The organism is Nocardiopsis sp. NPDC006139 (genome assembly GCF_040614155.1).
GTDB classification, from domain to species: Bacteria; Actinomycetota; Actinomycetes; order Streptosporangiales; family Streptosporangiaceae; genus Nocardiopsis; species Nocardiopsis changdeensis.
In genome coordinates this window covers 1-208,259 of sequence record NZ_JBEXTT010000013.1, presented here as the reverse complement: position 1 = coordinate 208,259, position 208,259 = coordinate 1, and the positions used below count along the sequence as shown (strand labels likewise).

Here is a 208,259-nt window from a genome sequence, read left to right as displayed (position 1 = left end):
GGGGGCGGGGGGGGCTGCCAGGTTGGTGTCGGGGGGGGGTCTTCCCGAGGGCGCGCCGGCCCTGCGCTTGATCCCGCCCCGGCCCCGCCCGGGGGGGGGGGGCCCCCCCCCCCCCCCACCACGGGCCCCGCACACCCATTACCGTTGTTGCAGTCATGACTGCAACGACGGTAATCTGGCCGCATGAGCGCACCCACCGACGACGAGGCCGCCTTCGTGGACGAGGTCGCCGCGTTCTTCGCCCGCGAGGGCCTGCCCCTGATCTCCGGCCGGGTGGTCGGCTGGCTGCTGATCTGCGACCCGCCCGAGCAGAGCCCCGCCCAGATCGCCGAGGCCCTCCAGGTCAGCCGCAGCTCGCTGAGCACCGCCGCCCGCCTGCTCACCCCCAGCGGCCTGGTCGAGACCGTGCGCCGCCCCGGCGACCGCAACGCCTACCTGCGCATCTCCGCCGACGGGTGGAGCCGCATGCTGGAGCGCCGCTACGCCCAGGCCTCCGGCTTCCGCGAGGTCACCGAGCACGGGCTGCGCGTCCTGCGGGACGCCTCCGCGCAGCGCCGCGAGCGCCTGGCCAACGTCAACGAGCTGTACCGGTTCCTGGAGTCGGAACTGCCCGCCCTCTTCCAGCGCTGGCAGCAGACCCGCGGAAAGGACCCCGCACCGTGACCCACGACCCCTTCGACCGCACCGTCATCACCCGCCCCGAAGGCCCCCTCAGCGTCGCCGTCGCGGGCGACCAGGGCCCGCCGGTCCTCCTGCTGAGCGGCGCGGGACAGGACAACGCCCTGCTCAGCTGGCGGCACCTGATCCCCGCCCTGGCCGCGGACCACCGCGTGTTCGCCCCCGACTGGCCCAAACAGGGCCGCAGCCGCCCCTGGCGGGGCACCGCCGACCACGGCGTGCTGCTGGGCGTCATCGACACCGTCCTGGACCACTTCGCCCTGGACCGGGCCGCCCTGGTGGGCCTGTCCCAGGGCGGCGCGCTCACCCTGGCCTACGCCATCGAGCGCCCCCGCCGGGTGGAGCGCCTGGTGGCGATCGCCCCCGCCGGAACGCTCTCCTTCCCGCCCGTGGTGCACCAGCTGCTGTGGCTCACCGCCCGCAGCCGGTTCCTCAACACCACCCTGCCCGGGATGATGCTGCGCTCGCGCGCGGGCGTGGAGCGCTTCGTGCGCTCCGCCCTGATCCCCGGGCCCGTCGAGGACTTCGACGCCATCGTGGACGAGGTCCTCCAGGAGGCCCGGACCAACGGAACGGGCTCCTCCGACTGGCAGAACGCCTCCATCGGCCCCATCCGCATGAACGTGGACCTGCGCCCGCGCCTGGGCGAGATCTCCTGCCCGGCCCTGTTCGTCCAGGGCGACCGCGACATCGGCGTCGCCCCCGCCCGCACCGCCGCGGCGGCCGCGGCGGTGCCCGGGGCGCGGCTGGAGGTGGTCCAGGGGGCCGGGCACTGGGTCAACCGCCAGTGCCCGGACCGCGTGGCCGAACTGGTCCGCGGCTTCCTGGCCTGACCCCCGGGCCGTTCAGGACCCCGTGGCCGGAACCGGGCAGGGCGGCCCCCGGTCAGGACCGGACCACCTGGAGCAGCAGCGCGTCGGCGGTGTGCTCGCGCCACCACTCCACCGAGCGGCCCAGGTGCACGGTGTACAGGGTGAACAGCTCCGGGGAGAGCAGGCCGACCATGAGGTCGGCGGCCTGTTCGGCGTCCAGCCCGGGGCGCAGCGCCCCCCGGTCGGCCAGGGCGCCGGCGAAGACCCGCTGCACGGTACGGCGCTGCTCGACGTTGGTACGCCACAGCCCGGCGAGGTCGGGGTCGGCGGCCCCGCCCCGCACCGCCTCCAGAAGCCCGGCGACCCGCTCCATCACCGCACCGGTCCCGGCCACCTGCAGGCGCACCTGGCCGCGGGCGTCGGGGGCGGCCAGCGCCTCGCGCACCCAGGGGCGCTCCAGAGTCGGGACGGGCTCGGCGTCCCCGGCCACGGCCTGGTCCACGGCCTCCCCGAGCACCGCCGCCTTGGTCTTGAACGTGTAGTACACCGTCTGCACGCCCACCCCCGCCTCGGCGGCGATCGCCGCGACGCTGGTGGCGGCGTACCCCCGCTCGGTGAACAGGGCGGCGGCGGCCCGCGCGATCCGGGCGCGGGTGGCCAGGGAGCGGGCGGTGCGCCCGTCGACGGCGTGCGTGTCCATGGCCACGATCCTAGGACTTGACTGTAGTGCCACTCCGCATATCTATTTGGAGTATGACTACAAGAACTCTGCGGGTGCTGGTCCTGGGCGGCTACGGCGCGGTGGGCGCACCCGCCACGGCCGCACTGCGCGCGGCCGGGCACACCTGCCTGGCCGCCGGACGCGACCCCCGCCGCGCCGACCTGCCCCTGGACCTGACCCGCCACGACGACTACCGCGACGCCCTGGAGGGGATCGACGTCGTGGTCAACGCCGCCGGGGCCGAGGACCCCGCACTGGCCGCGATCGCCGCCGACCACGGGGCGGCCTTCGTCGACCCCACCGCCACCGCCGGCTACACCGCCCGGCTCGAACGCCTGGCCCCGCGCGCGCCGGTGCTGCTCAGCGTGGGCCTGGCCCCGGGCCTGACCACCCTGCTCGCCGCCGACCTGCACGCGGCCCACCCGGGCACCGCCCCCATCGACGTGGCCGTACTCCTGGGCGAGGGCGAGGCGCACGGGGCGGCCGCCACCGCGTGGACCCTCGGACTGCTCGGCCGCTCCTTCCCCGACCCGGCCACCGGGGAGACGGTGCGCAACCTGTCCCGGGGCGCACGGCTCGACCTGCCCGGACAGGGGCGGCGACGGCTGCTGCGCGCCGACTTCGCCGACCAGCACGTGCTCACCCGCGACCTGGGCCGCCCGGTCCGCACCCACCTGGGGCTGGACTCCCCCACCCTGACCCGGGGCCTGGGGCTGCTGGCCCGCCTGCCCGGCGCGGGCCGCCTGCGCGGGGTCCCGCACCTGCCGGGCACGGACGCCTGGACGGCGGCCGCCCGCAGCGGCCCCCACCTGCGCCGGGCGCGCGGCCGCGGCCAGTCCCGGGCCACCGCCCTGGTGACCGCCCACGCGGCGGCCCTGGCCGCGGACCTGCCGCCGGGCGTGCACCACCTGCACCGGGTCACCGCACTGGCCGACCTGCCCGCCCTGCCCGGCGTCACCCTGGACCCCCGCGGCGCCTGAGCCCCTACCCGGCTGAAGGGGGCGGCGCCGCGGCCGCGACGAGGCGCTCCAGCAGGCCCGGATCGCCCTCGACCTCCAGCCGGCCCGCGGCGACCGCGCCGGCCACAGGCTCCTCCCGCGCCAGGACCCGCCGCCAGGTCTCCTTGGTGGTGCGCACCACCACGTCCGCCCCCTCCGGGTCCCGCCCCCGGGCCAGGTGCGCCAGCCGCCCCCGCTCGACACCGATCCGGTAGCGCTCGCGCCCCAGCAGCACGTCGTAGCGCGCCGACCAGGGCTCGTGCCCCTCGGGCGGGGCGAAGAAGGTCCGCAGGCCCAGCATCACGGAGTCGGCGCTGACCTGCCCCGACAGCGGCACGACCGGGGAGCGCACCCCCCACCGGGCCAGCGCCCGGAAGACCGGCTCCAGCTCCGCGCCCCACTCGGTCAGCTCGTACACCCGGCCCGCCGCCGGGGGCTCCGGCTCCCGGCGGCGCAGGACGCCGACGGCCTCCAGGTCCTTCAGGCGCTGGGAGAGCACGGTGGGCGCGATGGCGGGCAGCGCCTCCTGCAGGTCGCTGTAGCGGCGCGCCCCCAGCCGCAGCTCCCGGACGACGAGCAGCGCCCACCGCTCGCCGACCAGGTCCAGGGAGTGCGCGATCGGGCACCCCTCGCCGTAACTCCGCTTACCGGGCACTTGTCCTCCTCACGAAACTATGAAAATAATAGTAGCAGCTATTAATTCAGTAGTTAGGAGAGCGCCATGTCCACCGACCCCGCCCGCTCCGGAGAACTGCTCCTGCCCTCCGGCGACGCCCTGATCTGCACGCAGGCCTTCGGCTCGGCCCAGGACCCGACCGTCCTGCTCATCGGCGGCGCGGCCTCCTCCATGGACTACTGGGAGGACGGCTTCTGCGCCCGGCTCGCCGCCGCCGGACGCCACGTGGTCCGCTACGACCTGCGCGACACCGGCCGGTCCACCGCCTACCCGGCCGGCGCGCCCGCCTACACCCGCAAGGACCTGGTGGCCGACGCCCTGGCCGTCCTGGACGGGGTGGGCGCGCACACCGCCCACCTGGTGGGGATCTCCATGGGCGCCGACCTCGCCCAGCGCATCGCCCTGGACCACCCCGGGCGGGTGGCGACCCTGACCCTGCAGTCCACCACCCCCGGCGGCACCGGCGGCCCGGACCGGCCCGAGCTGCCGCCGATGGAGCCGCGGCTCCGGGCCGTGTTCGCCGACCAGGGCCCCGGTCCGGACTGGAGCGACCGCGAGGCCGCCATCGAGGCGATGGTCGAGGGCGAGCGCGCGTTCGCCGGGTCGGTCTTCGACGCCGAGCGCTCGCGCGCGCTCTCCGCGCGGGTCTACGACCGCACCGCCGACATGGCGGCGACGCAGACCAACCACTGGATCCTGGAGGAGGACGGCTCGTCCGACCCCGACCCGGCGGCCCTCACCGCCCCCACGCTGGTGCTGCACGGCACCGAGGACCCGATGTTCCCCCTGCCCCACGGGCGGGCGATGGCCGCGGCCGTCCCCGGCGCCCGGCTGGTGCCGCTGCCCGGCGTGGGCCACCAGTACCCGCCCGAGCCGCTGTGGGACCTGGTGCTGGCCGAGATCACCGCGCACACCGCCCGCTGACACCCGGCCCGCCGCCCCGTCCGGGGCGGCGGGCCCGACCCCCGGAAATGTAAGCGCTTTCCGTTTTCCGGGGGCGCGATCGGCCCTCCGGAGCGTCGGCGGCCCCCGGTGGGACCGCCCCCGCGGGGCGGTCGCGGCGGCGGAGTCCGCCCAGGTCGGGCCCGCCGGGAAAACCGGGGAAAGCGCGCCCGGCCCGTCGGGGTGCGCGGCCGCGGCGGGCCCGGTCCGCGCGCGGAACCGCGCCGGACCCCCGCCCCCGCCGCGACCGGTGACCAGCCCCTTCACCCTCCCGAGCACCGCACCCGGCCACCCCCGCCGTCGGCCGCACGCTTCGCCACTGGTGTGGAGGCGAACTTTGCCGTAAGGTGGAAAGCGCTTTCACAAGAGAGGTGGTCACATCAGATGAGCGATCGCGTACTGGGCATCGCCATGAACGGCGTCACCGGGCGCATGGGATACCGACAGCACCTGACCCGGTCCATCCTGGCCATCCGGGACGACGGCGGCATCGCACTGCCCGACGGCTCCCGGCTCCTGCCCGAACCCATCCTGGTCGGCCGCTCCGAGCGCAAACTGCGCGAGATCGCCGACCGGCACGGCCTGACCCGCTGGTCCACCGATCTGGACGCCGTCCTGTCCGACCCGCAGGTCTCGGTCTACTTCGACGCCCAGATCACCCACGCCCGCGAAGCGGCCGTCCGCTCGGCCATCGCCGCCGGCAAGCACATCTACGTCGAAAAGCCCACCGCGTCCACCCTGGACTCGGCCCTGGACCTGGCCAAACTCGCCGAACAGGCGGGCGTGCGCAACGGCGTCGTCCAGGACAAGCTCTTCCTGCCCGGCCTGCTCAAACTGCGCCGCCTGGTGGGCTCCGGCTTCTTCGGCGAGATCCTGTCCGTACGGGGGGAGTTCGGCTACTGGGTCTTCGAGGGCGACTGGCAGCCCGCCCAGCGCCCCAGCTGGAACTACCGCGCCGAAGAGGGCGGCGGCATCGTCCTGGACATGTTCCCCCACTGGCACTACATCCTGGAGCACCTCTTCGGCCCGGTGCGCACCGTCACCGCCCGCACCGCCACCCACATCCCCCGCCGCTGGGACGAGAACGGCGCCCCCTACGACGCCACCGCCGACGACGCCGCCTACGGCATCTTCGAACTGGAGGGCGGCACCGTCGCCCAGATCAACTCCTCCTGGAGCGTGCGCGTGGACCGCGACGAACTCGTGGAGTTCCAGGTCGACGGCACCCACGGCAGCGCCGTGGCGGGCCTGCGCTCCTGCCGCGTCCAGCCCCGCGCCCTCACCCCCAAGGCCGTCTGGGACCCCGACGCCGCCGACCCCGGCCGCTACCGCGAGCAGTGGGAGCACGTCCCCGACAACACCGACTTCCCCAACGGGTTCCGCGCCCAGTGGGAGGACTTCCTGCGCCACGTGGCCACCGGCTCGCCCTTCCCCCACGACCTGCTCTCGGGGGCGCGCGGCCTGCAGATGGCCGAGGCCGGCCTGGAGTCGGCCCGCACCGGCCGCACCATCGAACTCGGCGAGGTCTCCATCCGATGAGCCCCCTGCTGCTGCCCGAGGGCGACGGCACCCTCGCCCCCTTCACCCCCGCCGGCCCCGCCGCCGACGCCTCCCCCCTGCCCCCCGCCCGCACCCGCACCGCCTACGCCGCCGCGCACGTGGTCGCCGACCCCCTGCTGCCCAACGCCCCCGGCGCCCCGGCCCGCCTGGACTGGGACGCCACCCTGGCCTTCCGCCACCACCTGTGGGACCAGGGCCTGGGGGTGGCCGACGCCATGGACACCGCACAGCGCGGCATGGGCCTGGACCCCGACACCGTCGCCGAGCTCATCCGCCGCTCGGGCGCCGAGGCCGCCGCCCGCGGCGCCGCCCTGGCCTGCGGCGTGGGCACCGACGGACTGGAGCCCTCGCACGCCGACCTGGAAAGCGTTATCACCGCCTACGGCGACCAGCTCGACCTGGTCCACAAGGCCGGGGCCGTCCCCGTCCTGATGGCCTCGCGCGCCCTGGCCGCCGTCGCCACCGGACCCGCCGACTACACCCGCGTCTACTCCGCCCTGCTCGACCGCGCCCAGGGCCCGGTGATCCTGCACTGGCTGGGCGCCGTCTTCGACCCCGCCCTGGACGGGTACTGGGGCTTCCCCGACCCGGCCGACGCCATCGAACCCGTGGCCGCCCTCATCGCCGACCACGCCGACCGCGTCGACGGCATCAAGGTCTCCCTCCTCGACGCCGGCCTGGAGGTCCGGCTGCGCCGCCTGCTGCCCCCCGGAGTACGCCTGTACACCGGCGACGACTTCCACTACCCCGACCTCATCGAGGGCGACGACCACGGCCACTCCCACGCCCTACTGGGCGTCTTCGCCGCCATCGCCCCGGCCGCCGCCCGCGCCCTGGCCGCCCTGGACGCCGGCGACACCGACCGCTACCGGGCCCTGCTCGAACCCACCGTCCCCCTGGCCCGCCACCTCTTCGGCGCGCCCACCCCCCACTACAAGACCGGCATCGCGTTCCTGGCCTGGCTCAACGGCCACCAGCGCGGATTCCACATGGTCGGCGGGATGCAGTCCGCCCGCGACCTGCCCCACCTGGCCCGCACCCTGCGCCTGGCCGACACCGCCGGAGTCCTCACCGACCCCGACCTGGCCGTCGAGCGCATGCGCGCCCTGCTGCACGTGGCGGGGGTGCACCAATGAGCACCCCCGTCCCCACCGCCGTGGACGTCCCCACCGGACTCCCGGCCACCGTCCCCACCCCCGGACCCGGCGACCCCCGCCTGGCCCGGCTGTCCCTCAACCAGGCCACCGTCCGCCCCGCCACCCTCGTCCAGGCCGTCGACGGCTGCCTGCGCGCCGGCGTCCCCGCCATCGGCCTGTGGCGCGAACACGTCGCCGACCTGGGCCTGGACAAGGCCGCCGCCCTGGTGCGCCGCTCAGGGCTGCGGGTCACCTCCTACTGCCGGGGCGGCTTCCTCACCGGCCACGACCCCGCCCCCGCCCTGGACGACAACCGGCGCGCCATCGACGAGGCCGCCGCCCTGGGCGCCCCCGTCCTGGTCATGGTCGTGGGCGGCCTGCCCGAAGGCGACCGCGACCTGCCCGGCGCACGCGCACGCGTCGCCGACGCCCTGGCGGCCCTGGCCCCCTACGCCGCCGAGCGCGGCGTCCGCCTGGGCCTGGAACCCCTGCACCCCATGTTCTGCGCCGACCGGGCCGTACTGTCCACCCTGGGCCAGGCCCTGGACCTGGCCCGGGACCTCCCCGCCGAAGCGGTCGGCGTCACCATCGACACCTACCACGTGTGGTGGGACCCCGACGTGCAGGCCCAGATCGCCCGCGCCGGCCGGGAGGGGCGCATCGCCCTGTTCCAGGTCTGCGACTGGGTCCTGCCCCTGCCCGCCGACGCCCTGCTGGGCCGCGGCATGGTCGGCGACGGCCACATCGACGTGCGCTCCCTGCGCGAATCGGTGGAGGCCGCCGGCCACACCGGCGACATCGAGGTCGAGATCTTCAACGCCGACATCTGGGCGGCCGACATCGACGACGTCATCGCCACCACCGCCCGCCGCCACATCGAACACGTCCTGTGACACCCCCCTTCCCCCCGAGGAGAGCCATGCGCTTCGACGGAATCCTCTTCTTCCCCCTCACACCCTTCGGCCCCGACGGGGCCGTGGACCTCGACGTCCTCTCCGACCACGTCGCCTCCGGCGTCGCCCACGGCGCCGGAGGGGTGTTCACCGCCTGCGGCACCGGCGAGATCCACGCCCTGTCGGCCGCCGAGCACGCCGCCGTGGTCGCCCGCACGGTCCACACCGTCGCCGGGGCCGTCCCGGTCGTGGCCGGCGCGGGCGGCAGCGTCGCCACCGCCGTCGAACAGGCCCGCGCCGCCAAGGAGGCCGGCGCCGACGCCGTCCTGCTCCTGCCCCCCTACCTCGTCGCGGCCCCCCGCGAGGGAATGGTCGAGTACGTGCGCACCGTCGCCGCCGCGGCCGACCTGCCGGTCATCGTCTACCAGCGCGGCACCCTGGTCCTGACCCCCCAGACCGCCGCCGAGATCGCAGCACTGCCCTCCGTCGTCGGCATCAAGGACGGCATCGGCGACCTGGGGCTGATGCACCGGATCGTGCTCGCGGTACGCAAGGTCCGCGGCGACGACTTCACCTTCTTCAACGGCCTGCCCACCGCCGAACTGACCGTCCCCGCCTACCGCGGCGTGGGGGTGCCCCTGTACTCCTCGGCGGCGTTCGCCTTCGTCCCCGAGGTCGCCGACGCCTTCCACAAGGCCGTCCAGAACGGCGACCCGCTGGCCGACCGGCTCCTCGCCGAGTTCTTCGACCCCCTCGTGGCCCTGCGCGACCGCTCCCCCGGCTACGCGGTCTCCCTGGTCAAGGCGGGGGCGCGCCTGCGCGGCGTCCCCGTGGGCGGGGTCCGGGCCCCGTTCACCGACCCCACACCCGAGGAGGAGGCCGACCTGGCCGCACTCATCGAGACCGGCCTGGCCCTGGTCGGGAAGGGCTGAACACGTGCGCGTCACCGCAATGCGCGCCCGCGCCCACCGCCTGCCCCTGCACCGGGCGTGGGACGGCGGGGTGGACCGCAACGACATCGTCGTGGTGGAGGTGGACACCGACACCGGCCTCACCGGAACGGGATTCTCCTGGACCCCTCTCATCGGCGCCCGCTCGGTGCGCGCGCTCCTCGAAGACGACCTGAGGCCCGCCCTGGTGGGCGGGCCCGCCCACCCCTCCCGCTGGGACGAGCTGCGCCGGCACCTGCGCGAGGCGGGCACCAGCGGCATCACCCTCATGGCCCTGGCCGCGGTCGACATCGCCCTGTGGGACCTGACGGCCAAGGCCGCCGGCCTGCCCCTGGTCGAACACCTGGGCAGGCGCCGCACGACGGTCCCCGCCTACGGCAGCGGCGTCAACCTGGACTACCCCCTCAGCGACCTCCAGGACCAGGTCCGCCGGTGGCTGGCGGCCGGACACCGGGCCGTCAAGATCAAGGTCGGCTCCCCCGACCCGGCCCGCGACGCCGAACGCGTACGGGCGGTGCGCACCCTCCTGGGCGCCGACGGCCTCCTCATGGTCGACGCCAACCAGCGCTGGGACGTGCCCGCCGCGGCCCGCGCCCTGGCGGCACTGGCCGAGCACGAACCCCACTTCATCGAGGAACCGCTGCCCGCCGACGACCTGCGCTCCCACGTCCGGCTGCGATCGCGCACCCCCGTGCCCTTCGCCCTGGGCGAGAACCTGCGCACCGTCGAGGAGTTCGAACGCTACATCGACGCCGGGGTGTGCGACATCGCCCAGCCCAACGTCGTACGCGTAGGCGGCATCACCCCCTTCCTGCGCATCGCCGAGGCGGCCGACCGCCGGGGCGTCCCGGTCGCCCCCCACCTGCTGCCCGAACTGTCCGGGCAGCTGGCCCTGTGCCTGTCCCGACCCGCCATGGTCGAGGACATCGACCGCGCCTCCTTCGCAGACCTGGGGGCATTGGCCGCCCCCAGCGGCGTGCGGGTGGAGCGCGGAGCGCTGTCGGCGGACACCGGCCTCGGGCACGGTGTGGTGTTCGCCGACACGCTCAATCCCCTCCCCTAGCACCGGACGGGAGGTGTCGCGGCGGACCGCCACGGTCCGCCGCGACACCCGGGACCAGGGCGACCGCCCGCCCCAACTGCTCCCCGAACACCCCCGCGGCCGCGGACCGCGCCCGCCCCCGCGGCAGCGCCACGCACACCGGCCGCGGCGGCAGCTCCCCCGGGGCCAGGGCCGCCAGCGCCACATCGGGACGCAGCGACGCCGCCGCCAGCGCCGGCAGCACCGTCACCCCCAGCCCCGCCGCCACGAACCCCTGCTTGGCCGCCCACTCACGCACCACATGGGCGATCCGCGGACGAAAACCCCGCTCCACGGCCGGACCGAGCAGAGTCTCCCCCGCCCGCTCCCGCCCCGCGATCCACGCCTCCCCCGCCAACTCCTCCAGCCGCACTCCCGCACGCCCGGCCAGCCGGTGCCCCGCCGGCACCGCCACCAGCAACGGCTCCTCCAACAGCGGGAGCAGCTCCACCCGCACCGGACCGGCCGGGGCGACCACCACCGCCGCGTCCAGCGCCCCCTCCTCCACCCGCCCCACCAGATCCGCGGTCAACGCCTCCACATGCGTCACCTCCACCCCCGGGTGCAGGCGCCGCAACCCCGCCAGCGCCCGCGGCACCAGGGTCACCCCCGCACTGGAGAAGGAGCCCACCCGCAACCGCCCCCCGTCCAGGCGGCGCAGCGCCGCCAGCTCCGCCCGCGCCGCCGCCAGGTGCCCCACCGCGGCACGGGCGTGCGGCACCAGGGCCCGCCCGGCCCCGGTGAGCGCCACACCCCGCGGCAGGCGGTCGAACAGCACCGCCCCCAGCTCCTGCTCCAGGGCCTGCACCTGACGGGACACCGCCGACTGGGTGTACCCCAGCACCCGGGCCGCCGCCGTGAACGACCCCGTCTCGGCCACCGTCAGGAAGACCTCGTACAACCCATGACGTTCCAGCATGCCTTCCATGCTGGACATTCGCTTGTGGCATGTCCAGTCGCGGGCCTACCGTCGAGGCCATGCAAGAGATCACCTTCATCGGCCTGGGACACATGGGCCTGCCCATGGCCCGCCGACTGCTGGCCGCCGGACACCCGCTCACCGTCTGGAACCGCACCGCCGCCAAGGCCGACCCCCTGGTACGGGAAGGCGCCACCGCCGCCCCCTCGGCCGCCGCCGCGGCCGCCGCCTCCCCGGTCCTCATCACCATGCTCGCCGACCCCGACGCCCTGGACGCCGTCGCCGCACAGATCCTCCCCCACCTGGCCCCCGGCACCCTGTGGATGGAGATGTCCTCGGTCGGACCGCGCGCCATCGCCGACCTGGCCGCCCGCCTGCCCGCAGGGACCACCCTCGTGGACGCCCCCGTCCTGGGCAGCGTCGGCCCGGCCGCCGCCGGAGAACTCACCATCCTCGCCGGCGGCGACACCACCCCCGCGGCGAAGATCCTCGACGTCCTGGGCCGCACCGTGCCCTGCGGCCCCCTCGGCTCGGGCGCCGCCCTCAAACTCGTCCTCATCGACGCCCTCATCGGCGGCGTCGCCGTCATCTCCGAGGCGATGCGCCTGGCCGCCGCCCTGGGCGTCCCCGAACAGGCCGCCCGGGACGGACTGCTCGCCGGCCCCATGGCCGGCGCCGCCGCACGGGCCTTCGCCCAGGACGCCCTCTACCCCGTCCGGCTGGCCGCCAAGGACATCGCCCTGGCCACCACCACCGCCGACCTGCCCGTCCTCACCCGGGTGCACGCACTCCTGACCGCACACCCCGGCCTCGCCGACCGGGACCTGTCCGCCGTCCTCACCGGCTGACCACCCCTCAGGGGGCGGTGGGCGGCGCGGTGCTCTCCCGCGCCACCACCTCCCCCGGCACGGTCACCACCCGGAACTCCCCCTCATGGTCGGCGTCCAGGGCCAGCTCCGCGGCCTTCTCCCCCATCTCCTCCAACGGCAGCCGCACCGTGGTCAGCGCCGGCGTCAGATCACGCAGGGTCGGGATGTCGTCGAACCCCGCCACCGACAGGTCCTCGGGAACCTTCATCCCCAGATCCCGCAGAGCCGCCATCGCCCCCGTCGCCATCACGTCGTTCACCGCGAACAGACACGTCGCGTCCGTACCCAGCGTCATCAGCCGCCGCGTGGACTCATACCCCCCGTCCCGCGTGAACGCCCCGTGCATCACGTTGTTGTGGTCCAGCGCGATCCCCGCCGCCGACAACGCCCCGTGGAACCCGTCCAACCGCTCCCGCGCCGTACGCAGATCACTGGGCCCGGCCAGGATCGCGAACCGGCGGTGCCCCAACCCCACCAGGTGCCGGGCCAGGGCCGCGGCCCCCGACGCGTTGTCGGGACTGACCGTGTCCGCCGGCAGCCCCGGCTGGGACACGCACGCCACCCGCCCGCCCTGACGCCGGAACGCCTCGATCTCCCGGGCCAGCCGGGCGTTGCTCTCCTCATCGGTGGAACGCGACCCCACCAGGATCACCGCCTTGGCCCGGTGCGAACGCAGCGCCGCCAGCACCCGCCCCTCCTTCTGCACCGACCGGCCCGTGGTGCCCAGCACCAGCACCAGCCCCTGCTCCTCCGTGCACCGCGTCACCCCCGCCGCGATCGACGAGAAATAGGGGTCGGAGATGTCGTGCACCAGCAACCCCACCAGGGAACTGCTGTTGCGCGCCAACGTCTGGGCCGAGGCGTTGGCCAGGTACCCCAACTGCTGCGCACTGGCCGTGACACGGTCCCGCAGCCGCTGGCTGACCTGCCGGGTACTGCCGTTGATGACCCTGGAGGCGGTCGCCAGGGAGACCCCGGCGTGCTCGGCCACCTGCTCCAGCGTTACGTAACCCGAGTCCACGCCCCTGGCCCTTCTCGTCCCACGTCCTGGAAAACTCTTTCCCAGCGTAGCCGAGCGGGCGGCGCCCCGACGCTGCACCGCCTCACCCCGCCCGGTCGACGCGCAACCGGTCACGCCAGGTCGCACGGGGCTCCCACCCCAGGTCCCGGCGGGCCTTGTCACTGGAGAACACCGCACGCCCGTCCGCCAGCGCACCGGCCACCGGCGCCGACCCCGGGTGCAGACGCGCCATCAACCCGTCCACCGGCCCCTCCGCCAGCGGATCGGCCGCCACCGCGTTGTACACCCCGCCGTGCTCGACCCGCTCCGGGGCCTCCACCACACGCGCGAACAACTCCGCCGCATCGGCCGCGTCCACATAGTTGAACAGCGACACCCCCGCCAGCTCCGGATCCGCCACCCGCTCGGCCATCGTGTGCCCCAACTGGGTGGGCGCCCCCTCCCACTCCTGCGGCGCCACCACGTACCCCGGCCGCACCGCGCACAGCACACAGTCCCCCGAGGTCCGCGCCAGCGCCCGCACCGCCTCCTCCACGATGAGCTTGCTCAGCCCGTAGGCGTGCCAGGGCGCCACCGGGTGCTCCTCGTCCAACGGCAGGTACCGGGGCCGCCACCCCGGGGTGTTGTAGCCGTACACCGTCGGACTGGAGGCGGCCACCGCCACCCGGGCACCGTGCTCCACCGCCGCACCCAGCACCGCCCAGGCCAGACCCGTGTTGACCTGGAGCGTCTCCACGTCCGGACGCGCGAACGGCACCGCGATCCCGGCCAGGTGCACCACCGCCTCAGGACGCACCTCGGCGAACACCCCCGACCGCGCATCCGCGTCCAACAGGTCCGCCACCAGCCCCCGCACCCCCGGGGGCCCCTCGGCCGGCGCCACGTCCACCGAGGCCACCTCGTGGCCCCGGGCGGCCAGACCGGCCACGACACTGCGGCCCAGCCGCCCCGAACCTCCGGTGACGAGCACACGCATACGGGTCTTCCCTCTCTCGTTCTTCGATTCCGCGTACATCCCGACGCACGGCTCAGGGCAGGGCGGCGACGGCCGCCGCCAGGGCGTCCAGATCCCCGGGGTGCCCGTCCACGACGGCCGTGCGCAGACACCTGGTCAGCTCCCGCCCCGCCGGGAGCGGCAACCGCTCCTCCCAGGCCAGCGCCGGACCCACCCCCGGATACTCCCGCGCACGCACGAACCAGGGATCGGTGTGCCCGCCCGGCTGGTGGAACAGCAGCGTCCACGGCCCGCCCGCGTCCCCCTCCAGGGCCAGCCACCGCGCACGCGACCCGTGCAGCCCCTCCTCGCCCCGCACACCGTCCGGGCCCAGGACCCGGGGCGCCGAAGGGCCGATCGGGGCCCGCCAGAACAGCCCCCCGTACCCCGCGCCGGGACGGCCGTTGGTGGCCGGGCTGCCGATCGACAGGTCACGGCCGCCGGTGTTGCGCAGCGTGCACTCCAGGTCCAGCACCCACGCCGACCCGTCCAGGCCGCGGGCCCGCCACCGGCGCTCCTCGCGCAGCAGCTCACCCCGCCCCGGACCGGTCCAGGACACCTCCTCCACCCACACGCCCCCCGGCCGGGCCACCGGGCCCCGCGAACTCTGGCGCCCGTGGTTGTCCAACATCACCGACCCCCGGTCCGGGGTGAAGGTGCGCCCGCCCCAGAACGACGTACCCGACACGTCCGGCACCGCCACCCCCACACCCAGGTGGTGGCGGTGGTCCTCGGGCACCACCTCGGTCACCACCACCCCGGCCCGGGTGCGCACCGGGTGCAGGTACGGGCGCGGCGACAGCCGCGGCTCCACATCCGCCCCGCCGTTCCACACCGCCACCGCCGCACCGGCCCCGCCGGGCGCCATCCTCGTCATGAGACCGCCTCCGAATCCATCCGCGCCCAGGGAACATCCAGCTCGCGGAACAGGGACAGGGACTCCGCGGCACGCGACACCAGGTCGGTGACACCGTCCACGGTCCGGTGGATCACCCCGCCCTCCTCCCACACCCGCTGGTGCTCCGGGCCGATCGGCACCGGATCGGGCCCGGTCCGCACCGCCTCCAACACGTGCATGAACCCCCGCGTCGCCCCCGGCGGCACCAGCAGCGGCGTCCCGTGCCGCAAATGGTCCACCAGGTCCGCCACCAGGTGGCGGCGCGGATGGGTCGCCGTCACCGGCGCCCGGCCCGGCCGGTGCACGCTCACCCGGTCCAGCGTGTACTCCAGCTCGATCCGCCCCCGCTCCCCGTGCACCAGCAGCCGCGGCGGGACCTCCGCCGGCGCGCACAGGCTCGTCGCCAGCACCACCGGCACCCCGCCGGCCGTGCGCAAACGCAGCGCCGAGGTGTCATCGCTCTCGATGGGATGCGCCCGGTACAGGTCCAGCTCGATGTCCGAGGGCGCGTGGGCGCCCTCGCCCACCAGCGCCAGCGCGGTGGCCGTCGCGTGCGCGAACGGGTTGGTGATCGCCCCGTCCACCACCTCGCGCCCGTCCAGGCGCCGCCGCCCCGCCCACGGCGCACGCCCGTAGTAGGCCGAGGTGCGCACCCACGCGGCCCAGCCGCCGATACCGCGCACCCGCCCCACCGCCCCCTCGGCGATCAGGGCCCGCACCGCGTCCACCGCCGCCGACCCCAGGCTCTGGAACCCCACCTGGCAAGCCAGCCCGGAGGCGTCGACCGCCTCCACCAACCGGTCCAGCTCGGCCAGGGTCGCCGTGGTGGGCTTCTCCAACAGCACGTGCGAGCCGTGCTCCAAAGCGGTCAGGGCCAACGGAAGGTGCGTGTGGATGGGGGTCACCAGCACGGTGACGCGCGCACCGGTCCGCTCCAGGGCGGTGGCCAGGTCGTCGAAGAAGGGCACCGCACCGTGCCCCTCCAGGTCGTCGCCCGCCGCCGGCGCGACCCGGTCGCACACCCCCGCCAACCGCACCGTCCCGGCCTTGACCAGCGGCAGCAGCGAACGCAGGTGGGAGCGGCCGTGGCCGTGCAGGCCCACCAGCAGCAGCGGCACCGGGCCCGCGGCGCTCACGCGTCCTTCCCCGCGACCAGGTCGGCGACGCGCACCGGCGCCCCCGAGGCCATGGAGGCGTTGGCGGCCAGCCCCGTCAGCAGCGCGTTGCCGCCGTCGGCGTGGTCGGGGCGGATGCCGTCGTCCAGCCGGCCCAGCAGCGCGTCGAGCATCGCGGTGTCGCCGCCGCCGTGGCCGCCGGTCCCCACCTCCACCGGGACCTCCTCGGGCCCGCTCCAGTGGCGGCGCAGCACCAGCCGCGAGACCGTGTCCTCCTTGGGGGCGGGCATGCCCCGCACCGGGTTGTCCTCGGTACGGCCCGCCACCGTGCGGTCGAACTCCACCATGTCCAGCTCCAGGCGGCCGCGGCTGCCGGTCACGGCCAGCCGGTACCCCTCCCAGGGGGCGTACGCGGTGAGGTGGTAGGTCAGGCGGGCCCCGGTGTCGTAGCGCACCAGGACCGACATGTCGTCCTCGATGGTGATGCCGGGACCGAACACGTTGAGGTCGCGGCGGTAGCCGTCCTCGTGCTCGGCCTCCAGGTACAGGGCGCTCAGGTCGGGGCTGTCGGCCAGGTGCAGGGCGAAGGGGTCGGCGTCGGCGGCCGCCGAGCCGTGGCCGCGCTCGTAGTCGGCGGCCAGCCCGTGCCGGCGCCCGTTCTCCTCCCCGTAGAAGAACAGCCGCCCGGAGGCGAACACCTCCTCCGGACGCGCGGAGATCCACCAGTTCACCAGGTCGAAGTGGTGGCTGGCCTTGTGCACCAGCAGGCCCCCGGAGTTGGCCTTGTCGCGGTGCCAGCGGCGGAAGTAGTCGGCGCCGTGGCGCAGGTCCAGCATCCACTCGAAGTGGACCGAGCCGACCTCGCCGATCGCGCCCTGGGCGATGAGCTCGCGGACACGGCGGTGCACGGGGTTGTAGCGGTAGTTGAAGCCGACCGTGACCCGGCCGCCGGTGCGCTCGCGCGCCTCCTCGATGCGGCGCAGCCCCTCCAGGTCGGTGGTCATGGGCTTCTCGGTGATGACGTCGGCGCCGTGCTCCAGGGCGGCGACGATGTAGTCGGCGTGGGTGTGGTCGACGGTGCACACGATCACCTCGTCCACGGCCTGCTCGGCGAGCATGCGGGAGAAGGCGTCCGCGGCGTAGGCGGGCACGGGGTCCAGGCCCGCCTCGGCGACGATCCGGTTGTGCACGGCCATGCGGGTGGCGTTGGTGTCGCACAGGGCGACGAGGGCTCCGTGGCGGCGGTGGGTGGAGGCCAGGGCCCGGGTGTACATCCGGGCCCGGGAACCCGTGCCGACGATCGCGTACCTGCGTTGCGTGGTGTGGTTCACACCAGGATGGTAAACGCTTTCCCATTGGAACCACAATGCCGGGAGCGATCCCATGACCGAAACGGGTGGGGCGCACGGGGCGAACAAGGGGATGAAACGGGCACAAGGGGGCAGGAAGTTCCGGCCGAAACCCCAGCCCGGCGGGCGAACCGGAAGGTAACGATCCGGGCGGCGCTTGCCCCGCAAGGGGAAACCGGGCGTTGACACCCTTGTAACCCGGTGCTAGAAACTGAGCATCCTAATAGCTGGATAGCGCTTACCAACCCATAACCTGCGCTTTTCCGCAGTGTTCTCGGACACAGGGGCCATCGGCCCCGGTCCGCGCCCCTCCCCGATCAGATTGGCGGTCCGTGACCATGCACCCTGGTACGCGCGTCTCCACCTCACGGTCGGAGACCGCCCCCACAGGAGGCGGATCCCTGTGAGCGCGCTCCTCCAGCGCGGCACCCGCCCGGCGGCGGCACCTCCGGCCCCCGCCGGCAGCGGCCGACGCGCCCCCAAAGGCGGCACCGGCCGCCGCAAGCGCGAGAACCTCGCCGCCTACGGCTTCCTCGCCCCCTGGTTCGTGGGCCTGGCCCTCATCACCGCCGGCCCCCTGCTGGCCTCGCTCTACTTCTCCTTCACCGACTACAACCTCATCGGCGACTACGAGTTCGTGGGCTGGGCCAACTACGAGCGGATGCTCGAGGACGCCCGCCTGCACAGCGCCCTGCGGGTCACCTTCGTCTACGTGTTCGTGTCGGTGCCCCTGCAGCTCGCCCTCGCCCTCGCCCTGGCGATGGTCCTGGACCGCGGCGTACGCGGCCTGGCCCTGTACCGGTCGGTGTACTACCTGCCCTCCCTGCTGGGCGGCAGCGTCGCCGTCGCCATCCTGTGGCGCCAGGTGTTCGGAGCCGAGGGCCTGGTCAACCAGGTACTGGCGTTCTTCGGCATCCAGGGCGAGGGCTGGGTCTCCCACCCCGACCACGCCCTGAGCACCCTCATCGTGCTGAACGTGTGGACGTTCGGCGCACCCATGGTCATCTTCCTGGCCGGGCTGCGCCAGATCCCCGCCATGTACTACGAGGCCGCCGCGGTGGACGGGGCCGGCAGACTGCACCGCTTCTGGCACATCACGGTCCCCATGCTCACCCCCATCATCTTCTTCAACCTGGTGCTGCAGATCATCAACGCCTTCCAGACCTTCACCCAGGCGTTCATCGTCAGCGGCGGCACCGGCGGCCCCTCCGACTCCACCCTCTTCTACACGCTCTACCTCTACCAACGGGGGTTCGGCGCGTTCGACATGGGCTACGCCTCGGCGATGGCCTGGCTCCTGCTGATGATCATCGGGGGATTCACCGCGGTGAACTTCCTCGCCTCCAAGTTCTGGGTCTTCTATGGCGACTGACACACGGCTCCCCGCCCGCCCCCGCGGCACCCGCGACCGCAACGACCGCATCCGGCGCCTGCTCACCCACATCGGCCTGATCGGCTTCGGCCTGATCATGCTCTACCCGCTGCTGTGGATGCTGTCGAGCTCCTTCAAACCCACCGCCGAGATCTTCCGGGAACCGGGCCTGATCCCCTGGAACTTCACCCCGGAGAACTACAGCGAGGGCTGGAACGCCCTGCAGTACCCCTTCCACCACTACCTGCTGAACTCAGCGATCGTGGTGGGCGGCTCCATCGTCGGCAACCTCATCGGCTGCTCCATGGCCGCCTACGCCTTCGCCCGCCTGGAGTTCCGCGGCAAGCGGCTCTTCTTCGCGATCATGCTGGCCACGATCATGCTGCCGATCCACGTCGTGATCGTCCCCCAGTACATCCTGTTCGCGGAACTGGACTGGATCAACACCTTCTACCCCGTCATCGTCCCCAAGCTGCTGGCCACCGACGGATTCTTCATCTTCCTCATGGTCCAGTTCATCCGCGGCCTGCCCCGCGACCTGGACGAGGCCGCCCGCATCGACGGCTGCGGACACGTGCGCATCTTCCTGCGCATCATCCTGCCCCTGTCGATGCCCGCCCTGGCCACCACCGCCATCTTCACCTTCATCTGGACCTGGAACGACTTCTTCAGCCAGCTGATCTTCCTCACCCGGCCCGACATGTACACGGTCCCGGTGGCGCTGCGCACCTTCGTCGACTCCAGCTCCCAGACCTCCTGGGGTCCCCTGTTCGCCATGTCCGTGGTGGCCCTGGGACCCGTGTTCGGATTCTTCCTCGCCGGCCAGCGCTACCTCGTCAAGGGCATCGCGACCACCGGCATCAAGTAGATATCGAGAGGACCCACCCCCTATGTCCCCCGTGAACAAGCGCCGCGCCCGCCGGCCACTGGCCCTGGCCGCCACCATGACAGCACTGGCCCTGGCCGCCACCGCCTGCGGAGGCGGCGGCTCCGAATCCGAGGACGGCGTCGTCGAACTGCGCTACTCCTGGTGGGGCGCCGACGACCGCCACTCCACCCTCCAGCAGGTCATCGACATCTTCGAGGCCCAGAACCCCGACATCCGGATCGTCGCGGACTACACCGACTGGGGCTCCTACTGGGACAAGCTCGCCACCGCCACCGCCGCCAACGACGCCCCCGACATCATGATGCAGGAGGAGCGCTACCTGCGCGAATACGGCGACCGCGGCGCCCTGGCCGACCTGTCGCAGATGGAGGGCCTGGACCTGTCCAAGATCGACCCGCTGGTCGCCGAGAGCGGCGACCTGGACGGCGCCACCTACGGCATCGCCAGCGGCGTCAACGCCTACACCATCCTGGCCGACCCCGAGGCGTTCGAGGCCGCCGGCGTGGAGATGCCCGACGACACCTCCTGGACCTGGGAGGACTACATCGAACTGTCCGCCGAGATCACCGAGGCCTCCGGCGGCGACATCGTCGGCACCCAGAGCATGGGCTACAACGAGCAGGGCTTCCAGATCTTCGCCCGCCAGCGCGGCGAACGCCTCTACAACGAGGACGGCACCCTGGGCTTCTCCGAGCAGACCCTCGTCGAATGGTTCGAGCTCAACCAGGAACTCCTGGAGACCGGCGGCCAGCCCGAGGCGGCCCAGAGCGTGGAGATCGAGGCCGGCGGCCCCGACCAGTCCGTGCTCTCCACCGGCACCGGCGCCATGGCCCACTTCTGGACCAACCAGCTGGGCGGCATCACCGAGTCCTCCGGCAACGAGATCGAACTCCTGCGCTACCCCGGCGAGTCCACCGGCGAGCGCACCGGCATGTTCTTCAAGCCCGCCATGTTCTACTCCATCTCCGCCGGCTCCGAGCACCCCGAGGAGGCCGCCCGCTTCGTCGACTTCATGCTCAACAGCACCGACGCCGCCGAACTGATCCTGGCCGACCTGGGCCTGCCCGCCAACGTCGACGTCCGCGGCAGCATCCTCAGCTCCCTGCCCCCCGCCGACGAACGCAGCGCCGTGTTCATGTCCGAGATCGAGGACGGCATCGTCGACGGCAACCCGCCGCCGCCCATCGGCGCCGGCCAGGTCGTGGAGATCACCAAGCGCGTCACCGACTCCCTCGCCTTCGGCGAACTCACCCCCGAGGAGGCCGCCCAGCAGTGGATCTCCGAGGTGGAGGCCGCCATCGGCGCCCAGTGACCCCCTGACCCCCCACCGCGGGGCCGCACCCCGGGCCGGGTGCGGCCCCGCCGCCGTACCCGCCCCGGCCCCTCACGCCCCCAGATAACGCAGCACCGCCCGCACCCGGCGGCTGTGCCCCGTCCCGTGGTCCAGGTCCAACTTGTCGAAGATCGCGTTGACGTGCTTTTCCACCGCACTCAACGACACGTGCAACCGCTCCGCGATCGCCGGATTGTTCCACCCCTGCGCCATCTGCTCCAGCACATCGCGCTCACGCGGCGTCAACCGGGCCAGCGGATCGGGCCGCGCGTGCGCCAACAGCCGCCGCACCACCTCCGGGTCGAACGCCGCCCCGCCCGCCGCCACCCGCTCCAGCGCCGCCAGGAACTCCCCCACATCCGCCACCCGGTCCTTGAGCAGATACCCCACCCCGCCTGGCGACCCCGTCAACAGCTCGGTCGCATAACGCCGCTCCACGTACTGCGACAGCACCAGCACCGCCACACCCGGATGCCCCGCACGGATCTCCAGCGCCGCCCGCAACCCCTCATCGGTGTGCGTGGGCGGCATCCGCACATCCACCACCGCCGCATCCGGCGCGTGCCGCACCACCTCGGCCACCAGCGCCCCGGCATCCCCGACCGCCGCCACCACCTCGTGCCCCTCCTCCTCCAAAAGGCGCACCAGACCCTCCCGCAACAGGACCGAGTCATCGGCGATCACCAGACGCATGAACCCTCCACCCTCCTCGAAACGCCCCTCACCCCGGCAGCACCGCGCACACCGTCGTCGGCCCGCCCACCGGACTGTCCACCGACAGTGTGCCGTCCAAAGCAGCCACCCGCCGCGCCAGCCCCGTCAACCCGCCCCCCGCCGGATCCGCCCCGCCCCGGCCGTCGTCCCACACCCGCAGCTCCCAACCACCGCCCCCACCCGTCAGATGCACCGCCACCTGACCGGCCCCCGCGTGCTTGACCGCGTTCGTGATGGCCTCCCGCGCCACGAAGTACAACGCCGTCGCCGGCACCCCCACCGGCACCGGATCGGCCGCCACCCGCACCGCCACCGGCAGCGGACACCGGTCGGCCACCTCCGTCAACGCCGCCTCCAACCCCAACGTGTCCAACGCGTTGGGGTACACCCGCCAGGCCACGTCCCGCAACTCCTCCAACAGCACCAGCGCCTCGGCGTGGGCGTCGCGCACCAGCCCCGCCGCCCGCTCCGCGTCCCCACCGCGCCGCGCCCGCCCCAACAGCATCGACAACGCCACCACCCGCTGCTGCACCCCGTCGTGCAGGTCCCGCTCGATACGGCGCCGCTCCTCGTCCACCGCCCGCACCACCTCCGACCGCGTACGGGTCAGCTCATCGATGCGCCGCACCATCAGATCCCGGGTACTGGGCCCCACCAGGCGCCGCGCCAACAGCGCCTCCACCGCACCCACCGCCTCGGTGCCCGCCCACAAGAGCCCGGCGGTGCCCAGGCCGAAGATCGCCCCCAACGACAACGAGGACACGTGCATCCGCACCCCCGTCATCCGGATGTCCACCGCGGAGGCGCCCCCGGTCAACGCGTCCCACACCAGACCGACCCCGAACAGCACCGCCAACCCGCCCAGCACGAACAGCAGCAGCGACGCCACCAACGCCACCGGCAACCGCGCCAACAGGTACAGCACCCGCGCACGCACCCCCGGATCGGGGTGCACCACCCGCCCGTACCAGCGCCCCAACCGCCCCAGGTCCCACTCGGCGACCCGCACCGCCCACCCCGCCACCGCGGGCCGCAACGGCGGCCACAGCGCCGCCGGCGCCGCCACCACCCACAGCACCGTCACGGCCGCCGTCACCTGCCCCGCCCACGCCCCCGCCAGGGACCGGGCGAACCGCCCCGCCACCGCCGCGACCGGCTCCCACCAACGACCCGCCACCGCGGCCCTACCCCCGCTCACCTCAGGCGTCGCGGCGGGCGAGCACCACCGCACCCGCCGCCAGCGCCACCGCCGACCAGCACAGGAGTACCACGCCCGCCGCGAACGGTCCGATCCCCACCGGCCCCAACGCCAGATCGGTGTCCATGAACCCCGCACCGGCCACGAACAGCGTCCGCTCGCCCAGCACCACCGACAGCTCGCCGCCCATCATCAACAGCATCACCGGCAACCCCACGATCAGCAGGAACAGCGTGGTCAGCGCCCCGGCCACCGACCGCAGCGCCGCACCCGCCCCCAGCGCCGTCACCGCGACCAGCGCCAGGTACACACCCTGGCGCAGCACGGACACGACCGCCTCGCCCGCCTCCAGCGTCCCGTACCCCGCCAGGTAGGGGTGGGACATCACCGCGAACGACAGCACCGTCCCGACCGCCGCGGCCACCACACCCAACACGAACACGAACCCCGCCGCCACGACGGCCTTGGCCGCCAGCAGCCGCCACCGCACCGGCACCGCCTGCAACGACGCGTGCAACGACCGGGAGGAGTACTCGGTGGTGATGACCGGCAGCACCAGGCCGACCACCACGAACTGCACCACCCACAAAGTGGCGTAGGCCGCCATCTCCGGGGCGGGCACCTCCGCCACCGGCACCGACCCGTTCTGGGCGTTGGACACGGTGGAGACCGCCACCGACGGCGCCACCGCGCACATCAGCACCAGCGCCACCGCGGCGCCCCACCAGGTGGTGCGCACCGACCGCAACCGCACCCACTCCGCGGACACCGCCGCACCCAGGTCCGACAGGGCACGGCGCGCACCGGCCGGCCTTTCCACAACGGCGACCGGCATCATCGCTCTCCCCCGTTCCGGGCGGTGTACTGCACCGCGTTCTCGGTCAACTCCCGGTAGGCCTGCTCCAGCGAGGCGTCGCGGGTGCGCAGCTCGTGCACCACCACCCCGGTCCGGTGGGCCAGCTCCCCCACCCGTTCCATCCCCAGGCCGGTGACCACCAGTTCGGTGGGGCCGGGCCGCTCCACCGTGGCCCCCTCGGCCGCCAGCGCGGCCACGAGGTCCTCGGGGTGGGGGCTGCGCACCACCACCGCCGTCCACGCGCTGTGCGCCAGCACCTCGGCCAGCGGCGCGTCGGTGATCAGCCGGCCCCGCCCGATCACCACCAGGTGGTCGGCGGTCAGCTGCATCTCGCTCATCAGGTGGCTGGAGACGAACACGGTGCGCCCCTGCCCGGCCAGCTCCCGCATCAGCTCGCGGATCCACCGCACCCCGTCGGGGTCCAGCCCGTTCACGGGCTCGTCGAACAACAGCACCCCCGGATCCCCCAACAAAGCCGCGGCGATCCCCAACCGCTGGCTCATCCCCAGCGAGAACGTCCCCGCCCGCCGCCGGGCCGCACCCTCCAGCCCCACCCGCTCCAGCACCTCGTCCACCCGCCGGTCGGGGATGCGGTGGGTGCGCGCCAGCGCCAACAGGTGGGCGCGGCCGCTGCGCCCCGGGTGCACGGCACGGGCGTCCAGCACCGCACCCACATGGTGCAGCGGCCTATCCAGCTCCCGGTAGGGGCGCCCGCCCACCAGCGCCCGCCCCGACGTGGGGTGGTCCAGCCCCAGCACCATGCGCATCGTGGTGCTCTTGCCCGCACCGTTGGGCCCCAGGAACCCGGTGACCCGCCCCGGGCGCACCTGAAGGTCCAACGAGTCCACCGCCAACACGTCGCCGTAGCGCTTGGTCAATCCCCGCAGGGTGATCATCGGCTCTCCCGTCCTCGCTTCCCGACGGTGCCCATGCTGGCCGCCGCGCCCCGGCCCCGGCCATGGTGCCGCCCGCCGAAGAGGGGTGCGGTTTACCGCAGGACACCCCGCCGCGGCCTCTGGTACGGTCACACCATGCAGCGCGCCCACAGCACGACGACGCCGGAGATGCCACCGGCGCGCTGACTCTTGCACTCAACGAAGCCCCGGGGCGCACCTCCCCGGGGCTTCGCGCATCCGGTGGTCCGCCCCCGCACCCTCGGGAGGAACCCGTGACCACCACCGACCACCGCCGCCTGGGCCGCGACCTGGACCTGTTCGACACCGACCCCCTCATCGGCGCCGGACTGCCGTTCTGGCTCCCCGACGGCGCCACCGTCCGCCACACCCTGGAGGAGTACGTGCGCGGCCTGGAACGCGAGGCCGGGTACGTGCACGTGTACTCCCCCGCCCTGGGCAAACGCGCCCTGTACGAGAAGTCCGGCCACTGGGCCCACTACCGCGACGGCATGTTCCCGCCCCTGGACGACGGCGGCGACCAACTGGTGCTGCGCCCCAGCCTGTGCCCCCACCACGCCCTGCTGTACCGCTCCCGCGGCCGCAGCCACCGCGAACTGCCCCTGCGCGTCGCCGAACTCGGCGACATGTACCGCCAGGAGCCCTCCGGGTCCCTGGGCGGCCTCACCCGCGTACGCGCCATCCGCCTCAACGACGCCCACATCTTCTGCACCCCCGACCAGGTCGTCGACGAGACCGCCAACGCCCTGGACCTCATCGGCCGCGCCCACCGCGCCCTGGGCATCACCCCCCTGCGCCACCGGCTGTCCCTGCCCGGCCCCGGCGGCAAGTACGCGGGCGAGGCGGCCACCTGGCAGCGCGCCACCGGACTGCTGGTGGCCGCCCTGGAGCAGGCCGGCCTGGACTGGGAGGAGGGCCCCGGCGAGGCCGCGTTCTACGGACCCAAGATCGACGTGCAGATCGCCGACCCCGCCGGACGCGAGTCCACCCTGTCCACCGTCCAGGTCGACCTGCACCAGCCCGAACGCTTCGACCTGCACTACACCGGCCCCGACGGCGCCCGCCACCGGCCCGTCATGGTCCACCGCAGCGTCATCGGCAGCATCGAACGGGTGGTCGCCCACCTCACCGAGGTCCACCAGGGCGCCTTCCCCGCCTGGCTGGCACCCCTCCAAGCGGTGGCCCTGCCCGTGACCCCCGACCAGGAGGCGGCCGCCGCCCACCTGGCCGACCGGGCCCGGCGGCGCGGACTGCGCGCCGACACCGCCCCCGCCGACACCGGCGCCCTGGGCGCCCGCATCCGCACCCACCGCCTGGTGCCCTACCAGGCCGTCATCGGCGCCCGCGAGGCCGCCCAGGACACCGTCGCGGTACGCCTGCGCGACGGCCGCCGCCTCCCCGCCCTGCCGGCCGAGGAGTTCCTGGACCGGGCCGCCGCCCTGGCCGCCGCCCACACCACCGACCTGTGGGACGAATAAAACCCCCGGTACCGGGGGCCGGCCGACCCGACCGCGCCCCCGGCACCGGAATACGACGGTAGCCTCAACGCGTCAACACAGTGCGGGGAGGAGAACAGGGTGTCGGACAGCTGGACCGCGATCGACTTCGAGACCGCCAACCAGGACCGGGGCAGCGCCTGCGCCGTCGGCCTGGTCAAGGTGCGCGACGGAATCATCGCCGACCGCCACACCACCCTGATCCGCCCGCCCGCCGGCATCGACTTCTTCTCCCGCCACAACATCGCCGTCCACGGCATCACCCCCGACGACGTCGCCGACGCCCCCACCTGGCAGAGTGTCCACGCCCGCATCGTGGAGTTCGCCGACGGCGACCCCCTGGTCGCCCACAACGCCCCCTTCGACATGGGCGTCATCGCCCAGGCCTGCGCCCGCACCGGCCTGGCCACCCCCGCCTGGGACTACGCCTGCACCCTGGCCCTGTCCCGCCGCACCTGGGCCGAACTGCCCGACCACCGGCTGCCCACCGTCAGCGCCCACATCGGCCACCGCGTCACCCACCACCACCGGGCCGACGCCGACGCCGAGGCCGCCGCCCGCATCGCCATCGCCGCCATGGAACGCCACGGCACCACCTCCCTGGCCGACCTGGCCCGCGCCGCCGGCAGCGCCCTGCGCCGCCTGACCCCCGCGGCCCCCCTACCAGCCCCGGCGCCCCAGGCCTCCGGCGAGGACCGGTTCGCCCGCTGGCAGCGCGCCGCCCGCACCGACCTGCCCGCACCCTCCCCCGACGCCGACCCCTCCGGCCCCCTGTACGGCAAGGTCGTGTGCGTCTCCGGCGACCTGGAGTCCATGGACAAGCCCGAGGTGTGGCGGCGCATCGCCGAGGCCGGCGGCACCCCCGCCAAGAACGTCACCAAGAAGACCGACATCCTGGTCATCGGAGGCCACGACGGCCCCGGCAAGACCTCCAAGCACCGCCAGGCCGAGACCTACGCCGAACGCGGCCAGGCCATCGCCTTCCTCACCGAGGCCGACCTGCTCCTCCACCTGGGCATGACCACCGGCGCCTGACCACAGGACACGAAAAAAAGGGGGGCCGCCCGCACCGCGGACGGCCCCCCTCGACCCCGACCCGTCACCGCTCCGCGCGCTGGCGCGGGAACCGCAGGATCGCACCGCTGCCCGCGGCGGGCTCACCGTCGTCCAGCACCTCGCTGAACCCCGCATCCGCCATCACCGCCGACCGCAGCATCAGCGCACTGGCCGGGGCCCGGAACGCCGTATCCGGATCGTCCAACCCCTCGGGCTTGGCCGCCACCAGGATCGGCGCGCTGGACGACCCCCACAGCTCCGGCTCACCGTCGCGCTCGGCACCCAGCAGCAGCGTGCGCACCCGCGCCTCCGACAGCATCGGCAGCGTCGACTCGGTACCCCGCACCGCCTGGTCCTGGGCGAGCTTTTGCTCGAACTCCTCCAACGCCCCCTTCTGGGAGTCGGCCACGAACGCGCGCAACGCCTGCGCCGCGGCCTGGTGCAGGCGCTGCTCCGCATCGGGCCCGCCGCGACCGCCCGGCACCACCTCGATCGGGATGGAGAGCCTGCGCTCATGGATGTTGTCGCGCAGATACGAGATCGCCTCGTCGTCCCCGCCCACGATGATGATCCGGGCATCGACCTCCGCCACCGCCTCACGCACCAGCTCGGCCAGCCTCGCGGTGTTCTCCCGCCAGGTCTCCAAGTGGTACTGCTTGCGGACGTAGTCGCCGTTGTACCCGCCCAGGCTCCCCGGCCCCCCGCGCCCCATCGTGTCGATGTTGTGCAGGTCCGCACCGGTGAAGTCCCTCTCCGACACCGGCCTGGGATCGGGATCGCCCGCGTAGGCGAACACCTTCGCCTTGACCCGGTCCAGGGCCACCAGCGCGTACGGCAGGTGCCGGCCCCGGTCCACCACCACCGGCAGCGCGTCGGGGACCGGCGCCCACAGCGCCCGGTCCCGCGCCGGCGGCTCACCCAGCGTGTACTCGCCCAGCAGCCGCCCGCCCGACGCGAACAACGCCTGGCCGTGGTCGCCGTAGGCCCGGGAGGAACCCTCCCCGACCGCCTCCTCCAGCACGTCCAAGGTCGCCTCATCGGCCCCCTGGGCGCTCAACCGCTCGCGCAGGTGCCGCCAGCGCAGCTCGATCTTCTTGTCCGCGTCGGTGGTGTCACGGCTGGTGTCCAGATGCACCGAGGCCACCGGGGCGTCGTTGTCGTACAGCGGTCGCAGAAAACCAAGGTCCATGTATCCGCGGGGCGCGATCCGGGCCTCGCCCCGCCCACCTCCTTCTCGGGGTCGGCCTGTCGGGCCATCCTCAGCTGAGGGTGCTGCCACCGTAACCGCCCACGTCGGGGGCGACGCAAGTCCTTGCCCAACGATTCCCCGACCTTGCCCGAAGCCGGGAGCGTACGACCCGACACAACACGCACACCCACGGTCGGGTACGCACACCCCCGCACCCCCTAGCGTCGAAGACCGAAGAAAGGAGCACGACCGTGCTGGAGGCACTGAACCGGGCACTGGACCTGGTGGAGGAGGACACCTCCCGGCCGGTGGACGTGGCACGGATGGCGCGCGCGGCGCTCACCTCCGAACACCACCTGCGCCGCATGTTCACCTCCCTGGCCGGGATGCCCCTGTCGGAGTACGTGCGCCGCCGCCGGCTGACCCTGGCCGCGGTGGAGGTCGCCCAGGGCGACGCCACCCTGCTGGACATCGCCGTCCGCTACGGCTACGGGTCCGCCGAGGCGTTCGCCCGCGCCTTCCGCGCCCTGCACGGGGTCGGCCCCGGCCAGGCCCGGCGCACCGGCGCGGTCCTGACCTCCCAACCGCGCATGACATTCCGACTGACCGTGGAAGGAGGTACCGCCGTGCGGTACCGGATCGTGGAAAAAGAGGCGTTCCGCCTCGTGGGGTACCGGGCACGCGTGCCCCTGGTGCACGAAGGCGTCAACCCGGACATGGACGCGTTCGTCCGCGGCCTGGGCGAGGCCGCCTGGGAGCGCCTGGCCGCCCTGTCCGACGGCGAACCCGGCGGAGTCGTCTCGGCCGTGGACGACATCGAACCCGAACGGGCCGAGGGCAGCCTGCTGGACTACTACCAGGCGGCGGTGAGCACCGCCCCCGCCCCCGAGGGGATGGACGTCCTGGAGGTCGCGGCGGGCACCTGGGTGGTGTTCCCCTTCGAGGACGTGCCCTTCCCCGAGGGCATCCAACGGGTGTGGGTCGACGCCTACGGCCAGTGGTTCCCCTCCCACCCCACCCACCGCACCGCCCCGGGCCCCGAACTCGTCACCGCCGACTACGGCGAGGACGGGTCCACCGCCTCCGGAGAGGTCTGGGTGCCCGTCGAACGCGTGTGAGACCCGGCCCCCGCCTCGGCCGCGCGCACCGCCCGCGTGGTCAGGCGGGCCGCCGACACCGCCACCAGGGCCGCACTGAGCACCCCCGCCACCAGGAACGGGGCCGACAGCGCCCACACCCGCCCCACCACCGGCTCCAAGGCGGCGGCCAGACCCCCCGCGGCCAGCGCCCCCACCGGCGCGGTCCCCCACCCCACCGTGCGGTAGGCCGCCAGCACCCGCGACAGCAGGTGCCCGGGAACGATGCGCTGGCGCAGCGACACCGTCACCGCGTTCCACCACATGGTGAAGAACCCCACCGCCACGAAGCACACCGCGAACACCCACACACGGTGCACCGACCCCACCAGGAGGTAGCCGACCGCCTGCACCGCCAGGGCGGCGGCCAGCGCCACCCCCGGCGCCACGAGCGGCACCAGCCGGTGCACCACCTGCGCCCCCAGCACCATCCCCGCCGACACCGCCGTCAACAGCAGCCCGAACCCGGCCGCCCCCACCCCCAGCACGTCCCGGGCGAACAGCACCAGGACCGCGGCGTTCATCGACGCCGCCAGATTGGACAGACCCAGCACCACCGCCAGGGTGCGCAGCAGCCGGTGCCCCCACAGCCACCGCACCCCCTCGCCCACCAGGACCCGCAACGGCACCGCCGCCCCCGCCCCGGCCGCCGGCGTGAAATCCCCGCGCAGGGCCAGCAGCGCCCCCACCGCCCCCGCCGCCAACAGGGCCTGCGCCCCGAACGCCGCCGCCGCGGACACCGCCACCAGCACCCCCGCCAGCGGGGCGCCCGCGAACCGGCCCGCGACCTCCTCCACACTCCACAGCATCCCGTTGGCGCGCTCCAGGCGCTCGCGCGGCACCACCATCGGCATCAGGGACTGGGCGGTGTTGTCGAAGAACACCTCGCACACCCCCACCAGCAGCGCCGCGGCGACCACCACCGGCACCGGCGCCGCCCCCACCGCCGCCAAAGCGGCCAGCACCACCAGGACCAGCGCCTTGCCCGCCCCCGCCCGCACCATCAGGCGGCGCCGGTCCATCCGGTCGCCCACCGCCCCGGCCACCAGCGCCCCCAGCCAGGGCAGCCGCCCCGCGGCCGCCACCGCCGCCACCGCGACCGGGTCACCGGTCAACGTGGCGGTGTACCAGGGCAGCGCCACCAGGGCGATGCCGTCCCCCAGGTTGCCCAGCGCCCCGGCGGCCAGCAGCCGCCGATAGCCCGGGCCCAGCGGCGGGAGCGTACTGCCAGGGGCCGCCATGGGGCCTCGCCTCCTCGGTCCGGGAACGGTGCGCGCCATCCTGGCACACCCCGCCGCCCCGCAGGGGCCGCTCTGCGCACCGCAGAACCCGAACCCCCACATGTACACTTGTACATGTACGTTTGTTCCAGAAACCGTGGAGCGCCCCCGTGACCGACACCGACCGCGGCTCACCCCGCCCCCGCGACCCCCGACGCCGCCGCCGCGCCATCATCGAGGCCGCCGCCGACCTCATCGTCGGCGAAGGCGCCGCCCACCTCACCCACCGCCGCGTCGCCGCCCGCGCCCAGGTCCCCCTCGGCTCCACCACCTACTACTTCTCCTCCCTCACCGAACTCAAGACCGCCGCCCTGGAACACCTCACCCGCGAAAGCGACACCTGGCTGGAACAGGTACGCACCACCCTGGCCGACCACCACGGCGACCCCCGCGGCCTATGCGACCTCATCGCCCACTACCTCGCCGACCGCGACCAGGTCGCCACCGACTTCGCCCTCGCCGCCGCAGCAGCCGACGACCCCGCCCTCCGCCCCCTGGCCCTGACCTGGTTCAACGGCCTCGTCGACGCCCTGACCGCCTACACCGACCCCCACACCGCCCACGCCGTCGCCGTCTTCACCGACGGCGCCCTCATCCACGCCCTCCTGCACGACACCCCCCTGGACACCGACACCCTCTACCGCTCCATCACCGCCCTCCTGCACACCGCCCACCCGAGGACCCCATGACCGCCCACCCCCCGCCCACCACCACCCCGACCCGGCGCCGCCGCTGGGCCGGCCTGGCCGTCCTGTCCGCCGGCCTCCTCGTGGTCGCCATGGACATGACCGTCCTCAACGTCGCCCTCCCCGACCTGGCCGCCCACCTGCGCCCCACCGCCGCCCAACAGCTGTGGATCATCGACATCTACTCCCTGGTCCTGGCCGGCCTGCTCGTCCCCATGAGCGCCCTGGCCGACCGGTGGGGCCGCCGCCTCCTCCTGCTCACCGGATTCACCGTGTTCGGCGGCGCCTCCCTCCTGGTCCTGCTCGCCGACACCCCCGCCGCCGTCATCGCCGTACGCTCCCTCCTGGGCGCCGGCGGCGCCATGATCATGCCCACCACCCTGTCCATGATCCGCAGCCTCTTCCCCGACCCGCGCGAACGCGCCACCGCCCTGGGCGTCTGGGCCGCCACCTCCTCCCTGGGCATGGCCGTGGGCCCCATCCTGGGCGGACTGCTCCTGGAACACTTCACCTGGCACGCCGCGTTCCTGGTCAACGTGCCCGTCATGGCCGCCGCCCTGGCCGCCGGCCTGCTCCTGCTCCCCGAGGCCCGCGACCCCGCCCCCGGCACCTGGGACGCCACCGCCACCGTGCAGGCCATCGTCGGCATGGTCGCCCTGGTCTGGGCCATCAAACACTTCGCCAAGGCCGGCCCCGGCGACCCCGCCGCCTGGGCCGCCCTCGCCGCCGCCCTGGCCGTGCTCACCTGGTTCGTCCTGCGCTGCCTGCGCCGCCCCGACCCCCTGCTGGACGTGCGCCTGTTCGCCCGCCCCCAGTTCACCGCCGGGGTCCTGGCCGCACTCACCTCCATGCTGGCCATGGCGGCCCTGCTGCTCCTGGTCGCCCAATGGCTCCAACTGGTCCTGATGCTGTCGCCGTTCATGGCCGGGATCCACCTCACCCCCATGGCCGCGGGCGCCGTGATCGCCTCACCCCTGGCACCCCGGGTGGCCGACCTCATCGGGGCGCGCGCCGCCCTGTCCGGCGGACTGGCCGTGGCCGGAGCGGGCCTGGCCCTGCTCCACCTGGCCCCGCCCCTGGTCCCCGTCGTCCTGACCGCACTGCTGCTCATCGGCTGCGGCGCCGGCGCCCTCACCATCGCCTCGGCCATCATCATGTCCGGCACCCCCGCCGCCAAGGCCGGCAACGCCGCAGCCATCGAAGAGACCGCCTACGACCTGGGCAACGTCCTGGGAGTGGCCGTCCTGGGCTCCATCGCCGCCGCCCTCTACCGCGCCCGCCTGGACACCGCCGGCATCACCGGCCCCACCACCACCGAACTGGCCCACGCCCGCGAATCCCTGGGCGCCGCCCTGGAGATCGCCGAACACACCGGCACCGCCGAACTGGCCGCCCGCGCCGGCACCGCGTTCACCGACTCCCTGTCCCTGACCGGCCTCATCGGCGCACTCGTGATGCTCACCGCCGCCGCCGCGGTCTTCGCCCTGGTCCCCCGCCGACTGGACCTGCACACCCAGCACCACTGACGCGCACCGCCCCCGCCCCCCGAAAAACGGGGACGGGGGCGGGGGCGGCGGGTCAGATACCGGTCCGGCTCAACCGCGTACGCGAACGCTCCAGGAACCGGCGCAGCACCTCGTTGAACCGCTCGGGCCGCTCCAGATTGGGCAGGTGCCCCGCCCCCTCGATGATCTCCACCACCGAATCGGGGATGCGCACATGCATCGCCTCGGTGAACTCCGGCGGCGTGAACCCGTCCTCCTGCCCCGCCACCAACAGCGTCGGCGCCGAGATACGCCGCAGCAACGGCAGGTGGTCGGTCCGCTCGGCCCGGCCCAGCAGCGCCGCAGCCGCACCCTCCGGCGGCGCCGCGTACATCATCGCGCGCACATGGTCGGCCACCGCGGGCAGCGCCCGCACATTGGCCTCGGTCATCATGCCCACCAGCATCTCGTCGGTGTAGCCCACCATCCCCTCGGCCCGCAGCCGCGCCGCCACCGCCCGCCGCGACGCCCGCCCCTGCTCGGTCTCGGCATAGGGGTTGGTGGCCGCCAGCGTCAGGGAGTCCACCCGGTCCGGGAAGAGCCGGCACAGCTCCAGGGCGATCTGGCCGCCCATCGACAACCCCACCACCCCCACCGAGTCCAACCCCACATGCTCCAGCAGGGCCGCCAGGTCACGGGCGAAAACATCCATGGTGGTGACCCCCGGGACGACCGTCGTACGGCCGTACCCGCGCAGATCCGGCACGACCACCCGGAAACCGCGCCCGGCCAGCGCCCGGACCTGCGGCTCCCACAAGGTGTGGTCGAAGGGGTGCCCGTGCACGAACAGCAGCGGATAGCCCACGCCGCGGTCCACATAGTGGACGTCGATACCGCGCACGCGGGCTGTACCCGTTCCGTCACCGTTCACCGGGTTCGTCTGATGTGCCACAAGAAACGATGCTATTCACGCGCGCAAGAGCATCGATCCGTGGGGTACCGCACACCAACGGGAAAGGGCCGTAGGCGGTCCCTCGACACCTACGGCCCCCGCGCACCGCGACCTCCGTCCTCGGCCACGGCGCCCGCGTGGCGAACACCACGCCCCCTCGGGGTCCAGGACACCCGATCACAGGAGGAGACGCCCCGGGCACCGGTCGGGTTCGGCCCCCGCGGCGACTTCATCGCAGGAATCATCCCCCCGCGACCCGACCGGCGAAACTTTCCTACCCGCCCGAACGCCCCCTGCGCCCCAGCACCCACGCCGCCACCAGATAGGGCGCCGCGAACACCGCGAACGCCCACCCGTGACCGGTCAGCGCGAACACCACCGCGTACAACGGATACGCCGCCGTCGTCACCAGATCCGTGCCCAGCCCCGCCACCGACGTCACCGTGGCCCGGCTCGACCCCGTGATCCGCTCCTGCAACCGGGCATCGGCCACCACACAGGCCGCCTGGCACACACCGAACCCCGCACCCAGCAGCACCCACCCCACGGCACCGCCCACCAGGGCCCCCGACGCCACGGCCACCGCCGCCGCACCCAGCAGCACCGCGAACACACCGGCCGGCAGACGCGAGACCGGGCCGGCCAGCAGACCGCCCACCGTCACCCCCGCCCACACCACCGCCAGCACCGCGGGCACCCCCGCGGCCGCCACCCCGTGACCCGACACCAGCAACGGCACGTACTCGTCCAGCATCCCCCAGAAGGAGGTCACCACCACCAGCAGCACGACAGCGCCCCGCACCCGCCGGTCCCGGCGCACCTGCACCAGCCCGGCGCGCAGGACCGCACCGTACTCCCGCAACGTGGCGGGCTCGGGGTCCTCATCCCCGTCCCCACCGGCCTCCGCGGCGGCCGGGACGGCCGGGGCGGAGGGGTGGTGGGGCCGGTGCGGACCCGCCCCCACCACACCCGGCGCCCCCAAGGCGCCCCCCGGGCCCGGACGGTACTCGGGCAGCACCAGACCGGCCAGCGCGCACACCCCGCACACCGCCACACTGGCCGCACCCACCGCCGCGTACCCGCCCCAGGCCATCACCGGCACCGCGACCAGGGTGGCCGCACCCACCGCCGCCACCCCCAGCGCCCGGGCCACACCCATCACCCGCGCGTAACGGCCCACCGCACCACGGCGGGCCAGCTCGTCGTGGACCAACGCCTCAAGGCAGCCCGAGGACAGGGAACCCCCCACCCCCCACAGCACGAACCCCGCAGCGAACGCACCATAGCCCGGCGCCAGCAGCCACAGGGCGAAACCGGCGGCCGTGAACACCGGGGCCGCCGCCAACAGGTACCGGCGCGGGACGACGTCGGCCAGAGCCCCGGCCGGCACCGAGAACACCAGCCCCACCCCGGACCAGAGCATGAAAAGGGAACCGATCTGCGCCACCGACAGGCCGTGGTCGGCGAACAGCAGGGCGTACACCGGATACAGGAGGACGAACTCCTCCGCCGCCGCGTACACGTACAGCGGCCCGGTCAGCCGGAACACGCGCGCGCCCGGGGCGCGCACGGACTTGACAATCATGGATGAGGTCTTTCGGTCGAACGTGCAGGGACACCAAAGAGCGGTGCCCCCGGGCGGGGCCCGGGCACGGACCGAAGACCGTCGTAGGACTTAATGTCGCTTGCGCATGCCGCCAGCATACGCCGCCCCCGCCCCCAGCGCAGGGGCAGGGGCGGCGCACACCCGAAGGGACCGGAACCGGGACCGGGACCAGGGGATGGTGCGCCCTCGCATCACGACCGGTGAACACACCGATCATGCACACCCCGCCCCCGCGACGGCAAAAGGTTCCCCCGAACCGTCGCGCACCGCCACCGATTCGTCACCCCATGTCAGAAGATGTTCACTCCGGCAAGACCGGAGAGTTCGCCCCCCTGTGACCGGATGGAACACGGCCCCGCCACCCCCGGCGGGCACCGACCCGCACCGAGGAGAACCCATGCCGGACACCCCCATCACCCGCCGCCGCGTCCTGGCCGGCGGCGCGGCCCTGGGCGCCGCCGCCCTGGCCGGCGCCACCCCCTGGAACACCCCCGCCGCCGCGGCCGCCCCCCGCCCGGCCCCGCGCACCGACCCCTTCACCCTCGGCGTCGCCTCCGGCGACCCCGACCACACCAGCGTCGTCCTGTGGACCCGCCTGGCCCCCGACCCCCTCGCCCCCGACGGCCGCGGCGGCATGCCCGACCAGGCCGTCGACGTCCACTGGCAGATCGCCGAAGACGAACACTTCACCCGCCCCACCGCCTCGGGCACCGCCACCACCGGCCCCGACGACGCCCACACCGTCCACATCGAGGCCCGCGGCCTGCGCCCCGGCGCCCACTACCACTACCGCTTCCGCACCGGCACCCACATCAGCCCCGTCGGACGCACCCGCACCACCCCCGCCCCCGGCGCCCGCACCGACCGCTTCGCCTTCGCGTTCGCCAGCTGCCAGAGCTTCACCCACGGCCACTACACCGCCCAACGCCACCTCGCCGACGAGGACCTCGACCTCGTCGCGTTCCTGGGCGACTACATCTACGAGACCGGCGAGACCGGAACGGCCGGCCGCCCCCACATCCCCGCCCATGAAGTCCACGACCTGCCCGGCTACCGCATCCGCCACGCCCAGTACAAAACCGACACCGACCTCCAGGCCGCCCACGCCGCCTTCCCCTGGGCCGTCGTCTTCGACGACCACGAACTGGAGAACAACTGGGCCGACGACCACCCCCACGGCGGACAGCCCTCACCCGAGTTCACCCGCCGCCGCGCCGCCGCCCTCAAGGCCTACTACGAACACATGCCCCTACGGCCCGCCCAACGCCCCCACGGCCCCGACCTGCACCTGTACCGCACCCTGACCTTCGGACGCCTGGCCCGCCTGCACCTGCTCGACACCCGCCAGTACCGCGACGTACAGTCCACCCCCGACCGCGAGGACCCCGACCGCACCCTCCTGGGCGCCGAACAGAAAAACTGGCTGCTGGACGCACTGGCCACCACCCCCGCCCAGTGGAACATCCTCGCCCAGCAGGTGTTCTTCTCCCAGCGCGACTTCGCCGCCGGCACCCCCCGCAGCTTCAGCGACGACGCCTGGGACAACTACAAGGCCGAACGCGACCAGGTCCGCGACCACCTGGCCGGCGTGCGCAACCCCGTGGTCATCACCGGCGACGTGCACGCCAACTACGTCGTCGACATCAAGGCCGACTTCGACGACCCCGCCTCCGCCACCGTCGCCACCGAACTCGTCGGCACCTCCTTCACCAGCGGCGGCGACGGCACCCACCACAACCCCGGCGACGCCGTCCAGCTCGCCGAGAACCCCCACATCAAGTTCATCGACCGCACCCGCGGCTACGTCCGCAACACCCTCACACCCACCCACTGGCAGGCCGACTACCGCACCGTGGAACGCGTCTCCACACCCGGGGCGCCCATCACCGACCTGGCCCGGTTCACCATCGCCGACGGCACCCCCGGAGCGGTCCCCCAGGCATGACACACCCCTTGTGGGACCCGCCCCCAGGGCGGGCCCCACAAGGGGGTCAGGACTCCGCCGGCGCGATCCACAGGGCCTCGGCGGCCACCAGCCCCAACGACCGGTCCCGCCCCCGGCCCCCCGGACCCGAACGCACCGTGATGCGCAACGACCCCGCGAAGGGCAGCCGCTCCTCGACCCGCACCGTCATCCCGATCCCGATCTCGATATCGGCCAGGTACCGCAACAGGTCGGGGTCGGTGTCGTTGACCCGCACCACCGTGCCCTCCACACCCTCCTCGGCCTCCGACAGCAGCACCGAGGGCCGCTCCACCACACGCCCGTCACTCGTGGGGATCGGATCACCGTGCGGATCGACCACCGGATCGCCCAGATACGACGCGATACGGTCCACGAACTTGTCCGACACCACGTGCTCCAGGATCTCGGCCTCGTCGTGCACCTCGTCCCAGGAATAGCCCAGCGCCGCCACCAGGTACGTCTCCAGCAGACGGTGGCGGCGCAGCACCGACAGCGCCGCCTTGGTCCCCTCCTCGGTCAGGCGCACCGACCCGTACCGGCGGTGGTCCACCAACCCCAGATCGCCCAGCTTGCGCAGCATCCCCGACACCGAGGAGTTGGAGACCGACAACCGCTCCGCCATCCCGGAGATGGTCACCGGACCGGTACCGCGCTCCTGCAGGTCGTAGATGACCTTCACGTAGTCCTCAACCGACGTGGACGGTCGTGTCGGGGTGTCGTTCATGGTCGTAACCGTATCGCGGACCACCCCCGCGCCACGATTTCCGCACCACCCCCCACCACGGCCCTCACCGGCCGGGGGAGGCGAAGGACAGGCCCCGGGCGGCCAGCTCCTCCTCCAGGATCCGCACCGCCTTGGGGCCCACCCCGTGGATCTTCAGCAGATCCGCCGCCGTCACCCGCGTCAGGTGCTCGAACCGGGTGTAGCCGTGCAGCGCCAGCTCACGCGGCGCCACCTTGCCCATCCGCCGGGGGAACTCGGTCGCAGGCACCCCCTCCTGCCCGTCCATGGCGACCCTCCCGCCGCATCGACGACACGTCCGGGACGAGCCTAGAGCCTGCTTCGGACGCTCTCCCGTGCGGAACACCCGGCGGGGTTCTCCAGGCCCCGCGGGAGCGGTCCCCGAGCAAGGCCTGCGGCCGTCGAGGGGGCGGCGGGTGACGGGCGGGCGAGGACCGCAACGGAGGTTCCGGAGACCCCGCCCTCGGGCGTACCGGGTACGGTGGCCGGGCCGCGGCCGCAGGCCGCCCGTTGAGGACCTCTGAGGACCTCCTGCCACCCGACGGGCGGGCCGCAGCGCAACGGGGGTCGAAGCACGGCCCGGACGCCGACACCGGCCCTCAGGCCGGGCAGCCGTCACCGCCCGGCACCAGGTCCGGACGCCCGCGCGAGACCACGCGCACCCCCGCCACGCCCACCTCGCGGACCTGCAGGGAACCGCACGCACAGCGCACCCACACCGTCGACCCGGCCGCCGTGGCATGCCGGGACACCACACGGAAGGGCTGGGAGTCGGGCCAGCCGCAGTGCGGGCAGGTGCTCGTCATCGTCGTCCTCGATTCCTTCTCCTCGGAGACCGGACCCCTCCAGCCTCCCTCTCCACACCATCAATGTCCACGTTGAATTTCTGGACAAGACCATGAAGCATGGACTACATGATCGACCTACGGCGCCTGCGCGTCCTACGCGCCGTCGCCCACTACGGAACCGTCACCGCCGCAGCCGAAGCCCTCCACATGACCACCTCGGCCGCCTCCCAACAGATCCGCCTGCTCGCCGGAGAACTCGGCGTCCCCCTGCTCGAACCCCGCGGCCGCGGCGTACGGCTCACCCCCGCCGCCCACGACCTGCTCACCCACGCCGACGACATCACCGCCCGCTGGGAACAGGCCGAGATCCAGATCCGCGGCCTGGGCACCGAACCCGCCGGACTCCTGCGCGTCGCCTGCTTCCCCGTCGTGATGTCCCGCCTACTGGCCCCCATGGCTGCCCGCCTCTCAGCCGACCACCCCCGACTGGACGTACGCCTCACCGAGACCGAACCCGGACCCGCCCTGGACCTGCTCTTCCAGGGCGAGGTCGAACTCGCCGTCATCGAAGCCGCCCCCGGCGTCCCCCCGCCCACCGACACCCGCTTCGACCAGACACCCCTCCTGGACGACGTCCTGGACCTCGTGGTCCCCCACGGCCACCCCCTGGCCGACCTCACCGAGGTACCCCTGGCACAGGCCGCCGACCAGACCTGGGTCCTACCGCCCCCCGACACCACCTGCCACGCACACGCCATGTCCGCCTGCGGCGCCGCCGGCTTCACCCCCCACGGCCCCCACCGGGCCCGCGAGTGGAGCGCGGTCGCCGCCCTGGTCGCCCACGGCCTGGGAGTCGCACTCATCCCCCGCCTGGCCGACCTGCCCGCCCTGCCCATCACACGCGTCCCCCTGAAGGGTAAGCCGTCCCCCGCGCGCAAAATCCTCACCTGCACCCGCCGCGGCTCGCGCACCCACCCCGCCGTCACCGCCGCCCTGACCCTCCTGACCGGCCTGGCCGCCGACCTCGCCCGCCCCCGCCCCTGAACCGCACCCCCCGCCGCCCGCACCGCAGTGCGCACCATCACACCCGAAAGGCACCGCCATCACCCACACCATCACCCCGGGCACCACCGCCGACCACCCCGCCTGCGCCGACCTGTGGACCGCCGCCCTCGCCCACCGCGACGGCACCGCACCCGACCCACAGGCCCGCGCCCGCGCCCACCGCGCACTCCGGCACACCCCCAGCCTGCTCCTGCTCCTGCATGCCCCCGGCCATTCCCCGGGCGGCTACACCCTCACCCACCTGCCCACCGGCACCGACCGCACCGCCCACCTGGCCTACCTCGCCATCGCCCCCGCCCTCCAGGGCGGCGGCCGGGGACGCCTGCTGCTGGACACCACCCTGGAACACCTGGCCCGGACCGCCGACGCCGTCACCCTGCAGGTCGCGCCCGCCAACACCGCCGCCCGCGCCCTGTACGAATCCACCGGCTGGCAGCCCCTGGGCCCGGACCGCTTCGACTCCGGCCGCCCCGCCCTGCGCTACCGCAAGACCCTGTGACCCCACCCCTTGACCTCAACATTGGTCGAGGTTGTCGAATGGTCGGCGACACCCCGCCCCCACGGGCCCCACCCGACCACCACCGGAGCACCCCATGACCACCATGACAGTCGGCCCCATCACCGACACCGACCGCACCGACGCCACCGCCACCGTCCACGCCCTACAGGACGCCTTCAACACCAACGACCCCCACGCCCTGGGCGCCCTCTACACCGACCACGCCTCCTGGACCAACGCCGCCGGCACACGCCTGGACGGCCGCACCCAGATCACCGCCTTCGCCGAAAAAGCCATGACCGGCCCCCTCGCCGACTCCCGCGCCCGCTACGACGTCGTCAAACTCCTGGCCCTGTCCCCCGACCTCATCGCCGCCAACGTCCACCAGACCCCCGTCGACACCACCGGCCACCCCGCCCCCGGCCCCCACGGACGCGCCCTGTACATCCTCGCCCGCACCCCCCACGGATGGCGCATCGCCGCAGGCCAGAACACCGCCATCGACCCCACCTGAACCACACGCGAAAGGCGGGGCCCCACCGGGCCCCGCCCCCGCACACCACGACCGTCAGCGCACCGCCGCCCCCGTCCGCCCCGCCTGCTGACGCGGCACCGACGGCCGGACCCCCAGCACCCCCGCCAGGAAATCCGACACCAACAGCAGCGCCGCCCGGTTCGCATGCGTATCACGCATGCTGTCCACCATCATGAAATCGTGGATCATCCCCTGGAAGCGCACCGCCGTCACCGGCACCCCCGCCTCCCGCAACCGGCGCGCGTACGCCTCACCCTCATCACGCAGCACATCCGCCTCACCATTGAGCACCATCGCCGGCGGCAGACCCCGCAACTCCTCCAACGACGCCCGCAACGGCGAGGCATAGATCTGCGCCCGCTCCTGCGGATCGGTCGTGTACTGGTCCCAGAACCAGATCATCCCGTCCCGGTTCAAGAAATACCCCGTCGCGAACTCGTGGTACGAACCGGTGTCGAAATCCGCGTCGGTCACCGGGTACAGCAGCGCCTGCCCCTTGAGCTCCACACCCCCGCGGTCCTTGCACATCAGCGCCAGCACCGCCGACATGTTCCCGCCCACCGAGTCCCCGCACACCGCCATACGCGACCCGTCCAGGCCCCTGCCCGCCCCGTGCTCCACCACCCACCGCGCCGCCGCGTAGTTCTGCTCGATCGCCGTCGGATACTTCGCCTCCGGCGCCCGGTCGTACTCGGGGAAGACCACCGCCGCCCCCGTCCGCACCGCCAGCTCCCGCACCAGCCGGTCATGGGTGTTCGCACTGCCGAACACCCAGCCCGCCCCGTGGATGTAGAAGACCACCGGCAAAGTCCCGGTCGCCCCCGCCGGGCGCACGATCCGCACCGGCACCTGCCCCGTCGGACCGCCCTCCACCGTGACCCACTCGTCGGCGACCTCCGGCTTGGGCACCCCCTCACCGCTCTGCACACCCTCCAGGACCTCCCGGCCCTGCTCCGGCGGCAGCTCGTAGATGAACGGCGGATTCGCGTTGGCGTCGGCGAACTCCTGGGCGGCCTGCTCCAGGACCACCTTCTTCTCGGACATCCATCCCCCCATGGAAGAACCCCGGACCGCGCTCCCGCGGCCCGGGGCCACCCTTTTCCACCGCACCGCCCCCGCAAACGGCCGATTCCCCCACCCTGACCAGGCCATCACCCACCCATGCCCCACCGCCCCCGCACCCGCCCATCCCTTTACCCCCACCCGCCCCTGACCAGGCACACCCCCGGGTACGACGCCCGGGACGACACCACCACCGGCGAGGGACCACGCACATGAACCTCATCACCAGGGGCTTCCACGGACGACGCGGCGGCGACCCCGACCGCATCCCGCCCGGCCAGTACCAGACCCACGACTTCCCCGTCCTCACCGTGGGCCCCACACCCCGCGTCGACACCGACACCTGGACCCTCACCATCACCACCGAGACCGGCACCCGCCACACCTGGACCTGGCGGCAGCTCCTGGACCTGCCCCAGGAGAACCCCCACACCGACATCCACTGCGTCACCCGCTGGACCAAACTCGACACCGACTGGACCGGCGTCAGCCTCGACACCCTCCTCCACGACGTCGAGACCACCGCCGACTACGCCCTGGCCCACTCCCACGGCGGCTACACCACCAACCTCCCCCTCCAAGACCTCACCGACGGCCAGGCCTGGATCGCCCACACCTTCGACGGCCGCCCCCTCACCCCCGAACACGGCGGCCCCGCCCGCCTCCTCGTCCCCCACCTGTACTTCTGGAAATCCGCCAAATGGATCAGCGGCCTCACCCTCCACCACGAAGACGAACCCGGCTTCTGGGAACAGGCCGGCTACCACGACTACGGCGACCCCTGGCGCGAACAGCGCTACCAGGGGGACTGACCCATGGCCCCCTGGACCCCGGCCACCCTGGAAACCGACCGGTGGGAGACCCCCACCGCCCGCACCCTGGTCCTCTCCGTCCCCGGCTGGACCGGCCACCGCCCCGGACAACACGTCGACCTGCGCCTGCGCGCCCCCGACGGCTACACCGCCGAACGCTCCTACTCCATCGCCTCCGCCTCCGGCCCCGACCGCCTGGAGATCACCGTCCAACTCGACCCCGACGGAGAGGTCTCCCCCTACCTCGTCCACGACTTCACCCCAGGCGACCAGGTCGAACTGCGCGGCCCCCTCGGCGGCTGGTTCGTCTGGGACACCACCTCACCCGACCCCGTCGTCCTCATCGGCGGCGGCTCCGGCATCGTCCCCCTGGCCGGCATGGTCCGCGAACGCCGCCGCACCGGAAACAGAGCCCTCTTCCGCCTCCTGTACTCCCTGCGCACCCCCGACGACCGCTACTACCGCACCGAACTGGGACCCGCCGCCGGACCCGGCGTCGACGTCTTCCTCGCCTACACCCGCACCGCACCCCCCGGATCGGCCCGCGGACCCAAACGACTCAGCATCGCCGACCTCAACACCCACGGCCTCCCCGCCGAACTCACCCCCGTGTGCTTCGTGTGCGGACCCACCCCCTTCGTCGAGACCGTCGCCGACGGCCTCCTCGCCCTGGGCCACGACCCGCACCGGATCCGAACCGAACGCTACGGCAGCGGAGGCGGACGATGAACCCACCCACCACCCGCACCCACCTGGACGCCAACGTCCTCGCCGGCCCCCTCTCCGAGGTCTTCGCCGTCGACATCACCGCCGCCGAACGCCTCTGCGCCCACTGCGGCGACCGCGGCGCCTTCGCCCGCCTGCACGTCTACACCGACGGCCCCGGCCTCATCGCCTGCTGCCCCGCCTGCCAGACCCTGGTCCTGCGCCTGGTCCGCACCCCCCGCGGACTCGTCCTGGACCTGGGCGGCACCGGCTGCATCACCCTGCCCGCCCACGACTGAACCACCCACCCGACCGGCCCACAGCGCCCCGCCGCACACCCCCAGGACGACCACACCCGAAACAGGGACAAAGACCCCGTGTCGTCCCCGCACCCACCACCACCGGGAACCTATCCTGCGCCCATGCACATCCGCATCCTGTGCCGCACCTGCATAGGCACCGGCCGCCGCACCCTCATCACCGCACGCCTCGAAGACGACCACACCCTCACCCCCACCCTCCTCACCCACCCCTGCACCGACTGCGACAGCCACGGCCACACCACCCAGACCGCCACCGTCCACCCCGACACCACCCACCCACCCCCCACATGACCCCACCCCACAAAAAAAGGGGGCGCCGACCACACCGCCGACACCCCCCGCACACTCACCCCGCCAACGGCAACCACCCCGTCCGCACCTGCCAGCCCCCACCCGCCTCCAAACGCTCCACCACCGCACGCTCCAAACGCGTCCTCCGCGACGCCCGCGCCACATCCACCTCAGGCAACCCGAACACGAACCGGAACACATCCGACTCCCCCGGCACACCCCCACCCACCAACGTGAACCGCCGCTGGAACCCCACGATGTTCGACCCCTCCCCCAACACCTCACCCCACCGCGGATCCAACAACCACGACGTACACGTCGCCACCACCGGATCCATCCCCAAATGCGCCCGCGCGAAAGGCCGCGCCCGCCCCAACGCATCCGACACCGACACCGGATCCAACCCACCCGACGGAATGTGCAACCGCAACACCGGATCCCCCACCCCGAAACCGGGACCCAACCCCGCCGCCTCCTCCCGCGAATACCACTCCACCCCGCCCTGAGGCCCCAACACCGCAGGCTCCAACTGCAACCCGCCCACCCAGAACAACCGCCCACGGAACTGCGCCGCCACCCACGACGCCGTCTCCACACCCACCCGACCGAACATCCGCCGCGAACGCCCCACCTGCACACCCACATCCGCCAGCGTCGCCCGCGTCACCGCAGGATCCACACCCAACGCACCATGAGCCGCATACTGCGCCGGCACCCGCGCCGCAAAAGCCACCAACGACGCCACCCGCACCCGCACATCGTCATAACCCACCAACGAAGGCCAATCCACCCACGTCCCCACAGGCAACCCCGCATCCGCCGCCAAACGCCGGTACATACCCACCACCAGCGCCCACGCCTCCGCAGACCACCCCTCACCCGACGGCCCCGGCCACACCGCCGCCACATCCGCCCGATCCAACGGCTCCAGACCGAACTCGTCCCACACCCGCTCCGCATCCGCCCCCTGCGGCACCCGCAACGGCTCCAACGGCTCCGGCAACCCCCGCGCCGCGATCAACCAACGACGGTCATCCTCCGCCAGACCCAACCGGTCGGCCACCATGTCAGCGTTCATCCGCACATCATGGCCGAACACCCACCCCCGACGCGAGTGCCCGGAAAACCCACCACGAACACAACGACCACAAACGAACCCGAACCCCCACACCACGCGTCCCACCCAGGGAAAACCCCCTTCACCCCCACAAGAAGGTCTGGACAGTGGGCATAGTGTTGACATGTCCCGCCCCTAGCACCGCACCCACCGAGACGAGGACGACCTCCGATGCCCCACCCGGCACACCGTGTACGTGAGTGGCTCACCGCCTACGACTCCCCGACCACCTCGGTACCCCACGTGCTGTGCGACCGCCACCACCCCGACCGCACCGCCATCACCCAGATCGGCCCCGACCTCACCCCCACCACCCTCACCTACGGCCAACTCCGCGAACGCTCCCAAGCCCTCGCCAACGGACTCGCCGCCCACGGCATCCGCCCCGGCGACCGCATCGCCACCCTCATCCCCAAAGGCATCGACCTCGCCGTCACCGCCCTCGCCACCTGGCGCCTGGGCGCCGTCCTCGTCCCCCTCTTCACCTCCTTCGCCCCCTCCGCCATCCGCGAACGCCTCACCTCCTCCCACACCCGCCTCGTCATCGTCGACGACCACCACCGCACCAAACTCGACACCGACGACACACCCCCCTGGACCATCGCCACCACCGGCACCCACCCCCTCCGCGACGGCGACACCACCCTCACCGCCCTCTCCACCACCGACGCACCCCCCACCCCCGACACCGCCGTCGGCGGCGACGGCCTCCTCGCCATCGTCTACGTCTCCGGACTCGTCGGCCCACCCCGCGGCGTCCCCGTACCCGTCCGCGCCCTCGCCGCCATGCACGCCTACCACCACTACGGCCTCGGCGTCGACGACCACGACACCTACTGGAACACCGCCGACCCCGGCTCCGCCTTCGGCCTCTACCACGGCCTCATCTCACCCCTGCTCGCCGGACACGCCTCCATCGCCCTCCGAGCCGGATTCTTCGACCCCGAACTCACCCTCGACGTCCTGGGCATGTACGAGGTCACCAACCTCGCCGCCGACCCCACCACCTACCGCACCCTGCGCGCCGCCACCAAGACCCTGCCCCCCGAGATCGTCGTCCAACGCCTCACCAGCTTCGGCGAACCCCTCGCCCCCGACGTCATCGACTGGGTCACCGACCTCTTCGGCATCCCCGTACGCGACCACTTCGGCCAGACCGAACTCGGCTGGTGCGTCGGCATCCCCAACGGCGACACCGGCCAGGACACCGGCGACGCCACCCCCGGCGCCATCGGCCCCGCCCTGCCCGGCTGGAAGGTCACCGTCCTGGAGGCCATCTCCGACGAACCCGCCCCCCTGGGCGCCTACGGCCGCATCGCCGTCGACCTCGAACACAGCCCCCTGGCCTGGTTCACCGGCTACCTCGACAACGACGCCGCCTCCCAGGTCCGCTTCACCCCCGACAAGGCCTTCTACCTCACCGGCGACACCGGCATCCTGGACCGCCGCGAATGGCTGTTCTTCTCCACCCGCGACGACGGCGCCATCCTCAGCCGCGGCTACCGGATCGGCCCCACCGAAGTGGAGGCCGTCCTCAACGAGCACCCCGCGGTGGACGAGTGCGGCGTGTACTCCATCCCCGACGAACTCGCCGGACAGCTGATCGGCGCCCGCGTCGTGCTCGCCCCGGGCACCGAGGCCTCCGAGGAGCTGGCCGCCGAACTCAAGGACTGGGTGGGCACCCGGTTCGCCACCCACGCCGCACCGGACGTGGTGGACTTCGTGCCCGAGCTGCCGCGCACCGCCTCGGGCAAGATGCGCCGGTCCCGGCTGCGCTGACCGGACCGGGGTCCCCGGACCCCGGGGACCCGCCGGGGCGGAGCCGGCGCTCCGCCCCTCAGCCCTGCGGCACCAGCTCGTCGATGCGCGCGGCCAGCGCCATGTCCTTGTCGGTGATCGCCCCGACCGAGTGGGTGGACAGGGCCAGGTGCAGGGTGTCGTAACGGATGTCCATGTCGGGGTGGTGGCCGACCTGCTCCGCCGCCTGCGCGATGGTGTTCACCAAAGACACGACGGCCGGGAAGTCCGCCAGACGCAGGGTGCGCCGCAGCACCGGCCCCTGCGAATCCAGCTGCCAGCCGTCCAGGCGCTCCAGGCCGTCGCGGATCTGTTCCTCGGTGAGCTTCACGGTGACCCTCCCCGGTAGGCGTCCGGTGTGCACGCCGCACCTACCCGCCCCGGACCGGCTCCAACCAGGCTGTTCACCAGCAGAGGGGTGCGGCGGAGCCGCACGCCTTCTTGTTGTTATGGGCCTTTGGTCAAAAGAACCCCCGCCTTTACGACGTAGATTCTTCATGGGAACACAGCGTTCCCACTGCTCCGTTACCAACCTGAGCCCCTGCCCCTGACCAGGCACGACGCCCCTCCCCGCCCCCGCGCGCCCCGCCCGCCCCTTGCACTCTCCCCTGGTGACCGGCTTCACTCGGGTGGATCCGGTACCCCCTACCCCCCGACACCGGCCCGGAAGCGAGCCCATGCCCCCCACGAAGCGCCGGTCGCTCCGCGCCCGCATGATCACCCTGGTGCTCCTGCCCAGCACCGTCCTCCTCCTGGTGTGGTCGCTCTTCACCGCCCTGCTCGTGGGCGACATCCGCGCGCTGCGCACCGAGACCGCCCTCACCCGCGAGGCGGGCACCGCCGTCTCGGCGGTGATCGGCGCCCTCCAGGACGAACGCCTGGCCACCGCCGCCTCCGCGAACGGCGCCCAGAGCAGCCTGCTGGCCCTGGAGGACTCCCGCGCCGCCACCGACGCCGCCGTCGACGAACTGGCCGGGGTCCTGCGCGGCTTCGACGCCGACGTGCTGCCCGTCCAGGCCCTGCACCTGCAACGGGACCTGGGGGGACTGGCCCACCACCGCGACATCGTCGACGCGCTGCCGCCCTACCGCCGCGAACTCGTGCAGACCGCCGCCGCCTACCACGACCTGGTCGAGCAGGGCCTGCGCTTCTGGGACTCCCGCGTCGAGCACGCCGAACCCGCGCAGATCCCCCGCCTGCGCTCCCTGACCTCCCTGATGCGCGCCCGCGAGCTGCTGGCCCGCCAGAACACCGTGTTCACCCACGCCGTGGCCACCGACACCTTCACCCCCGGCGCCCACACCGAGTTCGTCGCCGCCGCCGGCGCCCAGCGCCACACCTGGGACCGCATCGGCGCCGAACTCGCCCCCGAGGACGCCCGCACCTACCGGCTCCTGGAGACCTACGACTCCCTCCGGCGCGTGCGCGACCTGCAGAACGAGGTCATCGCCGCACCCCAGCACACCCGCCCGCCGGTCAACGCCTCCGCCTGGCAGGGCGCCGCCGAGGCCTCCGACCAGCGCATGCGCTCCGTCGAACGCGGCCAGCTCCGCCTGCTGGCCGACTACGGCGACGCCCGCTCCGCCGACCTCGCCCGCACCGCCCTGCTGACCAGCCTCCCGATCCTGGCCGTCGCCCTGGCCTCGGCGGCCGTCGCGATCACCGGCGCCGTCCGCATGGGCCGCCGCCTGCACCGCCTGCGCACCACCACCCTGGAGTACGCCCGCGTCCACCTGCCCCGCCTCACCGCCCGCCTGCGCGCCGGGGAGGAGGTCGGACCCGAGCCGGCCCCGGTGCCGCGCACCCGGGGCGACGAGATCACCGACGTCGCCGACGCCTTCGACGACGCCCGCCGCGCCGCCGTGGCCGCCGCCGTCCAGGAGGCGCGGCTGCGGGCCGGGGTGAGCGCCATGTTCGGCACCATCGCCCGCCGCACCCAGTCGCTGGTCCACCGCCAGCTGGCCGTCCTGGACCGGCTGGAACGCGACGAGACCGACCCCGACGCCCTGGCTGCGCTGTTCCGCGTCGACCACTTCAGCGCCCGGCTGCGCCGCAACGCCGAGAACCTCATGCTGCTCAGCGGCGGCGCCCCCACCCGGCGCCCCCGCGCCCCGATGCGGCTGCACGAGGTGGTGCGGGCCGCCGCCGGGGAGATCGAGGACTACACCCGAGTCCAGCCGCGCGGCCTGCCCCCGGTGGCGCTGCGCGGCGACACCGCCGCCGACACCGCGCGGCTGCTGGCCGAGCTGCTGGAGAACGCCACGGCGTTCTCCCCGCCCGACACCGAGGTCGAGGTCGGCGCGGTCCTGGGCGACGGCTGCCGCATCGAGGTGACCGACCGGGGGCTGGGCATGGGGGAGGCCGCCCTGGAGGAGTGCAACGCCCTGCTGGCGGACCCGCCCCGGTTCGACGTCGCCGGTCTGGTGGAGGACTCGCCGCTGGGCCTGTTCGTGGTCGCCACCCTGGCCGCCCGCCACGGGCTGCGGGTGGAGCTGTCCGCCGCACCGGGCGGCAGCGGCGTGCGCGCGACCGTGCACGTGCCCGCCGACGCCCTGGTCGAGCCCGGCCCCGCGCCCGCTCCCCCGCCGCCCGCCGCCGTCACCGCTCCCCCGTCACCGGAGGACACGGCGCCCGGCGGCACGGTGTCCGAGAGCACGGTGCACGCGCCCCCCGCGAACGGGGACGGCCCGCACGGGGGCACCGACGCCGACCACTACATGGGGCTCCCCCGCCGCCGGCGGCGCGCCGTCGACCCGGCACCCGGACCCGCGACCACCACCGATGACGACGACCGCTCCCCCGAGCGGGTCCGTTCGCTGATGAGCGCCTTCCAGGCCGGAACCCGGCGCGCCCGCGCCGCCGGACCGGACGGCGACACCGAGGAAGGATGAGGATGATGTCCGCCCAAGCCGAGGAGAACGGGACCGGCACCCTGGACTGGCTGCTGGCCGACCTGGTCGAGAGGATCGCGCATTCGCGCAGCGCACTGCTGCTGTCGGCCGACGGGCTGCCGCTGGCGGCCTCCCCGGGCATCGACCGCGAACACGGCGAGCGCCTGGCCGCCATCGCCTCGGGGTTCGCGTCCCTGGCCCGGGGCGCCCGCGCACCCCTGGGGGCGTCCAAGGTGCACCAGACCGTGGTCGAACTGGACACCGTGTTCTTCTTCGTGGTCGACGCCGGGCAGGGCGCCTCCCTGGCGCTGGCCGCCGGAACCGACTGCGACATGGGCCAGGCCGCCTTCGAGATCAACCGGCTGGTGCGCCGGGTCGGCCCCCACCTGGCCGCGCTCCCGCGCCGGGGCGGACGCGGGTGATCCCCGACCACGGCGAGGGGCCGGACCTGATCCGCCCCTACGCGCTGACCGGGGGCCGGACCCGCCCCTCCCGGTCGGACCTGACCCTGACCACCTCCGTGGTGGCGGTGTCCGAGGTGGTCGAGGACGATCCGGAGTCCCGGCGGATCCACGCCCTGTGCGGCCGGCCGGCGACGGTGGCCGAGGTCGCCTCCCGGTCGGGGCTGCCGCTGGGCGTGGTCCGGGTGCTGCTGGCGGACCTGGTGGACCGGGGATACGTGCTGGCCCGCTCCCCCGCACGGGGGCGGGACCGGCCCGACGAGGCGACACTGCGCGCGGTACTGGCGCGCATCAAGGAACTCTGAGGCGCATTGAACGGAACGACGACGATGGACGCACCGGGAGTGTTCGGGCAGGCGCCCGACACGCTCAAGATCGTGGTGGCCGGCGGTTTCGGCGCGGGCAAGACCACGCTGGTGTCGGCGCTGAGCGAGGTCGAGGCGCTGCACACCGAGGAGGAGATGACCGTCGCCGGGACCGGCGTGGACGATCTGGAGGGGGTGGAGGCCAAGACCACCACGACGGTCGCCCTCGACTTCGGCCGCATCACCCTGGACCCCGCCACCGTGGTGTACCTGTTCGGTACACCGGGGCAGCGGCGTTTCTCGCACATGTGGGAGGAACTGGTGGAGGGGGCGCTGGGCGCGGTGGTGCTCGCCGACACCCGCCGCCTCACGGACTGCTTCGACGTCATCGACTTCTTCGAGGCGCGGCGGGTCCCGTTCGTGGTGGCGGTGAACTGCTTCGACGGACAGCGCTCGCACCGCGCCGAGGACGTGCGCGTGGCACTGGACGTGGCCGACCCGGTCCCGGTCATGCTCTGCGACGCCCGCGACCGCTCCTCCGTCAAGGAGGTGGTGGTGGAGCTGGTCGAGCTGGTGCTGCGCCTGGAGCTGTCGGGCGCCTGACCGGCGGGGCCCGCGGGCCCGGCCCCGGGGGACCCGGAGGGGGCGGGCGGGAGCGCTGCGGCGCCCCCGCCCGCCGTGCCGCGCGGGGTCAGCCGCCGTTGCGGCGCCGGTCCACCGGCACGATCAGCGGGGTGTGCGTCTCGGGGTCGGGGATGATCCGCACGGGCAGCCCGAACACGTGCTCCACCAGCTCGGCGGTCACGATCCGGGAGGGCTCCCCCTCGGCGACGATCTCCCCGTCCTTCATCACGATCAGGTGGGAGGCGTACCGGCAGGCGTGGTTGAGGTCGTGCAGGACCGCCACCAGGGTGTGCCCGCCCTGGGCGTGCAGCCGCGCGCACAGGTCCAGCATGTCCATCTGGTGGGCGATGTCGAGGTAGGTGGTGGGCTCGTCCAGCAGCAGCAGCGGCGTCTGCTGGGCCAGCACCATCGCCAGCCACACCCGCTGGCGCTGCCCGCCCGACAGCTCGTCCACCGACCGGTCGGCCAGCTCGGCGACGCCGGTGGCCTCCATCGCCTCCGCCACCACCCTCTCGTCGTCCTTGGACCACTGGCGCAGGAACCCCTGGTGGGGGAAGCGGCCGCGGGCCACCAGGTCGGCCACGCCGATCCCGTCGGGGGCGATGGAGGTCTGCGGCAGCAGCCCCAGGCGCCGCGCCACCTCCTTGGCCGGGTAGGACGAGATCGCCTGCCCGTCCAGCAGCACCCGCCCCTGGGCGGGCTTGAGGGTGCGCGACAGCGCGCGCAGCAGCGTGGACTTGCCGCAGGCGTTGGGCCCCACGATGACGGTGAACGAGTTGTCGGGGATGGTGACGGCGAGGTCCCGGGAGATGACGCGCTGGTCGTAGGCGAGCGTCAGCTCCTGGCCGCTGAGGCGGTCGATGTGGTGGACGGTCATGTTCTTCCTCGTGGGGATGGGTGCGCGGGTCGGGCGGGCTCAGGCGCGGCCGCGCCGCCACTCGGTGTACAGAAGCCAGATCAGGTAGCCGCCGCCGATGACGGCGGTGACCACGCCGACCGGCAGCTGCGTGGGGGCCAGGGCGCGCAGCGCCACCAGGTCGGCCACCGCCAGCAGGGCGGCGCCCATGAGCGCCGCGCCGACGAAGGTGGTCCCGCCGGTGCGGGTGAGGCGGCGGGCCAGCTGCGGGGCGGCCAGGGCCACGAACCCGATGGGGCCCGAGACGGCGATCGCCGCGCCGGTCAGCGCGCTGGCGGCGGCCAGCGCCGCCATCTGCGTGGCCTGGGTGTTCACGCCCAGGGCGCGCGCGGTGTCGTCGCCCAGCTCCATGAACCTCAGCCGGCCGCCGAGGTACACCAGGACCGGGCCCAGCAGCGCCAGGCTCGCCCACACGGCGGTCACCTCGCTCCAGCCGCGGGCGTTGAGGCTGCCGATCATCCAGATCTGGGCGCTCATGGCGTCGGTGAGCTCGGCGCGGGTCAGCAGGTAGTCGCGGACCGCGGTCAGCATCGCCGAGATGCCGATGCCGACCAGCACCAGCCGGTACCCCTGGACCCCGTTCCTCATGGCCAGCAGGTACACGACGGCGCCCGTGAGCAGGCCGCCGGCGACGGCCCCCGCGGACACCATGATCCGGCCGCCGCCCACCAGCAGGATCACCGCGACGGCGCCGGTGGCGGCGCCGCTGGTGAACCCGATGATGTCGGGGCTGCCCAGGGCGTTGCGGGACAGGCTCTGGAAGACCGCACCGGCCAGGCCCAGGGCGGCGCCCACCCCCAGGGCGGTCAGCGCCCGGGGCAGGCGCACGCCCTGGACGAAGAACACGTCCAGGCGCTCGCCGACGCCGGCGATGGCGGCGGGCACCGCGGCGATGGGAATCTCGTAGTCGCCCACCGACACCGACACGACCAGGGCGGCCGCGGCGGCCGCGACCAGGACCAGCGCCACGACGAGCGTGCGCGGGCGCACCAGGAGCGAGACGCGGTCGCCGAAGCGCAGGGCGAAGGAGCCGCGCGGGGTGAGCCGGCCCCCGGTGCGGGGGCGCGGCGGGGTCAGGGTGCTCACAGGGCTGCCATCTTTCTGCTGCGGACCAGGGCGATGAACAGGGGGGCTCCGACGAACGCGGTGATGATGCCGACCTCCAGCTCGGCACCGGGGACGACGACCCGGCCCAGGGTGTCGGCGGCGGTGAGCAGGATCGCGCCGAACACCGCCGAGTAGGGCAGCAGCCACCGCTGGTCGGGGCCGGTGACCAGGCGGGCCACGTGCGGGATGATCAGCCCCACGAACCAGATGGGCCCGGCCGAGGCGGTCGCCGACCCGCACAGCAGGATCACGGCGATCGCGGTCAGGGTGCGGATCGTCGGGATGCGCGCGCCCAGGGAGGCCGCCAGGTCGTCGCCCAGGGCCACGGCGTTGAGGGAGGGGCCCAGCAGCAGGGTCAGCGCCACGCCCCCGATGAGGAACGGGGCGACCTGCCAGAAGATCTCCAGGTCGCGGCCGACCAGGGAACCCACCTGCCAGAACCGGATGCGGTCGAACACGAAGTCGTTGAGGACGATCACGCCGAAGATCAGGCCCTGCAGGACCGCGGCCACGGCGGTGCCCGCCAGCGCCAGCCGCACCGGGGTGGCGCTGGCCGGTCCGCGCGAGCCCAGCATGTAGACGGCGACCGAGGCCAGTGCGGCGCCCAGGAAGGCGGGCCAGATCAGCGCCGACCCGGCGGCCCCGAACGCGAACACCGCGACGACCACCGCGGCGGCGGCCCCGGAGTTGACCCCCAGGATGCCCGGCTCGGCCAGGGGGTTGCGGGTGAGCGCCTGCATGAGCGCCCCGGCCAGGCCCAGCGCCGCCCCCACGAACACGCCGATGACGGTGCGCGGTACGCGCAGGGTGCGGATGACGTTGTGGTCGTAGGTCCCGTCGTAGGCGGTCAGCGCGGCCCAGACGTCGGCGGCGGGGATGGGCTTGGCGCCGACGGTGATGCTGAGCAGGACGCACACCGCCAGGGCTCCCAGGGCCGCGAGCAGGCCGACGGGCCGGACGATACGCCGGGTCAGGGTGGGGGGTGCGAGGGTGGGCGCGCGCAGGGCCACGGCTTCCCCGTTCGTCGTGTAGGTGATCGTGGGCGTCGTCCGGGGGCGTCCCGGCGTGGACCGTTCCCACCACCGCGGATCGACCAGGACAGGTTAGCCTTACCTGGGTCGTCCTCGCACGGAAGGGTCCCCCATGTACTTCTCCCGCAGCCTCCGCCCCGGCCGCCGGACACCCTCGGCGCGCCCGTCCGGAACAACGGTCACCCTAGCGGCATCGGCGCTGGTCCTCGTCCTGGGGGTGACCGGTTGCACCGGCGCCGGGCCCGCTCCGGCCCCCGAGGGGGCCGGGACCCGGACGGTGGAGGGCGCCGACGGGACCGTCGAGGTGCCCGCGGACCCGCAGCGGATCGCCGTCCTGTGGCGTCCGACACTGGCCGCCGTGACCCTGCTGGGCCATCATCCGGTGGCCACCATGGGCACCCCCGGCGCCCCCGGACAGGGCCTGGCCCCCTTCCTGCCCGAGGACGTCGGGGGCGACACGATGAACCTGGTCACCAACTCCCCCGCCGAGGACGACGTCAACCTGGAGGCGCTGGCCCTGGCCGGACCCGACCTCATCATCGGGGTGTCCACACAGGTCGGCGCGCAGGACGAGATCGAGGAGGAGCTGTCGGCGATCGCGCCCACCGTCCTGCTGGAGTGGGAGGGCACCGGGTCCTGGCGCACCCACCTGCACGACGTGGCCGCCGTCCTGGGCCGGGAGGCCGAGGCCGAGCGGGCCGACGCCGCCTACGACGCGGCGGTGGAGGAGGCCAGGACCGCGATCGGGGAGGCGGGGGTGGACCCGGCCACCGAGGTGTCCCTGGTCCGGCTGCAGAGCGACACGGAGGTCCGCCTGGAGACCGCCGCGTCCTTCCCCGGACAGGTCATCGGCGACCTGGGACTGGCCCGGCCCGAGGGGCAGGCCGAGCCCGAGGGCGGGACCGACTTCGTCCCGCTGTCGTACGAGAACCTGGACCGGGGCGACGGCGATGTGGTCTTCGTGCTGGCCGGGTCCGGGTTCCCCGACGCCCCCGACACGTTCTCCGACGGGGTGTGGGCCGGCCTGGAGGCGGTGCGCGGCGGCCGGGTGTACCGGTTCGACTACGACGTGTGGGGCGCCGCCAACCTGCACGCCGCCCACCGCATCGTCGAGGAGGCCACCGCGGCGCTCACCGGCCGGACCGAGCCCGCCCTGTAGGCGCCCGCGGGCCCCGGGGTCCTCCTCCGGGGCCCGCCGCGTCGGCGTCCGGCGCCGTCAGCGGCCCCTGCGGGCGGCCCGGCCGGTGCGGGTGCTCCCCGAGGGGCGCAGCAGCCAGCCGATGAGCCCGCCCACCACCACGGCCGCCGTCAGGGTCACCCACAGCGGGGAGGTCACGGAGACGAGCAGCAGCCTGATCTCGGTGGGCTCCCGGTTCTGCACGATGAACACCACGACCCCGACCAGCAGGACCAGGGCCACCCACAGCTTCGGCGAGGCCAGCGGCCCCCGCCCGTTCTCCACCGTCGTCGGATCGGTCATGGCGTCCCCCTTCGTCCGCGGCCGGCCCGGCCGCGTCTGAGCCCGGCCCCGCCCGGCTCCCGGCCGCCCGCGTCCGCCGGGGGCCCGCCGGGCACGGACGGCCGGACCCGCGCGGGGCCTCCCCTGCCACGTCACCGGCGGCGGGCGCGAACAAACCCCGCGGAAGGTGAGCAGTTCTTTACCCTCCGTGCCCCCGGCGGGCGCGCTGCGGTCCGGTCGGGGCGGGCGCCCCGACCGGACCGCGGGGCTCAGTTGCCGCCGCGCGGGGCGACGTTGACGCCGCTGCCGTAGGGGATGGGCAGGAAGTCGACCTTCCCGTCCTTGAGGGCCTGGTAGAGGATGTAGCCGTCGGGGCCGAGCACCTCCACCAGCGCCTCGATCGCCTCCAGCTCCTTGTCCACCCGCTCGTTCTCCTGCTCCTGGGCGGTGGTCATCTCCACCGCCTCCTGGGCCAGGGTCAGCGCGTTGCGGACCTCCTCGGGCGGGGTGGGCTGCTGGATGGTCAGCTGCGGGGTGCCGCACTCCTCCTCGCCGGTGTAGACGGGCGAGCAGAAGAACTCGCCGCCGCCCTGCTCGTCGATGTAGGCCGCGGTCAGGTCGCCGACCTTCTGCTCCCACTCGGCTTTGGCGTCGGCGCTGGTGTACAGGTCGCGCCAGGCGTACTCCTTGGTGGCGTCGTCCAGGGCCCGGTTGAGGGGCTGGCCGATGTAGTCGCGCAGCAGGTCGATCCAGCCGGCGTCCTCGTAGGCGGTGTACTTCAGGCCCAGCCGCTCGTGGAACTCCTGGAGCTGGTCGCACTCGATGTTGAGGCTGAAGGTCACCAGCCCGGTGACGGTGAGTTCGAGGTCGTCCTTGGACACCACCGTGGAGGAGGCCATCTCGGCGGCGTCGGAGCCGGAGAACTCGAAGGTGCGCTGCCCCGCGGGGTAGAGGTAGGTCTCGTCGCCCGGGCCGTGGTACTCGCGGTTGCCGGGGTCGATGCAGCTGTCGAAGGTGGTGGAGGAGAAGGCGCCCGCGTCGTACTCCAGGCCCGCGCGGTCGGGTCCGGCGTTGGCCGAGCAGGCGGTCAGGGCGAGGGCGACCGCGGCCGCGGTGAGGGCCGTGAGGGTGCCGGTCCTCCACCCGCGGGTGCGGCGGGGCTGCGTGCGGCTGGTCGTGCGAGGGGACATGGGCGCACCATTCGTCTCAGAGGGGGAATCCGTCCTCACCTCTCGGACGGTCGCGGAGCGCCCGCGGATCCCGGTGACCTGCACAGGCCACCGGGATCGGGGCCTCACGCGAAGATGTCCCAGCCCATGCGCAGGAGCAGGCCGGCGATGACCACCAGCAGGACCGCGCGGACGAACCCCGAGCCGCGCTGCAGCGCCATGCGCGCGCCGATCTGGGCGCCGATGACGGTGGACACCGCCAGCCCCAGGCCCAGCAGCCAGTCGACGTGGCCGCCGATCGCGAACACGGTGAGGGCGCCGAGGTTGGTGCAGACGTTGACGATCTTGGCGGCGGCGGAGGCGGACACGAAGTCCATGCCCAGCACGGCGGTCAGGGAGATGATGAGGAACACGCCGGTGCCCGGCCCGATGAGCCCGTCGTAGAAGCCCACCCCCAGCCCGGCCAGGGCGATGGCGGCCAGCAGCCGGTTGCGGGTGCGCAGGCCCGGGACCTCGGCGGCGCCCATGGCGGGCCGCAGGTACACCAGCAGCGCCACCCCGGCCAGGACGACCATGATGACGGGCTTGAGGACGTCGGTGGTCAGGGCGGCGGCCAGGGCCGCCCCGCCGCCCGCGCCCAGCAGGGCCAGGGTCGCGGTGGGCAGCACGACGGCGCGGTCCACGGGCACCTTGCGGGCGTAGGCGACGGCGGCCGAGGCGGTGCCGAAGATCGCGCCGAGCTTGTTGGTGCCCAGCAGGGTGGCCAGCGGGGTGGTGGGCGCGGCGACCAGCAGGGCGGGCAGGAGCAGCAGGCCGCCGCCGCCGACGACGGCGTCGACCCAGCCGGCGGCGACGCCGACCAGGAGGAGCAGGCCGAGGATCTCGGGGTCCACGGGTCACCGCCCCCGCAGCACAGGGATGATCATGGGTTCTTTTCGAGCGGGGATGTGCGGGATGAAGGGGGAGAAAGGGGGTGTCCGCGACGAATTCTAGCGGGGTGCGGGCGTCCGGGGACGCACCGCACCCCGCCTGACGGCGACGCCCGGGTCCGGGGGCGCCGCCGTGGTCCAGGGCGTGTTCGGCGGATCATTCCGGGTCGCGGCCGTGAGGCTTCCTCTCGCTGCGCCGCCTGCGCTTGGACAGCCGACCCCGGGCTGACCCGCGCTGGTCGTCTTGCGAGAGATCGCCTCGCGGCCGCTCCCGGCATTCGGCGCAAGCGCCGAAACGCTCGAAAGCATCCACCGAACACGCCCTAGTGCGGCCCGTAGCGGTCCTCGAACCAGGCGCGGGCGCCCTCCACCACCCGCGGGGGCACGCTGTGCCCGCCGGGGTGCTCCAGCAGCTCCACCCGCGCGCCCAGGGCGGCGAGGTGGTCGGCCAGCAGCCGGGCCTGGTCGGGGGTGCTGATCGGGTCGGCCGCCCCCGCGCCCAGGAACGCCGCCCTCCCCGCCAGGTCGACCCGGTCGGGGTCGCGGCCCTGCAGCGGGTAGCCGGCGCCCAGCAGCACCGCGCCGTCCAGCACGTCCGGATGCAGGAGCATCAGGGCGGCGGCGATGTTGGCGCCGTTGGAGAAGCCGACGGCCACCACCGGGGAGCCCAGGCCGTGGTGGTCCAGGGCGGCGGGCACCCAGGCGGCCAGCTCGGCGGCGCGGGCGATGACGTCCCCGACGTCGAAGACGCCCTCGCGCAGCCGCCGGAACCAGCGGTTCATCCCGTTCTCGTCCACCCTGCCGCGCGGGGAGAGCAGGGCCGCGCCCGGGGCCAGGGTCCGGCCCAGCGGGAGCAGGTCGTGCTCGTCGGCGCCGGTGCCGTGGAGCAGCAGCAGGGTGGGCGCCTGGGGGCGGCGGGCGGGTTCGACGACGTGGACGAAGTCGGCGACCGCGCTCACCGGTCGGTGTCCAGGGGAGGCAGGGCCGCGGCGATGGCCTCGCGGTCCGGCTCCAGCCACGGCGGCAGCCGCAGGGAGCGGCCCAGTTCGAGCAGGGGCTCGTCGTAGTCGAAGCCGGGTCCGTCGGTGGCGATCTCCAGCAGCACCCCGCCGGGTTCGCGGAAGTAGATGGAGGTGAAGTAGTTGCGGTCGCGGACCTCGGTCACGCCCACGCCCTGGGCGAGGAGGTCCTCGCGCCAGGAGGCCTGGACGGGGCCGTCGGGTGCGCGGTAGGCGACGTGGTGGACGGTGCCGGCGGCCACGTGCCCGCGTTCGGCGGACGGCCGCGCGAGCACGTCGACGATGGTGCCCACCGCCTCGCCCGCCGCGGCGGTGCGGAAGCGCACCCGGTCGGCGGTCTCGCCCTCCAGCCGGAAGCCCAGCCGGTCGGTGAGCATCGCGGCGGTGTCCTCGACCCGGTTCTCGGTGAGGGTGACCGCGCGGATGCCGCGCACGGCGTGCTCGGTGGGGATGCCGCCCCCGTCCCAGGGGTCGGTGTCGTGGTGGTCGGGGGCGGCGGCCAGTTCGATGACCAGGCCGTCGGGGTCGCGCAGGGACAGCACGTCCTCGGCGCCGCGCTCGGCGGGCCGGGTGAAGTCGACGTCCAGGGCCTTGAGGTGTCCGGCCCACCAGCCCAGCGACCCCTCCGGGACGGAGAAGGTGGTGACGGTGGCCTGCCCGGCGCCCTGGCGCCCGCGCGGGGCCCCGGGCCAGGGGAAGAACGTCATGACGGTGCCGGGGTTGCCCGCCCGGTCCCCGTAGTAGAGGTGGTAGGTGGTGGGGTCGTCGAAGTTGACGGTGCGCTTGACCAGGCGCATGCCCAGAACGTTGCGGTAGAAGTCGGCGTTGGCGGCCGGATCCGTGGCGATGGCGGTCACGTGGTGGATCCCCGCGGGGCGTACGTCCATTCGGCACCTCTTTCGAGACCAGGTGGTTGAACCTTAAACCACTTTGGGCGGCCTTCCCCCTCCACGCTCCCCCGCACCGCTCCCCGTTCCGGTCAAGGACACCCCGGCCCCGGGCAATACCTCTTTCCCCGGCCGCAGCCCCAGCCCCGCGACCAGCGCAGACGCGCACAGGAACCCGGCGAACACCAGCGCCGCGCCCCACCCCCAGCGGTCGTAGAAGAGTCCGCCGGCCCAGCCCAGCACGCTCGCCCCCACGTAGTAGGCCAGCGTGTACACCGAGGACGCCTGCGCCCGCCCCTCGCCGGCCCGCCGGGCCGCCCAGGCCGAGGCGGTGGCGTGCGCGCAGAAGAACACGAACGTGAACACCACCAGCCCCACCGCGACCACCGGCAGCCAGGGCGCCGCCAGCACCGCCGCCGCGGCGCCCATCACCGCGACCGAGACCGCCAGCACCCGGTAGGGCCCCCACCGGCCCGCGCCCCGCCCCGACCAGGCCGACCCGGCCATCCCCGCGGTGTAGGCGACGAACAGGGACGACGCCACCGCCTGGGAGAGCCCGAACGGCTCGCCCGTCAGCCGGAACCCCAGCAGGTTGTAGACGGTCATGAACGCGCCCATGAGCAGCAGCGCCTGCGCATACAGCGCCGCCATCCCCGGGGTGGCCAGCGCCGCCCGCCACCGGGAGCGGCCGCCGACCCCGCCGGCCCCGGCCCGGGGCGCGCCGCGGGTCCGGCGCGGCAGCGCGCACACGAACACCAGCCAGGCCAGGACGCCCACCGCGGTGGAGGCCGCCACCCCCCACTGCCAGCCCCCGGCGGCGGCCGCCCACCCCGAGACCAGGCGCCCGCCCATCCCGCCCAGCGGGTTCCCGGCGATGTACACACCGATCGCCCGGGCGGCGTCGGCCGGGTGCAGCACCTCGGACAGGTGGGCCACCGCCGCCGCGGGCACCCCGCCCAGCGCCGCCCCCTGCACCGCCCGCAGGGCCACGAGCAGCCACAGGTCGCCGGCGAAGGGCGCCGCGCAGCCGACCAGGGTGGCCACCGCCAGGGACACCGCGATCACCCGGGTGCGCCCGAACCGGTCCCCCAGCCCGCTCCACACCAGCGCGAACCCCGCCAGCGCGCCGGTGGCCGCCGACACCGTCAGCGACACCCGCGCCGCCGACTCCCCCAGGTCCGCCGCCAGCTCCGGCAGCACCGGCTGCACCGACCACAGCTGCGCGAAGGTCGCCACCGCCACGGCCACCATCGCCACCACGGTGCGCCGGTAGGCGGAGGTCCCCGCCCGGGGGCGGTCGTCGTCGGAGTGCGCGGAGTCCATGGAACCCACGCTAGAAACCGGTGACCCATACGTCCAATGCATGAACAGGCGCTGTTCCATACTGGAACGCATGGAACCCGAGGACGCCGACCGCATCACCCGGCTGCTGGCCCCCCGCCTGCACATGCTGGCCGCCCTGGCCCGCACCGAGCACGTCACCCGCGCCGCCGAATCCCTGGGCATGCCCCAGCCCACCCTGAGCAGGGCGATCGCCCGCCTCCAGGAGGACACCGGGCTCACCCTGGTCGAACGCACCGGGCGCGGGGTGCGGCTGACCCGCACCGGCCGCCTGCTGCTGCCGCACGTGGAACGCGCCCTGGCGGACCTGGCCCGCGGGGTGGGCGAGATCACCGACGCGGGACAGGGCCGGGTCGGCCTCACCTTCCTGCCCACCCTGGGCGTGGAGGTGGTGCCCGCGCTGCTGCGCGACTTCCGCCGCGCCCACCCCGGCGTGCGCTTCACCCTGGTCCAGGAGCCCTGGGCCGACTCCCTGCGCCGCGTGGCCGAGGGCGGTGCCGACCTGGCGCTGACCTCGCCGCTGCCCGCCGACCCGCGCCTGGCCTCGACCGTGCTGCACACCCAGGCGCTGCGCCTCGTGGTGCCCGAGCACCACCGGCTGGCGGCCGCCGACCGCGAGATCGCCCTGGCCGAGGTGGCCGCGGAGGAGTTCGTGCTCCTCAAGCCGGGCCGGGGGGTGCGCCACCTGACGGACCTGATCACCGACCGGGCGGCGCTGACACCCGAGGTCGCCTTCGAGGCCGACGACATCGCCACCGCCCGCGGACTGGTCGGCGCCGGGCTGGGGGTGTCGGTGCTGCCCGCGCGCCCGCGCGGCCCCCTGCCGGGCACGGTGGAGCTGGCCCTGGCCGACCCGGACGCGGTGCGGCCGATCGGGGTGGTGCACCCGGCCGGGGGCTCCGGCGGCGGCTACACGCCCCCGGCCGTGGCGACGTTCCTGGACCACGTGCGCCGCCACGGGCCGCGGCTGATCCCCGACCTGACCGGCTGACCCGCGAAAACCCCTTGCCGGGGGGCGGGGGCGGCCGCCACGCTGGCCGCCATGACACGAGAGCGCTCTTCCGAACGAACCGCCGAACGACCCGTGGCCCTGGTCACCGGTGTGGGCCGCACCCGCGGCATCGGCGCGGCGGTCGCCCTGCGCCTGGCCGGGGCCGGCTGGGACGTCGCCTTCACCCACTGGGCCCCCTACGACGCCCGCATGCCCTGGGGCGCCGAACCCGGCGCCGCCGAGCGAATCGGCGCCGCCCTGGCCGAACGCGGGGCCGCCCACCTGGCGCTGGAGGCCGACCTCGCCGACCCCGAGGTCCCCGACCGCGTCGTGGAGCGGGTGAGCGCCGAACTGGGCGCGCCCGCCGCCCTGGTCCTGTGCCACTGCGAATCGGTGGACACCTCGCTGCTGGACACCGGTGTGGAGTCCTTCGACCGGCACTTCGCGGTCAACGCCCGCGCCTCCTGGCTGCTGGTGCGTGCCTTCGCCCGCGCCTTCACCGCGCCCCGCGGGTCCGGCCGGATCGTCGCGCTGACCAGCGACCACACCGTCGGCAACCTGCCCTACGGCGCGAGCAAGGCGGCGCTGGACCGGATCGTCGTCGCCGCCGCCCGGGAGCTGGCCCACCTGGGCGTGTCCGCCAACGCGGTGAACCCGGGGCCGGTCGACACCGGGTGGATGACCCCGGAGCTGAAGCGGGAGACGGCCGGGTACACGCCGCTGGGCCGCACCGGCACCCCCGAGGACACCGCCGACCTGGTCGAATTCCTGTGCTCGCCGCGCGGCGGGTGGGTCAACGGGCAGCTGCTGCACAGCGACGGCGGGATCTCCGCGCCCTCCTGAGCACGCGGGGCGGCCGCCGCGTTCCGGATCAGGACGGTATCCGGACCGCGGCGGCCGCGCGCCCCATAGTCGGCCGTAACTTGTCCGAATGTCAACAAAACGGGGGCGGGGCGCCACCGCCCGCAACCGTACCGAGACCCGGACGGTTCTCACTCTCTACTGCGTGCGCCCTACACTTTCCCAGCACCCGACCATCCCGTCATCCGAGGAGGCGCATGCGCAGGGCCCGGCGGCGCGGGCTCGCCCACGAGGCGGCCGACCGTATCCGCGAGTCCATCCTCCAGGGCACCGTGCCCCCCGGCGCACCGCTGCGCGAGGTCGACCTGGCCACCCGCCTGGACGTCAGCCGCGGCTCCGTCCGCGAGGGGCTGGCCCTGCTGGAGCGCGACGGCCTGGTCGTCAGCGAATGGCACCGCGGCGCCCGCGTCATCGAGCTCACGCCGACCGACGTCGACGAGGTCTACACCGTGCGCGGCGCCCTGGAGCGCCTGGCCGCCCACCGCGCCGCCGCCCGTGTCACCGACGCCCGCCTGGCCGAGCTGTCCGGCCTGGTCGACGCCCTGGACCGGGCGCTGTCCGACGACACCGACGCCGTCGAGCTGCTCCGCCTGGACCTGGGCTTCCACGACCTCCTCTACGAGACCGCCGCCAACACCCGGCTGGCGGGCGCCTGGCAGGCCCTGCGCTCCCCGGTCCACCTGTTCCAGCTCACCCGCATCCGGCGCTGCCACCCGCACTACCGCCGGGACTCGGTGGAGGAGCACCGCGCCCTGGTCGACCTGCTCCGGCGCCGCGAGGCCGACGCGGCGGCCGCCTGCGCCGAGGCGCATGTGGCCGCCTCCCGCGACGCGCTGATCGCCATGCTCGACACGGGCCCCTCCGGCACCGACGACGACTTGGATAGGCTAACCTAACCTCGGCGCGCACAGGTGTCCGGGCACGCCCCGGGCACCCCGCGCTCCCGTGTGCCCGTTCCCGCCCCCGATTGGACCGACCCGTGCGCCTACCCACCGCCCCGGACGGCAGCCGGGGCTGCTCGGCCCTGGCCCGCTACACCGGCGAGCAGATCGCCGGAACGGCCGGACGCACCGTCGGATGGCTGCTCATCGAGCACCCCGGCCCCTGGCGCCACCCCGCCTTCACCAGCCCCGGGCTGGACGGGGGCGTCGTCTCCGCCCTGGCCGCGCGGATCGCCGGCCACGACGTCAGGCCCCAGCTCATCAAGCGCCCCGGCGCCGCGCGCGACGCCGGCGGGCCGCGCCGCGCCTACCTGGCCCACGTCAGCCGCACCTCCCCCTGGGTGCGGCGGGTCGACTTCACCGACCAGGCCGAGCTGCTGGACATCGACGTCACCGCCGCCGAACGCCCCGCACCGCCGGACTTCGGCACCCCCGTCGACCACACGCTGTACCTGGTCTGCACCCACGCCAAGAAGGACCCCTGCTGCGCCGTCCTGGGCCGCCCGGTGGCCGCCGCCCTGGCCGACACCGACGCCGAGGTCTGGGAGACCACCCACGTGGGCGGCGACCGGTTCGCCGCCAACCTGGTCGCCCTGCCCCAGGGCGCCTATTTCGGCCGCCTGGACCCCGTCTCGGCCGTGCACACCGTCACCTCGCTGGAGAAGGGGCTGCTGGTCCCCGACAACTTCCGCGGCCGGTGCAGCGACTCCTCCGCCGTCCAGGCGGCCGAGGCGGCGCTGCGCATGCGCCTGGGCACCGTCGGCACGGACGAGATCACCCACCTGGGCGAGGAGGAGGCCCCCGGCGGCGTCCGCGTCACCCTGGGCCACGACCGCGGCCTGTACACGGTCGCCGTCGCCCGCGAGGAGGGCGCGGCCTGCCCCGCCACCTGCTCGGCGGCCGAGCCCAGCCGCCCGGTCCACCACCGCGTCACCGAGATCGAGGGCCTGCCCGCCCACGCCTGACCGCGCGGGGCGGCGCTATCCGCCCGCGGTCTCCCCCGCCGGCTCCGCGCCCCCGGCGACCTCGGCGGTGGCGCGGGTCTGGGCGGCCGCGGCCCGGGTCAGGTACCCGGCGATGAGGGCGAGCTGGTCGGCGTCGTAGTCGGCGTGGACCTCGCCGAGCTCGCGCATGAGGGGTCCGAACACCTCGGCGGCGCGCTCGGCCGGGACGCCGGTGAGGGTGACCACGACCCGGCGGCGGTCGCTCTCGTCCCGGCCGCGCGTGATCATGCCGCGGCGCTGGAGCCGGTCCAGGACGCCGGTGACCGAGGCGGGGGCCAGCCCGGAGTGGCGGACCAGCTCGCCCGCGGTGCAGGGGCCGTGCCGCTCCAGCAGGTCCATCATCTTCCAGTCGCTGGGACCGATGCCCAGGCGCTCGCCCACCGCGGTGTGGAACATCACCGCCGCGGCCGAGAGCACGCGCCCGGCCTCCTCGACCTCGCGCAGCGCCCTGTCCCGATCCATGCCTTCTCCGTTCCGCCGGTCTTCTCGCACGCTCGCGGGGCACCGCGCCCTTGACCGCGGCGACCCCTCCGAATATATTTCGTTCGATCGAACGAAATAATATCGCCCCTTCCAGGAGACCATCATGCGCGTACTCGTCAGCGGCGGCGGCATCGGCGGCCCCGCACTGGCGCTGGCCCTGCACCGGGCCGGCATCGACGTCCGGACCTTCGAGGCCCACCCCGGCCCCGCCGCCGGCCTGGGCTCCCACCTGGGCCTGGCCCCCAACGGGCTCGCCGTCCTGCACGCCCTGGGCGCGGGCGAGGACGTCATCGCCCACTCCGCCTTCCCCAGCGACACCATCGAGTTCACCAACGGCCGCGGCCGCGTCCTGGGCCGCCTCCGCGACGGCTCCGCCGAACACGGAGACCACCTGCGCACCCGCACCATCACCCGCGGCCGCCTCCAGACCGTCCTGGCCGAGGCCGCCGCCCGGGCCGGGGTCCCCGTCGCCTACGGCAGGCGGCTGGTCTCCCACACCGACCACGGCGACCACGTCACCGTCTCCTTCGCCGACGGCGGCACCGCCCGGGGCGACGTCCTCATCGGCGCCGACGGCATCCACTCCCCCGTCCGCTGCACCATGGACCCCGCCGCACCCGGCCCCGCCTACACCGGGCTGCTCAACATGGGCGGCTCCCTGCCCGCGCACCTGCTGCCCGCCACCCCCGCGGGCACCACCCGCATGGTCTTCGGCCGCCGCGCCTTCCTCGGCTACCAGACCGGGGAGGAGACCGCCCTGTGGTTCGTCAACCTGCCCCACCCGGACGTCGGGCCCGACACCCCCGCGCCCGCGGGCGGCTGGCAGCGGTACGTCCTGGACCGGTTCTCCGGCGACGCCCCCTACATCGCCGCCGCCCTCGCCCACGCCGACCCCGCCGCGTTCACCCCGACGGGCATCCACGACATCGCCTCGCTGCCCCGCTGGAGCAGGGGCCGCGTCGGCCTGCTCGGCGACGCCGCCCACGCCATGGCCCCCTCCAGCGGGCAGGGCGCCTCCCAGGCCCTGGAGGACGCCCTGGTCCTGGCCTCCTGCCTGCGCGACATCGACGACCCCGCACGGGCCCTGGCCACCTACGAGCACCTGCGCCGCGACCGCGTCGAACGCGTCGTGGCCCTGGGGCGGCGCCAGGGCTCTCCCAAACTCGCCGGGAACGCCGTCAGCGCGTTCCTGCGCGACCTCGCCCTGCCCCTGGTGTTCAGGGCCGTCGCCCGCACCGACCCGCACCGCGAGGTGTTCTCCCACCGCATCGACCCCGACCGGCCGGTCCGGCCCGCCGGGGTCGTCCGGTGAACGCCGCTCAGCCCCAGAAGCCGAAGCTGTACAGCAGCCCGTTGGTCGCCGCCATCACGCCCAGCGCCAGCACCGCGCCGGTCACGAACGAGGTCCGCAGCGATCGCACCAGGAACTCCAGCGACACCAGGTTGTTGAGGATGAAGTAGCCCAGCATCGTCGCGTGCCAGAACCCGTCCATCGACAGGGGCTCGAACACGAAGACCGAGCCGTTCCACACGTTGGTCTCGGTGGTGAACCACTCCCACGCCAGCGCCGCACCGTACCCCAGCGGGATCTGGATGAACGGCAGGATCAGCAGCGGCAGCAGCTTGGCGAAGCTCCACAGGCTCGGCCGTCCCGCCTCGCGGGCCTCGGCCTGCGCCCGGCGCGCCGCCTCCTGCTCGGCGCGCACCCGCTCGCGGTGGGCCCGGTCCGCCTCCTGGCGGCGCCGGTGCTCCACCTGCTCCTCGTGGCGGCGCCGCTGCTGGGCCGCGTACTCCTCCTGGCGGCGGCGCTCCTGCTCCTGGCGCTCCTGCTGGGCGCGCAGCTGCTCCTGGTGGCGCTCGTACTCCCGGCGGCGCAGCTCCTCGGCGTCGGCCCCGGGCGCCCCGCGCCGCCCCCCGTACAGGTCGGCGTAGGGGTCGTTCGGAGCGGACGCCCCCGGGCCGTACCCCTGGTCCTGGGCGGGCATCCGCCGGGTGGAGTCGTGCCCCTGCCCGGCACCGTACGGCTGCGCCTGCTGCGTCGCGTCGTAGCCCTGGGCCTGCCCCGCGCCGTACTGCTGCGTGGGCGCATACCCCTGCCCCTGGCCCTGTCCCAGGACCGAGGTCGCCCCCTGGTCCTGGGCCGCGGGAGGCGTCACCCGCGTGGCCGCGTCGTCGCCCCACGCCCCGGCCGCCGCCCCCGCGGCACCGCCGGCCACCGCGCCGGCGGCGCCCCCGGCGGCCGCCGCGCCCCACACCCGCGTCGGGTCCGCGGAGCCCTCGCCGCGGCCGTGGGCGCCGGTCGGCTCCGCCGACGACAGCGCCCGGTTGACGGTCGCCACCTGCTCCTGCACGCCCGCCATCACCGCGGGCGGCAGCCACGCGGCCCCGGCGGGCACCTCGCCCAGGTAGTCCAGGATCTCGCCCGGAGTGGGGCGGCCCCGCACGTCCTTGCTCAGGCAGGCCGCCACCAGGTGCCGCAGCGACTCCGGCACCCGCGACAGGTCGGGCTCGCTGCTGATGATCCGCATGACCATCGTCGGCATCGCCCCCTCGCCGAAGGGGCCCGTGCCCCCGGCCGCGTACGCCAGCACCGCACCGTAGGCGAACAGGTCGCTGGCGGGGGTCAGCGTCTCCCCCTGCACCTGCTCAGGGCTCATGAACCCCGGCGTGCCGATGATCGACTGCGTCGCCGCCGTCCCGTCCGTGGCCCGCGCGATCCCGAAGTCGATCACCCGCGGCCCGTCCTCGGCCAGCAGCACGTTGCCGGGCTTGAGGTCCCGGTGGATCAGCCCGACCCGGTGGATCTCCGCCAGCGCCTCGGCCAGGCCGGCCGCCAGCACCCGCACCGTCGGCTCGGGCAGCGGGCCGTGGGCCGCCACCGCGTCGTCCAGCGGCAGGGAGGGGACGTAGGAGGTGACCAGCCACGGCACCTCGTCCTCGGGGCCCGCGTCGATCACCGGCGCCGTGAACGCGCCGCTCACCTGGCGGGCCGCGTTCACCTCACGGGCGAACCGCTCCCGGAACGCGGCGTCGGTCGCCATGTGCGGGTGGATCCGCTTGATCGCCACGGCCCGCCCGCCCGCGGACCGGCCCAAGAACACCTGGCCCATACCGCCCGCCCCCAGGCGTGCGATCAACCGGTACCGGCCGATGCGATCGGGATCGGTGCTCTCAAGGGGACCCAACGTCCTCAGTCCTTCCGCATTCGCCGAGTCTGGTCGCGCCTCGTACACCACACGTGCACCAGACCCCAGCGATCGTAGCCAACCCGGCGGGCCCCGCGGACCCGCGGCGCCCCGCACCGTCGGACGCGCCGCACCGCACCTGCGGTCCTCTCCCCCCGCGGTGCGCCGACAACGCCCCACCGCCCCCGGGAGTTCCCCCCTGGCCTGCATCGGCCAACTCGCCCCGGGCCGCAGCGCCCCCGCACCCGGCCCGCCTAGGGTCGTAGCGTCGAGAGGAGCGCCCATGCAGGTCCTGAACTCCCTGCGGACCGACGCCCGCCTGCGCATGTTCCAGGCGATGACCTGGGCCGCCGCCCAGCGGGGGGACCACGCCTCCCGCCTGATGCACCACCCCTGGCGCGCGAACCCCTACCCCACCCACCGGCGCCTGCGGGCCCAGGGGGCCCTCGTCCGCAGCCGGTTCGGGTTCCGCACCGCCACCTCCCACGCCCTCGTCCAGGGCATCCTGCGCGACCGCTCCCTGGGCGTGCGCCCGGAGGGCCCCATGGCCGAACCGACCGGCGTGGACCTGATCGACCTCTCCTTCCTCACCCGCAACCCGCCCGAGCACACCCGGCTGCGGGCCCTGGCCCGGCCCGCGTTCACGCCGCGCATGATGGAGCGGTACGCCGTCGAGATCGAGAAGATCACCCACGACCTGCTGGACCGGGCCCTGGCCAAGGGGAGCTTCGACCTCATGGCCGACTTCGCCCAGCCGCTGCCCATCGCGGTCATCACCCGGCTGCTGGGCGTGCCCGACGACGACCACGCCGCGTTCGTGGAGATCGGCGCGGCCATCGGGTCGTCCCTGGACGGGCCCCGCTCCGCCCGCCACCTGCGCCGCATCCAGGACGCCTCGGACCGCCTGGACACCCTGTTCGACCACCTGATGCGGCTGCGCCGGGCCGACCCGCGCGAGGACGTCGTCTCCTCCCTGACCGCCGCCACCGACGCCGGGGAGATCACCCCCCGGGAGATGGCCGCGATGTGCCGGCTGCTGCTCGTCGCCGGGTTCGAGACCACCGTCAACCTCATCGGCAACGGCACGGCCGCCCTGCTGCGCCACCGCGACCAGTGGGACCGGCTCACCGCCGACCCCGGCCTGGCCGGGAACGCCGTCGAGGAGGTCCTGCGCTACGACCCGCCGGTGCAGATGACGTCCCGCTGGGTGAACCGGGACACGTCCATAATGGGACACGAGCTGCGCCGGGGGAGCTACATCCTGTGCTCCATCGGGGCCGCGGGCCGCGATCCCGACCGCTTCACCGACCCCGACCGGTTCGACATCACCCGTACCGACGCATCCGACCACCTCGCCTTCTCCGGCGGCATCCACTACTGCCTGGGGGCGCCGCTGGCACGGCTGGAAGGGCGCATCGCCCTGCACGCCCTGGCCACCAGGGCACCGCACCTGCGCCCCGCCGGCCGGCCCGTCCACCGGCCCACCACGACCCTGCGCGGCCTGGCCGCCTTCCCCGTCACCACGGGAGAGGGGTGAGGGGTGACCGGGCACCGCACCACCGGGCACGGCAGGCCCGCGCCCGTCAACGGAAAGGGGGTGCTGTTGACCGCCGCCGCCCTGTGCGCCGTCGTCCTCACGGTCACCGGCGTCCTCGTCGCCGTCCTGCCCGAACCGGAGCAGGAGGGCCACCTGCTACCCGGGCTCGCCCGCGCCCGGGGCATCGACCTGGGCGTCGCGGTGGCCGTCGACCCCCTCGCCCACGACCGCCGCTACCGGGGCATCGTCGAGGACCACTACACCTCGGTCACCGCCGAGAACACCATGAAGTGGGAGCACGTCCAGCCCGAACGGGGCGAGTTCGACTGGAGCGGCCCCGACGCCGTCGTCGACTTCGCCGCCGAGAACGGCCTCAACGTGCGCGGCCACACCATGCTCTGGCACAACCAGCAGCCCGACTGGCTCGCCGGCGGCGACTGGGACGCCGAGAGCCTGAGCGCGGTCGTCCACGAGCACGTCACCACCGTCATGGAGCGCTACCGCGGCCGCGTCTCCGCCTGGGACGTCATCAACGAGCCCCTGGAGGACGGCGGCCCGGACATGCGCCGCAACCTCTGGTACGAGGTCCTGGGCCCCGACTACATCGCCCAGACCCTCTACAGCGCCCACGCCGCCGACCCCGACGCCGAGCTCTACATCAACGAGTTCGGCATCGAGACCGCCGGCCCCAAGGCCGACGCCCTCTACGCCCTGGTGTCGGACCTGGTCGAGCGCGGGGTCCCGCTGCACGGCATCGGCTTCCAGTCCCACTTCGTGCACGGCGACGTGTCCGAGGACCTCGCCGACCAGATGCGCCGCTACACCGACCTGGGCCTGGAGGTCGCCGTCACCGAACTGGACGTGCGCATCCCCGAGCCCGTCACCGACGAGGACCTGCGGGAGCAGCGCGGCGAGTACCGCGACGTCCTGGCCGCCTGCCTGGAGGTCGAGGGCTGCGTCAACGTGACCGTCTGGGGCGTCACCGACGCCCACTCCTGGATCCCCGAATGGTTCCCCGGCACCGACGCCGCCCTGCCCTTCGACACCGCCTACCGGCCCAAGCCCGCCCTGTCGGGCATGGTCGACGCCCTCTCCCGGCGCGGCGGCCGCCGGCCGGCACCGGCCGGGAACCCCGGTCGGCGCACCCGCCCCACCCGCTAGGCTGCGGCACCATGACCGTCCGTGTGCCCGCCCGCGTCGCCGCCGCCCTCACCCGCTTCTGCGGGCCCGACTGGGTGGCCGACCTGCCCCGCCGGGCCTCCGAGCGCCTGGACGCCTGGGGCCTCGCCCCCGCCGGCGACCCCCTGCACGGCGCCGTCTCCCTGGTCCTGCCCGTCACCACCGCCGACGGCCGCCCGGCCATGCTCAAGATCCAGCCCGTCGACGCCGAGACCCGCGGCGAACCCGACGCGCTGCGCGCCTGGGACGGCGACGGCTGCGTCCGCCTCCTCGACCACGACCCCGGTAGCGGCGACCTGCTCCTGGAGGCCCTGGACCCCGGCCGCGACCTGGACTCCACCATCGACGCCCACGGGATCGACCGGGCCCTGGAGACCATCGCCGGACTGCTCACCACCCTCAACGCCCGCCCCGGGCCGCCCGGCCTGCGCCGCCTGGGCCCCATGACCGAACGCCTCGTCGCCCGCGCCCGCCGCCTGCGGGCCGCCGCCGACCCGCCCGGCGACCTGGACGCCGCCCTGGACCGGTGGGCGGGTGTGGCCGCCGCCGTCGCCCCCGAGGCCGGGGACCGCCTGCTGCACTGGGACCTGCACTACCAGAACGTCCTGGCCCCGCTCCCGGGCACCGGCCGCGGCCCCTGGCTGGCCATCGACCCCAAGCCCCTGGCCGGCGACCCGGGCTACGAGCTGCTGCCCGCCCTGTGGAACCGCTTCCCGTCCGGCCCCGGGACCGAGCGCCTGCTGCGCCGCCGCTTCGACCTGCTCACCGACGCCACCGGCGCCGACCGGGAGCGGGCCCGCGCCTGGACCCTGGTCCGCGTCCTGGAGAACACCGTCTGGTCCCTGGAGGAGGGCGACACCGCCCGCCCCGCGCAGATGCTCGCCCTGGCCCGCGCCCTGGGGTCCTGACCCCGCCACGCGGCGGGCACCACCCCGCCGCACGCCGCTACCGCCCCGCCCGGCGGCGTCCGCACAATGGGGTCCCGCGCACCGACACCGACGGGAGACCTCCGTTGACCACACCTCCTCCACCGCCCTTCGACCCCGAGCTCTCCGCCGCCCTGGCCCTGATCGGCGACCAGATCACCCCCTCCATCACCCCCGACCTCATCGACGCCGTCCGGACCGCCCGCGCCGGCCTGCCGGTCGAGGGCGACTTCGCCCACGGCGGCGACTTCACCGAGCACGCCCTCACCTTCCCGGGCCGCGACGGCGCCGACGTCCCCCTGCTGCTGTGGCGTCCCACCTGGACCACCGCCCCCACCGGGCTGCTGTACTGGATCCACGGCGGCGGCATGATCCTGGGCACCCACCGCGGCCCCGAGATCCCCGACCTGCTCGCCACCGCCCGCGAACTGGGCCTGGCGGTGGCCTCCGTCGGCTACCGGCTCGCCCCCGAGCACCCCCACCCCACCCCCGTGGAGGACTGCTACGCCGGGCTGGCCCACCTCACCGCCGACGCCGCCGCCCACGGCCTGGACACCGCCCGGGTCGTGGTGGGCGGGGCCAGCGCCGGCGGCGGCCTGGCCGCCGCCACCGCCCTGCTGGCCCGCGACCGCGGCGGCCCCGCCCTGGCCGCGCAGCTGCTGATCTACCCGATGCTCGACGATCGCAACGACAGCGTCTCCGCCCACCAGATGGCGGGCCTGGGCGTGTGGGACCGCACCTCCAACGACACCGGCTGGAACGCCCTGCTGGGCGGGACCGCGGGCGGGCCCGACACCTCCCCCTACGCCGCCCCCGCCCGCGCCGCCGACCTGTCGGGGCTGCCCCCGGCGTTCCTGGACGTGGGCTCGGCCGAGACCTTCCGCGACGAGGTCGTCGACTACGCCGCCCGCATCTGGCGGGCGGGCGGCGTCGCCGAGCTCCACGTGTGGCCCGGCGCCTTCCACGGCTTCGACTCCTTCGCCCCGCACGCCGCCCTGTCCCGCCAGGCCACGGCCGCGCGCCTTCCCTGGCTGCGCCGCACCCTCGGCGTGTGAGGCAGGGCACACTGGTTCCATGAGGGAACTGCTGGGCCGCATCAGCGCACTGGACCCCCAGGCCGGGGACGCCGTCAAGGTCATCGCCTACTTCGACCGGCTGCACGGCACCGGCCTGGAACCCCTGGTGCGCGGTGCGGCCGCCCTGGCCGGGCACCCCGCCGCGCTCACGGACCCGGCCCGCGCCCTGTCCCTGCGCGCCCTGCCCGACGGCCGCCTCACCCGCGCCCCGCAGCCGCCCCCGGACCCGTCCTGGCCGACCGCCACCGCGGGGACCGCCCTGCTGTGGCTGGAGGTGCCCGGCCCCGCCGGACCGGTCCTGGACATGGTGCTGGAGCGGGCCGCGGTCGCCGTCCTGGACCACCTGGACCGCTCCCCGGCCCCCGCCCTCCCCCTGGCGGCGGTGCTCACCGACCCCGCCCGCGGCGAGGACGAGCGCCTGGCCGCGGCCCGCCGCGCGGGGATCGGGCCCGCCGCCCGCCGCGCGGTCCTGGCCCCCCGCCGGGGCCCGGTGCGCCTGCTCGCCCCCGGCGAGGACCCCGGCACCGCCCGCGCCGGGCTGGGCCCGGCCGTACCGGTCGCCGACCTGCCCGCGTCCCTGGCCGACGCGCGCCGCGCCCTGCGCTTCACCGCCGCCGGGTCGGGCGCCGACCCCGGCCCCCGCCTCGTCCGCGCCGAACACCTGGGCGCCCTGCTGCCCCTGGCCGACACCGTCGCCCCCGGCGACGCGCCCCCGCCCGACGTGACCGCCCTGGAGCGGCTGGCCCGCACCTCCACCGCCCTGATCGCCCTGGCCGACGCGCTGGCGACCGCGTCCAGCGTGCGCGCGGCCGCCACGGCGCTGGGCGTGCACCACTCCACCGCCCAGCAGGGCCTGGAACGCCTCGAACGCCTCCTGGGCTGGAGCGTGCGCACCGTCCCGGGGAGGCTGCGCCTCCAGGTGGCCCTACACGTGCGCCGCCTCCACCTGCCCGACTGACCCCCGCACGCCCCGGCGGTGGTCGGTCGGCGACACCCCGCGCACCCGCTTGAACGCGGCGCTGAACGCGAACGCGTCCGCGTAGCCCACCCTGCGGGCGATCGCCCCCACCGTCTCGGCGGTGTCGCGCAGCAGGTCCGCGGCCAGGGTCATCCGCCACTCGGCCAGGTACGCCATCGGCGGCACCCCCACCAGCGCCGTGAAGTCCCGGGCCAGCGTCGCCCGCGACACCCCGCACACCTCGGCCAGCCCCGCCACCGTCCACGCCGCGTCGGGCCGGTTGTGCACCGCCCGCAGCGCCGCCCCCACCACCGGGTCGGCCAGCGCCGTGTACCAGGCGGGCGGGTCGGCCTCGGGCCGGTCGAACCAGGTCCGCAGGGTCGAGACCAGCGCCAGGTCCAGCAGCCGGTCCAGCACCACCTGCTGGCCCGGCACCTGGCAGTCCACCTCGTTGAGGATCATCTGCGTGAGCGGGTCGTGGCAGGCGTCGGCGGGCACCACCAGCACCTCCGGCAGCGCCGACAGCAGCCGCCGCCCCACCTCCCCGGTGACGTCGTAGCTCCCGCACAGCATCAGGTCCGGGGCGTCCAGGGAGTGCCCGTAGGTGCGCAGTCCCAGCACCACGTCCTCGTCGAGGCTCAGCCCGTCCGGGCCCACGCACCCCGTTCCCGACAGGACGGCGCCGGTGGCGGCGGCGTCGGCCGGGTGCGCCACGGTGTGCACGGCCGGGCCGCGCAGCACCGCGATGTCCCCCGGGGCCAGGGCGACGGGGTCACCGCTCTCGGGGACGATCCAGGACCGGCCCCGCACCATGGTGATCAGCGACAGCGGCAGGGAGTGGTCGAAGCACACCGACCAGGGCGGCTCCATCAGGGAACGGCTGAACAGGGCCCCGCGGGCCCGGACCCCGTCGAGGAGGTCGGAGAGTGCGTCCATGCCGTAGACGATCGCACATGCCGGTGAGTTTTCAACCCATGGATCGTCTCAGCCGCAGGTGATGGACTTCTGCCATGACGAACACCGACCCCATCCTGGTCATCGGCGGCACCGGCACCACCGGTCGCCGCGTCGCCCGCCTGCTCGCCGAGCGGGGCCGCGCCGCGCGCGTCGCCTCGCGCAGCGCAGCCCACCGCTTCGACTGGACCGACCCCGCCACCTGGGACGCCGCCCTGAAGGGGGTGCGCACCGCCTACGTCGTCCCCAACGACGCCGACCCGCGCACCCCCGACCTCATCGACGCCGCCCGTGCCCTCGGCCTGGAGCGCCTGGTCCTGCTCTCGGCCCGCGGCAACGACGACCCCGAGTACTACACCGACCGCCCCAACCTCGACAACGGCCACATGCAGGGCGAGAAGGCCCTGGCCGGCAGCGGCCTGGAGTGGACCGTGCTGCGCCCCACCTGGTTCGCCCAGAACTTCACCGACGGCTTCTTCACCCCCATGGTGGAGGCCGGGGACCTGCGGCTGCCCGTCCACGGCGCCGCCTGCCCCTACGTCGACGCCGACGACATCGCCGAGGTCGCCGTCGCCGCCCTCACCGGCGACGGGCACCAGGGCCGCACCTACGAGATGTCCGGCCCCCGCCCGCTCACCCTGGGAGAGGTCGCCGAGGCCTTCACCGCCGCCGGAACGCCGGTGGCCCACACCCCCGTCACCGAGGAGGAGTTCATCGCCGAACGGGTCGCCGCCGGAATCCCCGAGGAGGTGGCCCTGATCTGGGCCGACGTCATGGGACCGCTGGCCCGCGGGCGCGAGGCCCACCTGTCCACCGGGGTGGAGGACGCCCTGGGCCGCCCGCCCCGCTCCCTGGAGGACACCCTCAGTCGGCGAGGGTGATCCCCAGCGCTCCCAGCAGCAGGCGCGCCTGCGCGGGGCCGATCATCGCCCCGCGCAGGTACTGCGCCTGCTCCACCGTGAACTCGCCCAGGTCGGCGCCGCGCAGGTCCGCGCCCGCCAGCCTCGCCCCGACCAGCGAGGCCCCGCGCAGCCGCGAGTCCACCCACACCGTCTCGCGCAGGTCCGCCGCCGACAGGTCCGCCTCGTCCAGGCGCAGCCCCTCCAGCACCCGGCCCCGCAGGTCGATGCCCTTGCACCGGGCCAGCATCAGGTTGCAGTGGTCGAACGCGTACCCCACCCCGCGCAGCGACGTCAGCCCCGCCCCCGTCATCCGGCACCCCGAGAACACCGCGTCGGTCAGCAGCGCCCCCTGCCACCGGGTGTTGGCCAGGTCCACCCGCTCGAACCGCGCCTCGGTGCACTCGGCCCCGCCGAACACCGCCCCCGCGGCCCCGCCGCCGACGAACCGGGCCCCCTCCAGCTCCGCGCCGTCCAGGCGCGCCCCGTCCAGCCGGCAGTCCCGCACCACCGCCTCGGCCAGGTCCACCCCGCGCAGGTCCGCCCCCGACAGGTCGCACCCCACCAGCTCCCGGGGCGCACCCCCCGCGCTCCCCCACTCCTCCCGCAGATCGGCCCCCGCCAGATCCGCGCCCTGCAACGACTCCCGAGAAACATCCGTGCCCATGGGCGCGCACCCTACCGTGCGCCGCCGACAGCGCGCCGCCGGAACCGCTCAGTCGCGCAGCTTCAGCGCCAGGAACAGGTCCACCCGGTGCTCCAGGTTGCTCAGGTCCCGGCCGGTCAGCTCCTCCACCCGGCCGATCCGGTACCGCAGCGTGTTCACGTGCACGTGCATCGCCGCCGCGCACCGCTGCCAGGACCCCGAGTGCTCCAGGAACCGCTCCAGCGTCTCCACCAGCTCCGACCGGTGGTCCCGGTCGTAGGCCACCAGCGGGCCCAGCAGCCGCTCCCGGTAGGAGCTCTGCACCTCCTCCGGCACCGACGCCAGCAGCAGCTCGTGGGAGTCGATCTCCGCCCCCGCGATCACCCGCCACCGGCCGCCCCGCAGCTCCGCCAGCCGCCGCGCGTGCCGGGCCTCCACCGCCGCGCCCCGCAGCTCCGGGACCCCGCGCGCCGCCGAGGACGACCCCAGCGCCAACCGGTGGTCCAGCAGGCCGCCCTCCAGCACCCGGGCCCCGGCCACCAGCACCGTGCGCACCCGCTCGGCCGCCTCCCGGGGGTCGCCGCCCGCGGGCACCGGGACCAGCGCCAGCGTGTCGCCGTCCCCGTCCCCGGTGACCACCGCGCCGGGCAGGTCGGCCACCAGCTCGGCCACCACGTGCCGGGGCAGCTCGCCCGCCCGCGGCGCGGGCAGCATCACGGCGCTGACCACCACGTGGTCCTCGCCCCCGCCCTGCGGAGTACCCCGCAGCAGCGCCGCCACCTCGTCGAACCGCTGCGCCGCCAGCAGCCGGGCCACCCCCTCCAGGTGCCGGGCCTCGGTGCTCCACCGGTCCTCCACCCGCCCCCGGGCCAGCACCGCCACCGACCCCAGCTCCGCGACCGTCTCGCGCTCCTCCTCCGACCACACCGCCTCGTCGCCGGCGCACACCAGCAGCCACCGCGACAGCGGATGCGACCGCGACGTGGCCACCTCCCGCACCGTCACGACCGCCTCCCCGGCCCCCGGCACCCGCGTGGTGTGCGGCAGCAGCGGCCACGCCAGGGCCCGGGCCGCCAGCCACTCCCGCTCGGCCGCGCCCAGCCCCGCGCCGTCGCCGGCCACCAGCCGGCCCGTCGGCGAGACCACCCACGCGCGCACCCCGACCTGCGCCGACGCCCGCGCGAACACCTCCGCGAAATCCGCGCCGGCGGCCACCTCCGCCACCGCCTGGCGCAACCGGTCCCGGTGCCGCGCCAGCCCCGCGAACCGGCGCCGGGTGTGCGAGCCCAGCACCTCCTCCGTCACCGCGCCGAACGACGTCTCCGGCGGAACCTCCACCAGCGGCATCCCCCGCCGCAGGCACGCCTGCACCAGGTCCTCGGGCACCGAGCCCAGCGCCGTCCCCGCCCCGATCGCCACGGCGCCTGCCGACTCCACCGACGCCACGAACCGGTCCGAGTCCCCGGGCCCCTCACGCCACATCATCCCCGTGAGCACCAGCTCGCCCCCGCGCAGATACCGCGCGGGCTCCAACAGGTCGGTGGTGTAGGCCCACCCCACCTCGCGGTCGGCCTCCTCCGCCCCCGCCAGGAAGCGCAGGTGCAGCCGCTCGACCGCGATCAAATCGCCAAGACGCATGAACGTCCCTCTTGAGTCCGTGTGTCGATGATGGTCCCCGAGACCTTACGGGAGTTCAGTGGTGGGGAAGTACGAACCCTCCCACGGGCACCACTTGGAGGAAACGACCAACGATAACCGTTCGTTCCGCCATCACTTCATGTCATCGCCGCCTGGAAGCGACGACACCGGAGTGCTGTACTTCACACAACCCACCGGTCAAGTCAACGCGAGGACCTTCACACATGCGATTCCTGAGCCCCTCCACCCTGCAGGAGGCGCTTGAGGCCAAGGCCGAGCACCCCGACGCCGTCCCGATCACCGGCGGCACCGACGTCATGGTCGAACTCAACTTCGACAAGCGCAGGCCCGACATCCTGCTCGACCTGACCCGCGTCGCCGAACTCTCCCGCTGGGAGACCGCCGGCGACGGCCACACGCGCCTGGGCGCCGCCGTCCCCTACAGCCGCATCATCGCCGAGCTGCCCGCCCTGGCACCGGGGCTGGCCAAGGCCTCCCGCACGGTCGCCTCACCGCAGATCCGCAACCGCGGCACCGTCGGCGGCAACCTCGGCGGCGCCTCCCCCGCCGGGGACGCCCTCCCGCCGCTGCTGGCCGCCGACGCCACCGTCGAACTCGCCTCCACCCGGGGCACCCGCCGTGTCAGGGCCCGCGACTTCTTCCTCTCGTTCCGCACCACCGCGCGCCGGGACGACGAACTGATCACCGCGATCCTGCTGCCCGCGCCCGCCGGGCCCCAGCACTTCGCCAAGATCGGCACCCGCAACGCCATGGTCATCGCCGTCACCTCCTTCGCCCTGGCCCTGGACACCGGCGCACGCACCGTCGGCACCGGCATCGGCTCCGCCGGCCCCACCCCGCTGCGCGCCGAGGCCGCCGAGGACTTCCTCGCCCAGGAGATCGACTGGGACTCCCCCGGGCCCCTGCCCGAGGCCACCGTCCGCCGCTTCGGCGAACTCGTCGCCGCCGCCGCACGCCCCATCGACGACCAGCGCGGCAGCGCCGCCTACCGGCGCCACGCCCTGTCCGTCATGGCCCGCCGCACCCTGACCTGGTCCATCACCGACTACCGCAAGGAAGCCGCCGCATGCGCGTGAACATCAACGTCAACGGCCAGGACGTCACCGCCGACGACGTCTGGCCCGGAGAGAGCCTCCTGTACGTCCTGCGCGAGCGCCTGGGACTGCCCGGCAGCAAGAACGCCTGCGAACAGGGCGAATGCGGCTCCTGCACCGTCTACCTCGACGACGTCACCGTCTGCTCGTGCATGGTCGCCGCAGGCCAGGCCGAAGGCCGCCGCGTCCGCACCGTCGAAGGCCTCGCCGACGGCGCCGGCAAGGGCGGCGACCGCCCCCTGAACACCGTGCAGCAGGCCTTCCTGGACGCCGGAGCCGTCCAGTGCGGCTTCTGCACCCCCGGCCTGCTCGTCCAGACCGACGACCTGCTCAACCGCACCGTCGACGCCGGCCGGCCCGCGCCCACCGACCCCGAGATCCGCGAAGCCCTCGCCGGCAACCTCTGCCGCTGCACCGGCTACGAGAAGATCCTCGACGCCGTCCACCTGGCCGCCGCACGCCGCGCCGGCACCGACACCGCCGGGAGCACCGCATGACCGACCACCGCTCCCTCGTCATCGAAGGCGCCCACATCGCCACCGTCGACGGCGCCGAACACCCCGACGGGCACATCATCGCCCGCGACGGCCTCATCACCGCCGTCGGCGACGGCCCCGCGCCCGCCCACCTGGTCCCCGACGACGCCACCCGCGTCGACGGCCGCGGCCACCTGGCCACCCCCGGCCTCGTCAACACCCACAACCACCTCTACCAGTGGGCCACCCAGGGCCTGTTCACCGACGGCACCCTCTTCGAATGGCTCGTCGGCTCCTACGAGATCTGGCACCGCCTCGACGCCCGGGTCGTCGCCGACACCACCACCGCCGGACTCGCCCACCTGGCCCTGTCCGGCTGCACCACCGCCTCCGACCACCACTACATCCACCCCGCGGGCCGCGGCGACATCGTCGACGCCCAGGTGCGGGCCGCCCTCGACGTGGGCGTGCGCCTGGACCTGGCCCGCGGCTCCATGGACCGCGGCCACAGCCAGGGCGGCCTGCCCCCGGACAGCGTCGTGGAGACCCTCGACGACGCCCTCCAGGGCACCGCCGACGCCATCGACGCCCACCACGACCCCTCGCCCGGGTCCATGACCCGCATCGCGGTCGCCCCCTGCTCGCCCTTCTCCGTCAGCCGCGACCTCATGGTCCAGGCCGCCCACCTGGCCCGCGACAAGGGCGTCCGCCTGCACACCCACCTCGCCGAGACCCTCGACGAGGAAGAGCAGTGCCGGGCCGAATTCGGCTGCACACCCGTCGAGTACGCCGAGAAGCTCGGCTGGCTCGGCCCCGACGTCTGGTTCGCCCACGCCGTCCACCTCTCCGACGACGCCATCGCCCGCATCGCCGCCACCGGCACCGGCGTCGCCCACTGCCCCACCTCCAACGCCCGGCTGGGCGCCGGCATCTGCCGCACCACCGAACTCCTCGCCGCCGGGGTCCCCGTCGGCCTGGGCGTGGACGGCCCCGCCTCCAGCGAACTCACCCCCCTGGCCGGGGAGATGCACCAGGCCCTGCTCATGGCCCGCGCCCGCAAGGGCCCCCAGGCCCTCTCCGCCCGCCAGGCCCTGCACATGGCCACCCTCGGCGGCGCCCGCGTCCTGGGCCGCGACGCCGAACTCGGCTCCCTGACCGTCGGCAAACTCGCCGACATCGCCCTGTGGCGCGTCGACGGCTTCGGCTACGACGTCATCGAGGACCCCGTCGTCGCCGCCGTCTTCGGCCCCACCCCGCCGCTGGCCCACCTGTGGGTCGGCGCCCGCCCCGTCGTCTCCGGCGGGGAACTCACCACCGTCACCCGCGAGGCCGCCGCCGCCCGCGGCCGCAACGCCCACGCGCGACTCACCCAGGAGGCGAACCGCTGATGCCGGCGACCACCGTCACCGATCTCACCAGCACCACCAGGGACGGCATCGGCGCCAGCCCGCCGCGCCCCGACGGCACCCTCAAGGTCACCGGGGAATTCGCCTACTCCTCCGACATGTGGATGGAGGACATGCTCTGGGGCGCCACCCTGCGCAGCCCCCACCCCCACGCCGAGATCCTCTCCATCGACATCACCGAGGCCCTCAAGGTCCCCGGCGTCGAGGCCGTCCTCACCCACGAGGACGTCCCCGGCACCAAGCGCTACGGCCTCGAATTCGAGGACCAGCCCGTCCTGGCCTACGGCAAGGTCCGCTACAAGGGCGAACCCGTCGCCATCGTCGCCGCCGACCACCCCGAGACGGCCCGCCGCGCCATGGAGCGCATCCGCGTCGACTACCGGGTCCTGGAACCCGTCACCGACCCGCGCCGCGCCGCCATGGACCCCCACTGCCCCCTGGTCCACGAACCCGGCACCGTCCCCGACCACCCCGAGTACAACCAGCGCGGCAACCGCCTGCGCCACCAGCCCATCCGCACCGGCGACTTCGCCCAGGGCGACCCCGACACCGCCCTGGAGGCCCTGCGCGCCCGCGCCGACGTCGTCGTCGCCGACGAGTACGAGGTCGGCATGCAGGACCAGGCCTTCCTCGGCCCCGAGTCCGGCATGGCCGTCCCCGCCGAGGACGGCGGCGTCGACCTCTACGTCGCCACCCAGTGGATCCACGTCGACCAGCGCCAGATCGCCCCCGCCCTCGCCCTGCCCCAGGACAAGGTCCGCATCACCCTGGCCGGCGTCGGCGGCGCCTTCGGAGCCCGCGAGGACCTGTCCATGCAGATCCACGCCTGCATGCTCGCCCTGCACACCGGCAAGCCCGTCAAGATCGTCTACAACCGCGAGGAGTCCTTCTACGGGCACGTCCACCGCCACCCCGCCAAGATGCGCTACGAGCACGGCGCCCTGGCCGACGGCACCCTGCTCTACGCCACCGCCGAGGTCATCGTCGACGGCGGGGCCTACGCCTCCGCCACCCCGGCCGTCGTCGGCGTCGCCTCCTCCCTGGGCCTGGGCCCCTACGAGATCCCCCACGCCCGCGTCGACGCCTACGGCGTCTACACCAACAACCCGCCCTGCGGCGCCATGCGCGGCTTCGGCGCCGTCCAGGCCTGCTTCGCCTACGAGTCCCAGATGGACCGCCTCGCCCAGGCCCTGGGCATGCACCCGGTCGACCTGCGCATCAAGAACTCCATGAGCCAGGGCTCGCGCATCATCACCGGCCAAGAGGTCGACATGCCCCTGCCCATGGCCGAGATGCTCGCCCGCGCCAAGGACCTGCCCCTGCCGCCCGCGCGCGACGCCCTGCCCGACCCCGCCGACCTGCGCACCCTGCCCGGCGGCGTCGCCGGCACCACCCACGGCGAAGGCGTCGTCCGCGGCATCGGCTACGGCGTCGGCCTCAAGAACCTCTGCTTCTCCGAGGGCTTCGACGACTACTCCACCGCACGCGTGCGCCTGGAGGTCGTCAACGGCGAACCCGTCGCCCTCGTCCACACCGCCGCCGCCGAGGTCGGCCAGGGCCTGGTCACGATCAAGGGCCAGATCGCCCGCACCGAACTGGGCGTGGAGAAGGTCGTCATCGCCCCCTCCGACACCGGCGTCGGCTCCGCCGGATCCTCCTCCGCCTCCCGCCAGACCTACATGACCGGCGGCGCCGTGCGCACCGCCTGCCTGGCCGTACGCGAGGAGCTCTACACCCTGGCCCGCGAACGCGGCCACATCCCGGCGGCCCTGGACGACGAGGACCTGTCCCTCACCGGCGGCAAGGTCGTCTCCCGCACCCTGGGAGCCCTGGTCTCGCTCACCGACCTGCTCGGCGACGGCACCGTCGTGGAGCAGACCCGCGAGTACCACCACCGGCCCACCGAGATGCTCGACCCCACCCTGGGGCAGGGCTCCTCCCACACCCAGTTCGGCATGTGCGTCCACCGCGCCGTCGTCGACGTCGACGTCGAACTCGGCCTGGTCAAGGTCATCGCCCTGGACGCCGTCCAGGACGTCGGCAAGATCATGCACCCGCTCCAGCTCATCGGCCAGATCCAGGGCGGCTCCACCCAGGGCCTGGGCCTGGCCCTCATGGAGGAGGTCCAGGTCGGCGACGGGCAGATCCGCAACCCGTCCTTCACCGACTACCTCATCCCCACCATCCTCGACACCCCGCCCATGCGCATCGAGGTCCTCGAACACCCCGACCCGCACTCGCCCTACGGCGTCCGCGGCGCCGGGGAACCGCCCACCCTGTCCTCCACGCCCGCCATCGTGGCCGCCGTCCGCGACGCCACCGGCAAGGCCCTGACCCACGCCCCCGTGCGGCCCGAGGACATCGTCGGCATCCCCCTGTAAGACCACCGGCGGTGCGGCGGCCACCCCGCCGCACCGCCCGACCTCCCTCACCCACCCGGTGAGCGGCCCACGGCGCACGCGCCCATCCGCGCACGCGCGCGCCACCGCCCTGGGCACGGGGCGACGACGCTCCCGCACGCCCACGGACGATCACTCTGCGTGATCATCCACTCTCATCAGGCGACCGAAGGCCGCCCCGTTTCCCTCCAGGAGGGGACATGACCACACGCGACAGCGCCAAGCGCCCGCAATCCACCCCCCACGAAGGTCGATCCTGGCTCGACCGCTACTTCTCCATCACCGCCCGCGGCTCCACCCCCGCACGCGAACTCCGCGGCGGACTCACCACCTTCATGGCGATGGCCTACATCATCGTCCTCAACCCCGTCATCCTGGGCGGCGCCACCGACATCAACGGCGACCACCTCGACCCCGCCCAGCTCACCACCATGACCGCCCTGTCCGCCGGGCTCGTCACCATCATGATGGGCGTGGTCGGACGCGCCCCCATCGCCTGCGCCGCCGCCCTCGGGGTGATGGCCGTCGTCGCCTACCAGGCCGCGCCCAACATGACCTGGCCCGAGGCCATGGGCCTGGTCGTCTGGCAGGGCCTCATCATCATCGCCATGGTCGTCACCGGCGTCCGCACCGCCGTCATGAACGCCCTGCCCCGCGACCTCAAGATCGCCATCGGCGTCGGCATCGGCCTCTTCGTCACCCTCATCGGCCTCAAGAACGCCGGCTTCGTCAGCCGCGGCGAGGGCGGAAGCCTCCTCCAGCTCGGCGCCGAGGCCGACGGCGGACACCTGCTGGGCTGGCCCGTCCTCATCTTCGTCATCGGCCTGACCCTGGCCTCGGCCCTGCTCGTCCGCGGCGTCCCCGGCGCCATCTTCTACGGCATCGTCGGCGCCACGGTCCTGGCCGTCGTCGTCCACTACGCCTTCGGGCTCGACGCCGCCCAGTGGGGCGGCGGCGCGCCCGAGCTCCCCGCCTCCCTGGTCGCCGTACCCGACTTCGGACTCCTCTTCCAGGTCGACCTCCTCGGCGCCTGGACCACCGCCGGCCCCACCACCGCCGGCGTCATCCTCTTCACCCTCGTCCTGGCCGGGTTCTTCGACGCCGTCGGCACCATCCTCGCCATCGGCGCCAAGGCCGGGATCACCGACGAGAACGGCGCCATGCCCCGCGTCAACCAGATCCTCGTCACCGACGGCACCGGCGCCGTCGTCGGCGGCCTGACCAGCTCCTCGGCCACCCTCGTCTTCGTCGAGTCCACGGCGGGCGTCGGCGAGGGGGCCCGCACGGGGCTGTCCAGCGTCGTCACCGGTGCCCTGTTCCTCACCGCGATCGTCTTCGCACCGGTCTTCTCCATCGTCCCCGCCCAGGCGGCCTCGGTCGCCATGGTGCTGGTGGGGGCGCTGATGATGACCCACGTCGCCGACATCGACTGGTCGGACATGGGCGTGGCCGTCCCCGCCTTCCTCACCATCGCGATGATGCCCTTCGCCTTCGACATCGCCGGCGGCATCGGCATCGGCATCATCGCCCACACCGTCCTGCGCACCGTCCAGGGACGCGTCCGCGACGTCGGCTGGCTCATGTGGATCCTCACCGGCGTCTTCGTCTTCGACTTCTCCATGCACGCACTCGGGCTCTGACGGGCCCGCCCCACCCGGAGACCGGTTCGCGCGGTATGCGGACCGGTCTCCCCCGTCGTCCGGAAAAAGCAAGGTGATTATCACCGGCGGGCAAGGTCCCCCCGGCCCCCGGGCCACGTCACAGTGAGCGATGGAGACCGCAGCGGGCGACTCCCCACCGACAGGGCGCGAACCATGACCACACCGCTCCTCCCCACCGACCCGGCCGCCATCGGCCCCTACACCGTCACGGCCCGTATCGACAGCGGCGGGCAGGGCACCGTCTACCTCGCCCGCGCCGCCGACGGCACCCGGGCGGCGGTCAAGGTGCTGGGCCGCACCTGGGAGGGCGACTCCCGCCAGCGCGACCGCTTCGCCCAGGAGCTCACCGCGGCCCGCCGCGTCGCCCCCTTCTGCACCGCCGCCGTCCTGGACGCCGACATGGACGCCGACCCGCCCTACATCGCCAGCGAGTACGTCCCCGGCCCCACTCTGCGCGCCGCCGTCGAGAGCGGCGGCCCCCGCACCGGCGCCGACCTGGACCGGCTGGCCATCGCCACCATCACCGCCCTGGCCGCCGTCCACGAGGCCGGGGTCGTGCACCGCGACCTCAAGCCCGGCAACGTCATCCTGGGCCCCGACGGCCCCCGCGTCATCGACTTCGGCATCGCCCGGCTGGTCGACGCCACCCGGCAGACCACCACCGTCGCCGGGACCCCCGCCTACATGTCCCCCGAGCAGATCCGCGGCCGCGCCGCGGGGCCGGCCGGCGACCTGTTCTCCTGGGCCTGCGTCCTGGTCTACGCCGCCACCGGCCACCGCGCCTTCCACGGCGGGACCACCCTGGCCATCGTCGACCAGGTGCTCACCTCCCCTCCGGACCTGACCGGCGTCCCCGACCGGCTGCGCCCCGTCCTGGAGCGCTGCCTGGACAAGGACCCCGGCCGGCGGCCCACCGCCATGGAGGTGCTGGGCGCGCTCATCGGCGGCGGCCCCCTGCCCGCGGCCACCCCCGCCACCCTGCTGCTGGAGCAGACCTCCACCGCGGTGGACACCGACACCGCCCGCATCCGCGCCGTCCCCGAGGTTCCCGGGCCCCGGCGGGGGGCCGCGCCCCCGTCCGACGGCGGGCCCGCCACCGGGCCGCTGCCCGCGGTCGGCCCCGCCGGGGGCGCCCCCGAGGGCGGGGCGGCACCCGGGGAGACCGCCGGAGGGCCCTGGCGGACCGGGCCCGCCGCGCCCGGGACGGAGGTCCCGCGCACCCGGGTGTCCCCGCGGACCGCACCCCGCACCGCGGGCCGCGGCCGCCCCGGCGGGCCGCCCGGCGGCGCTCCCCCGGCGCCCGCGGCGGAACGGCCCCGGCGGCGCCCCGCGGCCGGGTGGGTGACGGCCGGGGCCCTGGCGGTGCTCGCCGCCCTGGGCGGCGTGCTGTTCTGGGTCTACGTCCAGAGCACTCCCCCGCCCGTGGAGCCGGTCGGCAACACCCCGACCTCCGAGGAGGTCGCGGTGGACCCCTCCGCCTCCGAGGAGGAGCCCGTGGAGGAGGCCCCCTCCGAGGGGGAGGGCACCGGCGGGGAGGGCGGCACCTGGACACCGCCCACCGAGGAGACCGGCGGGACCGGTGGCGGCACCGGGACCGACTGCCACACCGACCCCCACCACCCCGACTGCGCCACGGTCGACCCGACCGACTGCGGGACCGACCCCGACGCCTGCCCGGACCCCGGTACGGGCGGGGGTGAAGGGGGCACCGGCGAGGGGACCGGGACCGGTGACGGGGGGACCGGCGGCGGAACCGACGGAGGGACCGGGGAGGCGGGCACCGGCACCCACGGGGGTACGGACGCCGAACTCCCGTGAGCCGGGTTCCGGGAGTCGGTGATCTGCGGAATGTCCGGAACCGCCACCTTTACGAAGTAGATCACACTCGGACGCGGCGATACCCGCCCGAAGACACCGTTGACACCCCGTGGGCGCCCCCCATAAGTTGTCATTGACAACATCCTCTTCGGGAAGAACACACAGAGCACTATGGACGCCCACGTCAACGGCTCACCCGTCACCGTCCCCGACTCCCCCTCCACCAGCGCCGCCGCGCACATCCGCGACGGCCTGGGCCTGACCGGCACCAAGATCGCCTGCGGCACCGGCGTCTGCGGCGCCTGCACGGTCCTCGTCGACGGCTCCCCCACCGTCTCCTGCCTGCTGCCCGCCGACCGGCTCGCCGGGCGCGACGTCACCACCGTGGAGGGCCTGGGCGGCGACCACCCCGTCCAGCGCGCCTTCGCCGCCCACGACGGACTCCAGTGCGGGTTCTGCACGCCCGGGTTCGTCGTCGAGGCGTCGGTGTTCGTCGACGCCTGGCGGGCCGAGCACGGCGACACCCGGCCCGACCGGGAGCGGATCGCCGACGCCCTGGCCGGGCACCTGTGCCGCTGCGGCGCCTACGAGGGCATCTTCGCCGCCGTGGCCGCCGCCTGCGCCGGGGAGTTCGACGGCGAGCCCGACCGGGACCCGCCGCGCGTGGACGCCCTGGACAAGGTCACCGGCCGCGCCCGCTACAGCGGCGACCACGCCCCGCCCGGCACCTGGGAGGGCGTCATCGTCCGCTCCCCGCTCCCCCACGCCCGGGTCCGCGCGGTGCACGCCGCGGACCCCGCGACCCCGCTGGTCGACCTGCTGCCCCCGGACCGCACCGTCCGCTACGTCGGCCAGCCGATCGCCGCCGTCGCCGCGCCCACCGCCGAGGCGGCCCGGGCCGCGGCCGCCGCCGTGACCGTCGACTACGAGCCCCGGCCCGCCGTGGCCGAGGTCGACGCCGCCCGCGCCCCCGACGCGCCCCTGGTCCACCCCACCCGGACCGACCGGTCCGGCGCCCCCTCCTACGGCGAGGCCCCCACTCCCCCGGCGCCCTGGACCGGGAACGTACGCGGCCCGGGCACCCTGAGCTGGCGCGGCCCCACCGCCGTGCGGCGGCTGCGCGCCGCCGCCGAGGCGGGCGACCCGCTGCTGGTGGCACAGGAGTACACCACCGCGACCCAGGTGCACACTCCGCTGGAACCGCACGTGTGCGTCGCCCACTGGAGCGGGGACGGCCTGCGCCTGTTCGCCTCCACCCAGTCCGTCAGCAGGCTCGCCGACCGGGTCGCCGCCCGCTGGGGGCTGGACCGGGACCGGGTGCACGTGGTGACCGAACACGTCGGCGGCGGCTTCGGCGCCAAGAACGGCATCTCCGTCGACATCCAGGCCGCCGTCGAGCTGTCCCGGGCGGCCGGGGCCCCGGTCCGGGTCGCCTTCACGCGCGCCGAGGAGCTCACCGACGCCGGGCACCGCCCCGGCACCCGCACCCGCGTGGCGCTGCTGGCCGACCGGGACGGCGGCCTGGCCGCGATGAGCGTCGACTCCCACGGCGACGGCGGCGTCTCCGTGGGCTCCACGACCGCCACCCTGGCCTTCCTCATGTACGGGCGCGCGCCCCGCCGGGTGCGCGACTTCGACGTGGTCACCAACCGCCCGCCCGGCATGCCCATGCGCGGCCCCGGCGGACCGCCGATGGCCTGGGCGCTGGAGCAGGCCGTGGACGAGATGGCCCGCCGGCTGGACGAGGACCCCCTCGCCCTGCGGCTGCGCTGGGACGGCAACCCCAAGCGGCGCGCCCTGTACGAGCGCGCCGCGCGCACCCCGCTGTGGCGGGAGCGGCCCCGCGGCCCGCGCACCGGCCGCTTCCGGCGCGGGGTGGGCGTGGCCGCCTCCAACTGGCTCTACCTGTTCGGCCCCCGGGCGCAGGTGGAACTGGTCGTCCGGGGCGGGGAGCTGGTGGCCCGCGCGGCCACCCAGGACTTGGGCACCGGCATCCGCACGGTGCTCGCCGGCACCGTCGCCGAGCGCCTGGGCCTGCCCGCCGGGGGCGTGCGCGTGGAGATCGGCGACTCCTCGTCGGTGCACGGCACCGGCTCCTACGGCAGCCGCACCACCCCCTCCATGGGGCCGGCCGCCGCGGACGCCGCGGACCGGCTGCGCGCCGCACTGCGCGAACTCGACCCGGGCGTCCCCGCCCGGGGTCCCATCGACGAGCACGTGCTCAAGGAGGCGCTGGCCGCCGCCGAGGGCCTGAGCGTGGTGGGCGGCCGCGGCCGCGACCGGTGGGGGGCGCTGACCCCCGAGATGTCCGGCGACCTGGCCATCGGCCGGGGCATGAGCGGCGCCGTGCACGTCATGGAGGTGGAGGTCGACACCCTGCTGGGGCGGGTGCGCCCCACCCGCTGCTGGGCGGGGATCGCCGCCGGGCGGATCTACTCTGAGCGCACCGCCCGCAACCAGTGCGAGGGGGCGGTGGTGCAGGGCGTGGGCTACGCCCTGTTCGAGGAGCGCCGCCACGACCCGCGCACCGGGGCGATCCTCACCGACGACCTGGAGGACTACCGCATCCCGGGCATGGGCGACGTGCCCGAGACCGAGGTGCACTTCCACCAGGAGGGGTTCGAGCACGTCCCCGGCGGCGGGGTGGGCCTGGGCGAGGTGTCCGTGGTGGGAGTGGCCGCCGCCCTGGGCAACGCCGTCTTCGACGCCACCGGGTGGCGTCCCCGGGAGCTGCCGCTGCGCCCGGACCGACTGATCGAGGGGATGCGATGAGCAACGTCGTCCGACCCGACTCCCTGGACGGGGCGCTGGCCGCCCTGGCCGCGGGGGCCCGCCCCCGCGCCGGGGGCCTGGAGCCGACCGGGGCCGCCCCGGTGGTGGACCTGACCGGTATCGCCGGCCTGCACGGGACCGCCCGCGACGGGGACGGGGCGACCCGGGTGGGGGCGCTGACCACGGTCGCCGCCCTGGCCGGGCTCGACGGGTACCCGGCGCTGGCCCTGACCGCCGGCGCGCTGGCCACCCCGCAGGTGCGGGGCACCGCCACGGTGGGCGGCAACCTGCTCCAACGCGGCCGCTGCGCCTACCTGGACCACCCGGCGTTCCCGGACGCGCACGCGCCGGGCCGGGAGTGCCCCTCCCGGGAGGGCGACCACCTGCACGGGGTGGTGTTCGACAGCGGCGGCTGCACCTCCCCCCACCCGTCGTCGCTGGCCGTCGCACTGCTGGCCTACGACGCGGCGGTGGAGGCCGTCGGCCCGGGCGGGACGCGCACGTTCCCCCTCGCCGACCTGTACGGACCCGCGGACCCCGGCCGCGACCACCTGCTCTCCCCCGACGAGGTGCTGACGGCGGTGCTGCTGCCCGCCCCGGTACCCGGCGAGCGGGCCGCGCACCGGCGCGCGGCCGGGCGCGCCCGGGCGGAGTGGCCGCTGGTGGAGGCCGTGGTCCGGCTGCTGCCGGGCCCGGACGGGACGGTGGAACGGGCAGCGGTGGCCGTCGGGGCGGTGGCCCGGGTACCGCTGAGGCTGCCGGAGGTGGAGGAGGCCCTGGCCGGGGCGGCGACGGGCGCGGCGCCCGGCCCGCGGGTGGCGGCGGCGCTGGACGCGGTCGCCGCCCGCACCACCCCGCTGCCGGGCACCCGCTACAAGGCCGCCCTGCTGCGGGCCGCCCTTCAGGACACCGTCGAACGCGCCCTGCGGGAACGGACGAACGGGCGATAACGGTCGTACCGAACAGGAAGAACGCCGCCGGGACGGGATCTCCCCCGCCCCGGCGGCGTTCTTCGCAATCCGGGAGAACACCGGCACCTGAGGGAATTTTCGGGGACCCGTGAATTCTTCGACCCCTTGCGCCACATCGGCCACACACGTCTTTCCCACACCTGAATTCACCCCAGAAAAACGCCCTGACCTGCACGTTTTCGGAATCCAAGAAGTATTCGAGGAATAACCCGAGGTCACAAGCCGATTCATCGGAGAGCCTTGACACGACTCCGGGCCGATGGAAAATTGATTCCGGGAATAAGCGGAACTCACCCCCTCCGGAAACCCCCCGTTGTTTTCCACGGGAAACACCGCCCGAAGAACATCGGCCGGCGTCCCCGCGATGAACAATTCCGGCACCCCTGAAAACCGATGTGCGAATCCGGGTGGTACCTTGACCCTCCCCCCTTCCGTGCGCGACGAGAACGCGGACGACCTCAGAGAACGCTTCGCCGCATCCGGCCACCTCGTCCTCCCCGGCCTGCTGCCCGACGACCTGTGTCGGCGCCTGCTGCCCGAGGTGGACCACTGGGTCGACCGCGGGCTCCGAGAACGCTCGATCGCCTCCTCCCTGGCCCCGGACCGGCACGGTCCGCCCCCGCTCGTGGAACTGGAGATGCCCGCCCACGCGGAGCTCCTCACCTTCACGCCCCTGCTGGAGAGGATCGCCGCGCTCATGGGCGGCCCCTTCGTCCACCACCACCTGCACAGCGCCCGGCACGGCCCCGACACCGAGGGCAAGCCCTGGCACCACGACCGCGAGCCGCACGACGGGGACCGCGCGGACCTGCTGATGGTCCACGCCCTGCACTACCCCGCGGGCCTGGACGCCACCATGGGGCACCTGGCGGTGCTGCCCGGCTCGCACCGCGAGCGCGCCGGCAAGACCGCGCGCGCCCACCTGGGGACCGCCGTCCTGCCGGGCGAGACCGTCATCGCCGACCTGCCCCCCGGCTCGACGGTGCTGCTCGACTCCGCCCTGTTCCACGCGCGCCGGGCCGTGCCGCACCGAGGCGCGGGCCGCGACCGCTACTTCATCGACGCCTCCTACTGCCAGGTCGGGGGGAGGTGGCGGCCCGCCAAGCCCCACTGGCGCGACATGCTGCGCCGGGCCCGCCGGCTCGAACTGGGCGGCGACCGGTGGCCGGAACTGTTCGCCGAGCGCCACTTCACCGAGTACAGCGCGGGCTGAGGCCCCGTGGAGCGGCTCGGAGAGGTCCGCTTCGACGAGGTCCTGGCCGCCTACCGCGGCGACCACCCGCGGGACCGGCCGCACGAGGCCAACTCGAACGGGGACGGCGAGGAGAACCTGGAGCGCGCCGAGCGGATGCTCGGCACCTGGTCCCGGGTCCGGCTGACCGCCCGGGAGGCCCTGGGCGTCGTCCTGCCCTGGCACCTGGCCGAGGGCGGGGCCCGGGAACTGGTGCCCCGCACCGGCCTGACCGTCGCCCGCGCCGCCGAGGTCCTGCGCCGGGGAGGCCCGGAGCTGGCCCGGGCCAACCCGGTGTGCGCGGCCAAGCTCGACCTGCTGGCCCGGGCGCCCTTCACCCCCGTGTACCTCAGCACCCGGCCGGTGGACCACGACGACTACGCGGACCTGCGGGTCCGCGGCGGCCTCGTCCACCTGGACGGGCTGCACCGGATGCTCGCGTGGGAACTGGCCGGACGGCTGGGACCGGGAACGCGCCTGACCGCCTTCGTCGCCGGCCTGCCCGGCACCGCCCCGCCCCGGCCCCGCCCGGGGACACCGACCGCGGAACGGAGAACATGACCGCGCCCCACCGCCCCGCCCCCGCCCTGCCCGACCTCCTCGACCTGGCCGCCCGCCGCCACCCCGAACGCCCGGCCCTGACCGACGGCGACCGCTCGCTCGACCACCGCGGGCTCCGTGCGGCGGCCCTGCGCACCGCGGCGGCCCTGGAGCGGATGGGGGTGCGCCGGGGCGACCGGGTCGCCCTGGCGGGACCCCGCGACGCCCGGCTCCCGGCCCTGCTGCACGGGACCTTGTGGGCGGGCGCCGCGGCGGTGCTGGTCGACCCGGGCTGGAGCGGCGCCGACCTGGCCCGCCGCCTGGACGCGGCGGGGGTCCGGTACGCGCTGGCCGCCGAGGAGGGGGCCGGGATACCCGGCGAGCGCAGAGTCGAGGTCCTGGACCCCTTCCGGGCCGGATCCGGACCGGTCCCGGCGGCCCGGCCCGCCGCCACCCCCCGCGACACCGCCTACCTGTCCTTCACCTCGGGTTCCAGCGGCGAGCCCAAACCCGTGGCCGTCACCCACGCCAACGCGGTCCACTACGCCCGCGCCCTGCGGCGGCGGCTGGGCCTGACCCGCGCCGACGCACCGCGCCTGGCCCACGTCACCACCCTGGCCGCCGACCTCGGCCACACCGCCTGGCTCCTGGCCCTGGCGACCGGGGGCTCGGTCCACGTCGTCCCCGACGGCCTCGCCCGCGACCCCCGGGCCTTCTGGCCGTGCCTGGCCCGCCACGGGACGCGCTGGCTCAAGACGACCCCCTCCCACCTCGCCGTCCTGCTGGAGGGGCGCCCCGCCGACGCCCCGCCCCTGGACACCCTGATCCTGGGCGGTGAGGCCCTGCCCCGCGCCCTGGCCGCCGACCTGCTGGAGCGGGGGGTCGCGCACCGCGTGGTCAACCACTACGGCCCCACCGAGACCACCGTCGGCGCCACCTGCTTCACCGCCCGGGAGGCCGCCGGGCTGCCGGCCGACGAGGCCACCGTGCCCATCGGCACCCCCATCGGGGACGCCGTGCTGCGCCTGGTCGGACCCGCCGGGGACACCGTCGCGGGGACCGGCGAGGGGGAGCTCCTCATCGGGGGGAGCGGGGTGGCCGCGGGCTACCTGGGCCTGCCCCGGGAGACGGCCGAGCGCTTCGTCCGGATCGACGGCGGGCGCGTGTACCGCACCGGCGACGTGTGCCGCCGCCGCCCGGACGGGAACCTGGTCTTCGTCGGCCGCACCGACCGGCAGGTGAAGGTGCGCGGCTTCCGGGTCGACCCGGACGGGGTCGAACGGGTCGCCGAGGCGTGCGCGGGGGTGGCCCGCTGCGCGGTGGTGGTCCGCACCACCCCCGACGGCCCGCGGCTGGCCGCCGCGGTGCGGCTGTCCCCGGGCGGGGACCCGGAGGCCGTGCGCGCCCTCCTGCGCGAGCGGCTGCCCGACCACGCGGTCCCGGCCCCGCTGGTGGCCCTGCCCGAACTGCCCACCACCCCCAACGGCAAGCTCGACCGGGACCGGATCGCCGCGGAGATCGACCGCGTGCTCGGCTCCCGGGCCCGGGAGGCCGGGCCGCGGGCGCCGGAGGCGCCGGAGCCGGAGGGGCCCGGGACCGCCGACGCGATCGCCCGGCTGTGGGCCGCGGCCCTGGGCGTCCCCGCCATGGCCCCGGACGCCGACGTGCTGGCCCTGGGCGGTGACTCCATCCTGGCGATGCGCACGGTCTCCCTGCTGCGCAGGCTGGGGCGGCGGGCCCGGTTCGAGGACTTCTACCGGCACCCGACCCCCGCGGGGTTGGCGCGGGCGTCCCGTCCCGGGGAGGCCCCGGCCGCCCCCGGGGCGGGGCGGGGGGAACCGGACCCGGCGGCCGGCGGCGCGGCGGCCCCGGCCCAGCGCTGGCTGCTGGGGACCCCCCTGAGCGACCCGCGGCACTGGAACCAGTCCGTCCTGCTGCGCTGCGGGCGCCGGGTCGTCCCCGAGGCGCTCACCGCCGCCGTGCAGGCCGTCCTGCACCGGCACGAGGCTCTGCGCCGCCCCATCGGCCCGGCCGGGCCGGGCGCGCCCCGGGCCGCCGACGGCCCCGGGGCGGTGGGCTTCTCCCCGCTGCCGGACGACCCCGCGGACGCGCCCGCCGCGATCCACGGGGTCTGCACCGAGCTCCACCGCTCCCTGGACCCCGGCTCCGGGCGCCTGCTGCGGGTCCACCTCTTCCGGGGCGGCCCCGGCTCGGACGACCGCCTGGCGGTGATCGCCCACCACCTGGTCGTGGACGGGGTGTCCTGGCGCATCCTTCTGGACGACCTGGCCCACGCCTACCGCCGCGCCCTGGACGGGACCCCGGACACCGCACCGGCCGGGGACTTCTACCGCTGGGCCGCGCGGGCCCCGCAGGCCGGCCCCCGGCCCGCCCCCGCCCCGGCCCCGCGCGACGGCGCCCGGCCCCGGGCCCTGGTCTGGTCCCTGCCCCCGGACGCCACCGCCGCGCTGTCCCGGGCGGGCGGCCGCCGACTGGAGGCCCTCCTGCTCGGCGCCTTCGCCCGGGCCCTGCGGCACCGCTGCGGACCCGGCGGGACCGACGTGGAGGTGGAGACGCACGGCCGGGACACGACCGCGGCGGGCGACCCCTTCCTCGACACCGTCGGCTGGTTCACCGCGGTGCGGCGGGTACGGCTGCCCGGCACGGCCTCGCCCCGGGACGTGGAGCGCGCCCTGGCGGCCGCCCCCGAGATCCCCCTGGACGCGCCCGGCGAGCGGCCCGCCACCGGCTTCAACTTCCTGGGCGCCTTCCGGCCGCCGCGGGAGCCGTCCCTGCGCTGGTCCGCGGCCCCCGAGCAGGCGGGCGTGGCGCGGTGCGACGACGGCGACACCCTCCAGGACCTGCGCCTGACCGCGCGGGTGGTGGACGGCCGCCTGGTCGCCGACCTGGTGTACGCCCACCCCCGGGTCGCCGATTCCGAGGCCGGGGGGATCGTCGCCCGCTTCGGCGCGGAGGTCGCCGCGGCCGCCGGGGCGGAGCCCCCCGCGGCGGTGCGGGCCCCGGCCTCCACCTCCGGCCAGCCGCTGCTGGCCGGGGCGCCCCCCGAGCCCCGGGCCCGGGTGTCCCGCGAACCCGTAAGGGTCCTGCTCACCGGCGCCACCGGGTACATCGGCGGCCACCTGCTCACCGAGCTCCTGGAGCGGGGCGCCCGGGTCACCTGCCTGGTACGCGCCTCCACCGACGCCGAGGCCGTGCGCCGGGTCGGCGGCGGCACCGGCGCGGTCGAGGCCGTGCGCGGGGACATCACCCGCGAGGGGCTGGGGATGGACGAGGCGGCCGTGCGCCGGGCCGGCCGGGCGCACGCCGTCGTCCACGCGGCGGCCGACGTGCGCCTGGTCGCCCCGCCGGCCGAGCTGGAGAACGCCAACACGGCCGCGGTGCGGCGGCTGGTGGACTGGATGGACCGGCACGCCCCGGGCGCCCGGCTGCACCACCTGTCCACGCTCGCGGTGTCCGGGACGGCGGCGGGCGGCCCCCGCACCTTCGGGGAGGCCGACCTGTGGATCGGGCAGGAGTTCCGCACCCCCTACGAACGGGCCAAGTTCGCCGCCGAGGAGGTGCTCCGCTCCTGGGCCGCCTCGGGCCGCCCCTGCCACGTGCACCGCAGCGGCCACGTCGCCGCGCACAGCCGCACCGGGGCGTTCCAGGCCAACATCGCCGACAACCGCGTGTACCAGCTGGTGCGCGGCTACGTCCTGTCCGGTGCCGCCCCCCGGCGGCCGGGCGACTCCTTCGCGTTCTCCTACGTGGACACCGTGGCGGCCGCCATCGCCTCCCTGGCACTGCACCCCCACACCGCCCCCGGCGTGTACCACGTGGAGAACCCGCACACCGTCGCCCATGATGACCTGGTGCGATGGATCAACGCGTGCGGCCACCCCGTCGCCCTCGGGGACGACGCCGCCTTCGCGGCGGCCCTGGAGCGCGCCGAGCGGCTCCACCCGACCGAGATCGGCCTGGCGGCGGCCTGGTCGCGGCTCGGGGAGCGCAACGTGACCGTGGACTCCGCCTACACGGTGTCCGTCCTGCGACGGCACGGCATCGCCTTCGCACCGCCCACCCGGCGCTGGTGGGCGGCCGCCCTGGCCTGGGCCTCGGACGCCGGGTTCCTCCCCCCGGCGCCCGTGCCCCGGGAGAGCGTCACCCAGTGAACAGCCGCCACTCCTTCCCACGATCCCAGGAGAGAGCCTTGACCGACCGCAGCACGCTCGAACTCGGATGGACCACCGACGACCTGAAGAACCGGCCCTCCCTGTGGACGACCCGGCTGGACGACGCGGAGCGCGACGCCCTGTGGGCCGACGCGGCGAAGGGCGACTGGAACGGGGCCGTACCGGTGCGCGAGCGCCTGCGCTCCTTCCTGTCCGGCGGGCTGGGGGCGGTCGGGTTCGCGCACGTGTCCAACGCGGCGGTGGCCTCCCGCCCCGAGTCCGAGCTCGCCTCGGGCCTGCTGTTCCTGCTCCGCGCCCTGGGCGAGGTCATCCCCCAGAACGCGGAGGGGGCCCTGACGCGGGTCCTGCGCGACCAGGACGGCGACGGTGCCACGGAGCTGGCGTTCCACTGCGACACCTGCGACGTCCTGGTGCTGCTGTGTCTTCAGCCGGCCGCCGACGGCGGCGGTCGGACCCGGCTGGCCAGCGCCCGCACCGCGCGCGACATCATCCGCCGCGAGTACCCCGGCGCCCTGGCCGAGCTGGAGGGCGACTGGACGTTCGACCGCACCGGCCGGGCCGGGGAGCAGGTGGTGGTCACCCCCATCCTCTTCACCGGGCCGGACGGGACGTCGAACTGCTACTACCAGCCGCGCACCGTGCGCACCTCCCCGGAGCGGGGCGGTCCCCCGCTGACCGACCGCCAGTGGGAGGCCCTGGAGACCCTGGACGGCGTGCTGTACCGCCCCGAGGTCGCCTTCACCCTCGGCATGGAGGCGGGCGACCTGCTGCTGCTCCGCAACAGCCGGGTCCTGCACGCGCGCACCGCCTACACCGACGAGCCCGGGCCCCGCGCCCGGCGGATCCTGCGCGCCTGGATGAGCGCGGAGGAGCTGTGAGCGGCACGGGGCGCGGCGTCTGCGTCGTCACGGGGGGCGGCAGCGGCCTGGGGCGGGCCGCCGCCCTCGCCCTGCTGGGGGACGGGTGGCGGGTGGTCGTGGCGGGCCGCCGCGAGGAGGCCCTGAAGGAGACCCTGCGGCTGGCCGGGAGCGACGCCGGGAACGCCCTGGCCGTGCCCACCGACATCCGCGACCCCGAGGCGGTCCGGGAGCTGTTCGCCGCCGCGGTCCGGGAGCTGGGCCGGGTGGACCTGCTGTTCAACAACGCGGGCGCGGCCGTCCCGCGGGTCCCCGTGCCCGAGGTCGACCTCGCCGACTGGCACACGGTCCTGGACACCGTCGTCACCGGGACCTTCCTGTGCTCGCGGGAGGCGTTCCGGGTGATGCGCGACCAGTCCCCGCCCGGCGGCCGGATCATCAACAACGGCGCGCCCTCCGCCCACGTGCCCCGGCCGCACGCGATCGCCTACACCGCGGCCAAGCACGCGGTCCTGGGCATCACCCGGTCCCTGGCGCTGGACGGGCGGGCCCACGGCATCGCCTGCGGGCAGATCGACGTCGGCAACGTCGCCCCCGCGGACGGGGGGCCGCAGCCCGCGGCGATGCAGGCCGACGGCTCCATGGCCGTGGAGCCGGTGATCCCGGTGGAGCGGTTCACCGATGCCCTGCTGCTGATGGCGGCGATGCCGCCGGGGGCGAACGTCCACTCGCTCACCGTGCTGCCCACCGCCATGCCCTACACGGGAAGGGGCTGATCCCGGACCCGGCCCCCCCTTGCCCGGCACCGGCGGGGCGTGGTGTCATCGGGGCGTCGGGCCGGTGACACGGGTCCGACCGGGCCGGTGGGCCGCCGTGGCGTGGCGGCCCGCCGGCCCGCGCGTTCGCCCTGGGCGCAAGGGCTTCCCGGCATCAGCGGGGGCCGGCCGGTGTTGGGGTGCACATGGACGCTGAGAAGAACACAGCGCAGACACCGGACCAGGAAATCCTCGACTCCTACAGTTCCACCGTCACGGCCGTCGCCGAGACGGTCCTGCCCAGCGTCGCCGCCCTGACCCTGCGCGGCCCCCGCGGCTCCGGCTCCGGATCGGGCGTGGTCTTCACGCCCGACGGGCTCCTGCTCACCAGCGCACACGTCGTCGACGGCGCCGACCGGGGCCGGGCCGCGTTCGGCGACGGCTCCGAGGCCGCGTTCGCCGTGGTCGGCGCCGACCCCCTCTCGGACCTGGCGGTGCTGCGCACCGAGCGCGACCTCGCCCCGCCCGTGAGCCTGGGGGACGCCGACACCCTGACCGTGGGCCGCCTGGTGGTGGCCGTCGGCAACCCGTTCGGGCTGTCGGGATCGGTCACCGCCGGGATCGTCTCCGGACTGGGCCGGTCGCTGCCCGCCCGGGAGGGGCGGCACGTGCGGCTCATCGACGACGTCATCCAGACCGACGCCGCCCTCAACCCGGGCAACTCCGGGGGCGCGCTGGCCGACTCCCGGGGCCGGGTGGTGGGCGTCAACACCGCCGTCGCCGGGTACGGGCTGGGCCTGGCGGTGCCGATCAACTCCACCACCCGCGGCATCATCGCCGACCTGGTCTCCCGGGGCCGGGTGCGGCGCGCCTGGCTGGGGGTGGCCGGGGTCCCGGCCCCGCTGCCGCCGGAGATCGCCGGGCGCACCGGCCGCACACGCGGCCTGCGCGTGGTGGAGGTGGTGCCGGGCAGCCCCGCCGGGGTCGCCGGGATCCACCTGGGCGACGTGGTCCTGCACGCCGCCGGCCACCCGGTCCAGGACGGCCAGGGACTGCAGCGGCTGATGCTGGGCACGGCGATCGGCTCGCGCATGCCCATCACCGTGCTGCGCAAGGGCGCGCTGGTGGACGTGGTGGCCGTCCCGGAGGAGCTGGCCCCGGCCCGCTGAGCCGGGCGCGCGGAACACGGAGAGGGGCCCGCCGGTCGGCGGGCCCCTCTCCCCCTGTCCGGGTCAGCCGCGCAGCAGCGCCTGGTGGGCCAGCTCGCGGCACAGGACCGCGAAGTCCAGCCCGGCGGCGGCCGCGGCCATCGGGAAGGTGGAGGTCTCGGTCAGCCCGGGGGCGACGTTGGCCTCCAGGAAGATGACCTCGCCCCCGTCGGTGACGATGAGGTCGGTGCGGGACAGGTCCCGCAGCCCCAGCGCGCGGTGCGCGGTCAGCGCCACCTCGCGGGCCGCCGCCAGGACCTCCTCCGGCAGCCGGGCCGGGCAGAAGAACTCGGTGCGGCCGGCGGTGTAGCGGGCGGCGTAGTCGTACACCCCGCCGTCGGGCACGATCTCCACCGGCGGCAGGGCGGTGGGCCCGTCGCCGGTGTCGAGCACGCCCACGGCCAGCTCCGTGCCCTGCACCTGCTCCTCGACCAGGGCCGAGTCGCTGTAGGCGAAGCACGACACCAGGGCGGCCGACAGGTCCTGCACGCCGGTGACGGGGGTGGCGCCGAACGCCGATCCGCCCCGGTCGGGCTTGACGAACAGCGGCGAGCCCAGCCGGTCGGCGAGCCTGGCCAGCAGCGCCGGGGCGCCCAGGTCGTGGAAGGCGGACTTGGGCAGGACGACGCCGCGCGGCACCCGCACGCCGCGGGCGGCCATGAGCGCCTTGGCGGTGGGCTTGGCGTAGGCCAGGCGGCAGGCGGCGGGTGAGGCCCCCACGTAGGGGACGCCGACCAGGTCGAGGACCTCGCGGATGGTGCCGTCCTCGCCCGCGGACCCGTGCAGGACGGGGAAGACCACCTGGGGCGGGTCCGCGGTGAGCCGGTCCAGCAGGGTGGCGTCGACGTCGGCGACCTGGACCTCCACGTCCAGTCGGCGCAGCGCCTCGGCGACGCTGCGTCCGGAGTGGACGCTCACCTCGTGTTCGGGGGACAGGCCCCCGGCGAGAACGAGAACGCGGTCAAGGTCGGCCACGGCGCGGACCTCCTTCTGTGCTGTCATGGTGCTCGGTGCCCCTCGGGGTCAGGGCGTGTCGGGGGCGGGGGCCTGGTCGCCCTGGGTGGGCGGGGCGAGGGTGCTGCCGAACGTATCACGCAGGTCCAGCTCGCCCTCGATGGCTCCGACCAGGCGCCGGACGCCCTCGCGGATCTGCTCCGGGGTGGGGTAGCAGAAGCTCAGCCGCATGCTCTGGCGGCCGCGGCCGTCGGCGTAGAACCCGGTGCCGGGCACGTACGCGACGCGTTCGGTGACGGCGCGGGGCAGCATGGCCTTGGCGTCGATGCCCTCCGGCAGGGTCGCCCAGACGAAGAAGCCGCCCTCGGGGCGCGTCCAGGTGCAGCCCTGGGGCATCATCGCGGTCAGCGCGGAGAGCATGGCGTCGCGGCGCTCGCTGTACATGCCGTTGAACGCCTTGATCTGCTCCTTCCACGGGAACTTGCGGAAGTAGCGGCGCACCACCAGCTGGTTGAAGGTGGAGTGGCTGAGCATCGCCGACTCGGCGGCCAGGACCAGTTTGGCGCGGACCGCGGCCGGGGCCAGGGCCCAGCCGATGCGCAGGCCGGGCGACAGGGTCTTGGACAGCGACCCGAGGTAGACGACGTTGCCCTCGCCCTGGGAGTACAGGGTGGGCTGCGGCTCTCCGTCGTAGCGCAGCAGGCCGTAGGGGTTGTCCTCGATGATGAGCACGCCGTGGCGGCGACAGGCCTCGACGACGGCGGTGCGCCGCGCGGCGCTCATGGTGATCCCGGCCGGGTTCTGGAAGTTGGGGATCGTGTAGAAGAACTTGACCGGCCGCCCGTCGAGCTCGGCGCGGACCAGCGCCTCCTCCAGCTCCTCGGGTACCACGCCCTGCTCGTCCATGCCCACGTGCCGGATGTCGGCCTGGAACGCGGTGAAGGTGTTGATGGCGGTGACGTAGGTGGGCGCCTCGGTGAGCACGACGTCGCCGGGGTCGACGAAGACCCGGGTGATGAGGTCCAGGGCCTGCTGGGAGCCGACGGTGACGATGACGTCGTCGGGGGCGGCGTGGATGCCCTCGAGTTTCATGTACTCGCACAGCTGCTCGCGCAGGACGGGGTCGCCCTGGGCGGAGCCGTACTGGAGCGCGGCCGCGCCCTCCTCGGCGACGACGTCCTTGACCAGCTCGCCCAGCGGCTCCAGGGGGAGCGCCGCGACGTTGGGCATGCCGCCGGCGAGGGAGACGACCTCGGGGCGCGATGCGACGGCGAAGAGTGCCCGGACCTCCGATGCGACCATGCCCTGGGCTCGGCGCGCGTAGCGGCCGATGTGCGGGTCGATGCGCGAGCCCTGGCGATCGGGCTGTTGCTCTCGGGGGTCAGTGGACACGATCCACCTCCGTTGGGAAGGACGGTCGGGCGGGCCGGTGCGGCGCCGCCGGGATCATCGTTGGTCCTGGTTTCGACGCCCTCGACGGGCCTGCGGTTCACACGGGTCGTCCGTGGCGGCCGGGCCGGGGGCGACGCCGATGCGACGGTCGGGTCGGGTGAGCCGTGCGCGAACACGGTTCGGTAAATGCAGCGAGTGTAACCCAGTGCACCGCCGCGACCCCCGCCGGGCAAGGGATTCGTGCTGTTCATCACGCTTTCCCCTTTCGCCCGATCAGTCCGCATCGTCTCTGAGGGGTACCCGCCCGGATCCGGCGACTCGCACGGCGATGACCGGATCTTGGACGATATTTCACTCTCGGTGACCGTGTCGGAACGGTGCGGCCGGGCGCCCCTCGGCGACCGTGGGGGCGGGCCCGCCGCGGAGGCGGGCCGACCGGAGGAAGGGGAAGCCATGGGAGTCCGCTCGACCGGGTCCCGCGCGCCGCTGGCGGTCCTGCTGGCGGGCGCGGCCTGGGCCGTCGTCTCGTGCTCGCCCGCGGCGGAGACCGACCCCGCCGCGGTGGAGCTGCGGCGGACCGCCGAGGCCCTGTCGGTGACGGTGCTGCGCCCGGGGGCCGAGCGCGCCTTCGCCCGCGAGGGGCACCCGCTGGAAGGCGCCCTGGAGTGCGGCACGACCCCGCCCGCCGACGCCTCCCCCTCCCGGGAGGCCGACGCCGAGGCCGGCGGCACCACCGTCGTGCACTGCACCGGCACCACCGAGGAGGGCGCCCCGGTGTGGTTCGAGGGCGAGCTGTCCCGGGAGGCGCTGATCGCCCGCCCGGCGGGCGACGACGGTCTGCCGGGCACGTTCGTGGGCACCGTCGACGGCGAGGAGGTGTTCCGGATGGACTGCCTGCAGTGCGCCCCGGCCGCCGAGGACGCCGACGGGCAGAAGGACGCCGACGGGCAGAAGGACACGGCCTCGGCCCGCACCGAGGACTGAGGGCCCCGGAAGGGTGCCGGGGCGGCGTCCCGGAGAGACCGTACCGGGACGCCGCCGATGCGCGGACGGTCCGGACTCCCCCGAGGTCCCGGACCCACCTCCGGCCTGTGGACGCGCCCGCCGCGGCTCCTCGGCCCCCCTCAAGGCCTCGGATACGGCGGGCGCCGGTACCGCTCCCGGTTGCTGCGGCCGTCGCGCCCTCTCTTGCCCGACGTCCGCCCCGGCAGGGGCCGCGCACGACCCATCAAACGCGCCCGGGACCCCGTCCGCAACGGTTGCACTAGGTTGCGACCTCGACACCGAGGGGAACCGCTCCGTCACCCGATCCCACCCGGGACCGCAATTCGCGCACCCCGGGGGAGTCCGAACCCGGCAGCAGGTCCTCGGGGAAGTCGGGCAGCACGACGCGCACCACCACGTCCTCGCTGAACCGGTAGGGGCGGCTCTCCACGATGCCGCCCAGGTGGCGGCGGAGCCGGGACAGCTCGGCCCGGACGGTCACCACGTGCCCGACCGCCCCGAACACGTCGGTGGACAGCTCGGCGGCGGTGCGCCCGGACCGGTGCACCGCCAGCAACAGCAGCAGCTCCGCGTGGCGCGGGGTGGGACGGTGCGCCCAGCTGCCGCTGCTGCCCTCGACCGTGACCTCCGGGGCGGGCCCGGACAGGTCCAGGGTGACCACCGAGGGCGCCGTGCACTCGGCGGGCCTGGGGCGGACGAGCCAGCCGCCCGGCAGCGGCTCCAGGGAGCACTCCCCCAGGGCGGGCAGCCAGGCGGTACCGCTCTCGCGGTGCGTGGGGAGCAGCACCCGGCGGATGGGCTCCATGTTGACGGCGGCGGCCGTCCACCCGGTCTCGTCGACCACCAGGGCCCGCTCCCGCATCCCGGCCAGCAGGGGCGCCGACACCGCCCGCAGCCGCTCCAGGTGGGTGTGGTGGATGCTCTGCAGGTGCGCCTCGGCCAGCTGGGCGACGGCGCTCACCAGGGCCAGGGTGGAGGGGTGGATGGTGGAGACCGGGCCGGTGACGTCGATGGCGCCCAGCAGGCGCCCGTCGCGCGGGTCGTGGATGGGGGCGCAGGCACAGGTCAGGGCGTGCAGGTTGCGCACGAAGTGCTCGGCCGAGTACACCTGCACCGGCCGGCCTACCACCAGGGCGGTGCCGATGGCGTTGGTGCCGGTGCTGCCCTCGTTCCAGTAGGAGCCCTCCACGAGGCCGACCCGGTCGCCGACGCCGCGCATGCGGTGCGAGCCGTCCCGCCACAGGACCTGGCCGGAGGCGTCGGTGACCAGCATGATGTGGTCGGCCTCGTCGGCGACCGACACCAGGGACCGGCGGATGAGCGGCAGGACCTCGGCGATGGGGGACTCCTGCCGGCGGCGGTGCAGCTCGTCGGTGGACACCAGGCGCGGCGGCGGCCCGGCGTCGGGGTCGATGCCGAAGCGGCGCATACGGTTCCAGGAGTCCTCGATGACCGGTCGCGGCCGGACCGGGCCGGGGCGTCCGCTCAGGGACGCGTCGTGCATCCGGCGCAGTGCGAGGGCGTGTTCGCGGGCGTCGACCCCTGCGGGCAGGGCCGTGTCCAGCGGAGGAAACGACATGGGGCTCCCTGACCTCGTGTTCACGGTGGCGTCCATCCAGTGTCCTGCCTCGAATCCGGCGTCGTTGAGCGAACCGCGACAGACGCGCGTTTCGGAGGCCGATGGCACTGTCCACATCCGTTTTCTGTGAGAGGTGACGGGTGGCCGAAGGCACGGGAGGCGGAGCGCGGCCACCGGGTCCGGACGCCGGGGTGGCCCTTCAGCTTCCACCATCTCCGGGGCCGGGAACAGCCGACGTGCAAGGGATACCGCGCGATTGGCCGATAACGGCCACCGCGCCTCCCCGGGCCCGGCCGCAGCGGGCCGCGGCTCAGCCGCCGGGCAGGCGGGTGAGGGCGAACCACAGCCGCATCCGCTGCTCGGGGTCGCCCAGGTCCACTCCCAGTTCGCGTTCGATCCGGCCGATCCGGTAGCGGACGCTGTTGCGGTGCACGCCCAGGTCGGCGGCGGCCCGGTCCCAGCCGCCGTGCCGGGTCAGCCAGGCCCGCAGGGTGCGGCGCAGCATCCGGGCGGTGTCGTCCCGTCCCGCCAGCGGCCCCAGCACCCGGCGGGCGAGGGCGTCGGCGGCGGCCGGGTCCAGGAGTTCCGCGAAGGGGTCGGTGTCCTCCTCCCACAGCAGCGGTGTGCCCGCGGCGCGGGCGCGGTCCAGCAGCGCGGCCGCGCGGCGGTCGGCGCCGGGCAGGTCCCCGGGCGGCACCGGGTCGCCGACCGCGCCGGTCCAGCCGTACAGGGCGAGGCCGTCCAGGTCGGCCCGGTGGGCGTCGGCGCCCCGGTCGGCCAGGACGGCGCGCAGGGTCCCGTCCGGAAGGGTGCCCGCGACGGCGGTGGGCAGCGGCGGCGGGGCGGGCCGGCCGGTCCCGGCCGGAGCGGCGCGCAGCACCCGGTAGCGGTCCGCCGACGGGTCTCCGGCCAGTTCGGAGAGCAGGGGCGCCGCCGCGCCGCCGGGCCCGCCGTCCAGCAGCAGCGCGGTGATCAGCGCCCCGGGGACCGGGGGCGGCGCGGGCGCGGTGCGCGCGACCAGGTCGAGCAGGGCGGTGGCGGTGCGCAGCACGGCGCGGTCGGTGAGGCCCAGCGGTTCGGGGCGCCCCACCAGCAGCACCCCGTACTCGCGGGGCGGGGCGCCGACAGTGTGCCAGAACACCTCGTCGCCCGCCAGGCGGGTCTTGGCGCTGCGCGGTCCGGCCGGCGCCGTCAGGCGGCCCAGCAGTTCGGCGGCCTCCGGTCCGGGGTCGTCGGGCGCCCCGGGGGCGGAGAACGCCACCGACCCGTCCGGTTCCAGGACCAGGGCCCAGGCGTCCAGGGCCGAGGCCAGCACCCGCAGGACGCGCTCGGCCGGGTCGGGTGCGGAGACGGCGCGGGCCATGTCGCGGTGGGCCTCGCCCAGGCGGCGCAGGTCGCGCAGCCGCACCTCCTCCAGCGCCTCGGCGACGGCCCGGACCACGGCGGCGAAGGGGGTGGGGCGGGGCACCTCGAACAGGGGGAGCCCGTGCAGGCGGCACTGCTCCGCCAGGGCGGCCGGGACGGCGTCGTGGACCGGGGTGACGCCGAACCCGAGGGCGGCCACCCCGGTCTCCACCAGGGCGGCCACGTAGGCGCGGACCCCGGCCCCGTCCGCGGGCAGCCCGCTGCCGGCCGTCAGCAGCAGCTCGCCGCCGCGCAGGTAGGGAGTGGGGTCGGCCAGTTCGCTGGACACCGCCCAGGTCACCGCCGGGTCCCCCGCCGCCACGACCGGGCGCAGGCCCAGGTCGCGGCGGGCCAGCACGGTGCCCAGCGCGATGCCGTCGGCCCCGCGGTGCTCCTCGTCCACCCGTCCCCCTCCCCCGCCCGGCCCTCCCCGGACACCCTCCGACCCCTGGATCGGCCTTGGATACTCCGTCCATGGGAACACATCCGATTGTGCTTTTCGTCCACTGGAGTGGTCCCGGGTTCCCGCCTACCCTGACCGGAGCGCGTGCGGCCGGCGCCGACGACGTCGCCGGTCGCACCCCCGACCCGCCGCGCAGAGCGCGCCGACCACGAGAGGGACACCACCGCCCGATGAGCGCACCGATCGGACCCACCGACTCCAGCCTCGTACCGCGTTTCGCCGGACCCGCGACGTTCGCGCGGCTGCCCCGCATCGACCAGGTCGAGCGGGCCGACATCGCCGTGGTCGGCGTCCCCTTCGACACCGGTGTCTCCTACCGTCCGGGCGCCCGGTTCGGCCCCTCCGCCATCCGTGAGGCCAGCCGCCTGCTGCGCCCCTACCACCCGGGCCTGGACGTGTCCCCGTTCGCCACCGCCCAGGTGGTCGACGGCGGGGACATCGCGGTCAACCCGTTCTCCATCGGCGACGCCGTGGAGACCATCGACGAGGCCGCCTCCGGTTTCGTGCGGGCGGGCACCCGCCTGGTCACCCTGGGCGGCGACCACACCATCGCGCTGCCGCTGCTGCGCTCGCTGTACCGCGAGCACGGCCCCATCGCGATGCTGCACTTCGACGCCCACCTGGACACCTGGGACACCTACTTCGGCGAGCCCTACACCCACGGCACCCCGTTCCGCCGGGCCGTGGAGGAGGGCATCCTCGACACCGAGGCGATCAGCCACGTCGGCACCCGGGGCCCGCTGTACGGCAAGAAGGACCTGGAGGACGACCGCCGCTTCGGCTTCGGGATCGTCACCTCCGCCGACGTCATGCGCAAGGGCGTGGACGAGATCGCCGACGCGCTGCGCCAGCGCATCGGCGACCGGCCGCTCTACGTGTCGGTGGACATCGACGTGCTGGACCCGGCGCACGCGCCCGGCACCGGCACCCCCGAGGCGGGCGGGCTGACCAGCCGCGAGCTGCTGGAGATCCTGCGCGGGCTGTCCTCCTGCAACCTGGTGGGCGCCGACGTGGTGGAGGTCGCCCCGGCCTACGACCACGCGCAGATCACCTCGACCGCGGCCTCCCACGTCGCCTACGACCTGGTCAGCGTGCTCGCGCTGAACCACGCCCGCAGGGCCTGAGGCCGTACTCTTCCGGACCTCCGCCCCGCTGCGGCCCGCCCGTCGCGCGGCGGAAGGTCCTCAAGGGCGTCGAGGACCGGTGTGGGGGCCGGCCCCGGCGCCCTTCCGGCTGCGCCCCGCGTCCCTCCGGACGGCCGCACGCCCCCTCCGGGCGGGCCCCGGGCCGGAGCGGCGGGGCGCTCCGGCGCACGCGGGCGCCCCGCCGCCGAGGCGTGTCCGGTGGATGCCTTCGTGCGTCCCGGCGCTCGCGCCGGGTGCCGGGAGCGGTCGTCGGGCGATCTCCCGCAAGCCGCCCGGCGAGGTCGGCCCGGGGTCGGCCGTCCGAGCACAGGCGGCGCGGCGAGAGGCGGCCCGGCGACCGCGACCCGGAATGATCCGCCGGACACGCCCTACGCTCCGGCCGGGGCTCCGCGTGCCTCCAGGTGCGCCCAGGTCAGGGCGGTGACGTGGTCGGCCATCGCCTCGGGGCTCTCCCCCGGGTGGTCCAGCAGCCAGTCGGCGAACGCGTCGGCGGTGCTCACCGCGATCCTGGCCAGCAGCGCGGCGTCGCGCTCGCGGACGTCCCCGGGCAGCCCGCCGCAGGTGGTGATGAGGTCGGTGACCTCGGCCAGCACGCGGTCGCGGGCCCGGGTCACCTCGGCGGCGAAGGGGCCGGCGGCGGCGCGCCGGTACAGGACGGTCCAGCTCTCCCTGTTCTCCACCACGAATCCGAAGAAGGCGCGGATTCCGCGGCGCAGGGGGTCCTCTCCGCGCGGGGCGCGGGGGTCGTGGACGGCGGCGCGCAGGGTGAGCATGAGGCGTTCGGACTCGCGGCGCACGCAGGCGGTGAATATGCCTTCCTTCGAGCCCAGATAGTGGTACACCGTCGGTTTGGAGGTACCCGCGGCCGCGGCGATCTGCTCGACGCGCACCGTGTGGTAGTCGCCCCGGGAGAATTCCGTGACGGCGGCGTCGATCATCAGTTGTTCACGGATCCGACGCGGTAGTCTGCGCTGTTTGCTCTTCACTCTGACGAACCCTATTGATCCGCCCTCTTTTGACCAGGGCCTCCCGGCACCCGTTTCCGGGCGCGGAGGGGCTTCGGATTCCGTGGCGGACGGATGACCTGTGACTACGGGTGAGTCCACCCTCACCCATGGTGGTGTATCCCACATTCTCCGGGGTTTGGACGGCCGGATACCGCACACGGGTGCGCGGCACCCGGCCGCCTCCCGTCAGTCCGTCACGGCCTGCCCGTACGCCGGGCGCAGCTCCAGCGTGCAGCACTTGGCGCCGCCGCCGGCCTTGCGCAGCTCGTCCAGCTCCACCGGGTGGACGGTCAGGCCCTCGGCGCGCAACCGGTCGGCCAGGTCCCGCGCCTCGGCGGCCAGGACCACGTTGCGGCCGTCGCAGACGGCGTTCAGGCCCAGGACGCTGGCGTCGTCCTCGGTGGCGACGAGGGCGTCCGGGAACAGCGCCTCCAGCACCCTGCGGCTGCCCGCGGAGAACGCGCCCGGGTAGTAGGCGACGCGTTCGCCCGACAGCGCGAACAGGGCCGTGTCCAGGTGGTAGAAGCGGGGGTCCACCAGTTGCAGGGTCACCACCGGGCGGCCCAGGAAGCGCTCGGCCTCCTGGTGCGCGGCCGCCTCGGTGCGGAAGCCGGTGCCGGCCAGGACCACGTCGTCGAGGGTGATGAAGTCGCCCTCCCCCTCGTTGACGTGCTTGGGCTCCCGGGTCTCGGTGTACCCCGCGGCCCGGAACCACTCCAGGTAGGCGGGCCCCTCGGGGGTGCGTTCGGCGCTGGCGAAGCGGGCGCCGTAGACCCGGCCGTCGACCACCAGGGCGCCGTTGGCGGCGAACACCATGTCCGGCAGCCCCTCGATGGGCGAGATCTCCTGGACCTCGTGGCCCAGCTCCAGGTAGAGGTCGCGCAGCGCCTCCCATTGGCGGATCGCCCGCTCCCGGTCGACCCGCACGGCGGGGTCCATCCAGGGGTTGATCGCGTATTCGACCGCGAAGTAGGTGGGGCGGCACATGAGGTAGTGCCGTCGAACCGCCACCGGACCGGTCGGGTTCTTCATTGAACCTCCCAGTGAGACCGTCGGGAATCACGGACCCCCGCGGCGGCACAGCCTTCACCACCGTGCGCCGCCTCGGGGTTCGTCCGTTCGATGTGGGGATACCCGCACCGGGGCCGGGCCAAGGGGCACGGTTCGGTGAACACGCGGTCCCCGGCACGGGCCGCCCCCGCGCCCGTCCGGGCGCGGGGGCGGCCGCGGGGCGCGCGGTCAGCGGCCGCCCGCGCGGGCCACCGCCTCCTCCAGTTCCTCACGGTTCATCTTCGAGCGGCCCGGCACGTCCAGCTCCGAGGCGCGCCGGAGCAGTTCGCGCTTGGTGCGCCGGCCCTCGCCGCGGGCGGGCGGGCGCGGCCCGGGGGCGCGCCCGTGCGGGAGGCTGCGGCGCAGCGCCTCCTGGAGCGCGCCGTCCCCGGAGGCCCCCTCGGTCCGGCGCGGCCGGTCCTCCCCGCCGGGCCGGTGGGTGATGGTGCCTCCCCTGGCCTTGGCGCGCACCAGTTCGGTGAGGCGGTGGCCGTAGCTGTCCTCGTAGCGGGCCGGGTCCCAGTCGACCGACAGCGAGTCGACCAGTTCGGCGGCCAGCGCCAGCTCCTCCTTGCCCAGCGCGGGGTAGGGCACCGGCGGCATCACGTCGTCGGGGGCGCGCACCTCGTCGGGCCACCACAGGGTGGAGGCGGACAGCACGCCGCGGGTCGGCTCGATGAGCACCGGGGACTCGCGGTCGCGCAGGACGACGGTGGCCGTCCCCGCCCGGCGCGTGCGGTCCAGGGCCGCGTAGAGCAGCTGGTAGGGCTGGGCGTCGGCGGGGTCGCGCGGGGCCATGTAGTAGGTGGAGGCGTACCAGAGGGGCCCGACCGAGCCCTCGGAGACGAACCCGTCCAGGCGCATGGTGCGCGACCCGTGCGGGAGGATCTCCTCCAGTTCCTCCGGTTCCAGGACGACGTACTCGTCCTCGACGGCGGTGCGGGCGCCGCGCACGATCTTCTCGGCGGGGACCTCCTCGCCGGTGCGCTCGTTGACGCGGACGTAGCGGATGCGGTCGGCGGTGCCGCGTTCGAACTGGTGCAGGACCGGTCCGCGGCGCTCGCGGGCGCTGTAGAGGCGCACCCCGATCGGCACTTCGCCGAACATGAGGGTGCCCACCCAGACAGGATTGACCATGGTGCCTCCCTAGTCCCCATGATCACCGGGGGCGGGCAAAATACCGGTCGAAAAGAACAAAGAACCGGCCATGGGACTTTCCCGACAACCGAACCCCGTTCTTTTACCGACCGGTCGGTATCGCTAGGATCGCGGCAGTCCGCGATTGGAGTTCCTACCATGAGTACGACCGTCAAGGCCGCCGTCTTCGCCTCCCAAGGGGCACCCCCGGAGATCCGGGATCTCGTGCTGCCCGACCCCGGGCCCGGCCAGGTGCGGGTGCGCCTGACCGCCGCCGGGGTGTGCCACTCCGATCTCTCCCTGTCCAACGGGACCCTGGCCCAGAAGTGGCCCGCCGTCCTGGGCCACGAGGGCACCGGGACCGTCGAGGCCGTCGGCGAGGGCGTCACCTCGGTCAACCCCGGCCAGCACGTCATCCTCAACTGGGCCCCGGCCTGCCGCGCCTGCTGGTTCTGCCGCAACGGCGAACCCCACCTGTGCGAGCACGCCCTGGACCGGTCCGCCGTCCCCTACGCCCACCTCACCGACGGCACCCCCGTCCACCCCGGCCTGGGCTGCGGCGCGTTCGCCGAGGCGACCGTCGTGGGGGCCGACGCCGTGGTCCCGCTGCCCGACGGCCTGGACCCGGCCGCCGCCGCCATCCTGGGGTGCGCGGTGCTCACCGGATGGGGCGCCGTCAACAACTCCGCCGCCGTGCGCCCGGGCCAGTCGGCCGTGGTCATGGGCCTGGGCGGGGTGGGCCTGTCGGTACTCCAGGCGGCCCGTATGGCCGGGGCCGACCCGGTGGTCGCCGTGGACGTCTCCCCCGACAAGGAGGAACTGGCCCGGTCGCTGGGGGCCACCGAGTTCCTGCTCGCCGACGAGCACCTGTCCAAGGCGGTGCGGGCGCTCACCGGCGGGCGCGGCGCCGACCACGTCTTCGAGGTGGTGGGCTCGGCGAAGGTGGTGCGCGCCGCCTGGAGGGCCAGCCGCCGCGGCGGCACCGTCACCGTGGTGGGCCTGGGATCGGTGAAGGACGAGGTGACGTTCAACGCCCTGGAGCTGTTCCACCAGGCCCGCACGCTGCGCGGCTGCGTGTTCGGGTCCAGCGACCCGGACCGCGACATCCCCGTCATCGCCGAGAGCGTGCGCTCGGGCGAGCTGCGGCTCGGGGCGATGGTGACCGACGAGATCCCGCTGTCGGGCGTGCCCGACGCGTTCGAGCGGATGCGCCAGGGCAAGGGCGGCCGGTCGCTGGTCCGCTTCGGGGCGTGAACGCGGTGGGGGCGCGGCGGCGCCCCCACCGTGCTCAGCGCCGCCCGGGGTCCTCCACCGTCACCTCCAGCACCTCCAGGGGCGCCTCGTCGTCGGCCCGGTCTGCGAGGGCCGAAAGGAGCCGGTGGAAGAGGATCGACCGGTGCGCGCCCATCCCGACCATGATCAACGCCCCCGGGACCGGGAAACCCGGAAGTCCCAGGGCGTAGAGCAGGGCGGCGAACACCCCGAAGAGGGTGCCCGCACCGACCCCGCCGTTCATGGGGCAGCGCCAGCTGCGCCAGCCCCACATCCAGCCCGCCGCCAGCACCGCCGCCCAGGGGTCGACCAGGACCGCCACGGTCGGGTAGAGGACCAGGGCGAACACGAGCACCCCGGACAGCCCGTCGAGCACCGGAACGGCCAGGAGCAGCCGCCACCCGGCGGCGGTGCGCGGCACGAGCCGCTCGGTGGGCGGCGGGGGCTCCCCCGGGCCGCCCCGGTGCTCCCACCATACGAGCACGGCGAGCAGCGCGAACCCGCCCAGGGCGACGCCGGCGGCCGGGCCGAACCAGTGCCCGGCCCCCTCCGGCATCCACAGGTGCTCGGGCCCCACCGCCATCGGGTCCAGGCCCAGGGCGGCCGGGGTGGCCGCGTGCAGGGTGTAGAGGAAGGCCACCGACAGGACCACCTCCGCGAGGACGAACCCCAGGTGGACGACGGCCAGCTGGGTGAGAGGGGCGGGCGCCCCGGGGGCGTCCGCGTACGTCCGCGTGGAGAAGAGCGGACGCAGCAGCATCACGAGCAGCAGGACGGCGGCGACCGCCAGGGCGGTCGGTCCGGGCTCGAAGCCCGGCGGGACGAAGTACACGTCAGTCCTCCCGCCGCGGCACCGGCGCGCCGTCGGCGTCCAGCACCGTGACCTCCAGGACCGGATCCCCGAGTTCCCCGAGGCGCTGCCTCGCCGCCATCCGGCCGAGCACCACCCCGAACAGGGACCACAGGAGCAGGGGCGCGGCCAGCCCTCCCGGAAGCACGAAGGCGTAGAGCCCGAGGAGGCCCGCCTCGATCACACAGCACCAGAGCATCGCCGCGGGCCCGGACGTCCGGTACTGGCACCCGGACACCAGGGCGACCACCAGCACCCCGGTCAGCGGCCCGAAGTGCGCCGCCAGCAGCGGGTACAGCACCAGGTAGTACGCGGCGACGCCGCACGACAGCCCCAGGGGCAGGGACGCCCGGTACAGCAGCATCTCCCCGCCCGACCAACGGGCCAGGGGGGTGTGCCGCGGCTCGGGCACCCGTGCCCGTTCGCGCACCGCCCACACCACGAAGGTCGCGAACAGGGCGGCGACCGCACCGGACACCAGCCACAACGGGGGCTCCTCCCCCACCAGGATCCGCCACTCGGGCGCGGTCTCCTGGAAGCCCCCAGGCACCAGGTCCCGCAGGGTGAGGCCGTGCACCGCCGTGGCGTGGAAGGCGATGACCGCCGCCACCTCCACGGCGGACAGGAGCAGGGTCAGGGCCACCAGGCCGGACGGCCGCGTGAACACGGGCGCGATCCGGGGCAGGGCGGACACCGCGTAGGGGACCGCGAGCAGGAAGAGCAGGAGCGCGAAGCCGATGACGGTGGCCGCGGGGCCGGGGTCGAAGGCCGCAGGGGGAAAGTACACGGGGATCCTCGGTCGACGGTCGGGGCGGGGACCTGCGCGGGCGCGGTCGAGCGGGGAGCGGGCGCACGCGGGCCGAATGATCATGCCGGATACCTGCGGGTTTGTCACAGGCTGACAAAAGCTGTGGCGTACGGCACACATGCCCCTTGCCCCGCGCCCGGCGAGGGAGCACAGTCGTCACCATCGCGCACAGCGTGCCGCGGGCACGGCCGACCGAGTCGAGGAGACACGACCCCCATGAGCAGCGCAGCGGATCAGGCCGACGCGATCGTCGTCGGCGCGGGACTGGCGGGCCTGGCGGCGGCGGCCGAACTGGCCGACGCGGGCAAGCACGTGATCCTGCTCGACCAGGAGCCCGAGCAGTCCCTGGGCGGACAGGCGTTCTGGTCCTTCGGCGGCCTGTTCTTCGTGGACTCCCCCGAGCAGCGCCGGATGGGCATCCGCGACTCCAGGGAGCTCGCCCTCCAGGACTGGATGGGCACCGCCGGCTTCGACCGCCCCGAGGACGCGTGGCCGCGCAGGTGGGCCGAGGCGTACGTGGACTTCGCCGCCGGGGAGAAGTACTCCTGGCTGCGGCAGATGGGCCTGCGGCTCTTCCCCATCGTGGGCTGGGCCGAGCGCGGCGGCTACCTGGCCGACGGGCACGGCAACTCCGTCCCCCGCTTCCACATCACCTGGGGCACCGGCCCGGGCGTGGTCGCCCCGTTCGAGCGCCGGGTGCGCGCCGCCGCCGAGCGGGGGCTGGTCTCCCTGCGGTTCCGCCACCGCGTCGACGAGCTGGTCGTGACCGGCGGGGCCGTGACGGGCGTGCGCGGCACCGTGCTGGCGCCCAGCGACGCCGAGCGCGGCCGGGCCAGCAACCGCGACGCCGCCGGGGAGTTCGAGCTGTCCGCGCAGGCGGTCGTCGTCACCTCCGGCGGTATCGGCGCCAACCACGACCTGGTGCGCAAGAACTGGCCCGAGCGGCTGGGCACCCCGCCCGAGCACATGCTGTCGGGCGTCCCCGAGCACGTGGACGGGCGCATGCTCGGCATCACCGAGCAGGCCGGTGCGCAGATCATCAACCCCGACCGCATGTGGCACTACACCGAGGGCATCCAGAACTGGGACCCGATCTGGTCCCGCCACGGCATCCGCATCCTGCCCGGGCCCTCGTCGCTGTGGCTGGACGCCACCGGCAAGCGGCTGCCCGCCCCGTACTTCCCCGGGTTCGACACCCTGGGCACGCTGGACCACATCATGAAGAGCGGCCACGACTACACGTGGTTCGTGCTCTCCCAGAAGATCATCGAGAAGGAGTTCGCGCTGTCGGGCTCGGAGCAGAACCCCGACCTGACCGGCAAGGACGTCCGGCTCCTCCTCAAGCGCGCGCTGCCGGGCGCGCCCGGACCGGTGGAGGCGTTCAAGGAGCACGGGGTGGACTTCGCGGTCGCCGGCCGGCTGCCCGCGCTCATCGAGAAGATGCGGGAGATCGCCGGGGACGGGGTGCTGGACCCCGACACCGTCACCCGCGAGGTGGTGGCCCGCGACCGGGAGATGGTCAACACGTTCACCAAGGACCTCCAGGTGACGGCGATCCACGGGGCCCGCAACTACCGGGGCGACAAGCTGATCCGGGTGGCGTCCCCGCACCAGATCCTCGACCCCAAGGCGGGCCCGCTGATCGCGGTGCGCCTGCGCGTCCTCACCCGCAAGACGCTGGGCGGGCTGCACACCGACCTGGACGCGCGGGTGCTGCGCGCCGACGGCACCCCGCTGCCGGGCGTGTACGCGGCGGGCGAGGTCGCCGGGTTCGGCGGCGGCGGCGTGCACGGCTACCGCGCCCTGGAGGGCACCTTCCTGGGCGGCTGCCTGTTCTCGGGCCGGACCGCCGGCCGCGCCGCCGCGGCCGCGCTCTGAGGCCCTGACGGCGGCGAGGCGCCGGACACCCGCCGCGGGCGTCCGGCGCCTCGCGCTCGCAGGGGGTGTCAGCCATCCGAGTCCGGGGACCCGGGCCCCTCCTTGCGGGGTCGGCCGCGGCGGGGGATGTCCCCGGCCTCCTTCGGCATCCGCCCCGCGTCGTCGAGGGCGCGGCGCAGAAGGAACTCGATCTGGGCGTTGGTGCTGCGCAGCTCCTGGCCCGCCCACCGCGCCAAGGCGTCGTGGACGGCGGGGTCGAGCCTCAGCAGCACCTTCTTGCGCTCCGGCACGGCCACCTCACCCCGTCACTGGTACAGCGTCCCCGTGTTCACGACCGGGCTGGCGGGGCGGTCCGAGCACAGCACGACCAGCAGGTTGCTGACCATGGTGGCCTTGCGCTCCTCGTCGAGCTCGACCACGTGCTCCTCGGACAGCCGCGACAGGGCCCGGTCGACCATGCCCACGGCGCCCTCGACGATCTCCTGGCGGGCGGCGATCAGGGCGCCCGCCTGCTGGCGCTGGAGCATGGCCTGGGCGATCTCGGGCGCGTACGCCAGGTGCGTGAAGCGGGACTCCACGATGCGCACGCCCGCGGCCTCGACCCGCTGTCCGACCTCCTCCGACAGGCGCTCGGTGATGGCGTCGGCGTTGTCGCGCAGGGACAGGGCGCCCTCGGCGTCGTAGGAGTCGTACGGGTAGTGGCCGGCGATGTGGCGCACGGCGGCCTCGGTCTGGATGGACACGAACTCCACGAAGTCGTCGACCTCGAAGGTGGCGCGGGCGGTGTCCTCCACCTGCCACACGACGACGGCGGCGATCTCGATGGGGCTGCCCGAGGCGTCGTTGACCTTCATGACGGAGGTCTCGTGGTTGCGGATGCGTGTGGAGACGGCGTTGCGGTCGGTCAGCGGGTTCACCCAGCGCAGGCCGTCGGTGCGCACGCTGCCGACGTAGCGGCCGAAGAGCTGGACGACGCGGGCCTCGTTGGGGGAGACCATGGTCAGCCCCAGCATGAGGAAGAGGCCGACGACGGCGATGACGGCGCCGGCGATGATCGCCGCGAGGAGCGGCACGGCCTCGACCAGGAAGGGCGTCCCGGCGACAGCGGCGCCGGCGAGCACGATCAGCAGGGCCAGCAGGAACATGCCGATGCCGTCGCGGCTCTTGGCCGTGGTCTCCCGGTACTGCGGGGCCTCCCGATAACGGGGGGCGGGGGTGGCGGATTCGGTCATGTGCGTTCCTTCCCTCTCAAGTGATGACGCGAGCATAGCATTGTGATATCACTTTTTATAGGAGCCGGGCCACAGGGGCCCACAAGACCGAGAGGAGACGTGGACGCGATGACCACCGACACACCGCGTTTGCGCCCGCCGCACCACCGCGTGGACCCCCGGGCCGTCCGCTGGTGGACCACCCGTTCGCTGATCACGACGGTCGTCCTCACCGCGGTCCCCGTCGTCCCCGCCCTGATCTGGGAGCCGGTCCGCTTCTGGTTCCTCCTCGCGGCCGCCGCCATCGGGGTCCCCGGCCTGCTGATCACCTTCGTGATGCCGCAGTGGCGGTACCGGGTCCACCGCTGGGAGGTCACCGACACCGCCGTCTACGCCTCCAGCGGCTGGTTCTGGCAGGAGTGGCGGGTGGCCCCCATGTCGCGCATCCAGACCGTGGACACCGCGCGCGGGCCGCTCCAGCGGGCGTTCGGGCTGTCCAGCGTGACCGTCACGACCGCCTCGGCCGCCGGGCCGATCGAGATCGCGGGCCTGGACCACGCCCTGGCGACCCGGGTCGCCGACCAGCTCACCGAGACCACCCAGGCGGTTCCGGGGGATGCCACGTGACCACCGCACAGCGACCCCCGACCGAACGCCCGCTGGGCGACTGGCAGGGCCTGAGCCCGCTCAGTGTGTGGGCCAATACCGCCGCCGGCGCCCTCTTCATCGTCCCCGCCGCCGTCGTGGGCACCGTCGTCCTGATCGTCCTGGACCTGGCCTGGTGGGCGCTGGCCCCGCTGCCCGGGGCCCTGGCGCTCATCGCCGGGCTCACCGCCCTGGACATGATGGTCCTGAAAGCGGTCTCCTACCGCGTCACCGACGAACGCATGGAGATGCGCTCGGGCGTGATCGCCAAGGCCTACCGCTCGGTGCCGCGCGAGCGCGTGCGCAGCGTGGACGTGGCGGCGCCGGTCTACGCCCGGCCCTTCGGCCTGTGCGTCGTCACCGTCGGCACCGGCGAACAGGTCGACTCCGGATCCGACCAGGTCAAACTCCAGTTCGTCACCGCCGCCCAGGGCGAGCGGCTGCGCCGCGAGCTGCTGTACCGCGACGCGCCGGCCGCCGGGAACGCCGAAGGGGCGGAGGGCGCGGAGGGCGCGGAGGAGGCCGACGGCCTGGAGCTGGCCCGCCTGGACCGGCGCTGGTTCGCCTACGCCCCGGCCACCACCGCCACCCTGGGCATCGGCATCGGTGCCATAGCTGCCCTGATCGGCGCCAACGCCCAGTCCGAGGGCTGGATCTACCGGTGGATCTCCGAGCAGACCGGGCTGCCCAGCACCGCGGAGATCGGTGCGTTCGTCATGGCCCGGCTGCTGTTCGTCGTCCCGGCGGCACTGGTGGGCCTGCTGGTGTCGGGCACGGTCGTCCTGGTGGCCGTCGCGGTGGAGACCTGGTGGGACTACCGGCTGACCCGGGAGTCCAACGGAACGGTGGTCATGCGCCGGGGCCTGCTCAACAGCCAGTCCCTGACGATCGAGGGCCGGCGCCTCAACGGGGTCACCCTGCACGAGCCCCTGGTGCTGCGCTCCGCCGGAGGCGCGGACGTGCGCGCGGTCGCCACCGGCCTGGGGGCCGCGGACGCGGAGAAGACCCAGGCCAAGAGCCGCCTCTCCCCGCCGATGCCCCGGGACCGAGCCCGGGAGCTGGCCGCGGACCTGATGCGCACCCCCGAGTCGCCCCTGGACCTGCCGCTGACCGCGCACCCGCGGTCGGCCCTGAGCCGCCGCCTGGTACGCGCCGGGTGGGCCTCGCTGGCGGGCTTCGCCGTCGCCGGCGGGCTGGCGTGGCTGCACACGCTGGCCGAGGCCGCGTGGTGGGACGCCGCCCACGAGATCGAGGAGGAGCTCAACCCGCTGCCGGTCGTCACCCACCTGGTGGAGGCCGCCCCGCCCTGGGGCTGGTGGCTGCTGGGGGCCGCGTTCGCGGTGGTGGCGTTCTGGTACGCGGTCGGCTCCCACCGGGCGCTGGGGCACGGCCTGCACCCGCGCTACCTGGTGGTGCGCCGGGGCATGGCGGTGCGCGACACCACGACCCTGGAGCGGTCGGCGGTGATCGGCTGGCGGATCACCCGCACGCCGTTCCAGCGCCGGGCCGGGCTGGCGCACGTGTCGGCCACCACCGCCTCGGGCAAGGGCATGTACACCGCCGCCGACGTGGGGCTGGGCCAGGGGCTGGCCTGGGCGGCGCTGGCCGTCCCGGACCTGCTGACCCAGTTCCTGGAGCGGGACGGGGAGCCGGAGGGGGCGGACGGGGAGCGCGGCTGAGCGCTCCCCCGGGCCCGCCCGCTGCCCGGGGGCGCGGCCCCGGGCCGGGGGCCGGTGCGGCGCCGGGGCCTCCGGCGACGGCGTGTCCATCACGGCCGGGGGCGCCGCATCACGGCCCCCGCCCCCGGAGGAGCACGGGCGTCCCCTCCCCCTGGCCCGAAGGCCCCTGTCCGCGCCCCGGCCCCCGGCGCGGGTCCCGCGCCGGGGGCCGGGGCGTGCTCAGCGGGCGGCCGGGGCGGGCACGATCTCGAAGACCCGGTCCAGGCCCAGGATCCCCAGGACCCGGGAGACGACCGGGCGCGGCCGGGCCAGCACGAGGCGGCCGCCCCGGGCGTTCATCGCCCGCCGCGCCGCCACCAGGGCGCCCACGCCGCTCGCGTCCAGGAACCCCACACCCGCCAGGTCCACGACCAGGCACTCACAGCCCTCCTCGCGGGCCGCCGCCGCCAACCGGGCGCGCAGGCCCGGGACGGTGGCCAGGTCGATCTCGCCCTCCACCGATACCACCGTCACACCGGTGTGCGGGAGACATTCCTGGAACCGGACATCCCGTGCCACTCGAGGCCACCTCTCACCGGACGTAATCTTTCCACTACGCAACCGCGTACGAGATCGTAACCTCTCCAGAGAGGTTCCGTCAGGCTTTTGCGAGGAAAACCCCCGAAAACTCGCCGATGTGGCCGCGGGGACAGGTTCACCTCACCCCCGGGCCGGTGCTCACGGCCCCGGGGGAAGGCCCGCACACCTCTCTCGGACACACCCGGACGCACCCCCGCACCGTGCCCCGGGGGCCCGGGTGCGGTAAAAGCGGTAGGGACACATGGTGTCCTTGAGGCCCCGGGCCGACGCACAGCGCACAGAAGGGAGGGAGCGGCGCACCCCTTCCGCCCTGCCGGGCGGGACCGCGCCGCGCACCCCATGACCGAAACCGCCGAGACCCGACCCGGCTGGTTCTCAGCCCAGGAGCTGGAGGGCATCCGCGGCCGCATGCCCCTGGTGTACGTGCAGGCCGTCCCGGTCCGGGTCGACGAGGTCGGCCAGGTCACCCACGTCGGCCTGCTGATGCGGGCCACCCCCGACGGCCGGTTCCACCGGTCGGTGGTCTCGGGTCGGGTCCTGTACCACGAGCGGGTCCGCGACGCGCTGCTGCGCCACCTGGAGAAGGACCTGGGCCCGGTGGCGCTGCCCCGGGTCCCCGCCTCCCCGCAGCCGTTCACCGTCGCCGAGTACTTCCCCACCCCCGGGGTGACCCCGTTCCACGACCCGCGCCAGCACGCGGTGGCGCTGGCCTACATCGTGCCGGTGTCGGGTGACTGCCAGCCCCGCCAGGACGCCCTGGACCTGGTGTGGCTCACCCCCGCCGAGGCCGCCGACCCGGTGGTCCACGCGGAGATGAACGACGGCCAGGACGTCCTGCTGCGCCAGGCGCTGGCCCACGTGGGGCACGCCCCCTGAGCCGGGCGGGCCCCGCGGCGGCGCCGCGGGGCCCCTTCCCCGCCCCCGGACACGGGGACACCGCGAGGGCGTACCCTCTACCCATGCCCGAAGCCCTGGCCGCCCTCGTCGACGACGCCCTGGCCCTGATCCCCGCCCGGGGCCGCGCCCTGCTCGGCCTGACCGGCGCCCCCGGGGCGGGCAAGTCCACCCTGGCCCGGCGGCTGGTCGCCGAGGCCGACGCCCGGACCTCCCCGGGCACCGCCGGCTACCTGCCCATGGACGGCTTCCACCTGTCCAACGCCCAGTTGGAGCGGCTGGGGCGGCTGGACCGCAAGGGCGCCCCCGACACCTTCGACGCGCACGGGTACGCCGCCCTGGTGCGGCGGCTCCTCACCGAGACCGACCACCCGGTCTATGTCCCCGACTACGACCGGCGGCTGCACGAGCCCGTCGCCGCCCGCCACGTGATCGGGCCCGGCACCCGGCTCGTCGTCACCGAGGGCAACTACCTGGCCTGGGACGCCGAGCCCTGGGGGTCCCTGCGCCCGCTGTTCGCCGAACTCTGGTACGTGGAGGCCGACGACGCGCTGCGCGAGGAGCGCCTGCTGCGCCGCCAGCTGGCGGGCGGCCGCGACGAGGCCGCCGCCCGGGAGTGGGTGGAGCGCAGCGACCGCGCCAACGGGGAGCTCGTCAAGCGCTTCAGGAGCGCCTGCACCCGCGTCGTCCCCACCGGCGCGGTGCCTCGGCGCCCCGGGGGCGCCGAGGGGGCCGCGGGCGGCTGAGCCCCGCCGTTCAGGCGGCCCGGCGCAGGAACCGGCGGGCCGACCCGCGCACCAGCCACAGGTACCCCTCGGCGGAGCCCTGCTTGCCGCTCCCCCGGAGCCCGCCGTAGGCGGACGACACGATCATCTCCTTGTAGCGGGCGGCCAGGCCCCCGGTCAGGAAGGCCCCGCGCGGGGAGTCGTCGGCGTGCACGAACTGGATGAGCCCGTCGCGCCGCCCCAGGCTGACGCACTGGAACAGGTAGCCGAAGGGGGCGGCGTCCGGCTCGCGCCCGGCCAGCCGGGCGGCGACGGCGTCGGCCGCCGCGGTCCCCATGGGCAGCCCCATCGCACAGGACATGCGCAGCTCACGGCCGTCCACGGCGTCGGCGTGGGCGGCGTCGCCCACCACGTACACGTCCGGGTGGGAGACCGACCGCTGGGTGCCGTCGACGAGGGCCCGCCCGGAGCCGTCCACGGCCAGCCCGGCCCCGGCCGCCAGCGGGGAGACGTCGAACCCGGCGTTCCACAGGGTGAGGTCGCTCTCCAGCAGGTCCCCGTCCTCCAGCTTGACGTGGTCCGCCTCCACCGCGGCGACCCGCGTGTGCTCGCGGACGGAGACGTCCAGGCGGTCCAGGACCCGGCGGACGTGGGCCCGTCCCCTGACGCTGACGCCGGCCGCCACCGGGCCCGAGGTCACCAGCCGCACGTCCATGCCCGCGTGGGCCTCGGCGATCTCGGTGACGGCCTCCAGGCCGGTCAGTCCGCCGCCGACGACGGTGAGGGTGCGGGGGCGCTCCCGGGCGATGCGGCGGGCCACCTCGCGGGCGCCCTCCAGCCCGGCCAGGGTGACCGCGTGCTCGGCGGCCCCGGGTGCCGCGTCGGCCGCGGCGGTGCTGCCCAGCGCGTACACGAGGGTGTCGTAGCGCAGGGTGCGGACCCGGTCCCCGGTGCGGACGTCGACGGTGCGCGCCTCGGTGTCCAGGGCCTCCACCCGGCCGACGACGAGGTCGATGGCGGGGTTCAGGGAGTCGGCCAGGGGGTGGACGCCGACGTCGCGCCCGGCGGCCACCTCGTGCAGGCGGACCCGTTCGACGAACGTGTCGGTGGCGTTGACCAGGGTGACGCGCAGCCCCGCGCCGTTCGCGCGAACGTGGTGGGCGGCGCGGCGGGCGGCGGCGAGTCCGGCGTATCCGGCGCCGAGGACGAGGAGTTCGTGGACCATGGGGTGCCTCCCGGTGGAGTGTTCCGTCCCCCCATGGACGGGTCGGACCGCCGCGGATGTGACATGCCCGCGCGCCGGTCCCCCGGATGTGGCCGACGCCATAGACCGTCCCGGACCCCCTGCGGGAAAGGCGTTCCGCGGTTCCGCGCCCTCTCGGGGACGGACGCGACCCCCACCCCTTGTCCATATGGCGAGACAAATATCCCACATAGTGTCCATTAGGTCTACGATCCGGTCATCCTCCCTTTGCAGACCATTGCTCTGACCTGGAAAGAAGTCCCATGACGGACGTCGCCGAACAGCACCCGGCACCGGAGCGCGGCACCCCCGCGCCGGTGGACCCGCCGACCAACCCGCGACGCAAGGTGCTCACCGCCAGCCTCGTGGGCACGTCCGTGGAGTTCTACGACTTCTACATCTACGCGACCGCCGCGGTCCTGGTCTTCCCGGCGCTGTTCTTCCCCGAGGGCGACATGATGGCCGCCCGCCTGCAGTCGCTGGCCACCTTCGCCATCGCGTTCGTGGCCCGCCCCATCGGCTCCTGGGTGTTCGGCCACTTCGGCGACCGCGTCGGCCGCAAGGCCACCCTGGTGGCGTCCCTGCTCACCATGGGCATCGCCACCGTCGGCATCGGCGTGCTGCCCACCTACGCCCAGGTCGGCGTCCTCGCCCCGCTGCTGCTGGCGCTGTGCCGGTTCGGCCAGGGGCTGGGGCTGGGCGGCGAGTGGGGCGGGGCCGCCCTGCTGGCCACCGAGAACGCCCCCGCGGGCAAGCGCGGCTTCTACGGGACGTTCCCGCAACTGGGCGCGCCCATCGGGTTCTTCCTCGCCAACGGCGTGTTCCTCATCCTGAGCCAGGCCATGAGCGAGGAGACGTTCCTGGCGTGGGGCTGGCGGGTGCCGTTCCTGCTGTCGACGATCCTCATCGTGGTCGGCCTGTGGGTGCGCCTGAGCCTGCACGAGACCCCCGCGTTCGCCAAGGTGCTGGCCGCGGGCGAGCAGGTGCGCACGCCCATCGTCGAGGTGTTCCGCCGCAACTGGGCCGCCCTGATCCTGGGCACCCTGGTCATGGTCGCCACGTACGTGCTCTTCTACCTCATGACGGTCTTCTCGCTGGGCTTCGGCACCGACCCGGAGACCGGCCTGGGCTACGACCGCTCCCAGTTCCTGGTGTTCCTGCTGGTGGGCGTGGTGTTCTTCGGGATCTTCACCCCGGTCTCCGGGCTGCTGTCGGACCGGTTCGGCCGCAAGCCCGTCCTGGTGGCGGTGACCGCAGCGATCATCGTCTTCGGGTTCGCCATGGGCCCGCTGCTGGGCTCGGGGACCGTCGGGGTGCTGGCCTTCCTGGTCATCGGCCTGTCGCTGATGGGCCTGACCTTCGGCCCGATGGCGGCGGTGCTGCCGGAGCTGTTCCCGACCAACGTGCGCTACACCGGGGCCTCGGCCGCCTACAACCTGGCCGGGCTGCTGGGCGCGTCGTTCGCCCCCTACATCGCGACCTGGCTGGCGGGCACCTTCGGGATCGCGTGGGTGGGCGGCTACCTGGTGCTGGTCAGCGTGATCACGCTGGTCGCGCTGCTGCTGACCCGCGAGACCCGCGACGACTCGCTCGACGACACCCCGGTCAGGGTCACCGCGCGCGGCTGACCCCCCGGCGGCGGGCCCGGGGAGCGGTGCGCTCCCCGGGCCCGCCGTGTGTCTACAGGCGCGCCTCGAGGGCGGCGCGGCCGGTGAACAGGTGCCCGGCCATGCCCAGCGCCTCGGCGGCCGCCACGTTCTCGCCGCGGTCGTCCACGAACAGGGTGTCCCCCGGGTCGACCGCCATCCGCTCCAGGCACCACAGGTAGACCTCGGGCTCGGGCTTGGCCACCCCCAGGCGGCCGGAGAAGGCGCGCACCGAGAACGCCGCCAGCCACGGGTTGTCCTTCTCGAAGCGGTCGGCCAGCTCGACCGGGATGTTGGACAGCAGTCCCACCGTGCGGCCCTGCGAGGCCAGCCGCTCCACCAGGGAGACCATGTCGGGGTCCACCGCCCGCCAGCTGTCGATGTCGGCCGCGATGAGCTCGGCGGCCAGGGGCGGGTCCACCTCGCGGCCCAGCCGCTCCCCCACCGCCCTCCAGTAGGCGGGCCCGTCCAGGTCCCCGCGGTCGTAGGGCAGGCGCAGGTCCCAGTAGGCGTCCCAGAACGCGGCGGGGTCGGCTGCGCCCATGGCGGCGGTCAGGCGCTCCTTCCCCTCGGCGGACTGGTGGCGGGCGATCACGCCGAACAGGTCGAACAGGACGGCTCCGGCTTCGGTCTCGGGCAAGGAGGGCTCCTCGGGGTCGGTGGGCGGCTCACTCCAGCCGTACCCGATGGCGGTCCCCAGCGCACACAGAACCGGGGGAACGGGCGGGAGGCCGGCCCTGTGGACAACCCGCCCGGGCGGGCCGGACCGGCCTACCCTGAAGGGGCGGAGGGTCGTGGGCGCCGAGACCCTCGGGGAGGGGTCCTCGGTGGTCCGGGACTCTCCTCGGGATGCGATCCACTGGTGATCGGAAAATCGCCCACCGCGGCCCCTCCAGGCAGGGGACGGAAAATCAAGGGAAGAAGGTCCCATTTTCCCGATAAAAAGAGTTCAACCTTTGATCTCTATGGATCTGGAAACTCCGGAAGGCCCGTGACCTCGTGGGATGTGATCGTGGGCACCGGGGGTTCGGCACTCCGGATACGGGCGGCGGAAAGGCGCCCCTAGACTCGGAGGAGACCTTCGGAGAAACGGTGGAGAGAACGCCCATGAGTGACGGTGAAGGCACCGCCCCCGGCCAGGAGCGGCTGTCCCTCCCCGAGGTGCGGCTGGACGACCTGCTCGACGAGGTGCGCTCCCGGCTCAGCGAGATCTCCATGACCCAGGAGCGCATCCGCACCCTGCTGGAGGCGGTCGTCTCCATCGGTGAGGGCCTGGAACTCGACCCCCTGCTGCTGCGCATCACCGAGACCGCGAGCAGCCTGGTCGACGCCCGCTACGGGGCGCTGGGCGTGATCGGGCCCGACGGCGAGATGAGCCGGTTCATCCCGGTGGGGCTGCGCCCGGACGAGATCTCCTCCATCGAGCACTGGCCCCGCGGCGAGGGCATCCTGGGGCTGCTCATCAAGGAGCCCGAGCCCCTGCGCCTGGGCGACGTCTCCGACCACCCCGAGTCGGTGGGCTTCCCCAGGGGGCACCCGGTGATGCGCACCTTCCTGGGGGTGCCCATCCGCATCCGCGACCGGGTGTTCGGCAACCTGTACATGACCGACAAGCGCGACGGCGGGCAGTTCACCGGGGACGACGAGCTGCTGCTGCGCGCCCTGGCCACGGCGGCGGGCACCGCCATCGAGAACGCCCAGCTGTTCGCCGAGACCCAGAGCCGGGAGACCTGGCTGGACGCCTCCGGGCAGATCACCACCCGGCTGCTGTCGGGCGCGCCGCCCGAGGAGGTGCTGCGGCTGGTGGCCCGGCGGGCGCGGCTGATGGCGCACGCCGACCTCTCCGTCATCGCCATGCCGGGCGAGGAGCCGGCCACCCTCACCGTGCGGGTGTGGGACGCCCCGGAGGGGGACGGGTCGCCGGAGGGGGCGGTGCACGGCCGCCGCGGCGCGTCCCTGGCGGCCGGGGTGCGGGGCGCCACGCTCGCGTGCACCCCGGGCACCCTGCTGGGGCGGGTCTACCTGAGCGGCGACCCGATCCGCACCGACATCTCCGAGCACTGCGACCCGGGCATCGAGTTCCTGGCCGAACTGGGCCTGGGGGCGATCCTGGTGCTGCCGTTCGGGCCCCCGGGCGGGGCGCGGGGCGTGCTGCTGCTGGCGCGCGCCGCGGGCCGGGAGGAGTTCCCGACCGCGTGGATGGGCATGCTGGCCGCCTTCGCCGACCAGGCGGCCGTGGCCCTGGAGCTGGCCGAGGCCCGGCTGGACTCCGAGCGGCTGAGCGTCCTGGAGGACCGCGACCGCATCGCCCGCGACCTGCACGACACCGTCATCCAGCGGCTGTACGCCACCGCGATCACCCTGATGGGCACGGTGCGGCGGATCGACGACGCCACCTCGTCCCAGCGGGTGCAGAACGCGGTGACCGACCTGGACGACACCATCCGGCAGATCCGTTCGACGATCTTCGCCCTGCAGAGCTCGGGCGAGGACTCCTCCCGGCTGCGCTCGCGGGTGCTGGACCTGGTCAACGGGGCCACCGACCCGCTGGGGTTCGCTCCCCGGCTGCTCACCCAGGGGCCGGTGGACACCGCCGTGGACGAGGCCACCGGCGGGCACCTGGTGGCGGTGCTGCGCGAGCTGCTGTCCAACGCCGCTCGGCACGCGCACGCCACGGCGGTGGACGTGGAGGTGTCGGTGGCCGACGGCCGGGTGGTGCTGCGGGTCTCCGACGACGGCGCGGGCATCCCCGAGGACGCGCACCGCAGCGGCCTGCGCAACATCGTCTCCCGCGCCGAGGAGCTCGGCGGTTCGGTGGAGATCGACTCCGCCCCGGGCGGGGGCACCACGGTGCGCTGGGCGGTGCCCGCCCGCGCCCGCGCCTGAGCGGGCGCGCCCGGCCCGGGCGGGGCGCGCCCCGGCGCCGCGCCCGCCCGACCGGTCAGGAACCGCCCAGGGACAGGCGGACCGCGTAGGCGGCGGCCTGGGTGCGGCGGGCCATGCCGAGTTTGGCGAGCACCCGCGAGACGTAGTTCTTGACGGTCTTCTCCGCCAGGTACATGCGGGCGCCGATCTCCCGGTTGGTCAGGCCCTCGCCGATCAGCTCCAGCACCCGGCGCTCCTGGTCGGTGAGCTCGCCCAGCGGGTCCTTGCGGCCCGCCTCCTCGCGCAGCCGCTCCAGCATGCGCGTGGTGGACTCCGGGTCCAGCAGCGAACGGCCCTGGGCGACCGTGCGCACGGCGCCGACCAGGTCGGTGCCGTGGATCTGCTTGAGGATGTAGCCCGACGCCCCGGCCATGACGGCGCCGTACAGGGCCTCGTCGTCGGAGTAGGAGGTGAGCATGAGGATGCGCGTGTCCGGGAGCAGGGAGCGGATCTCGCGGCAGACGGTGACCCCGTCGCCGTCGGGCAGGCGCACGTCGAGCACCACCACGTCGGGGGCCAGGGCGGGCACCCGGGCGAGCGCCTGGGCCGCGGTGCCGGCCTCGCCCACCACCTCGACGCCGTCCTCGTCGTCCAGCAGGGAGCCCACTCCCCGGCGGACGATCTCGTGGTCGTCGACCAGGAACACCCGGATCGTCTCGTCGCCGTGCATCAGGTACGCACCCCATCTCCTCACCGGTGGTCCCGGTCCCGGGCCGCCGAGCCCCATTGTGGGGCAGCGCGCCGCGGGTGCGCGCCGTCCGAACGGCGGTGCCACCGGTGACACAGGTCCCGTTTTCCCAGCTTAGACAACGGGCGTTGTCGCCTATGGGGCACAACGTCCCTTTTTGTTTGGGGACTAGGGCCTCCCGGGTAGGCGCTCGGGAGAGGACCTCCGCCGGCGTCCCGGGGACCGTAGGGCACCAGCCCCGACCCGCTGAGCAGCGACAATGGTGGGGATCGAGCAAAACGGGGGACCGATCTCGGGGGGCCGCGATGGTGCGTGAAAGCGATACCGGAACCGCACAGGGGCAGGCGGCGGTGCCACCCGGCCGGGCTCACGGCGACGATCTGCTGGCCGGGACCCGCCGGCTCGACGACGACTCCGCGATACTCCTGGGCATCGACCTCGCGGAGGGGGATCCCGAGGCGACCTTCACCGTCCTGGAGCGCCGGACGTGCTTCAACCTGGCGGCCACCCGCGACATCGGCCGGATCGCCTTCACCATCGACGGCGACGCCGCACCGACCGTGCTCCCGGTCAACTACGCCCTGATGAACGAGACCATCGTGCTGCGCACCAGCCTGGCGGGCACCGTCATGCGGTACGCCCGGGGCTACGCCTCCTTCCAGGTGGACCACTTCGACGACGAGCGCCGCGAGGGCTGGAGCGCCCTGTTCACCGGGCGCTGCCGGTGGGTGCGCGACGCGGGGGAGCTCTCCCGCATCCCGCAGGGGCGGATGCCCGTCCCCTGGGCCTCGGGCCCCCGGGACCAGGTCCTGCGGATCGTCCCCGGACGCGTCACCGGCCGCCGGATCCAGCGCCCCTGAGCCCGCGCCCCGAGCGCGCGGGGCTCTGCGCTGGGGTGTGGAACCCGAGCGGTACCCCTGCCCGACGCCGGGATCGCGGCCGCGGTCGTGCCCGCCGCCCCGGCGGCGCTCCTGTACGTGCGGTACGGGGACTGACGGAGCCGCTTCCGTTCACGGGGCGCCGGCGCCCCGCTCCGGGTCCGGGCCGCCCGCCCCGGCGGGCCGGTGCAGCAGGAACATGCCGCTGTAGCGGGGGCTGTCCCGGCGCTCGCCGTCGGTGGCGACGAACTCGTCCAGGACCGCGACGATGCGCCGGTCCAGCTCGGCGACGTCCTCGTCGGACAGGTGCAGGGTGAACCGGGAGAAGGTGCGCACCGCCCCGGGCCCGGCCTCGTCGAGCTCGCGGCGGAAGGCCTGCACGGGGGCGTGGGCGGCGGCGGGCCCGGCGTCCTGGAGGGGGCTGTCCAGCCACCAGGTCTCGCCGGTGGCCCGGTAGGGCTTCTCCAGGGCGCCGCTCGGCCCGGTGCGGGGGATGCCGGGGACGAGGAAGCCCACGTCGACGAGGCGGCGCACGTGGTACAGGACGGTGCCCGGGGAGACGCCCAGGCGCTCGGCGAGCTCCTTGTTGGTCATCTCGTCCAGGCACAGGCGCAGGATGCGGACCCGCAGCGGATGCCCCAGCGCCTTGGTCTCCTCGGGGGTGGCGGGGCGGCGCTCACGCACGGGTGCGGCGGGCTCCGGCGCGTACTGCTCTGCGTCTGCCATGGTCGGATGCTACAACGATCGGGATTCGTCCAATCGATTGAGTTCTCTCGATCGCCCTGGCAGGATCGGACGATGACCTCCCCTTCCACCCCCCGTGGCCTGGGCCGCCCCTTCTGGAGCCTGTGGACCTCGTCGTCGCTGTCCAACCTGGCCGACGGCGTCCTGAAGATCGCGCTCCCCCTGGCCGCGCTGCGCTTCACCGACTCCCCCCTGCTCGTCGCCGGGGTGTCCCTGGCCCTGTCCCTGCCCTGGCTGCTGTTCTCCCTGCCCGCCGGGGCCCTGGCCGACCGGCTGGACCGGCGCCGGATCATGCTCGCCGCCAACACCGCCCGCGCCGTGCTCGCCGCCCTCCTGGCCCTGTCCGCGGCCACCGGCACCGGTGGGATCTGGGTCCTGTACGCGGTCGCCCTGGGCGTGGGCGTCACCGAGACCCTCTACGACACCTCGGCCCAGTCGATCCTGCCCCAGCTGGTCCCGCGCGACCGGCTCGACAGCGCCAACGGCCGCCTGCACGCCACCGAGATGGCCATGAACCAGTTCGTCGGCCCGCCCCTGGGCGGCCTGCTGGTGGCGACCGGGCTGGCGCTGTCCCTGGCGACCCCGGCGGCCCTGTGGCTGGTCGCCGTGGGGGCGCTGCTCCTGGTCCCGGGACGGTTCCGGGTCGAACGCGAACGGCCCTCCACCATGGGCGCCGACATCGCCGAGGGGCTGCGCTACCTGTGGCGGCACCGGCTGCTGCGCGCGTTCGCCGCGATGGTCGGCATCAGCAACTTCGCGAGCAGCGCCGCCTTCGCCGTGTTCGTGCTCTACGCGGTCGGGCCGGACTCCCCCATGGGGCTGACCGAGCCCGCCTACGGCGTTCTGCTCACCACCTCCGCGCTGGGCGTCATCCTGGGCTCCCTGACCGCCTCCCGCGTCGTGGGCCTGCTGGGCCGGTCCCTGTCCATGCGCGTCTCCGCGGTGACCTTCGTCGTCCTGGTCGGGGTGCCCGCCCTCACCGCCGACCCGTACCTCGTCGGCGCCGGGTTCTTCGTCGGCGGGCTCGGCATCGCCGTGTGGAACGTGACCACGGTGTCCCTGCGCCAGCGCATCACCCCCGACCACCTGCTGGGCCGGCTCAACAGCGGCTACCGGCTGCTGGCCTGGGGCACCATGCCCCTGGGCGCCGCCGCCGGCGGGGTCATCGCCCAGTTCGCCGGGCTGACCTGGGTGTTCGCGTCCATGGGGGCGTTGAGCGCGGTGGTCCTGGTGTGGCTGCTGTTCATCGGCGACGCCGACATGGACCGCGCCGAGGCCGCCGCCTCCAAGTGAAAAACCCTGGACACCCGCTCGCCCGGCCCCGGACGATGGGCCCCATGACACCCACCTCTCCCCCGCCCCGCCGGGACGCCGACGCCGAGGTCCTGCACGGCGGCAACACCTCGGGCCCGGTGCTGCGGGTCGGCGGCACCGTCCGCAAGCAGTGGCACCGGGCCGCGCCCTCGGTCGTCCACCTGCTGCGGCACCTGGAGAAGCACGGCTACGAGGCGGCGCCCCGCTCCTACGGGCGCTCCCTGACCGGGGACCAGCTGCTGGAGTACGTGCCCGGCACTCTGGCCGACCAGGGGCCGCCGCTCACCGCCGCCGAGCTGCGCCGGCTGGGCGGGCTGCTCCGCCGCCTGCACGACCTCACCGCCTCCTACCGGCCCCGCCACCCGCAGCAGGCGGTATGGGACGTGCCCATCCCGGACCCGCGCGAGGAGGTCGTCTGCCACAACGACCCGGCCCCGTGGAACCTGGTGCGCGACGGCGACCGGTGGGTGTTCATCGACTGGGACGGGGCCGGCCCGGGCACCCGGATGGGCGACCTCGGCTACGCCGCCCACGGGTTCGTGCCCCTGCACCCGGGCGGCGACCCGCACGCCCAGGCCGCCCGACTGCGGGCCCTGGCCGACGGCTACGGCTGCGACCGCGCCCAGCGCGAGGAGCTGCCCGACGCCGCCCACCACCGGGTGCGCGGCATGTACGACCTGCTGGTGGAGGGCGGCCGCACCGGCCGCGCCCCCTGGGCCGACCTGTACGCCCAGGGCCACGCCGACCACTGGGGGCCGGCGGCGGACCACATCGCCCGCCACCGCGCCCTGTGGCTGGAGGCCCTGCTCTCCTAGACCGCGCGCCAGGCGTAGGCGGCCGAGACCGGGTGGCCCCGGTACTTCTCCCACTTGGGCTTGGCCGCCACCCAGGTGTCGTCCACCACCCCTTCGACCATGTCCACCGGGGTCCACCCGGAGGCCAGCGCGGCGCGCAGCTGCCCGCTGATGAGGTGGACGTGGGTGGTGATCGCCACCGACTCCCCCGTGGCGTCGGTGTAGTGGGTGGGCATCCCCGACACCATCGCGAACTGCGGGTGGTAGGACGCCAGCAGGAACAGGCCGCCGGGGCGGACCAGGCGCCGCGCCTCGGCGTAGAAGGGCGCCAGGTCGGGCAGGTGCTCGTCGATCAGAGAGGACACCACCAGGTCGTAGGCGCCGCCCGCCAGCCCGGTGTCGCGCACGTCCGCCTCGGCCAGGGTGGTGTGGGCGCCGCGCCCGCGGGCCCGCTCCAGCATGCCCGGGCTCAGGTCCACCCCGTCGATGGCGCCGGCCACCCCCTTGCCGCGCAGCCAGGCGGCGGTGCGCCCGGTGCCGCAGCCCAGGTCCGCGACGCGGCCCACCCGAGTCCAGTCGGGGTGGGGCAGGCGCTCCAGCAGCGCCAGGTCCATGGCGTCCAGGACCGAGTCCTCGTAGGTGGCCGACCAGCCGTCGTAGCCGGTGGCGACGTCGACGGTGCGGTAGTTGCGGGTGTCGTAGGCGGAGAAGTCGAGCATGGCCCCGAGTATCCCGGCTCCGGGCCGCCGGTCGCGAGCCATTAATAAATGCGTTGCCCGCGCCCCGGCAGTGCCCCTACGGTGAAGCCATGTCGGCCTTCTTCGGTGTGACCGACCGTGCCCCGGCCCGGTCCGCGCGCGCCCACGACCTCGAACTCCGGCCCCGCCCCAGCGGCCCGGGCCGGTGACCGGACCCCTCCGAGAGCACCGCCGTTCCCGTACCTTCCCCGGTGCGATGTCGGCGGTGCCAGGGGGTCCGTCCTTCCTCTGACAGCGCCCCGGTCCGGGCCCGACCGCGTCCCTTTCCCTCGGGACGGGTCGGCGGGCCTCCTTTTCGTACGCGTGCCCTCGGGCCGCTCCTCCGGTGTGCCGCCCGTCCCCCGACGCCGCCCTTCCGGGCGGCCGACAAGGACCTCTCGTGGTACGCACCGTACGACCGCGCCCGGGGAACGACCGCCGGCGCCTGTCCCAGAACTTCCTCACCGACCCCGCCGCCGCCCGCCGCGTGGTGCGCCTGGCCGGGGTGGACCCCGACGGCCTGGTCCTGGAGGTGGGCCCCGGCGACGGGGCGATCACCCGCTTCCTGGCCCCGGCCGCGGGCCGACTGGTCGCCTACGAGCTGGACGCCCGGCTCGCCGACCGCGTCTCCCGCCGCCACCCGGGCGTGCGGGTGGTGTGCGCCGACTTCACCCGGGCGCGGCCCCCGCGCGAGCCGTTCTCGGTGGTCGGCAACATCCCCTACTCCCGCACCGCCGACATCGTGCGGTGGTGCCTGGCCGCGCCCGCGCTGACCGGGGCGACCCTCATCACCCAGTGGGAGTACGCGGCCAAGCGCACCGGCGGCAACGGCCGCTGGAGCAGGCTCACCGTGCTCACCTGGCCGCGCTGGTCGTGGGAGCGGGCGGGCCGCATCCCCCGGCACCGGTTCCACCCGGTGCCCCGGGTGGACGCCGGGGTACTGCTGCTGCGCCGACGGGCCGACCCGCTGCTCGGCCCGGCCGACGCCGACGGCTACCGCCGCCTGGTGGAGCTCGGGTTCTCCGGGGTGGGCGGCTCGCTGCGGGCGTCGCTGCGCCGCGCCCACCCGGCCCGCCGGGTCGACCGGGCGCTGGCGGCCGCGCGGGTGCCCGGGGACGCGCCCGTGGGGTTCGTCTCCCCCGACCAGTGGCTGACGGTGTTCGAGCACCTGCGCCGGTGAACGCCCGCGGGCCGGGCCGCCCGGTCCGGCCCGCGTCCCCGGGGCGCGGGGGCTACAGTGCCCCCATGCGAAACGTCCCCCTGCGGAGCCTCCCCTCATGCCTGGTGCTCCTGGCGCCGATCGCCCTTCTGGCGGCCTGCTCCTCCCCCGGACCGGGGCTGGAGTTCCTCCCCGCCGGGTCCGGCTACGGCACGGGGCCGGGGCCCACCGTCCCGCCGCCGGAGGCCCCCTCCCCCCGGGTGGACCCGTCGGCCCTCCCCGGCGCGGAGCCGGCGGGCACGCCCTTCGGCGAGCCCGTGGCCGTGCCCTTCCCCGTCGGGGCCTACGAGCACGAGCACGACGGCACCGCCGAGGTGCTGTACACCGTCGACGACGTGGCCGCCACCGCACCGGGCACCGTGGGCTTCTCCCTCACCGTGGAGGTCCCCGACCTGGGCAGGGTCTTCGGGATGGGGAACATGGCCGTCACCTGCGACGCCGGGGACGGCCCGGTGGCGGCCGTCACCGACGACGCGCCCGGCGAGGCCGAGGCGGGCACCCACGCCTTCGCCATGGAGTGCCCGGTCCCCGAGGGCTCCGGGGAACTGCTCGTCGCGGTCGAGCACCACGGCGAACGCCTGGAGTTCACCGGCGTCCCCGGCTGACGCCCGCTCACACTCGCAGGACCGCGCCGACCGCCGCGCGGGGCCGGCGGCTAGGATGCGCACATGCGTGCTCTTCCCCCCGGCGTCGCACTCCTCGCGCCGCTCCTGGCCCTGACGGCCTGCTCCTCCCCCGACCCCCTGCCCGAGGGCACCCCCTTCGGCGAACCGGTGGCCGTCCCCTACCCGTTCGGGGTGGAGGGCGACACGGATCCGGGTGACACCGTGGACGTCCTCTACACCGTCGACGACGTCGTCGTCACCGCCGACACCGGGGACGGACGGCGCGTGGAGTTCGTCGTCACGGTGGAGGACCCCGGCCTGGGGCGCCCCTTCGACCTGTCTTCCCTGACGGCCTCCTGCGAGGTCGACGGCCGGCCGTACGAGGGCCGGAGCGAGACCCCCCTGCCGACCGTCGAGGGCGGCACCCATGACTTCACGATGGGCTGCACGGTCCCGGGCGGCACCGAGGCGCTGCGGATCATCGTCCAACGGGACCGGGCCGAGGCGGGGTTCGCCGGTCCCATCGACCTCCTGCCGACCTGACCCGGCTCGGGGGAGGCGGCGTGCCGGGACCCGCCGTCCGCGGCCTCCCCCGTCCGGGGATCACACCCGCAGGACCGCGAAGCTCTCGGCGGGGATCCGCACCCGCCGCCCGTCGGTCTCCGGCATCCCGTTGGCCAGCAGCAGCTCGTGCGGGACGGCGTCCAGCCCCGCTTCGGCGGGCTCGGCGCCCAGGTTGCACACCACCCGCAGCGATCCGCGCACCAGCACCAGGCACCGCCCGTCCCCCGAGGCCGTCACCGAGAACCGGTCCAGCCGCGGGTCGGCCAGCTCCGGCTCGGCCCGGCGCAGCGCGATGAGCGCGCGGTAGGCCTCCAGGACCTCGGCGTGCCCCTCCCGCCCCGGCTGGGACCAGTCCAGCACCGCCCCGTCCCGGGTGGCCGGGTCCATGGGGTCGGGGATCTCCGAGGCGTCCCACCCCAGGGCGGCGAACTCCCGCCGCCGCCCGTTGCGCACGCCCTCCACCAGGTCGGGGTCGGTGAAGGACGCGAAGAACGGCCAGGGGGTGGTGGCCGCCCACTCCTCCCCCATGAAGATCATCGGTGTGTACGGCGAGCACAGCAGCAGCGCCGCCCCGCACACCAGCAGCCCCGGGGACACGTGCTCGCCCATGCGGTCGCCGCGGGCCCGGTTGCCGATCTGGTCGTGCGTGGCCAGGTACCCCAGGAACCGGTACCCGGGCACGCGCGCGGTGTCCACCGGCCGCCCGTGGGTGCGGCCGCGGAACGACGAGTACGTCCCGGCGTGCCGGAACACCCCGGTCAGCACGGCGGGCAGCACGTCGGGCCCGGCGAAGTCGGCGTAGTAGCCGTGGGTCTCGCCGGTGAGCGCCACGTGCAGCGCGTGGTGCAGGTCGTCGGACCACTGGGCGGTCATGCCGGTCCCGCCCGCCTCCCGCGGCAGCACCGTGCGCGGGTCGTTGCGGTCGGACTCGGCGATCAGCGACAGCGGCCGCCCCAGGGCGGCGGCCAGCGCGTCCACCTCGGCGGACAGCTCCTCCAGGATCGGCACCGCCCGGTCGTCGCGCAGGGCGTGCACGGCGTCCAGCCGCAGCCCGTCCAGGCGGTAGTGGCGCAGCCACCCCAGGGCGTTGTCGATGATGTGGCGGCGCACGGGGTCGGAGTCGGGTCCGTCGAGGTTGAGGGAGGGCCCCCAGGCGTTCTCCCCGGAGAAGTAGGGGCCGAAGCGGGGCAGGTAGGCGCCCGAGGGGCCCAGGTGGTTGTGGACCACGTCCAGCAGGACGGCCAGCCCCCGCCCGTGGCAGGCGTCCACGAACTCCTTGAAGGCGTCGGGCCCCCCGTAGGGTTCGTGCACCGCGTACCAGAGCACCCCGTCGTAGCCCCAGCCGTGGGTGCCGTCGAACGCGTTGAGCGGCATCACCTCCACGTGGGTGACCCCCAGGCCGACCAGGTGGTCCAGCCGGTCGATCGCCGCCTTCAGGGTGCCCTCGGGGGTGAAGGTGCCCACGTGCATCTCATAGACCACCGCGCCCGCCAGGGGCCGCCCGGTCCACTCGGACTCCCAGGCGAACGCCCCGTGGTCGTACACCCGGCCGGGGGCGTGCACCCCGTGGGGCTGGTGCAGGGAGCGCGGGTCGGGCAGCGGGAGGGGGTCGTCGTCCAGCAGGTAGGCGTAGTCGGTGCCGGGCCCCGCCCCGTCGGCCCGGACGCGCCACCACCCGTCGGGGCCGCGCTCCATGTCGATCACCCGGGGGGCGGGGTCCCCGGCCTCGCCCAGGCGCAGCCGCACCCGGTCGCGGTGCGGTGCCCAGACCGCGAAGTCGCCGTCCACTCCCGGTCCCGGTGTGGGGGACCCGTCGGTGATGATCTCCGATTCGCTCACGGACACCTGCCTACCCGAAGGCGCGGCGGCCCACCCGCGCGACACACGGGTTCCGCGGGCTTCCGCGGTTCCTCCCCGCCGGGCGGCCCCGCGGTACCCGGCTCAGCGCGGCCGGTACAGGTGCAGGCGCACCGAGGCGGTCACCGCGACCGGTTCGGGCAGGGCGGCGATCCGGCCGGCGAGTTCGGCGGGGTCGAGGTGGCGGGCGCTGGGGCCCATGCCCACGACGGTGGCGGCGTCCTCGCGGGCGAGGTCCATCGTGAACCGGAGCGGTTCGACGCCGGCGGGGTCGAAGTGCCCGTGCAGGCCCTTCTCCAGGCGCTCGTCCTTGCGCGGGTCCACCGACAGCAGCCCCAGCGGGGCGCGCAGCTCGGCCAGGTGGCCGGCCTCGGGCACGACCACCACCAGGAGCCCGCCGGGCGCCAGCACACGGGAGAACTCCTCCGCGTTGCGCGGGGCGAACACGTTGAGCAGGACGTCGGCGGTGCCGTCGCGCAGCGGCAGCCCGCGCCAGGCGTCGGCGGTGACCGCGCCCGCGCGCGGGTGGGCCCGGGCGGCGCGGCGGGCGGCGAACTTGGACGCGTCCACGGTCAGGCCGACCGCGCCGGGGACCTCCTCCAGCACGCGCGCCAGGTAGTGGCCGGTGCCGCCGCCCACGTCCACGACGAACGGGGCCCCGGGCGCCTCGCGGGCCACGGTCCGGGCCAGGGCGTCGCCGATGGGGGCGTAGTGCCCGGCCTGCTGGAACCGCGTCCGGTCGGCGACCATCGCCTTGTCGTCGCCGGTCCCGGGCGGGGTGGCGCCGGTGAGCAGGCTGACGTACCCCTCGCGGGCCACGTTGAACACGTGCCCGGCCCGGCACTCCACCCCCCGGCCGGTGGCGGCGAGGTCGAGCCCGCAGGCCGGGCAGGCCAGGGCGGTGAACGCGGTCTCGGGCATGCGCGGCCGCGGGCCGCCTGCGGTGTTCGTGCTCGTCATGATCGCCGCCAGCCTACCGGCGCCCCGCCCCGGCCCCGTCCCGGTCAGGAGCGGTGCAGCACCGCGACCGGGTACCGGTCCAGCAGGCCGGCCAGGGCCGGGGCGGTGAGCCCGTCGGGGTCGGTCGGGGCGATCTCGCGGCCGGTGAGCAGGTCGCGCCACACCCCCGGTCCCGAGGGCAGCGGCAGCACCGTGTCCGCCCAGCCCCCGGCGTCGGCCAGGGTGATCGGCAGCCGGGTCGCCACCGCGGCCAGGTCCGGGTGGGACGCGCCGCGCGAGGTGCGGGCGAAGGCCAGCGCGTGCCGGGCGGCCGGGCCGGAGGCCTCCAGCGGCAGGTACCCGCGCGGCTCCAGGTCGCGGCGGACGCGCAGGCAGGTGCGCACCAGGTGGAGCTTGGCCGCGCCGGACCCGTCCACCGGCGGCAGCCACCCCTCCTCCAGGCGGGCCAGCAGCTCCTCGCGCAGCCGGTGGTCCACCGGGCGGCGGTTGTCGGGGTCCACCAGGGACAGGTCCCACAGCTCGGTGCCCTGGTAGACGTCGGGGACGCCGGGGCCGAGCAGGTGCACGGCCTTCTGGCCCAGGGCGTTGGACCACCCGGCCCCGCGGACCGACTCCACCGCCGACAGCACCTCGCCGTGCAGGGACGGGTCGTCCAGGACCCGGCCGGGCCAGGCGCGGACGCGGTCCTCGAAGTCGGCGTCGGGCGCGGTCCAGGAGGTGCCCAGGCGGGCCTCGCGGGCGGCCTTGAGCAGGTAGTCGGTGAGCCTCTCGGCGTCGATGGGCCAGGCGCCCACCAGGGTCTGCCAGCCCAGCAGGTTCAGGGACGGCTCGGGCAGGGCGCACCGGTCCGTCCAGCGGCGCACCGCTTCGGTGAACCCCTCCGACACCTCGGCCAGCGCGGCCAGGCGGGCGCGCACGTCCTCGGAGCGTTTCGTGTCGTGGGTGGACAGGGCCGTCATGGTGTGCGGGGCGGCGGCCTCGCGGCGGGCGGCGTCGGCGTGGAACTCCTGCGGGGCGACCGCGAAGTCGGCCGGGTCGCCGCCCACCTCGTTCAGGGCGGCGAACCGGGTGGCCCGGTAGAACGCGGTGTTCTCGGTGCCCATGGCCACGACCATGCCGCTGGTCTGCTGGATGCGCCGGGCGGGCTCCCCGCGCGGGTCGGCGCGGACCCGGTCGTCGATCGCCTCCAGGTGCGGCTCCAGGTCGGGGCGGCGGCGGGTGGCGGTCTCCACCGCCCGCGCCCAGGCGTCCTCCCCCTCGGGCAGGTAGGAGCGGTACACGTCGAAGGCGCACAGCAGCTCGACCACCGCGTCGGCGCGCCGCTCCAGGGCCGCGGCGTCCAGGGGGCGGCCGTCGCGCGGCGGCCGGGGCGGCACCAGGGCGGCGATGCGGCGCACCTCGGCGGCGAGCAGGTCGGTGGCGGCGGCGTGGCGGGCGTGGGCGTCGACCGCCGCCATGTCCACCTCCACCCCCTGGTCGGCGGCCAGGGTGGTGAAGTCGGCCTCCCCGGACGGGGAGACGAACACGCCGCCGGTCACCCGCAGGGCGTCGTAGCCGGTGGTGCCGGCCACGGGCCAGGACCGGGGCGGGTCCTCGCCGGGGGCGAGGATCTTCTCCACCACGATCCAGCCGGGGAAGCGGGCGGCCAGGGTGCGCAGGTACCCGCCGGGGTCGGTGAGCCCGTCGACGTGGTCGACGCGCAGCCCGTCGATGCGGCCCAGGTCGGCCTGGCGCAGGATCTCGGCGTGCACGGCGTCGAACACGCCGGGGTCCTCCACCCGCACCGCGGCCAGTTCGCTGACGTCGAAGAACCGCCGGTAGGTGAGCTCGGAGTCGCCGCGCCGCCAGGACACCAGCCGGTAGTTCTGGCGCTCGTGGACGGTCCGCGCGTCGTCCCCGGGCGTGTACGTGCCCTCGGCCAGGGGGTGGATTCTGTCGTGGTAGGCCAGGCAGCCGTCGACGACGCGCAGGTCGGCCAGGGCGGCCCGGCCGCCGTCGCCGTCGTCGGCCAGCACGGGGAGGAGGATCGGCCCCGCGTCGAAGTCGATGTCGAAGCACCGCGCGTACGCCGATCCCCGGCCCTTCTCCAGCACGTCCCACCACCAGGGGTTGGCGTCGGGGCGGGCCACCGACATGTGGTTGGGGACGATGTCCACCACCACGGCCATGCCGGCCTCGTGGGCCTTGGCGGCCAGCGCGGCGAACGCCTCCTCCCCGCCCAGCTCGGCGGAGATCCTTGTGGGATCGACCACGTCGTAGCCGTGCGCGGACCCCGGGGCGGCCTGGAGGACCGGCGACAGGTACAGGGCGCCCACTCCGGTGCGCGCCAGCCGGTCCACCACCCCGGCGGCGTCGACGAGGGTGAACTCCGGACGCAGTTGCAGGCGGTAGGTTGACGTCACGGGGACGGTCGGGATGCGGTGCGTGCTCATCACGCCCCTACCCTTGCCCGCCTCCCCCGCGTGTCATGCACGCCCGCGCCGCGGTCGCCGGCCCCGCCGGGGGCGGTGCCGGGCATCGCGGACGCAATGGTTAAATTCTTCGGCGGTGTTCCGTACACCTGCCAGAACGCGCCCACGGCGGGCGACGCGTCGGTGCACACCATGGGGTCACCGACACCGATGAAAGGGTGAGAAGCAAGTCGTGCTCCCGTCCAACAAGCGCTCCCGGACCCACGCCGCGGCAGGCGCCGCCCTCGCCGGACTGCTGCTGGCGGCCACCGCCTGCGGCAGCGACGACGCCGTGCGCGACGCCGCGCCCCCGGCCGTCCCCGACGACCTGGAGTGCTTCTCCGGCAGCCTGTCGGGGGCCGGGTCCAGCGCCCAGGAGAACGCGATGACGACCTGGATCGCCGGGTACCAGTCGGCCTGCGACTCGCGCGTCTACTACGACTCCATCGGCTCGGGCGGCGGCCGCAACCAGTTCATCGACGGCGCGGTCGCCTTCGCGGGCACCGACGCGGCGGTGGACCCGGAGGAGAACGCCGACGCCATGGAGCGCTGCGGCGGATCCGACACCATCAACCTGCCCGCCTACACGGTGGCCATCGCGGTGGTGTTCAACCTGGAGGGCGTGGACTCCCTCAACCTGCGCCCGGGCACCCTGGCGAAGATCTTCGACCAGAAGATCACCCGGTGGAACGACCCGGAGATCGTCGCGGACAACCCCGACGCCGACCTGCCCGACCTGGAGATCACCCCGGTCAACCGCGCCGACGACTCGGGCACGACCGAGAACTTCACCCGGTACCTGCAGACGGCCGCCCCCGACGAGTGGCCGCACGAGGCCGACGGGCAGTGGCCGGTCACCCCGCGCGAGTCGGCGCAGGGCAACAGCGGCATCGCCGACACCGTCAAGCGCGCCGAGGGCTCCATCGGGTACGTGGAGATGTCCCACGTGCACGGCATGTCCACCGTGTCGGTGGGTGTGGGCGACTCCTTCGTGGAGATCTCCCCCGACGCGGCCGCGCAGGTCGTGGCCGACTCCCCGCGCAGCGAGGACGCCACCAACGAGTACGACCTGGCCCTGGACCTGGACTACGGCACCACCGCCGAGGGCGCCTACCCGCTGGTCCTGGTCAGCTACGAGGCGGTGTGCCTGGACTACCCCGACGACGCCGAGGCCGAGCGGGTCAAGGCGTTCCTGCGCTACGTCATCAGCGAGGAGGGCCAGGAGGCCGCCTCCGCGGAGACCGGGTCCACCCCGATCAACGCGTCCCTGCGCGAGCAGCTGCTGACGTCCATCGACGCCGTGTCCTGACCCGCGGGGTCCTCACCCGCGGCCGCGGCGCCTGGCCAGCCCGGCCAGGCGTTCGCGCCAGCGGGCGAGCCGCCCGGCCCGCCGCTCCGGCGGCGGGTCCCCGGCCCGTCCGGTGTCCCGCGGGGCCCCGGCGTCCCCGGCCGCGGCGGTGCGCTCGACCCGCGGGACCGGGCGCGGGGGCGGCGGCACGGACCGGTACAGGGACAGGTCGGTGAGCGTGTCCTGCCCGGCGTGGATGCGGTAGCGGCCGTGCAGTTCGGCCACCACGTCCCCCAGGTCCTCGTCCTCCCCGCGCACCCGCAGCGCCCGGGCCAGGGCGCGGGTGCGCCACAGCCGCACCCCGGCGTCCCGGGTCGGCGAGGCCGCCGGGTACAGCTCGGTGAGCCCGGCGCGGGAGCGCTCGGCCCCGGCGAGCAGGCGCGAGAGCGCCACCTGGCCCAGCCCCCAGGCCACCGGGACCTGGAGCAGGAACGGTGAGGGGAAGCCGGTGCGCGGTGTCCGGGACGCGAACGAGACGCGGGGGTCGCGCAGGTAGTTGGCCTGGATCAGGCGCAGGTCCAGGTGCGGTCCGACCGGGGCGCCGGGGGCGGTGCCCGCGCCCTCCCAGTCGGCGACCAGGGTCAGGGCCAGGTCGGTCTCGGCGCTGTCGAGCAGCCGGTCCACGCAGCCGCGGACCAGGTCGTAGGGCGCCCCGGCCACGTCGACCACGGCGTGCACCAGCGGGACGCGCCGCCGGTGCGCGGGGACGCGCTCGCGGTAGGCGTGCGGGTGGGGCATCAGCTCGGCCAGCACCTCGGTGCGGAACCGCTGTGAGGGCAGCCGGGTGCGGGCGGTGCCGGCCGGGCCCACGTGCCAGGCGGTGGCGGCGGGTTCGGGGATCATGACCGCCCCCGCCTGCCAGAGCCGGTAGCCGAACTCGGTGTCCTGGCCCAGGTCGAGGTCGGGGTCCACCCCTCCGGCCGCCTCGTAGAGGCTGCGCCGCACGGCCGCGGCCGCCCCCAGGTAGGCGTGGAAGCCCAGGTGGTCGGCGTCGCGCAGGTCGTCGCTGTCGGCCAGGACGCGTTCGATCCACTCGTGGCCGCGCCCGGGGGCCATCTCGTCGTGCAGGGTGCCGGCCCGCACCTGGGCCAGCAGTTCGGCGGGGCTGTCAGGGGCGGAGTCCGCGAAGGCCACCCGTCCCAGGGTGACGGCCTCGGCGTGCACGTGGTGCCAGCGGGCCTGGGCCTCGATGAACTCCCGGCCCACGACGGTGTCGGCGTCCAGCCACACGAGGATGTCGCCGGTCCCGGCGTGGGCGCCGTAGGCGCGGGCGTACCCGGCCCCCCAGGTGCCGTCGGGCACGGTGAGGACGCGGCACCGGCGGGGGCGCAGCTCGGGCAGGCGCAGGGGCGGGCGGGAGTGGTCGTCGACGACCAGGACCTCCACCAGGTGCTCGGGGTAGGTCTGTCCGGCCAGGGCGGCCAGGACCAGGTCGAGCCGGTCCTGTCCGCCGCGCGCCGGGATGACGACGCTGACGCTCAGGTCGGGGGTCCACCCGCCGATGTCGGGGGGCGTCAGCGCACTCCAGTCGTTGCGGAAGACCCGGGTGAGGACGCGCTCGACCCGGCCGCGGTGCGATACCCCGTCGACATGAGACCCTACGTGTTTATTCAGTGACACAGAGTCACTATAGCCCTGTTTCGCGTCACCGTGGGGAGCCTTGCCCCGGTGTCCCCCGTCCGTTCCGACCTCCCCGTATCGACACGGAACCGCCCTCGGACGCACGAGACGCCCCGCGGTCCGGAGACCGCGGGGCGTCCGCGCCCGCCGCCGGCACCCGGCGAGGGCTCCGGCGGCCCCGGGCGGAAGGCGCTCCAGGGGGCGGAAGGGCGCGCCCGGTCAGCCGACCCGGACGGCGGCCGTGAACACACCGTCCCAGTACGCGGCCAGCGACACCTCTTCCAGCGGCTTGGACGGGTTGGAGCCGTGGATCATCATGCCGTTGCCGGAGTAGATCCCCACGTGGCTGGGCGCCGACTCGCTGTAGAAGAACAGCAGGTCGCCGGGCTGCACCTGGTCGCGGGAGATCCGCGTCCCGGCGTTCACCTGGTCGTAGGTGGTGCGCGGCAGGCTCACCCCGGCCTGGGCCCAGGCGGCCTGCACCAGGCCCGAGCAGTCGTACCCGTTCGGGCCGGTGCCGCCCCACACGTAGGGCTTGCCGATCTGGGCGCGGGCGAAGTCCAGGACCGCCTGCACGTCGCCCGAGGCGGCCGCCTCGGTCCCGCCGCCGCCCGAGCCGGCGACCTCCACCGACGTGGGGTCCACCCCGCCCAGGCTCTCCAGCACCTCGGCCTGCTCCTCCAGGGCCGCCTCGCCGTCCTCCTGGGCGGTCTCGGCCTCCTCGAGCGCCTCGGCCGCCCGCTCCTCGGTCTCGGCGGCCTCGGCGTGCAGCCTCTCGCTGTGCTCGACCTCCTCGATGTACCCGGCCAGCACGTCCTGCTGGCCCTCGGAGAGGTAGTCGAGGTCGGCGACGTTCTGCAGCGCGGCGTCGGGGACGCCCCCGAACAGGACGGTGAACATGCTGTAGGGCGAGCCGGTGTAGGCGACCTGCGCGATCCCGGCGACCTTGCCGGACATCTCCTCCAGCTCGTCCTCGGCCTCGGTCAGGCGCTCCTGGATCTCCTCCAGCTCGGCCTGGGCCGCCTCGTGGTCCTCCTCGGCCTGGTTGAAGGTCTCGTTGAGCCCCGACAGCTCCTCCTGGAGCTGCTCGTACCGTTCCTGGGCCTCCTCGGCGGTCGGCTCGGCGGCGGCGACGCCGGACGAGAGCACGACCGCGCCCAGCGCGGCGAAGCCGACCGTCGCGAAGCGGCGGCGGGCACCACCGGTGACAGGGTTGCGAGTCAAGGGACCGACTGCCTTCCTCCCACACCCGCCTACCGGCGCAGGGCATCCCGAGGGCGCGCCGGAGGGGCGCGCAGGGGATGCGGGAGCGAGGGGGTCCCGGCGTCGGGGGCGCGAGGGATCGCGCGGGTGCCGGGCGTTCTGCGGCGGCCTCCGCTCGTGGGAAAAGGACTCGGAGCGAGCGGAGCGCGGCGGCGCCGGGTGCCGTCGCCCTGGTGGCGACTCACGGGGGCGACCCGGCCTGAGGGAACAGTAATCCACCCCCTGGACCGCACGCGACCCTTTCGTTACTTTTCCTTGGGCAACCTTCCGACCTGCGGGGTTGCTTCATGAATGCGGCAAAGCCCGCCGGTGCGCGGGAACGGCACCGTTTTCTGCCCCGGAGAAGAGCACCAAAACGGGGTCAAGTCAGCTGAAAATGTGACGTGCATCATGCGAACCACGGGCGGGGAAGGCGGTCCTCCCCCGCCCCGTGCGTCACAGGTGGCGCGACCACCACTCCAGAATCGCCTCGAACCGCGCGACCCGGTGGCTGGGCAGCCCCGACCGCGACAGCTCGTGGCCCTCACCGGGGAACAGCAGCATCTCCGTCTCGGCCCCGCGCGCCTTCAGAGCCGCGAACAGGCGCTGGGCCTGCTCCACCGGGCACCGCCAGTCCTCCTCCGAGTGGATGATCAGCACCGGGATATCGATCCGGTCCGCGTACGTGAGCGGGCTCTGCTCCGCCCACTTCTCCGCCGGCCCGTACAGCGGCTCGGGGAACAGCGACCCGATGTCGGAGGAGCCGCTGAAGCTGTCGATCGCGTTGACCGCCCGCTCGCTGATCGCCGCCCGGAACCGGTCGCTGTGGTGGCCCGCGATCCACGTGGTCATGAACCCGCCGTGCGAACCGCCCAGCACGCCCACCCGGGAGGCGTCCAGCCGCTCGTCCTCGAGGGCCTCGTCCAGGAAGGCCAGCAGGTCGGTGGCGCTCACCTCGCCCACCGCCCCGATGATCGCCCGGCCGTGCTCCTGCCCGTACCCGGAGGACCCGCGCGGGTTGCACATCACCACCGCGTACCCGGCGGCCGCGTACACCTGCGTCTCGTCGAAGACCTGGTGGCCGTAGGGCGCGAAGGGCCCGCCGTGGATCATCAGCAGCACCGGGTGCGGGCCCTCGCCCTCGGGGACCGCCACCCACCCGTGCACCGGGTACCCGTCGGCGGTGTGCGCCACCAGCTCCGTCATCGGCAGCGGCTCGACCCCGGCGGCCAGCGACGTCAGCGCGCGGGCGCCCGCCGCCTCCACCGCCACCAGCTCACCGCTGCTGCGCCCGTCGGCCACCGCGGCCACGGTCACCCCGGCCGCCGCGTCGAACGCCTGCACCTGCACCTTGTCGGCGAGTACCTCCACGGGTTCCCCGCCCCCGAACGGCACCAGCAGCAGGTCGACCGCCCCGCGCCGCTCGGCGGTGGCCAGCACGCCCTCCTCCGTCACCGCCAGGGAGCCGACGAAGCGCGGGTCCTCCTCGGGGGTGAGCCGGGTCGGGGCGGCCGAGCCGTCCGCGGGCACCGACCACACCGCCGTGGTCCGGCCGACGAAGTCGCGCAGGTCCTCGCCCAGCCGGTCGGCGAGGAAGAACACCGTCGACCCGTCCGCGGAGTACACCGGCGCCCCGGCGCTCAGGGTCCCGTCGGTGACCCGCCGCGGCTCGGCCCCGGCCTGCGGCGCCACCGCCCACAGGTCCTCCACCAGGTCGGTGTCGTGGGTCTCGTGGCGGGCCGCGGAGAACACCAGCTCGCCGCCGTCCGGGCTCCAGGCCACCCCGGAGTGGTCGAAGTCGCCCTTGGTGACCTGCACCGGCTCCCCCGCCTCCGCGGCCGGGTCGATCGGCGCCGACACGAACACGTGCGAGTGCCGGTCGGTGAGGTAGCCCAGGCCGTCCAGCTTGTGCTTGAGGCGGGTGATCCGGCGCGGCGGCTCCTTGCCGGGCTCGCCGTCCACGTACCGCTTCTCCTCGGGGATCCGCGCCGTGTACGCCACCCGGGTCGAGTCCGGGCTCCACACCGGGGTCCCGGCGCCCAGCGGGTGCGCGGTGATCTTCCACGCCTCGCCGCCGTCGGCGGGCAGGACGTGGATCTGCGGCCGCTTGTCCCCGTCCGGGCGCAGGAACGCGATCCAGCGGCCGTCGGGGGAGAACACCGGCGACCGGTCCCGGTCGCCGCGGGTCAGCCTGGCCGGCGCGGCCGAGCCGTCGGTGGGGACCGACCACAGCGACCCGAGGTAGGCGTCCTCCTCCAGGTCGGGGCGGACCACGGAGAACACCGCACGCGAGCCGTCGGGGGACAGGGTCGGCGCGCCGACGGTGTGCAGGTGAACGATGTCGGTGGGTTTCATGCAGATGTCGGCGTCCCGGCGCGGGGCCCGGGGGCGCCCCTCCTCGCTCGTCGGGCGGCGGGCCCGTGTGTCCGGGACCGCCGCGGTCCGGGCGCGACCGTGGGGGTGCGGTCGGCCGTGTCCGTCAGGGGCGGATCCCGCCCCTGACGGACCCTATCCGCGCACTCCAGGGAATATCCAGGGCATTTACGGCATCGGTCGGCGGAGCGAACCGTCGGTCTCCAGGTCGGTGCAGATCCACACCCCGTCCCGGCGCCGGGCCCGGAACGCGAACACCCGTGCCCGCAGGTCGCAGGCGATCACCGCGCTGGCCTCCAGGCCCTCGCCCACCCGCTGGTGGAACACCCGCTCCAGGCGGGGCGCCGACCGGCAGGGCAGCGCGCCCCGCAGCCGCCGCAGCTCCTCGCGCACCGCCACCCCCACCCGGTCCCGCATCGCCTCGGGGGTGCGCCGCCCCGCCAGGACCTCCGCCATCTGCTGGGCCAGCAGGTGGACCTCCCCCGGGGTGCGGTGCCCCTCCAGCGGTGCGTGGCAGCGGCCCCGCGGCGTCCGCCGCGGCGGGGTCCGCGCCGGGGTGGCCGCCGGGCGGTACGGGTTCGCCGGGGGCGGCGCGGCGGTGCGCCGGACGTGCGGGTCCTGCGCGCCGGAGCAGATCGGGCGGGGGCAGGCCCCGCGGGGCCCGTGGTGACGGTCGGGCGAGTGGGACATGAACGTTTCCCTTCCCAGGGGACGACATCCGGTCACACCCCCTCACAGAGCCCCCTCGTACGGCCCCGATCCACCTGGCATACCAGGTTTCGGTTCGGCCACCGCCCGACCCGCACCCCGCCACGGCCTCCCCCGCAGGCGGCATACTGCCTGAGTGACTCACGCGTACCTTTCCTCCCCCGTGCCGCTGGCCCTCGCCCACCGGGGCGGGTGGATCACCGACGACCAGGGCGTGCGCCGCACCGAGCTGGAGAACACGGCCGTCGCCTTCCAGCACGCCGTGGACCTGGGCTACACGTACCTGGAGACGGACGTGCACGCCACCGCCGACGGCGTCCTCATGGCGTTCCACGACGACACCCTGGACCGCACCACCGACATGGCCGGCGCCATCGCCGACCTCCCCTACCGCGAGGTCGCCCGCGCCCGGGTCGGCGGGCGCGAGCCCGTCCCCCTGCTGGAGGACCTGCTCGGGAGCTGGCCGCACGCGAGGTTCAACATCGACCTCAAAGCCGACGGCGCCGTCGCGCCCCTGATCGACGTGCTGCGCCGCACCGGCGCCTGGGACCGGGTGTGCGTGGGCTCCTTCGACCAGCGGCGCCTGGACCGCGCGCGGGCCCTCTTCCCCCGTCCGGTCGCCACCTCCTGCGGCCCGGTGGACGTGGCCCGGCTGCGCGTGGCCTCCCTGTCCCCGCTGCTGCGGCCGCTGGCCCCCCGTGCCCCGCTGTGCGCGCAGATCCCGATGTGGCAGGGCTCGTTCCCGGTGCTGAGCCGCGACCTCATCCACACGGCCCACCGGCTCGGGATCCAGGTCCACGTGTGGACCGTCAACGAACCCGAGGTGATGGAACGCCTGCTCGACGCGGGCGTCGACGGGATCGTCACCGACAACACCACCGCGCTGCGGGACGTGCTGGTCCGCCGCGGCCGCTGGGCCGGCGGCCCCGCCAGAGCCCACAACGGATAGGAAACCCCCACCATGACCGACCCCGCCCCGGAGGCCACCGCGCACTCCGAACCCTCCCCCGACCCGGCGCAGCGCCGCCGCGAACAGCGCGGCTGGTACCTGTACGACTGGGCGAACTCGGTGTTCATCACCTCGGTGGTGACCGTGCTCATCGGCCCCTACCTGAGCGGCCTGGCCTGCTCGTCGGTGGGCGCCGACACCTCGCAGGCGTGCCTGGACCCGGACCTGTCGCTGGGGCTGTTCGGCCTGCACCCCAACGCGCTGTACCCGGCGCTGACCACCGCCGCCATCCTCGTCCAGATCGTGCTCCTGCCGGTGTTCGGGGCGATGGTCGACCATTCGCGGCACAAGAAGCGGTGGCTGTTCTGGACCGCGTTCGGCGGCTCGGCGGCCACCGTCGGCCTGTACTTCGCCGCCGACGGCTACCTGGCGGCCTCGGTGCTGTTCCTGCTGGCCAACCTGCTGTACGGCTTCTCGATCGTGGTGTACAACGCGTTCCTGCCCGAGGTCTCCACCCCCGACGAGCGCGACCGGGTGTCGGTGTCCGGGTGGGGCATCGGCTACCTGGGCGGGGCGCTGCTGCTGGTCGTGCACCTGGTGCTGGTGCTCAACACCGACGCGCTGGGCATCGGCGCCGCGGACGCCGCCCGGATCGCGTTCGCGTCCTGCGGCGTCTGGTGGCTGGGCTTCACCGTCCTGGCGCTGCGCCCCCTGCGCAACCGCTACGGGGCGCTGGCCACCGGCGGACCGCCCAGGATCGGGCAGTCGGTCAGGCAGTTCGGGCGCACGCTCAAGGACATGCGCAAGTACCCGAACACCATCCTGTTCCTGCTCGCGTTCATCTTCTTCAACGACGGCGTGCAGGCGGCCATCCGCTACGCCGCCCCCTTCGCCACCCAGGACCTGGGCCTGGAGCAGGGCACGCTGATCCTGACGATCCTCATCATCCAGTTCGTGGCCTTCGCCGGCGCCTTCGCCACCGGCTGGCTGTCCCGGTACCTGGGGTCCAAGCGCACGGTCCTGGTGACGCTGGTGGTCTGGGGCGGCCTGGTGTCGGCCGCCTACTTCCTGCCCGCGGGCCACGTGCCGCTGTTCATCGCCCTGGGCGTGGGCATCGGCCTGGTGCTGGGCGGCACCCAGTCGCTGGCGCGGTCGCTGTTCTCCCAGCTCATCCCCAAGGGCCGGGAGGCCGAGTACTTCAGCCTCTACCAGATCTCCGACAAGGGCTCCACGTTCCTGGGGTCGCTGGCGGTGACGGTCGCGGTGTCGATCACCGGCGGCTACCGGGTGGCGGTGGTGTCGCTGATCGCGTTCTTCATCATCGGCGGCGTCCTGCTGTGGCGCACCCGCATGCGCGAGGGCATCCTCGCCGTCGGCAACGAGGTCCCCGAACGCCTCTGACCTCCCCGCGCATCCGAGGGCCCCGGCGGACGCCGGGGCCCTCGTGCGTCCCGCCGCCCGGGGTGTCGGCGGGGACCGGGATACTGGGGCCCGAGGGGAACGGAGGGACGGATGCGGGTGCTGCACGGGGTGTGGGACAGGGACGCGCTGGTGGTGTGGGGTGAGGGCGAGGCCCCCGGCACCGGGCGGGCCGGGGACCGGCCGCACCCGTTCGCGCTGGGGCACCGGGCGCTGGAGGCCCTGGCCGCCGGGGCGGAGGACCCGTCGCCCGACGCTTCCGACGGGGGCGCTGGAGGGCGGGCGGCGCCGGAGCGGACCGTGCTGGAGCTGCGGCTGCCCGGGACGACCGCCGCCCCCGACCACTCCGCGCGGGCCTCCGTGGAGCCCGCCGCGTTCCACACCTGGACCGTGCCCGGCCTGCGGCTGCCGCCCGCGGCCGCCGACCGGCTGCTCGGCTCCCCGCCTGACGGGGCGGGCCCGTCCCTGCGCCACCTGGCCGCGGTGGACGCCTTCGCCCGCGCGCTGGTGGACGCCGGGTGCGTGCTGCCGGACCTGGTGGGCGCGCCGCCCCGGGCGCGGTGGCGGCCCGCCCCCGCCTCCTGGGCCGAGGAGCACCTGGCCGCGCTCACCGCCTCCCTGCCCGCCTCCGCGCGGGCCCACCTGCCCGGCGCCTCCGCCGACGCCGTCGCCCGCGCCTGCGTGCTGGCACCCGTGGAGCTGCTCACCGACGCCGTGGCCCGCCGCACCGCCCTCAACGGACGCCTCCGGCGGCAGGCCCCCCGCCCGTCGCCCTCCAGCACGGCGCACACCCCGGAGGCGCTGCTGGCCGCCGCGCTGACCGGGAACGACCCCGTGCTGGACGCCGAGGCCGCCGCCCGGCTGCGGCCGGCCCTGAAGGAGTGGCGCTCCCGGGTGCGCGGCGCGGGCCGCGCCGGGCTGCTGTTCCTGCTGCGCGAACCCGACCGCGGCACCCCCTGGACCGTCGAGTTCTGGGTCCGCTCGGTCGCCGACCCCGGCCTGCGCCTGCCCCTGGAGCAGGTGTGGTCCGGCGAGGGCGCCGCCTGGCTTCCCCCCGACGTCTCCGTCACCGCCCTGGCCGACCTGCGCCGTGCCGCGCGCCACCACCCGCTGGTCGGCCGGGCGCTGGGCGACCTGGCCCCCTCCCGGCTGCTGCTCGGTGTGGAGGACGCCCAGCGGTTCGTCGCCGAAGCCGCGCCCGCGCTGGCCGCCGCCGGTTTCGGGGTGGTCCTGCCCGAGCTGCGCAAGGGCCCCCGGGTGGGCCTGCGCATGACCGCCGAACCCGTCAAGGGCCGCAAGGGCGTCGGCGGCATCGGCCCCTCCGACATCGTCGCCGTGTCCTTCGAGGCGGTGCTGCGCGGCGACCCCGACGGCGAGACCGCCCCCCTCACCGAGGAGGAGCTGGCCGAACTGGCCGAGCTGGCCCGTCTCAAGCGCTCCCTGGTGCGGGTGCGCGGCCGCTGGACCCAGCTGGACCCCGAGCGCCTGGAGGCCGCGCTGGAGTGGATCTCCACGCGCGGGCGCCGGATGCGCCCCGACGAGGCGGTGCGCACCGCGGTCGGCGCCGGCCAGGCCCCGCCGCTGCCGGTCGAGGAGGTCGTCGCCCCCGGCCCGCTGGGCGCCCTGTTCGACGGCTCGGCCGCCGCCGACCTGCGCCCCCTGGGCACCCCCGACGGGTTCAAGGCCCACCTGCGCCCCTACCAGGAGCGGGGCGCCTCCTGGCTGCGGTTCCTGGGCGAGCTGGGCCTGGGCGCGGTCCTGGCCGACGACATGGGCCTGGGCAAGACCGTCCAGCTGCTGGCCCTGCTCGCCGACGCCCGTCCGCTGGACACCGGCCCCACCCTGCTGGTCTGCCCGGTGTCCCTGGTCGGCAACTGGCGGCGCGAGGCCGAGCGCTTCGCCCCCGACCTGCGCGTCCACGTCCAGCACGGCCCCGACCGCCCGCACGGCAACGACCTGGCCCGCCTGGTCGGCCGCTGCGACCTGGTGATCACCACCTACGGGGTGGTCTCCCGCGACACCGGCGAACTGGCGGGCCTGCCCTGGCAGCGCGTGGTCTGCGACGAGGCCCAGGCCCTGAAGAACCACGACACCCTCCAGGCCAGGGCGGTGCGCTCCCTGCCCGGGCGCACCCGCATCGCGCTCACCGGCACCCCGGTCGAGAACGACCTGGAGGAGCTGTGGTCGATCATGGACTTCGCCAACCCGGGCCTGCTCGGCTCCGCGGCCGCCTTCCGCGAGGCCGTGGCCGGGGAGGACGGCCCCGACACCGCCCGGGTCCGGCGGATGACCGGCCCGTTCGTGCTGCGCCGCCTCAAGACCGACCGGTCGATCATCGCCGACCTGCCGGAGAAGGTGGAGATGCGCACCTGGTGCACCCTCACCCCCGAGCAGGCGTCCCTGTACAAGGCGGTCGTGGAGGAGATGACCGAGCGCCTGCGCGAGGCCGACGAGCGCGAACGCAAGGGCCTGGTGCTGGCGACCATGACCCGGCTCAAGCAGATCTGCAACCACCCCGCCCAGTTCCTGGGCGACGGCTCGGCGCTGGCGGGCCGGTCGGGCAAGCTGGACCGGCTGGAGTCGATCCTGGGCGAGGCCGCCGCCGAGGGCGACAAGGCCCTGTGCTTCACCCAGTACGCCCGCTTCGGCGACCGGCTGGCCCCTTATCTGCGTTCGCGGCTGGGGGTGCCGGTGCTGTGGCTGCACGGCGGCACCCCGCGCGCCGAGCGCGAGGAGATGATGCACCGCTTCCAGACCCTGGACGGCCCCGCGGTGTTCCTGCTCTCGCTCAAGGCCGCGGGCACCGGCCTCAACCTCACCGCGGCCAACCACGTGGTGCACGTGGACCGGTGGTGGAACCCGGCGGTGGAGGACCAGGCGACCGACCGGGCGTTCCGGATCGGGCAGCGGCGCGACGTGCAGGTCCGCAAGATGGTGTGCGTGGGCACCGTGGAGGAGCGGGTGGACGAGATGATCGAACGCAAGAGCGCCCTGGCGCGGGGCGCTGTGGCCACCGGCGAGGCCTGGCTGGCCGGGCTCTCGGTGGACGACCTGCGCGAGGTCGTGCGCCTGGCCCCGGAGGCGGTGGCGTGAGCTGGTCGGAGCAGGTGGAGCAGTGGCTGGGCCCGTCGGTCCCGGGCCCGGTGGACCGGCTGTCGGTGCGCCCGGGCGAGGTCACCGCGCGGGTCGGCGGGTTCGAGGTGAGCCTGATCCGCGCGGTGCCCGACGACGCCCTGTGGGACCGCGTGTGCGAGGCCCTGGCCTCCCAGGAGGTGTTCCGGGCCCGGGTGCTGGCCGGCGAGCTGCCGGTACCGGTGGGGCGGGTGTGCACGATGTTCGGGGTGGACCTGGTGCCGCGGGGCTGGGACGCCCTGGTGGCCACCTGCTCCTGCGACCGCTGGGACGGGGTGTGCGCGCACCTGCGGGCGGCGGCCGCGGCCCTGGCCGCGCAGGCGGACCGGGACCCGTTCTCGCTCACCCGGTGGGCGGGTATGGACAGGGGCGCGCTGCGCACCCGGGTGATGGCGGCCGGGCGCATAAAAGGACCTTCGGTCCCAGAGGAGACAGCTCGGGATAATGTCTCCGAGGCGATAATCGAAGACGTCACCGACCCCTCCGATCACGCACCGGACTCGGCGGCAGCGTTCTGGTCGGCGCCTTCCCCGCCGGGGCCGGTGGATATACCCTCGGGTTCCGGGGACCGCATCAGGGCCGCCGCTCCGGGCGCGCTGGCCGACGAACTGCCGCCATTCCCGCGCCCGGGAACATGAACACGGGCCGATCGAATACGCGATTTGCGATTTCCTCGGGAAAACGCCCGTGGGAAGTGACCGGGGCGGTTACGATTCGGCTCAAGATCACGTCGCACGGCGTGGCGGATTCCCGCACGGGAAAACGGGAACCCGTTCGGCGCGCGCGTCCCGCGCCGCCCGAGCACAGGAGGTCGACGATGCCGGTCCGCAGCCCCGCACCGCGCGTCCTCCGCCCCGTCCGTACGGGCCCTCTCTTCCTCACCGCCGCCCCCGCGCGCGACGACCGCACCCACACGACGAAGGAGGCAGGGGCGCCCTCTGCCCGGCGGTGTCGTCCGCCGGGTGCCGCCCCGGACCGCACATGGCCGACCGCTTCCCCCCCGACATCGACATGGAGACCCCCAGCGTCGCCCGGATGTACGACTACCTGCTCGGCGGCAAGGACAACTTCGAGGTGGACCGCAAGGCCTGTGACGTCCTCCTTGCGCAGCTACCGGAGTTCCTCACGCTCTCCCACCAGAACCGGGCGTTCCTGACCCGGGCGGTGGAGTACGCGGCCTCGCAGGGCATCGACCAGTTCCTGGACCTGGGGGCCGGGCTGCCCACGGCGGACAACACCCACCAGGTCGCCCAGCGGGTCTCGCCGGACGCCCGGGTCCTGTACGTGGACAACGACCCGATCGTCATCGCCCACGGCCGGGCGCTGCTGGCGGGCGGCCGGGGCGCCGGGTTCCTGATGGCCGACATCTCCCAGGGGGTGGAGCCCGTCCTGACCGCCCCCCTCACCCGCGACCTGCTGGACACCGACCGGCCGCTGGGCGTCATGCTGGTGTCGATGCTGCACTGCATCCCCGACAGCGCCGACCCCTTCGGCATGGTGGCCCGGCTGATGGAGCGCGTGGCCCCGGGGTCCTTCCTGATCTACTCGCACATCGTGTCCGACGACCCCGAGACCGCCGCGTGGGTCACCGACAAGATGCTGTCCTTCGGCACCCCGTGGGGGCGGGTCCGCTCCCCCAAGGAGGCCGCTGCGGCCTTCGAGGGGCTGGACCGGGTGAGCGCCTGGTCCGACGACCGCGACGAGGAGCCGCGGGCGGTCGACTGCGCCAGCTGGCGCCACCCCGAGATCGCGCCGCGGACCCGGCCGGGCGACCTGACGGTCAAGCTGTGGGAGTACTCGGGGGTGGCGGTCAAGCGGTGAGGCGCCGGGTCCCGCCGGAGCGCTCCGGCGGGACCGGGCCCGTCACCCCTGCGCGGAGAAGTGCCGCAGGAGCAGGGCGTTCACCTCGTCCGGGCGCTGCCAGGACACCAGGTGCGCAGTGGCGGGCAGCGTCGTGTACCCGGCACCGGGGACGAGCCGGGCGATGACGTCCGCGTGCCGGTCGGCCGGGGTGGAGGGGTCCTCCGCCCCGGCCACGACCAGGGTGGGGGCGGTGACGCCGGGCAGGTCGCCGCGCACGTCGTAGCCCGCGACGGCCTCGCAGCAGCCCGCGTAGCCCTCCGGGTCGGTGGCGGCGACCAGGTCGCGCAGGAGCGCGACGTCGCCGGGGTGCTCCCGGGCGAAGTCCGGGGTGAACCAGCGGCCCACCACGGTGTCGGCGACGGCGCCGGTGCCCCGGGCGCGCACCAGGGCGGCGCGTTCGTGCCAGGGCCCGGCCGGGCCGGCGTAGGGCGAGGTGGCCAGCAGGGCCAGGCGGTCGAGGCGCTCCGCGTGGTGGACCGCCAGCCACTGGCCCACCATCCCGCCCAGGGACAGGCCGGCGTAGTGGGCGCGCCCGATGTCCAGGCGGTCCAGCAGCGCCACCACGTCCCCGGCCAGGTCGGCCATGGTGGAGGGGCCGGCCGGGACCGGGGAGCGGCCGTGGCCGCGGTGGTCGAAGCGGATCACCCGGAACGCGGCGGACAGCGCCTCGACCTGGGGCTCCCACATCTCGGTGGTGGTGCCCAGCGAGCCGCCCAGCAGCAGCGGGGGCGCGTCGGCGGGTCCGCTCTCGACGTAGTGCAGGTCGACGCTCATGGGTCCGGTGTCCCCTTCCGTGGCTGTGTCCAGGTGCGGGCCCATCATCGCAGCGGCCCCGGGGAGGCCGGGGCACCGGCACGGTGTGCGGTATGAGAACATCGCCGGGGGCCCTGTCGCCCGCTCCGGCCCTTTTCCCGTGCCCTCGTCCCCAGGAAGAGCAGATGCCCACCGAAGACGAACCGGAACGCGGCGCCCACTTCGTGCAGTCGCTGGAACGCGGCCTGCTGGTGATCCGGGCGTTCTCCGCCGAGCGCCCGTCGATGACCCTGAGCGACGTGGCCCGCGAGACGCACCTGACCCGGGCCGCGGCCCGCCGCTTCCTGCTGACCCTGGCCGACCTGGGGTACGTGCGCACCGACGGGCGGCTGTTCTCGCTGACCCCGCGGGTGCTGGAGCTGGGGTACGCCTACGTGGCCTCGGCGGGGCTGCCCGACGTGGCCCAGCCGCACCTGGAGGACCTCTCGGCGCGGGTGCACGAGTCGGCGTCGGTGTCGGTGCTGGACGGCGACGACGTCCTGTACGTGGCCCGCGTGGCGACCTCGCGCATCATGACCGTGTCGATCCGGGTGGGCACCCGGTTCCCGGCGGTGGCCACGTCGATGGGGCGGGTGCTGCTGGCCGACCGCGACGAGGCCGAGATCGACGCCTTCCTGGAGCGGGTGCGCCTGGAGCCGCTGACCCGGTTCACCGTCACCGACCCGGAGCGGCTGCGCGCCGAGCTGCTGCGGGTGCGCGAGCAGGGGTACGCGATCGTGGACCAGGAGCTGGAGGAGGGGCTGCGGTCGATCGCCGCCCCCGTCCGCGACACCGCGGGCCGGGTGATCGCGGCCGCGAACGTGTCCGCGCAGGCCAACCGGTCCTCGATCGAGGACGTGCGCCGCGACCTGCTGCCCGCCCTGCTGGAGGCGACCGCGCGCATCGAGGCGGACCTGGCGTCGGTCTCCCGCCGCGACGCGGGCCTGTGACCCGTCGGCGGGGTCAGGAGAGCCAGCCCGGGCGGACCACGCCGGTCTCGTAGGCGATCACCACCAGCTGCGCGCGGTCGCGGGCCCCGAGCTTGGTGAGCACCCGGCTGACGTGGGTCTTGGCGGTGGCCGGGGAGACCACCAGGCGGGCCGCCAGCTCCTCGTTGCTGAGCCCGGCGGCGACGGCGGCCAGCACCTCGCGCTCGCGCTCGGTGAGACCGGCCAGGCGGGTGGCGGGCGGCGGCTCCTTGATGCGGTCGGCGAACTCCGCGATGAGCCTGCGGGTGACCGCCGGGGCCAGCAGGGCGTCGCCCCGGGCGGCCACCCGCACGGCGTGCAGCAGCTCGGCGGGCTCGGTGTCCTTGAGCAGGAACCCGCTGGCCCCGGCGCGCAGCGCCGAGTACACGTACTCGTCGAGGTCGAACGTGGTGAGGATGACGACCCGCACCCCCGCCAGGCGCGGGTCGGCGGCGATCCGGCGGGTGGCCTCCAGCCCGTCCGTGCCCGGCATGCGGATGTCCATCAGCACCACGTCGGGGCGGGTGCGCGCGGCGGCCTCCACCGCCTGCGCCCCGTCCCCGGCCTCGGCGACCACCCGCAGGTCGGGCTCGCCCTCGATGATGGAGCGGAAGCCCGCCCGCACCAGGGTCTGGTCGTCGGCGATGAGAACGTCGATGGTGTCGGGGCCGGCGTCGTGCACGCTGCGGTTCCTCTCCGGGGCGGTCAGTCGTCTCGGTCCACCGGCAGGCGGGCCCGTACCCGGAAGCCGCCCCCGGTCCCGGGGCCGGCCTCGAAGGTACCGCCCAGTGCGGTGACGCGCTCGCGCATCCCGGTCAGGCCGTTGCCCTCGACCGGTTCCGCGGTCGCCGACCCGTCGTCGGACACCCGGACCGTGACCGCGCCCGGTTCCGTGGTGAGGGCGACCTCGACGGCGGTGGCGTCGGAGTGGCGGCGCACGTTGGTGAGCGCCTCCTGCACGATCCGGTACAGGGCGGCCCCCACCGGCGCGGGCACCGCGGGCATCTCCGCGGGGCCGCCGGCGGGGGCGCCGTCCACGGTCAGGCGCGCCGGCGGGCCGCCCTCGGCGGCGGCGCGCACCAGGTGGGGCAGCCGGTCGGTACCGGGCACCGGCGCGTTGCCCTCGGCCTCGTCGACCTGGCGCAGCACCCCCAGGGTGGCGCGCAGCTCGCGCAGGGTGTCCTTGGTAATGGCCTTGATGGCCTCCAGCGCCTCCAGGGCCTGCTCGGGGTCGCGGCGGTGCACGGCCGCCGAGGCCTGCACGTTGACCAGGGAGATGTCGTGGGCGATGACGTCGTGGAGCTCGCGGGCGATGCGCAGCCGCTCCTCGGTGGCGCGCCGGCGGGCCTCCTCCTCGCGGGTCCGCTCGGCCTCCAGGGCGCGTTCCTGGGCGGCGCGCAGGTGCGCGGCGCGCTGGTGCAGGACCGCGGCCACCGCCGCGATCGCCACCGTCCAGGCCAGCACCAGCAGGGCCCGCCACGGGTTGAACGCGAACGCCTCGGCGACGGCGAACAGCCCCAGCGCCACCGCGACGGTCACCACGGGGGCGGTCCGCAGCCCCACCGCGGCCATGCGCAGCACCGCGACCAGGAGCAGCAGCCACGCCGCCCACGTGTCGGCGGTGCCGGCCACGTAGTAGAGGGGCAGGCACAGGCCCACCGCGACCGCGGTGACCAGCGGCCGGCGGCCGACCAGCGCCAGCGAGGCGGCGCCCAGGGCGAGCACGGCCAGGGACTGCGGCTGCGGCGCCGACCCGCGGTCCAGCGAGAAGAAGGTCTCGGCGCCGAGCAGGGCCAGGGCGGTCACGGCAGCGATGGCGGCGTCCGCGCCGGCGCCGAAGACGTGTTCGCCCGTGTCCCGGTCGCCCGTGTCCCGCCGTGTCATACGTCCTGTCGCCCCCCGCGCGCCGCCAGCAGCGGTCCGCCCACCAGGCCGGCGGCGGCGCCCACCACGATGAGGTACTTGACTCCGGGTGCCCACGAGGGCAGGTCGCCGCCGCCGAACAGGAGCAGCGCGACGGCGACCACCTCCGACAGGACGAATCCGGCGACCGTGCCGACGACCAGGCCGAGCAGGGACGCGCCGAGTGCCTTCCAGCCGTTCAAGGGCCTCTTCCTTCCTCCTTGTACCACAGGTGCCCCCTCATCCTGCGGGGGCGGAAGGGGGCACGGCGTCGGCCCCGGGTGGACACCCGGCGTCCGCCGGGGGATGTACGCCGCCCGGGGCGCCTACGCCCGGCGGCGGGCGCGGTGGCGGCGCACGGCGTCGCGGTTGCCGCAGGCGGGCGAGCAGTACCGCTGGCGGCCGTTGCGGGAGAAGTCGGCGAAGACCCGGTCGCAGTCGGGCGCGGCGCACCGGCCCAGCCGGTCCATGCCCCGCCCGGTCAGGTGCAGGGCGGTGCCCACCGCGATGAGCGCGGCGATCTGGCGGTGGGCCGGCAGGTCGTCGGGGCGGTAGTGCAGGTGCCAGCCGTCACGGGTGTGGTCGGTCAGGCGCGGCGCGGACGCGAACTCGACGAGCAGCGGGTTGAGGCGGTCGGCCCGCTCCGGGGGGTCGGCGGCGTCGACCACACCGGTCCACTCCCGGAGGAAGGCGCGGACCCGGGCGAGGTCGTCCGCACCGACCTCGCGTTCCAGGACGAACCCCACCTCGGCGCAGCGCCGTGCGAGGTCGTCCGCGTCCTCCGGGGGCCGGTTGACCAGGTCGACGGCGAGTCCCACCGGATCCTGGCCGTAAGGGTTGATATGCATAATGCCATTACATCAGACTGGCGGCATGCGTACCGAGCACGAACACCTCTGGACCACCGAATCCGCCCACACCACCAGCGAGGGCCTGGTCTCCTACCAGCACTGCGCCTGCGGCCGGCGCCGCGTCACCCTGACCCCGCCCGTCACCGTGGCCGCCCCCTGACACGCGCACGGGGCCTCACCGGCGGGCGGTGACGCCGTTCTCCAGGGTGCGCAGCACCAGGGAGGCCACGGCCTGCGGGGAGATCCGCCCGGCCCGGGCCCGTTCCAGGCCGGTGAACAGCAGGGCCCACATGACGTGCACCAGCCAGGCCGGGTCGGCGTCGGGGTCGAAGACCCCCTCGGCCTGGCCCCGCTCGAACAGCCGCACCAGCACCTCGGGCTCCTCGGGCTCGCCGGAGCGGAGTCCGCCGTAGCGGCGCACGGTCGCGGTGTCGCCGAAGGCGAACAGGATCCGGTCGCCGACCTCGACGTGCCCGTTCACCACCCGGCACAGCGCCTCCTCCGCCGGACCCTCCTCCGGGCGCACCTGCTCCATGACCCGGCCGAGTTCGGCGATGGAGTCCTCGAAGGTCGCCTCGACGAGCTTCTCCCGGTCGGGGAAGTAGCGGTGCAGGGTACTGCGACCCACGTCGGCGGCCTCGGCGACGGCGGCCATCGGGGCGTTGCGGTCCCGGCCCAGGACGGAGGCCGCGGCGGCCAGAATGGCGCGCCGGGTCCGGTTGCGGGCCCCTGACCTCGGGTTGTCGGTGGTCGTCATGGCGCCAACCTACCCCCTCCTCCCATAAGGGACTTGCATGCTTCCATAGTGGGACACTACTGTCCCACTATGAATAACAAGAATTCCGAAAAGATCGAACACGTCCTGGTGACCGGCGCCGGCGGCACCGTGGGCGGGCTGGTCGTCCCGGAGCTCCGGGAACGCGGACTGCGCGTCCGCGCCCTCACCCGCGACCCGTCCCGCCGCACGTTCCCCGCCGGGGTCGAGGTCGCGGCGGGCGACCTCGCCGACCCCGCGACCCTGGACGGGGTCTTCGACGGCGTGGACGCCGTGTTCCTGTTCCCCGTCGCCGAGACCGCCGCGGCGGTGGTGGACCTGATGCGCCGGGCCGGGGTCCGGCGAGTGGTCGTCCTGTCCTCGACCTCGGTCTCCGACGGCGACGACACGGACTTCGGCTACCGCCACCACCGCCCGGTCGAGGAGGCGGTGGAGCGTTCCGGCCTGGAGTGGACCCACCTGCGCGCGGGCGAGTTCATGGCCAACGACCTGGACTCCTACAGCGGATCCGTGCGCGCCGAAGGCGTCGTCCGCGCCCCGCACGGCGACCGCCCCTGGGCCCCGGTCCACGAGGCCGACCTCGCGGACGCCGCCGTCGCCGCCCTCACCGGGTCCGGCCACCACGGGAAGGCGTACACCCTCACCGGTCCGGAGACGGTCACCGCCGCCGAACGCGCCGCCGCCATCGGCGCGGCCCTGGGCCGCGAGATCCGGTTCGTGCACCTGAGCAACGAGGAGGCCCGCGAACTGTGGATCTCCCAGGGCGTCCCGCCGGAGATCTGCGACTGGCTGCTGTGGGAGGCCCCCGACGGCTGGGACCCCTCCGGCCTGGTCTCCTCCGACTACGAGAAGATCACCGGCCGCAGGGGGCGCACCTACGCACAGTGGGCCGCCGACCACCGCGCCGACTTCTCCTGAGCCCGGTCCGGGCGGGGCTTCCGTGGCGCCTTGCGGGCGCCGCCGCCTCCTGAGATCCTGCCCGGAACACCGGCCCGGCCGCGTTCCCGGCGGTGGGCCGCACACGAAAGGGACATCCGTGACCGACCAGTACGACGCGGCGGAGCCCGCCGCCCTCTCGGGGACCCTCGCCCTCGGCGGCGACCTGCCGATCCACCGGCTCGGCTTCGGCGCCATGCGGATCGTCGGCGAGGGGGTGTGGGGGCCGCCCCGCGACCGCGACGAGGCGCTGGCGGTCCTGCGCAGGGCCGTCGAACTGGGCGTCACCTTCATCGACACCGCCGACTCCTACGGCCCGCAGATCAGCGAACAGCTCATCCGCGAGGCCCTGCACCCCTACCCCGAGGGCCTGGTCATCGGCACCAAGGCCGGGTTCGTGCGCACCGGTCCGGGCCTGTGGCACCGGCTGGGCCGCCCCGAGTACCTGCGCCAGCAGGTGGAGATGAGCCTGCGGACCCTGGGGCTGGAGCGCATCGACCTGTTCCAGCTGCACCGCATCGACCCCGAGGTGCCGCTGGCCGACCAGCTGGGCGAGCTGGCCGACCTGCGCGCCGAGGGCAAGATCGGCCACATCGGGCTGAGCGAGGTGAGCGTGGACGAGCTGTCGGCGGCCCGCGCCATCACCCCGATCGCCTCGGTGCAGAACCAGTACGCCCCCTCCTTCCGGGAGTCGGAGGACGTGCTGGAGCAGTGCGAGAAGGACGGGATCGCATTCCTGCCCTGGGCCCCGGTGGACCGCGGCGCGCTGGCCGGGCCGGACTCGCCGCTGGCGGCGATGGCCGCCGAGCGCGGGGTCACCCCGGTGCAGCTGGCGCTGGCCTGGCTGCTGCACCGCTCACCGGTGATGGTGCCCATCCCCGGCACCTCGCGGGTGGCGCACCTGGAGGAGAACGTGGCGGCGGCCGCGCTGCGGCTGTCCGAGGAGGAGACCGAGCGCATCGGCAGCCACCTCGGCTGAACCGGCGCGCGCGGGCGGCCCGCCGGGACCCTGCTCCGGTCCCGGCGGGCCGCCCTCGTCCCGATCCGTCAGCTCGGCCGCAGGCGGAAGACCTGCAGGCGCATGTCGTAGTACTTCTCGGTCTCGCCCACCCACTCCATGCCCAGCCGCCGGGCCACCCCGACGGCGCGCACGTTGTTGGGCCGGGCGACGGCGAAGATCTCCTCGATGCCCTGCCCGAAGGCCCAGGTGATGACGGCCCGGCTCGCCTCGGTGGCGTACCCCTGCCCCCACACGTCGGGGCGCAGCGCCCAGGTGAGCTCGAAGTCCTCCTCGTAGGGCGGCAGGAGTTTGAGGGACAGCCCGCCCACCAGCTCGCCGTCCTCCTTGCGGACGATGGCCCAGCGCCCGGCGGGCGGGATGAGGTTGGGTCCGGCCTCGATCCAGGCGTGCAGGACCGAGCGCATCGCGTTCGCGTCGTTCACCGGTTGCCATTCCGGCGTGAGCCAGTGCGCCACCTCGGCGGCCCCGTAGATCTTCAGGGCGGCTTCGGCGTCGTCCAGCTCCCACTCCCTGATCTGGAGTCGTTCGGTCGGCAGCTCAAGGCTCATACCACAACGGTAGCGGCCGTGCGAGCACCGGGACAGGGGTCGGGGGACAAGAGTGGGCATCCGTTGGGGCAGGGCGCCGGGTCCCGGCCGGGGCCCGGCCTACCCGCTCCGGCCCAAGCCGGGGGAAACGGTTCGTCATCCCCTCTTTACCCAGGGTCTTCGGATCGCCTATCGTGGAATCCCGGCCTGGGAGCGCTCCCAGTCGTGGGGGGCGCCGCGGCCGACTCCCCCGCCACCCGGCCGGGACCGCGCGCCCGGGTCCGCCGTGGGGGACGGGCCCGGGCGCCCCGCTTCACCCGGCCCACACGTCCTCGGTGTAGCGGCCCCGCCCGATCAGCCCGTCCAGCCAGGCCCGGGTCCCGGTGGTGAAGTCGCCGGAGGTGTCGGCGGCGGCCAGGTCGCGGGCCAGCCCGGCGCAGGTGCCCGGGCCGGAGCCGCACAGGACGTTCAGCGCCGTGCCGGGTGCGCACCGCGCGGCACCGTCGGCCGCCGCCACCGTCGCCCTGGCCACGGGCGACCTGCCCTCCTAGACCGCGTTCTTCCGGACCGCCGCGGACGGCCCGCGACCGGCGCCGCCCCCGCCCTGCGCCGCGGTAGAGCGCTCGGGAACGGACTCTAGGCGTCGGCCCCGACGGCGGCGCGGACGTCGGCGGTGATCAGCCCGGCCACCTCACCGATGCGGCCGACGAAGTAGAAGTGCCCGCCGGGCAGGGTGTGCCGCACCAGCGGACCGGTCACGTGCTCGCGCCAGGCGTCCATGCGCGCGGGCGGCATCCCGGCGTCCTCGGCCCCGGCCAGCGCGGAGACCGGTATCGGCAGCGGCGGGGTGTCCGGGCGCGGGCGCCAGGTGTCGACCAACTCCAGGTCGGCGCGGATCAGCGGTTCGGCGGCCCGCCACCGCTCGGGGTCCTCCAGGGTGGCCGCGGGGGTGCCGCCCATCCGGGCCAGCCCCGCCCGCAGGCGGTCGGCGGGCAGCAGGTGGCGGGGTTCGATCCACTCCGGCCCCGGAGCCGGGCTCCAGCCCGAGACCCCCAGCCAGGCGGGCGCGGGACCGTCCCCGGCCAGGGCCAGCAGCGCGGTCTCGTAGGCGGCCAGCGCGCCCATGCTGTGCCCGAACAGCCCGAAGGGCCGGTCGTGGTCGGCGCTGATCAGGGCGTACAGGTGCCGGGCCAGCGCGCGGGCGTCGCGGAACGCGGTGTCGTCGCCCTCACGGCCGGGGGCCTGGAGCAGGCACACGTCCCAGTCGTCGGGCAGGTGGCGCACCCAGGGGCGGTACGCCTGTGCCGAACCGCCCGCGTGGTGCAGGACGAACAGCCGGAAGCCCGCCTCGGGCACCGGCCGGATCCGGATCAGGGCGTCCCGACGCACCGCACTCCCCCCTCGAAGGCCATGGGAACGGCATGCCCGCCGCACCAGCGGCAAACCTACCAGTCAGTAATACCCACTGGTAACACCGGCCGGTAACATCCGGCGGCGGCAACGGCCCGCCCGGGCCGGCCTAGGATGCGGCGCATGGCTGTTCCCCGGCCCGCCAGGGCGCTCAACGAGGGCGTGCGCAAGAGCATGCGCGCGAACAGGGGCCGCGACACCGGCCCCGAACTGGCCGTGCGGCGGCTGGTGCACGCCGCCGGGCTGCGCTACCGGGTCTCGGCCCGGCCGCTGCCCGCGCTGCGCCGCACCGCCGACCTGGTCTTCACCCGCCGCCGGATCGCGGTGTTCGTCGACGGCTGCTTCTGGCACGGCTGCCCCGAGCACCACACCACGGCGCGCACCAACGCCGCCTACTGGGCCGAGAAGGTGCGCGCCAACCGCGAGCGCGACGCCGACACCGACCGGCGCCTGGGCGAGGCCGGCTGGACCGTGCTGCGCTTCTGGGAGCACGAGGAGCCCGCCGCGGTGGCGGAGCGGATCGTCGCGGCGGTACGGGGGGCGCGGGACACGCGCGGGGGGTGACCGGATCCGGCCACGCCCCGCAGGGCGCGGACCGGCCTCAGCGGCCGGTGGGAGCCGGGGACCGGCGCCGGAGGCGCGCGGCCAGAGCGCGCACGCGGCGCGCGAGCCGGCTCAGCGCCGACCCCGCCCTCCCCTGCCCGGCCTCCGGGGGAACGTCCTGGTCGGGGGCCTGGTCGGCGGTGTCGGAGACCTGCGCCACGCGGTCCCGCAGCCGGTCGCGGACCTGGTCGGGGGTGTAGGCGCGGCGCTGGCGCTCCGCGCGGGCGATCGCCACGCCCGTGGCCGCCACACCCACGAAAGCCGCCGCTCCGAGTACTTTCCACCATCGCATGTGCCTAGGCTAGCGGTGTGGCCGATAGCGAGATCTCTTTGGACCGGGCGCTGGAGCTGACCCGCACCGGCGATGTGTGGGTGTTCCGCGGAACGAGCGCGGCCGACCGCGCCATCCAGATCACCACCAACAGCCCCGTCAACCACGTGGGCATGTCGGTGGTCATCGAGGACCTGCCCCCGCTGATGTGGCACGCCGAACTGGGCCGCTCCCTGCCCGACATGTGGACCGGCAGGCACCAGCGCGGCGTGCAGCTGCACGACCTGCGCGACGCCGTCCTGGTGTGGGGGCGCAAGTACGGCCAGCGCGGCTGGCTGCGCCAGATCGACCCCGAGGTGGGCCGGGAGGCCGAGGACGCCGTGCTGCGGGCGATCGCGCGCCTGGACGGCACCCCCTTCCCCTCCACCGCGCAGATGGCCGGGCGGTGGGCGCGCGGGCGGCTGCCCCTGCGCCTGCCCTCCTTCCTGCGCCGCGGCGAGGACGCCGGGCATTCCGAGCGCGCCCTGGAGTCGGCCTACTGCGCCGAGGTCATCGCCCTGACCTACGAGGCGATGGGGCTGCTGCCCGCCGGGCGCCGCCCCGGGTACTACGACCCGGGGCGGTTCTGGAGCGGGGACCGCCTCAAGCTGGAGGGCGGCCACTCCCTGGGCGGGGAGATCGCCGTGACCCTGCCCGACCAACCGGAGCAGGCCGGACAGGCCGGACAGGCCGGGTAGCGCTCAGCGCAGGGGCGGCGGCGCGGTGCTGCCGCGCACGACCAGGGCGGTGGCCAGGTCCAGGCGCAGGTTGGCCGGGCGCCCCCCGCGGGCCAGCACCAGGGCCATGCGGGTGGCCTCCTCCGCCATCTCGGTCAGGGGCTGGCGGACCGTGGTCAGCGGCGGCCCCACCCAGCGGGCCACCGGCAGGTCGTCGTAGCCCACGACGCTGAGGTCCTCGGGGATGCGCACCCCCAGCTCGCGCGCGGCCTCGTACAGGCCCATGGCCTGGAGGTCGCTGCCGGCGAACACCGCCGTGGGCGGGTCGTCCAGGGCGAGCAGCTCCCGGCCGCGGTCGCGCCCGCTCTCCACGTGGAAGTCCCCGTGCCGGATCAGCTCGGGGTCCACGGGGATGCCCGCGGCGTCCAGGGCCGAGGTGTAGCCGTCGATGCGGGCCTTGCTGCACAGCACCTCGCGAGGTCCGCCGATGACGGCGATGCGCCGGTGCCCCAGGTCGACGAGGTGGCGGGTGGCGGCCAGCCCGCCGCTCCAGTTGGCCGAGCCCACCGCGGGCATGTCGGGCCCCGGGTCCCCCGCGGGGTCGACCACCACGAAGGGGATGCCGCGCGCCGACAGCCGGGTGCGCTGCTCGGCGGCCAGGTCGGAGAAGACCAGGACGACGGCGGTGGGGCGGCGGGCCAGGACCGCGTCGACCCAGTCGTCGCGCGGGGTCTGGCCGCCGGACTCGGTGAGCACGACGCTCAGCCCCTCCTCGCGGGCGATGTTCTCCACCCCGCGCACCACCTCGATGGCCCAGGCGCTGTCGAGCTCGTGGAACACCAGGTCGATGAGGGCGGAGCGGCCTCCCCCGGAGGCGCGCCGGCGCCGGTACCCGTGTGTGCGGATGAGCTCCTCCACGCGGGCCCGGGTGTCCTCGGCGACGTCGGCGCGGCCGTTGAGGACCTTGGAGACGGTCGGGACGGAGACCCCGGCGGCCTCCGCAATTTTCGCGATGGTCACCGGCCCGGTGATCGCTCCGTCGGGGGCTTCCTGGTTCGACTGAGTACTCACGCCGCCCGATACTACGCGCCCCGGCGCTGTTCAGCACCGCCGCTCCCGATTCGGTGGTGATCGGGGCCACAACGGATATTGACGTGGTTCACGCCGCGTCGTACATTCGGGCACCACAAGTTTCGGAATAAATTCCGAAAGTTTCGACCAAGGGATACGCGATGACCACCCCCCGAGTCGGCACGGCCGCCGCACTGGCCGCGCTCACCCTGCTCACCGCGACCGCCTGCGGCGGCCGGGGAGCCGCCCAGGGCTCCGATGAGATGCACGTGTGGATGTACCAGGACACCCTCGTCGTCGTGCAGGAGGGCGCCGTCGAACGCTTCAACGCCGACCAGGGCGCCGACGGCGTCCAGGCGGTCATCGACCAGGTGCCCGGCGACAACTACGTCGAACGCCTGCGCACCGCCATGGGCTCCCCGCAGCGGCCCGACGTGTTCTTCAACTGGGGCTCGGGCAGCATCGCCCCCTACGCCGAACAGGGCCTGCTCGAACCCCTCGACGATCTCCTGGCCGAGGACCCCGAACTCGCCGAGGCGTTCCTGCCCTCCGTCCTGGAGTCGGGCAAGGTCGACGGCGTCCAGTACGGCATCCCCCTGCGCGGCACCCAGCCCGTCGTCCTCTTCTACAACCGGGCCGTCTTCGAGGAGGTCGGCGTCGAGCCCCCGCAGACCTGGGACGACGTGCTGACCCTGGTCGACGAGTTCACCGAGGCCGGCGTCACCCCCTTCGCCCTGGCCGGCGCCGACCCCTGGACCGAGCAGATGTGGCTGCAGTACCTGGTGGACCGCATCGGCGGCCCCGAGGTGTTCGCCCGCATCGCCGAGGGCGACTCCGAGGGCTGGCGCGACCCGGCCGTGCTGGAGGCCGCCGAGATGGTCGCCGACCTGGTCGACCGCGGCGCCTTCGGCGACTCCTACGCCTCGGTCAGCTACACCGAGGGCGGCGCCTCCACCCTGCTCTCCGAGGGCCGCGCAGCCATGCACCTGATGGGGTCGTGGGAGTACTCCACCCACCTGGACCAGGCCCGCGAGTTCGCCGAGAACGACCTGGGCTACGTCGCCTTCCCGCCCATCCCGGGCGGCGAGGGCGACCCCGCCAACATCGTCGGCAACCCCACCAACTACTTCTCCGTCACCGCCGACAGCCCCCACCTGGAGCACGCCCTGGAGTTCCTCTCCTACACCGCCCAGGACGAGTACGTGGCCGACATGGTCGCCAACGGCGAGGTGCCCACCACCGCCGACGCCGAGGAGGTCCTGGCCGACAGCCCCAACCCGGAGTTCGCCGTCTTCCAGTACGAGCTGGTCCGCGACGCCCCCCACTTCCAGCTGTCCTGGGACCAGGCCCTGACCCCCGAGGTCGCCACCCCGATGGTCACCGAGATCGAGGCCCTGTTCAACGGGCAGCGCACCCCGCAGGAGTTCGTCGACGCCCTGGCCGCCCTGTGAGCGCGCGCACCCAGGGCCGGGCCGCCCCCCGCACCGGGCGGCCCGGCCCCCTGTGGGCCCTGCCGGGCGTCGTGTTCTTCGCGCTGTTCGCCGCCCTGCCCATGCTGCTGGTGGCGTACCTGTCCTTCACCCACTGGGGCGGGCTGGGCACCCCCGCCTTCGCCGGGCTCGACAACTGGACCCGGCTCGCCGGCGACCCGCTCATGCACCGCGCCGTGGGCCTGAGCCTGCTGCTGACCGTCGCCAGCTGGGCCCTCCAGACGCCGATCAGCCTGCTCCTGGGCGTGTGGGCCGCCGGGCGCCAGCGCGGCCGCGCGATCCTGTCCGCGGTCTTCTTCCTGCCGCTGCTGCTGTCCTCGGCGGCGGTGGCCATCATCTGGCGGGCCCTGCTGGACCCCAACTTCGGCCCGCCCGCCTGGCTGGGACCGGCCCTGGGCCTGGGCACCCTGGACCCGCTGGGCGGGGGCGGCAGCGCGTTCTGGGTGATCGTGTTCGTCGCCGCCTGGCAGTTCATCCCGCTGCACATGCTGCTCTACCAGGGCGGGGCCCGGCAGATCCCGGCGACCCTCTACCAGGCGGCGCGCATGGACGGGGCCGGGCGGCTGGGCATGTTCTGGCACATCACCCTGCCCCAGCTGCGCAACACGATGACCACCTCCTCGGTGCTGATGGTCGTCGGGTCCCTCACCTACTTCGACACGGTGCTCATCATGACCGACGGCGGCCCGGGCACCGACACCACCATCGTCCCGTACCTGATGTTCCGGGCGGGCTTTCGCAGCTGGGAGCTGGGCTACGCGAGCGCGATCGCGTTCACGCTGGTCATCGTCGCGACCCTCATCGCCCTGGTGATGGTGCGCCTGACCGGGTTCGGCTCGATGCGCAGCACCAGGGAGGGGATGTGAGCGTCGTGGAGGAACGCACCGCTGTGGAGGGGCGCCGCACGGCCGCGCCCCGGCGGGCGCGCGGCGGCGCACCGGTCCGGTACCGGGGCGTGGGCGAGCGCCCCAACGTCCTGGGCGGGCTGGGCGCCCTGGTCTGGCTGGTCGTGGTGGCGCTGCCGCTGTACGCCCTGCTCGTCGCCACGATCCAGCGCGGCGAGAACTACGTGCCCGAGGGCCCGCTGGCCCTGCCCTCGGACCCCACCCTGGGCAACTACGCCGCCGCCATCGACAAGGGCCTGCTCGGGTTCGTGGGCAACACCGCCCTGGTCACCCTCGCCGTCGTCGCCCTGGTCGTGGTCCTGTCCGCCACCACCTCGTACGCGGTCGTGCGCTCGCGGACCCGCGTCACCGACGCCGCCTTCCGCGTGTTCCTGCTGGGCCTGGCCATCCCCGCCCAGGCCGTCATCATCCCCGTCTACCTCATCATCGTCCGCCTGGGGCTGTACGACACCCTCACCGCGATCGTGCTGCCCACCGCCGCCTTCGCCCTGCCGGTGTGCGTCCTGATCCTGGTCGGGTCCATGCGCGACATATCCGAGGAGCTGTACGAGGCCATGGCGCTGGACGGCGCCGGGCCGGTGCGCACCTTCCTGCAGCTGGTCGTCCCCATGTCCCGGTCCGGGCTGGGCACCGTCGCCGTCTACTCCGCGCTCCAGGCCTGGAACGGGTTCCTCTTCCCGCTCATCCTCACCCAGTCCGCCGGCCGGCGGGTCATCACGATGGGCCTGTACGAGTTCCAGGGCGAGTACCGGGTGGACGTGCCCGGGCTGCTCACCGCGGTCGTGGTCTCCACCGTCCCGCTGTTCGTCGTCTACCTCGTGGCACGCCGCTCCCTGGCGGACGGGCTGATGGGAGTGGGCGGCAGGTAGCACACGCGTTTCGGATCGCGAAAGCCCGGGCAGGCGCTGGTTGTACCGGGCGGGTCCGAGAACAGGCCGAGCGGCTCCCCCGTCCGCAGTCCCTTGCAGACACGGCCCGAGGGGATCGCAGATGAACGACGACGCGCTGGACGAGGCCGCCGAGGCGGAACTGGCGACCCGGTGGGGGCCGTTCCGCCTGGTGGCCTTCCGCGATCCCGGCGACCGCGGGGAGCACCTGGCCCTGGTGCACGGCGAGGTCCGCGACCGCGACGAGGTCCCCGTCCGGATCCACTCCGAGTGCGTGACCGGCGACGTGTTCGGGGCCCTGCGCTGCGAGTGCGGCGACCAGCTGGCGGCCGCCGTCGGGGTGGTCACCGCCGCGGGCCGGGGCGTGGTGGTGTACCTGCGCGGCCACGAGGGCCGGGGCATCGGACTGCTCGACAAGGTCCGCACCCTGGCCCTGCAGGACGCCGACGGGCTCGACACCGTCGACTCGGCCACCGTCCTGGGCCTGCCCGTGGACGTGCGCGACTACGGCCCCGCCGCCCGGGTGCTGCGCCACCTGGGGGTGCGGTCGGTACGGCTGCTGTCCAACAACCCCGACAAGGCGCGCGCCCTGGAGACGCACGGGGTCAAGGTCGCCGTGCGCGAACGCCTGCTCGCCCCGGTCCGGCCGGAGAACCTCCCCTACCTGGTGGCCAAGCGCGAGCGGCTGGGGCACGACCTGCCCGCGCCGGAGCTGCCCGATGCCTGAGCCCGCCGCCACCGCGCCCGCGCCGCCGCCGGCGCCCGGCCGCGGCCCGGACCGGCGCTCACCGCACCGGGCACTCGCCTGCGCGGCGGCGGGACAGCTCGCGGTGCTGGCGGTGCTGACCGCCACGGTCGGGCTGGGCCCGGCCGGCTGGGCGGTCGCCGCAGCTGTCGCCGGTGCCGGCGCCGCCCTGGTGGCGCGGGCCGCCGCGCGGGCCCGGCACCGGTTCGGGCCCGCCGACGCGATCACCCTGGCCCGGTGCACCCTCATCGCCGCCACCGCCGGGCTGTTGGCCGACGGCGCCGCCCCCTGGCCGGTGGTGGCCGTGGCCTCACTGGCCCTGGCCGGGGACCTGGTGGACGGGCCGGTGGCCCGCCGCACCGGCACGGCCACCGCCTTCGGGGCCCGCTTCGACATGGAGGCCGACGCGTTCCTGCTGCTGGTCCTGAGCCTGGCCGCCGCACCGCTGCTGGGCCCCTGGACCCTGGGGATCGGCGCCATGCGGTACGTGTTCGCCGCGGCCGCCCGGTGGGCGCCCTGGCTGGCCGCGCCGCTGCCGCCGAGTCGGGCCCGCAAGGCGGTGGCCGCCGTCCAGGGGGTGGCGCTGGTGGCCGCCCTGGCACCGGTGGTCCCGACCGCGGCCGCCGCGGCGGTGGTCGCCGCCGCCCTGGCCCTGCTGGTGTGGTCCTTCGGCCGCGACATCGCCCGGCTGCACCGCGACCGGGCCTGACGGCTGAGAGGGTGGGACGGACAGCGTCCACGAGCCAGACGAGGAGGACCATGGCGCAGACAGCGCGGGCGTTCTGGATCCGGTCCCCCGGCCACGGGGAGATCCGCGAGGAGCCCCTGGCCGACCCCGGGCCCGGCGAGGTGCTGGTGCGCACCCGCTGCTCCGGGATCAGCCGCGGCACCGAGACCCTGGTGTTCGGCGGCGGCGTCCCGCCCGGCCAGTACCGGGTGATGCGCGCCCCCTTCCAGGAGGGGGACTTCCCCGGCCCCCTCAAGTACGGGTACCTCAACGTGGGCACCGTCGAGGAGGGGCCCGGCGACCTGGTGGGGCGGACGGTGTTCAGCCTCCACCCCCACCAGGACCTGTTCACCGTCCCGGCCGACGCGGTCTTCCCGGTGCCCGAGGGGGTGCCCGCCGAGCGGGCGGTCCTGGCCGGCACGGTCGAGACGGCCGTGAACGCCCTGTGGGACGCCTCCCCCCTCGTCGGCGACCGCATCGCCGTGGTGGGCGCCGGGATGGTGGGCTGCTGTGTGGCCCGCCTGGCCTCGCGGATCCCCGGCGCGCGGGTGCAGCTGGTGGACGTGGACCCCGGGCGGGCCCGCACCGCCGACGCGCTGGGGGTGGGGTTCGCCGCGCCCGCCGAGGCCATGGGCGACTGCGACCTGGTCTTCCACGCCAGCGCCACCGAGGCCGGGCTGACCCGCTCCCTGGAGCTGCTCGCCTCCGAGGGGGAGGTCGTGGAGCTGAGCTGGTACGGGGACCGGCGCGTCATCCTGCCGCTGGGCGGGGACTTCCACTCCCAGCGGCTGGCCGTGCGCGCCAGCCAGGTCGGGATGATCTCGCCCGCCCGCCGCTCCCGCTACGACCACGCCGAACGCCTGGGGCTGGCCCTGCGGCTGCTCGCCGACCCGGCCTTCGACGCCCTGCTGACCGGGGAGAGCGCCTTCGAGGACCTGCCGTCGGTGCTGCCGCGGCTGGCCGACGGCTCCCTGCCCGCCCTGTGCCACCGCATCGTCTACCCCTGGGAGGACCCCCGGTGTTCAGTGTGACGGTCCGCGACCACATGATGGTCGCCCACAGCTTCCGCGGCGAGGTGTTCGGGCCCGCCCGGGCCCTGCACGGCGCGACGTTCGTCGTGGACGCCACCGTGTACCGCGCGGAGTTGGACGCCGACGGGGTCGTGGTGGACATCGGCGAGTTCTCCCGGGTCCTGGCCGGGATCGTGGGGGAGCTGAACCACCGCAACCTGGACGAGGTGCCCGGGTTCGCCGGGGTGAACACCACCACCGAGTTCCTGGCCCGGGTGGTGGCCGACCGGCTGGTGGAGCGGCTGGACGCCCCGGCCCGGGGGCTGGCGAGGGTGGCGGTGACGCTGCACGAGTCGCACGTGGCGTGGGCCTCCTACGAGAGGGACCTTTGACCGTCTTCGTGGTGCCCGAGCCCTCCGCCCCCAGCGGCGGCCACACCTACGACCTGCGCCTGGCCGAGGTCCTGGGCCTGGACCGGGTGGAGGTGCCCGGGGCGTGGCCGCGGCCGGACGAGCGTGACCGGGCGGGCCTGGAGCGGCTGCTGGCGGGCCTGCCCCGGGGGTCGACGGTGCTGCTGGACGGCCTGGTGGCCTGCGGTGTGCCGGAGGCGGTCCTGCCGTGGGCCGGGCGGTCGCGGATCGTGGTGCTGGTCCACCTGCCGCTGGCCGACGAGACCGGCCTGGCCCCCGCCGAGGCCGCCGACCTGGAGGCCCGGGAGCGGGCGGTGCTGCGCGGCGCGGCGGCCGTCATCGCCACCGGCGCGGCGGCGGCCCGGGACCTGGCCGCCCGCCACGGCCTGAGCGGGGTGGCCGTCGCCCCGCCCGGGGTGGACCCGGCCCCCGAGGCCGTCCCCGGCGACGGGACGCGGCTGCTGTGCGCGGCCTCCCCCACGCCCCGCAAGGGCCACGACCTCCTGTTCGCCGCCCTGGACCGGGTGCGCGACCTGCCCTGGACCTGTGCCTGCCCCGGCCTGCCCGCCGCCGGCGGCGGCGCGTGGGCGGCCCGGGTCCGGGAGGCGGCCCGGCCCCTGGGCGGCCGCGTGTCCCTGCCCGGCCCGCTCGCCGGCGCCGACCTGGACGCCGCCTACGCCGCGGCCGACCTGCTGGTGCTGCCCACCCGCGCCGAGACCTACGGCATGGTCGTCACCGAGGCCCTGGCCCGCGCCGTCCCCGTCCTGGCCTCCGGCGTGGGCGGGGTGCCCGAGGCCCTGGGGCGCGACCGGACCGGCGCCCGGCCCGGCCTGCTCGTCCCGCCCGGGGATCCGGACGCCCTGGCCCGTGCGCTGCGCCTTTGGCTCACCGATCCGGCGCTGCGGGAACGGCTTCGGCGTTCGGCCCGCCGGCGCCGCGCCGACTTGGCAGGATGGGAGGAGACGGCCCGCTCGGTGAGCGCCGTCCTCGACCGGGAGGTGACCCCGTGAGCACCGCGGACACCCAGGAGTTCACACCGCGCTGGCTGGCCGCCCGCGAGGGCGCCGACGCCCGCGCCCGTTCCCGCGGCCCGCTGCCGGCCCTGGCGGCGCACGGCGCCGTCGTCGCCGACCTGGGCTGCGGCACCGGGTCGCTGGCCCGCTGGACCGTCCCGCGCCTGGCCGGGGTGCGGCACTGGATGCTGTTCGACCGCGACCCGCGCCTGCTGGCCCTGGCGGGCGGCCGGGTCCCGGCGCCCCGGGTGGAGGCCCGCCTGCTGGAGCTGGCCCGGCTGCGCCCGGACGACCTGGCGGGGGCCACGCTGGTGGCCGGCTCGGCCCTGCTGGACGTCCTCACCGGGGAGGAGGTCCTCACCGTCGCCGACGCGGTCGCGGGCACCGGCCGCCCCGCCTGGTTCACGCTGTCGGTGGCGGGCCGGGTGGTGCTCACCCCGGAGGACCCGCTGGACGCGGCGGTCGCCGCCGCGTTCAACGCCCACCAGCGCCGGGGCGGGCGCCTGGGCCCCGACGCCGTGGAGGCCGCGATCGAGGCGTTCGCCCGCCGGGGGTACCGGGCGACGACCTTCCCCAGCCCGTGGCGGCTGGGGCCGGACCCGGCGCCGGTGACCCGGATGTGGCTGGAGGGCTGGGTGGGCGCCGCCGCCGAACAGGAGCCGCGCCTGCCGCTGGAGGACTACCTCGCCCGCCGCCGGGAGCAGCTGGACGGGGAGCGGCTGACCGTCGTCGTCCACCACGACGACCTGCTGCTCATGCCCCCCGGGGACCGGTCGTGACGCTGCGCCCGCCCCCGCACGCGCCCGCCGCCCCCGGCGGTGCCGGTGCCCGCGGCGCACCGGTCCCCGGCGCGCGGGGGTGGTGGCGCCGCCGCCGGGGCGCGGTGCTGCGGGCGGGCGCGGGCGCCCTGATCCTGGGCGGGGTGCTGTGGTGGTACCCGCTGGAGGCGTTCACGGCCGCGCTGGCGGTGGTGGACGCCGGCGCGGTCGCCGCGGCCCTGGCCCTGGGCGCCGTCACCACGGTGCTGTGCGCGTCCCGCTGGCTGGTGGTGGCGCGGGCGGTGGGCCTGCGGCTGTCCCCGGCCCGGGCGGTGGCCGACTACTACCTGGCGCTGCTGCTGAACGCGGTGCTGCCCGCCGGGTTCCTGGGCGACGCCCACCGGGCAGTCGGCCACGGCCGCGCCAACGGCGACCTGGGCCGCGGGGTGCGCGCCGTGGTGCTGGAACGCCTGGCCGGGCAGGTGGTGCTGTGCCTGGCCGTGGCGGTGCTGGTGCTCACCCTGCCCTCCGCCCTGTGGGGTCCGGGCCGGGCCGCGGCGGTCTCCTCCCTGCTGCTCCTCGCGGCGGTCGCCGCCCTGCTCGCCGCGGCGGCCCTCCTCCCCCGGCTCCGGGACTCCCGCCCGGGCCGGCTCCTGGCCTCGACGGTCCGCGACGTGCGCGCCGGGCTGCTGGGGCGGGCCCCGGCGGTGCTGGCGCTGTCGGCGGCGGCGCTGGCCGGGCACGTGGCCCTGTTCCTGGTGGCCGCCCACCTGGCGGGTGTGGACGCCCCGCCGCCGCGGCTGGTGCCGCTCGCGCTGCTGGCGCTGGCGGCGATGAGCCTGCCGGTGAACGTGGGCGGGTGGGGCCCGCGCGAGGCCGCCACGGCGGCGGCGTTCGGCGCCGCCGGGCTGGGGGCCGGCCAGGGCCTGACGGTGTCGGTGGTCTACGGGGTGCTGGCGCTGGTGGCGGCGCTACCGGGCGTCGCCGTGGCGGCGGCGCGCCTGTTCCAGGGCGGCCAGGTGTCCGGCGGCCCGCCGGGTGAGGTGGGCGAGCAGGGCGTCCCCCTTGGCGGCGCTCGCCCGTGAGGGCAGGCCCACCACTCCGTTGGCGGTGTAGGCGGCCAGCCCGAGGGTGCCCATGTGGTCGCGTTCGTCGGCCCGGTGGTCGGCCCGCGCGTAGTCGGGGCGGACCAGGTCGGGGTGGGTGTGCAGCAGCACGGAGGTCTCCAGCTCCCCGGCGTGCATGTCCTGGTCGTTGGTGGTGGTGATGCCCGCCGCGGTGCGGGCGGCCTCCCATTCGCCGGGTCCGGGGAAGAGGGCCATGCGCCCGCCCGACTGCTGGACGGTGTTGGCGAGCACGTGGTTGCCGCCGTGGCCGTTGACGATCAGCAGCGGGACGCCGCCCAGGGAGTCGGCGATGTCGGTGACCAGGGCGTGCAGGGTGGCCGCCGAGACGCTGACGGTGCCGGGCCAGGCGGCGTGCTCGTGGGAGCAGCCGAACGCCAGCGGGGGCAGCAGCCGCAGCGCGTGGGCTTCGGCGACGCGTTCGGCCAGGGCGCAGGCGATGAGGGTGTCGGTGGTGAGCGGCAGGTGGGGGCCGTGCTGTTCCAGGCTCCCCGCGGGCAGGACGGCGGCGGCCGGGGTGCGCGCGCCCTCCTGCGGTGAGGTGGTGGCGGGCAGCGGCGGGCGTTCGTCCATGCCCCCAGTATCAGGGCGGCGGTGCGGGATCGGTGAAGGCGGCGCCGACCTCGTCCAGGACGGAGTCCACCACTTCGTCCAGGGTGCCGGTGCCCTCCTGGGTCCACTCGTGCAGGGCGTGCAGCAGGGCGGACAGGAACACCGACGCCAGCAGTCCGGGGCGGTGCATCCCGGCGGGCAGGGCGCGGTCCCCCAGGAGCGCGGCCATCTCGTGCAGGAACCCCTGCTGCCCGGCCAGCCGCCGTCCCAGCAGGGCGGGGTGCTTGAGGGCCAGGCGGGTGCTCTGCGCCCACTCCCGGTCCGGTGACAGGTCGCGGGTGTCGTAGACGGTGCGGACGGTGGCGCGCAGGGCGGTCCAGGCCGACTCGTGCGCGGGGCGGGTGCGCAGGACGGTGAGGAAGTCCTCCATGTGGGCGGTGTCGCCGTACAGGCAGGCGTCCTCCTTGCCCGCGAAGTAGTTGGAGAAGGTGCGCCGGGAGACCTCGGCGGAGGCGGCGATCTCCTCGACGGTCACGGCGTCCAGGCCGCGTTCGACGATCAGTCGCAGCGCGGCCCGGTGGATGCGCAGCCGCGTCCGCTCCTTCTTGCGTTCGCGCAGACCGGGGGAGACGTCCATGGTGACATGTTACACGGACTGAAAAATTGCCCTGAAGGCATATTTGCGCGGTGTGCATGTATGCTGGTGAGCAGGTCAACTCCGTTTACTTTTCTTCGCAGGGGTGCATGTGAGCGCAGCACGTCCGTTATCCGATACCGGGGCCCGCCCGACCGTCCTCCGGTCCCTCACCGGGCTGCTCATGGTCCTGGGCGTCACGATGCTCAGCGGCACGATCGTCTCGGTCGCCCTCCCCCAGATCGTCGGCTCCCTCAACGGCACCCAGTCGCAGTACACCTGGGTCGTCACCGCCGCACTGCTGGCCTCCACCGCCTCGACCCCGGTCTGGGGCAAGCTCGCCGACCTCTTCGACAAGAAGCGGCTGCTACAGCTCTCCATCGTCATCTTCATCGTCGCCTCGCTGCTGTGCGGCCTGGCCCAGACCACCAGCCAGCTGATCGCCTTCCGCGCCCTCCAGGGCCTGGGCATGGGCGCCTCGCAGGTCCTCGTCCAGGTCGTCATCGGCAGCCTGGTCAGCCCCAAGGAACGCGGCAGGTTCAACGGCTACATCGGCGCCATCATGGCCGTGGCCACCGTCGGCGGCCCCCTCATCGGCGGCGCCATCACCGACGTCTCCTGGCTGGGCTGGCGCTGGTGCTTCCTCATCGGCGTTCCCTTCATGCTCGTCGCCATGGTCGTCCTGGCCCGCACCCTGCACCTGGAGGACGTGCGCCGCCCCGACACCAAGGTCGACTACGTGGGGGCCACGCTCATCGCCGCGGGGGTCAGCGTCCTGCTGCTGTGGATCACCTTCGTCGGCGGGGACTTCGCCTGGATCTCCTGGCAGAGCGCCGCCATGGTCGGCGGTGCCGCGCTCCTGCTCGGCCTGGCCGTGTGGGTCGAGTCCCGGGTGTCGGAGCCGGTCATCCCGCTGCACCTGGTGGTGCGCCGCGAGACCGCCGTCGCCATCCTGGCCAGCGTCGCCGTGGGCATGGCCATGTTCGGCGGCGCCGTGTTCCTGGGCCAGTACTTCCAGCTCGCCCGCGGCTACTCGCCCACCGAGGCCGGCCTGCTCACCATTCCGCTGATGCTGGGCGTCCTGGTCTCCTCCACCGTCTCCGGGCGCATGGTCTCCCGCTCCGGCCGGGTCAAGTCCTACGTGATGACCGGTCTGGTGACCCTGTCCGTCGGGTTCTTCCTGCTGTCCACCATCGACGCCGAGAGCCCCCTGCCCTACGTGGGCCTGGGCATGCTCCTGGTGGGCACCGGCGTGGGCCTGTCCATGCAGAACCTGGTCCTGGTGGTGCAGAACTCGGTGCCCCTGCGCGAGCTGGGCGCCGCCAGCGGCGCCATCACGTTCTTCCGCTCCCTGGGCGGCACCATCGGCGTCTCCGTCCTGGGCGCCGTCCTGGCCAACCGGGTCGCCACCGGCATCACCGAGGGCCTGGCCGCCGCCGGGGTGGACGCCTCGGGGGCCGCCGCGTCCGGCAGCGGCACCCTCAACCTGGACGCCATGCCGCCCTTCCTCCGCGACATCGTCGCCGGCGCCTACGGCTCCGCCACCGGCGACATCTTCCTCGTCGCGACCGGCATCGCCGTGGTGGGCGTCCTCGTCGGCGTCCTGCTGCCCCGCGTGCGCCTGCGCGACAGCCTGGACCTGCCCGAACCCGTGGAACAGGTCGTCGCCGAGGCCGAGGACTCAGGTCCCGGCCGGAGCCCGCAGACCGCGGGCTGAGCCCGCCGCCGAGCGCCCCGCCCCGGACCGTCCGGGGCGGGGCGCCGCGCTGTCGGGGGGGGAGGAGGGGCCGGTTGTCGCAGGGAGGCGTTAGCGTGGGCGCGCGCCCGGCGGACAGGACCGGGCACCGAACCCGCAGGAGCCCCCATGGCCGAGCTCACCTACTTCGTCCACCAGTCGCTCGACGGCTACATCGAGGGCCCGAACGGAGAGTTCGACTGGCCGGTCATGGGGCCGGAGCTGTCCGAGGACTCCCGGGCCCTGGGCGAGCGCGCCGACGCCTTCCTCTACGGCCGGGTCGTCTGGGACATGATGTCGGGCTTCTGGCCCGAGGCGGAGAAGCACTCCGACGACCCCCACGACCTGGCCTTCGCCCCCGTCTGGCGGGAGAAGCCCAAGGTCGTGGTGTCGCGCACCCTGGACAAGGCCGACTGGAACACCCGGGTGGTGGACGGCGTGGACAAGGTCGCCGAGCTCAAGGCGGCCGGGGAGGAACTCGTCCTGTTCGGCGGCTCGGCCCTGGCGGCCGACCTCACCCGGCACGGGCTCGTCGACGAGTACCGCGTCTTCGTGCACCCGGTCGTCCTGGGCGGCGGCAAGCCCGCCTTCCCCGCCTCCGTCGGCCGCCTGGGCCTGGAGCTCGTGGAGTCCCGGGTGTTCGACTCCCAGGCCACCATGCTGCGCTACCGCCGCGCCTGAGGTCCGACCGTGCGCCCGGCTCCGCCGACCGGAGCCGGGCGCCGCTGTTCCCGGTCAGCCGCCCAGGGCCATCCGCGCCCCCAGCGCCAGCATGACCACCGCGATCACCCCGTCCAGCACCCGCCACGCCCCCGGGCGGGCGAACACCGGCCGCAGCAGCCGCGCGCCGAAGCCCAGGGAGAAGAACCACAGGAAGCTGGCGCTGACCGCGCCGGCCGCCCACCACCAGCGGGCCCCGTCGTACTGGTTGGCCAGGGAGCCCAGGAACAGCACCGTGTCCAGGTACACGTGCGGGTTGAGCCAGGTCAGCACCACCGCGGTCGCGATGGCCGCGCCGCGCCCCACCACCTCGCCCGCGCTCGCCTCCAGCGAGCCGCCGTCCGGGCGCAGCGCCCGCCGGGCCGCCATCGCCCCGTACACGAGCAGGAACCCCGCCCCCAGTACCCGGACCACCGTCACCAGCCCGGGCAGGGCCGTGATCACCGCGCCGATGCCCAGCACGCCCAGCGTGATGAGCAGCGCGTCGGACAGGGAGCAGACCAGCACCACCGGCAGGACCGTGGCGGTGCGCCCGGAGATGCCCAGGCGCAGGACGAAGGCGTTCTGGGCGCCGATGGCCACGATGAGGGCGAGCCCGGTACCCAGACCGAGCATCGCGGGGAGAAGAGTCGCGTTCACGGAGAGAACGCTAGGCCCGCGACCGATGTGCAGTAAAGCTAAACTTTCTTAGAACCCCTAAGAGAGGCTTAAGATGCCCTTCCAGTTCGAGCACCTGCGCACCCTCACCGCCCTGGTGGACGAGGGCACCTTCGAGGCGGCCGCCCGGGCCCTGCACGTGACCCCCTCGGCGGTGTCGCAGCGCGTCCGGGCCATGGAGCAGGCCGTCGGCAAGGTGCTGGTCCGGCGCACCACACCGGTCGCCACCACCCCGGCCGGGGACGTGGTCCTGCGCCACGCCCGCCAGGTCCTGGTACTCGACGAGGACGCCCTGGGAGAGCTCGGCGCGGACGAGGGGGACCGACGGCTGCCCGTCGCCGTCAACGCCGACAGCCTCTCCACCTGGTTCCTGGAGGCGCTGGCCGTCGTGGCCGGGGAGCTCGGGGTGGCGTTCGAGGTCCACCGCGAGGACGAGGAGCACACCACGTCCCTGCTGCGCTCGGGGACGGTCATGGCCGCGGTCACCTCCACCCCCGAGGCCGTCCAGGGCTGCACCGTGGAGGGGCTGGGCGTCCTGCGCTACCTGGTGGTGTGCACGCCGGAGTTCGACGACCGCCACCTGGGCGGCCGCGGCGACCCCGGACTCCTGGCGCGCTCGCCCATGGTCACCTTCGACCGGCGCGACGACCTCCAGGACCGCTTCCTGCGCGAGACCCTGGGCCTGGCCCCGAGCGGGCCGCGCCACTACATCCCCGCCTCACAGGACTTCGCCCGCGCCGTCCACCTGGGCATGGGCTGGGGCGCCGTGCCCGAGGGGCAGTGCCGGGACGCCCTGGAGGCCGGGGAGCTGGTCCACCTGGCCCCCGACCACCCCGTCGAGGTCCGCCTCTACTGGCAGCGCTGGAACCTGCGCTCCCCCGCCCTGGACCGGCTCACCGAGGTGGTCCGCCGCCACGCCGCCGCCGGCCTGCACCCGCTGTGACCCGGCCGGGCCGCCTCACCCGGACCGGAGCCGGTCGCGCAGGGTGCGCGCCACCCGTGCCATCAGCGCCTCCGCGCCCGGCTGGTGCACCGCCGGGACCCGGGACTCCGTCAGGGCCGCCACCGCGAACACCGCGCCGTCGGCGTGCTCCACCACGCCCACCTCGTGGCGCAGGTTCAGCAGGCTCCCCGTCTTGGACGACCACGTCGTGGCGTCCGACACGAAGTCCGGGGTCAGGCGGTGCCGCAGCACGTTGTGCGCCATCAGCCCCCGCACCCGCGCCGCCACCTCCGGGTGGATCTTCGACGGGGTCCACAGCGCCTGGAGCAGGTCGGTGAAGGCCCGCGCCGACCCCGTGCTCGCGCGCGCCACGTCCAGCTGCGGGATCCGGTGCCCCCGCCCCGCCGTCCCCGCCTCGATGGCCAGGCTGTGCGCCAGGTGCCCCTCGTCGGGGTTCAGCCGGTCGACCGGCGTGTGGTGCAGCTCCTCCATCGTGTGCCGGACCGTGATGCCCGCGATCCCCGCCGCCCGCAGCGAGGCCGCCACCCGTTCCGGCGGGGTGAGCGCCAGCAGGGCGTCCGCGGCCGCGCCGTCGCTCAGGCACGTGCTCAGGTAGACCAGGTCCTCCACCGCCACCCGGGCCGGGTGGCGGAACCGGGAGATGCCGATCGGCCCGAAGGTCTCCACCCTCCCCGGGTCCACGGGGACCTGCTCCGCCCCGTCCAGCTCCCCGGTCTGCACCCGCTCCAGCACGGCGATCGCCAGCGGCACCTTCACCAGCGACGCGGACGGGAACTCCTCCTCGGGCTCGATCCCGATCTCCTCCCCCGTCCGCAGGTCCCGCACCAGGAAGGAGCCCCGCAGTCCCCCCTCCTCCAGCTCACGGCGCAGCCCGCGCAGCAGGGCGGTGGTGGTGGCGACGGTCACGGGGTCCTCCCGGGGTCGGGGACGGCGGCGGTTTCGGGGGCGGCGGGAACGGCGGGGTCGGGGACGGCGTCCAGGCAGTGGGCCAGGGCCGCGGCCAGCGGAGCCCGCAGCCGCTCCGTCTCCTCCTGCCCCTGGGCCACCAGATCGTAGCCGCGTTCCACCACCGGCTCGCCCAGCGCGCACCAGTACAGCCCCAGCGCCTCCGCCTGTCCCGCCGGGCACAGCAGCAGGTCGCCGCGGACCAGGACCTCCGTCGCCGCGTCCGCCAGGGACGACGCGACCAGCACCTGTCCGGGCCCCAGCCCCAGGGCGTCGCGCGAGCGCGACAGCGGATCGCGCACGTGCGGCACGTCGTCCTCCGGCTGGATCCACAGCCGGCGGCCGCCGCCGGGGCGCTCCCCGCGCCCCACCCGCAGCGTCCCCAGGTACAGGGTCCGCACCTCGAACGCCGTCGCCGAGCCCACCCCCAGCGGTACCCGCCACGCCGCGTCCACCGGCGGCACCGCCACCACCGCCGCCCGCACCTCGCGGTCGCGCAGCGCCGCCGCGCGCACCGCGGGCGGCCCCGGCCGGAAGTCCAGCCGCAGCCCCGCGTCGCGCCCCGCGGCGCCCAGCGCCGCCAGGTCCCGTGTCGCGCACGTCTCCGGCACCGCCAGCCGCAGGGGGCTGTGCCGGGCCCGTTCGGCGTCGTACTCCAGCTCCTCCGCCAACCGCACCAGGCGCCGCGCCGCGGGCAGCACCTCCCGCCCGAACGGCGTCAGCACGGCCCTGCGCGTGGACCGGTCGAACAGCTGGCCGCCCAGATGGCGTTCCAGGGCCGCCACCCGGCGGCTGGCCACCGGCTGCGGAATGCGCGCGGCGGCCGCGCCCGGGGTGAAACCGCCCCGATCGCTCACGTACACGAAGGCCCGACAGGCACCGACCAGATCCATGAGCCGAGATTATGCCGGAAACGCATGGAAACGGCGATTGCCGTCTTGGACGGCATGAGGTCTCGGGGGACAGACTGCTGGCGAGGCCGCACCGGCCCGGCGTTCCCCGGACCCGGCACGCTCATCCGCAGACGAAAGGCACCACCGATGCTCACCCGCACCACCCGTCTCAACGGACTGCGACCGGCCGCCGCCACCCTGGCGCTGCTGGCCCTCACCGCCTGCGGCACCTCCGAGGCCGAGCCCCAGAGCGCGTCGGCCGCGCCCTCGGAGTCGCCCTCGGCCGACCCCGGGTTCGCCGCCCTGGAGGCCGAGTACGGGGCCCGCCTCGGCGTCTACGCCGTCGACACCGGCACCGGCGAGGAGGTCGCCTACCGCGCCAATGAGCGGTTCGCGTACGCCTCCACCTTCAAGGCCCTGGCCGCGGGGGCGCTGCTCGCCGAGCACACCCTGGAGGAGATGGAGGAGGTGGTCACCTACACCGAGGACGACCTGGTGGAGTACTCCCCCGTCACCGAGCAGCACGTCGACACCGGGATGACCCGCATGGAGATCATCGACGCCGCGGTGCGCTTCAGCGACAACACCGCCGCCAACCTGATCCTGGACGAACTCGGCGGCGTGGAGGGCTTCAAGGAGGACCTGCGCGCGATCGGCGACGATGTCACCGAGCCCGCCCGCTACGAGACCGAGCTCAACGAGGCCACCCCGGGCGACGTCCGCGACACCAGCACCCCGCGGGCGATGGCCGACAGCCTGGAGGCGTACACGCTGGGCGACGCCCTGCCCGAGGAGAAGCAGGACGTCCTCATCGACCTGCTGGTCCGCAACACCACGGGCGACGACACCATCCGCGCGGGCGTGCCCGAGGGCTGGACCGTCGGCGACAAGACCGGTTCGGCCGGCTACGGCGGCCGCAACGACATCGCGGTCGTGTGGCCGGAGGAGGGCGCCGACCCGATCGTCATCTCCGTCTTCACCGCGCAGGACGCCAAGGACGCGGAGCCGATCAACGAGCTCGTCGCCGACGCCGCCGAGATCGTGGCCGACGAACTCGGCTGACTCCCCCCGGGGGGCGCGGGCGGCCGGCGGCCGCCCGCGCCCCCACACGGACACCCTCCGAACACGAATGGATCCTTTGAGCGATGACCCGTTCCGTGCGACACCTGGCCCCGGCCGCCCTGCTGACCCTGCTCCCGCTGGCCGGCTGCGGGGGCGCCGGCCCCGAACCCGCGGCGGCCCCGTCCCCGTCGCCGTCCGCGCCCGCCTCCGCCGCCTCCGCCGCGCCCGTCGACGTCTCGGCGGAGCTGACCGCCCTGGAGGAGGAGTTCGACGCCCGCCTGGGGGTGTACGCGGTCGACACCGGCACCGGGGCGGAGATCGCCCACCGCGCCGATGAGCGGTTCGCGTACGCCTCCACCCACAAGGCCCTGTCCGCGGGGGCGCTCCTGGAGCGCAACACCCTGGAGGAGATGGAGCGGGTCGTCACCTACACCGAGGACGACCTGGTGGGGTGGACTCCCATCACCGAGCAGCACGTGGACACGGGGATGACGCTCCTGGAGGTCGTCGACGCCGCGGTCCGCTACAGCGACAACACCGCCGCCAACCTGGCGCTGGAGGAGCTGGGCGGCCCGCAGGGGTTCGAGGACGCGCTGCGCGGGATCGGCGACGAGGTGATCGAGGCCGAGCGCTGGGAGCCGGACCTGAGCGAGTACACCCCGGGCGACGTCCGCGACACCAGTACCCCGCGGGCGATGGCCACCAGCCTGCGGGCGTACACGCTGGGCGACGTCCTGCCCGAGGACCGCCGCGAGGTGCTGGTGGACATGCTGCTGCGCAACACCACGGGCGACGCGACCATCCGCGCGGGCGTGCCCGAGGGCTGGACCGTCGGCGACAAGACCGGCGCCGCAAGCCACGGCACCCGCAACGACATCGGCCTGCTGTGGCCCCGGGAGGGCGACGAGCCCATCGTGGTGGCCGTCATGTCCAGCCGCGAGGAGGAGGACGCCGAACGCCGCGACGAGCTCATCGCGGCCGCCGCCGGGGTCGTCGCCGACGCCCTCCGCTGAGCGGCCGCCCCCGCGCGGGCCCCCCGCCCACCCCTCCCGGGGCGGGCGGGGGTCAGGGGGTGGTCTGCGGGGGCGGTCCCAGCCTGCGGACCACCACTCCGAGGACCTGGTGCTCGGGGCAGGGCCCGTGGTGCCGGGAGTCGATGCTGCCGGTGTTGTCGCCGAGCAGGGCGAGGTGTCCGGCGGGGACCGGGCCGTCGATGCCGACGGCCGCGGGGTAGTCCTCCCCCGCCCTGGCGGCGACGCGTTTGATGTACCAGCCCTGTGCGGCGACCCGGCGGCCCAGCGGTGCCGCGTCGCGCCACCCGCTCTCCCGCGAGGGCCGCCCGACGACGACCACCGTCCCGCGTTCCAGGCCGCGACGGCCGCGCCGCACCAGGACCCGGTCGCCCGCGGCGAGGGCGGGCGCCATGCTCTGGCCGTCCACGGTGACGACCACGTAGGCCCCGCGCAGGTACACCGCCGCCAGCACCGGGAGCAGCGCGGCCGCGGCGAGCCAGCCCGCCGCCGTCATGCGATCGCCTCCGCGGCGGGACCGGGCGCGGTCCCGGGCAGGTCCCGCCCGGTGCCCCCGTGGCCACGGTCACCATCACCGGTGCCCCCGTTCCCGGCGTCCTCGCCGGGCCCGGTGTACCCCTCGGCCTGGAGGGCGAACAGCCGGGCGTACTCCCCGCCCAGGGCCATCAGCTCCGCGTGCCGCCCCTCCTCCGTGATCCGCCCGTCCTGGAGCACCACGATCCGGTCCACGCCCCGGATCGCGCCCAGGCGGTGCGACACCAGCACGGTCGTCGTCCCGCTCCGCAGCTCCCGCAGCCGGTCGTGGACCTCCCGTTCGGCCTGGGGGTCCAGGCCGGAGGTCGGCTCGTCCACGATCAGCAGGTCCCTGCCCCGGCGCATGAGCGCCCGCGCCACGGCCAGCCGCTGCCACTGCCCGCCGGAGAGGGTGACGCCCGACTCCTCGTCCGCCTCCCCCTGGTAGAACTCGCGGGAGAGCATCGTGTCGTAGCCGCTCGGCAGGTCGGCCGCGAACCCGTCCGCCCCGGCGTCGCGTGCCGCCTCGCGGATCCGACCGGTGTCGTCGGCGTGCTCCAGGGCGCCGATCGCGATGTTCTCCCGGACGGACAGGTCGTAGGCCATGAAGTCCTGGAACACGGCGCTCATCCGCGCCCGGAGTTCCCGCGGGTCCGTCTCCCGGATGTCCTCGCCGTCCCAGAGCACGCGCCCGCGCGTCGGGTCGTACATGCGGCACAGGAGCTTGACGAGGCTGCTCTTGCCCGCGCCGTTGAGCCCGACCAGCGCCAGGGACCGCCCGGCGGGGATGGTGAGGGAGACCCCCCTGAGCACCCACGGCCCGTCGTCGGTGTAGCGGAACCACACGTCCTCCAGGCGGACGGCGGTGCGCAGCGGCCCGACGGGGCGCGGGGAGCGGGGCACGGGCAGGTCCGGAGGGGTGTCCATGACGTCGTCGTAGTGGCCCATGAGCAGGAGCGCCTGGTAGGCGCGGGAGAGGGTCTCGACCGTTCCCGTCAGGGCGCTCTGCACCCCGGCGACCGCGGCCACGAAGGCGGACACGTCCCCGATGGTGAAATCCCCCCGCACGGCCGCGCCCACCATCCACACCAGTCCCCCCGCCGGCACGAGGGCCCCGAGCAGGGCCAGCGGCGCGTGGGCGGCCACCGTCCTGCGGTCCACCCTCTCCTCCGCCCGGTTGACCTCCGCGGTCTCCCGGCCCATCCGGTCCAGGAGGAAGCCGCCGGCCCCGAACAGGCGCGCCTCCTTGATCGCCGCCGGGTTCACCATGAGGGCGCGGTAGAACACCTGGCGGCGCAGGCGGGGGCTCATCCGCCACATCATCCCGGCCCGGCTGCGGTTGAGCGAGAGCTGGACGAAGAGGGCCGGGAGCGCCGCCAGCACCGTGACCGCGGTGACCACCGGGCTGATGGTCACCAGGATGCCGAGGAGGCCCGCGACCGTCAGCGCGGTGGTGACGATCCCGAAGAGGGATTCGATGATCTCCTCGGGAGCCGAGCTCGCCGACGTCTGCGCCAGGCGCAGCCGGTCCAGGAACGCCGGGTCCTCGAAGCGGCGCAGTCCGCCGAGCCCGTCCACCTTGGCGTAGAGGCGCTGCTGCACGAGCAGGCCCACCTCGCGGCGGATGCGCCCTCCCAGGTAGGTGACCAGGTGGCCGGACAGGGCGGTGGAGAGGGTGCACACGCCCAGGAGCACGACCACCCGGACCGGCTCGCCCGCCAGCGCCCCGGGCACGCCGGGGGCCTGGGCCCCGAACTGGAGCGTGTCCAGCAGCCACTTCGTGAGGAGGGTGACGGCCGCGGGCAGCAGCCCGGCCACGACGTTCAGCAGCCCGTAGGCCGCCAGCGTGGCCGGGGCCGCCCGCCAGGCGATCTCCAGGGAGCGCCGGGTCCGGGCGAACACGGCGCGCGGCCCCGGGCCCCGCGGGCGGGCGCGGTCGGCCCCGGAGCCGCCCATCACACCCCCACGAGCGCGGCCCGCAGGTCCTCGACCGCCACCGCGGAGCGGGCGACCCGGCCGGAGGCGTCGGCGAAGACGAAGGCGGGGATGCCGGTGAGCGAGAACGCCTGCCCCGCCTCGTGGTGGATGGTCTGCATGACGACGGTCGTGTGCCCTTCGAGGACCGAGGTGTAGGCGTCGGCCTCTCCCCGGGAGTCGCCCACGAACGCGATCACCTGCTCGCGGGGCAGTCCCACCTCTCGGGCGAAGTCCACCAGCGGGCGCAGCTGCTCCTTGCACGATCCGCAGCCGGTGTCGAAGAAGGCGTACAGGGCCATCCGGCCGCGCAGCCCCGCCGAGGTGACGGCCTCCCCCGTGGTGCTCACACCGCTGAAGTCGGGGATCTCCATCCCGGCGGGGATGTCCGCGAGGTCGGCGGGCGGGGTGGCCCCGCCGGTCCGGGGGGACCCCTCCGACTGCCGCAGGCGCCGCACGACGGCCAGGGTGAGCATCAGGTTGAACAGGGTCAGGGCGGTCAGCAGCACGACCGCCGCGATGAGGATTGCCACGGTTGTCTCCAGGTTCACGAACGGGGGGTCCGGACGCCGGGCCGTTCCCCGGTGCCGGCGGCGAAGAGGTCGACCAGGTCGTCGAAAGAGACGGTCGCGGCCGTGACCGCGGCGGCCGCGGCGGCGGCCAGCCCGATCTCCCCCCACGAGGCGGGGGGCGCCCCGGCGGAGGCCCACGCGCAGCCCAGGCCGGTCGCCGCCGCGCAGGTCAGGGCGAGGTTGCGCCACACGTGCGGCCAGCCCAGGTCGGTGCGCGCCCTGCCGAAGCAGGAGCAGGGCACGGCGGTCCCGGCGCGGGCGGAGTACAGGGCCAGCAGCGTGAACGCCGCGAACAGCGCGGTGGCCGCGGCGAGTGCGGGCACACGGGCCCAGGTCCCGGTCAGCAGGACCAGCCCGATCGCCAGCTCGACGGCGCTGTGGGCGGCCGAGGCCGTGCGGACGGGCAGCCGGGGCAGGCGCAGGCGCTCGGCGAGGACCGCCCAGGTGGTCTCGTTGTCGCGGCCGCGGACCTTGGCGAGCCCGGAGGCGAGGAAGATCCCGGCGACGGCCAGTTGCAGGAAGAGTGCGGTGAGCGGGAGCAAGGTGTGCCTCGGGAGGGGAGTGTGCGGAGCCGGTGGCGGCCCGCTGCCGGGCCGCCACCGAGGGGGTCAGCGGCAGCAGCCGACCGGGTCCCAGCGGTAGCTGCCGTCGCTGCACTGGTACTTGTAGTCGCGCGAGAGGTAGTAGCCGCTGCCGCCGCAGTACGGCAGGCGGCAGCGGTAGGTGGTGTAGCTGCACTCGAACTGGTCGGCCTTGGCCGTGGCCTTGGGCGCCAGCCCCTCCAGGAGGCGGTCGCCGATGCGCGCGAGAGAGGCCTTCATGGTTTCTCCTGAGTCTCGGGGGCGTGTCGTGGTTCACACTCCGGCCGGAGCGAGAGCAACTGTAGGCCCGGGGCCGCGCCGGGCGGCGGGGGCGGGAGTCCGGTTGAGCAAAATTTGAGCTTCGCCGGAAATCACCGGGGACCCCCGGGAGAACCCCGTTGGAGAGAAAAGGAGGAGGCCCCTTTTTTCGGGCACAGAAAGGGGCCGACCCTATATTAGGGACCCCTGGATTCCCCCTCGATAGCGAAGGCGACCATTTGAGCTTTATTTGAGGACGGACACCGCCGCGGCGTGGGCATCCCGCCCCGGGCGGAGCGGGACCTTGAGCCCTCCAGCCCTCCGTCTCCACGTATTCACAGGTCAGAAAGGCGCGAACGGCACGGCCGGACCACCGGAGCCACCGGCCGCCTCCGCGGGCGGCGCCGCGGCAGGGGCCTCACACCTCCCCCGGCACGCCCCCGGGCCCGGGGGCGACGAGCAGGGGAAAAGCCCCCCGCATCGGCTTTCCCCGGGAAAGGGAAATCGGCCTTGTTTTTTCTCCGGCCCTCTGCTTGCATGACCGTGCCCCGGAGGTCGGCCTCCCGGGATTTCACCGCTTCATTTCCGTTTTCGCGACGGACCGAGGAGAGGACCCCCCATGAAGAGCATGCTCAAGAAGGTCGGCGCGGTGGCGGCGGCCGGCGCTCTCGCCGCGACCCTGATGCCCGCGCCCGCGTGGGCCTACGTGTACGGCTACCCGATCACCACGGCCCCGGTGCGCACCGAGCCGTACGCGAGCGCGCACGCCGTCGACACCGTCGCACCCGGCGAGTACGTGCTCCTGGAGTGCTCCCTGATCAACAAGCACGGGAACCACTGGTACCGCACCCGCGGGGGCAAGTTCTACACCTACGCGGGCCACTACCCCTCGTACAACCTGCCCAACTGCTGACCCGCCCGGCGGGAGGGCACGCGGCCGCGCCGTGCCCCGGACGGCGATCCGTCCGGGGCACGGCGCGGTCGTGCGGGGGGCCGGCTACTCGTCGTCGTCGGCCTCGTGGTGGTCGAGGTTGGAGGTCCCCCGGCGCCAGTACCCGTCCACCTCGCAGGTGACGTCGCGGACGAACCCGCGCTCCTTGAGCAGGCGGCGGATCGGCTTGAGGGTGGTCGCCTCCCCGGCCGCGTACACCATCCCGTCGCCCTCGGGCAGCTCCAGCGCCCGGAACGCCTCCAACAGCAGGTCGGTGGTACCGGCCTCGGCGTCGCCCCGGTGCAGCCAGGTGATCCGCGCCCCCTCGGGGGCGTCGAGCTTCTGCTCCTCGGCGGCGTCCACCACCTCGAAGAACGCGAACACCCGGGCGTCGGCGGGCAGCTCCTCCACGTAGCGGGCGGCGGCGGGCAGCGCCGTCTCGTCCACCAGCAGCACGTGGTAGTCGAACTCGCCGGTGATCCACGCCGTGCCGCGCGGGCCCAGCACGCCCAGTCTGTCGCCGGGCCGGGCGGCCTGCGCCCAGCGGCCGGCGGGGCCGTGGTCGTGGGAGACGAAGTCGACGGTCAGGCGCCCGCCGTCCAGGGCCCGCACGGTGTAGTCGCGGAAGACCACGCCCGGGGCGCGGAAGTTGAGGCAGCGGTCGTCCTCGACCACCGGCAGGACGTGCTCCCCGTCCTCGTTGGGGAACCACAGCTTGACGTGGTCGGCGAAGTTGTCGCTGCGCATCCCCTCCAGGTCGGGGCCGGACAGGTGGACGCGGATCATGCGCGGGGTGATGCGCTCGACCTCGGCGACCTCCAGCACGCGCGGCCGCAGCGGGTACTTCTCGAGGCGGCGCTCGTGGGTCGGGGTGGTCATTCCATGCTCCTCAGCGGTCGGGGCTCCGTTACGGGACGGAGGGGTCTTCGGGCCGGGCGGTGGGCACCCGGCCGGTGCGCGGACCGGCGAAGGCCGGGGCGATCGGCGCGGTCGGGGCGAGGGTCGGGCGGCGCCCGGCGGGCGCCACGGCCCCGGACGGGGCCCCGCCGGGCCGAGGGGGCGGGGCCCGTGCGCGTGCGGCGGGGACCGGGGGGCTCGGCGGCGGTCTGCGCGCCGCCGCGCGGGCGGGTCGTCGGGGGTGTCACCGCCGTCGCTTCCTGGGTGTCGTGATGGGGAGGGGCCGGGGCGGGCCATGGGGAGGACAGGCCGCCCCCTTGCGGCCGACCGGCCCGGATAAGGCCAGCCTAGCCTAACCGTTCGAGGAGCCCCGGAGCCGCTCCCCCTGGAACGACGGTCCCCGCCGCGGGGCACGGCGGGGGGTGACCGTCGTCCTCCGGCGCCCCCCGGGAGGCACCGGAGGGGACCCGCGACCCCGGAACCGGGTGTCCGGAACCGTGCCCTAGCCTGGGACCGATCCCGGTACGAACATGGACGGGATCACCCGTGTCCACACCATCGTGACCAAAGGGAATCCGTGAACATCGCAGCCCTGGTGAACGCGATCGTCTTCCGCGTGATCGCCATTGTCGAGGCCCTGACCTGGGTCGGCCTATTGGCGGGCATGTACGTCAAATACCTCGGGAGCGGAAACGAACAGGGCGTGGCGCTCTTCGGCATGCTGCACGGGATCGCCTTCATCCTCTACGTGGTGGTCTGCCTTGTCTCGGCCGTCCACCTGCGCTGGGGCGTGTGGCCCACCCTGCTGGCGCTGGCCGCCTCCGTCCCGCCCCTGTTCACGCTGATCGCCGACTGGTGGCTGCACCGCAGCGGCCGGCTGCCCAAGATCTTCGGCGGCGCCCGCGCCCCCGAGCCCGTGGGCTGAGCCCCGCCGGTGCGTCGGGCGCGGTCCTTTCCCAGGAAAGGACCGCGCCCTTCCCTTTCCCGGGGCACCGGGGGGCCGGCGGGGAATGGCGCCCGGAACGGTCCGGGAAGCGCAGGGAACGCCGATGGTAAAGCCCTTCGCGATACACCCGGAAGCGCCGTCGTGCCACCTCCGCACGGGCCGGGATCGCTGACCGGAACCGGTCAGAAAAGGTACCGGGTCACCCTTTGACCGCCTTTCACGGCCGTGTTGCAGTGGTGCGTGTTCCACTTCCGCAGTGGAACGGACACGAACCGTGAGATAGCGAGGGAACCCCCCATGTCATACCCCCACGGACCCGGTCGGCGCGCCGTCCTGCGCGGCGCCGCGCTGACCACCGGCGCCGCGGTCCTCGGCGGTGCCGCCCTGCTGGGCCCCGCCTCCCCGGCCGCCGCCGCGCCCTCGGTGCACGGCCGCGCGGCCTGGGGCGCGCGGCCGCCGTCGAGCCCGGTCCAGGTGCTGGCCTCCCCGCCGCTGTACATCGTGGTGCACCACACCGCGACCGCCAACAGCACCGACCACTCTCTGGCCCACGCCTACTCCCTGTCCCGGGCGATCCAGAACCACCACATGGACACGAACGGCTGGGCGGACACGGGACAGCAGCTCACCATCAGCCGCGGCGGGCACGTGATGGAGGGCCGCGACCGCACCCTGCCCGCGATCGCCGCGGGGCAACACGTGGTGGGCGCGCACGTCGCCGGCAACAACAGCACGTGCGTCGGCATCGAGAACGAGGGCACCTACACCTCGGTCGCGCCGACCGCTCCGCTGCGGAACTCCCTGGTGGAGACGCTGGCGTGGCTGTGCGCGGCCTACGGGCTGAACCCGCGGAGCGCGATCCTGGGGCACCGCGACTTCAACGCGACCGCCTGCCCCGGCGACGTGCTGTACGCGATGCTGCCGGAGCTGCGCGACGCGGTGGCGGGACTGCTCGCGGCCCGGGGTGTGGAAGCGGCCGCCGACCGCCCGGTCCCGGCGGACCTGCGGCCCTCGTACCCGCCGGTGCCGGACGAGCCCTGGCGGGAGTTCGACCACGGGCCCGCGCACGGCCCGGACGACATCACCCGCTGACCGCGGGGACGGTTCCCCGTTCACCGTCCCCTTCGCCCGCGCCCGCGTGCGCCGCCAGGCGCGCGCGGGCGCGTTCCACGTCCCACCGCTCGATCCCGGCCAGCGGCGCCCCTGCGCTCGCGCGCAGGGCTGCGGCCCGGTCGAGCAGGTCCGCGGCCGCGGCGTGCTCCCCGACCAGGGAGCGCGCCCCGGCCTCGCCCTCCATGGCGAGCGCCAGGGCCCTGGGGTCCCCGCTGAGCCGGGCGTGCTCGAGGCCGCGGGCGTGCAGCTCCAGGGCGCGGGCGGGTTCGCCGCGCTGCTCCGCGATATAGCCGAGCTGGGTGTGCAGGAACGCCGCGCCGATGTGCCCGTCGGTGCGCCGGTTCCATTCCAGCCACCGGGTCAGGGACGCCTCGGCGCGGTCCAGGTCGCCCCGGCGGCGCGCGGTGAGGGCGATGCCCGCGTCCGCGTACTGGGCCGCGACCGTGTCGTGCTGTTCCTCGGCCAGCCGCAGGGCGCGTTCGTGCAGGGTGTCGGCCCGGTCGAGGTCCCCGGTGAGCAGGGCCGTGCGCCCCAGCCCGGAGGCGTGCCGGGACACGTCCCGCCACAGCCGCAGGTCCTCGGCGATCCGCAGGCCCTCGGCGTGCAGCCGGGCGGTCTCGTCCAGGTCGCCCAGCGCCTCGGCGGTCTGGGCCAGGGCGTCGAAGGCCTGGAGCAGGCCCCAGGGGTCCCCCAGGTCGCGCAGGTCGGCCTCGGCGGCGCGGCCGTCGGCCAGGGCCGCGGCCAGATCCCCCCGCCCGAACGCCGCCAGCGCCAGCAGGACCCGCGCCAGCGCGGCGCTCCAGCGGTCCCCGGCGGCCAGGGCCGCCGTGTGCGCCGCCCGGACCCGGGCCGCGGCCGCGGCCGGGTCCCCCAGCCCCGACCGGGTGAACGCGGCGAACCAGGCCAGCCGGGCCCGGACCGCGGGGTCGGCGACCCGGTCCAGGTGGGCGTCCGTGTCGTCGTGCCACCACTCGTCGTCGGAGGCGGGCCGGGCCAGCGCCGCCCGCAGCACCGTCGCCCGCGCGCGTGCCTCCCCCTCCCCGGCGGTCCCGGCGGGGGACGGCAGGGCCAGGGCGGTGTCGAGGGCGGTACGGGCCAGGGCGGTGCGGCCGCGCAGGTAGCGGTACCAGGTGAGGGCGACCGCCAGGCGCAGGGCGGTGGCGGTGTCGCCGTCCCGGACGGCGAAGTCCGAGGCGGCGCGCAGGTTGGCCTCCTCCCGGTCCAGCAGGGCGAGCGCCTCCGCCTGGCCCGGCCCGCGCAGGCGGGCGTCGGCCCCCTCGGCCAGGCCGGCGTAGTACGCGGCGTGCCGGGCCCGGGCCCGGTGCTCCCCGCCCTCCGCGGCCAGGTGCTCCAGGGAGTACACCGCCACCGACTCCAGCAGCCGGTAGCGGGTCCCCTCCGGGCGGGTGGACGCCACGACCAGTGACCGGTCCACCAGGGCGCCGACCAGGTCCAGCGAGCCCTCGCCGACCGCCTCGGCGGCGGCCGGGTCGCAGCCGTCGGCGAACACCGCGAGCCGGGACAGCAGGGCGCGCTCGGGGTCGGTGAGCTGGTCCCAGCTCCAGTCGATGGCGGCGCGCAGGGTGCGCTGGCGGGCGGGCGCGTCCCGGCGGCCCCCGCCCAGCAGGGCGAACCGGTCGTCGAGGCGGGCGGCCAGCTCGACGGCCCCCAGGTGGCGCAGCCGGGTGGCGGCCAGCTCCAGCGCCAGGGGGATGCCGTCCAGGCGGCGGCAGATCGCGGCCACGGCGGCGACGGTGTCCGCGTCGGTGCCGGGCCGGGCGCCCGCGGCGTCGGCGCGGGCCAGGAACAGGCGGGCCGCCGGGGAGGCGGCCAGCGCGGCCGGGGTGTCGTCGGCCGGGGTGCCCAGGGGCGCCAGCGGGTACAGGTACTCGCCCGCCACGGCCAGGGGCACCTGGGAGGTCGCCAGGATCCGCAGGTCGGGCAGGGCCGCCAGCAGGACGGAGGCCAGGTCGGCGACCTCGTCCACGACGTGCTCGCAGTTGTCCACGACCAGCAGGGCGCGGCGGCCGCGCAGCCGCGCGGCGATCCGGCCGGTGAGGTCGCCCTCCCCGTCGCGCACGCCCAGGGCGGTGGCCAGCGCGGTGCACGGGTCCCGGTCCAGGGCGGCCAGGTCCAGCGGCAGGGCCGGGTCGGCGGCGGCGCCGCGGGCCGCCGCCAGGGCCAGGCTGGTCTTGCCCACCCCGCCGGGCCCGGTGACGGTGACCAGGCGGTGGCGTTCCAGCAGGCCGCGCACGGCCGCGACCTCGGTGTCGCGCCCGACCAGCTCGGCCGCGGGGGCGGGCAGGTTCCCGGCGGGCGGCGCGGGCGCCCGGTTCAGCCCCGGGTCCTGGAGCAGGACCGCCCGGTGCAGGGCGGTCAGCTCCGGCCCGGGGTCCGCCCCCAGGTCGTCGGCCAGGCGGGTGCGCAGCTCCTCGAAGCGGGTGAGCGCCTCGCCCTGGCGCCCGGCGGCGTACAGGGCGCGCAGGAGGGCGGCGTGCAGCCGCTCCCGGTAGGGGTGCTCGCGGGCCGGGCCCGCCAGGTCGTCGGCCAGCCCGGCGTGCTCGCCCAGCTCCAGGCGGGCCTCGGCGAGGTCCTCCAGCGCCGTCAGCCGCCGTTCCTCCAGGCGGGCGGCGTCCTCCCGGACCCCGTCCAGTTCGGCGAACCCGGCGGCGGCCGGTCCCCGCCACAGGTCCAGGGCACGGGAGAGCAGGTCGGCGCGCTCGCGCGGGGCGGCCCCGCGGGCCCGGTCCAGCAGGTCCTCGAACCGGTCCAGGTCCAGGTCGGCGCCCTCCAGCAGGTAGCCGGGCGGCCGGTGGCGCACCAGGGCCCGTCCGCCGGGTTCGCCGCGCTCCAGGGCCCCGCGCAGCTGGGAGACGCGGGCCTGGAGCACCGCCGCGGGCCGGGCCGGCGGGCGCTCGCCCCACAGGTCGGCGACCAGCCGGTCGGCGGACACCACCCGTCCCCGGGCCAGCGCCAGGAGCACCAGCAGGGCGCGGACCCGGGTGTCGGGGACCGCGACGGGGCTCCCGTCCCCCGCCCGGACCTCCAGCGGACCCAACACCCCCACGCGCATGCGTCAACCGTAGCGTTCCCGTAGGGCACCCGTGGCGGCCGCGGGCACCGTGGTCCCATCGAGGGCGGCGACCGGCCGCCCCACGAGCGAACGGGGACGACATGGGCGTCTACGAGGGCCGCCGGGCCGTGGTCATCGGCGGTACGCACGGCATGGGTCTGGGCGTGGTCGAGGAGCTGCTGGCCGGCGGGGCCCGGGTGCTGCTCACCGGCAACAACGAGAAGAACCTGGAGGAGGTGCGCGGCAGGTTCGGCCCGGCCGTGCACGCGGTGCGGGCGAACGCCGCCGACCTCGCCGACACCGACGCCCTGGCCGAGAGCGTGCGCGAACACCTGGGGGGCATCGACTTCCTGCACGTCAACGTCGGTGTCTCCGGGCTCGGCCCGGTGGCCGAGACCACTGAGGAGTCCTACGACTGGATGTTCTCGATCAACGCCAAGGGCCCGTTCTTCACCGTGCAGCGGCTGCTGCCGCTGCTGGCCGACGGCGGGTCGATCGTGTTCACGACCTCGGTGACCAACCTGACGGGCACCGCGGGCATGGGCGTGTACAGCGGGACCAAGGCCGCGGTGAGGGCGTTCTCCCGGGTGCTCGCCTCGGAGCTGCTGCCGCGCGGGATCCGGGTGAACACGGTCGCGCCGGGCTTCATCCACACCCCCTCGGGAGGGTTCACCAACGCCACCGAGGCCGAGAAGGCGGAGATGGGGCGGATCGGTGACGAGGCCACCCCGATGAAGCGTCACGGCACGATCGCCGAGGTGGCGCGGGCCGTGCTGTTCCTCGGCTTCGAGGCGACCTTCACCACCGGTGTGGAGCTGCCGGTGGACGGCGGTCTGGGGCAGAGCCTGCACTGACCGGGTGGCGGTGGCCGGATACGGCCACCGCCGCCCCGGCGTCCCCCTGGTGGCTCCCCGGCCCCGGGGTGTCGGGGTGAGGCTCACTCCAGGAGGAGTTCGCCCACGGTCTCGCCCTCCACCACCCGGCCCGTCTTACGGAAGCCCAGCCGGAGGTAGAACTCCTCGGGCGAGCCCTCCCCCGGGACCCAGGAGACGGTGACCCGCTTCTGCCCGCGGCGGCGGGCCTCGTCCAGGACGGCCTGCACGGCGAAGCGGCCGTGGCCCCTGCCCTGCTCGTCCTCGGCGACGTTGAGCCGCCAGATGCCGCAGCGGTGGTCGGGGTCCTCCTCGTCGGGGTCGAAATTGGCCATGACGAAGGCGACGGGCCGGTCCCCGTCCAGGATCAGCCGGGGCCAGGCGGTCGTGCGGGAGGCGTAGGCCTCGGCGAGGGAGAGGACGACGGGGGCGACGAAGGCGTCCTGGTCCGCGCGGACGCGGATCCCGGTCGCGGCGCGGACGTTGTCGGGGGTGATCTCCACTGCGCGGAGAGAGGGGGTGCTCATGGGCGACCACTCTAGGGCGTGTTCGGCGGATCATTCCGGGGCGCGGCCGCGAGGCTTCCTCTCGCCGCGCCGCCCGTGCTCGGACGGCCGGCCCCGGTCCGGCCCCACCGGGCGCCGCACGAATGCACCCGCTGAACACCCCGGGCCCGCCCCCGGCCCCCACGGCACGGGCCCTCCTCCCGTGCGGGAGAATACGGGCATGCGTGTGGGGGTGCTGGGACCGGTCCGCGCGGACGGGCTGGCCGTGGGCGGGGCACGGGCACGGGCCCTGCTGGCCCGGCTCGCCCTGGAGGCGGGGCGGCCGCTGACCCACGGCGCCCTCATCGGCGCCCTGTGGACCGCGGCGCCCGAGCACCCCGAGGCGGCCCTGCACTCGTCGGTGTCCCGGCTGCGCCGGGCCCTGCCCGACCCCTCGGTCCTGCGCTCGGTCCCCGCCGGGTACCTGCTGGACGTGCCGGACGACGCCGTGGACGCCCTGCTCTTCGAGCGCCTGGTCCGCGAGGGCCGGGAGGAGCTGCGCCGGGGGCGGCCCGCCGCCGCGGCCGGGACGCTGGACCGCGCCCTGGGCCTGTGGCGCGGGGAGCCCCTGGCCGACGCGGGCGATCCGCCCTACGCGGCCGCCGTCGTGCAGCGGTGGACGGGGCTGCGGCTGGACGCCCGCGAGGACCGGGCCGGGGCGGCGCTGGCGCTGCCCGGCGCGGACCCGGCCGCGCTCGCCGCCGAGCTGGAGGAGCTGGCCGCGGCCCGACCCCTGCGGGAGGGGCCCCTGGCGCTGCTCATCGAGGTGCTCGCCGACGACGGGCGGACCCCCGAGGCCCTGGCCGCCTACGAGGCGCACCGGGCCCGGCTGGCGGAGGAGCTGGGCGTGGACCCCGGCCCCCGCGTCCGGCGGGCGCACCTGAGGGCGCTGCGCGGCGAACCCGCACGGAGCGTCCCGGGGGAGCCGCCCGCACCGCTGACCTCGTTCGTCGGGCGGGAGGCGGACCTGGCCCGGCTGCGGGAACGGCTGGCCGGGCACCGGCTCGTCACCCTCACCGGGCCCGGCGGGGTCGGCAAGTCGCGGCTCGCGGCCGAGGCCGCCCGGACCGCCTCGGGGGTGCGGGTGCGGACCGTGTCCCTGACCCCGGTGGCCGCCGGGCAGGACGTCCCCCACGCCGCCGCCCGCGCCCTGGGGCTGCGCCCGTCCCGCTCCCCCGTCGAGACCCTGGCCGACGCGCTGGGCATGGCCGAAACACTGCTGGTGCTGGACGGGTGCGAGCACGTGGTCGACGCGGCCGCCCGGCTGGCCGCCGACCTGGCCGCCCGCTGCCCGGGGCTGCGCATCCTGGCCACCGGCCGCGAGCCGCTCGGGGTGGCCGGGGAGGCCCGCCTCCCGGTGCCGCCGCTGGCGCCCGAGGCGGCCGGCCGGCTGTTCACCGACCGGGCGCGGGCCGCCGACCCGGACTTCTCCCCCACGGAGGAGGCCGCCGCCGTGTGGCGGGCGCTGGACGGGCTGCCGCTGGCCATCGAGCTGGCCGCCGCCCGGCTGGGGTCGATGCCCCTGGCGGACCTGGCCGCCCAGATGACCGACCGGCTGGCCGTGCTGACCGGGGGCGACCGCACCGCGCCGCCGCACCAGCGGACCCTGCGCGGGGTCATCGCCTGGAGCTGGGACCTGCTCGCCCCGGCCGAGCGGGAGGCCGCCGAGCTCCTGTCGGTGTTCGCCGCCCCCTTCACCGCGGGCGCGGCCGCCGGGCTGGGCGTGCCCGCGCCGACGCTGTACGCCCTGGTGGACCGCTCCCTGCTGGACTCCGCCGGGGGCCGGTACCGCATGCTGGACACCGTGCGGGAGTTCGGCCGGGAGCGGCTGGCCGCCGCCGGGCGGCTGGAGGGCGCGCGGGCCGCGCACGCCGCCGCCCTGCTGGCGGTGGCCGAGGGCCTCGGGGCGGGGCTGCGCGGTCCGGGGCAGCGGGAGGGCGCTGCGGCGCTGGCCGCCGACCTGGACGACCTGGTGGCCGCGCTGGCCTGGGCGTACGAAAGCGGTGACACCGGCACGGCCGAGCGGCTGGGGTCGGTGCTCGGCCTGTTCTGGCTCGTCCGGGACGAGCACGCCGCGGCCGCCCGGCTGCTGCGGCCCACCGGGCCGCGCACCTGCGCCCTGTACCTGCTGAACGTGCTGTTCGCCGGGGAGTCGGCCGCCGGGGCGGCCTCCGCTCCGGGGGCCGGCTCCCCCGAGGGGGCGGTCGCGACCGCCCTGCTCGCCCTGGCCGACGGCGCGGTCGCCGACGCCGGAGCGGCGCTGGCCCCGCACCTGGACGCGCCCGACCCGTGGGAGCGGGGCCTGGTGCGGCAGGTGTCGTCCTTTCTCCAGGGGGCCGCCGGGAACGCCGCCGGAGTGCGCGCGGACCTCGAACGGGCGCTGGCCGGGTTCGCCGAGGCGGGCGACCCCTGGTGGACGGCCACGGCCTCGCTGTCCCTGGCCGCGGCCTGCTCGGCCGCCGGTGCTCTGGAGGAGGCGCGCGGGCACCTGGCGCGGGCCCGCGGGCTCGGGGTCGGGGAACAGGTGTGGCGGGCGATGATGGCCGTGGACGCCGGGGACCCCGAGACCGCCCGCGCCGAGCTCCGGGAGGCGGCCGCCGGGGGCGGGTCCGCCCGGCGGGCGGCGCGCGCCCGCGTGTGCCTGGCGGACCTGGAGCGCCACGACGGAGACCTCGCGGCCGCCGGGGAGCTGCTGGACTCCTGTTCCCACCTGGCGCGGGACTCCCGGGCGCCGGACCGCATCCTGTACGCGACCGCCGCCGGGTTCCTGGAGGTGGCGCGCGGTGCGGCCGACGCCGCGGCGCCCCGGCTGGCCGAGGCGTTCGACCTGGTCGTGTCCATGGCGGATCCGCCGATGCTCGCCCACGTGGGCGTGGGTGTGGCCGATCTGCTGCTCCTGGCCGGCGCCCCGGAGCGGGCGGCCCGGGTGCTGGGGGCCGCCCGGGTGGTCCGCGGCGGGCCGGGCGACGGGCACCCCGACGTCGTCAGGGTCACCCGCGCCCTGGCCGGTCACCTCCCGCGGATCGAGGCCGGGGCCGCGCTGGCCCCGGAGGCGGCGCTCGCCCTGCTGCGCCGCGAGCGGGCCGCGCTCACGCCCGGGCCGCCGCCTTCTCCTCCTTCTCGATGAACGCGTCACGGCACCCGGCGCAGCAGAACCCGTGCAGGACGCCGTCCCGCTCCAGGGTGACCGCGCTCTCGTCGAGCACCACGTAGACCCCGCACACGGGGTCGAGCAGGGCCCGGCCCTGCTCGTAGTCCTCCCGGCGGGGCTCGTTCATCAGGTCGACGATGGCCGCCGAGTCCACGGCCCTGCCCAGGACGCCCAGGGAGCCCTCGGCCACGCCCACCACCTGGACCTGTACCACCGGCTCCCGGTAGGGGCGGCGCGGGTCGTCCTCGACCTCGGCCACGGCCTCGGTCACGTACTCGACCACGGCCCCGGCCACCGCCTTGCGCCACGGCCCGGGGACGTGGGCCCGGACGACGTACCGGGGCGCCCCGTCCGCTGCGACGCCCTGGTCGACCACCCAGACCTCGGGCTCGTGCACCACCACCTGGAGCAGGGAGCCGACGGCCTGCCTGAGCCCGTCCTGCATGTCCTCTCCCCGGGCCAGCCGGGTGACGTCGCCCAGGGCCTCGGCCAGCCGGCGGCGCCGGTCCCCGTCCAGGGTGCCGCGGGGCACGAACAGTTCGATGAAGATCATCGGTGGATCACCTCCACCGCGCACTCTTCCGCGGCGGCCTGCCGTCCTCCTGCCGAACGCCTGCCGCCTCCGGGGGCGCCCCTCAGCGAGCGGTCCCGCCGCCCCCGGCCTGTTCCCTCCTCAGCCAGGCCAGGGCCTGTTCGCTGCCGGTCTCCAGGTCGCCGGGCAGGTCGTCGAGGAAGGTCCGGTCGCCGTGCCGGGCCAGTTCGGCGAGCACGGCCTGCGGGTCGCCCTCCTCGATGACCCGCAGCAGGCGGTGGTGGCGCAGCACGTTGCTGGCGGCGGTCTCGTTGCGGTGCGCCCGCGCGTGCCGGTTGAGCACCATGCACAGCTGCATCTGCAACTGGATCGACCGGTAGGCCTCCTCCAGGCGCCGGTGGCCCGACAGGCCGACGACGGCGGTGTGGAACTCGAACTTGGACTCCGAGAGCTCGGCCTCGTCCAGGGCGTCGGCCGCGGCCTCCATGCGGCGCAGCGCCGCGCGGCAGCGCTCCAGCCGTCCGGGGTCGGTGACGGGCACCCCCAGTTCGACGGCCATGTGCTCCAGCCGCTGGCGCAGGGTCATGATCTCGTAGACGTCGTGCAGGGTCAGGGGGGTGACCACCGCGCCGCGGTGCGGGGACTGGCGGATCAGCCCCTCGTGCTCCAGGCGGCGCAGGGCCTCGCGCAGGGGCGGCCGGCTGATGCCCAGCTGCTGCGTGAGCCGGTTCTCCACGACCCGGTCGCCGGGCAGCAGTTCCCCGGCCAGGATCATCCGCCGGATGGAGCGGGCGGCCAGGTCCACCATGCTCGGCGGCTTGACGATGCGCTGGTCGCCGGTTCCGGCGCCGGTGCCGGTGCCGGTCGCGGTGGACCGGTCCATGGTCCCTCCCTCGTCTCGATCGCGCGGGGCCCCGGTCGGGGCCCCGCCGTCCGGTGTCACCGCCGCCCGGTGCCGCCGCCGTCCGGGTCCCGGGGCGCCAGCGCCGCCGCGACCAGTTCGACGGGGTGCCAGGCCCGCCGTTCGGTCCCGTGCCCGATCTGCTGCCGGCAGGAGACGCCGGTGGCCGCGACCACGGTGTCCTCCCCCTCCGCCTCGATCGCGGGGAAGAGCCGGTCGGACCCGACCTTCATCGACATCTCGTAGTGCTCGGCCTCGAACCCGAACGACCCGGCCATCCCGCAGCACCCGGCGTCGAGTTCGACCACCTCGGCGCCGGGGATGCGGCGCAGCAGCTCCACCGTGGCGCCCGTGCCCACCTCCGCCTTCTGGTGGCAGTGCCCGTGGAAGAGGATACGCCGACCGGCGGGCCAGGAGTCGGCGGACAGGGCGATCCGGCCCGCGTCCAGGGCCTCGGTGAGCAGTTCCTCCACCTGGCGCACCCGCCCGGCGACGTCGGCCACCCGGGGGTCGCCCGGCAGCATCGACGCGGCCTCGTCCTTGAGGGTGAGCACGCACGAGGGCTCGCAGCCCACGATGGGCGTGCCCGCCGCCGCGCCCTCGCTGAGGAGCCCGACGAGGCCGCCGACCTTGGCCTTGGCGTCGTCGACCAGGCCCTTGGAGAGGCTGGAGCGCCCGCAGCAGCCCCGGCTCTCCAGGCGGACCCGCCACCCGGCGTGCTCCAGGAGCTCGACGGCGGCCCGCCCGATCCCCGGTTCGGTATAGGTGGCGAAGGAGTCCGCCAGGAACGTCAGCTCCCCCATGGGCGCCGGGCCCGCCGGGGCGCTCCGGCGCCGGAACCAGCGCACCAGGTTCCGGCGCTCGAAGGCCGGCAGGGGCCGCCGGGCGGTGATGCCGGTGGCCCGCTCCATGAGGCGGCGCAGCACCGGCCACCGGTTCGGCAGGCCGCTGAGCGGGGCGGTGGCCGACCCCAGCCGGTACAGGGTGCGGACCGAGCCGAAGATGCGCGTGCGCAGCGGGACGCCGTGCACGTCGTGGTAGTGGGACTGGGTCTCGCTCTTGAGCTTGGCCATGTCCACGCCGAGCGGGCACTCGCTCTTGCACGCCTTGCACATCAGGCACAGGTCCAGGACCTCGTGCAGGCGCTCGCCGCCCAGCGCGGCGGCCGGGTCGGGTTCGGACAGGGCCTTGACCAGGGCGTTGGCCCGCCCCCGGGTGGCGTGCTCCTCGTCGCGGGTGGCGATGTAGGAGGGGCACATGGCCCCGGTGGAGGTCTTGCGGCACAGGCCGATGTTCATGCACCGGTCGGCGGCCCCGCGCATGCCGCCCACGACCTCGAAGGACAGCCGGGTCCGCAGGGGCGGCGCCGGCGGCAGGGCGGCGTCGCGCAGGTGGTCGGTCATCGGGGGCGCGTTGACGATCTTGCCGGGGTTGAGCAGGTCGTCCGGGTCGAAGATCCGCTTGACGTCCTGCATCGCCGCGTACAGGTCGGGCCCGAAGATCTTCCGGTTGAACTCGCTGCGGGCCAGGCCGTCGCCGTGTTCGCTGGAGTTCACGCCGCCGTACTCGGTGACCAGGTCGCGGACCTCCTCGGCGACGGCGCGCATCCGCTCGGCCTCGCCGGGGACGGCCAGGTCCACGAAGGGCCGGATGTGCAGGCAGCCCACGGAGCAGTGGCCGTAGAACCCCGCCTCCATCCCGTGCCGGTCCAGGATCTCCTTGAACCGGGTGGTGTACTCGACCAGGTGCACGGGGTCGACGGCGGTGTCCTCCACGAAGGCCAGCGGGCGCCGGGTCCCGCTGCCCGCCGCCATGAGCAGGCCCAGGCTGGACTTGCGCACCTTGAGCAGGGCGGACTGCTGGGCCGGGGTGACCGCCTCCAGGGTGTGGTAGCCGTGGCCGTTCGCCTTCCACGCCTTGGCGAGCCGGCGCAGCCGGTCGACCAGTTCGGCCTCGTCGTCGCCGGTGAAGGAGACGAACAGCAGGGCGTCGGGGTCGCCCCGCAGGATGCTCCCCAGCGGGGCGTACTCGATGCGCTGCCGGGACAGGTCCAGGATGGTGCGGTCCATCAGCTCCACCGCGGCGGGGTCCAGCTCCAGGGCGTCCCCGGTGGCGGCGATCGCGTCGGGCACGCTCGTGAAGTGGCCGACGGCGATGACGGTCCGCGCCGGTCTGGGGACGAGGTCCACCAGCGCCTCGGTGACCAGCGCCAGGGTGCCCTCGGAGCCGACGACGAACCGGGCGAGGTCGAAGTCGGGGTCCCGGGCGAGCCGGTCCAGGCGGTACCCGCAGGCGCGCCGCCAGAAGTCGGGGAAGCCGGTGGCGATGGCGTCGGCGTTCTCCGCCAGGACGCGGGCCAGCCCGCGGTGGATGTCGCCCTCCAGGCCGGGGCGGGCGGCCAGGGCGGCGCGGCGCTCCGCCGTGAGCGGCCCCAGGGTGGTGCGGGAGGCGTCGGCCAGGACCACGTCCAGGGTGCGCACGTGGTCGATGGTCATGCCGTAGCGCAGGGAGCCGCTGCCCGCGGAGTTGTTGCCGATCATCCCGCCGACGGTGGCGCGGTTGCTGGTGGAGGTGTCGGGGCCGAACATCAGGCGGTGCGGGGCGGCCGCCGCGTTCAGCTCGTCCTGGACGACGCCGGGCTGGACGCGGGCCCGGCGCGCCTCGGGGTCGAGGTCGAGGACGGCGCGCATGTGCCGGGACATGTCGACCGCCAGGCCGGCGCCCACGGTCTGGCCGGCCAGGCTCGTGCCCGCGCCGCGGGGGGTGAGGGTGACGCCCAGGCGGCCGGCCACCGAGGCCACGGCGGCCACCTCGTCGGCGTCGCGCGGGAAGACGACCCCCAGCGGGGTGATGGTGTACATGCTGGCGTCGCGGGAGAACAGGTGGCGCGAGTAGTCGTCGAACCGCGCGTCGGTCACCCCCTCCCTGCGGAGCAGGTCCGCGGCCTCCCCCGCGAGCCCGTCGGCGGCGGTCGTGTCGGTGGTGCTGGTCATGTGGCCTCCATCGCTCCTGTGTCCGTTGCGGGGACGGGTCAGTGCTCGTCCAGCAGTTCCAGTGCCGCCGCCAGGCCGTCGCCGGCGACCTTCACCCCGGCGTGGCCCAGCCCCATCTGCACCCCGGCCAGGGCCCCGGCGATGGTGAGGTCGTTGGTGTGGCCCAGGTGGCCGATGCGGAAGACCCGTCCGGCCAGGCGGCCCAGCCCGGCGCCCAGCGACATGTCGTAGCGGTCGAGGATCACCCTGCGGACGTGGTCGGCGTCGTGGTGTTCGGGCACGAGGACCCCGGTGAGCACGCCCGAGTACTCGCGCTCGTCCGCGCACAGCACCTCCAGGCCCCAGGCGCGGACGGCGGCGCGGACGGCCCGGCCGTAGCGGTCGTGCCGCGCGAAGACGGCGGGGAGCCCCTCCGCGTTCAGCAGGCGCAGCGCCTCGCGCAGGCCGTAGAGGAGGTTGGTGGCCGGGGTGTAGGGGGTGAAGCCCCGCCCGTTGGCCTCCAGCATCGGCGCCCAGTCCCAGTAGGACCGGGCCAGGCGCGCGGTGCGGGAGGCCTCCAGCGCCTTGGGGCCCACGGCGTTGAAGGCGAGCCCGGGGGGCAGCATGAGGCCCTTCTGCGAGCAGGAGACGGTGACGTCCACGCCCCACTCGTCGTGGCGGTAGTCGACCGAGCCGAGCGAGGAGATGGTGTCGACCAGCAGCAGGGCGGGGTGGCCGGCGGCGTCGATGGCCTCGCGGACCTCCCTGATGCGGCTGACCACGCCGGTGGAGGTCTCGTTGTGCACGGCGCACACGGCCCTGATCCCGTGCCCGGTGTCGGCGGCGAGGACCTCGGCGAGCCGGTCGGGGTCGGCCCCGCGCCGCCAGTCGCCGGGGATCACCTGGACGTCGAGGCCGATCTTGGCGGCCATCCCGCCCCACAGGGTGGAGAAGTGGCCGGTCTCGAAGACGACCACGCGGTCCCCCGGGGAGAGCGTGTTGACCAGGGCCGCCTCCCAGGCCCCGGTGCCCGAGGAGGGGTAGACGATGACGGGTTCGGCGGTGCCGAAGACCGGTCGCAGGTCGCGCAGGAGTTCGCCGAACAGCGCGCTGAAGTCGGGGCCCCGGTGGTCGATGGTCGGCGCGGACATGGCGCGCAGGACCTCGTCGGGGACGTTGCTGGGGCCGGGGATCTGGAGGAAGTGGCGTCCGGTGGTGTCATCCATGGCGATCCTCTCGGAGAACATCCGCATTGTGGAAACTTGATTCCACTAAATGGATCCTAAAAGTTCACGCCGACCACCACAACCCCCTTGCGAGCCCCCCGTGGCGCCACTTTACTGTGACTCACATCTCAAGCAACAGTTGACGCAGTCAAAACCGGAAGACATACTTCTGCTAAGCAGAATCGATATTTCATATAGTGAAATATCACAGCGATGTCGGTGTCAGCCACGCGCCGGTCCCCCCGACCCCCGCGGCCGCCGCATCCGGCCCACCGGGCCATGTTCGACCGACTCTCCGCCGTCGAGCCTTCACAAGGGGGCCGCGCACGTGCCAGCAGAAGTCATCTCCATCCTCGTTCTCGTCCTGGTCTTCCTCCTCGCCACCGTCACCTCCGTCCACATGGGCGCCCTCGCCCTGTTCGCCGCCTTCGTCGTCGCCCTCACCGTCGCCGGGGAGACCACGGACGACGTGTTCGGGGGCTTCCCCGGGGACCTGTTCGTCGTCCTGGTGGGCGTCACCTTCCTGTTCGCCATGGCCCGGAACAACGGCACCGTCGACTGGCTGGTCCAGGTGGCCGTCCGCGCCGTCGGCGGACGCGTCGCCCTCATCCCGTGGGTGATGTTCGGCGTCACCGCGGCCCTCACCGCGGCGGGCGCGGTGGTCCCCGCCGCCATCGCGATCGTCGCGCCGATCGGCCTGGGCTTCGCCCGGCGCCACCGGATCGACCCGGTGCTCATGGGCCTGCTGATCATCAACGGCGGCAGCGCGGGCGGGTTCTCGCCCATCAGCATCTTCGGCACCATCACCAACGGCGTCGTGGCGCGCAACGGCCTGGAGGGGTCGCCGCCGCTGCTCTTCGCGGCGTCGTTCGTCTTCAACCTGCTGCTCAGCGTGGCCGTCTTCTTCATGTTCGGCGGCCGTGAACTGCTGGGCCGCCGCGAGGGCGACGCCCCCGCCGCCGGGACGGCCCCCGCCCCCGCCCGGACCGGGGACGGGGGCGGAACCGGGGACGGTGGCGGCGGGGCCGCCCCGGCCTCCGGCGGCACGGCGGCCCGGACCGCCACCGCGACCAGGACCGACGCCGGCGGCGGGGGCACCGCCGTGGCGCAGGAGGAGCCGATCGCCCTGGACCGGGACCGGGGGCTGACCCTGCTCGGCATCGTCGCCCTGGGCGTGGGCGTGCTCGCCTTCGGCCTCGACGTCGGCCTGACCGCGATCAGCGTGGCGGTGGTTCTGAGCGTCTTCTCGCCCCGCAGCGCCAAGGGCGCCGTCGACCGGGTCGCCTGGTCCACCGTGCTGCTGATCTGCGGGATCGTCACCTACGTGAGCCTCATGGAGCGCATGGGGACGATCGACTTCCTGGGCGGCAGCGTCGCCGCCATCGGAGTCCCGCTGGTGGCGGCCCTGCTGATCTGCGTGATCGGCGGAGCCGTCTCCGCGTTCGCCTCCACCACCGGCATCCTCGGCGCCCTGATCCCGCTCGCCGTGCCGTTCCTCCTGGCGGGCGAGGTGGGGGCGGTCGGGATGATCGTCGCCCTGGCGATCTCCTCCTCGGTGGTCGACTCCTCGCCCTTCTCCACCAGCGGGGCGCTCGTGGTGGCCAACTCCGCCCCGGACCAGCGCGACCGCGTCTTCCGGCGGCTCATGCAGTGGGGCATGTCCATGATCCTGGTGGCGCCCCTGCTGACCTGGGGTGTCTTCGTGGTCCCCGGCTGGCTGTAGGACCGCTCCGCCGCGGCGGGAGGGCCCGGGCCCCCGTGGCCCGACCCAAGACACCGATCCTGAGCCGTGAGGCCATCCGCCGCGCCGCGCTCGCGCTCATCGACCGGGACGGGCTGGACGGGCTG

Annotated in this window: 194 protein-coding genes and 1 pseudogene; 107 read left to right on the top strand and 88 right to left on the bottom strand. The window is 74.9% G+C overall.

Going from position 1 to position 208,259, the window contains the following annotated elements:
- The first annotated feature begins 183 nt into the window (after positions 1-183).
- Positions 184-663, top strand: coding sequence for a MarR family transcriptional regulator (locus ABZ249_RS19375; protein ID WP_355264604.1), 480 nt, complete (start codon positions 184-186; stop codon positions 661-663).
- A complete protein-coding gene (locus ABZ249_RS19370) occupies positions 660-1,511 on the top strand; it encodes an alpha/beta hydrolase (protein ID WP_355264601.1) in 852 nt (283 codons plus the stop codon). The genes ABZ249_RS19375 and ABZ249_RS19370 overlap by 4 nt, the downstream gene beginning before the upstream one ends.
- Positions 1,512-1,563: 52 nt before the next feature.
- On the opposite strand, the gene ABZ249_RS19365 is transcribed toward ABZ249_RS19370, so the two are convergent.
- Positions 1,564-2,190 carry a TetR family transcriptional regulator gene (locus tag ABZ249_RS19365; RefSeq protein ID WP_355264598.1) on the bottom strand — a complete coding sequence of 209 codons (627 nt, stop codon included), beginning with the start codon at positions 2,188-2,190 and terminating at the stop codon, positions 1,564-1,566.
- Between the two features lie 53 nt (positions 2,191-2,243).
- Between ABZ249_RS19365 and ABZ249_RS19360 the strand changes: the two genes are divergently transcribed.
- Positions 2,244-3,191, top strand: coding sequence for an NAD-dependent epimerase/dehydratase family protein (locus ABZ249_RS19360; RefSeq protein WP_355264595.1), 948 nt, complete (start codon positions 2,244-2,246; stop codon positions 3,189-3,191).
- Between the two features lie 4 nt (positions 3,192-3,195).
- Here ABZ249_RS19360 and ABZ249_RS19355 read toward each other — a convergent pair whose 3' ends face one another.
- Entirely contained in the window at positions 3,196-3,864 is a 669-nt protein-coding gene (locus ABZ249_RS19355) for a winged helix-turn-helix transcriptional regulator (RefSeq protein ID WP_355264592.1), read from the bottom strand.
- A 66-nt stretch (positions 3,865-3,930) separates the two neighbouring features.
- Between ABZ249_RS19355 and ABZ249_RS19350 the strand changes: the two genes are divergently transcribed.
- From ABZ249_RS19350 to ABZ249_RS19325, 6 genes are all read left to right on the top strand, one after another.
- Positions 3,931-4,809: an alpha/beta hydrolase gene (locus tag ABZ249_RS19350; RefSeq protein ID WP_355264589.1), complete on the top strand. Its 879-nt coding sequence runs from the start codon at positions 3,931-3,933 to the stop codon at positions 4,807-4,809.
- 402 nt (positions 4,810-5,211) lie between these two features.
- Complete coding sequence (locus ABZ249_RS19345; RefSeq protein WP_355264586.1) at positions 5,212-6,366, top strand: Gfo/Idh/MocA family oxidoreductase; 1,155 nt, start codon at positions 5,212-5,214, stop codon at positions 6,364-6,366.
- Positions 6,363-7,523, top strand: a complete 1,161-nt coding sequence (locus ABZ249_RS19340) for a dihydrodipicolinate synthase family protein (RefSeq protein ID WP_355264583.1) — start codon at positions 6,363-6,365, stop codon at positions 7,521-7,523. The genes ABZ249_RS19345 and ABZ249_RS19340 overlap by 4 nt, the downstream gene beginning before the upstream one ends.
- Positions 7,520-8,416 (top strand): sugar phosphate isomerase/epimerase, encoded by an 897-nt coding sequence (locus tag ABZ249_RS19335; RefSeq protein WP_355264580.1) that lies wholly within the window; start codon positions 7,520-7,522, stop codon positions 8,414-8,416. The genes ABZ249_RS19340 and ABZ249_RS19335 overlap by 4 nt, the downstream gene beginning before the upstream one ends.
- A 26-nt stretch (positions 8,417-8,442) precedes the next feature.
- On the top strand, positions 8,443-9,348 hold the full coding sequence (locus tag ABZ249_RS19330; RefSeq protein ID WP_355264578.1) for a 5-dehydro-4-deoxyglucarate dehydratase: 906 nt from the start codon (positions 8,443-8,445) through the stop codon (positions 9,346-9,348).
- Positions 9,349-9,352: 4 nt separating this feature from the next.
- Positions 9,353-10,429, top strand: a complete 1,077-nt coding sequence (locus ABZ249_RS19325; RefSeq protein WP_355264575.1) for a mandelate racemase/muconate lactonizing enzyme family protein — start codon at positions 9,353-9,355, stop codon at positions 10,427-10,429.
- Here the strand turns inward: ABZ249_RS19325 and ABZ249_RS19320 are convergent.
- Positions 10,413-11,366 (bottom strand): LysR family transcriptional regulator, encoded by a 954-nt coding sequence (locus ABZ249_RS19320; protein ID WP_355264572.1) that lies wholly within the window; start codon positions 11,364-11,366, stop codon positions 10,413-10,415. The genes ABZ249_RS19325 and ABZ249_RS19320 overlap by 17 nt on opposite strands.
- A 59-nt stretch (positions 11,367-11,425) precedes the next feature.
- Between ABZ249_RS19320 and ABZ249_RS19315 the strand changes: the two genes are divergently transcribed.
- Positions 11,426-12,214 carry an NAD(P)-dependent oxidoreductase gene (locus ABZ249_RS19315; protein WP_355264570.1) on the top strand — a complete coding sequence of 263 codons (789 nt, stop codon included), beginning with the start codon at positions 11,426-11,428 and terminating at the stop codon, positions 12,212-12,214.
- 7 nt (positions 12,215-12,221) lie between these two features.
- On the opposite strand, the gene ABZ249_RS19310 is transcribed toward ABZ249_RS19315, so the two are convergent.
- The 5 genes from ABZ249_RS19310 to ABZ249_RS19290 all read right to left on the bottom strand — a co-directional run bounded on the left by ABZ249_RS19310 (position 12,222) and on the right by ABZ249_RS19290 (position 17,594).
- Positions 12,222-13,256 carry a LacI family DNA-binding transcriptional regulator gene (locus tag ABZ249_RS19310; protein ID WP_220561278.1) on the bottom strand — a complete coding sequence of 345 codons (1,035 nt, stop codon included), beginning with the start codon at positions 13,254-13,256 and terminating at the stop codon, positions 12,222-12,224.
- 82 nt (positions 13,257-13,338) lie between these two features.
- Positions 13,339-14,232, bottom strand: a complete 894-nt coding sequence (locus ABZ249_RS19305) for an NAD(P)-dependent oxidoreductase (RefSeq protein ID WP_355264566.1) — start codon at positions 14,230-14,232, stop codon at positions 13,339-13,341.
- A 52-nt stretch (positions 14,233-14,284) separates the two neighbouring features.
- On the bottom strand, positions 14,285-15,118 hold the full coding sequence (locus ABZ249_RS19300; protein WP_355264630.1) for a PmoA family protein: 834 nt from the start codon (positions 15,116-15,118) through the stop codon (positions 14,285-14,287).
- A 5-nt stretch (positions 15,119-15,123) separates the two neighbouring features.
- The gene (locus tag ABZ249_RS19295) at positions 15,124-16,284 is read right to left on the bottom strand and encodes a Gfo/Idh/MocA family oxidoreductase (protein ID WP_355264563.1); all 1,161 of its coding nucleotides are present in this window, start codon (positions 16,282-16,284) and stop codon (positions 15,124-15,126) included.
- Positions 16,281-17,594, bottom strand: coding sequence for a Gfo/Idh/MocA family oxidoreductase (locus ABZ249_RS19290; RefSeq protein ID WP_355264560.1), 1,314 nt, complete (start codon positions 17,592-17,594; stop codon positions 16,281-16,283). Before ABZ249_RS19290 ends, ABZ249_RS19295 begins: the two co-directional genes overlap by 4 nt.
- A 421-nt stretch (positions 17,595-18,015) precedes the next feature.
- Here ABZ249_RS19290 and ABZ249_RS19285 point away from each other — a divergent pair, with 421 nt between their 5' ends.
- From ABZ249_RS19285 to ABZ249_RS19275, 3 genes are read left to right on the top strand one after another with little or no spacing between them, the layout of a single operon-like run.
- Positions 18,016-18,984, top strand: a complete 969-nt coding sequence (locus tag ABZ249_RS19285) for a sugar ABC transporter permease (RefSeq protein WP_355264557.1) — start codon at positions 18,016-18,018, stop codon at positions 18,982-18,984.
- A complete protein-coding gene (locus tag ABZ249_RS19280; protein ID WP_220561282.1) occupies positions 18,974-19,852 on the top strand; it encodes a carbohydrate ABC transporter permease in 879 nt (292 codons plus the stop codon). Before ABZ249_RS19285 ends, ABZ249_RS19280 begins: the two co-directional genes overlap by 11 nt.
- A gap of 22 nt (positions 19,853-19,874) precedes the next feature.
- On the top strand, positions 19,875-21,185 hold the full coding sequence (locus ABZ249_RS19275; protein WP_355264553.1) for an extracellular solute-binding protein: 1,311 nt from the start codon (positions 19,875-19,877) through the stop codon (positions 21,183-21,185).
- Positions 21,186-21,257: 72 nt separating this feature from the next.
- On the opposite strand, the gene ABZ249_RS19270 is transcribed toward ABZ249_RS19275, so the two are convergent.
- The 4 genes from ABZ249_RS19270 to ABZ249_RS19255 all read right to left on the bottom strand — a co-directional run bounded on the left by ABZ249_RS19270 (position 21,258) and on the right by ABZ249_RS19255 (position 24,870).
- Entirely contained in the window at positions 21,258-21,899 is a 642-nt protein-coding gene (locus ABZ249_RS19270; RefSeq protein WP_355264550.1) for a response regulator transcription factor, read from the bottom strand.
- 28 nt (positions 21,900-21,927) lie between these two features.
- Positions 21,928-23,097 carry a histidine kinase gene (locus ABZ249_RS19265; protein WP_355264547.1) on the bottom strand — a complete coding sequence of 390 codons (1,170 nt, stop codon included), beginning with the start codon at positions 23,095-23,097 and terminating at the stop codon, positions 21,928-21,930.
- A gap of 22 nt (positions 23,098-23,119) precedes the next feature.
- The gene (locus ABZ249_RS19260; RefSeq protein ID WP_355264544.1) at positions 23,120-23,887 is read right to left on the bottom strand and encodes an ABC transporter permease; all 768 of its coding nucleotides are present in this window, start codon (positions 23,885-23,887) and stop codon (positions 23,120-23,122) included.
- Positions 23,888-23,952: 65 nt separating this feature from the next.
- The gene (locus tag ABZ249_RS19255; RefSeq protein ID WP_355264541.1) at positions 23,953-24,870 is read right to left on the bottom strand and encodes an ABC transporter ATP-binding protein; all 918 of its coding nucleotides are present in this window, start codon (positions 24,868-24,870) and stop codon (positions 23,953-23,955) included.
- A 272-nt stretch (positions 24,871-25,142) separates the two neighbouring features.
- Here ABZ249_RS19255 and thrS point away from each other — a divergent pair, with 272 nt between their 5' ends.
- Positions 25,143-26,366 (top strand): threonine--tRNA ligase, encoded by a 1,224-nt coding sequence (gene thrS / locus ABZ249_RS19250; protein ID WP_355264538.1) that lies wholly within the window; start codon positions 25,143-25,145, stop codon positions 26,364-26,366.
- Between the two features lie 99 nt (positions 26,367-26,465).
- A complete protein-coding gene (locus tag ABZ249_RS19245) occupies positions 26,466-27,419 on the top strand; it encodes an exonuclease domain-containing protein (protein ID WP_355264535.1) in 954 nt (317 codons plus the stop codon).
- A gap of 64 nt (positions 27,420-27,483) precedes the next feature.
- On the opposite strand, the gene ABZ249_RS19240 is transcribed toward ABZ249_RS19245, so the two are convergent.
- Positions 27,484-28,629, bottom strand: a complete 1,146-nt coding sequence (locus ABZ249_RS19240; protein ID WP_355264532.1) for a hypothetical protein — start codon at positions 28,627-28,629, stop codon at positions 27,484-27,486.
- Positions 28,630-28,880: 251 nt separating this feature from the next.
- On the opposite strand from ABZ249_RS19240, the gene ABZ249_RS19235 reads away from it, so the two are divergent.
- Positions 28,881-29,747, top strand: coding sequence for an AraC family transcriptional regulator (locus tag ABZ249_RS19235; RefSeq protein WP_355264529.1), 867 nt, complete (start codon positions 28,881-28,883; stop codon positions 29,745-29,747).
- Here the strand turns inward: ABZ249_RS19235 and ABZ249_RS19230 are convergent.
- Positions 29,687-31,006, bottom strand: a complete 1,320-nt coding sequence (locus ABZ249_RS19230) for an MFS transporter (RefSeq protein ID WP_355264526.1) — start codon at positions 31,004-31,006, stop codon at positions 29,687-29,689. The two genes, ABZ249_RS19235 and ABZ249_RS19230, sit on opposite strands and share 61 nt — an antisense overlap.
- A gap of 149 nt (positions 31,007-31,155) precedes the next feature.
- Between ABZ249_RS19230 and ABZ249_RS19225 the strand changes: the two genes are divergently transcribed.
- Positions 31,156-31,734 carry a TetR family transcriptional regulator gene (locus ABZ249_RS19225; protein WP_355264524.1) on the top strand — a complete coding sequence of 193 codons (579 nt, stop codon included), beginning with the start codon at positions 31,156-31,158 and terminating at the stop codon, positions 31,732-31,734.
- Positions 31,731-33,257 (top strand): MFS transporter, encoded by a 1,527-nt coding sequence (locus tag ABZ249_RS19220; protein ID WP_355264521.1) that lies wholly within the window; start codon positions 31,731-31,733, stop codon positions 33,255-33,257. Before ABZ249_RS19225 ends, ABZ249_RS19220 begins: the two co-directional genes overlap by 4 nt.
- Positions 33,258-33,309: 52 nt before the next feature.
- Here the strand turns inward: ABZ249_RS19220 and ABZ249_RS19215 are convergent, their stop codons facing one another.
- Positions 33,310-34,116, bottom strand: coding sequence for an alpha/beta fold hydrolase (locus ABZ249_RS19215; RefSeq protein ID WP_355264518.1), 807 nt, complete (start codon positions 34,114-34,116; stop codon positions 33,310-33,312).
- A gap of 325 nt (positions 34,117-34,441) precedes the next feature.
- Positions 34,442-35,752, bottom strand: coding sequence for an MFS transporter (locus ABZ249_RS19210; RefSeq protein WP_355264515.1), 1,311 nt, complete (start codon positions 35,750-35,752; stop codon positions 34,442-34,444).
- A gap of 418 nt (positions 35,753-36,170) precedes the next feature.
- On the opposite strand from ABZ249_RS19210, the gene ABZ249_RS19205 reads away from it, so the two are divergent.
- Entirely contained in the window at positions 36,171-37,718 is a 1,548-nt protein-coding gene (locus tag ABZ249_RS19205; protein WP_355264512.1) for an alkaline phosphatase D family protein, read from the top strand.
- Between the two features lie 46 nt (positions 37,719-37,764).
- On the opposite strand, the gene ABZ249_RS19200 is transcribed toward ABZ249_RS19205, so the two are convergent.
- The 3 genes from ABZ249_RS19200 to ABZ249_RS19190 all read right to left on the bottom strand — a co-directional run bounded on the left by ABZ249_RS19200 (position 37,765) and on the right by ABZ249_RS19190 (position 39,287).
- The gene (locus ABZ249_RS19200; protein ID WP_220561295.1) at positions 37,765-38,463 is read right to left on the bottom strand and encodes a metal-dependent transcriptional regulator; all 699 of its coding nucleotides are present in this window, start codon (positions 38,461-38,463) and stop codon (positions 37,765-37,767) included.
- Positions 38,464-38,527: 64 nt separating this feature from the next.
- Positions 38,528-38,749, bottom strand: a complete 222-nt coding sequence (locus tag ABZ249_RS19195; protein ID WP_355264509.1) for a hypothetical protein — start codon at positions 38,747-38,749, stop codon at positions 38,528-38,530.
- A 331-nt stretch (positions 38,750-39,080) separates the two neighbouring features.
- Complete coding sequence (locus tag ABZ249_RS19190; RefSeq protein ID WP_355264506.1) at positions 39,081-39,287, bottom strand: hypothetical protein; 207 nt, start codon at positions 39,285-39,287, stop codon at positions 39,081-39,083.
- Between the two features lie 108 nt (positions 39,288-39,395).
- Here ABZ249_RS19190 and ABZ249_RS19185 point away from each other — a divergent pair, with 108 nt between their 5' ends.
- The 3 genes from ABZ249_RS19185 to ABZ249_RS19175 all read left to right on the top strand — a co-directional run bounded on the left by ABZ249_RS19185 (position 39,396) and on the right by ABZ249_RS19175 (position 41,347).
- Positions 39,396-40,313 (top strand): LysR family transcriptional regulator, encoded by a 918-nt coding sequence (locus ABZ249_RS19185; RefSeq protein ID WP_355264503.1) that lies wholly within the window; start codon positions 39,396-39,398, stop codon positions 40,311-40,313.
- Positions 40,314-40,371: 58 nt separating this feature from the next.
- The gene (locus ABZ249_RS19180) at positions 40,372-40,833 is read left to right on the top strand and encodes a GNAT family N-acetyltransferase (RefSeq protein WP_355264627.1); all 462 of its coding nucleotides are present in this window, start codon (positions 40,372-40,374) and stop codon (positions 40,831-40,833) included.
- 94 nt (positions 40,834-40,927) lie between these two features.
- The gene (locus ABZ249_RS19175) at positions 40,928-41,347 is read left to right on the top strand and encodes an SgcJ/EcaC family oxidoreductase (RefSeq protein ID WP_355264500.1); all 420 of its coding nucleotides are present in this window, start codon (positions 40,928-40,930) and stop codon (positions 41,345-41,347) included.
- Between the two features lie 54 nt (positions 41,348-41,401).
- Here ABZ249_RS19175 and ABZ249_RS19170 read toward each other — a convergent pair whose 3' ends face one another.
- Entirely contained in the window at positions 41,402-42,412 is a 1,011-nt protein-coding gene (locus tag ABZ249_RS19170) for an alpha/beta hydrolase (protein WP_355264497.1), read from the bottom strand.
- Positions 42,413-42,642: 230 nt separating this feature from the next.
- Here ABZ249_RS19170 and ABZ249_RS19165 point away from each other — a divergent pair, with 230 nt between their 5' ends.
- From ABZ249_RS19165 to ABZ249_RS19150, 4 genes are all read left to right on the top strand, one after another.
- A complete protein-coding gene (locus ABZ249_RS19165) occupies positions 42,643-43,242 on the top strand; it encodes a molybdopterin-dependent oxidoreductase (protein WP_355264494.1) in 600 nt (199 codons plus the stop codon).
- A 3-nt stretch (positions 43,243-43,245) separates the two neighbouring features.
- On the top strand, positions 43,246-43,971 hold the full coding sequence (locus ABZ249_RS19160; RefSeq protein WP_355264491.1) for a ferredoxin reductase: 726 nt from the start codon (positions 43,246-43,248) through the stop codon (positions 43,969-43,971).
- Positions 43,968-44,246, top strand: a complete 279-nt coding sequence (locus ABZ249_RS19155; RefSeq protein ID WP_355264488.1) for a DUF6510 family protein — start codon at positions 43,968-43,970, stop codon at positions 44,244-44,246. The genes ABZ249_RS19160 and ABZ249_RS19155 overlap by 4 nt, the downstream gene beginning before the upstream one ends.
- A 123-nt stretch (positions 44,247-44,369) precedes the next feature.
- Complete coding sequence (locus ABZ249_RS19150; protein ID WP_355264486.1) at positions 44,370-44,561, top strand: hypothetical protein; 192 nt, start codon at positions 44,370-44,372, stop codon at positions 44,559-44,561.
- Positions 44,562-44,616: 55 nt separating this feature from the next.
- On the opposite strand, the gene ABZ249_RS19145 is transcribed toward ABZ249_RS19150, so the two are convergent.
- Positions 44,617-45,639 carry an acyltransferase domain-containing protein gene (locus ABZ249_RS19145; RefSeq protein WP_220561304.1) on the bottom strand — a complete coding sequence of 341 codons (1,023 nt, stop codon included), beginning with the start codon at positions 45,637-45,639 and terminating at the stop codon, positions 44,617-44,619.
- Positions 45,640-45,849: 210 nt separating this feature from the next.
- On the opposite strand from ABZ249_RS19145, the gene ABZ249_RS19140 reads away from it, so the two are divergent.
- The gene (locus ABZ249_RS19140; protein WP_220561305.1) at positions 45,850-47,457 is read left to right on the top strand and encodes an AMP-binding protein; all 1,608 of its coding nucleotides are present in this window, start codon (positions 45,850-45,852) and stop codon (positions 47,455-47,457) included.
- A 58-nt stretch (positions 47,458-47,515) separates the two neighbouring features.
- Here the strand turns inward: ABZ249_RS19140 and ABZ249_RS19135 are convergent, their stop codons facing one another.
- Positions 47,516-47,806: a 4a-hydroxytetrahydrobiopterin dehydratase gene (locus tag ABZ249_RS19135; RefSeq protein WP_220561306.1), complete on the bottom strand. Its 291-nt coding sequence runs from the start codon at positions 47,804-47,806 to the stop codon at positions 47,516-47,518.
- Between the two features lie 346 nt (positions 47,807-48,152).
- Here ABZ249_RS19135 and ABZ249_RS19130 point away from each other — a divergent pair, with 346 nt between their 5' ends.
- From ABZ249_RS19130 to ABZ249_RS19115, 4 genes are read left to right on the top strand one after another with little or no spacing between them, the layout of a single operon-like run.
- A complete protein-coding gene (locus ABZ249_RS19130; protein ID WP_355264481.1) occupies positions 48,153-50,366 on the top strand; it encodes an ATP-binding protein in 2,214 nt (737 codons plus the stop codon).
- Between the two features lie 5 nt (positions 50,367-50,371).
- Positions 50,372-50,788 carry a roadblock/LC7 domain-containing protein gene (locus tag ABZ249_RS19125; protein WP_255646597.1) on the top strand — a complete coding sequence of 139 codons (417 nt, stop codon included), beginning with the start codon at positions 50,372-50,374 and terminating at the stop codon, positions 50,786-50,788.
- The gene (locus ABZ249_RS19120; protein WP_355264477.1) at positions 50,785-51,132 is read left to right on the top strand and encodes a DUF742 domain-containing protein; all 348 of its coding nucleotides are present in this window, start codon (positions 50,785-50,787) and stop codon (positions 51,130-51,132) included. Before ABZ249_RS19125 ends, ABZ249_RS19120 begins: the two co-directional genes overlap by 4 nt.
- A gap of 24 nt (positions 51,133-51,156) precedes the next feature.
- Positions 51,157-51,735, top strand: a complete 579-nt coding sequence (locus ABZ249_RS19115) for an ATP/GTP-binding protein (RefSeq protein WP_220561309.1) — start codon at positions 51,157-51,159, stop codon at positions 51,733-51,735.
- A gap of 88 nt (positions 51,736-51,823) precedes the next feature.
- Here ABZ249_RS19115 and ABZ249_RS19110 read toward each other — a convergent pair whose 3' ends face one another.
- The 3 genes from ABZ249_RS19110 to ABZ249_RS19100 are packed head-to-tail and all read right to left on the bottom strand — an operon-like array spanning position 51,824 to position 54,789.
- Positions 51,824-52,633 carry an ABC transporter ATP-binding protein gene (locus ABZ249_RS19110; protein ID WP_355264473.1) on the bottom strand — a complete coding sequence of 270 codons (810 nt, stop codon included), beginning with the start codon at positions 52,631-52,633 and terminating at the stop codon, positions 51,824-51,826.
- Between the two features lie 39 nt (positions 52,634-52,672).
- Positions 52,673-53,749: an iron chelate uptake ABC transporter family permease subunit gene (locus ABZ249_RS19105; protein ID WP_355264624.1), complete on the bottom strand. Its 1,077-nt coding sequence runs from the start codon at positions 53,747-53,749 to the stop codon at positions 52,673-52,675.
- 5 nt (positions 53,750-53,754) lie between these two features.
- Entirely contained in the window at positions 53,755-54,789 is a 1,035-nt protein-coding gene (locus tag ABZ249_RS19100; protein ID WP_355264470.1) for an iron chelate uptake ABC transporter family permease subunit, read from the bottom strand.
- A gap of 238 nt (positions 54,790-55,027) precedes the next feature.
- Between ABZ249_RS19100 and ABZ249_RS19095 the strand changes: the two genes are divergently transcribed.
- Positions 55,028-55,969: an ABC transporter substrate-binding protein gene (locus tag ABZ249_RS19095; RefSeq protein ID WP_355264467.1), complete on the top strand. Its 942-nt coding sequence runs from the start codon at positions 55,028-55,030 to the stop codon at positions 55,967-55,969.
- 57 nt (positions 55,970-56,026) lie between these two features.
- Here ABZ249_RS19095 and ABZ249_RS19090 read toward each other — a convergent pair whose 3' ends face one another.
- From ABZ249_RS19090 to ABZ249_RS19065, 6 genes are all read right to left on the bottom strand, one after another.
- On the bottom strand, positions 56,027-56,290 hold the full coding sequence (locus ABZ249_RS19090) for a LapA family protein (RefSeq protein WP_220561314.1): 264 nt from the start codon (positions 56,288-56,290) through the stop codon (positions 56,027-56,029).
- Between the two features lie 248 nt (positions 56,291-56,538).
- The gene (locus ABZ249_RS19085) at positions 56,539-57,459 is read right to left on the bottom strand and encodes an SPFH domain-containing protein (protein ID WP_355264463.1); all 921 of its coding nucleotides are present in this window, start codon (positions 57,457-57,459) and stop codon (positions 56,539-56,541) included.
- 104 nt (positions 57,460-57,563) lie between these two features.
- Positions 57,564-58,331 (bottom strand): TSUP family transporter, encoded by a 768-nt coding sequence (locus ABZ249_RS19080; RefSeq protein WP_355264460.1) that lies wholly within the window; start codon positions 58,329-58,331, stop codon positions 57,564-57,566.
- A gap of 359 nt (positions 58,332-58,690) precedes the next feature.
- Entirely contained in the window at positions 58,691-59,326 is a 636-nt protein-coding gene (locus ABZ249_RS19075) for an alpha/beta hydrolase (protein WP_355264457.1), read from the bottom strand.
- On the bottom strand, positions 59,323-60,273 hold the full coding sequence (locus ABZ249_RS19070) for a ring-cleaving dioxygenase (protein WP_355264454.1): 951 nt from the start codon (positions 60,271-60,273) through the stop codon (positions 59,323-59,325). Before ABZ249_RS19070 ends, ABZ249_RS19075 begins: the two co-directional genes overlap by 4 nt.
- A 33-nt stretch (positions 60,274-60,306) precedes the next feature.
- Positions 60,307-61,596: an MFS transporter gene (locus tag ABZ249_RS19065; RefSeq protein ID WP_355264451.1), complete on the bottom strand. Its 1,290-nt coding sequence runs from the start codon at positions 61,594-61,596 to the stop codon at positions 60,307-60,309.
- Positions 61,597-61,666: 70 nt separating this feature from the next.
- Here ABZ249_RS19065 and ABZ249_RS19060 point away from each other — a divergent pair, with 70 nt between their 5' ends.
- The 4 genes from ABZ249_RS19060 to ABZ249_RS19045 all read left to right on the top strand — a co-directional run bounded on the left by ABZ249_RS19060 (position 61,667) and on the right by ABZ249_RS19045 (position 65,372).
- The gene (locus ABZ249_RS19060; RefSeq protein WP_355264448.1) at positions 61,667-62,605 is read left to right on the top strand and encodes a LysR family transcriptional regulator; all 939 of its coding nucleotides are present in this window, start codon (positions 61,667-61,669) and stop codon (positions 62,603-62,605) included.
- 51 nt (positions 62,606-62,656) lie between these two features.
- Positions 62,657-63,448: an SDR family oxidoreductase gene (locus tag ABZ249_RS19055; RefSeq protein ID WP_355264445.1), complete on the top strand. Its 792-nt coding sequence runs from the start codon at positions 62,657-62,659 to the stop codon at positions 63,446-63,448.
- Between the two features lie 215 nt (positions 63,449-63,663).
- Positions 63,664-64,362, top strand: a complete 699-nt coding sequence (locus ABZ249_RS19050) for a GntR family transcriptional regulator (protein ID WP_355264442.1) — start codon at positions 63,664-63,666, stop codon at positions 64,360-64,362.
- A gap of 83 nt (positions 64,363-64,445) precedes the next feature.
- The gene (locus tag ABZ249_RS19045; RefSeq protein WP_355264439.1) at positions 64,446-65,372 is read left to right on the top strand and encodes a sucrase ferredoxin; all 927 of its coding nucleotides are present in this window, start codon (positions 64,446-64,448) and stop codon (positions 65,370-65,372) included.
- 15 nt (positions 65,373-65,387) lie between these two features.
- Here the strand turns inward: ABZ249_RS19045 and ABZ249_RS19040 are convergent, their stop codons facing one another.
- The gene (locus ABZ249_RS19040) at positions 65,388-65,873 is read right to left on the bottom strand and encodes a MarR family transcriptional regulator (RefSeq protein ID WP_355264436.1); all 486 of its coding nucleotides are present in this window, start codon (positions 65,871-65,873) and stop codon (positions 65,388-65,390) included.
- Positions 65,874-65,997: 124 nt separating this feature from the next.
- Between ABZ249_RS19040 and ABZ249_RS19035 the strand changes: the two genes are divergently transcribed.
- Positions 65,998-67,206: an FAD-dependent monooxygenase gene (locus ABZ249_RS19035; RefSeq protein WP_355264433.1), complete on the top strand. Its 1,209-nt coding sequence runs from the start codon at positions 65,998-66,000 to the stop codon at positions 67,204-67,206.
- Positions 67,207-67,213: 7 nt separating this feature from the next.
- Here the strand turns inward: ABZ249_RS19035 and ABZ249_RS19030 are convergent, their stop codons facing one another.
- A complete protein-coding gene (locus tag ABZ249_RS19030) occupies positions 67,214-69,079 on the bottom strand; it encodes a serine/threonine-protein kinase (RefSeq protein ID WP_355264430.1) in 1,866 nt (621 codons plus the stop codon).
- Positions 69,080-69,362: 283 nt separating this feature from the next.
- Between ABZ249_RS19030 and ABZ249_RS19025 the strand changes: the two genes are divergently transcribed.
- The 5 genes from ABZ249_RS19025 (at position 69,363) to ABZ249_RS19005 (ending at position 74,755) form a co-directional block, all read left to right on the top strand.
- Positions 69,363-70,616: a cytochrome P450 gene (locus ABZ249_RS19025; RefSeq protein ID WP_355264427.1), complete on the top strand. Its 1,254-nt coding sequence runs from the start codon at positions 69,363-69,365 to the stop codon at positions 70,614-70,616.
- Positions 70,617-70,619: 3 nt separating this feature from the next.
- Positions 70,620-71,777, top strand: a complete 1,158-nt coding sequence (locus ABZ249_RS19020) for an endo-1,4-beta-xylanase (RefSeq protein WP_355264424.1) — start codon at positions 70,620-70,622, stop codon at positions 71,775-71,777.
- An 11-nt stretch (positions 71,778-71,788) separates the two neighbouring features.
- A complete protein-coding gene (locus tag ABZ249_RS19015) occupies positions 71,789-72,703 on the top strand; it encodes an aminoglycoside phosphotransferase family protein (RefSeq protein ID WP_355264422.1) in 915 nt (304 codons plus the stop codon).
- Between the two features lie 104 nt (positions 72,704-72,807).
- Positions 72,808-73,776, top strand: a complete 969-nt coding sequence (locus ABZ249_RS19010; RefSeq protein WP_355264419.1) for an alpha/beta hydrolase fold domain-containing protein — start codon at positions 72,808-72,810, stop codon at positions 73,774-73,776.
- 19 nt (positions 73,777-73,795) lie between these two features.
- Positions 73,796-74,755 (top strand): helix-turn-helix domain-containing protein, encoded by a 960-nt coding sequence (locus tag ABZ249_RS19005; RefSeq protein ID WP_355264416.1) that lies wholly within the window; start codon positions 73,796-73,798, stop codon positions 74,753-74,755.
- On the opposite strand, the gene ABZ249_RS19000 is transcribed toward ABZ249_RS19005, so the two are convergent.
- The gene (locus tag ABZ249_RS19000) at positions 74,723-75,691 is read right to left on the bottom strand and encodes an AraC family transcriptional regulator (protein ID WP_355264413.1); all 969 of its coding nucleotides are present in this window, start codon (positions 75,689-75,691) and stop codon (positions 74,723-74,725) included. The two genes, ABZ249_RS19005 and ABZ249_RS19000, sit on opposite strands and share 33 nt — an antisense overlap.
- 74 nt (positions 75,692-75,765) lie before the next feature.
- Here ABZ249_RS19000 and ABZ249_RS18995 point away from each other — a divergent pair, with 74 nt between their 5' ends.
- On the top strand, positions 75,766-76,590 hold the full coding sequence (locus ABZ249_RS18995; protein WP_355264410.1) for an NAD(P)H-binding protein: 825 nt from the start codon (positions 75,766-75,768) through the stop codon (positions 76,588-76,590).
- On the opposite strand, the gene ABZ249_RS18990 is transcribed toward ABZ249_RS18995, so the two are convergent.
- The gene (locus ABZ249_RS18990) at positions 76,574-77,275 is read right to left on the bottom strand and encodes a pentapeptide repeat-containing protein (protein ID WP_355264407.1); all 702 of its coding nucleotides are present in this window, start codon (positions 77,273-77,275) and stop codon (positions 76,574-76,576) included. The two genes, ABZ249_RS18995 and ABZ249_RS18990, sit on opposite strands and share 17 nt — an antisense overlap.
- Before the next feature lie 48 nt (positions 77,276-77,323).
- Positions 77,324-78,892 carry a PucR family transcriptional regulator ligand-binding domain-containing protein gene (locus tag ABZ249_RS18985; RefSeq protein ID WP_355264404.1) on the bottom strand — a complete coding sequence of 523 codons (1,569 nt, stop codon included), beginning with the start codon at positions 78,890-78,892 and terminating at the stop codon, positions 77,324-77,326.
- A gap of 224 nt (positions 78,893-79,116) precedes the next feature.
- On the opposite strand from ABZ249_RS18985, the gene ABZ249_RS18980 reads away from it, so the two are divergent.
- The 14 genes from ABZ249_RS18980 to ABZ249_RS18915 all read left to right on the top strand — a co-directional run bounded on the left by ABZ249_RS18980 (position 79,117) and on the right by ABZ249_RS18915 (position 100,255).
- Entirely contained in the window at positions 79,117-79,989 is an 873-nt protein-coding gene (locus ABZ249_RS18980) for a xanthine dehydrogenase family protein subunit M (protein ID WP_355264401.1), read from the top strand.
- Positions 79,980-80,504, top strand: a complete 525-nt coding sequence (locus tag ABZ249_RS18975; RefSeq protein ID WP_220561337.1) for a (2Fe-2S)-binding protein — start codon at positions 79,980-79,982, stop codon at positions 80,502-80,504. Before ABZ249_RS18980 ends, ABZ249_RS18975 begins: the two co-directional genes overlap by 10 nt.
- Positions 80,501-81,871, top strand: coding sequence for an 8-oxoguanine deaminase (locus ABZ249_RS18970; protein ID WP_355264398.1), 1,371 nt, complete (start codon positions 80,501-80,503; stop codon positions 81,869-81,871). Before ABZ249_RS18975 ends, ABZ249_RS18970 begins: the two co-directional genes overlap by 4 nt.
- On the top strand, positions 81,871-84,270 hold the full coding sequence (gene pucD / locus ABZ249_RS18965) for a xanthine dehydrogenase subunit D (RefSeq protein WP_355264395.1): 2,400 nt from the start codon (positions 81,871-81,873) through the stop codon (positions 84,268-84,270). The genes ABZ249_RS18970 and pucD overlap by 1 nt, the downstream gene beginning before the upstream one ends.
- A gap of 218 nt (positions 84,271-84,488) precedes the next feature.
- A complete protein-coding gene (locus tag ABZ249_RS18960) occupies positions 84,489-85,928 on the top strand; it encodes an NCS2 family permease (RefSeq protein WP_355264393.1) in 1,440 nt (479 codons plus the stop codon).
- 174 nt (positions 85,929-86,102) lie between these two features.
- Positions 86,103-87,767, top strand: a complete 1,665-nt coding sequence (locus ABZ249_RS18955; RefSeq protein ID WP_355264390.1) for a serine/threonine-protein kinase — start codon at positions 86,103-86,105, stop codon at positions 87,765-87,767.
- Positions 87,768-87,938: 171 nt separating this feature from the next.
- Complete coding sequence (locus ABZ249_RS18950; protein ID WP_355264387.1) at positions 87,939-90,539, top strand: molybdopterin-dependent oxidoreductase; 2,601 nt, start codon at positions 87,939-87,941, stop codon at positions 90,537-90,539.
- The gene (locus ABZ249_RS18945; RefSeq protein ID WP_355264384.1) at positions 90,536-91,489 is read left to right on the top strand and encodes an FAD binding domain-containing protein; all 954 of its coding nucleotides are present in this window, start codon (positions 90,536-90,538) and stop codon (positions 91,487-91,489) included. Before ABZ249_RS18950 ends, ABZ249_RS18945 begins: the two co-directional genes overlap by 4 nt.
- Positions 91,490-91,925: 436 nt before the next feature.
- On the top strand, positions 91,926-92,723 hold the full coding sequence (locus ABZ249_RS18940) for a phytanoyl-CoA dioxygenase (RefSeq protein ID WP_355264381.1): 798 nt from the start codon (positions 91,926-91,928) through the stop codon (positions 92,721-92,723).
- 6 nt (positions 92,724-92,729) lie between these two features.
- The gene (locus tag ABZ249_RS18935) at positions 92,730-93,302 is read left to right on the top strand and encodes a DUF6309 family protein (RefSeq protein ID WP_355264378.1); all 573 of its coding nucleotides are present in this window, start codon (positions 92,730-92,732) and stop codon (positions 93,300-93,302) included.
- A complete protein-coding gene (locus tag ABZ249_RS18930) occupies positions 93,299-97,453 on the top strand; it encodes an AMP-binding protein (RefSeq protein ID WP_355264375.1) in 4,155 nt (1,384 codons plus the stop codon). Before ABZ249_RS18935 ends, ABZ249_RS18930 begins: the two co-directional genes overlap by 4 nt.
- 38 nt (positions 97,454-97,491) lie before the next feature.
- Positions 97,492-98,352 carry a TauD/TfdA family dioxygenase gene (locus ABZ249_RS18925; RefSeq protein WP_355264372.1) on the top strand — a complete coding sequence of 287 codons (861 nt, stop codon included), beginning with the start codon at positions 97,492-97,494 and terminating at the stop codon, positions 98,350-98,352.
- The gene (locus ABZ249_RS18920; RefSeq protein ID WP_355264369.1) at positions 98,349-99,107 is read left to right on the top strand and encodes an SDR family NAD(P)-dependent oxidoreductase; all 759 of its coding nucleotides are present in this window, start codon (positions 98,349-98,351) and stop codon (positions 99,105-99,107) included. Before ABZ249_RS18925 ends, ABZ249_RS18920 begins: the two co-directional genes overlap by 4 nt.
- A 185-nt stretch (positions 99,108-99,292) precedes the next feature.
- Complete coding sequence (locus tag ABZ249_RS18915) at positions 99,293-100,255, top strand: trypsin-like peptidase domain-containing protein (protein ID WP_355264366.1); 963 nt, start codon at positions 99,293-99,295, stop codon at positions 100,253-100,255.
- A gap of 63 nt (positions 100,256-100,318) precedes the next feature.
- Here the strand turns inward: ABZ249_RS18915 and ABZ249_RS18910 are convergent, their stop codons facing one another.
- Both ABZ249_RS18910 and ABZ249_RS18905 read right to left on the bottom strand, forming a co-directional pair.
- Positions 100,319-101,296: a D-alanine--D-alanine ligase gene (locus tag ABZ249_RS18910; RefSeq protein WP_355264363.1), complete on the bottom strand. Its 978-nt coding sequence runs from the start codon at positions 101,294-101,296 to the stop codon at positions 100,319-100,321.
- Between the two features lie 21 nt (positions 101,297-101,317).
- The gene (locus ABZ249_RS18905; RefSeq protein ID WP_355264621.1) at positions 101,318-102,550 is read right to left on the bottom strand and encodes a PLP-dependent aminotransferase family protein; all 1,233 of its coding nucleotides are present in this window, start codon (positions 102,548-102,550) and stop codon (positions 101,318-101,320) included.
- A gap of 543 nt (positions 102,551-103,093) precedes the next feature.
- Here ABZ249_RS18905 and ABZ249_RS18900 point away from each other — a divergent pair.
- The gene (locus ABZ249_RS18900; RefSeq protein WP_355264360.1) at positions 103,094-103,624 is read left to right on the top strand and encodes a hypothetical protein; all 531 of its coding nucleotides are present in this window, start codon (positions 103,094-103,096) and stop codon (positions 103,622-103,624) included.
- Between the two features lie 280 nt (positions 103,625-103,904).
- On the opposite strand, the gene ABZ249_RS18895 is transcribed toward ABZ249_RS18900, so the two are convergent.
- Together ABZ249_RS18895 and ABZ249_RS18890 are read right to left on the bottom strand one after the other, a co-directional pair.
- The gene (locus ABZ249_RS18895; RefSeq protein WP_355264357.1) at positions 103,905-105,224 is read right to left on the bottom strand and encodes a GAF domain-containing protein; all 1,320 of its coding nucleotides are present in this window, start codon (positions 105,222-105,224) and stop codon (positions 103,905-103,907) included.
- A 310-nt stretch (positions 105,225-105,534) separates the two neighbouring features.
- Positions 105,535-107,031, bottom strand: a complete 1,497-nt coding sequence (locus ABZ249_RS18890; protein ID WP_355264354.1) for a PucR family transcriptional regulator — start codon at positions 107,029-107,031, stop codon at positions 105,535-105,537.
- 230 nt (positions 107,032-107,261) lie between these two features.
- Between ABZ249_RS18890 and speB the strand changes: the two genes are divergently transcribed.
- Entirely contained in the window at positions 107,262-108,215 is a 954-nt protein-coding gene (speB, locus tag ABZ249_RS18885) for an agmatinase (RefSeq protein WP_220561349.1), read from the top strand.
- Between the two features lie 389 nt (positions 108,216-108,604).
- Here the strand turns inward: speB and ABZ249_RS18880 are convergent, their stop codons facing one another.
- From ABZ249_RS18880 to ABZ249_RS18870, 3 genes are all read right to left on the bottom strand, one after another.
- A complete protein-coding gene (locus ABZ249_RS18880) occupies positions 108,605-109,222 on the bottom strand; it encodes a TetR/AcrR family transcriptional regulator (protein ID WP_220561350.1) in 618 nt (205 codons plus the stop codon).
- A gap of 207 nt (positions 109,223-109,429) precedes the next feature.
- Positions 109,430-110,275, bottom strand: a complete 846-nt coding sequence (gene ddaH / locus ABZ249_RS18875) for a dimethylargininase (protein WP_355264349.1) — start codon at positions 110,273-110,275, stop codon at positions 109,430-109,432.
- 207 nt (positions 110,276-110,482) lie between these two features.
- Positions 110,483-111,430 (bottom strand): Ku protein, encoded by a 948-nt coding sequence (locus ABZ249_RS18870; RefSeq protein WP_355264346.1) that lies wholly within the window; start codon positions 111,428-111,430, stop codon positions 110,483-110,485.
- A 159-nt stretch (positions 111,431-111,589) separates the two neighbouring features.
- Here ABZ249_RS18870 and ABZ249_RS18865 point away from each other — a divergent pair, with 159 nt between their 5' ends.
- On the top strand, positions 111,590-112,684 hold the full coding sequence (locus ABZ249_RS18865) for a Zn-dependent alcohol dehydrogenase (RefSeq protein WP_355264343.1): 1,095 nt from the start codon (positions 111,590-111,592) through the stop codon (positions 112,682-112,684).
- A 34-nt stretch (positions 112,685-112,718) separates the two neighbouring features.
- Here ABZ249_RS18865 and ABZ249_RS18860 read toward each other — a convergent pair whose 3' ends face one another.
- On the bottom strand, positions 112,719-113,534 hold the full coding sequence (locus ABZ249_RS18860) for a hypothetical protein (RefSeq protein ID WP_355264340.1): 816 nt from the start codon (positions 113,532-113,534) through the stop codon (positions 112,719-112,721).
- A 1-nt stretch (position 113,535) separates the two neighbouring features.
- A complete protein-coding gene (locus ABZ249_RS18855) occupies positions 113,536-114,339 on the bottom strand; it encodes a hypothetical protein (RefSeq protein WP_355264338.1) in 804 nt (267 codons plus the stop codon).
- A 237-nt stretch (positions 114,340-114,576) separates the two neighbouring features.
- On the opposite strand from ABZ249_RS18855, the gene ABZ249_RS18850 reads away from it, so the two are divergent.
- Positions 114,577-116,238, top strand: a complete 1,662-nt coding sequence (locus tag ABZ249_RS18850) for an FAD-binding dehydrogenase (protein WP_355264335.1) — start codon at positions 114,577-114,579, stop codon at positions 116,236-116,238.
- Between the two features lie 68 nt (positions 116,239-116,306).
- Here ABZ249_RS18850 and ABZ249_RS18845 read toward each other — a convergent pair whose 3' ends face one another.
- Both ABZ249_RS18845 and ABZ249_RS18840 read right to left on the bottom strand, forming a co-directional pair.
- Positions 116,307-116,528 (bottom strand): hypothetical protein, encoded by a 222-nt coding sequence (locus ABZ249_RS18845; RefSeq protein WP_220561357.1) that lies wholly within the window; start codon positions 116,526-116,528, stop codon positions 116,307-116,309.
- Between the two features lie 15 nt (positions 116,529-116,543).
- Complete coding sequence (locus ABZ249_RS18840; protein WP_355264332.1) at positions 116,544-117,470, bottom strand: SPFH domain-containing protein; 927 nt, start codon at positions 117,468-117,470, stop codon at positions 116,544-116,546.
- Positions 117,471-117,578: 108 nt separating this feature from the next.
- Between ABZ249_RS18840 and ABZ249_RS18835 the strand changes: the two genes are divergently transcribed.
- Together ABZ249_RS18835 and ABZ249_RS18830 are read left to right on the top strand one after the other, a co-directional pair.
- Entirely contained in the window at positions 117,579-118,076 is a 498-nt protein-coding gene (locus ABZ249_RS18835) for a PH domain-containing protein (RefSeq protein ID WP_355264329.1), read from the top strand.
- Positions 118,073-119,773: a PH domain-containing protein gene (locus ABZ249_RS18830; protein ID WP_355264326.1), complete on the top strand. Its 1,701-nt coding sequence runs from the start codon at positions 118,073-118,075 to the stop codon at positions 119,771-119,773. Before ABZ249_RS18835 ends, ABZ249_RS18830 begins: the two co-directional genes overlap by 4 nt.
- Before the next feature lie 219 nt (positions 119,774-119,992).
- On the opposite strand, the gene ABZ249_RS18825 is transcribed toward ABZ249_RS18830, so the two are convergent.
- On the bottom strand, positions 119,993-120,331 hold the full coding sequence (locus ABZ249_RS18825) for an STAS domain-containing protein (protein WP_355264323.1): 339 nt from the start codon (positions 120,329-120,331) through the stop codon (positions 119,993-119,995).
- Between the two features lie 360 nt (positions 120,332-120,691).
- Here ABZ249_RS18825 and ABZ249_RS18820 point away from each other — a divergent pair, with 360 nt between their 5' ends.
- A complete protein-coding gene (locus ABZ249_RS18820; protein ID WP_220561362.1) occupies positions 120,692-121,228 on the top strand; it encodes an NUDIX hydrolase family protein in 537 nt (178 codons plus the stop codon).
- Between the two features lie 83 nt (positions 121,229-121,311).
- Entirely contained in the window at positions 121,312-121,992 is a 681-nt protein-coding gene (locus ABZ249_RS18815; RefSeq protein ID WP_355264320.1) for a nucleoside/nucleotide kinase family protein, read from the top strand.
- Between the two features lie 10 nt (positions 121,993-122,002).
- Here the strand turns inward: ABZ249_RS18815 and ABZ249_RS18810 are convergent, their stop codons facing one another.
- Positions 122,003-123,196: an FAD-dependent oxidoreductase gene (locus tag ABZ249_RS18810; RefSeq protein WP_355264317.1), complete on the bottom strand. Its 1,194-nt coding sequence runs from the start codon at positions 123,194-123,196 to the stop codon at positions 122,003-122,005.
- Between the two features lie 281 nt (positions 123,197-123,477).
- Here ABZ249_RS18810 and ABZ249_RS18805 point away from each other — a divergent pair, with 281 nt between their 5' ends.
- Positions 123,478-124,842 carry an MFS transporter gene (locus ABZ249_RS18805; protein ID WP_355264314.1) on the top strand — a complete coding sequence of 455 codons (1,365 nt, stop codon included), beginning with the start codon at positions 123,478-123,480 and terminating at the stop codon, positions 124,840-124,842.
- A 52-nt stretch (positions 124,843-124,894) separates the two neighbouring features.
- Here the strand turns inward: ABZ249_RS18805 and ABZ249_RS18800 are convergent, their stop codons facing one another.
- On the bottom strand, positions 124,895-125,500 hold the full coding sequence (locus tag ABZ249_RS18800) for an HAD family phosphatase (protein WP_355264311.1): 606 nt from the start codon (positions 125,498-125,500) through the stop codon (positions 124,895-124,897).
- Positions 125,501-125,967: 467 nt separating this feature from the next.
- On the opposite strand from ABZ249_RS18800, the gene ABZ249_RS18795 reads away from it, so the two are divergent.
- Positions 125,968-127,746 (top strand): GAF domain-containing sensor histidine kinase, encoded by a 1,779-nt coding sequence (locus ABZ249_RS18795; RefSeq protein WP_220561366.1) that lies wholly within the window; start codon positions 125,968-125,970, stop codon positions 127,744-127,746.
- 55 nt (positions 127,747-127,801) lie between these two features.
- Here ABZ249_RS18795 and ABZ249_RS18790 read toward each other — a convergent pair whose 3' ends face one another.
- Entirely contained in the window at positions 127,802-128,455 is a 654-nt protein-coding gene (locus ABZ249_RS18790; protein ID WP_220561367.1) for a response regulator transcription factor, read from the bottom strand.
- A 323-nt stretch (positions 128,456-128,778) separates the two neighbouring features.
- Here ABZ249_RS18790 and ABZ249_RS18785 point away from each other — a divergent pair, with 323 nt between their 5' ends.
- A complete protein-coding gene (locus ABZ249_RS18785) occupies positions 128,779-129,333 on the top strand; it encodes a pyridoxamine 5'-phosphate oxidase family protein (RefSeq protein WP_355264307.1) in 555 nt (184 codons plus the stop codon).
- A gap of 150 nt (positions 129,334-129,483) precedes the next feature.
- Here the strand turns inward: ABZ249_RS18785 and ABZ249_RS18780 are convergent, their stop codons facing one another.
- Positions 129,484-130,077, bottom strand: coding sequence for a winged helix-turn-helix domain-containing protein (locus tag ABZ249_RS18780; protein WP_355264305.1), 594 nt, complete (start codon positions 130,075-130,077; stop codon positions 129,484-129,486).
- A gap of 72 nt (positions 130,078-130,149) precedes the next feature.
- On the opposite strand from ABZ249_RS18780, the gene ABZ249_RS18775 reads away from it, so the two are divergent.
- Complete coding sequence (locus tag ABZ249_RS18775) at positions 130,150-131,388, top strand: MFS transporter (RefSeq protein WP_355264302.1); 1,239 nt, start codon at positions 130,150-130,152, stop codon at positions 131,386-131,388.
- A gap of 44 nt (positions 131,389-131,432) precedes the next feature.
- Positions 131,433-132,224 (top strand): phosphotransferase, encoded by a 792-nt coding sequence (locus ABZ249_RS18770; RefSeq protein WP_355264299.1) that lies wholly within the window; start codon positions 131,433-131,435, stop codon positions 132,222-132,224.
- On the opposite strand, the gene ABZ249_RS18765 is transcribed toward ABZ249_RS18770, so the two are convergent.
- Entirely contained in the window at positions 132,221-132,922 is a 702-nt protein-coding gene (locus ABZ249_RS18765) for a class I SAM-dependent methyltransferase (RefSeq protein WP_220561374.1), read from the bottom strand. The two genes, ABZ249_RS18770 and ABZ249_RS18765, sit on opposite strands and share 4 nt — an antisense overlap.
- A 418-nt stretch (positions 132,923-133,340) precedes the next feature.
- Between ABZ249_RS18765 and erm the strand changes: the two genes are divergently transcribed.
- The 3 genes from erm to ABZ249_RS18750 all read left to right on the top strand — a co-directional run bounded on the left by erm (position 133,341) and on the right by ABZ249_RS18750 (position 135,307).
- Positions 133,341-134,120 (top strand): ErmE/ErmH/ErmO/ErmR family 23S rRNA (adenine(2058)-N(6))-methyltransferase, encoded by a 780-nt coding sequence (gene erm / locus ABZ249_RS18760; protein WP_355264295.1) that lies wholly within the window; start codon positions 133,341-133,343, stop codon positions 134,118-134,120.
- A gap of 65 nt (positions 134,121-134,185) precedes the next feature.
- Positions 134,186-134,764: a hypothetical protein gene (locus ABZ249_RS18755; protein WP_355264292.1), complete on the top strand. Its 579-nt coding sequence runs from the start codon at positions 134,186-134,188 to the stop codon at positions 134,762-134,764.
- Between the two features lie 63 nt (positions 134,765-134,827).
- Entirely contained in the window at positions 134,828-135,307 is a 480-nt protein-coding gene (locus ABZ249_RS18750) for a hypothetical protein (RefSeq protein ID WP_220561377.1), read from the top strand.
- A gap of 60 nt (positions 135,308-135,367) precedes the next feature.
- Here the strand turns inward: ABZ249_RS18750 and treZ are convergent, their stop codons facing one another.
- From treZ to treY, 3 genes are all read right to left on the bottom strand, one after another.
- Positions 135,368-137,167 carry a malto-oligosyltrehalose trehalohydrolase gene (treZ, locus tag ABZ249_RS18745; protein WP_355264288.1) on the bottom strand — a complete coding sequence of 600 codons (1,800 nt, stop codon included), beginning with the start codon at positions 137,165-137,167 and terminating at the stop codon, positions 135,368-135,370.
- Positions 137,168-137,269: 102 nt separating this feature from the next.
- Positions 137,270-138,145 (bottom strand): putative RNA methyltransferase, encoded by an 876-nt coding sequence (locus ABZ249_RS18740; protein ID WP_355264285.1) that lies wholly within the window; start codon positions 138,143-138,145, stop codon positions 137,270-137,272.
- A 44-nt stretch (positions 138,146-138,189) separates the two neighbouring features.
- Positions 138,190-140,577, bottom strand: a complete 2,388-nt coding sequence (gene treY, locus ABZ249_RS18735) for a malto-oligosyltrehalose synthase (RefSeq protein ID WP_355264282.1) — start codon at positions 140,575-140,577, stop codon at positions 138,190-138,192.
- A gap of 211 nt (positions 140,578-140,788) precedes the next feature.
- On the opposite strand from treY, the gene pstS reads away from it, so the two are divergent.
- Positions 140,789-141,904, top strand: coding sequence for a phosphate ABC transporter substrate-binding protein PstS (gene pstS, locus ABZ249_RS18730; RefSeq protein ID WP_355264279.1), 1,116 nt, complete (start codon positions 140,789-140,791; stop codon positions 141,902-141,904).
- Between the two features lie 12 nt (positions 141,905-141,916).
- Here the strand turns inward: pstS and ABZ249_RS18725 are convergent, their stop codons facing one another.
- The 4 genes from ABZ249_RS18725 to ABZ249_RS18710 form a co-directional block, all read right to left on the bottom strand.
- On the bottom strand, positions 141,917-143,563 hold the full coding sequence (locus ABZ249_RS18725) for a glycosyltransferase (RefSeq protein WP_355264276.1): 1,647 nt from the start codon (positions 143,561-143,563) through the stop codon (positions 141,917-141,919).
- 219 nt (positions 143,564-143,782) lie between these two features.
- Positions 143,783-144,787: an NlpC/P60 family protein gene (locus tag ABZ249_RS18720; protein WP_355264273.1), complete on the bottom strand. Its 1,005-nt coding sequence runs from the start codon at positions 144,785-144,787 to the stop codon at positions 143,783-143,785.
- A gap of 474 nt (positions 144,788-145,261) precedes the next feature.
- A complete protein-coding gene (locus tag ABZ249_RS18715; RefSeq protein ID WP_355264270.1) occupies positions 145,262-147,160 on the bottom strand; it encodes a S9 family peptidase in 1,899 nt (632 codons plus the stop codon).
- A 186-nt stretch (positions 147,161-147,346) separates the two neighbouring features.
- Positions 147,347-147,868, bottom strand: a complete 522-nt coding sequence (locus ABZ249_RS18710; protein WP_220561383.1) for an Rv3235 family protein — start codon at positions 147,866-147,868, stop codon at positions 147,347-147,349.
- Between the two features lie 154 nt (positions 147,869-148,022).
- On the opposite strand from ABZ249_RS18710, the gene ABZ249_RS18705 reads away from it, so the two are divergent.
- The 5 genes from ABZ249_RS18705 (at position 148,023) to ABZ249_RS18685 (ending at position 155,207) form a co-directional block, all read left to right on the top strand.
- Positions 148,023-148,835 carry a glycerophosphodiester phosphodiesterase gene (locus ABZ249_RS18705; RefSeq protein WP_355264267.1) on the top strand — a complete coding sequence of 271 codons (813 nt, stop codon included), beginning with the start codon at positions 148,023-148,025 and terminating at the stop codon, positions 148,833-148,835.
- A 12-nt stretch (positions 148,836-148,847) separates the two neighbouring features.
- Complete coding sequence (locus ABZ249_RS18700) at positions 148,848-150,236, top strand: MFS transporter (RefSeq protein WP_355264264.1); 1,389 nt, start codon at positions 148,848-148,850, stop codon at positions 150,234-150,236.
- A gap of 111 nt (positions 150,237-150,347) precedes the next feature.
- Entirely contained in the window at positions 150,348-153,347 is a 3,000-nt protein-coding gene (locus ABZ249_RS18695) for an SNF2-related protein (protein WP_355264261.1), read from the top strand.
- Positions 153,344-154,024: a hypothetical protein gene (locus tag ABZ249_RS18690; RefSeq protein WP_355264258.1), complete on the top strand. Its 681-nt coding sequence runs from the start codon at positions 153,344-153,346 to the stop codon at positions 154,022-154,024. Before ABZ249_RS18695 ends, ABZ249_RS18690 begins: the two co-directional genes overlap by 4 nt.
- 343 nt (positions 154,025-154,367) lie before the next feature.
- Positions 154,368-155,207: an SAM-dependent methyltransferase gene (locus ABZ249_RS18685; protein ID WP_355264255.1), complete on the top strand. Its 840-nt coding sequence runs from the start codon at positions 154,368-154,370 to the stop codon at positions 155,205-155,207.
- 42 nt (positions 155,208-155,249) lie between these two features.
- Here the strand turns inward: ABZ249_RS18685 and pcaD are convergent, their stop codons facing one another.
- A complete protein-coding gene (gene pcaD, locus ABZ249_RS18680) occupies positions 155,250-156,023 on the bottom strand; it encodes a 3-oxoadipate enol-lactonase (protein ID WP_355264252.1) in 774 nt (257 codons plus the stop codon).
- A 164-nt stretch (positions 156,024-156,187) separates the two neighbouring features.
- Here pcaD and ABZ249_RS18675 point away from each other — a divergent pair, with 164 nt between their 5' ends.
- Positions 156,188-156,991 carry an IclR family transcriptional regulator C-terminal domain-containing protein gene (locus tag ABZ249_RS18675; protein WP_355264249.1) on the top strand — a complete coding sequence of 268 codons (804 nt, stop codon included), beginning with the start codon at positions 156,188-156,190 and terminating at the stop codon, positions 156,989-156,991.
- Positions 156,992-157,004: 13 nt separating this feature from the next.
- Here ABZ249_RS18675 and ABZ249_RS18670 read toward each other — a convergent pair whose 3' ends face one another.
- From ABZ249_RS18670 to ABZ249_RS18655, 4 genes are all read right to left on the bottom strand, one after another.
- Positions 157,005-157,691 (bottom strand): response regulator transcription factor, encoded by a 687-nt coding sequence (locus ABZ249_RS18670; protein WP_355264246.1) that lies wholly within the window; start codon positions 157,689-157,691, stop codon positions 157,005-157,007.
- Positions 157,692-157,714: 23 nt separating this feature from the next.
- Complete coding sequence (locus ABZ249_RS18665; RefSeq protein WP_355264243.1) at positions 157,715-158,893, bottom strand: sensor histidine kinase; 1,179 nt, start codon at positions 158,891-158,893, stop codon at positions 157,715-157,717.
- Positions 158,890-159,114: a DUF5957 family protein gene (locus tag ABZ249_RS18660; protein ID WP_355264240.1), complete on the bottom strand. Its 225-nt coding sequence runs from the start codon at positions 159,112-159,114 to the stop codon at positions 158,890-158,892. The genes ABZ249_RS18665 and ABZ249_RS18660 overlap by 4 nt, the downstream gene beginning before the upstream one ends.
- 123 nt (positions 159,115-159,237) lie before the next feature.
- Positions 159,238-159,759 (bottom strand): CGNR zinc finger domain-containing protein, encoded by a 522-nt coding sequence (locus tag ABZ249_RS18655; RefSeq protein WP_355264237.1) that lies wholly within the window; start codon positions 159,757-159,759, stop codon positions 159,238-159,240.
- Positions 159,760-159,784: 25 nt separating this feature from the next.
- On the opposite strand from ABZ249_RS18655, the gene ABZ249_RS18650 reads away from it, so the two are divergent.
- Positions 159,785-159,922 (top strand): hypothetical protein, encoded by a 138-nt coding sequence (locus tag ABZ249_RS18650; protein WP_220561394.1) that lies wholly within the window; start codon positions 159,785-159,787, stop codon positions 159,920-159,922.
- Between the two features lie 15 nt (positions 159,923-159,937).
- On the opposite strand, the gene ABZ249_RS18645 is transcribed toward ABZ249_RS18650, so the two are convergent.
- On the bottom strand, positions 159,938-160,519 hold the full coding sequence (locus tag ABZ249_RS18645; RefSeq protein WP_355264233.1) for a TetR family transcriptional regulator: 582 nt from the start codon (positions 160,517-160,519) through the stop codon (positions 159,938-159,940).
- A 69-nt stretch (positions 160,520-160,588) separates the two neighbouring features.
- Here ABZ249_RS18645 and ABZ249_RS18640 point away from each other — a divergent pair, with 69 nt between their 5' ends.
- Both ABZ249_RS18640 and ABZ249_RS18635 read left to right on the top strand, forming a co-directional pair.
- The gene (locus ABZ249_RS18640) at positions 160,589-161,455 is read left to right on the top strand and encodes an NAD(P)H-binding protein (RefSeq protein ID WP_355264230.1); all 867 of its coding nucleotides are present in this window, start codon (positions 160,589-160,591) and stop codon (positions 161,453-161,455) included.
- Between the two features lie 118 nt (positions 161,456-161,573).
- The gene (locus ABZ249_RS18635) at positions 161,574-162,452 is read left to right on the top strand and encodes an aldo/keto reductase (protein ID WP_220561397.1); all 879 of its coding nucleotides are present in this window, start codon (positions 161,574-161,576) and stop codon (positions 162,450-162,452) included.
- A 68-nt stretch (positions 162,453-162,520) separates the two neighbouring features.
- Here the strand turns inward: ABZ249_RS18635 and ABZ249_RS18630 are convergent, their stop codons facing one another.
- The 3 genes from ABZ249_RS18630 to ABZ249_RS18620 all read right to left on the bottom strand — a co-directional run bounded on the left by ABZ249_RS18630 (position 162,521) and on the right by ABZ249_RS18620 (position 164,410).
- Complete coding sequence (locus ABZ249_RS18630) at positions 162,521-163,042, bottom strand: GNAT family N-acetyltransferase (protein ID WP_355264226.1); 522 nt, start codon at positions 163,040-163,042, stop codon at positions 162,521-162,523.
- Positions 163,043-163,334: 292 nt separating this feature from the next.
- Positions 163,335-163,553, bottom strand: coding sequence for a hypothetical protein (locus tag ABZ249_RS18625; protein WP_355264223.1), 219 nt, complete (start codon positions 163,551-163,553; stop codon positions 163,335-163,337).
- 104 nt (positions 163,554-163,657) lie between these two features.
- Positions 163,658-164,410 carry an alpha/beta fold hydrolase gene (locus ABZ249_RS18620; RefSeq protein ID WP_355264220.1) on the bottom strand — a complete coding sequence of 251 codons (753 nt, stop codon included), beginning with the start codon at positions 164,408-164,410 and terminating at the stop codon, positions 163,658-163,660.
- A 144-nt stretch (positions 164,411-164,554) separates the two neighbouring features.
- On the opposite strand from ABZ249_RS18620, the gene ABZ249_RS18615 reads away from it, so the two are divergent.
- The gene (locus tag ABZ249_RS18615) at positions 164,555-164,995 is read left to right on the top strand and encodes a very short patch repair endonuclease (RefSeq protein ID WP_355264217.1); all 441 of its coding nucleotides are present in this window, start codon (positions 164,555-164,557) and stop codon (positions 164,993-164,995) included.
- A gap of 37 nt (positions 164,996-165,032) precedes the next feature.
- Here the strand turns inward: ABZ249_RS18615 and ABZ249_RS18610 are convergent, their stop codons facing one another.
- Positions 165,033-165,326 carry a hypothetical protein gene (locus ABZ249_RS18610; protein ID WP_355264214.1) on the bottom strand — a complete coding sequence of 98 codons (294 nt, stop codon included), beginning with the start codon at positions 165,324-165,326 and terminating at the stop codon, positions 165,033-165,035.
- Positions 165,327-165,358: 32 nt separating this feature from the next.
- Here ABZ249_RS18610 and ABZ249_RS18605 point away from each other — a divergent pair, with 32 nt between their 5' ends.
- Positions 165,359-166,042, top strand: a complete 684-nt coding sequence (locus ABZ249_RS18605) for a hypothetical protein (protein WP_355264618.1) — start codon at positions 165,359-165,361, stop codon at positions 166,040-166,042.
- 3 nt (positions 166,043-166,045) lie between these two features.
- On the opposite strand, the gene ABZ249_RS18600 is transcribed toward ABZ249_RS18605, so the two are convergent.
- Entirely contained in the window at positions 166,046-167,053 is a 1,008-nt protein-coding gene (locus ABZ249_RS18600; RefSeq protein ID WP_355264616.1) for a LacI family DNA-binding transcriptional regulator, read from the bottom strand.
- Between the two features lie 200 nt (positions 167,054-167,253).
- On the opposite strand from ABZ249_RS18600, the gene ABZ249_RS18595 reads away from it, so the two are divergent.
- The 10 genes from ABZ249_RS18595 to ABZ249_RS18550 all read left to right on the top strand — a co-directional run bounded on the left by ABZ249_RS18595 (position 167,254) and on the right by ABZ249_RS18550 (position 176,122).
- Complete coding sequence (locus ABZ249_RS18595) at positions 167,254-168,543, top strand: extracellular solute-binding protein (RefSeq protein ID WP_355264211.1); 1,290 nt, start codon at positions 167,254-167,256, stop codon at positions 168,541-168,543.
- Positions 168,540-169,448 carry a sugar ABC transporter permease gene (locus ABZ249_RS18590; protein ID WP_255646616.1) on the top strand — a complete coding sequence of 303 codons (909 nt, stop codon included), beginning with the start codon at positions 168,540-168,542 and terminating at the stop codon, positions 169,446-169,448. Before ABZ249_RS18595 ends, ABZ249_RS18590 begins: the two co-directional genes overlap by 4 nt.
- An 89-nt stretch (positions 169,449-169,537) precedes the next feature.
- A complete protein-coding gene (locus ABZ249_RS18585) occupies positions 169,538-170,356 on the top strand; it encodes a carbohydrate ABC transporter permease (RefSeq protein ID WP_355264613.1) in 819 nt (272 codons plus the stop codon).
- Between the two features lie 121 nt (positions 170,357-170,477).
- Positions 170,478-171,101 (top strand): GTP cyclohydrolase II, encoded by a 624-nt coding sequence (locus ABZ249_RS18580; protein ID WP_355264207.1) that lies wholly within the window; start codon positions 170,478-170,480, stop codon positions 171,099-171,101.
- Positions 171,094-171,828 (top strand): CDP-alcohol phosphatidyltransferase family protein, encoded by a 735-nt coding sequence (locus ABZ249_RS18575; RefSeq protein WP_355264204.1) that lies wholly within the window; start codon positions 171,094-171,096, stop codon positions 171,826-171,828. Before ABZ249_RS18580 ends, ABZ249_RS18575 begins: the two co-directional genes overlap by 8 nt.
- A 50-nt stretch (positions 171,829-171,878) precedes the next feature.
- Positions 171,879-172,877 (top strand): zinc-binding alcohol dehydrogenase, encoded by a 999-nt coding sequence (locus ABZ249_RS18570; RefSeq protein ID WP_355264201.1) that lies wholly within the window; start codon positions 171,879-171,881, stop codon positions 172,875-172,877.
- Positions 172,865-173,248, top strand: coding sequence for a 6-carboxytetrahydropterin synthase (locus ABZ249_RS18565; RefSeq protein WP_220561407.1), 384 nt, complete (start codon positions 172,865-172,867; stop codon positions 173,246-173,248). Before ABZ249_RS18570 ends, ABZ249_RS18565 begins: the two co-directional genes overlap by 13 nt.
- Positions 173,245-174,276 carry a glycosyltransferase family 4 protein gene (locus ABZ249_RS18560; protein WP_355264198.1) on the top strand — a complete coding sequence of 344 codons (1,032 nt, stop codon included), beginning with the start codon at positions 173,245-173,247 and terminating at the stop codon, positions 174,274-174,276. The genes ABZ249_RS18565 and ABZ249_RS18560 overlap by 4 nt, the downstream gene beginning before the upstream one ends.
- Positions 174,273-175,058 carry an SAM-dependent methyltransferase gene (locus tag ABZ249_RS18555; RefSeq protein WP_355264195.1) on the top strand — a complete coding sequence of 262 codons (786 nt, stop codon included), beginning with the start codon at positions 174,273-174,275 and terminating at the stop codon, positions 175,056-175,058. The genes ABZ249_RS18560 and ABZ249_RS18555 overlap by 4 nt, the downstream gene beginning before the upstream one ends.
- Entirely contained in the window at positions 175,055-176,122 is a 1,068-nt protein-coding gene (locus ABZ249_RS18550; RefSeq protein WP_355264192.1) for a lysylphosphatidylglycerol synthase domain-containing protein, read from the top strand. The genes ABZ249_RS18555 and ABZ249_RS18550 overlap by 4 nt, the downstream gene beginning before the upstream one ends.
- On the opposite strand, the gene ABZ249_RS18545 is transcribed toward ABZ249_RS18550, so the two are convergent.
- Both ABZ249_RS18545 and ABZ249_RS18540 read right to left on the bottom strand, forming a co-directional pair.
- Complete coding sequence (locus ABZ249_RS18545; RefSeq protein WP_355264189.1) at positions 176,009-176,734, bottom strand: creatininase family protein; 726 nt, start codon at positions 176,732-176,734, stop codon at positions 176,009-176,011. The two genes, ABZ249_RS18550 and ABZ249_RS18545, sit on opposite strands and share 114 nt — an antisense overlap.
- Before the next feature lie 10 nt (positions 176,735-176,744).
- A complete protein-coding gene (locus tag ABZ249_RS18540) occupies positions 176,745-177,350 on the bottom strand; it encodes a helix-turn-helix domain-containing protein (protein WP_355264187.1) in 606 nt (201 codons plus the stop codon).
- Between the two features lie 181 nt (positions 177,351-177,531).
- On the opposite strand from ABZ249_RS18540, the gene ABZ249_RS18535 reads away from it, so the two are divergent.
- The gene (locus tag ABZ249_RS18535) at positions 177,532-179,064 is read left to right on the top strand and encodes an MDR family MFS transporter (RefSeq protein WP_355264610.1); all 1,533 of its coding nucleotides are present in this window, start codon (positions 177,532-177,534) and stop codon (positions 179,062-179,064) included.
- 147 nt (positions 179,065-179,211) lie between these two features.
- Positions 179,212-179,763, top strand: a complete 552-nt coding sequence (locus ABZ249_RS18530) for a dihydrofolate reductase family protein (protein ID WP_355264184.1) — start codon at positions 179,212-179,214, stop codon at positions 179,761-179,763.
- A 54-nt stretch (positions 179,764-179,817) separates the two neighbouring features.
- Here ABZ249_RS18530 and ABZ249_RS18525 read toward each other — a convergent pair whose 3' ends face one another.
- Positions 179,818-180,417: a LysE/ArgO family amino acid transporter gene (locus ABZ249_RS18525; RefSeq protein ID WP_355264607.1), complete on the bottom strand. Its 600-nt coding sequence runs from the start codon at positions 180,415-180,417 to the stop codon at positions 179,818-179,820.
- 97 nt (positions 180,418-180,514) lie between these two features.
- Here ABZ249_RS18525 and ABZ249_RS18520 point away from each other — a divergent pair, with 97 nt between their 5' ends.
- Positions 180,515-181,402: a LysR family transcriptional regulator ArgP gene (locus ABZ249_RS18520; protein WP_355264181.1), complete on the top strand. Its 888-nt coding sequence runs from the start codon at positions 180,515-180,517 to the stop codon at positions 181,400-181,402.
- Positions 181,403-181,417: 15 nt separating this feature from the next.
- Here the strand turns inward: ABZ249_RS18520 and ABZ249_RS18515 are convergent, their stop codons facing one another.
- Both ABZ249_RS18515 and ABZ249_RS18510 read right to left on the bottom strand, forming a co-directional pair.
- Entirely contained in the window at positions 181,418-182,329 is a 912-nt protein-coding gene (locus tag ABZ249_RS18515) for a serine hydrolase (RefSeq protein ID WP_220561415.1), read from the bottom strand.
- A complete protein-coding gene (locus ABZ249_RS18510; protein WP_355264178.1) occupies positions 182,326-183,261 on the bottom strand; it encodes a LysR family transcriptional regulator in 936 nt (311 codons plus the stop codon). Before ABZ249_RS18510 ends, ABZ249_RS18515 begins: the two co-directional genes overlap by 4 nt.
- A 147-nt stretch (positions 183,262-183,408) precedes the next feature.
- Between ABZ249_RS18510 and bla (ABZ249_RS18505) the strand changes: the two genes are divergently transcribed.
- Both bla (ABZ249_RS18505) and bla (ABZ249_RS18500) read left to right on the top strand, forming a co-directional pair.
- Complete coding sequence (gene bla / locus ABZ249_RS18505; protein WP_355264175.1) at positions 183,409-184,323, top strand: class A beta-lactamase; 915 nt, start codon at positions 183,409-183,411, stop codon at positions 184,321-184,323.
- 83 nt (positions 184,324-184,406) lie between these two features.
- On the top strand, positions 184,407-185,336 hold the full coding sequence (gene bla, locus ABZ249_RS18500) for a class A beta-lactamase (protein WP_355264172.1): 930 nt from the start codon (positions 184,407-184,409) through the stop codon (positions 185,334-185,336).
- 52 nt (positions 185,337-185,388) lie between these two features.
- Here bla (ABZ249_RS18500) and ABZ249_RS18495 read toward each other — a convergent pair whose 3' ends face one another.
- From ABZ249_RS18495 to ABZ249_RS18475, 5 genes are all read right to left on the bottom strand, one after another.
- Positions 185,389-185,850: a S26 family signal peptidase gene (locus ABZ249_RS18495; protein WP_355264169.1), complete on the bottom strand. Its 462-nt coding sequence runs from the start codon at positions 185,848-185,850 to the stop codon at positions 185,389-185,391.
- Positions 185,847-187,823 carry an ABC transporter ATP-binding protein gene (locus tag ABZ249_RS18490; protein ID WP_355264166.1) on the bottom strand — a complete coding sequence of 659 codons (1,977 nt, stop codon included), beginning with the start codon at positions 187,821-187,823 and terminating at the stop codon, positions 185,847-185,849. Before ABZ249_RS18490 ends, ABZ249_RS18495 begins: the two co-directional genes overlap by 4 nt.
- The gene (locus ABZ249_RS18485; protein ID WP_355264163.1) at positions 187,823-188,374 is read right to left on the bottom strand and encodes a hypothetical protein; all 552 of its coding nucleotides are present in this window, start codon (positions 188,372-188,374) and stop codon (positions 187,823-187,825) included. Before ABZ249_RS18485 ends, ABZ249_RS18490 begins: the two co-directional genes overlap by 1 nt.
- Positions 188,375-188,388: 14 nt before the next feature.
- Entirely contained in the window at positions 188,389-188,955 is a 567-nt protein-coding gene (locus tag ABZ249_RS18480; RefSeq protein ID WP_355264160.1) for a MauE/DoxX family redox-associated membrane protein, read from the bottom strand.
- A 66-nt stretch (positions 188,956-189,021) separates the two neighbouring features.
- The gene (locus ABZ249_RS18475; protein WP_220561423.1) at positions 189,022-189,234 is read right to left on the bottom strand and encodes a hypothetical protein; all 213 of its coding nucleotides are present in this window, start codon (positions 189,232-189,234) and stop codon (positions 189,022-189,024) included.
- A 637-nt stretch (positions 189,235-189,871) separates the two neighbouring features.
- Between ABZ249_RS18475 and ABZ249_RS18470 the strand changes: the two genes are divergently transcribed.
- Complete coding sequence (locus tag ABZ249_RS18470) at positions 189,872-190,165, top strand: hypothetical protein (RefSeq protein ID WP_355264155.1); 294 nt, start codon at positions 189,872-189,874, stop codon at positions 190,163-190,165.
- 84 nt (positions 190,166-190,249) lie between these two features.
- On the opposite strand, the gene ABZ249_RS18465 is transcribed toward ABZ249_RS18470, so the two are convergent.
- Entirely contained in the window at positions 190,250-191,062 is an 813-nt protein-coding gene (locus tag ABZ249_RS18465; RefSeq protein ID WP_355264152.1) for a siderophore-interacting protein, read from the bottom strand.
- A gap of 595 nt (positions 191,063-191,657) precedes the next feature.
- On the opposite strand from ABZ249_RS18465, the gene ABZ249_RS18460 reads away from it, so the two are divergent.
- Positions 191,658-192,005 (top strand): DUF3817 domain-containing protein, encoded by a 348-nt coding sequence (locus ABZ249_RS18460; protein ID WP_355264149.1) that lies wholly within the window; start codon positions 191,658-191,660, stop codon positions 192,003-192,005.
- 318 nt (positions 192,006-192,323) lie between these two features.
- A complete protein-coding gene (locus tag ABZ249_RS18455) occupies positions 192,324-193,118 on the top strand; it encodes a peptidoglycan recognition family protein (protein ID WP_355264146.1) in 795 nt (264 codons plus the stop codon).
- Here the strand turns inward: ABZ249_RS18455 and ABZ249_RS18450 are convergent.
- A complete protein-coding gene (locus tag ABZ249_RS18450) occupies positions 193,108-196,212 on the bottom strand; it encodes a BTAD domain-containing putative transcriptional regulator (RefSeq protein ID WP_355264143.1) in 3,105 nt (1,034 codons plus the stop codon). The two genes, ABZ249_RS18455 and ABZ249_RS18450, sit on opposite strands and share 11 nt — an antisense overlap.
- 101 nt (positions 196,213-196,313) lie before the next feature.
- On the opposite strand from ABZ249_RS18450, the gene ABZ249_RS18445 reads away from it, so the two are divergent.
- Positions 196,314-197,066: an SDR family oxidoreductase gene (locus tag ABZ249_RS18445; RefSeq protein ID WP_220561429.1), complete on the top strand. Its 753-nt coding sequence runs from the start codon at positions 196,314-196,316 to the stop codon at positions 197,064-197,066.
- 83 nt (positions 197,067-197,149) lie between these two features.
- Here the strand turns inward: ABZ249_RS18445 and ABZ249_RS18440 are convergent, their stop codons facing one another.
- Complete coding sequence (locus ABZ249_RS18440) at positions 197,150-197,611, bottom strand: GNAT family N-acetyltransferase (RefSeq protein ID WP_355264140.1); 462 nt, start codon at positions 197,609-197,611, stop codon at positions 197,150-197,152.
- 199 nt (positions 197,612-197,810) lie between these two features.
- Here ABZ249_RS18440 and ABZ249_RS18435 point away from each other — a divergent pair, with 199 nt between their 5' ends.
- A complete protein-coding gene (locus ABZ249_RS18435) occupies positions 197,811-200,756 on the top strand; it encodes a BTAD domain-containing putative transcriptional regulator (protein WP_355264137.1) in 2,946 nt (981 codons plus the stop codon).
- On the opposite strand, the gene ABZ249_RS18430 is transcribed toward ABZ249_RS18435, so the two are convergent.
- From ABZ249_RS18430 to ABZ249_RS18415, 4 genes are all read right to left on the bottom strand, one after another.
- The gene (locus tag ABZ249_RS18430) at positions 200,719-201,333 is read right to left on the bottom strand and encodes a YHS domain protein (RefSeq protein WP_355264134.1); all 615 of its coding nucleotides are present in this window, start codon (positions 201,331-201,333) and stop codon (positions 200,719-200,721) included. The genes ABZ249_RS18435 and ABZ249_RS18430 overlap by 38 nt on opposite strands.
- Positions 201,334-201,415: 82 nt before the next feature.
- On the bottom strand, positions 201,416-202,195 hold the full coding sequence (locus ABZ249_RS18425; protein WP_355264131.1) for a GntR family transcriptional regulator: 780 nt from the start codon (positions 202,193-202,195) through the stop codon (positions 201,416-201,418).
- 56 nt (positions 202,196-202,251) lie between these two features.
- Positions 202,252-205,206 (bottom strand): FAD-linked oxidase C-terminal domain-containing protein, encoded by a 2,955-nt coding sequence (locus ABZ249_RS18420; RefSeq protein WP_355264128.1) that lies wholly within the window; start codon positions 205,204-205,206, stop codon positions 202,252-202,254.
- Between the two features lie 38 nt (positions 205,207-205,244).
- A complete protein-coding gene (locus ABZ249_RS18415) occupies positions 205,245-206,411 on the bottom strand; it encodes an aminotransferase class V-fold PLP-dependent enzyme (RefSeq protein ID WP_355264125.1) in 1,167 nt (388 codons plus the stop codon).
- Positions 206,412-206,739: 328 nt separating this feature from the next.
- Between ABZ249_RS18415 and ABZ249_RS18410 the strand changes: the two genes are divergently transcribed.
- Complete coding sequence (locus ABZ249_RS18410; protein WP_355264122.1) at positions 206,740-208,134, top strand: SLC13 family permease; 1,395 nt, start codon at positions 206,740-206,742, stop codon at positions 208,132-208,134.
- Positions 208,135-208,169: 35 nt separating this feature from the next.
- Positions 208,170-208,259, top strand: a pseudogene (locus tag ABZ249_RS18405) (TetR/AcrR family transcriptional regulator); the annotation flags it as partial.

Bases quoted from the DNA above. Each gene is read 5' to 3' on its own strand.
- ABZ249_RS19375 (WP_355264604.1), top strand. From the start codon at position 184: ATGAGCGCACCCACCGACGACGAGGCCGCCTTCGTGGACGAGGTCGCC.
- ABZ249_RS19365 (WP_355264598.1), bottom strand. From the start codon at position 2,190: ATGGACACGCACGCCGTCGACGGGCGCACCGCCCGCTCCCTGGCCACC.
- ABZ249_RS19360 (WP_355264595.1), top strand. From the start codon at position 2,244: ATGACTACAAGAACTCTGCGGGTGCTGGTCCTGGGCGGCTACGGCGCG.
- ABZ249_RS19350 (WP_355264589.1), top strand. From the start codon at position 3,931: ATGTCCACCGACCCCGCCCGCTCCGGAGAACTGCTCCTGCCCTCCGGC.
- ABZ249_RS19345 (WP_355264586.1), top strand. From the start codon at position 5,212: ATGAGCGATCGCGTACTGGGCATCGCCATGAACGGCGTCACCGGGCGC.
- ABZ249_RS19340 (WP_355264583.1), top strand. From the start codon at position 6,363: ATGAGCCCCCTGCTGCTGCCCGAGGGCGACGGCACCCTCGCCCCCTTC.
- ABZ249_RS19335 (WP_355264580.1), top strand. From the start codon at position 7,520: ATGAGCACCCCCGTCCCCACCGCCGTGGACGTCCCCACCGGACTCCCG.
- ABZ249_RS19330 (WP_355264578.1), top strand. From the start codon at position 8,443: ATGCGCTTCGACGGAATCCTCTTCTTCCCCCTCACACCCTTCGGCCCC.
- ABZ249_RS19320 (WP_355264572.1), bottom strand. From the start codon at position 11,366: ATGCTGGAACGTCATGGGTTGTACGAGGTCTTCCTGACGGTGGCCGAG.
- ABZ249_RS19315 (WP_355264570.1), top strand. From the start codon at position 11,426: ATGCAAGAGATCACCTTCATCGGCCTGGGACACATGGGCCTGCCCATG.
- ABZ249_RS19305 (WP_355264566.1), bottom strand. From the start codon at position 14,232: ATGCGTGTGCTCGTCACCGGAGGTTCGGGGCGGCTGGGCCGCAGTGTC.
- ABZ249_RS19300 (WP_355264630.1), bottom strand. From the start codon at position 15,118: ATGGCGCCCGGCGGGGCCGGTGCGGCGGTGGCGGTGTGGAACGGCGGG.
- ABZ249_RS19280 (WP_220561282.1), top strand. From the start codon at position 18,974: ATGGCGACTGACACACGGCTCCCCGCCCGCCCCCGCGGCACCCGCGAC.
- ABZ249_RS19275 (WP_355264553.1), top strand. From the start codon at position 19,875: ATGTCCCCCGTGAACAAGCGCCGCGCCCGCCGGCCACTGGCCCTGGCC.
- ABZ249_RS19270 (WP_355264550.1), bottom strand. From the start codon at position 21,899: ATGCGTCTGGTGATCGCCGATGACTCGGTCCTGTTGCGGGAGGGTCTG.
- ABZ249_RS19255 (WP_355264541.1), bottom strand. From the start codon at position 24,870: ATGATCACCCTGCGGGGATTGACCAAGCGCTACGGCGACGTGTTGGCG.
- ABZ249_RS19240 (WP_355264532.1), bottom strand. From the start codon at position 28,629: ATGGACCTTGGTTTTCTGCGACCGCTGTACGACAACGACGCCCCGGTG.
- ABZ249_RS19230 (WP_355264526.1), bottom strand. From the start codon at position 31,006: ATGGCGGCCCCTGGCAGTACGCTCCCGCCGCTGGGCCCGGGCTATCGG.
- ABZ249_RS19220 (WP_355264521.1), top strand. From the start codon at position 31,731: ATGACCGCCCACCCCCCGCCCACCACCACCCCGACCCGGCGCCGCCGC.
- ABZ249_RS19210 (WP_355264515.1), bottom strand. From the start codon at position 35,752: ATGATTGTCAAGTCCGTGCGCGCCCCGGGCGCGCGCGTGTTCCGGCTG.
- ABZ249_RS19205 (WP_355264512.1), top strand. From the start codon at position 36,171: ATGCCGGACACCCCCATCACCCGCCGCCGCGTCCTGGCCGGCGGCGCG.
- ABZ249_RS19200 (WP_220561295.1), bottom strand. From the start codon at position 38,463: ATGAACGACACCCCGACACGACCGTCCACGTCGGTTGAGGACTACGTG.
- ABZ249_RS19195 (WP_355264509.1), bottom strand. From the start codon at position 38,749: ATGGACGGGCAGGAGGGGGTGCCTGCGACCGAGTTCCCCCGGCGGATG.
- ABZ249_RS19190 (WP_355264506.1), bottom strand. From the start codon at position 39,287: ATGACGAGCACCTGCCCGCACTGCGGCTGGCCCGACTCCCAGCCCTTC.
- ABZ249_RS19185 (WP_355264503.1), top strand. From the start codon at position 39,396: ATGATCGACCTACGGCGCCTGCGCGTCCTACGCGCCGTCGCCCACTAC.
- ABZ249_RS19175 (WP_355264500.1), top strand. From the start codon at position 40,928: ATGACCACCATGACAGTCGGCCCCATCACCGACACCGACCGCACCGAC.
- ABZ249_RS19170 (WP_355264497.1), bottom strand. From the start codon at position 42,412: ATGTCCGAGAAGAAGGTGGTCCTGGAGCAGGCCGCCCAGGAGTTCGCC.
- ABZ249_RS19165 (WP_355264494.1), top strand. From the start codon at position 42,643: ATGAACCTCATCACCAGGGGCTTCCACGGACGACGCGGCGGCGACCCC.
- ABZ249_RS19160 (WP_355264491.1), top strand. From the start codon at position 43,246: ATGGCCCCCTGGACCCCGGCCACCCTGGAAACCGACCGGTGGGAGACC.
- ABZ249_RS19155 (WP_355264488.1), top strand. From the start codon at position 43,968: ATGAACCCACCCACCACCCGCACCCACCTGGACGCCAACGTCCTCGCC.
- ABZ249_RS19150 (WP_355264486.1), top strand. From the start codon at position 44,370: ATGCACATCCGCATCCTGTGCCGCACCTGCATAGGCACCGGCCGCCGC.
- ABZ249_RS19145 (WP_220561304.1), bottom strand. From the start codon at position 45,639: ATGAACGCTGACATGGTGGCCGACCGGTTGGGTCTGGCGGAGGATGAC.
- ABZ249_RS19140 (WP_220561305.1), top strand. From the start codon at position 45,850: ATGCCCCACCCGGCACACCGTGTACGTGAGTGGCTCACCGCCTACGAC.
- ABZ249_RS19130 (WP_355264481.1), top strand. From the start codon at position 48,153: ATGCCCCCCACGAAGCGCCGGTCGCTCCGCGCCCGCATGATCACCCTG.
- ABZ249_RS19125 (WP_255646597.1), top strand. From the start codon at position 50,372: ATGTCCGCCCAAGCCGAGGAGAACGGGACCGGCACCCTGGACTGGCTG.
- ABZ249_RS19115 (WP_220561309.1), top strand. From the start codon at position 51,157: ATGGACGCACCGGGAGTGTTCGGGCAGGCGCCCGACACGCTCAAGATC.
- ABZ249_RS19110 (WP_355264473.1), bottom strand. From the start codon at position 52,633: ATGACCGTCCACCACATCGACCGCCTCAGCGGCCAGGAGCTGACGCTC.
- ABZ249_RS19090 (WP_220561314.1), bottom strand. From the start codon at position 56,290: ATGACCGATCCGACGACGGTGGAGAACGGGCGGGGGCCGCTGGCCTCG.
- ABZ249_RS19085 (WP_355264463.1), bottom strand. From the start codon at position 57,459: ATGTCCCCTCGCACGACCAGCCGCACGCAGCCCCGCCGCACCCGCGGG.
- ABZ249_RS19070 (WP_355264454.1), bottom strand. From the start codon at position 60,273: ATGGACGTACGCCCCGCGGGGATCCACCACGTGACCGCCATCGCCACG.
- ABZ249_RS19065 (WP_355264451.1), bottom strand. From the start codon at position 61,596: ATGGACTCCGCGCACTCCGACGACGACCGCCCCCGGGCGGGGACCTCC.
- ABZ249_RS19060 (WP_355264448.1), top strand. From the start codon at position 61,667: ATGGAACCCGAGGACGCCGACCGCATCACCCGGCTGCTGGCCCCCCGC.
- ABZ249_RS19055 (WP_355264445.1), top strand. From the start codon at position 62,657: ATGACACGAGAGCGCTCTTCCGAACGAACCGCCGAACGACCCGTGGCC.
- ABZ249_RS19050 (WP_355264442.1), top strand. From the start codon at position 63,664: ATGCGCAGGGCCCGGCGGCGCGGGCTCGCCCACGAGGCGGCCGACCGT.
- ABZ249_RS19040 (WP_355264436.1), bottom strand. From the start codon at position 65,873: ATGGATCGGGACAGGGCGCTGCGCGAGGTCGAGGAGGCCGGGCGCGTG.
- ABZ249_RS19035 (WP_355264433.1), top strand. From the start codon at position 65,998: ATGCGCGTACTCGTCAGCGGCGGCGGCATCGGCGGCCCCGCACTGGCG.
- ABZ249_RS19025 (WP_355264427.1), top strand. From the start codon at position 69,363: ATGCAGGTCCTGAACTCCCTGCGGACCGACGCCCGCCTGCGCATGTTC.
- ABZ249_RS19015 (WP_355264422.1), top strand. From the start codon at position 71,789: ATGACCGTCCGTGTGCCCGCCCGCGTCGCCGCCGCCCTCACCCGCTTC.
- ABZ249_RS19005 (WP_355264416.1), top strand. From the start codon at position 73,796: ATGAGGGAACTGCTGGGCCGCATCAGCGCACTGGACCCCCAGGCCGGG.
- ABZ249_RS19000 (WP_355264413.1), bottom strand. From the start codon at position 75,691: ATGGACGCACTCTCCGACCTCCTCGACGGGGTCCGGGCCCGCGGGGCC.
- ABZ249_RS18995 (WP_355264410.1), top strand. From the start codon at position 75,766: ATGACGAACACCGACCCCATCCTGGTCATCGGCGGCACCGGCACCACC.
- ABZ249_RS18990 (WP_355264407.1), bottom strand. From the start codon at position 77,275: ATGGGCACGGATGTTTCTCGGGAGTCGTTGCAGGGCGCGGATCTGGCG.
- ABZ249_RS18985 (WP_355264404.1), bottom strand. From the start codon at position 78,892: ATGCGTCTTGGCGATTTGATCGCGGTCGAGCGGCTGCACCTGCGCTTC.
- ABZ249_RS18980 (WP_355264401.1), top strand. From the start codon at position 79,117: ATGCGATTCCTGAGCCCCTCCACCCTGCAGGAGGCGCTTGAGGCCAAG.
- ABZ249_RS18975 (WP_220561337.1), top strand. From the start codon at position 79,980: ATGCGCGTGAACATCAACGTCAACGGCCAGGACGTCACCGCCGACGAC.
- ABZ249_RS18970 (WP_355264398.1), top strand. From the start codon at position 80,501: ATGACCGACCACCGCTCCCTCGTCATCGAAGGCGCCCACATCGCCACC.
- pucD (WP_355264395.1), top strand. From the start codon at position 81,871: ATGCCGGCGACCACCGTCACCGATCTCACCAGCACCACCAGGGACGGC.
- ABZ249_RS18960 (WP_355264393.1), top strand. From the start codon at position 84,489: ATGACCACACGCGACAGCGCCAAGCGCCCGCAATCCACCCCCCACGAA.
- ABZ249_RS18955 (WP_355264390.1), top strand. From the start codon at position 86,103: ATGACCACACCGCTCCTCCCCACCGACCCGGCCGCCATCGGCCCCTAC.
- ABZ249_RS18950 (WP_355264387.1), top strand. From the start codon at position 87,939: ATGGACGCCCACGTCAACGGCTCACCCGTCACCGTCCCCGACTCCCCC.
- ABZ249_RS18945 (WP_355264384.1), top strand. From the start codon at position 90,536: ATGAGCAACGTCGTCCGACCCGACTCCCTGGACGGGGCGCTGGCCGCC.
- ABZ249_RS18930 (WP_355264375.1), top strand. From the start codon at position 93,299: ATGACCGCGCCCCACCGCCCCGCCCCCGCCCTGCCCGACCTCCTCGAC.
- ABZ249_RS18915 (WP_355264366.1), top strand. From the start codon at position 99,293: ATGGACGCTGAGAAGAACACAGCGCAGACACCGGACCAGGAAATCCTC.
- ABZ249_RS18910 (WP_355264363.1), bottom strand. From the start codon at position 101,296: ATGACAGCACAGAAGGAGGTCCGCGCCGTGGCCGACCTTGACCGCGTT.
- ABZ249_RS18905 (WP_355264621.1), bottom strand. From the start codon at position 102,550: ATGGTCGCATCGGAGGTCCGGGCACTCTTCGCCGTCGCATCGCGCCCC.
- ABZ249_RS18900 (WP_355264360.1), top strand. From the start codon at position 103,094: ATGGGAGTCCGCTCGACCGGGTCCCGCGCGCCGCTGGCGGTCCTGCTG.
- ABZ249_RS18895 (WP_355264357.1), bottom strand. From the start codon at position 105,224: ATGTCGTTTCCTCCGCTGGACACGGCCCTGCCCGCAGGGGTCGACGCC.
- speB (WP_220561349.1), top strand. From the start codon at position 107,262: ATGAGCGCACCGATCGGACCCACCGACTCCAGCCTCGTACCGCGTTTC.
- ddaH (WP_355264349.1), bottom strand. From the start codon at position 110,275: ATGAAGAACCCGACCGGTCCGGTGGCGGTTCGACGGCACTACCTCATG.
- ABZ249_RS18870 (WP_355264346.1), bottom strand. From the start codon at position 111,430: ATGGTCAATCCTGTCTGGGTGGGCACCCTCATGTTCGGCGAAGTGCCG.
- ABZ249_RS18865 (WP_355264343.1), top strand. From the start codon at position 111,590: ATGAGTACGACCGTCAAGGCCGCCGTCTTCGCCTCCCAAGGGGCACCC.
- ABZ249_RS18850 (WP_355264335.1), top strand. From the start codon at position 114,577: ATGAGCAGCGCAGCGGATCAGGCCGACGCGATCGTCGTCGGCGCGGGA.
- ABZ249_RS18840 (WP_355264332.1), bottom strand. From the start codon at position 117,470: ATGACCGAATCCGCCACCCCCGCCCCCCGTTATCGGGAGGCCCCGCAG.
- ABZ249_RS18835 (WP_355264329.1), top strand. From the start codon at position 117,579: ATGACCACCGACACACCGCGTTTGCGCCCGCCGCACCACCGCGTGGAC.
- ABZ249_RS18820 (WP_220561362.1), top strand. From the start codon at position 120,692: ATGACCGAAACCGCCGAGACCCGACCCGGCTGGTTCTCAGCCCAGGAG.
- ABZ249_RS18815 (WP_355264320.1), top strand. From the start codon at position 121,312: ATGCCCGAAGCCCTGGCCGCCCTCGTCGACGACGCCCTGGCCCTGATC.
- ABZ249_RS18810 (WP_355264317.1), bottom strand. From the start codon at position 123,196: ATGGTCCACGAACTCCTCGTCCTCGGCGCCGGATACGCCGGACTCGCC.
- ABZ249_RS18805 (WP_355264314.1), top strand. From the start codon at position 123,478: ATGACGGACGTCGCCGAACAGCACCCGGCACCGGAGCGCGGCACCCCC.
- ABZ249_RS18795 (WP_220561366.1), top strand. From the start codon at position 125,968: ATGAGTGACGGTGAAGGCACCGCCCCCGGCCAGGAGCGGCTGTCCCTC.
- ABZ249_RS18790 (WP_220561367.1), bottom strand. From the start codon at position 128,455: ATGCACGGCGACGAGACGATCCGGGTGTTCCTGGTCGACGACCACGAG.
- ABZ249_RS18785 (WP_355264307.1), top strand. From the start codon at position 128,779: ATGGTGCGTGAAAGCGATACCGGAACCGCACAGGGGCAGGCGGCGGTG.
- ABZ249_RS18780 (WP_355264305.1), bottom strand. From the start codon at position 130,077: ATGGCAGACGCAGAGCAGTACGCGCCGGAGCCCGCCGCACCCGTGCGT.
- ABZ249_RS18775 (WP_355264302.1), top strand. From the start codon at position 130,150: ATGACCTCCCCTTCCACCCCCCGTGGCCTGGGCCGCCCCTTCTGGAGC.
- ABZ249_RS18770 (WP_355264299.1), top strand. From the start codon at position 131,433: ATGACACCCACCTCTCCCCCGCCCCGCCGGGACGCCGACGCCGAGGTC.
- ABZ249_RS18765 (WP_220561374.1), bottom strand. From the start codon at position 132,922: ATGCTCGACTTCTCCGCCTACGACACCCGCAACTACCGCACCGTCGAC.
- ABZ249_RS18755 (WP_355264292.1), top strand. From the start codon at position 134,186: ATGCGAAACGTCCCCCTGCGGAGCCTCCCCTCATGCCTGGTGCTCCTG.
- ABZ249_RS18750 (WP_220561377.1), top strand. From the start codon at position 134,828: ATGCGTGCTCTTCCCCCCGGCGTCGCACTCCTCGCGCCGCTCCTGGCC.
- ABZ249_RS18740 (WP_355264285.1), bottom strand. From the start codon at position 138,145: ATGACGAGCACGAACACCGCAGGCGGCCCGCGGCCGCGCATGCCCGAG.
- treY (WP_355264282.1), bottom strand. From the start codon at position 140,577: ATGAGCACGCACCGCATCCCGACCGTCCCCGTGACGTCAACCTACCGC.
- ABZ249_RS18715 (WP_355264270.1), bottom strand. From the start codon at position 147,160: ATGAAACCCACCGACATCGTTCACCTGCACACCGTCGGCGCGCCGACC.
- ABZ249_RS18710 (WP_220561383.1), bottom strand. From the start codon at position 147,868: ATGTCCCACTCGCCCGACCGTCACCACGGGCCCCGCGGGGCCTGCCCC.
- ABZ249_RS18700 (WP_355264264.1), top strand. From the start codon at position 148,848: ATGACCGACCCCGCCCCGGAGGCCACCGCGCACTCCGAACCCTCCCCC.
- ABZ249_RS18695 (WP_355264261.1), top strand. From the start codon at position 150,348: ATGCGGGTGCTGCACGGGGTGTGGGACAGGGACGCGCTGGTGGTGTGG.
- ABZ249_RS18685 (WP_355264255.1), top strand. From the start codon at position 154,368: ATGGCCGACCGCTTCCCCCCCGACATCGACATGGAGACCCCCAGCGTC.
- pcaD (WP_355264252.1), bottom strand. From the start codon at position 156,023: ATGAGCGTCGACCTGCACTACGTCGAGAGCGGACCCGCCGACGCGCCC.
- ABZ249_RS18675 (WP_355264249.1), top strand. From the start codon at position 156,188: ATGCCCACCGAAGACGAACCGGAACGCGGCGCCCACTTCGTGCAGTCG.
- ABZ249_RS18665 (WP_355264243.1), bottom strand. From the start codon at position 158,893: ATGACACGGCGGGACACGGGCGACCGGGACACGGGCGAACACGTCTTC.
- ABZ249_RS18655 (WP_355264237.1), bottom strand. From the start codon at position 159,759: ATGCATATCAACCCTTACGGCCAGGATCCGGTGGGACTCGCCGTCGAC.
- ABZ249_RS18650 (WP_220561394.1), top strand. From the start codon at position 159,785: ATGCGTACCGAGCACGAACACCTCTGGACCACCGAATCCGCCCACACC.
- ABZ249_RS18645 (WP_355264233.1), bottom strand. From the start codon at position 160,519: ATGACGACCACCGACAACCCGAGGTCAGGGGCCCGCAACCGGACCCGG.
- ABZ249_RS18640 (WP_355264230.1), top strand. From the start codon at position 160,589: ATGAATAACAAGAATTCCGAAAAGATCGAACACGTCCTGGTGACCGGC.
- ABZ249_RS18630 (WP_355264226.1), bottom strand. From the start codon at position 163,042: ATGAGCCTTGAGCTGCCGACCGAACGACTCCAGATCAGGGAGTGGGAG.
- ABZ249_RS18615 (WP_355264217.1), top strand. From the start codon at position 164,555: ATGGCTGTTCCCCGGCCCGCCAGGGCGCTCAACGAGGGCGTGCGCAAG.
- ABZ249_RS18610 (WP_355264214.1), bottom strand. From the start codon at position 165,326: ATGCGATGGTGGAAAGTACTCGGAGCGGCGGCTTTCGTGGGTGTGGCG.
- ABZ249_RS18595 (WP_355264211.1), top strand. From the start codon at position 167,254: ATGACCACCCCCCGAGTCGGCACGGCCGCCGCACTGGCCGCGCTCACC.
- ABZ249_RS18580 (WP_355264207.1), top strand. From the start codon at position 170,478: ATGAACGACGACGCGCTGGACGAGGCCGCCGAGGCGGAACTGGCGACC.
- ABZ249_RS18575 (WP_355264204.1), top strand. From the start codon at position 171,094: ATGCCTGAGCCCGCCGCCACCGCGCCCGCGCCGCCGCCGGCGCCCGGC.
- ABZ249_RS18570 (WP_355264201.1), top strand. From the start codon at position 171,879: ATGGCGCAGACAGCGCGGGCGTTCTGGATCCGGTCCCCCGGCCACGGG.
- ABZ249_RS18545 (WP_355264189.1), bottom strand. From the start codon at position 176,734: ATGGACGAACGCCCGCCGCTGCCCGCCACCACCTCACCGCAGGAGGGC.
- ABZ249_RS18540 (WP_355264187.1), bottom strand. From the start codon at position 177,350: ATGGACGTCTCCCCCGGTCTGCGCGAACGCAAGAAGGAGCGGACGCGG.
- ABZ249_RS18535 (WP_355264610.1), top strand. From the start codon at position 177,532: ATGGTCCTGGGCGTCACGATGCTCAGCGGCACGATCGTCTCGGTCGCC.
- ABZ249_RS18530 (WP_355264184.1), top strand. From the start codon at position 179,212: ATGGCCGAGCTCACCTACTTCGTCCACCAGTCGCTCGACGGCTACATC.
- ABZ249_RS18525 (WP_355264607.1), bottom strand. From the start codon at position 180,417: ATGCTCGGTCTGGGTACCGGGCTCGCCCTCATCGTGGCCATCGGCGCC.
- ABZ249_RS18520 (WP_355264181.1), top strand. From the start codon at position 180,515: ATGCCCTTCCAGTTCGAGCACCTGCGCACCCTCACCGCCCTGGTGGAC.
- ABZ249_RS18510 (WP_355264178.1), bottom strand. From the start codon at position 183,261: ATGGATCTGGTCGGTGCCTGTCGGGCCTTCGTGTACGTGAGCGATCGG.
- bla (WP_355264175.1), top strand. From the start codon at position 183,409: ATGCTCACCCGCACCACCCGTCTCAACGGACTGCGACCGGCCGCCGCC.
- bla (WP_355264172.1), top strand. From the start codon at position 184,407: ATGACCCGTTCCGTGCGACACCTGGCCCCGGCCGCCCTGCTGACCCTG.
- ABZ249_RS18495 (WP_355264169.1), bottom strand. From the start codon at position 185,850: ATGACGGCGGCGGGCTGGCTCGCCGCGGCCGCGCTGCTCCCGGTGCTG.
- ABZ249_RS18490 (WP_355264166.1), bottom strand. From the start codon at position 187,823: ATGGGCGGCTCCGGGGCCGACCGCGCCCGCCCGCGGGGCCCGGGGCCG.
- ABZ249_RS18475 (WP_220561423.1), bottom strand. From the start codon at position 189,234: ATGAAGGCCTCTCTCGCGCGCATCGGCGACCGCCTCCTGGAGGGGCTG.
- ABZ249_RS18470 (WP_355264155.1), top strand. From the start codon at position 189,872: ATGAAGAGCATGCTCAAGAAGGTCGGCGCGGTGGCGGCGGCCGGCGCT.
- ABZ249_RS18465 (WP_355264152.1), bottom strand. From the start codon at position 191,062: ATGACCACCCCGACCCACGAGCGCCGCCTCGAGAAGTACCCGCTGCGG.
- ABZ249_RS18455 (WP_355264146.1), top strand. From the start codon at position 192,324: ATGTCATACCCCCACGGACCCGGTCGGCGCGCCGTCCTGCGCGGCGCC.
- ABZ249_RS18450 (WP_355264143.1), bottom strand. From the start codon at position 196,212: ATGCGCGTGGGGGTGTTGGGTCCGCTGGAGGTCCGGGCGGGGGACGGG.
- ABZ249_RS18445 (WP_220561429.1), top strand. From the start codon at position 196,314: ATGGGCGTCTACGAGGGCCGCCGGGCCGTGGTCATCGGCGGTACGCAC.
- ABZ249_RS18440 (WP_355264140.1), bottom strand. From the start codon at position 197,611: ATGAGCACCCCCTCTCTCCGCGCAGTGGAGATCACCCCCGACAACGTC.
- ABZ249_RS18435 (WP_355264137.1), top strand. From the start codon at position 197,811: ATGCGTGTGGGGGTGCTGGGACCGGTCCGCGCGGACGGGCTGGCCGTG.
- ABZ249_RS18430 (WP_355264134.1), bottom strand. From the start codon at position 201,333: ATGATCTTCATCGAACTGTTCGTGCCCCGCGGCACCCTGGACGGGGAC.
- ABZ249_RS18425 (WP_355264131.1), bottom strand. From the start codon at position 202,195: ATGGACCGGTCCACCGCGACCGGCACCGGCACCGGCGCCGGAACCGGC.
- ABZ249_RS18420 (WP_355264128.1), bottom strand. From the start codon at position 205,206: ATGACCAGCACCACCGACACGACCGCCGCCGACGGGCTCGCGGGGGAG.
- ABZ249_RS18415 (WP_355264125.1), bottom strand. From the start codon at position 206,411: ATGGATGACACCACCGGACGCCACTTCCTCCAGATCCCCGGCCCCAGC.